Annotated in this window: 178 protein-coding genes and 2 pseudogenes; 81 read left to right on the top strand and 99 right to left on the bottom strand. The window is 60.5% G+C overall.

All coding sequences use genetic code 11. The features are described 5' to 3' along the window. The first annotated feature begins 144 nt into the window (after positions 1–144). Together ACFOZ5_RS11615 and ACFOZ5_RS11620 are read left to right on the top strand one after the other, a co-directional pair. Entirely contained in the window at positions 145–447 is a 303-nt protein-coding gene (locus tag ACFOZ5_RS11615; RefSeq protein WP_379887446.1) for a hypothetical protein, read from the top strand. Positions 448–451: 4 nt separating this feature from the next. Then, complete coding sequence (locus ACFOZ5_RS11620; protein ID WP_379887448.1) at positions 452–1,036, top strand: hypothetical protein; 585 nt, start codon at positions 452–454, stop codon at positions 1,034–1,036. Between the two features lie 534 nt (positions 1,037–1,570). Here ACFOZ5_RS11620 and ACFOZ5_RS11625 read toward each other — a convergent pair. The 3 genes from ACFOZ5_RS11625 to ACFOZ5_RS11635 all read right to left on the bottom strand — a co-directional run bounded on the left by ACFOZ5_RS11625 (position 1,571) and on the right by ACFOZ5_RS11635 (position 2,846). Then, entirely contained in the window at positions 1,571–1,888 is a 318-nt protein-coding gene (locus ACFOZ5_RS11625) for a hypothetical protein (protein ID WP_379887451.1), read from the bottom strand. Continuing rightward, entirely contained in the window at positions 1,885–2,556 is a 672-nt protein-coding gene (locus tag ACFOZ5_RS11630; protein WP_379887453.1) for a hypothetical protein, read from the bottom strand. Before ACFOZ5_RS11630 ends, ACFOZ5_RS11625 begins: the two co-directional genes overlap by 4 nt. A 164-nt stretch (positions 2,557–2,720) precedes the next feature. Further along, positions 2,721–2,846, bottom strand: coding sequence for a hypothetical protein (locus ACFOZ5_RS11635; protein ID WP_379887454.1), 126 nt, complete (start codon positions 2,844–2,846; stop codon positions 2,721–2,723). 87 nt (positions 2,847–2,933) lie between these two features. Here ACFOZ5_RS11635 and ACFOZ5_RS11640 point away from each other — a divergent pair, with 87 nt between their 5' ends. Continuing rightward, positions 2,934–4,151, top strand: a complete 1,218-nt coding sequence (locus ACFOZ5_RS11640) for a GGDEF domain-containing protein (protein ID WP_379887456.1) — start codon at positions 2,934–2,936, stop codon at positions 4,149–4,151. Positions 4,152–4,298: 147 nt separating this feature from the next. Here ACFOZ5_RS11640 and ACFOZ5_RS11645 read toward each other — a convergent pair whose 3' ends face one another. From ACFOZ5_RS11645 to ACFOZ5_RS11655, 3 genes are all read right to left on the bottom strand, one after another. Then, entirely contained in the window at positions 4,299–4,805 is a 507-nt protein-coding gene (locus ACFOZ5_RS11645; protein WP_379887459.1) for a type II toxin-antitoxin system VapC family toxin, read from the bottom strand. After that, on the bottom strand, positions 4,780–5,871 hold the full coding sequence (locus tag ACFOZ5_RS11650; protein ID WP_379887461.1) for a helix-turn-helix domain-containing protein: 1,092 nt from the start codon (positions 5,869–5,871) through the stop codon (positions 4,780–4,782). Before ACFOZ5_RS11650 ends, ACFOZ5_RS11645 begins: the two co-directional genes overlap by 26 nt. A 306-nt stretch (positions 5,872–6,177) precedes the next feature. Next, positions 6,178–7,068 carry a LysR substrate-binding domain-containing protein gene (locus ACFOZ5_RS11655; protein WP_379887463.1) on the bottom strand — a complete coding sequence of 297 codons (891 nt, stop codon included), beginning with the start codon at positions 7,066–7,068 and terminating at the stop codon, positions 6,178–6,180. A gap of 136 nt (positions 7,069–7,204) precedes the next feature. On the opposite strand from ACFOZ5_RS11655, the gene ACFOZ5_RS11660 reads away from it, so the two are divergent. Then, positions 7,205–7,516 (top strand): hypothetical protein, encoded by a 312-nt coding sequence (locus ACFOZ5_RS11660; protein ID WP_379887465.1) that lies wholly within the window; start codon positions 7,205–7,207, stop codon positions 7,514–7,516. A gap of 164 nt (positions 7,517–7,680) precedes the next feature. Here ACFOZ5_RS11660 and ACFOZ5_RS11665 read toward each other — a convergent pair whose 3' ends face one another. Together ACFOZ5_RS11665 and ACFOZ5_RS11670 are read right to left on the bottom strand one after the other, a co-directional pair. Further along, positions 7,681–7,995: a HigA family addiction module antitoxin gene (locus ACFOZ5_RS11665; protein ID WP_379887467.1), complete on the bottom strand. Its 315-nt coding sequence runs from the start codon at positions 7,993–7,995 to the stop codon at positions 7,681–7,683. An 11-nt stretch (positions 7,996–8,006) separates the two neighbouring features. Next, entirely contained in the window at positions 8,007–8,285 is a 279-nt protein-coding gene (locus ACFOZ5_RS11670; RefSeq protein ID WP_379887469.1) for a type II toxin-antitoxin system RelE/ParE family toxin, read from the bottom strand. 309 nt (positions 8,286–8,594) lie between these two features. Between ACFOZ5_RS11670 and ACFOZ5_RS11675 the strand changes: the two genes are divergently transcribed. Further along, positions 8,595–9,059: an SRPBCC family protein gene (locus tag ACFOZ5_RS11675; RefSeq protein ID WP_379887471.1), complete on the top strand. Its 465-nt coding sequence runs from the start codon at positions 8,595–8,597 to the stop codon at positions 9,057–9,059. 165 nt (positions 9,060–9,224) lie between these two features. Here the strand turns inward: ACFOZ5_RS11675 and ACFOZ5_RS11680 are convergent, their stop codons facing one another. The 3 genes from ACFOZ5_RS11680 to ACFOZ5_RS11690 form a co-directional block, all read right to left on the bottom strand. Further along, complete coding sequence (locus tag ACFOZ5_RS11680) at positions 9,225–9,626, bottom strand: GFA family protein (protein WP_379887474.1); 402 nt, start codon at positions 9,624–9,626, stop codon at positions 9,225–9,227. A 111-nt stretch (positions 9,627–9,737) separates the two neighbouring features. Continuing rightward, positions 9,738–10,001 (bottom strand): Txe/YoeB family addiction module toxin, encoded by a 264-nt coding sequence (locus ACFOZ5_RS11685; RefSeq protein WP_379887476.1) that lies wholly within the window; start codon positions 9,999–10,001, stop codon positions 9,738–9,740. Beyond that, entirely contained in the window at positions 9,998–10,240 is a 243-nt protein-coding gene (locus tag ACFOZ5_RS11690) for a type II toxin-antitoxin system Phd/YefM family antitoxin (RefSeq protein ID WP_379887478.1), read from the bottom strand. Before ACFOZ5_RS11690 ends, ACFOZ5_RS11685 begins: the two co-directional genes overlap by 4 nt. Positions 10,241–10,456: 216 nt before the next feature. On the opposite strand from ACFOZ5_RS11690, the gene ACFOZ5_RS11695 reads away from it, so the two are divergent. Both ACFOZ5_RS11695 and ACFOZ5_RS11700 read left to right on the top strand, forming a co-directional pair. Further along, entirely contained in the window at positions 10,457–10,858 is a 402-nt protein-coding gene (locus ACFOZ5_RS11695; protein WP_379887480.1) for a DUF1330 domain-containing protein, read from the top strand. A 172-nt stretch (positions 10,859–11,030) separates the two neighbouring features. Continuing rightward, positions 11,031–12,137, top strand: a complete 1,107-nt coding sequence (locus tag ACFOZ5_RS11700; protein WP_379887482.1) for a GGDEF domain-containing protein — start codon at positions 11,031–11,033, stop codon at positions 12,135–12,137. Between the two features lie 205 nt (positions 12,138–12,342). Here the strand turns inward: ACFOZ5_RS11700 and ACFOZ5_RS11705 are convergent, their stop codons facing one another. After that, entirely contained in the window at positions 12,343–13,428 is a 1,086-nt protein-coding gene (locus tag ACFOZ5_RS11705) for an aldo/keto reductase (protein WP_379887484.1), read from the bottom strand. A 186-nt stretch (positions 13,429–13,614) separates the two neighbouring features. On the opposite strand from ACFOZ5_RS11705, the gene ACFOZ5_RS11710 reads away from it, so the two are divergent. Next, on the top strand, positions 13,615–14,550 hold the full coding sequence (locus ACFOZ5_RS11710) for an AraC family transcriptional regulator (protein WP_379887486.1): 936 nt from the start codon (positions 13,615–13,617) through the stop codon (positions 14,548–14,550). Between the two features lie 49 nt (positions 14,551–14,599). Next, positions 14,600–14,833, top strand: coding sequence for a hypothetical protein (locus ACFOZ5_RS11715; RefSeq protein WP_379887488.1), 234 nt, complete (start codon positions 14,600–14,602; stop codon positions 14,831–14,833). A gap of 45 nt (positions 14,834–14,878) precedes the next feature. Here ACFOZ5_RS11715 and ACFOZ5_RS11720 read toward each other — a convergent pair whose 3' ends face one another. From ACFOZ5_RS11720 to ACFOZ5_RS11745, 6 genes are all read right to left on the bottom strand, one after another. Continuing rightward, complete coding sequence (locus ACFOZ5_RS11720) at positions 14,879–15,163, bottom strand: M23 family metallopeptidase (RefSeq protein ID WP_379887489.1); 285 nt, start codon at positions 15,161–15,163, stop codon at positions 14,879–14,881. A 141-nt stretch (positions 15,164–15,304) separates the two neighbouring features. After that, positions 15,305–16,324, bottom strand: a complete 1,020-nt coding sequence (locus ACFOZ5_RS11725) for a hypothetical protein (RefSeq protein ID WP_379887491.1) — start codon at positions 16,322–16,324, stop codon at positions 15,305–15,307. Next, positions 16,321–18,816, bottom strand: a complete 2,496-nt coding sequence (locus ACFOZ5_RS11730; protein WP_379887493.1) for a galactose oxidase-like domain-containing protein — start codon at positions 18,814–18,816, stop codon at positions 16,321–16,323. Before ACFOZ5_RS11730 ends, ACFOZ5_RS11725 begins: the two co-directional genes overlap by 4 nt. 233 nt (positions 18,817–19,049) lie before the next feature. After that, the gene (locus tag ACFOZ5_RS11735; RefSeq protein WP_379887495.1) at positions 19,050–19,880 is read right to left on the bottom strand and encodes a DUF6544 family protein; all 831 of its coding nucleotides are present in this window, start codon (positions 19,878–19,880) and stop codon (positions 19,050–19,052) included. A 12-nt stretch (positions 19,881–19,892) separates the two neighbouring features. Further along, complete coding sequence (locus ACFOZ5_RS11740) at positions 19,893–20,405, bottom strand: paraquat-inducible protein A (RefSeq protein ID WP_379887497.1); 513 nt, start codon at positions 20,403–20,405, stop codon at positions 19,893–19,895. Positions 20,406–20,574: 169 nt separating this feature from the next. Continuing rightward, positions 20,575–21,606, bottom strand: a complete 1,032-nt coding sequence (locus tag ACFOZ5_RS11745) for an isopenicillin N synthase family dioxygenase (RefSeq protein ID WP_379887499.1) — start codon at positions 21,604–21,606, stop codon at positions 20,575–20,577. Between the two features lie 531 nt (positions 21,607–22,137). On the opposite strand from ACFOZ5_RS11745, the gene ACFOZ5_RS11750 reads away from it, so the two are divergent. Next, complete coding sequence (locus tag ACFOZ5_RS11750) at positions 22,138–23,499, top strand: amidohydrolase family protein (RefSeq protein WP_379887501.1); 1,362 nt, start codon at positions 22,138–22,140, stop codon at positions 23,497–23,499. Between the two features lie 57 nt (positions 23,500–23,556). Here ACFOZ5_RS11750 and ACFOZ5_RS11755 read toward each other — a convergent pair whose 3' ends face one another. After that, the gene (locus ACFOZ5_RS11755; RefSeq protein WP_379887503.1) at positions 23,557–24,624 is read right to left on the bottom strand and encodes a BMP family ABC transporter substrate-binding protein; all 1,068 of its coding nucleotides are present in this window, start codon (positions 24,622–24,624) and stop codon (positions 23,557–23,559) included. Between the two features lie 483 nt (positions 24,625–25,107). Then, the gene (gene mltF, locus ACFOZ5_RS11760) at positions 25,108–26,463 is read right to left on the bottom strand and encodes a membrane-bound lytic murein transglycosylase MltF (protein WP_379887505.1); all 1,356 of its coding nucleotides are present in this window, start codon (positions 26,461–26,463) and stop codon (positions 25,108–25,110) included. Positions 26,464–26,660: 197 nt separating this feature from the next. On the opposite strand from mltF, the gene ACFOZ5_RS11765 reads away from it, so the two are divergent. The 4 genes from ACFOZ5_RS11765 (at position 26,661) to ACFOZ5_RS11780 (ending at position 29,696) form a co-directional block, all read left to right on the top strand. Then, a complete protein-coding gene (locus ACFOZ5_RS11765) occupies positions 26,661–27,197 on the top strand; it encodes a TFIIB-type zinc ribbon-containing protein (protein WP_379887507.1) in 537 nt (178 codons plus the stop codon). Positions 27,198–27,422: 225 nt separating this feature from the next. After that, positions 27,423–27,983 (top strand): PH domain-containing protein, encoded by a 561-nt coding sequence (locus ACFOZ5_RS11770; protein ID WP_379887509.1) that lies wholly within the window; start codon positions 27,423–27,425, stop codon positions 27,981–27,983. A gap of 200 nt (positions 27,984–28,183) precedes the next feature. After that, complete coding sequence (locus tag ACFOZ5_RS11775) at positions 28,184–28,945, top strand: SDR family oxidoreductase (protein WP_379887511.1); 762 nt, start codon at positions 28,184–28,186, stop codon at positions 28,943–28,945. A 52-nt stretch (positions 28,946–28,997) separates the two neighbouring features. Then, positions 28,998–29,696, top strand: coding sequence for a dienelactone hydrolase family protein (locus tag ACFOZ5_RS11780; RefSeq protein ID WP_379887513.1), 699 nt, complete (start codon positions 28,998–29,000; stop codon positions 29,694–29,696). Between the two features lie 24 nt (positions 29,697–29,720). On the opposite strand, the pseudogene ACFOZ5_RS11785 reads toward ACFOZ5_RS11780, so the two are convergent. Beyond that, positions 29,721–31,235 (bottom strand): annotated as a pseudogene (locus ACFOZ5_RS11785) (putative bifunctional diguanylate cyclase/phosphodiesterase); the annotation flags it as partial. 310 nt (positions 31,236–31,545) lie between these two features. Here ACFOZ5_RS11785 and ACFOZ5_RS11790 point away from each other — a divergent pair. Together ACFOZ5_RS11790 and ACFOZ5_RS11795 are read left to right on the top strand one after the other, a co-directional pair. Next, positions 31,546–32,292, top strand: coding sequence for an SDR family oxidoreductase (locus ACFOZ5_RS11790; protein WP_379887515.1), 747 nt, complete (start codon positions 31,546–31,548; stop codon positions 32,290–32,292). Positions 32,293–32,431: 139 nt separating this feature from the next. Further along, positions 32,432–34,009 (top strand): hypothetical protein, encoded by a 1,578-nt coding sequence (locus ACFOZ5_RS11795; protein WP_379887517.1) that lies wholly within the window; start codon positions 32,432–32,434, stop codon positions 34,007–34,009. A 156-nt stretch (positions 34,010–34,165) separates the two neighbouring features. Here ACFOZ5_RS11795 and ACFOZ5_RS11800 read toward each other — a convergent pair whose 3' ends face one another. Continuing rightward, positions 34,166–35,800, bottom strand: coding sequence for a long-chain-fatty-acid--CoA ligase (locus tag ACFOZ5_RS11800; protein WP_379887519.1), 1,635 nt, complete (start codon positions 35,798–35,800; stop codon positions 34,166–34,168). Between the two features lie 430 nt (positions 35,801–36,230). On the opposite strand from ACFOZ5_RS11800, the gene ACFOZ5_RS11805 reads away from it, so the two are divergent. After that, on the top strand, positions 36,231–37,376 hold the full coding sequence (locus ACFOZ5_RS11805) for a GGDEF domain-containing protein (RefSeq protein ID WP_379887521.1): 1,146 nt from the start codon (positions 36,231–36,233) through the stop codon (positions 37,374–37,376). Between the two features lie 19 nt (positions 37,377–37,395). Here the strand turns inward: ACFOZ5_RS11805 and ACFOZ5_RS11810 are convergent, their stop codons facing one another. The 13 genes and pseudogenes from ACFOZ5_RS11810 to ACFOZ5_RS11870 all read right to left on the bottom strand — a co-directional run bounded on the left by ACFOZ5_RS11810 (position 37,396) and on the right by ACFOZ5_RS11870 (position 49,283). Beyond that, the gene (locus tag ACFOZ5_RS11810; protein WP_379887523.1) at positions 37,396–38,283 is read right to left on the bottom strand and encodes a crotonase/enoyl-CoA hydratase family protein; all 888 of its coding nucleotides are present in this window, start codon (positions 38,281–38,283) and stop codon (positions 37,396–37,398) included. A 144-nt stretch (positions 38,284–38,427) separates the two neighbouring features. Then, the gene (locus tag ACFOZ5_RS11815) at positions 38,428–38,760 is read right to left on the bottom strand and encodes a hypothetical protein (RefSeq protein ID WP_379887525.1); all 333 of its coding nucleotides are present in this window, start codon (positions 38,758–38,760) and stop codon (positions 38,428–38,430) included. Positions 38,761–38,944: 184 nt separating this feature from the next. Beyond that, positions 38,945–39,031 (bottom strand): annotated as a pseudogene (locus ACFOZ5_RS11820) (PEP-CTERM sorting domain-containing protein); the annotation flags it as partial. Positions 39,032–39,850: 819 nt separating this feature from the next. After that, on the bottom strand, positions 39,851–40,534 hold the full coding sequence (locus ACFOZ5_RS11825; RefSeq protein WP_379887527.1) for an HNH endonuclease family protein: 684 nt from the start codon (positions 40,532–40,534) through the stop codon (positions 39,851–39,853). A 116-nt stretch (positions 40,535–40,650) separates the two neighbouring features. Further along, entirely contained in the window at positions 40,651–42,903 is a 2,253-nt protein-coding gene (locus tag ACFOZ5_RS11830; RefSeq protein WP_379887529.1) for a helicase C-terminal domain-containing protein, read from the bottom strand. Next, complete coding sequence (locus ACFOZ5_RS11835; RefSeq protein WP_379887531.1) at positions 42,900–44,600, bottom strand: VRR-NUC domain-containing protein; 1,701 nt, start codon at positions 44,598–44,600, stop codon at positions 42,900–42,902. Before ACFOZ5_RS11835 ends, ACFOZ5_RS11830 begins: the two co-directional genes overlap by 4 nt. Before the next feature lie 98 nt (positions 44,601–44,698). Continuing rightward, positions 44,699–44,848: a hypothetical protein gene (locus tag ACFOZ5_RS11840; protein ID WP_379887533.1), complete on the bottom strand. Its 150-nt coding sequence runs from the start codon at positions 44,846–44,848 to the stop codon at positions 44,699–44,701. 135 nt (positions 44,849–44,983) lie between these two features. Then, on the bottom strand, positions 44,984–46,423 hold the full coding sequence (locus tag ACFOZ5_RS11845) for an ArnT family glycosyltransferase (RefSeq protein WP_379887535.1): 1,440 nt from the start codon (positions 46,421–46,423) through the stop codon (positions 44,984–44,986). Further along, the gene (locus ACFOZ5_RS11850; RefSeq protein ID WP_379887537.1) at positions 46,416–47,435 is read right to left on the bottom strand and encodes a glycosyltransferase family 2 protein; all 1,020 of its coding nucleotides are present in this window, start codon (positions 47,433–47,435) and stop codon (positions 46,416–46,418) included. Before ACFOZ5_RS11850 ends, ACFOZ5_RS11845 begins: the two co-directional genes overlap by 8 nt. Then, a complete protein-coding gene (locus ACFOZ5_RS11855; protein ID WP_379887539.1) occupies positions 47,419–47,880 on the bottom strand; it encodes a GtrA family protein in 462 nt (153 codons plus the stop codon). Before ACFOZ5_RS11855 ends, ACFOZ5_RS11850 begins: the two co-directional genes overlap by 17 nt. Beyond that, the gene (locus tag ACFOZ5_RS11860; protein ID WP_379887541.1) at positions 47,867–48,418 is read right to left on the bottom strand and encodes a cytochrome b/b6 domain-containing protein; all 552 of its coding nucleotides are present in this window, start codon (positions 48,416–48,418) and stop codon (positions 47,867–47,869) included. Before ACFOZ5_RS11860 ends, ACFOZ5_RS11855 begins: the two co-directional genes overlap by 14 nt. Further along, positions 48,411–48,680, bottom strand: coding sequence for a PepSY domain-containing protein (locus tag ACFOZ5_RS11865; protein WP_379887543.1), 270 nt, complete (start codon positions 48,678–48,680; stop codon positions 48,411–48,413). The genes ACFOZ5_RS11860 and ACFOZ5_RS11865 overlap by 8 nt, the downstream gene beginning before the upstream one ends. Before the next feature lie 171 nt (positions 48,681–48,851). Beyond that, on the bottom strand, positions 48,852–49,283 hold the full coding sequence (locus tag ACFOZ5_RS11870) for a DUF4864 domain-containing protein (protein WP_379887545.1): 432 nt from the start codon (positions 49,281–49,283) through the stop codon (positions 48,852–48,854). A gap of 204 nt (positions 49,284–49,487) precedes the next feature. On the opposite strand from ACFOZ5_RS11870, the gene recC reads away from it, so the two are divergent. From recC to ACFOZ5_RS11890, 4 genes are all read left to right on the top strand, one after another. Further along, on the top strand, positions 49,488–53,075 hold the full coding sequence (gene recC, locus ACFOZ5_RS11875) for an exodeoxyribonuclease V subunit gamma (protein WP_379887547.1): 3,588 nt from the start codon (positions 49,488–49,490) through the stop codon (positions 53,073–53,075). Further along, positions 53,072–56,779: an exodeoxyribonuclease V subunit beta gene (recB, locus tag ACFOZ5_RS11880; protein WP_379887549.1), complete on the top strand. Its 3,708-nt coding sequence runs from the start codon at positions 53,072–53,074 to the stop codon at positions 56,777–56,779. Before recC ends, recB begins: the two co-directional genes overlap by 4 nt. Further along, entirely contained in the window at positions 56,776–59,025 is a 2,250-nt protein-coding gene (gene recD / locus ACFOZ5_RS11885; RefSeq protein WP_379887551.1) for an exodeoxyribonuclease V subunit alpha, read from the top strand. The genes recB and recD overlap by 4 nt, the downstream gene beginning before the upstream one ends. Positions 59,026–59,180: 155 nt before the next feature. Next, on the top strand, positions 59,181–60,068 hold the full coding sequence (locus ACFOZ5_RS11890) for an SDR family NAD(P)-dependent oxidoreductase (protein ID WP_379887554.1): 888 nt from the start codon (positions 59,181–59,183) through the stop codon (positions 60,066–60,068). 66 nt (positions 60,069–60,134) lie between these two features. Here ACFOZ5_RS11890 and ACFOZ5_RS11895 read toward each other — a convergent pair whose 3' ends face one another. Both ACFOZ5_RS11895 and ACFOZ5_RS11900 read right to left on the bottom strand, forming a co-directional pair. Continuing rightward, the gene (locus tag ACFOZ5_RS11895) at positions 60,135–61,574 is read right to left on the bottom strand and encodes a TrkH family potassium uptake protein (RefSeq protein WP_379887556.1); all 1,440 of its coding nucleotides are present in this window, start codon (positions 61,572–61,574) and stop codon (positions 60,135–60,137) included. A 13-nt stretch (positions 61,575–61,587) separates the two neighbouring features. Then, entirely contained in the window at positions 61,588–61,938 is a 351-nt protein-coding gene (locus tag ACFOZ5_RS11900) for a hypothetical protein (RefSeq protein WP_379887558.1), read from the bottom strand. Between the two features lie 166 nt (positions 61,939–62,104). Here ACFOZ5_RS11900 and ACFOZ5_RS11905 point away from each other — a divergent pair, with 166 nt between their 5' ends. Both ACFOZ5_RS11905 and ACFOZ5_RS11910 read left to right on the top strand, forming a co-directional pair. Next, positions 62,105–62,758 (top strand): potassium channel family protein, encoded by a 654-nt coding sequence (locus ACFOZ5_RS11905; protein ID WP_379887560.1) that lies wholly within the window; start codon positions 62,105–62,107, stop codon positions 62,756–62,758. After that, positions 62,755–64,116 carry a TrkH family potassium uptake protein gene (locus tag ACFOZ5_RS11910; RefSeq protein WP_379887562.1) on the top strand — a complete coding sequence of 454 codons (1,362 nt, stop codon included), beginning with the start codon at positions 62,755–62,757 and terminating at the stop codon, positions 64,114–64,116. The genes ACFOZ5_RS11905 and ACFOZ5_RS11910 overlap by 4 nt, the downstream gene beginning before the upstream one ends. A gap of 1 nt (position 64,117) precedes the next feature. On the opposite strand, the gene ACFOZ5_RS11915 is transcribed toward ACFOZ5_RS11910, so the two are convergent. From ACFOZ5_RS11915 to ACFOZ5_RS11925, 3 genes are read right to left on the bottom strand one after another with little or no spacing between them, the layout of a single operon-like run. Further along, positions 64,118–64,837: a response regulator gene (locus ACFOZ5_RS11915; protein ID WP_379887564.1), complete on the bottom strand. Its 720-nt coding sequence runs from the start codon at positions 64,835–64,837 to the stop codon at positions 64,118–64,120. Between the two features lie 4 nt (positions 64,838–64,841). Further along, the gene (locus ACFOZ5_RS11920; protein WP_379887566.1) at positions 64,842–65,933 is read right to left on the bottom strand and encodes a sensor histidine kinase; all 1,092 of its coding nucleotides are present in this window, start codon (positions 65,931–65,933) and stop codon (positions 64,842–64,844) included. Positions 65,934–65,943: 10 nt separating this feature from the next. Then, complete coding sequence (locus ACFOZ5_RS11925; protein ID WP_379887568.1) at positions 65,944–66,552, bottom strand: TetR/AcrR family transcriptional regulator; 609 nt, start codon at positions 66,550–66,552, stop codon at positions 65,944–65,946. Positions 66,553–66,690: 138 nt separating this feature from the next. On the opposite strand from ACFOZ5_RS11925, the gene ACFOZ5_RS11930 reads away from it, so the two are divergent. The 8 genes from ACFOZ5_RS11930 (at position 66,691) to ACFOZ5_RS11965 (ending at position 75,872) form a co-directional block, all read left to right on the top strand. Next, a complete protein-coding gene (locus ACFOZ5_RS11930) occupies positions 66,691–69,912 on the top strand; it encodes a bifunctional cytochrome P450/NADPH--P450 reductase (protein WP_379887570.1) in 3,222 nt (1,073 codons plus the stop codon). A gap of 99 nt (positions 69,913–70,011) precedes the next feature. Further along, a complete protein-coding gene (locus ACFOZ5_RS11935) occupies positions 70,012–70,257 on the top strand; it encodes a type II toxin-antitoxin system CcdA family antitoxin (protein ID WP_379887572.1) in 246 nt (81 codons plus the stop codon). After that, positions 70,257–70,514: a CcdB family protein gene (locus ACFOZ5_RS11940; protein ID WP_379887574.1), complete on the top strand. Its 258-nt coding sequence runs from the start codon at positions 70,257–70,259 to the stop codon at positions 70,512–70,514. The genes ACFOZ5_RS11935 and ACFOZ5_RS11940 overlap by 1 nt, the downstream gene beginning before the upstream one ends. 212 nt (positions 70,515–70,726) lie before the next feature. Next, positions 70,727–71,617 carry a chemotaxis protein gene (locus ACFOZ5_RS11945; RefSeq protein WP_379887576.1) on the top strand — a complete coding sequence of 297 codons (891 nt, stop codon included), beginning with the start codon at positions 70,727–70,729 and terminating at the stop codon, positions 71,615–71,617. Between the two features lie 90 nt (positions 71,618–71,707). Beyond that, a complete protein-coding gene (locus tag ACFOZ5_RS11950) occupies positions 71,708–72,700 on the top strand; it encodes a glycosyl transferase family 90 (protein WP_379887578.1) in 993 nt (330 codons plus the stop codon). 125 nt (positions 72,701–72,825) lie between these two features. Beyond that, the gene (locus ACFOZ5_RS11955) at positions 72,826–73,749 is read left to right on the top strand and encodes a sensor domain-containing diguanylate cyclase (RefSeq protein WP_379887580.1); all 924 of its coding nucleotides are present in this window, start codon (positions 72,826–72,828) and stop codon (positions 73,747–73,749) included. 44 nt (positions 73,750–73,793) lie between these two features. Beyond that, on the top strand, positions 73,794–74,093 hold the full coding sequence (locus ACFOZ5_RS11960; RefSeq protein WP_379887582.1) for a SelT/SelW/SelH family protein: 300 nt from the start codon (positions 73,794–73,796) through the stop codon (positions 74,091–74,093). A 141-nt stretch (positions 74,094–74,234) separates the two neighbouring features. After that, positions 74,235–75,872, top strand: a complete 1,638-nt coding sequence (locus tag ACFOZ5_RS11965) for a methyl-accepting chemotaxis protein (RefSeq protein WP_379887584.1) — start codon at positions 74,235–74,237, stop codon at positions 75,870–75,872. A gap of 63 nt (positions 75,873–75,935) precedes the next feature. Here ACFOZ5_RS11965 and ACFOZ5_RS11970 read toward each other — a convergent pair whose 3' ends face one another. Beyond that, entirely contained in the window at positions 75,936–76,550 is a 615-nt protein-coding gene (locus tag ACFOZ5_RS11970) for a Yip1 family protein (RefSeq protein WP_379887586.1), read from the bottom strand. Positions 76,551–76,774: 224 nt separating this feature from the next. Then, on the bottom strand, positions 76,775–77,185 hold the full coding sequence (locus ACFOZ5_RS11975; RefSeq protein WP_379887588.1) for a PilZ domain-containing protein: 411 nt from the start codon (positions 77,183–77,185) through the stop codon (positions 76,775–76,777). Positions 77,186–77,489: 304 nt separating this feature from the next. On the opposite strand from ACFOZ5_RS11975, the gene ACFOZ5_RS11980 reads away from it, so the two are divergent. Beyond that, positions 77,490–78,506: a LacI family DNA-binding transcriptional regulator gene (locus ACFOZ5_RS11980; protein ID WP_379887590.1), complete on the top strand. Its 1,017-nt coding sequence runs from the start codon at positions 77,490–77,492 to the stop codon at positions 78,504–78,506. A 1-nt stretch (position 78,507) separates the two neighbouring features. Next, positions 78,508–79,944 carry a DHA2 family efflux MFS transporter permease subunit gene (locus ACFOZ5_RS11985; protein WP_379887592.1) on the top strand — a complete coding sequence of 479 codons (1,437 nt, stop codon included), beginning with the start codon at positions 78,508–78,510 and terminating at the stop codon, positions 79,942–79,944. A 26-nt stretch (positions 79,945–79,970) separates the two neighbouring features. Here the strand turns inward: ACFOZ5_RS11985 and ACFOZ5_RS11990 are convergent, their stop codons facing one another. Genes ACFOZ5_RS11990 through ACFOZ5_RS12010 form a run of 5 tightly spaced genes read right to left on the bottom strand, consistent with a single transcriptional unit; the run spans position 79,971 to position 85,350 of the window. Beyond that, on the bottom strand, positions 79,971–81,467 hold the full coding sequence (locus ACFOZ5_RS11990; protein ID WP_379887594.1) for an ABC transporter substrate-binding protein: 1,497 nt from the start codon (positions 81,465–81,467) through the stop codon (positions 79,971–79,973). Beyond that, on the bottom strand, positions 81,458–82,507 hold the full coding sequence (locus ACFOZ5_RS11995) for an ABC transporter ATP-binding protein (protein WP_379887595.1): 1,050 nt from the start codon (positions 82,505–82,507) through the stop codon (positions 81,458–81,460). Before ACFOZ5_RS11995 ends, ACFOZ5_RS11990 begins: the two co-directional genes overlap by 10 nt. Continuing rightward, positions 82,504–83,487 carry an ABC transporter ATP-binding protein gene (locus ACFOZ5_RS12000; RefSeq protein WP_379887597.1) on the bottom strand — a complete coding sequence of 328 codons (984 nt, stop codon included), beginning with the start codon at positions 83,485–83,487 and terminating at the stop codon, positions 82,504–82,506. Before ACFOZ5_RS12000 ends, ACFOZ5_RS11995 begins: the two co-directional genes overlap by 4 nt. Next, positions 83,484–84,341, bottom strand: a complete 858-nt coding sequence (locus ACFOZ5_RS12005) for an ABC transporter permease (protein WP_379887599.1) — start codon at positions 84,339–84,341, stop codon at positions 83,484–83,486. The genes ACFOZ5_RS12000 and ACFOZ5_RS12005 overlap by 4 nt, the downstream gene beginning before the upstream one ends. Beyond that, positions 84,325–85,350 carry an ABC transporter permease gene (locus tag ACFOZ5_RS12010; protein ID WP_379887601.1) on the bottom strand — a complete coding sequence of 342 codons (1,026 nt, stop codon included), beginning with the start codon at positions 85,348–85,350 and terminating at the stop codon, positions 84,325–84,327. Before ACFOZ5_RS12010 ends, ACFOZ5_RS12005 begins: the two co-directional genes overlap by 17 nt. 234 nt (positions 85,351–85,584) lie before the next feature. On the opposite strand from ACFOZ5_RS12010, the gene ACFOZ5_RS12015 reads away from it, so the two are divergent. From ACFOZ5_RS12015 to ACFOZ5_RS12045, 7 genes are all read left to right on the top strand, one after another. After that, complete coding sequence (locus ACFOZ5_RS12015; RefSeq protein WP_379887603.1) at positions 85,585–87,138, top strand: class I adenylate-forming enzyme family protein; 1,554 nt, start codon at positions 85,585–85,587, stop codon at positions 87,136–87,138. Between the two features lie 205 nt (positions 87,139–87,343). Further along, positions 87,344–88,426, top strand: coding sequence for a TRAP transporter substrate-binding protein (locus ACFOZ5_RS12020; protein WP_379887605.1), 1,083 nt, complete (start codon positions 87,344–87,346; stop codon positions 88,424–88,426). 172 nt (positions 88,427–88,598) lie between these two features. After that, on the top strand, positions 88,599–89,147 hold the full coding sequence (locus tag ACFOZ5_RS12025; protein WP_379887607.1) for a TRAP transporter small permease subunit: 549 nt from the start codon (positions 88,599–88,601) through the stop codon (positions 89,145–89,147). Further along, on the top strand, positions 89,144–90,445 hold the full coding sequence (locus tag ACFOZ5_RS12030) for a TRAP transporter large permease (protein WP_379887609.1): 1,302 nt from the start codon (positions 89,144–89,146) through the stop codon (positions 90,443–90,445). The genes ACFOZ5_RS12025 and ACFOZ5_RS12030 overlap by 4 nt, the downstream gene beginning before the upstream one ends. 165 nt (positions 90,446–90,610) lie before the next feature. After that, a complete protein-coding gene (locus ACFOZ5_RS12035; RefSeq protein WP_379887611.1) occupies positions 90,611–91,393 on the top strand; it encodes an SDR family NAD(P)-dependent oxidoreductase in 783 nt (260 codons plus the stop codon). A 31-nt stretch (positions 91,394–91,424) separates the two neighbouring features. Then, the gene (locus ACFOZ5_RS12040; RefSeq protein WP_379887613.1) at positions 91,425–92,360 is read left to right on the top strand and encodes a ketopantoate reductase family protein; all 936 of its coding nucleotides are present in this window, start codon (positions 91,425–91,427) and stop codon (positions 92,358–92,360) included. 113 nt (positions 92,361–92,473) lie between these two features. After that, positions 92,474–92,929 carry a gamma-glutamylcyclotransferase family protein gene (locus tag ACFOZ5_RS12045; RefSeq protein WP_379887615.1) on the top strand — a complete coding sequence of 152 codons (456 nt, stop codon included), beginning with the start codon at positions 92,474–92,476 and terminating at the stop codon, positions 92,927–92,929. A gap of 21 nt (positions 92,930–92,950) precedes the next feature. On the opposite strand, the gene ACFOZ5_RS12050 is transcribed toward ACFOZ5_RS12045, so the two are convergent. The 5 genes from ACFOZ5_RS12050 to ACFOZ5_RS12070 all read right to left on the bottom strand — a co-directional run bounded on the left by ACFOZ5_RS12050 (position 92,951) and on the right by ACFOZ5_RS12070 (position 101,247). Then, positions 92,951–93,811 (bottom strand): hypothetical protein, encoded by an 861-nt coding sequence (locus ACFOZ5_RS12050; RefSeq protein ID WP_379887617.1) that lies wholly within the window; start codon positions 93,809–93,811, stop codon positions 92,951–92,953. An 80-nt stretch (positions 93,812–93,891) separates the two neighbouring features. After that, entirely contained in the window at positions 93,892–94,887 is a 996-nt protein-coding gene (locus ACFOZ5_RS12055) for a hypothetical protein (RefSeq protein WP_379887619.1), read from the bottom strand. Between the two features lie 23 nt (positions 94,888–94,910). After that, positions 94,911–95,906, bottom strand: coding sequence for a hypothetical protein (locus tag ACFOZ5_RS12060; RefSeq protein WP_379887621.1), 996 nt, complete (start codon positions 95,904–95,906; stop codon positions 94,911–94,913). Between the two features lie 65 nt (positions 95,907–95,971). After that, entirely contained in the window at positions 95,972–100,219 is a 4,248-nt protein-coding gene (locus ACFOZ5_RS12065) for a PAAR domain-containing protein (protein WP_379887623.1), read from the bottom strand. Between the two features lie 224 nt (positions 100,220–100,443). Then, entirely contained in the window at positions 100,444–101,247 is an 804-nt protein-coding gene (locus ACFOZ5_RS12070) for an SDR family NAD(P)-dependent oxidoreductase (RefSeq protein WP_379887625.1), read from the bottom strand. A 204-nt stretch (positions 101,248–101,451) separates the two neighbouring features. Here ACFOZ5_RS12070 and ACFOZ5_RS12075 point away from each other — a divergent pair, with 204 nt between their 5' ends. Next, positions 101,452–102,060 carry a PEP-CTERM sorting domain-containing protein gene (locus ACFOZ5_RS12075; RefSeq protein WP_379887627.1) on the top strand — a complete coding sequence of 203 codons (609 nt, stop codon included), beginning with the start codon at positions 101,452–101,454 and terminating at the stop codon, positions 102,058–102,060. A 66-nt stretch (positions 102,061–102,126) separates the two neighbouring features. On the opposite strand, the gene ACFOZ5_RS12080 is transcribed toward ACFOZ5_RS12075, so the two are convergent. Next, positions 102,127–103,200 (bottom strand): TRAP transporter substrate-binding protein, encoded by a 1,074-nt coding sequence (locus ACFOZ5_RS12080; protein ID WP_379887629.1) that lies wholly within the window; start codon positions 103,198–103,200, stop codon positions 102,127–102,129. Positions 103,201–103,394: 194 nt separating this feature from the next. Here ACFOZ5_RS12080 and ACFOZ5_RS12085 point away from each other — a divergent pair, with 194 nt between their 5' ends. Then, positions 103,395–104,771 (top strand): CHAD domain-containing protein, encoded by a 1,377-nt coding sequence (locus ACFOZ5_RS12085; RefSeq protein ID WP_379887631.1) that lies wholly within the window; start codon positions 103,395–103,397, stop codon positions 104,769–104,771. Between the two features lie 7 nt (positions 104,772–104,778). Here ACFOZ5_RS12085 and ACFOZ5_RS12090 read toward each other — a convergent pair whose 3' ends face one another. Then, positions 104,779–104,991, bottom strand: a complete 213-nt coding sequence (locus ACFOZ5_RS12090; protein ID WP_379887633.1) for a hypothetical protein — start codon at positions 104,989–104,991, stop codon at positions 104,779–104,781. 162 nt (positions 104,992–105,153) lie between these two features. Between ACFOZ5_RS12090 and ACFOZ5_RS12095 the strand changes: the two genes are divergently transcribed. Together ACFOZ5_RS12095 and ACFOZ5_RS12100 are read left to right on the top strand one after the other, a co-directional pair. After that, positions 105,154–105,510, top strand: a complete 357-nt coding sequence (locus ACFOZ5_RS12095; RefSeq protein ID WP_379887635.1) for a thiol-disulfide oxidoreductase DCC family protein — start codon at positions 105,154–105,156, stop codon at positions 105,508–105,510. Positions 105,511–105,609: 99 nt separating this feature from the next. Continuing rightward, on the top strand, positions 105,610–106,290 hold the full coding sequence (locus ACFOZ5_RS12100) for a type 1 glutamine amidotransferase domain-containing protein (protein WP_379887637.1): 681 nt from the start codon (positions 105,610–105,612) through the stop codon (positions 106,288–106,290). 6 nt (positions 106,291–106,296) lie between these two features. Here ACFOZ5_RS12100 and ACFOZ5_RS12105 read toward each other — a convergent pair whose 3' ends face one another. Further along, a complete protein-coding gene (locus ACFOZ5_RS12105) occupies positions 106,297–106,515 on the bottom strand; it encodes a DUF3565 domain-containing protein (RefSeq protein ID WP_379887639.1) in 219 nt (72 codons plus the stop codon). A gap of 249 nt (positions 106,516–106,764) precedes the next feature. On the opposite strand from ACFOZ5_RS12105, the gene ACFOZ5_RS12110 reads away from it, so the two are divergent. Then, positions 106,765–108,180 carry an alpha/beta fold hydrolase gene (locus tag ACFOZ5_RS12110; protein ID WP_379887641.1) on the top strand — a complete coding sequence of 472 codons (1,416 nt, stop codon included), beginning with the start codon at positions 106,765–106,767 and terminating at the stop codon, positions 108,178–108,180. 47 nt (positions 108,181–108,227) lie between these two features. Here ACFOZ5_RS12110 and ACFOZ5_RS12115 read toward each other — a convergent pair whose 3' ends face one another. Next, on the bottom strand, positions 108,228–108,674 hold the full coding sequence (locus ACFOZ5_RS12115) for a YchJ family protein (RefSeq protein WP_379887643.1): 447 nt from the start codon (positions 108,672–108,674) through the stop codon (positions 108,228–108,230). A gap of 125 nt (positions 108,675–108,799) precedes the next feature. Here ACFOZ5_RS12115 and ACFOZ5_RS12120 point away from each other — a divergent pair, with 125 nt between their 5' ends. Next, complete coding sequence (locus tag ACFOZ5_RS12120) at positions 108,800–109,540, top strand: sulfite exporter TauE/SafE family protein (RefSeq protein ID WP_379887645.1); 741 nt, start codon at positions 108,800–108,802, stop codon at positions 109,538–109,540. Here ACFOZ5_RS12120 and ACFOZ5_RS12125 read toward each other — a convergent pair. Beyond that, positions 109,524–110,417, bottom strand: coding sequence for an acyltransferase (locus tag ACFOZ5_RS12125; protein WP_379887647.1), 894 nt, complete (start codon positions 110,415–110,417; stop codon positions 109,524–109,526). The two genes, ACFOZ5_RS12120 and ACFOZ5_RS12125, sit on opposite strands and share 17 nt — an antisense overlap. A gap of 180 nt (positions 110,418–110,597) precedes the next feature. Here ACFOZ5_RS12125 and ACFOZ5_RS12130 point away from each other — a divergent pair, with 180 nt between their 5' ends. Then, positions 110,598–111,359, top strand: coding sequence for an SDR family oxidoreductase (locus ACFOZ5_RS12130; RefSeq protein WP_379887650.1), 762 nt, complete (start codon positions 110,598–110,600; stop codon positions 111,357–111,359). A 178-nt stretch (positions 111,360–111,537) separates the two neighbouring features. Here ACFOZ5_RS12130 and ACFOZ5_RS12135 read toward each other — a convergent pair whose 3' ends face one another. The 5 genes from ACFOZ5_RS12135 to ACFOZ5_RS12155 form a co-directional block, all read right to left on the bottom strand. After that, positions 111,538–111,996, bottom strand: coding sequence for an ATPase (locus tag ACFOZ5_RS12135; protein ID WP_379887652.1), 459 nt, complete (start codon positions 111,994–111,996; stop codon positions 111,538–111,540). A 78-nt stretch (positions 111,997–112,074) separates the two neighbouring features. Next, entirely contained in the window at positions 112,075–113,754 is a 1,680-nt protein-coding gene (locus tag ACFOZ5_RS12140; protein ID WP_379887654.1) for a methyl-accepting chemotaxis protein, read from the bottom strand. A 106-nt stretch (positions 113,755–113,860) separates the two neighbouring features. After that, entirely contained in the window at positions 113,861–114,955 is a 1,095-nt protein-coding gene (locus ACFOZ5_RS12145; RefSeq protein WP_379887656.1) for a lipocalin-like domain-containing protein, read from the bottom strand. Further along, positions 114,952–117,183 (bottom strand): FtsX-like permease family protein, encoded by a 2,232-nt coding sequence (locus ACFOZ5_RS12150; RefSeq protein ID WP_379887658.1) that lies wholly within the window; start codon positions 117,181–117,183, stop codon positions 114,952–114,954. Before ACFOZ5_RS12150 ends, ACFOZ5_RS12145 begins: the two co-directional genes overlap by 4 nt. Further along, positions 117,180–117,836, bottom strand: a complete 657-nt coding sequence (locus tag ACFOZ5_RS12155; RefSeq protein WP_379887660.1) for an ABC transporter ATP-binding protein — start codon at positions 117,834–117,836, stop codon at positions 117,180–117,182. The genes ACFOZ5_RS12150 and ACFOZ5_RS12155 overlap by 4 nt, the downstream gene beginning before the upstream one ends. Positions 117,837–118,101: 265 nt before the next feature. On the opposite strand from ACFOZ5_RS12155, the gene ACFOZ5_RS12160 reads away from it, so the two are divergent. Both ACFOZ5_RS12160 and ACFOZ5_RS12165 read left to right on the top strand, forming a co-directional pair. Further along, positions 118,102–119,310 (top strand): ammonium transporter, encoded by a 1,209-nt coding sequence (locus ACFOZ5_RS12160; protein ID WP_379887662.1) that lies wholly within the window; start codon positions 118,102–118,104, stop codon positions 119,308–119,310. A gap of 61 nt (positions 119,311–119,371) precedes the next feature. Further along, positions 119,372–119,845 carry a DUF6231 family protein gene (locus ACFOZ5_RS12165; protein WP_379887664.1) on the top strand — a complete coding sequence of 158 codons (474 nt, stop codon included), beginning with the start codon at positions 119,372–119,374 and terminating at the stop codon, positions 119,843–119,845. Here ACFOZ5_RS12165 and ACFOZ5_RS12170 read toward each other — a convergent pair whose 3' ends face one another. Further along, positions 119,846–120,304, bottom strand: a complete 459-nt coding sequence (locus ACFOZ5_RS12170; protein ID WP_379887666.1) for an META domain-containing protein — start codon at positions 120,302–120,304, stop codon at positions 119,846–119,848. 196 nt (positions 120,305–120,500) lie between these two features. Between ACFOZ5_RS12170 and ACFOZ5_RS12175 the strand changes: the two genes are divergently transcribed. Beyond that, a complete protein-coding gene (locus tag ACFOZ5_RS12175; protein WP_379887668.1) occupies positions 120,501–120,932 on the top strand; it encodes a YkvA family protein in 432 nt (143 codons plus the stop codon). Between the two features lie 142 nt (positions 120,933–121,074). After that, on the top strand, positions 121,075–122,322 hold the full coding sequence (locus tag ACFOZ5_RS12180; protein ID WP_379887670.1) for an acyl-CoA dehydrogenase family protein: 1,248 nt from the start codon (positions 121,075–121,077) through the stop codon (positions 122,320–122,322). Positions 122,323–122,334: 12 nt separating this feature from the next. On the opposite strand, the gene ACFOZ5_RS12185 is transcribed toward ACFOZ5_RS12180, so the two are convergent. Continuing rightward, the gene (locus ACFOZ5_RS12185) at positions 122,335–124,317 is read right to left on the bottom strand and encodes an acetoacetate--CoA ligase (RefSeq protein ID WP_379887672.1); all 1,983 of its coding nucleotides are present in this window, start codon (positions 124,315–124,317) and stop codon (positions 122,335–122,337) included. Between the two features lie 327 nt (positions 124,318–124,644). Here ACFOZ5_RS12185 and ACFOZ5_RS12190 point away from each other — a divergent pair, with 327 nt between their 5' ends. From ACFOZ5_RS12190 to ACFOZ5_RS12230, 9 genes are all read left to right on the top strand, one after another. Beyond that, positions 124,645–125,901 (top strand): branched-chain amino acid ABC transporter substrate-binding protein, encoded by a 1,257-nt coding sequence (locus ACFOZ5_RS12190; RefSeq protein ID WP_379887674.1) that lies wholly within the window; start codon positions 124,645–124,647, stop codon positions 125,899–125,901. A gap of 71 nt (positions 125,902–125,972) precedes the next feature. Continuing rightward, entirely contained in the window at positions 125,973–126,917 is a 945-nt protein-coding gene (locus ACFOZ5_RS12195) for a branched-chain amino acid ABC transporter permease (protein WP_379887676.1), read from the top strand. Positions 126,918–126,952: 35 nt separating this feature from the next. After that, complete coding sequence (locus ACFOZ5_RS12200; protein WP_379887678.1) at positions 126,953–128,227, top strand: branched-chain amino acid ABC transporter permease; 1,275 nt, start codon at positions 126,953–126,955, stop codon at positions 128,225–128,227. Continuing rightward, a complete protein-coding gene (locus ACFOZ5_RS12205) occupies positions 128,224–128,979 on the top strand; it encodes an ABC transporter ATP-binding protein (RefSeq protein ID WP_379887680.1) in 756 nt (251 codons plus the stop codon). Before ACFOZ5_RS12200 ends, ACFOZ5_RS12205 begins: the two co-directional genes overlap by 4 nt. Next, entirely contained in the window at positions 128,979–129,677 is a 699-nt protein-coding gene (locus ACFOZ5_RS12210; protein ID WP_379887682.1) for an ABC transporter ATP-binding protein, read from the top strand. The genes ACFOZ5_RS12205 and ACFOZ5_RS12210 overlap by 1 nt, the downstream gene beginning before the upstream one ends. Before the next feature lie 63 nt (positions 129,678–129,740). Further along, the gene (locus tag ACFOZ5_RS12215) at positions 129,741–131,543 is read left to right on the top strand and encodes an acyl-CoA dehydrogenase (RefSeq protein ID WP_379887788.1); all 1,803 of its coding nucleotides are present in this window, start codon (positions 129,741–129,743) and stop codon (positions 131,541–131,543) included. A 219-nt stretch (positions 131,544–131,762) separates the two neighbouring features. Further along, complete coding sequence (locus ACFOZ5_RS12220) at positions 131,763–132,947, top strand: acetyl-CoA C-acyltransferase (RefSeq protein ID WP_379887684.1); 1,185 nt, start codon at positions 131,763–131,765, stop codon at positions 132,945–132,947. Between the two features lie 144 nt (positions 132,948–133,091). Continuing rightward, the gene (locus tag ACFOZ5_RS12225; RefSeq protein WP_379887686.1) at positions 133,092–134,237 is read left to right on the top strand and encodes an AI-2E family transporter; all 1,146 of its coding nucleotides are present in this window, start codon (positions 133,092–133,094) and stop codon (positions 134,235–134,237) included. Between the two features lie 77 nt (positions 134,238–134,314). After that, positions 134,315–135,376: a GGDEF domain-containing protein gene (locus tag ACFOZ5_RS12230; protein ID WP_379887688.1), complete on the top strand. Its 1,062-nt coding sequence runs from the start codon at positions 134,315–134,317 to the stop codon at positions 135,374–135,376. A 7-nt stretch (positions 135,377–135,383) separates the two neighbouring features. Here ACFOZ5_RS12230 and ACFOZ5_RS12235 read toward each other — a convergent pair whose 3' ends face one another. From ACFOZ5_RS12235 to ACFOZ5_RS12245, 3 genes are read right to left on the bottom strand one after another with little or no spacing between them, the layout of a single operon-like run. Next, a complete protein-coding gene (locus ACFOZ5_RS12235) occupies positions 135,384–136,133 on the bottom strand; it encodes a ParA family protein (RefSeq protein ID WP_379887790.1) in 750 nt (249 codons plus the stop codon). Positions 136,134–136,138: 5 nt separating this feature from the next. Then, positions 136,139–139,258: an efflux RND transporter permease subunit gene (locus tag ACFOZ5_RS12240; protein ID WP_379887690.1), complete on the bottom strand. Its 3,120-nt coding sequence runs from the start codon at positions 139,256–139,258 to the stop codon at positions 136,139–136,141. Further along, positions 139,255–140,496, bottom strand: coding sequence for an efflux RND transporter periplasmic adaptor subunit (locus tag ACFOZ5_RS12245; RefSeq protein WP_379887692.1), 1,242 nt, complete (start codon positions 140,494–140,496; stop codon positions 139,255–139,257). The genes ACFOZ5_RS12240 and ACFOZ5_RS12245 overlap by 4 nt, the downstream gene beginning before the upstream one ends. Before the next feature lie 147 nt (positions 140,497–140,643). Between ACFOZ5_RS12245 and ACFOZ5_RS12250 the strand changes: the two genes are divergently transcribed. The 3 genes from ACFOZ5_RS12250 (at position 140,644) to ACFOZ5_RS12260 (ending at position 143,363) form a co-directional block, all read left to right on the top strand. Next, positions 140,644–141,075: a potassium channel family protein gene (locus ACFOZ5_RS12250; RefSeq protein ID WP_379887791.1), complete on the top strand. Its 432-nt coding sequence runs from the start codon at positions 140,644–140,646 to the stop codon at positions 141,073–141,075. A 508-nt stretch (positions 141,076–141,583) separates the two neighbouring features. Next, positions 141,584–142,840, top strand: coding sequence for a sensor histidine kinase (locus ACFOZ5_RS12255; RefSeq protein ID WP_379887694.1), 1,257 nt, complete (start codon positions 141,584–141,586; stop codon positions 142,838–142,840). Then, positions 142,833–143,363 carry a response regulator transcription factor gene (locus tag ACFOZ5_RS12260; protein ID WP_379887697.1) on the top strand — a complete coding sequence of 177 codons (531 nt, stop codon included), beginning with the start codon at positions 142,833–142,835 and terminating at the stop codon, positions 143,361–143,363. Before ACFOZ5_RS12255 ends, ACFOZ5_RS12260 begins: the two co-directional genes overlap by 8 nt. Before the next feature lie 4 nt (positions 143,364–143,367). Here the strand turns inward: ACFOZ5_RS12260 and ACFOZ5_RS12265 are convergent, their stop codons facing one another. Beyond that, entirely contained in the window at positions 143,368–144,420 is a 1,053-nt protein-coding gene (locus tag ACFOZ5_RS12265) for an NAD(P)-dependent alcohol dehydrogenase (RefSeq protein ID WP_379887698.1), read from the bottom strand. 143 nt (positions 144,421–144,563) lie between these two features. On the opposite strand from ACFOZ5_RS12265, the gene ACFOZ5_RS12270 reads away from it, so the two are divergent. Beyond that, positions 144,564–146,327, top strand: coding sequence for a putative bifunctional diguanylate cyclase/phosphodiesterase (locus ACFOZ5_RS12270; RefSeq protein ID WP_379887700.1), 1,764 nt, complete (start codon positions 144,564–144,566; stop codon positions 146,325–146,327). On the opposite strand, the gene ACFOZ5_RS12275 is transcribed toward ACFOZ5_RS12270, so the two are convergent. Continuing rightward, positions 146,292–146,951, bottom strand: coding sequence for an energy-coupling factor ABC transporter permease (locus ACFOZ5_RS12275; protein ID WP_379887701.1), 660 nt, complete (start codon positions 146,949–146,951; stop codon positions 146,292–146,294). The genes ACFOZ5_RS12270 and ACFOZ5_RS12275 overlap by 36 nt on opposite strands. Before the next feature lie 175 nt (positions 146,952–147,126). Between ACFOZ5_RS12275 and gdhA the strand changes: the two genes are divergently transcribed. Continuing rightward, positions 147,127–148,476 (top strand): NADP-specific glutamate dehydrogenase, encoded by a 1,350-nt coding sequence (gdhA, locus tag ACFOZ5_RS12280; protein ID WP_379887703.1) that lies wholly within the window; start codon positions 147,127–147,129, stop codon positions 148,474–148,476. Positions 148,477–148,478: 2 nt separating this feature from the next. Further along, positions 148,479–151,088 (top strand): PEP/pyruvate-binding domain-containing protein, encoded by a 2,610-nt coding sequence (locus ACFOZ5_RS12285; protein WP_379887705.1) that lies wholly within the window; start codon positions 148,479–148,481, stop codon positions 151,086–151,088. Here the strand turns inward: ACFOZ5_RS12285 and ACFOZ5_RS12290 are convergent. Next, a complete protein-coding gene (locus ACFOZ5_RS12290; protein WP_379887793.1) occupies positions 151,035–152,822 on the bottom strand; it encodes a SulP family inorganic anion transporter in 1,788 nt (595 codons plus the stop codon). The genes ACFOZ5_RS12285 and ACFOZ5_RS12290 overlap by 54 nt on opposite strands. Positions 152,823–152,833: 11 nt before the next feature. Continuing rightward, positions 152,834–153,700, bottom strand: a complete 867-nt coding sequence (locus ACFOZ5_RS12295; protein WP_379887707.1) for an MBL fold metallo-hydrolase — start codon at positions 153,698–153,700, stop codon at positions 152,834–152,836. Between the two features lie 300 nt (positions 153,701–154,000). Here ACFOZ5_RS12295 and cobS point away from each other — a divergent pair, with 300 nt between their 5' ends. Next, positions 154,001–154,771, top strand: coding sequence for an adenosylcobinamide-GDP ribazoletransferase (gene cobS / locus ACFOZ5_RS12300; RefSeq protein ID WP_379887709.1), 771 nt, complete (start codon positions 154,001–154,003; stop codon positions 154,769–154,771). Here the strand turns inward: cobS and ACFOZ5_RS12305 are convergent. From ACFOZ5_RS12305 to ACFOZ5_RS12330, 6 genes are all read right to left on the bottom strand, one after another. Then, positions 154,754–155,479: a hypothetical protein gene (locus ACFOZ5_RS12305; protein WP_379887711.1), complete on the bottom strand. Its 726-nt coding sequence runs from the start codon at positions 155,477–155,479 to the stop codon at positions 154,754–154,756. The two genes, cobS and ACFOZ5_RS12305, sit on opposite strands and share 18 nt — an antisense overlap. Positions 155,480–155,875: 396 nt before the next feature. After that, entirely contained in the window at positions 155,876–156,598 is a 723-nt protein-coding gene (gene phoU, locus ACFOZ5_RS12310; protein ID WP_379887713.1) for a phosphate signaling complex protein PhoU, read from the bottom strand. A 28-nt stretch (positions 156,599–156,626) separates the two neighbouring features. Continuing rightward, positions 156,627–157,514: a phosphate ABC transporter ATP-binding protein PstB gene (pstB, locus tag ACFOZ5_RS12315; RefSeq protein ID WP_379887795.1), complete on the bottom strand. Its 888-nt coding sequence runs from the start codon at positions 157,512–157,514 to the stop codon at positions 156,627–156,629. A 20-nt stretch (positions 157,515–157,534) separates the two neighbouring features. Beyond that, positions 157,535–158,809, bottom strand: a complete 1,275-nt coding sequence (gene pstA / locus ACFOZ5_RS12320; protein ID WP_379887715.1) for a phosphate ABC transporter permease PstA — start codon at positions 158,807–158,809, stop codon at positions 157,535–157,537. Further along, positions 158,802–160,190 carry a phosphate ABC transporter permease subunit PstC gene (gene pstC / locus ACFOZ5_RS12325; RefSeq protein ID WP_379887717.1) on the bottom strand — a complete coding sequence of 463 codons (1,389 nt, stop codon included), beginning with the start codon at positions 160,188–160,190 and terminating at the stop codon, positions 158,802–158,804. The genes pstA and pstC overlap by 8 nt, the downstream gene beginning before the upstream one ends. Before the next feature lie 140 nt (positions 160,191–160,330). Beyond that, a complete protein-coding gene (locus ACFOZ5_RS12330) occupies positions 160,331–161,380 on the bottom strand; it encodes a substrate-binding domain-containing protein (protein ID WP_379887719.1) in 1,050 nt (349 codons plus the stop codon). A gap of 178 nt (positions 161,381–161,558) precedes the next feature. Between ACFOZ5_RS12330 and ACFOZ5_RS12335 the strand changes: the two genes are divergently transcribed. Both ACFOZ5_RS12335 and ACFOZ5_RS12340 read left to right on the top strand, forming a co-directional pair. Continuing rightward, positions 161,559–161,963, top strand: a complete 405-nt coding sequence (locus ACFOZ5_RS12335) for an acyl-CoA thioesterase (protein WP_379887721.1) — start codon at positions 161,559–161,561, stop codon at positions 161,961–161,963. 48 nt (positions 161,964–162,011) lie between these two features. After that, the gene (locus ACFOZ5_RS12340) at positions 162,012–162,977 is read left to right on the top strand and encodes an arsenic resistance protein (RefSeq protein ID WP_379887723.1); all 966 of its coding nucleotides are present in this window, start codon (positions 162,012–162,014) and stop codon (positions 162,975–162,977) included. Between the two features lie 35 nt (positions 162,978–163,012). On the opposite strand, the gene ACFOZ5_RS12345 is transcribed toward ACFOZ5_RS12340, so the two are convergent. The 9 genes from ACFOZ5_RS12345 to ACFOZ5_RS12385 form a co-directional block, all read right to left on the bottom strand. Next, on the bottom strand, positions 163,013–166,243 hold the full coding sequence (locus tag ACFOZ5_RS12345) for an efflux RND transporter permease subunit (RefSeq protein ID WP_379887725.1): 3,231 nt from the start codon (positions 166,241–166,243) through the stop codon (positions 163,013–163,015). Beyond that, a complete protein-coding gene (locus ACFOZ5_RS12350) occupies positions 166,240–167,292 on the bottom strand; it encodes an efflux RND transporter periplasmic adaptor subunit (RefSeq protein WP_379887727.1) in 1,053 nt (350 codons plus the stop codon). Before ACFOZ5_RS12350 ends, ACFOZ5_RS12345 begins: the two co-directional genes overlap by 4 nt. 196 nt (positions 167,293–167,488) lie before the next feature. Beyond that, positions 167,489–168,265 carry an energy transducer TonB gene (locus tag ACFOZ5_RS12355; RefSeq protein WP_379887729.1) on the bottom strand — a complete coding sequence of 259 codons (777 nt, stop codon included), beginning with the start codon at positions 168,263–168,265 and terminating at the stop codon, positions 167,489–167,491. Between the two features lie 50 nt (positions 168,266–168,315). Continuing rightward, entirely contained in the window at positions 168,316–170,550 is a 2,235-nt protein-coding gene (locus tag ACFOZ5_RS12360; protein WP_379887731.1) for a TonB-dependent receptor, read from the bottom strand. A gap of 133 nt (positions 170,551–170,683) precedes the next feature. After that, positions 170,684–171,571 (bottom strand): universal stress protein, encoded by an 888-nt coding sequence (locus ACFOZ5_RS12365; RefSeq protein ID WP_379887734.1) that lies wholly within the window; start codon positions 171,569–171,571, stop codon positions 170,684–170,686. Positions 171,572–171,584: 13 nt separating this feature from the next. Then, entirely contained in the window at positions 171,585–173,072 is a 1,488-nt protein-coding gene (locus tag ACFOZ5_RS12370) for a SulP family inorganic anion transporter (RefSeq protein WP_379887736.1), read from the bottom strand. Positions 173,073–173,380: 308 nt separating this feature from the next. Then, positions 173,381–174,577 (bottom strand): organoarsenical effux MFS transporter ArsJ, encoded by a 1,197-nt coding sequence (arsJ, locus tag ACFOZ5_RS12375; protein ID WP_379887738.1) that lies wholly within the window; start codon positions 174,575–174,577, stop codon positions 173,381–173,383. A gap of 1 nt (position 174,578) precedes the next feature. Then, a complete protein-coding gene (locus ACFOZ5_RS12380; protein ID WP_379887740.1) occupies positions 174,579–175,583 on the bottom strand; it encodes an ArsJ-associated glyceraldehyde-3-phosphate dehydrogenase in 1,005 nt (334 codons plus the stop codon). 46 nt (positions 175,584–175,629) lie between these two features. Beyond that, positions 175,630–176,394 (bottom strand): metalloregulator ArsR/SmtB family transcription factor, encoded by a 765-nt coding sequence (locus ACFOZ5_RS12385; RefSeq protein ID WP_379887742.1) that lies wholly within the window; start codon positions 176,392–176,394, stop codon positions 175,630–175,632. A gap of 89 nt (positions 176,395–176,483) precedes the next feature. Here ACFOZ5_RS12385 and arsH point away from each other — a divergent pair, with 89 nt between their 5' ends. The 4 genes from arsH to ACFOZ5_RS12405 all read left to right on the top strand — a co-directional run bounded on the left by arsH (position 176,484) and on the right by ACFOZ5_RS12405 (position 180,140). Then, complete coding sequence (gene arsH, locus ACFOZ5_RS12390; protein WP_379887744.1) at positions 176,484–177,200, top strand: arsenical resistance protein ArsH; 717 nt, start codon at positions 176,484–176,486, stop codon at positions 177,198–177,200. Positions 177,201–177,210: 10 nt separating this feature from the next. After that, positions 177,211–178,281 carry an ACR3 family arsenite efflux transporter gene (arsB, locus tag ACFOZ5_RS12395; protein ID WP_379887746.1) on the top strand — a complete coding sequence of 357 codons (1,071 nt, stop codon included), beginning with the start codon at positions 177,211–177,213 and terminating at the stop codon, positions 178,279–178,281. A gap of 178 nt (positions 178,282–178,459) precedes the next feature. Further along, positions 178,460–179,116, top strand: coding sequence for a c-type cytochrome (locus ACFOZ5_RS12400; protein WP_379887797.1), 657 nt, complete (start codon positions 178,460–178,462; stop codon positions 179,114–179,116). 13 nt (positions 179,117–179,129) lie between these two features. Further along, positions 179,130–180,140, top strand: coding sequence for a c-type cytochrome (locus tag ACFOZ5_RS12405; protein WP_379887748.1), 1,011 nt, complete (start codon positions 179,130–179,132; stop codon positions 180,138–180,140). A 147-nt stretch (positions 180,141–180,287) separates the two neighbouring features. Here the strand turns inward: ACFOZ5_RS12405 and uvrD are convergent, their stop codons facing one another. Beyond that, the gene (uvrD, locus tag ACFOZ5_RS12410) at positions 180,288–182,453 is read right to left on the bottom strand and encodes a DNA helicase II (protein WP_379887750.1); all 2,166 of its coding nucleotides are present in this window, start codon (positions 182,451–182,453) and stop codon (positions 180,288–180,290) included. A 234-nt stretch (positions 182,454–182,687) separates the two neighbouring features. After that, positions 182,688–184,139, bottom strand: a complete 1,452-nt coding sequence (locus ACFOZ5_RS12415; RefSeq protein WP_379887752.1) for an NAD-dependent succinate-semialdehyde dehydrogenase — start codon at positions 184,137–184,139, stop codon at positions 182,688–182,690. 263 nt (positions 184,140–184,402) lie between these two features. Between ACFOZ5_RS12415 and ACFOZ5_RS12420 the strand changes: the two genes are divergently transcribed. Further along, the gene (locus ACFOZ5_RS12420) at positions 184,403–185,419 is read left to right on the top strand and encodes a histone deacetylase family protein (protein WP_379887754.1); all 1,017 of its coding nucleotides are present in this window, start codon (positions 184,403–184,405) and stop codon (positions 185,417–185,419) included. A gap of 14 nt (positions 185,420–185,433) precedes the next feature. On the opposite strand, the gene ACFOZ5_RS12425 is transcribed toward ACFOZ5_RS12420, so the two are convergent. Then, the gene (locus ACFOZ5_RS12425) at positions 185,434–186,177 is read right to left on the bottom strand and encodes a YdcF family protein (protein WP_379887756.1); all 744 of its coding nucleotides are present in this window, start codon (positions 186,175–186,177) and stop codon (positions 185,434–185,436) included. An 18-nt stretch (positions 186,178–186,195) separates the two neighbouring features. Beyond that, positions 186,196–187,647, bottom strand: a complete 1,452-nt coding sequence (thiI, locus tag ACFOZ5_RS12430) for a tRNA uracil 4-sulfurtransferase ThiI (protein ID WP_379887758.1) — start codon at positions 187,645–187,647, stop codon at positions 186,196–186,198. A 119-nt stretch (positions 187,648–187,766) separates the two neighbouring features. Here thiI and ppnN point away from each other — a divergent pair, with 119 nt between their 5' ends. Then, positions 187,767–189,152 carry a nucleotide 5'-monophosphate nucleosidase PpnN gene (gene ppnN / locus ACFOZ5_RS12435; RefSeq protein ID WP_379887760.1) on the top strand — a complete coding sequence of 462 codons (1,386 nt, stop codon included), beginning with the start codon at positions 187,767–187,769 and terminating at the stop codon, positions 189,150–189,152. Between the two features lie 77 nt (positions 189,153–189,229). Here the strand turns inward: ppnN and ACFOZ5_RS12440 are convergent, their stop codons facing one another. After that, positions 189,230–189,532, bottom strand: coding sequence for a c-type cytochrome (locus tag ACFOZ5_RS12440; protein ID WP_379887799.1), 303 nt, complete (start codon positions 189,530–189,532; stop codon positions 189,230–189,232). A 269-nt stretch (positions 189,533–189,801) separates the two neighbouring features. Between ACFOZ5_RS12440 and ACFOZ5_RS12445 the strand changes: the two genes are divergently transcribed. Both ACFOZ5_RS12445 and ACFOZ5_RS12450 read left to right on the top strand, forming a co-directional pair. Beyond that, the gene (locus ACFOZ5_RS12445; RefSeq protein ID WP_379887762.1) at positions 189,802–190,908 is read left to right on the top strand and encodes an enoyl-CoA hydratase/isomerase family protein; all 1,107 of its coding nucleotides are present in this window, start codon (positions 189,802–189,804) and stop codon (positions 190,906–190,908) included. Between the two features lie 171 nt (positions 190,909–191,079). After that, entirely contained in the window at positions 191,080–193,869 is a 2,790-nt protein-coding gene (locus ACFOZ5_RS12450; protein WP_379887764.1) for a mechanosensitive ion channel domain-containing protein, read from the top strand. 21 nt (positions 193,870–193,890) lie between these two features. On the opposite strand, the gene ACFOZ5_RS12455 is transcribed toward ACFOZ5_RS12450, so the two are convergent. The 4 genes from ACFOZ5_RS12455 to ACFOZ5_RS12470 form a co-directional block, all read right to left on the bottom strand. Next, positions 193,891–194,538, bottom strand: a complete 648-nt coding sequence (locus ACFOZ5_RS12455; protein WP_379887766.1) for a lysophospholipid acyltransferase family protein — start codon at positions 194,536–194,538, stop codon at positions 193,891–193,893. A gap of 11 nt (positions 194,539–194,549) precedes the next feature. Further along, complete coding sequence (locus ACFOZ5_RS12460; protein WP_379887768.1) at positions 194,550–195,506, bottom strand: phosphatidate cytidylyltransferase; 957 nt, start codon at positions 195,504–195,506, stop codon at positions 194,550–194,552. Between the two features lies 1 nt (position 195,507). Continuing rightward, positions 195,508–195,789 (bottom strand): hypothetical protein, encoded by a 282-nt coding sequence (locus ACFOZ5_RS12465; protein WP_379887770.1) that lies wholly within the window; start codon positions 195,787–195,789, stop codon positions 195,508–195,510. 406 nt (positions 195,790–196,195) lie between these two features. Further along, positions 196,196–196,588, bottom strand: coding sequence for a hypothetical protein (locus tag ACFOZ5_RS12470; RefSeq protein WP_379887772.1), 393 nt, complete (start codon positions 196,586–196,588; stop codon positions 196,196–196,198). 282 nt (positions 196,589–196,870) lie between these two features. Here ACFOZ5_RS12470 and ACFOZ5_RS12475 point away from each other — a divergent pair, with 282 nt between their 5' ends. The 4 genes from ACFOZ5_RS12475 (at position 196,871) to ACFOZ5_RS12490 (ending at position 199,199) form a co-directional block, all read left to right on the top strand. Then, positions 196,871–197,356 (top strand): DUF4124 domain-containing protein, encoded by a 486-nt coding sequence (locus ACFOZ5_RS12475; RefSeq protein ID WP_379887774.1) that lies wholly within the window; start codon positions 196,871–196,873, stop codon positions 197,354–197,356. Between the two features lie 159 nt (positions 197,357–197,515). Continuing rightward, complete coding sequence (locus ACFOZ5_RS12480) at positions 197,516–197,887, top strand: hypothetical protein (protein WP_379887776.1); 372 nt, start codon at positions 197,516–197,518, stop codon at positions 197,885–197,887. An 81-nt stretch (positions 197,888–197,968) separates the two neighbouring features. Beyond that, positions 197,969–198,199, top strand: a complete 231-nt coding sequence (locus ACFOZ5_RS12485; RefSeq protein WP_379887778.1) for a hypothetical protein — start codon at positions 197,969–197,971, stop codon at positions 198,197–198,199. 49 nt (positions 198,200–198,248) lie between these two features. Next, positions 198,249–199,199, top strand: coding sequence for a transposase (locus tag ACFOZ5_RS12490; protein WP_379887780.1), 951 nt, complete (start codon positions 198,249–198,251; stop codon positions 199,197–199,199). A gap of 962 nt (positions 199,200–200,161) precedes the next feature. On the opposite strand, the gene ACFOZ5_RS12495 is transcribed toward ACFOZ5_RS12490, so the two are convergent. The 4 genes from ACFOZ5_RS12495 to ACFOZ5_RS12510 all read right to left on the bottom strand — a co-directional run bounded on the left by ACFOZ5_RS12495 (position 200,162) and on the right by ACFOZ5_RS12510 (position 201,834). Next, positions 200,162–200,608, bottom strand: coding sequence for a hypothetical protein (locus tag ACFOZ5_RS12495; protein WP_449288624.1), 447 nt, complete (start codon positions 200,606–200,608; stop codon positions 200,162–200,164). Positions 200,609–200,730: 122 nt separating this feature from the next. Continuing rightward, a complete protein-coding gene (locus ACFOZ5_RS12500; protein ID WP_379887782.1) occupies positions 200,731–201,195 on the bottom strand; it encodes a DUF7919 family protein in 465 nt (154 codons plus the stop codon). Next, positions 201,195–201,638 carry a putative adhesin gene (locus ACFOZ5_RS12505; RefSeq protein ID WP_379887784.1) on the bottom strand — a complete coding sequence of 148 codons (444 nt, stop codon included), beginning with the start codon at positions 201,636–201,638 and terminating at the stop codon, positions 201,195–201,197. Before ACFOZ5_RS12505 ends, ACFOZ5_RS12500 begins: the two co-directional genes overlap by 1 nt. Then, positions 201,592–201,834 carry a hypothetical protein gene (locus ACFOZ5_RS12510; RefSeq protein WP_379887786.1) on the bottom strand — a complete coding sequence of 81 codons (243 nt, stop codon included), beginning with the start codon at positions 201,832–201,834 and terminating at the stop codon, positions 201,592–201,594. The genes ACFOZ5_RS12505 and ACFOZ5_RS12510 overlap by 47 nt, the downstream gene beginning before the upstream one ends. Between the last annotated feature and the right edge of the window lie 248 nt (positions 201,835–202,082).

The raw sequence follows: 202,082 nt of genomic DNA on the forward strand, positions 1-202,082 counted from the left end.
CGAACGACCCAATATGGGACTCGGGGGAATTACTCCTCAACAGAAGTTGGCCATCATGGCCTGAGGTCTACTTTTGAACCCCGCTAAAAATGGGGGGATTACCCAGGCTACTTCGTAGGTGCAGGACTAGCTGCAGCTACAGGCATGGCAGTCGTAGCTAGCGCTGCAGGCTTTGTCATTGCCTTGGGCGTCGGCTACGTGCTGATGAACATTACACCAAGTGACGTCAGGAAGTTTGCTGAAGACGCCAGCGCCATCTTCCATCGTTCAATATCATTACTGGGCAATCCGAAAGCCTATTTCGACTATCAAGTTCAGAGAGCGGAGGATGCAGCCTACTGCACTATGAAATCCGCTAGCGAAGTCGTTGTGGAGGGAACTGTAAATCTCGTAAAACAGCGAGTTGACGACTTCCTCAGAAGTTTTTCTCCTTTTAATATCAGGTAAATACATGCCCAGCAATAATGAATGGCCTGTCCCTCAGAATCGTATGCTGCTCGGCCTTATTACGAATGGCATGATCTTAGGAGTAGGTGCACTAACCCACTTCACCTACAAGAGAGAAATCGAGTACTGGCAAGCTCAGATCCAAGAGCAAAACGAACTTATTGTTTTCAGTACTCAGATGAACTCTTTGTATTTCATGTGGGTAGGGCTCCTCCCGATACTGCTTATCCTAAACATCCACCTTCTTTTCAAAGACATATTGAAATGCGATCTCCCACGCATTGTTTTGAAAATCCAGAGCGCTCTGGCAGGCATTATGTTCCTGGGGATTTTTCTAATCGTAGCTGGCAATTGGTTCATCAATCCCGTTTGGGAACACCGATTCCGGGAAGCAGGCTTCACCGAGTGTGAAAACCGCGTACTCAATATCCGCAAGGCGTTGTTTAACGACGTATGGGTTCGGAATCCGGCTCACTGTGAAGACCCAAAACTCCGCTACATACTCCATGAACACTTCGATGACGAAGGGTTTGAGCAAGCCTCGCAATATTTAAGCACCTTGGAAGAACCGCCTATGAATTCGCAGTAGACACTTCAAGAAAGCGGATGGGATAAGGCCATTCTATCTTCGGATCCCGGTACTTTTCCGTTTTCTTGTATTTTGTGCAAACAGAGCCAGCCGGCTCACGGGTCGAGCCATTCATCAGTAAAGGTGCTGCTGAAACCCCACAAAGACCTCCCGGATCTCGCCTGCCGGGCCCAGTTCTCGGGCCGCGTCACCCAGGCTGTGGTACTTCAGCTCAATCAGCTGTCGCAGCTTTTCGGTGGAAAGTTCACCCTCCGGATGATCGGCTATGGGAGGCTGGCTACATGATCTTCAGATCTGTTTTCTCCATAGGAGCTGGGCCCGTCGTTTCCGCTGCGAACTTCCTAAACTTTTCTCCACAAATTAGGTAGAAAACATCAGCCAGTCAATAACTTCCCTCAAGTTTCGCCCCTGATCACTGGCCAGAGCTGTGACTGGAATTGCAATTGCACATATCAAATTGAATAACCTCAAGGCGTTGACCTTCATCTGGGACGGGCCGACAGGCCTCTGAAAACTCTTTATAGTTCATAGTGGTTACGACAGGCTTGGAGCCTGAAACCACACGGGAAAGAACAGGAAAACCGGCAACGGTGCCAGGCAGACAAGCCAGTACAGAATCGCCAAAGCCTTGTTCCTGTAGAGCCAGAACGAGATTGACCAGACCACCCCAGTGAGCATCAAGGCAAAGACGTAGAACACCACGCTGAATACGCCAGCACCGTTGCCTGACACGATGAACGACCAATTTGCCCAGAACACGAAGGCGTTGGTCAGACCCATCCCCCCTACAGCGAGCCAGCCCAGAAGCAGGCCAGCAAGTACGGTTTTGGTGTCCGCTTTCTGTGATGTCATCTCAAACCCTGTTCATAGAGATACCTGGCCAATTCCCCGTGCCTCCGCTTACCGGTTTCGCCATCCACGGAATAATAAAAGTGGCCTTCCTGCCGGGTCATCTGGTACCCCAGTAACGGAGAGGATGAAGCAACTTCATGGTAAGGCATGCCGGCGTATATGGGGTCGCCGTGCTCGTCGAGGTTCATCACTATAATCTTCTTGATAGCTGGGGCTTTCCTCAGAAGATTCAGGAAGGCCTGGCTTATAGGTGCGCCGATCAGGACCAGGTGGTAGACGGTCGTGCCTTTCAGGCCATATTTGGCTGCGACCTGAGCAGCCAGCAGGGAACCATAGGAGTAACCGACCAGATTGAATTGCTCGGCAGGCCGGGAGTTGGCCCGTAACAGGAGCGGGAAATTGGGATCGAATTCCCTGGCAAAGCGGACGCCTACCAGCGCATCAAGCACGGTGCCACCAGACCATTTATCCCGGTCTACGAAGACAGCACTCTCAATGCCGGCATCGTGCATTTCCGAAACAATGCTCTGAATATAGCTGCCATCAATGCCTGCGCCGCCAAAAAACAGAGTGCCGGAAATTGACTCGCCTGGGGCAATGCAGCATATGCCCTGAAGAGGGCCAAGTGGCTGCGTCTCCGGGGAACGGGATAGCTCGACGGTTCGCATAGGATGTCACTTCCTTGTAGAGGGTTGGGCGTTGCTATCCTGCAACACAAAATTATTCTAGGGGTCAGGGGTCGACAACGCAATGCTGGGGCAGTCAGGGTGAAACCAGAGACCGGGACTGATTTATTTTGGGGATAGTTATTCCGCAAGGCACCGGGCCCTTTTCACCTCAAATCAGCAAACGCCTCTTTCACGTGACCGGCCAGGGCATCATGCACCGGATTACTGCCACTGCGCACCAGGGCGATCTGGCGCCCCGAGGTGAGCTCCGTGCCGCGATAGCCCCCCATTCACAAGCTGCATGGAGCCGGATTAAAGGCTACACTGCGCCTTTATAAGGCGCTGGGCGCTGCTGGCGTACGTTTACAGGAAAGCCCATGTCTATTCAGCTCGATTTTCGCACCCTCAGCCTGACATTGATGCTTTTTAGCCTGGTGTTCGGTCTGGGCATGTTTGCCTATTCAAGAGAGCATCCCAAGTTCTCCGGTATAAAAACCATAGGTACCGGTTATTTCCTGATTGGTGGTGGCGGTGTGCTGCTCGGCCTACGTCATTTTATTCATGATTTCGCCTCCATCGTGCTTGCCAACATCGCGATCGTTATCGGTGTAGTGCTGATCTACAGAGGACTCTTTAAATTTATCGGTATCTCTCTGCGTTTTGAGCGTTGGCTGAGCCCAATACTGGTGGTGCTGCTTGCAGCAGTCATGTATTTTTATACCTTTCATACGCCAGATGTAAACCTGCGCATACAGGCTTTCTCTATCGTCTTTGCAGCGGCCTGTTTTATTGGTGCCAGCGGGTTGTTGCAACACCGTGAAATCCATAATCGGATGGTCGCCAGAATGCTTATCGCTATGTTTTTGCTGGTGGGCGCCTTCTTTATCTTCCGTTTCATTTGGTCGTTTTATGAAATACCGCCTGATGATTTCATGAATGCCGGGTTTCTTAGTGCGTTGGCGATTATTGCCGGTGAGTTTCTGGTTATTTTGTCATCGTTTTGCACTATATGGATGTCTTCCGATGAGCTGCAGGATGAGCTCTCAGACATAGCTCGCATTGACCCTTTGACGGGGATCTACAATAGGCGGGCATTCGACGAATGTTGTGATATCGAGTTCAGCCGTGCGCTGCGTTCGGGGACTACTTTCGCCATTATCATGTGCGACCTGGATCACTTTAAAAAAATAAACGACCAGCACGGCCATCATATCGGTGACGAGGTGTTGAGGCGCTTTGCTGCCATTCTCCAAGACAGAATACGGCAGCACGATGTGGTGGCGCGTTTTGGTGGCGAAGAGTTCGTTTTACTGTTGCCTAACAACAATACCGAACAAGGACTACAGGTTGCGGAGCAAATCAGAGCAACGACAGAAGCAACTCAGATTACGCTTAATGATGATATCAGCGTAACCCTTTCAGCGAGTTTCGGGGTGGCCCATTACTGTGCGGGTGACAGTGATTGGAGTGCGGTGCTGCACCGTGCTGATAATGCGCTTTACGCTGCCAAAAAACAGGGTCGCAACCGGGTTGTCGATCTGACAACAGCGCACCAGGGGTTGCATACTGACCTGATGCCGCGTGAGCAGACATAGAGAAACCGGGACACCCATTTGCCCTAAGTTAGACTCGAAGCTCAGCATTAGGTCACACCCGCATGTGTTGGCGGCTCAGCTTACACTCAGCTTTTCCTCGTTGCCAAACAATGCAGCCCGTACCCCATACACTACGCGGGGTCACCGCTACTGGTCTGTTACCTGAGTGCCCCACCGACCTAGACGCTGCCGACATTCAGTACCAGGTAATCGTGCACCAGCGTCCAACATCGCTCCCAGAGCCTCCGCCAGCCGGAAACCTGAACATATGTCGCAATGCTCCAGTTCATCAAGAATCCACAACACGCCCCGGACATCCAGCTCAGCTTCGCGACCGGACCTCCTCAGTGCACCGTCGTTGGTCAGCAGTGTCCAGCCCATCTCCCTGGCCACGAAATAGCAGGAGACGTCCGCCAGGGAGGAATTGTTCAGGGACTGACGGAGCTGAAACAGCGTAGCGGTCTGCTCGCCATCGATAGTTTCAATGGTCAGCCCCAGCTCTGTGAGTTGCTGACCGGGCGGTTTACGCAGCTCCCGCCATACGAAATCCGTGGTTACGAACTGGTGCGGAAGCTCAAACACTGTTTCGAGCAGGCCACTACGATGGAGGTCGATCCAGATATTGGTATCAGAAACGAGAATTTTCGCTGGCATCCTTGCCTTCACCCGCCTGTCCGTTGGCCATGATATCTTCGATTTCTTCCAGGCTTTGGCCCAGTAGTTCGGCTGCCCGGGACGGGGTTATCAGTCCCTCGGCAAGCGCGCGGTACACCAGCTGCCGGAGTCGATAGGAGTTTTCCGGCTTCAGTGGTGCTGGCTCATTCTTCCTGAAGCCTCTCATGGACCACTGCCGGAAAGTATCCTGATAGAAGCGCTGCTGAACGATTCCGAGATCGTAAAGGCGCCGCAGGATGGCCTGGATGGAGATCCCCCATTCTTCCTTCGCCAGTAGGAATTCATTGAACAATACCCGCTTGCGGTGCTCGCCAAAGATCTCCCTGACCTGCTTTCTGGGGAACAGGAACGCGCTGGCAAACCGGTGACACCAGTTCTCCTCATCACGGGTGCCATGGACGTCTGCCGGCAGGCTCATAACCAGGTGGCCCAGCTCGTGCCCCAGGTTGAAGCGCTGCCGCTCGCCAGGGCGAGCGGTGTTGCTGACGATGACGGCATCGGCTCCATTGTTGACGACAGCGCAGAGGCCATCGAACTTTTCATGAGCCTCAAGGCCGACCACTTTGATGCCGTTCTCTTCGAGGGTTTCGGTCAGGTTGGCGATGGGATTGGTGCCAAGGTTCCACGCCTGTCGCAGGTCTTCAGCAGCCTTTTCAATATCGCTAACATTGGACACCGGAAAGCGTTCCTGCCATTGTGCAAAGCCTTTATCCCCGGTTCCGGTTTCGAACAGGTTTTCCGCCGCCAGGTATCGCTCGAGGTGCTCCCGCACCTGTTCCTTGACGGCTTCCTGCTGTTTCTTGCCAAACGCTGAGTGTTTCCGGAAATCCACCTCCCCCAGCTCCACAGAGTCCGAGCGGAAGAAATATTCCGGATTCACTTCCAGCACATCCGCAAGCTGGATCAGACGGGTGGAGTTGGGCGCATCCCTGCCCTGTTCGTATTTCGACAGAGCCTGTTTGGAGATGTCCCCCAGTTGATCGGCAACTTGTTGAAGGGACATATTTTTCAGGACACGCGCACGACGCAGTCGGTCATGCAACATGGTTCTATTCCTTAGAATGGATGAGGAATGGTTGACAATTTTAGTATTTATCAAACATACGTCAACCTCTGCCTGTGGAAATCAGACAATTTACGGACCCCGCGGTTACGTCTCAGCGTCGCTTACCCGTTTTTCTTTACAAGCATATTCGTGGTCAGGCGATCCATAGTCTCCTTGTTGGCCGGACCGGATTCGGCCACCAGCAGGGTCAGTGCGGCCGGGCTGCGCCTGCGGGTCGGTTAGCAGCGAAACCGGGACAGATTTATTTTCTGGGGGGCAGTTATTCTGCAAGGCACCGAGCCCCTTTCACCTCAAATCAGCAAACGCCTCCTTCACGTGACCGGCCAGGGCATCATGCACCGGACTGCTACCACTACGCACAAGGGCGATCTGGTAGTCCCCAAGCGGCGGCAGGCCTTCCCGGTCCAGTTTCCGTATGGGTGGCCGCACAAGGCTGGCCGGAAAAGGGGCTACCGCCAGGTCCGCCAGCATGGCTGCCTCCTGGCCGAAACAGTTGTCGCAGGTATAGGCAACGCGATAGGACATATGGGCTTCATCCAGGGCATTCAGGGCCATCCGGCGCCAGGCACAGCCATGGTTCGCCAGAGACACAGGCAGGGGTGAACGATTGGCGGCGATGCCTCCTTCGCGCCCTGCCCACACCAGAGGTTCCGTATGTACGACTTCCCCCCGCCACTGCTGGCCCTCGTTTCCGATGGTGATCAGCACCATATCCAGGTCCCCGGCATCCAGACGGTCCAGGTTCTGCTGGCTTGAGCCCACCATCACGTCTACCTGCACCGCCGGCCAGGACCGCGCAAACTGCGCGAGCACCCCCGGCAGGATACGGCTACCCACATCATCCGAGGTCCCAAAACTGACCCGGCCTTCCAGGGTTGGCGTGAGAAACTGCTGTATCGCCTCCTCATTCAGCCGCAGCAGTCGTCTGCCATAGCCCAGCAACACTTCACCTTCAGGCGTCAGCCGCACGTGGCGGGCTTCCCGCACGAACAGGACATGCCCCAGGATTTCCTCAAGGCGTTTGATCTGCATGCTCAGCGCCGAGGGCGTACGAAAAACCTGCTTGGCAGCCCTGGTAAAACTGCCGCTTTCGGCAATCGCCACGAAACTTCTCAGCACATCGGTATCCAGCAGGGGAAGGGCTTCACGACTGATCACCGGATTTGAACGGTCCATAAGCTTACCTTTCAGTTTTTCTTAACCCAGATGTTAAATCTTTTCGTTTGTCTGATCAAAAGTGAGATTGCATGCTTGAGAAACGTACCCGGCAGACCCGCCGGGCTTCTTCCATAACGGGTAAGGAGAACTTCAAATGGGCAACCAATCAGAGTTTCAACGCCCGCAATTGAGCCCGGATTCCCCGGTGAAGCCACCCGAGCTTGATCTCTATATGCCGGCAACGCCGCCACTGGCCTTTCTGGAAAACGTTGCGTTCTGGCTGAGGATCTTCCGGCGCAGACACCACTTCCGGCGCCTGTTTGTGCCGTTGCTGAGGGAGGAGGATCGGATTCTGTCGGATATCGGGGTCAACCGATCAGACATTGAGTGGGCGCTTGCACTCCCACTGAAAATTGATGCCCTGAAGGCGCTGCAGGCCTGCCGCAAGGCGCGAGAAAAGAGTTAGGTGCTGCGGGATCTCCACACTGGGGTAGGCGGGCGCCAAACACACTCTGATCCAGTGATTTCCTGGGCGGTGTCCAGCCTCACCTCGACGGTCTTGTCGGCGTCTTCATAGATGATAATGGGGTTTTGACTTTCCGTAGTCATGCGACGTTTTCTTCCGTTTGATCAGGCGCTGTGCCCGACTCCGGATATAGCACTCCACGGACGAATATTCTTCAACTGATCCTGAAGAGCCTCTTCTGCAATTTCAGTGTCGTAGGCTGCCTGAGCTCGCAACCAGTAGCCATTGGACAAGCCAAAGAAGCGGCAAAGTCGAAGGTCCGTGTCTGCGGTTATCGAACGCTTTCCAGCAATAATCTGGCCGATCCTCTGGGCAGGCACCCCAATCTCTTTAGCCAGGCGATATTGAGAAAGGCCCATCGGCTCAAGGAACTCTTCCTTCAGTAACTCGCCTGGCGTTACAGCTTCAATGTTTCGCATGAGTTACCCTCCTAATGGTAATCAACAATTTCGACATCTTCCGCACCAGCCTTGGTCCAGCGAAAGCAAACCCGGAACTGCCTGTTGATTCGAATGCTGTGATGCCCTTGGCGGTCACCATGCAATGGCTCCAACATATTTCCGGGCGGTACTTTAAGATCATCCAACTGGCTCGCAGCCTGGAGTTGCCGAATTTTCCTCAAGGCAACTCGCTCAAAATTGACGAAGCATCTGACGCGGCGTCCGCTTGCCAGCTTCTCAGTATCCTTACATCTGAACGATATGATCATGGGTTAATAATGACGCGCCTCGTTAATGACGTCAAGCGTTACTATTCTCATGCCTCGACAGGAAGGCAATCGTCAGACGGCGCGCAACCAGGCAGGAACGGCAGGTGGCGTCTCCTGTGTTCGGCGGTCTGGTACGAGGAGGGCTGTGTCGGTGTCATTTTCCGTTGCACCCGTTTTTTTCAGTGTCGATCTCGGGAAGCCTCACCCGACTACCCGAGCAGGAGCAGATCCGTTGCGGAATTCCCCCGCAGAAGCCGGTCGATTTGCAGCGGTCTGCTGACTGACCCACGAGATAACAGGGAGACTACCATGTCCAATGAAGAAACAGGCACGGTTCACTTGCACCGGGTTCTGAGAACCCCGGCCGAGCGGGTTTACAAGGCGTTTACGGACCAGAGCGCTCTGGAGCGCTGGCTTCCTCCGTACGGGTTTACCGGAAAGATCCACGGCGCAGTGGATGCCCGCACCGGTGGTGGCTACCGGATGTCGTTCACCAACTTCGGTACCGGCAGCCAGCATGCCTTCACCGTGGAGTACGTTGAGCTGATACCGAATCAGCGTATCCGCCACACAGACCGTTTTGATGACGCTAACCTGGCCGGTGAAATGACGGTCACGATTGATCTCGAATCGGTGTCCTGTGGCACGGATATCCGTATTGCCCAGGAAGGTATTCCGGCCATGATTCCGGTGGAAATGTGTTACCTGGGATGGCAGGAATCACTTGAGCAACTGGCCAGGCTCGTTGAGCCGGAGATTCCCGACAACGGCTAGCAAAAATCCGAGCCCGTCTGCCCCGACCGGCAAGGCCGGGGCGGCGCAGATCTGGCGGAGCGTGCTCTGGCAGGGTTTTAGTCATTAATAACCTTTACCCCAACCAACTCAGCTTCCGAAAAGGTATCGCCGTCCGCCAACAGCCGCTGGTTATATGATCCTGGCTTACTCTGGCAGGCCCTCGAACTCTGGCACGTCACCAAGCGCCCCGTCCCAAACTGCTCTGCTCGATGTGAAGATGTGCGCCGTTGGCAACACAGAGACTTCAGTGTCCAGACACCCTGCGGGAACGACGAGCAAACCGGTCAGTTGAGTGCCTGGCAATGCTGAACCACACGTCCTGCAAAAGCTTTTGTGGTGGCGAGTACCTGGAAGCGTAAAGGATGTCACCGCATCTGCACCCGCCAGCCAGGTTAGTTTGGCTGACTGCGAGAATAGATTCGCCGCATGGGCAGATCCCGTATCTTTCTGGCAATACTCACAATGACACAGGTAAAAACTGTCGAAGTCTCCGCACACCTCGAATTTCACTGTGCCACACAGGCAAGAACCAATATGCCTGGTCATGGGATTCCCTTCTATGGTCTGTAAGTGACGCACACATAACGACGCTCTGCGGCAGTTTTTGAACCGCGCAGTGGTGGGTAATATTGTCCGGCAACAGCGGCTGGTTATACATTATTCGTAGTGGCTCCAGAGCCTGAGGACTTTGACCACTTGCTCGCCCTCCAGCACCTGGTAGACCAGACGATGCTGAATATTGATGCGGCGTGAATAGGCCCCCGCAAGATCGCCAATGAGTTTTTCAAACGGGGGCGGCTTGCGGTATGGATCTTCTGCTATCAGCGCTAACAGTTCCTGGGCTTTTGGTTTGAGGCCACTTGAGGCCAGCTTCTTTGCGTCTTTCTGGGCTTGCCTGGTATAAACCAACTTCCATGTCACCAGTCCGGCTCCTCATCGCATTCATCCACGGGGGTGTCCATCCCCTCACGAATAGATTCCCGCATGCCTGGTACGGAGAGCAGGTAAAGTGTTTCCTGAATAGCAGACCAGTCTTCCTCGGAAACCAGGACGGCTCTGTTCCGCTTACCCATGATGACAATTGGCTGGTGGGACTCGGCGGTCTCGTCAATCAACCGATAAAGGTTGCTGCGCGCCTCAGTTGCTGTGATTCCGGTCATGACGCACCTCTTGAGTGTGTAACTTTTCACCAATAGTACGCCTTTAAGTACGTACGTCAAGACGAACGCCTTTTATGACGCTCGGCTATGCGGTGTGCCGGAACGCCCGCGGAGGTGGGTTCGACAACAGGTTCCACAGGGCCTGGACGGGGTTCGCCTGCGGCTGCCACCCGGTTAAACTACCGCATCAAAAAGACAAAACCGGAGATCGACACGATGAAAACAATAAACCCCACATCCAAAGCCATTTCCGAGGTCCTGGCCAAAACCCCGAAGGGTAAACCGGTGGTCATGCTTAACCTGCTGAAGTTCCGCGAGCAGGCGGACTACGAGGAACCACGGCCCGGTGTCAGTGGCCGTGACGCCTACCAGGAATATGGACGTGGGGCCATTCGCTGCATCCACGCGGTTGGCGGCGAGCTGGTCTGGTCGGGGGCGCCGACCGGCACCCTGATTGGTCCGGAAGAGGAGCCGCAATGGGACGAGGTTCTGCTGGTGCGCTACCCCTCCCTGGACGCGTTCCTGAAGATGATCGACAGCCCTGACTACAAGGCCATTGTTCACCACCGGACAGCGGCGATTGAGGACTCCAGGCTGATGCCGATGCTGGCGTCCTGACCGGTCCGGGTGTGAGTGAAACCCCGCCCGCCGGAAACCGCTCGTGACGGAGTACACCCTCATTTATCATGGGTCTTCGTGCTCCTTGTCACCATAGCGGCGGCAGCTTCGTACGCTCAAGCCCGGGACCCCCGACAGGTCCGCCGGCGATAACAGTTTGTTGAGGTTTCCGTTGAAACGAAGTACCGACAAAACCTGGGTGGATGCTTTCCAGCAGCGGTATTCCGTCAGAGAGAGAATCTTTCTCTTTTACATGTTCTTTTTTGCCGGGCTGGCGGTTCTGACGATCCTCGCCAACCTGGCGAGCGGGTTCGATTTTTCTTTTAATTACAAATGGATGGCCATCAGCGGATTTTGCCTCGCGCTGGGCCTGCTGGCGATCAAACGCATCAAGACAGAACTGGTGCATCGGGTTGGCGTCTATACGCTCAGTCTGGTCATACTGCCGGCCTCGTGGCTTTCAAGCGCGGGCCTGATGTCGCCCAGCATGGTGTATTCGGTTGTCGCTTTGCTGCTTATTAATTTCCTGCTGGCTGGCATTGAACGAATTGCCCTGAATGCCGCTTTCCTGGGCGTGAATCTGGCCCTGATCTCCCTGTACCACTTTCAACCAGGGCTATTCCGAACCCTGTCTGCAGAGGAGCAGTTTCTCGACTGGATGGTGAATATTCCCATGCTCTTTGTCTTTACGGCCCTGCTGCTGGCAACCTTCGAGCGGGCCTACGAGCGCGAGCGGATGGTGAACATCGAAAAGACAAAGAAGCTGGCGGCCCTGTCTCGAACGGATTCATTGACCGGCTTGCAGAACAGACGCCATCTTGATGAGGATATCGAGGAACGGGTCAGGGATTGCCGGGACAAGGGGACGCCCCTTTCCATCATTGTTTTCGATGTCGATTACTTCAAACAGTTCAATGATGCCTACGGCCACCTGCAGGGTGATGAATGCCTGCAAACGATTGCCTCATTGCTCCGGGAAGCCGCCTTGAGATCCGGCGACAAAGTGTACCGCTTTGGAGGGGAAGAATTTCTCATTCTGCTGAAGGATACCGACCAGGCAGGAGCGCTCGCTTTTGCCCGGAGGCTCAAAGCCGATATTGAAACCGCAGCCATCCCCCATGAGCAATCGGCCGTGGCGCCAATCATTACCGCCAGCATGGGCATAGCGACAGGCCAGCCTCCCGAGGTTGAGGGCCAGACATTGCTCGACCAGGCTGATATGGCTCTTTATCAGGCCAAGGCGTCGGGTCGTGACACGATCGTGTGCTTCGAAGATTAACGGGCGGACCGACGCCCTCACTGGTCAGGAGATCTGCCTTGCGCCCCTGAACGACTTGAAGCGAACAAATACATAAAGTAAGGCTGTGGAAGCTCTGGCAGGAATGGAGCTGAGGTGTGTTCCGCAAATAGTTTCACAATCGTCTTCCAAAACTATGGTTTCTCCGGAGACTCCATCTCCGGAAAAACCACATTAGATCCCGAAATCACCCTTCTCTGGGCTTCCGGTACTCACCCTGCCGCTCCAGCATCCAGCCCGGATACTCCGCCGGCAGTCGACTGACCTCATCCAGGGCTGCCAGCTCGTCCTCAGAGAACCGGACCTGTGCGGCCCGGATGTTGTCCTGCAACTGGTCGCCACGCTTGGCGCCAATAACGACGCTGGTGACGACGTTCTGGTGCAGCAGCCAGGCAAGCGCTACCTGGGCCACGCTGACGGACTGGCCGCCGACCTGCTTTCCTGCGGCGATTTCCCGCATGGTGGCGATCACCGCACTGCCCCGCTCCCGGTCAACGGGCGGGAAATCAAACCTGGCGCGCCGGTTCTCCTCAGACACATCCGGCCCCTCGTACTTGCCGGACAAGTAGCCGCCGGCCAGGGGGCTCCATACCATCAGCCCGATGTTCTCGGATTCCAGCATGGGGATCACTTCCCGTTCCAGATCCCGCCCCACCAGGGTGTAATAGGCCTGCAGTGAGAGAATCGGGCAAAGATGGCGGGCCCGGGCAATGCCAACCGCTTTCATCACCTGCCAGGCCGCCCAGTTGGACAGGCCGACGTAACGGACATGTCCGTGCTCAACGAGGGTATTCAGTGCCTCAAGGGTCTCTTCGATGGGTGTGGCGGGGTCGAAGCCATGGATCTGGTACAGGTCGATGTAGTCGGTTTGCAGGCGCTGCAGGCTGGCCCTGCACTCGTTCATGATATGCCCCCGGGAGGCTCCCCGGGCATTTGAGCCATCGCCCATGGGGCCGAGAACCTTGGTGGCGAGCACGACATCTTCACGGCGGACACCCAGGTTCTTCAGGGACTGGCCAACGATGCGCTCACTGGCACCGCCACTGTAAACATTGGCGGTATCGATAAAATTGATGCCCGCCTCCAGGGCGGTTTTCACCAGCTCATCGGCCTGCTCCTGCTGCAACTGGCCGATCAGCCCCCACATGTCGTCACCACCGCCAAAGGTCATGGTGCCCAGGCACAGTTCCGATACGAACAGGCCCGAATTGCCGAGTGTGCGCATACGCAAAGGGGCATCATTGCTGGATTGGGGAAGGTTGGGCGTTGTCATAAACGATCACCTCGTCATTATGGAAAAACCTGCGGTTGCAGGGCCGTATATCCATCCTAGGCGACCACTCGACCAATCCGGCTGACAAAAACTCGCAAGTAATTGCACAATCCTCTCAACCTGAAAACAGGCGTACTGACGTTTAGCGCAAGAAGCCCTATGATCGTCTCAGAACAGGAGGTTCCCATGTCCGCCCAGCCCAATGCCGTTCCGACGCAAACGAATAACCGTGCCCTGAAAAGGCTCCGCGATCTGGTTGAACAGCAATGGCTCACCCACGGACCAGAGAACGCCATTAACGGCTTGCGCCTGACCCGAGCACGGGAGCCCAGCGGTACTATCCGGGCCCTTTACCAGACCTCGTTCTGCATTGTGCTGCAGGGCGCCAAGGTGACGGCAGTTGGGGAGTCAGCCTTTCACTACCGAGAAGGCGAGTGCCTGTTGGCATCCATCAATGTGCCGGTAAACTCCCGCATTGTGGAAGCCGCTTCCGATAAGCCTTATCTCGCACTGAGCTTGTCGATTGACCCGGTGATGATTTCCGAGCTGGTGGTCAGCCATCCGGAGATTGCTTACCGGGCCCCCGGACAACCGGCGTTCGTTACCGCTGGAATACCGGATGACTTGTACGATCCTGTCACCCGACTGCTTCTGCTGCTCGACCAACCGGACGACCGCGAAGTACTGGAACCTCTCCTCCGCCGAGAAATCTGCTGGCGTATATTACGCTCCCAGCTGGGCCCCGCCCTGCAGAAAATCGGCCTGAAGGATAGCGAGACTGCCCGCATTGGTCAGGTAACGGCCTGGCTGCAGACGTATTATCACCAGCCTTTTCGGGTGGCTGATCTGGCAGCTATGGCGAATATGAGCCCGGCGTCATTTCATCGGCATTTCAAGAATATAACCCGGTTAACGCCGGTGCAGTTTCAGAAGCTGGTACGCCTGCAGGAAGCCCGCCGGCTATTGCTGAGCGACCAGGAGGTGGCGAGCGTGGGCTACCAGGTTGGTTACGAAAGTCCGTCCCAGTTCAGTCGCGACTACCGCAAGCTGTTCGGGGCGCCACCGGGCAGAGATAAAGCGGTGATGCGATCAAGCGTGGCAATTGAGACTCCCCTGATCTGATGTCGGACCTGAAGAGTACGTCCTGACACACACTGTCGAGGAGGACGATATGCGCAGCAAAAACGATGATCGCAGAATCCAACGGTTTATGGGCTGGAGCGCACTCATACTGTTTACGCCGTGGGTGCTGAGTGCCTGCCTCAAGGGCGTGCAGGCCTACCAGAGCGGCCTTCTGGACAACAGCAACCTGCTGCTGGTGTTGATCGGTTTGATTGGCGTAGCGTTCGGTGCCCTGGTGCTCTGGGTAATTCCGACGTGGAACGCGAGTCATTCAGGGCGCTGAGGGCATCAATCAGCGGACTGCGCCAACGGTGTTCACCGGCGGCCCTCACCGACCAGGTCGCAACCTGTCATTGCGCACCGGAAACTGCCCATTGATGGTAAGCCATACCGGCTCGCCGGCGAGGGCTTCACCCTCGGGCAGCCCCCTTTGGGCATGCAGGTGCGGTTCCGAGCTGTTACCGGAATTGCCCATCGCTCCCAGGAAATCACCGGTTTCTACCGGGTCTCCCGGTGTGACAGCGACACTGCCCTGTTTCAGGTGTGCCAGGAAGACGAAAAACCCACCGCAATCGATGGCCACATGGTTACCAGCCATATGGTCGCGATCCATCTCTGGAACCCGCTGGTCTTCCAGCCCATCCACCAAAGGCTAGCAGTGGATGTGAAAGCACCCACTGCCGCAGGCGGGTCATGCCGTTGCCGGCCTCACTCATGGGTGGGTCGTCGCTGCGATCACTTGCCGGCCACCGGCTCAACGTGGGAACCATTCGGTTAGCCCTTCGATACGACTACTGCTATCGCCGATGCGTATCGGTATCTGCCAACGCTTGACCACACCAGGGCGCGTCGGGTCATCAACCATGTCGGCATGGGCTGCCCGTGGTTCGATCCAGCCATAACTCTGGCCATCCGAAACCTTTGCCCAGCGCGCTTCGGCATCAGCCTGGTTATCAAGGAAAGAGGGGGCGCCAGCAGGGGCGACCCTGGCCCAGGTCGGGCTGTGCCGGTTGGCTTCGACACCTCGTGAGGAGAAACGCAGGAAGGGTTCGTCCTGCTCGCCCATCAGCACTAGCGGGGAATTGCCGCGATAGGACAGGAAAAGCCCCGGGCGGGCGCTACCGGGCATGGCGCGTATCAACGCCCGACCTTTCAATGCACCAATATCCACCACCTGCGCCTGGACCAGGCCGGCTGGGGCGGGCACGTATTCGAAGTGGCCGGAGATAACGCTTTCGGTTTCTCCCAGTCGAACCGGAATCGACCACTGCCCCACAGGCGCGCGCTCACCGGCGTCAATAACCTGATGGGTCGGGTCGACCGATTCCGTTCGTAGCCGAAGATCGAACCAGCCCCAGTTCGGTGTGGCCTCAACGACCGTCCAGCGCGGATCTCCGGACGCTTCGGCGGGAATTGCGCCGGGCGCCATGAGCGTGTTGGTGCGGTGGAAAGCCGCCGCGCCCAGATCCCCTTCGGTATGTTCCGGGCCAATGCGCAGGAAGGGCCTGCCGGCTTTGTCGTGGATCGTTAATGACTTATCCGTGGGATTTGCCACCAGCAACTGGGGCGCCAGGGTCTTGCGCAACTGCACTCGCAGTTCCGAGAGGGCCGGGGGTATCGGATCGAGCACGGCACGTATGCTGCCTTTATCCCCGTCTGAGCCACTGCCGTGGCTGTGGGCGGTCACCGCCCACAGCAGAGTCAGGGTGGCCGTCAAGAATGCGACGAAAAGCCGGCCCCGAAGGGGCCGGCCAAAGTTGAGGCGACGCATCATCCGCCACTGCCCTGATCGGTGAAGTCAACGATCAGGCCCTCAGTTGCCCCGGGCAGACTGGTGATGGTATCCCCCAGCACCGCGAAGCCGCCCTCGAGCGCGATCCCGAGTTCGTTCATCAGCTGAGGCGTTCCATCCTGAAGCTGACCCAGGGTTGGTACGGCGCTGGTGGCACCTGAACCGATGTCAAAGATCGGATCCAGCAGTGAGCCACCGCTGCCAATGCTGCCAATCAGGCCACCGACCAGGCCGTCATCGCTGCCCTCGGCCTCGGCTGGCGCCGGCTCAAGCTGTTGTGCGAGAGGGCTATCCGTCGCACTCGGATCGGCCAGCACACGGACCGGCGTGGATTCCGAAGGCACACGCATACCGTCATCCGATTCATAGCTGATAAACAGCATGTATTGGCCCTCTGGCAGCACGGCACGGTTGCCGGTCATCTTGACCCTCACCTTGTTGCTGTTGCGGTCTACAATCGGCAATTCTACCGTCCGCTGATCGCCGTCGACCAGGTGGGTGGTTGCCTTGCGGCGGATCAACAGAACCTGGTCAATATCCGATCGATCCGTCTTGATGTCGAAAACACCGCCATTGGTCATCAATGCGACAGGCGCTCTCTCGATCACCGGACGATCATCACGCATGGCGTAAGGCGGCGTGTAGATCTCAAATGACGGGTCACGCCCGGCATAGTCCGCAAACCCCAGTTCGTCCATGTTTATGAACGACAGATAGGCGGTATTGATGGGGGAATGGCCGCCGATCAAAACCCGTCCGTCAGGCATCAGCACGGCCGTGTTATGGTAGGTCCGTTCGCGGTTGGCTGAAGCCATGGGCTTCCAGGTTTCGGTTTCGATGTCGAAACGTTCGGACTGAATGATTGCACCTTCCAGACCTGTCGCCACCACGCCATCGCGTGTTCCACCGGAGAATACCATGACGCTGTTGTCTGGCATCATCACGCCCGAACCATACCAGCGCGGCTGGTTGAGCGAACCGGTCAGACGCGACTCGTAGGCCATGTCAGCACCATTGGTGGTGACGGTGTCGATACGCGACGAGGAGATCGGCAGATAGCCACCCGGGCTGCCTGCAGCAACATAGGTCGGCACGCCACCGGCCGTGAGGAACTCTGACTCGTGGTAACCACCATTCGCATCCGGACGCAACGGAAGTTGAATCGAGAACGTCGAACCGCGCATGCCGGAGCCGATGGCCCGCTCAAGTGCCTGGTCATCGACCGGCGTTTCGAGCAGTTGACTGATGGCAGCCGTCGGATCGTCAAGGGTCTCGCCAACAAGATCACCCAGAAGACGCTCTACCTGATCCGGATCGGTATTGGTCGGATTGAGCGTGGTGCTCAGTGCATCCAGGCCAGTCTCGTTAAGCCGCAGCGGCAAGCCGGCATAACCGAGGTCGGTCCATTGTCTGGATTCAGGGTTGTAGGTTCCGACAATATTCCACAGGGCCTGGTCATAGGCCTGCCCGAAGGGGTTAAACGCCTGGCCACCTGCGTTGTAATACACGTGCCCGTTCGGCAACAGGTGCATACGCGGGAACAGCGGCAATGAACGCTGTCCGGCTGAGCCGTTGTTGCTCCAGGTACCGTTCTCGATATCGTAAGTTTCGGTCTGTGCGACGTTACGACCGGACTGGATCGGGTCTTCCGGGTATACCGGCTTGAGCAGCTTGGTGACACCGCTGGCCACGAATACGTCGCTGTTGGCCAGGCTCACCAGGCTCGGATACCAGCGGCCGTACTGCATGTCGCCGCTCTGGCTCCAGGTGTTGCTCGCTGGATCAAAGATACGCGAGGACTTCAGGCCCTCCAGCTCGACAACACCGACCGGCAGGCCGTCGACACCTGGCTCGGAATAATAGTCGGTGCCACCGACCGCCATCATTCTGCCGTCTGGCAGGAACACCACGTCAGCACAGAATAGCGCGCCGTCGTTCGTGTCTGTGTTGTTCGCCGTATCCAGCAGCCCGCCGGTGAGCGTGGTGCTGTCATTGCCGTCCGGGTTGGCACCGCCGTCGTTTGGCAAGGGCTTCACCCAGCTTGGCTGGTCATTCGCATCCAGAGTCATAACGCGGGATTGGTCATTTACCGAGACCTCGCCGAACTGGGCGATGACCGCAAGTTCAGCGTTTTCCGTGCCTTCCAGCGCATTGAGGTACAGGAAGCGACCGCCACCCAGAACGGCTATGGTGCCCGCCGTGGGCTTGCACTGGAGGGCACCGCTGGCGTCCATAATGCAGCGATCACCTGTCGCAATCTGTTCACCATCCACCTGAATGGTGGGTTCGGCGAATGGTTCACTGAAGAAGCCGACCTCTCCATTGACTTCAGAAGGCTGGCCGTCGCCGGCGCTTTCACCATCGCCGCTCAGCAGTCCACCCAACAGGCCGGCATAAGCCGGCGTTGTCCCCACGATGACCAGCGCTATCGCCGATGCCAAAGGTAATCGCTTGTAGCATTCTGTTCTGTGCATGTCACTTTCTCCTGGCGGGAGCCGCCCCAAGTGCGGTTCTGCCTTGTTATTGTATTTACCGCCCGGTTTATAAACCGAGTGTCCATAGGGGGGTACGGGTTGACTTCAGAGAAAGTTGCACCTGGATTTATTTTTTTTGGGGGGACTGACCGAGCTTGCCACTCACGGCTGTCCAGGCCTGCTTTAGTGGTCATCAGACCCCGGACAGAAGGCCGGCAAAGGTTTACCAGCACTTACGCATAAGACAACTCGATAGCCGTCACATCCGCCACGAAAAAGGGAAAGTACTGTGCCGTGTCGAAGTGATTGCCGGCTTCCACATGGGTGGGCAGGCGAAAACCGCCGAAGGACCGGAAATCGGAGAGATACCCACCGAACGGTTGCCGCTGATAGCGCTTCGCCGAATTGGCATTGCTCCAGCGCTGAAACCGGACCTCGGTGGGTTGGCCGTCCGCCGCCACCGTCACATCGACGGATTGCGACAGTCCCCGGTGCTCGACGGTAACGCGGGCACGGTGGGCATCCAGGCCCTCCCAGACCACGCCGGGGCCAGGCAGCACGGCGGCCGGCGTCCAGAAGACGGCCTCCGCCACATAGCGGCCAAAGGCTGAACGGGTGTGGTCCGGGTCTCCGCCCAGCCGGGCGATCGGCAATAACCCCAGCAGCCAGAACCGCGTCCACCGCTGGCTATCGGAGCCGGACAACCTCATCAGGCCGCGCTTCGCCTGCATTTTCCAGACGAATCCGCTCGGCATGGCCAGTAACTGGGTTGCCGTAAAATCCAGGTAGCCAGGCTTGTCTTTGGTGCCCAGACCAAAGCGCCCGCCCATGGAAACCCGGGCAACCGTAGCAAGCGGCGTTCCCGGGGCAATCGTGTACAGAAAATAGCGCCGCGCAGGGTCCGGCAGGGCCGCGACCATCCCGGCGGCAAAGATGGGCGGTGCTTCAGGCTGGCTGGCCGCGAGCTCGTGCATGGCCTTACGGTCCGCCCGGTGATCAAGCTGTCGCCAGCACAGCGCCAGCCCCATAACCGTGAGTACGATGAGCAGGAGACTGATTGCCATCATTCGATCACTTCAGTCACCGGCCGCCTGGGCGATCGCGGCTTCTGTCACGGGTCGGAGCTTATATTGGGAGCAGATACGCTGCGTAACGACCATGGACAGCACCACCGAAACGGCGAAAAACACCAACCCGATGTGCACCTGCACCGACGCCAGACCACCGAATTTGATGGTAGCCGCCATGATCGCAATGATGAATACGTCCGCCATGGACCACTTGCCGATCAGCATGAGCCTGTTGACCAGGCGAAGCTTTTTCTCCTGACACACAGCCCGTCCGGCAGCAATGTGCCAGCACACAGCCAGCTTATACAGCGGCGTGGCGACACTGAACAGGAAGATAATCAGGGCCAGAAGAAGCTCTCCCCTGATCAGGAGGTGCCACACACCGCCAAGCAACGAAAACGAATCCTCGATCACCACGAACTTGTGCAGCGAAAACATGGGCAGCGTTACGCCCAGTACGAACGTCACTAATGCGGCCATCAGAATGGCCCGGTTCATCCCGGGCAGTAACTTTTTCATGGCTTTCAGTCATCCTTGGCGAAACAGGGCGTCAGCTGAAAACCGGCCATGCAGGGTTCTATACCCGGTCCCGGGCTGACAGCTAGCCAACAGTATACGGGATCCGAAAGCGTTGATCTGCTGGAATTAGGGAGCCTCCGGGGGATGCCCCAACTGGCAGGAGCAAGAGTTACTTTCTGGCCTCAGCAGCCTTCTCCACCGCATCAAAGTTCGCCTGGATCCGCTGCAGCAGGTAGTCCCGGGCGGAGATGGGCGGGTACTTCTTCTCCGGCCCCTGGATCATCTCTTCTTTATTGGCCTGGCAGAAGAACGCCAGGCTGTAGCGGGGGCCGTTGTAGTCGCCGGGTTTGGGCATGCGCACCCGGTGCAGGGTCGACTTGAGGCGGTCGTCGCTCCAGCGCATCAGCATGTCGCCGATGTTGCAGGTGATGCGGTCTTCCTTCGGGGTCACGCTGAACCATTCCCTGTCATCGCCCTTGCCTTCTGCGTCCTTGCCGGGGCTGACCTGCAGTCCGCCCTGGCCTTCCTGCTGAAACACCATGGTCAGGCAGTCAAAATCGGTATGGGCACCGGCCCGCCAGATGGATTCGTCCGGTGTGTGGTCTTCCGGCAGCGGCAGGTAGTGCAGCAGCCGCAGGGTGCTCTGGTAGTCCTCGCGGGTGCGGTCGTGGGCCCGGGTGAAGAAGTCCCTTTCAAAGCCCAGACGGTCGGCAAAGCAGGACAGCACCTTCATTCCCAGCTGCCAGGCACGGTGTTCGAAGTCGAGCATCACCCGGTGGAACTCCGGCACCAGAGTCTGGTTCGGCCACAGGTCGTCCATGTGCGGCAGGGTGATCTGGAAGGACTCCTTGTCGTCGGCGGTGCCGGTAGACGGGCGTACCTGGGACTTGTACTCCCAGCCGGCGTTGAGGCCCTTCTTCAGGGGGAAGCGCTGCTTGTCGGCTTCCGCCAGGGCGAAGAACTGCTCGGACAGGCCAAAGGCCTGCTTTATCAGGGACAGCTCCAGGCCATGGTTGGACAGCTGGAAGAAGCCCACTTCCGTGGCCGCGTCCCAGAGCTGGTCGGTGATCTCCTCACGGCGCTGGTCGAAATCGGTCAGGTCGATTACGGGCACGTCCCGGTCAATCTCTTTGCCCATGCCACCGAAGGTGGTCTCCAGGTTCAGTTCCTTGAGGGTGTACTTTTCTGCAGTAGTGGTCATCGGTGCCTCCCGGGCAACTTGTCAGTGAACAGAGGACACCGGAGGCGAACAGGTATGGACAGACGGTGAGACAGTGGGTCCTCGCCGCCAACCGCCTGCAGGCTCATCCGGTCGACGACTGAGCAATGACCCGACGCCAGTTCTGGCGCCTGACTGCTTCTACTCAGACTGGCAGGCCGCCCTCACGGGGACTAACCTGCCTGAAGGAATGAAGCAGCATCTGTGCCATCCGGCAGCTTTCAAAAGCCGCCCGCGTTTCAGTGAGTTGGCCAGACACGGGGTCAGCGCGGGTGGAACCAGTACAGTGCGACCAATGCCCGGAAAGCACCATCTTGGTGCCTTTACCGGAGGCTTCCGGAGCGCAACCCACGATCCTGACCAGCTGGTCAGATAATGGAAACGTTTTTGCATCGGTTATGTCCAGAGGACGAGTCAGAACAACCATGCACATAGAGTAGAAGCGGTCAGAGACCCTCCGGTTAATGGTGGGCTCTCGGGACATTGCTCTTTATGACAAACAAGGAGCAAGCATTGAACTACCTGATACAGAACGCCGCAGGCATCGCATCCACAGACGCCCCCGACGCCCGGGACATCCGGATCCGTGATGGGCGTATTGCCGAACTGGGCAGGGACCTGGGCCCGACGCCGGGAAGCCCGGAAACCATGATCGACGCCAGCGACTGCGTGATCTGGCCAGGCCTGGTCAACACCCACCATCACCTGGCCCAGTCGATCATGAAAGGGGTGCCCGCAGGGCTGAACCAGGGGCTCGGGGAGTGGCTAGGCAGTGTGCCCTACCGCTTCTGGCCCAAGGTCACGCCGGATCTGATGTATCACGCCGCCCGCCTGGGCCTGTATGAGCTGATCCGGTCCGGCGCTACGACCTGTGCTGACCATCATTACCTGTATCACGCCGACACCAGCCCGGAGCTGGAAGAGGCGGTCTGGCAGGCGGCAGAGGAGCTGGGCGTTCGCCTGGTGTTGTGTCGCGGCAGTGCCACGGAAACCGGCTCCCACGAGGGTATGATCGAGCACCGGATCGCGCCGGAAACCCTGGACCAGGTGATTGCCCGCCTCGATGCCACCCGCGTCAGGCACCACCAGGAGGGGCCCGACGCCATGAAGAAGCTGGTGGTGGCACCCACCAGCCTCATTCACTCCAGTTCGCCGGAGGGTCTGAAAGTCCAGGCCCAATGGGCACGCCAGCACGGTCTGAAGATGCACTCTCACCTGCTGGAGGTGGAGTTCGACGAAATCCAGGCCCAGCAAAAATACGGCATGAGCGCCATCGACTACGCCGAATCCTGCGGCTGGCTGGGGCCGGATGTGTGGTATGCCCACCTGGTCCACAGCAACCCCCACGCCATCGAACGCCTTGCTGCCACCGGCACCGGTATTGCCCACTGCCCGACGTCCAACTGCCGGCTGGGCAGCGGCATTGCGCCGGTGATCGAAATGGCGAAGGCCGGCGTGCCAATCTCCCTGGCCGTGGACGGCTCGGCATCGGCAGAATCCGGCTCCATGCTGCAGGAACTCAACCTCACCTGGCTGATTCACCGTGCGATACACGGCCCGGACGCCACCACACTGGAGCAGGTGCTTGCCTGGGCCATTCAGGGCGGCGCGCAGATGCTGGGGCTGGAAGAGACTGGCCAGCTATCGGTCGGTAAAGCCGCAGACCTGGTGCTTTACGATATCAACCAGCCCCGCTTCGCCGGCGTTCACACCCCGCTGATGGCACCGCTGATGTGCGGCGAGCCGGTGCGTGTCCGGGACAGCTTTGTGCAGGGTCGGCAGATCGTGAAGGACGGGCAGATCGGTAACCTGGATGAAGCCGAGCTGACCCGGAAGGTTCAGGAGGGGGTCGCCGGGTTGCTGGCCGACGCCTGAACACCAAAAAGCCGGCGGGCATGATCACCCGCCGGCTCCAGACAAGACCGGTCGAACTTACTCCGGCAGCGTGGCGGTCATTCCTTCCACGTACCAGTCCATGCCCGCCAGCTCTTCCCGGGTCATGGTCTCACCTTCCGGCACACGAAGCTCACCGGACTGGTCTTTCAGCGGGCCGGTGAACGGGTGAAACTCGCCGCTGTCAATGGATGCGATCACCGAATCCACCTTGGCGCGCTGTTCCTCGGTCAGGCGATCGCTGATGCCAATGATCTGGATAACATCCTCAGAGATACCGCCCCAGTAGTCCTTTGACTCCCAGGTGCCGTCCATAACCGATTGAACCGTATCGATGTAGTACGGCGCCCAGTCGTTGACCACGGACAGCAAGTGGGCATCGCCACCAAACTTGCGCATGTCGGAGGCCTGGCCCACGCCCCAGTTGCCACGCTTGTCGGCGGCCAGCAGCGGTGCCGGGCTGTCGGTGTGCTGGACAATCACGTCCACACCCTGGTCCATCAGCGCGTTGGCGGCGTCGGCTTCCTTGGCCGGGTCAAACCAGGTGTTGGCCCAGACCACCTTGAGCTCAATGTCCGGGTTCACTTCCTTCGCACCCAGGTAGACAGCGTTGATATCGCGGATGACTTCCGGAATCGGGAAGGAGGCGATGTAGCCCAGGGTATCGGTCTCGGTCACCAGGCCCGCGGCCACCCCGGTCACGTAACGGCCTTCATAGGTGACGGACAGGTAGGTGCCCAGGTTCTCCGCCTGCTTATAGCCGGTGGCATGGAGAAAGGTCACATCCGGGAACTGCTCCGCCACTCTCGCCGTGGGGTTCATGAACCCGAATGAGGTGGTAAAGATCACGTCGTTACCGGCCTGGGCCAGGCGGCGGATGGTGCGTTCGGCGTCAGCGCCTTCACTGACGTTCTCCACGTAGGTGGTGTCCACCTTGTCGCCGAAATGCTCTTCAACGGCAAGGCGCCCCAGGTCATGCTGGTAGCTCCAGCCATGGTCACCAATCGGGCCAACGTAGACGAAGCCTACCTTCATGGGATCTTCCGCCATGGCGGACAAAGGCAGGGTAATGGCGGCAGCAAGCGCCAGGCTGCGTTTAAGGCTCATGGATACTTCTCCTGAACGGTTTGATTATCGTCGTTTTTGGGGTGAACGAATCACACGTTTACAGGAGAGCAAAAAGCTGGCCAATTGTTCAGGAAATGGCTTGCCATGATCAGGAAGGGAATGACGAGGCAGAGGTATGGAATGAGGCGCAAGCAGCAGGAGCCAACGGCTATACGGGCACTTGTCGATCCCACACCGCACAGGTAGCAAGACATCAGTAAAGGTCATCCCGCTTTTAAGCGGGACCTGGCTAACAAACACCGCAGACCAATCGCACTGATTCCGGGCACAGACCAGGAACAAAGCAACAGATTGCCATAAGCTGGCGCACGAACAGTGGAATGTCCCCTTTTAATCCGCCCATGACACACAATTGTCACACCGGGATGCCACTATCAGGGCTCACGAAATGCATTGTGCCATTGCGAGTGGTTTATCGACTCCGGCCGGACCCCATCGGGTATCCGGCCTTTTTTTCGTCGGTTATTCCTGGAAGGCGGGTTGGATGACATCCCGGTAGTTGCGGATCCGCTGCACGTAATGCACTGGCTCGTAGCCCCGGGCATAGCCGTAGCGGGTGCTGGGATAGTATCGCTTGTCAGCCTTCAGGGGCAGCACCTCCCTCATGTCAGCCCAGGAGTCCGGATTCTTGCCCAGCTTGCGTGCCAGGGCGCGGGCGTCCAGCAGGTGGCCGCGGCCGATGTTGTAGCTGGCCAGGGCGAGGAAGGTGCGGTCCGGCTCGGGAATGGTCTCGGGCAGGCGACGATGGCGGTCCGCCAGGTAACGGGCGCCGCCGTCAATGGCCTGCAGCGGATCCAGACGGTTAGTGACGCCCACTTCCCCGGCCGTGGACTGTGTCAGCATCATCAGACCACGAACGCCGGTGGGTGACCGGGCCGCCGGGTCCCAGTGGGATTCCTGATAGGCCAGTGCCGCCAGCAGGTCCGCCGGCATGCCGGTTTCCTGCTCCGCCTGTCGGAAGGCATCGATGTAGCTTGGCAGCCGCTGGTCGATACGGCGGGTCAGTGCCCGCAGGTCCACGAAATCAAATTCACCAATGTAGGCGTAATAGCGGTTCTCCATTCGGCCAATGGCCTCGTCCCCTTCGCGGCTGTTCATCCACTCATGGGCATCGTTGGCCAGTTCTTCCGCACCTGCCGGGGCATACCAGCCCAGGTTGCGGCCCTCCGTCAGGTTCATGGCGATTTCCAGATGGGGGAAGTGGCGGCGCATGACCTGAACGATATTCGAGTCTGCCACCGTACAGCCCACCTCTTTATCCGCAACCGCCGACAGGATGACTTCGGTGGTCCGGTCCGGGTCCTCGGTGAAGGCGATCTCCGGATGTTTCTGTGCCAGGCTCTCCAGTGTTTCCACGTAACTGGCCCCGGCGGTAACGACAATGTCGATGCCAGCCATATCTTCCGGTTTGCGGGGCATGGGCCGGCTGTCCCGATGGCACACCAGCTGTTCGGTGATTTCCGTGTGGGCCGGCCCCGGGGCAAAACGCTCGCTACGGGACTCGAGGTGAGTCAGTCCCGCCGCAGCCAGGTTGGTGGTGCCAGCTTCCAGCGATTCCAGCACGGCGGCGGTGGAATCCAGCATGGTCCATTCCACCGTCCAGCCGCGAGCTTCGGCGTAGTCGCTTACCAGCGCGTATTCAGGGCCAACAGGGTTCTCATGTCGATTCAGGTAATAGGTGGTGGACCCGTTGCGGGTAGCCACCTTCAGTACGCCGGTCTCGAACGGCGAGCCCACTTCAGGCTCACTGCCGGTACAACCAGCCAGTGCCATCGGAAGGATCAGGCACAGGCCGTAGATCTGTGTGAGAAATTGCAAAATTTCCCCCTTATCGTTACTTCGTTAACTTTAGTTTAGTTGCTTTATTGGTATTGTGTACGGACAAAAACCCGCCAGGATCAGTTGGATATTTACGCCACTCACCCGATACCGGAAACTTGCGGGTCATCAAAATCGTTAGATCGTCCAAGGAAAAAGGTTGCCCGCCTGGCAGCCATGACAGTCAAGGAGTCACCATGAAGTGCCCCAAATGCAGAAGCAGCGACTTGATGCCCACTCGGCTGGAGCACGGCCTGCCCGTAATGGGCTGCGACCAGTGCGGCGGTTCGCTGCTGGGCCTGCTCTACTATCGTGACTGGGCAGAGCGCCACGATCCGCAAGAGCTCGAAGGCGAGTGCCCGGCCCTGCTGGAACTGGACGACGATACCACCACCGCCATGGCCTGCCCCAAGTGCAGCCGGCTGATGACCAAATTTTCCATCGCCAGTGAACATCGCAACCGCGTCGATCTTTGCGGCTCCTGTGACGAAGCCTGGCTGGATGACAGCGAGTGGAACCTGCTCAAATCCCTGGAACTGTCCCATCAGTTACCCCGCGTCTTCACCGACCAGTGGCAACGACGGGTGCGTGACGAAAAAATGCAGACGCTGAAGGAAGAACGTCTGCGCCGGGTGGTCGGTGAGGAAGACACAACCCGGGCGATCGCCATCCGTGAGTGGCTGGAAGGCAATCAGCACAAGCACACAATCATTCAGTTCATCGGCTCTGAGTGACGCCATCACGATCTGGTGTCCCGTCTGGTTAATTCGCTGGCCTGCTGCGTGACGTGGGGACCAGCGAATTAACCAGACGGGACACCAGGTACGCTTTCAACATTTATTGCACATTAAATCCAGTATAGAATATATGGAATCCGTCATTGCCAGGGGGCTCGACTCTCCTGCAAGCGACGCTGTGCCGCCAACCACTGAATGACCCCAGTCTCAAGGAAGAAGCCAATGAACATACGTGGACACTGGAGCGTTCTGCTGACGCCCTTCATCCCCCTCGCCCTCGGCCTTTACCTGCTCAGCCATTTCGGCGTGACGCCCGGCCAGACCCTGGCCAAGATCCAGCACGTCATGAGCCGGCAGCCTCCCGTTGACTGGACCATTGCCATCGACCTGGCGGTCTGGCTGATCATCGGCTTCGGGCTGTTCGTGCTGGCCGGGCGCATTGCCTGGCTGATGACCACCCGGGTGGAGGTTATGAAAAACGGCATCGAACACCGTACCGGGGTTATCCATCGCTACACCTCCCGCATCCAGTTCAAGGATGCAGAGAGCCTGTCGCTTTACCAGTCCTGGCTGGGCTACCTGCTGGGCTACGGCACCGTAACGGTACACGGCCGTGGCAGCGCCATCGTGGCCCTGAAGAATGTCGCCACCGCCCGGGACCTGATGCTGCATATCGACCAGCAGATGGCCCGGACCGAAGCCCCAGCAAAACCTGCACCCACGCCAGCCTCGGCGACGGGAGCCAACACTGAAAACAAGGATGGAATGGCCCTCGCCGGCTGATCCCGCTGCCTGCTGCTTTCCTGTCCCCGGGTTCACCCACGCCGTCCAATAACTGACGTGGGTGTATAACCTTTACCCGTCGTGAAGTGGTACGATCGTTTTCCCATGACCTGGTGTCGCGAGCCCCCGATGCCTGCGACCGCTTCCAGACAATTTCCATCGGGACAAACTCCAACAACATAGCCAATAAGGAGCAGCACATGGATATTCAGAACCGTATTGTCGTCGTCACAGGCGCCGCCGGTGGTATCGGCAAGGCCCTGGCCATTCGCTTTCACCAGGCAGGCGCCAAAACGGTCGTTTGCGCAGATCTCGACAAAGAGGGTGCCGAAGCAACAGCCGCAGAGGTCAATGGCGTTGCCCATCAGATTAACGTTGCCTCCGAGGACGAGATCAAGAACCTGATCGACTCCGTCGAGAACGAACTCGGTCCGATCGACCTGTTCTGCTCCAATGCCGGAATTATGGTCAAGGGTGGCCCGGAGGCAGCTAACGAAGACTGGCAGAAAATCTGGGACATCAACGTTATGGCCCATGTCTACGCCGCCCGTCACCTGGCACCGCGCATGATCGAACGCGGCCACGGCTATTTCCTGAATACCGCCTCTGCCGCCGGGCTGCTGTCACAGGTGGGCTCCGCCCCCTATTCGGTGACCAAACACGCCGCCGTGGCACTGGCCGAATGGCTGGCCTTTACCTATGCTGACGATGGCATCAAGGTATCCGTGTTGTGCCCGCAGGCGGTTCGTTCTGCCATGACCAAGGGCCACGAGGACGGCGTTGCCAGCCTGGACGGTATGCTGGAGCCGGAACCGGTGGCCGATGCGTGCCTGAAAGCCATTGAGGAAGAAACCTTCCTCGTGCTGCCCCATGAAAACGTACTGAACTACTTCCGCAACAAGGCGGAGAACTATGATCGCTGGATCGGCGGCATGAAGAAGCTCAACCGGGCCTTCAAGTAACCGATCGACCGACAGCGCAGCAGACTTTCCTGTTACCAACCGGAGGAGACGGATGAGCACTCAGTGGATCAGCGTGACCAACGGAGACGGCGAAACCTTCGACGCCTGGCTGGCCCTGCCCCCCACTGGCCAGGGGCCTGGTCTGGTACTGGTGCAGGAAATCTGGGGCGTGAATGCCCATATCCGGGCCCTGGCGGAACAGTACGCCCTGGACGGCTACGTGGTACTGGCGCCGGACGTGTTCTGGCGCCAGGAACGTCGCCTTGACCTGCCCTACGACAAGCAGGGCAGCGAAAAGGCCTTCGCCCTGGTCAAGGCCACCGACGCGGAAAAGAACGGTGCCGACGTGGCCGCCACCGTGGAACATCTGAGCAATATGGAGCAGGTCACCGGCAAGGTGGGCGTTATCGGCTTCTGTTTCGGCGGGCAACTGGCCTACCGGGCCGCCGCCGTTGGCCGGCCGGATGCCACTGTGTGCTATTACGGCGGAGGCATCCATAACCACCTGGACCTGGCAACGGACATCCACAAGCCCATCCTGTTTCACTTTGCTGGCGAGGACTCGCTGATTCCCTCCGAGGCCATCCACCGTGTCAGCGACACCTTCGCCGGCCACCTCCGGGCCCTGGTGTTCGAATACCCGGGCGTGGACCACGGCTTCAACTGCTGGGGCCGGCCAGCCTACAACCAGCATGCCGCGGCGCTGGCCCATGGGCGCACTCTGCAGTTCCTGGCGGAAAACCTGGACTGAACGAACCAGGTTGCACTGAAACCACTACCCGGTCGCCGCCAGCACTTCCGCTTTCTCGTACCAGCCCCGACAGAAGCCGGGCACGTCCTGCGCCGGCATGGGCCGCCCCAGATGATAGCCCTGGGCCACATCACATCCGGCTACCTTCAGGTGGACCAGTTGCTCACGGGTTTCCACGCCCTCGGCCACCACCTTCATGGCCATGCGTTTGGCCAAAATGATGGTGGAAGACACAATGGGGCTGTCGTCGTGAGTATTGCAGATACTGGCAATCAGGCTGCGATCGATCTTCAGCTTGTCCACCGGCACGGCGTCCAGGTGGGCAAAACCCGCGTAACCGGTACCGAAATCGTCCAGAGCAAGGCGGATCCCGGCCTTGCGCAGTGCATGCAGCTGCGCCACCGCCTGCTGGTCGAGCATGGCGGTCTCGGTGATCTCCAGCTCCAGTTGACCGGGGCAGAGGTTGTGCTCGGCCAGCAGTTCCAGCACTTTCGGCAGAAAGTCAGGTCGGGCCAGTTGATGAGGAGACACATTCACCGCCACCGGGATGGCCGGCAGCCCCGTGTGACGCCAGCTGCGCATGTATTCGCAGGCCAGACGAACCACCTCGAGACCCAGGGGCAATATGAAACCACTGCTTTCCGCCAGCCCGATAAAGCGGTCAGGATAGAGTAACCCGAACTCCGGATGCTGCCAGCGGACCAGAGCTTCGTAACTCACCAGCTCGTTGGTTTCCAGGTCCACCTGGGGCTGGAAATGCAGGATAAAGTCACGGTTCCTGAGCGACTCGGCGAATGACTGCTCCAGCAGGAATCCTTCCACATCCTTGCGATTCAGCGACTGGTCAAAGTAACGATACTGGCCACGGCCGGCTTTTTTGGCCGAGTACATGGCGGCATCGGCGGCCTGCACAAGATCCTCAAGGGACTGGCTGTCCCTTGGACAGAGGGCGATACCCATACTCGGGCTGTTGTTGATTTCCACGCCATCGAGTTCGTACGTGGTGGACAGGTGCTGACTGAGCCTGCTGACCCAGCCTTCAATGTCGGCTTCCTTGCGGTCGCCCGCCAGCATCACCACGAATTCGTCACCGCCAAACCGAGCCGCCACGTCGCAGGATTCCAGGGAATGCTGAATACGGCCGGCCACGGCCTGGAGCAGCTGGTCGCCCACCTTGTGGCCGAGGGAATCATTCACCGCCTTGAAGCGGTCCAGATCAATGAAGATCATCGCCGCCAGACATCGTCGGCGGCGCTGGTGTTGCAGCTTTTCTGCGGCAACTTCCATGAATTGTCCCCGGTTCAGCAGGCCACTGAGATGGTCAATCGCCGCCGCCCGACTGCTCTTTGCGTGTTCCGACTCCAGCCGTTCGATCAGCTCCTGATTCGCCCTTTCAGAGGCTTCCAGCGCCTGGAAGGCCACCTGCTGGCTCGAGAGCGATCGTTTCAGCCAGACGGTAATGGCCGTCACCAGGACGGTCATCAACACATTAAGAACCATCTGGCGGAACTGCAGCGCCTCCAGCGGTGCCAGAAGCTGCGCCCCGGAATGACCGAGCAGATCAACATAAGCCGGATCCTGCCGCAGGCTGAGCACCTGGTATAGGAAGGACACCCAGATAAAGCCGACGATGAGGAAGCCGAGCAGTATGGTGGCAAGCCGGATATGATTGGGGGCAGGCCCCTGACGATTGGCCATTCTGCGTGGTTCTCGCATGAAACAGGTTTGCAGACTACAGAGATACCTTCCGCTGGCCATACTCCCTGGGTGGCGTGCATTGCTTGACGCCATGGCCGAAGGTTACGCACGCTACATGTCATTCCCGTGACAGATCGAAGAGGACGGATCCATGCGCAAGAATATCCTGATCACCGGCGCCAGCACCGGGCTTGGCGAAGGCATGGCCCGGGCCTGGGCGGCGCGGGGCTGCAACCTGGCCCTGTGTGCCCGGCGCACCGAAAAGCTGGTTCAGTTACAGAGTGAATTGCTGACGGCTAACCCTGGCATCCAGGTGGTAGTGCGTTCCCTGGACGTGTGCCATTACGATCAGGTCTTCGAGGTATTCCGGGACTTCCGGGAGGAGCTGGGGTCGCTCGACCGGGTGGTGGTGAATGCCGGCATGGGCAGCAAGTCGGCCATTGGTCATGGCGATTTTGCCTCCAACCGGCAGGCGGCGGAGACCAATTTCGTGGCGGTGATTGCCCAGTGCGAGGCGGCGATGGAACTCTTCCGGGAACAGAACAGCGGCCATCTGGTGCTGATGTCATCCGTCAGTGGAGTGCGGGGCTTTCGCGGACCCTTCAATGTCTATGCGGCCACCAAGGCGGCGGTTGCGGCCCTGGCGGAGGGCCTGCAACTGGATACCCGGGGCACGCCGATCCGGGTGACCAGCATCCTGCCCGGCTACATCCTCACAGACATTAACCGGGAGGTGAAGAACGCGCCCTTCCGGGTGGACCTGGAGACCGGCGTCAAAGCCCTGGTCAGGGCCATCGACAGTGAGAAGCGCCGGGCCTACGTACCCTGGTGGCCCTGGACGCCGCTCAGTTACGTGCTCAAGGCGATGCCATTCGGGCTGTTTGCCCGCGCAATGTAAACCCGGGGCGGTCCCCAACTCCGCGTAACCCCCCTTGTACCAGCATCTGGGCCCGCCGGGCGGCAATACCGGTTGTCATGAAGCTGTAATCACTAAAAGTTATAAATGCGGGCACATTTATTTCTCCGGAGATGCAGTAATGTCCCAGAATGCGTCCCTGCTGGTGGAACAGCTTTGGCAGCTCAAGCGGCTTGTGGACCGTGGCGAATGCAGCGATATCCAGTTCGTCCACCTGAACAATCTGCTGCGCGAACCCAACTACCGCGCCGACGTGCTGCGACGGGCGGAAAGTTCGGGCTCGGATAAGGTCCGCAAACTGGTCAGGGAGATACGGGCGGCAGACACCGGTGCCCCCCTGATGGCGACGACGGATACCCGGCAGGCCGCAACCAGGCAGCCGGCCGTCGAGCAGCCCCGAAAACGCCGCAAACACCTGGCCTGGATAGCCCCGACCCTGGTCGCGGGCGTTGTCGCCACCGTGGGCTTCACGGCCCTTGAGCCGCAGACGATCCGCATCAGCGGCGACATCACATCGACCACCACCTGGACAGGCGACAAGACCTACCTACTGGAAGACATCGTGTTTGTGGATAACGCGTCCCTCACCATCGAGGCCGGCGCTACCGTCAAGGGCGAGAATGGTTCAGCCCTGATTGTCACCCGGGAGGGCCAGCTGTACTCCCGGGGCCGGCCGGATAATCCCGTGGTTTTCACCAGTGCCCGGAACTACGGCGAACGCGCCCGGGGTGACTGGGGCGGCGTCGTGTTGCTGGGCAGTGCACCGGTCAACGAACCCTCGCCGCAGATCGAAGGTATTCCTGATGGGGATCAGCGTGGCAGCTTTGGCGGCTCTGACGTCACCGACAGTTGCGGTGTCGTGGAATACACCCGTATCGAGTTCGCCGGCTTCGAGGTATACCAGAACAATGAACTGAATGGCCTCACCCTGGGAGGTTGCGGCAGCAATACCATTGTTCGCAACGTGCAGGTACACAGGGCGCTGGATGACGGCATCGAGATGTTCGGTGGCACCGTAGACCTGAAAAACATCCTGGTCACTGGCGCTGCCGATGACAGCATCGACTGGGACTGGGGCTGGCGTGGACGGGTCCAGTTCGCGGTTATCCAGCAGCATGCGGACGCCGGAGACAACGCCTTTGAGGGCGACAACAACGGCAACCAGCATGAGGCCCAGCCACGTTCCGGGCCGGTTTTTTACAACGTCACCCTGGCGGGCACCGGACATGGCCCCAGGTCGCACCGGGGTATGGTGCTGCGTGAGGGTACCGGCGGCCGTTTCCACAATATGATTATCGACAGCTATGCCATCGAAGCGCTGGACACCCGTGACGAAGTTCGCGCCCTGACCGGTAATGGCGAGCTCACCTTCAGCCACAACATCATTGCCAATACCGGCCGCCTGTCCGCTCAGCAGCAGGAACAGGGGCAGGATGATGACGATTACGGCTTTAATGAACAGGCCTGGCTGAAGGCACCGGAAAACAACAACCAGCTCAGCCTGAGCGGTGCCCTGCACCCTGCCGCCCGCCATCTTACATCACCGGATTTCAGGCCGCGGATCTCGCTGCGGGAGATGCCGGCCACTACGCCTCCGAAGAGCGAGTTCTTCGATGAGTCCGCTGCGTTTTCAGGAGCCATCAATCCCCGCGACCCGGGTAGTTGGCTGGAGGGCTGGACGGCTTATCCAGAATCCTGAGGATCGCAAGGCACTACACTAGTGGTGGAACATAAATGAGCCGTTGGCGGAACTTTAACGACTCACCACAGGCATAAAAAATGAGCCGTTGGAAAAATCCAACGGCTCATCTTATCCGAACCGGATCAGGCGAGCCTGGGGCCCGCCAGTCAAGGCTTACTCTGTTGGCAACGTGTAGTCCTTGAAGTCGTCGCGCAGTTTGGCCTTCTGCAACTTGCCGGTAGCACCGTGGGGCAGCTCGTCCACGAAGACCACGTCATCCGGCAGCCACCACTTGGCCACACGCTCTTCCAGGAACTTGAGCACGTCCTCACGGGTGACGTCGGAATCCTCCGCCTTCACCGCCACCAACAGTGGGCGTTCCTGCCATTTCTCGTGGCGTACGCCGATAACCGCGGCTTCTGCCAGTCCCGGATGGGCAATGGCTTCGTTTTCCAAGTCGATGGAGCTGATCCACTCACCGCCGGACTTGATGACGTCCTTCACCCGGTCGACAATTTCCATGAAACCATCCGGGGAAATCACCGACACATCGCCGGTACGGAACCAGCCATCATCGTCCATGGCCTTTTTGGTGGCTTCCGGGTTTTCGTAGTAACCGCTGATAACGGCATTGCCTCGTACCAGCAGCTCACCCTGGGATTCGCCATCGTGGGGGAGTGCTTTACCCTCCGCATCGACAATCTTCATTTCCACGCCGTAGACCAGCCGGCCCTGGGTGGCCCGCAGTCGCAGTTCCTCGTTCCAGTCGCCTTCCATCTGACTCGGGCGCGGCGTGGCAATAGTCCCCAGTGGGCTCATCTCGGTCATGCCCCAGCCCTGGATGGCTTCGACACCATGGGCATCACGGAATTCCTGGATCATCGACTTGGGCAGCGCGGAACCGCCAATCAGCGTGCGCTTTAGGGTGCTGAACTTCTTGCCGGCCTTACGCATGTGGCCCAGCAGGCCAAGCCATACCGTCGGCACACCCCAAGCGTCGGAGACCTTTTCGTCCTCTATAAGGTTGGCCAGGCTCTCGCCGTCCAGTCCCGGCCCCGGGAACACCATCTTGGCGCCGGCAATCAGGCCAAAGTACGGCGTACCCCAGGCGTTCACATGGAACATGGGCACCACCGGCAGCATAACCGAACGCTCGTCAATCGGCAGGCCCGGCACGGCCAGGGCAAACAGTGCGTGGAGCACGTTGGAGCGATGGCTGTAGAGCACACCTTTCGGGTTACCGGTGGTACCGGAGGTGTAGCACAGTGAGGAGGCCGTGTTTTCGTCAAATTCCGGCCAGTCGAACTGGTCCGACTCGTCCTTGATCAGGGTCTCGTAGCAGTAGACCCGGGGCAGATCCGTTTGCGGCATGTGTTCTTCATCGGTCATCACGATAAAGCCTTCCACATCCGGGAAATGCTCGTACAGCTTTTCCATCAGTGGCAGGAAGGTCAGGTCCACGAAGATGAATTTGTCCTTGGCGTGATTGACGATGTAAATGAACTGTTCCGCCGGCAGGCGCGGGTTCATGGTGTGACAGATGGCGCCCATGCCGGAGGTGGCGTAGTAGACCTCCAGGTGACGGTAGGTGTTCCAGGCGATGGTGCCAATCCGGTCTTCCTCGGTAGCCCCGAGCTTCTTCAGGGCATTGGCCAGCTTGCGGGTACGCTGGGCCATCTCCGGGTAGGTATACCGGTGAATCGGGCCTTCGGTGGCACGGGATACAATTTCCTGATCGGGAAAGTTGCCGGCCGCAAATTCCAGGATCTGGGAAATCAGCAGGGGGCGTTGCATCATCAGGCCATGCATCGGCGTGTCTCCTTGTTTTTATGGCTTGAGGGTTCTGCGGCGAGCAACCGCTATATTTATTTTACGGGTACGATATAGCCACAGATTGGATGATGGCAAGCCAATTGGGTGATTTTCTCAGATTTTAATCGGTTCTGTACCCAGTGTATTAGACCCTTGTCACCCTGTTTCCCTCAAATGCCCCTGCAGAACACTAATTTACGCCATAGCGCCGCGGTCGCTGCAATGAAAATCACGGTTACTAGCCATCTGTCGATCATGCAGACGGATTGAGCAGAATGATAATAAGCGACATAACGTGACACAGACTATATTCAGGAAGGTTTTTTCGGAGTAGGTTGCACCACTTTCCCATAGGTGCCGTGAAGTGGTTACATGGGAAACCAACTCCGCAACAAGGATGAGGATCATGGATGGATCAGGGGCCAGGATGCCCGACAGTGAAAAACAAGAGCTATCCCGCCTTACCGACTATCGCCGCTACACCTATGCCGTAGCCAGTGTCATGGCCATGGCGATATTTTTCGTCAGCTGGCTGTTCCGTCACCCCCACGATCTGTTCATCGCCATCGGCTATCCGGTTTTCTCTGTCGTCTACGGCGTTTCCTGCGTGATGCTGATCCACGGTCGCGTGCGCTTGCGGCTGCTGGAGGTGGGGCTGGTGTCGCTGATGGCGGTGATCGTGCTCAGCCGGCTTGCCTGGCATTTTATTGTGGGCGAACCGTTCGGTGACAATCTGATGCCGCTGATATCGGGCCACTACTGGGCCGTTGGCGTACTGATTGTGCTTGCCTTCATTGCCCTGGGCTTCAAGGCGGGAATGGCGGTCGCCGTGGTGGCGTTCTCGTTTTCGGCGTTGCTGGCCACGGGCGCATCCCTGAGTTGCGCCGTGGGTGAGCCGGCGGATTGCTCCAATGCCATGTACTTCCTGCGCATCCACCTGTTCCTGCTAGCGCTCCTGGCGTTGACCAGTAGCGGTACATTGTTACGTGACCAAACCTTTGCAGCGATCGCCCGCGCGCAAGTACTGGAAAAGCTGAACGTCACCGACCGGCTGACGAGCCTGGCCAACCGCTATGGCGCCATCCGCTATCTGGAGAAGAACACTGGCAATACCAGTCAGCAGGAGCAGCCACTGTCGGTCACCCTGGTGAACGTCGATCACTTCCGGAGGATCAACCACACACATGGCCGTGACACCGGCGATCTGGTGATTACACGGATCGGTGAACTGCTGTCGGAAGTCATGGGGCTACAGGGACTGGTGGCAAGGTGGGGCAGCGACGAATTCCTGGTCATCCGCCCCGGTGATGATCAGGGCGAGGCCCTGCACAGGGCCGAGCACTGCCGCTGGCGAATGGAACATACCCCGATCGCGGGCCTGGCCGTAACCGCCTCCTTCGGCGTTGCGCAGTATGACACTGAGCAGGGTATTGACGACGTTCTTTGCCGCGCCGACCAGGGCCTGGCCCAGGCCCGGGCCAACGGCCGCAATGTGGTGGCCGCGGCACCGGAGCAGCGGCCACCCCCTCACAGCTTCCGGCGCCGGGAGCGTGAGGATTTACCGGCAGTGTAAGCGGGGCTGTAACCCTTACTTACTCGAAAACCGGCTCATCCCACCAGGGGAAGAACGCGGGCATATCCGTGGACACCTTGTTGGGGAACTCCGCGGGACGTTTTTCCAGGAAGGAGTTGACCCCCTCCTTGGCATCCTCTGACTCGCCCCGGGCCTGAATGGAGCGGCTGTCGATGCGGTGGGCGTACATGGGGTGCGGCGCGGCGGACATGCGCCACATCATCTGGCGGGTCAGGGCGACAGAAACCGGAGCGGTGTTCTCGGCAATTTCCCGGGCCAGTTCGTAAACGGCTGGCAGCAGGTCGTCCGGCTCGTGAAGCGATCTGACCAGGCCTTTGTCCAGCGCTTCCTCGGCGCCGAATACACGACCGGTCATGCACCACTCCATGGCAGTCTGCATGCCGACCAGACGGGGCAGGAACCAGGACGAGGCCGCCTCCGGGGTAATCCCGCGACGGGCAAACACGAACCCGAACTTGGCCTTGGTAGAGGCCATGCGGATATCCATGGGCAGCTGCATGGTGGCCCCGATGCCCACTGCCGGGCCGTTGATGGCGCCGATTACCGGCTTCAGGCTTTCAAAGATGCGTAAGGTGTTGGTACCGCCACCATCGCGGTAAACATCGCCAACCTTCAGCGATTTCCGGGATAGATCACCAGAGTCTGCCTTGCGATCAAAGGTGGAGCCACCGGATGACAGGTCTGCGCCAGCACAGAAACCACGGCCGGCGCCGGTAATGACCACCACGCGCACATTGTCGTCGGCGTCGGTTTCATCGAACAGTGCCAGCAGTTCCTCCCGCATCTGCGCGTTGTAGGCGTTGAGCCTGTCCGGGCGGTTCAGGGTAATGGTGGCAATGCCCTGATCGACACTGTACTGGGTAGTTTCAAGGGTAGGTAAAGCCATATGGCCTCCGACGATGCGTTGTTGGAATACGGATTATTGGTCATGGAAGACTAAGTAGCCGACCAGGATCTGACAAGTGCATGATTCTGATGGGCCGTTATTCATGCCGTGCATAGTGAACCGGGCTCCGAGCCTGGACGTTCGTCAGGCATCCGGGCTGAAGTAGCCCTTGATCCAGTCGATCAGCGTGTTCTGACTGACGTCCTGCAGAGGCATTCGCTGAAATTCCTCACCCATTTCGTCTTCCAGGGGCACGAACTGGTACAGCAATATCCCTGGCTCTTCATCATGGAGGATCAGCACAATGCGACGGCGGCTGCGCAGGCAGTCGATGGTCATGACATCGGCCGGAATACCGCCGTCGCGCATCCCACGGCGCACCTCCACTACGGGATTGATATGTTCGTAGGTCTGCTGGATGCGGGCGTGGGCATCACTGGCCATGTCGGACAGGGTTTTCAGGGGATCTTCAGGCATGGGCGCTCCTCGACTTGTCACCTGTTCAGCGTAACAGAATGACGTTCGTCCAGTCGCTCCCTCACCTTAGGTTTCAGATGGCGGAAAGGTAACATTGGCTCTGCCCCATCAACCCGTCAGATTGACTGGGCATGGGCGCGAAAAGCCAGCCGCACTGGCTTTTCGCGTGCGCTTTCAGGACGGATCAGGATCTGATGCGACGCCGGGCGGCACCCAACCCGATCAGGCCCAGACCCAGCAGGCTCAGTGTGCCAGGCTCCGGAACCGATGTGGTCGTGGATGAGAAGGCGAACTCGGCGTCACCGGCAGCGTCGGCAGAGAAACTCCACAGGTAGGGTGTCTCTTCGAAACCGTCGCCATTCATAACGCCTTCGCCAGACAGGCCGAGAATAATGTCGTTCTGCTCAACAACATTCATGTCAGTGAGTTCAAAGCTGAAACCACCACCGGACCAGAGTGGCCCTGACGGCACCTCGCCGATGGCAAAGCTTTCATAGTCCACAACGGTGTCAAAAGCGGTCAGACCCGACAGGTCGCCGGTGCCACCCGTTGTGACCACCGCCTCGTTACCGGTTACGTCGATATAGCTGGCATCACCAAGGCTGACCTCGGCGCCACCTTCAGCATCGAGCGGGGTGTATTCCCCACCGAATCCGACGTCGCCGGTAATAGGCGCGGCGCTTGTCGAAAGCGAGAGTGTTGCCAGTAACGTACCACTGACCAATGCTGTCGTTCTCAGGTTCATATCATGCCTCCATAAGATGCTCGTCACTCTCCCTCTAGCGCGGCTACCCATCGGGTCCCGCAGCTTGTGAACATCTCAGATTGCAGAAATTTGAACTTTCCGAACTATCGGGGGAATCCTTGTTTCCCACCCTGCAGCAAGGCCAAGATCATGCCAGAATCTCAGGGCCTGTCATGACGGGCATCAGGACTAATGACTGACGCCCGGCGTTAAAGGGGTTGACGCATCCCGGCCCTCCCGTCGCAGGACGCCGTTATTGGCGTAAACAACTCTGACGCGTCAGAGTGTGTTTTTTATGCACAGTCCTGACAGGTCATTGCGGCTCTTCGGCAGCGCCCGTGTACTTCAGCCACGACAGACATCGAGCAACCGCCGAAAGTCAGCTGCCTCCGCATCAGACGGTCGCAGGTCATATTTGATAAGCAGGCGCATAAAACGGCTTACATACTGGCATTCGCCGGCCGGAGGCATCCATTCGTCGGGCCCCCGGGCGCCTTTGCTGCGGTTAAGGCTGGCCTCTACCGGCCAGAGATTGGAGGGATCATTGGCGAAGGCCTCCCGACGCTCCCGGGGCCACTGGCTGGCACCATGCTGCCATGCCCAGGCCAGGGGAACGACGTGGTCAATATCGATATGGGCGGCATTCTGGATGACCTTGCCGGTGAACGGGGATATCCAGCGACCGGTAACGACCCGGCAGCGGCTGGCGTCGGCAAAGCGGACCGTGGTGGTTGAGGTCTGGATCAGGGCTTCGGCCCGACTATCCTGGCAATCGTCATCCTGATCGGACCAGCCGTGACCGAAATGGCTGCGCTGATAGTCCGTTTCCGGCGGACTGGAACTGGCGACGCTGACCCCTTTCGGCAAACGCCCACCTGCGGCCAGGCAGGCTTCAACGGTGTCGAAGGCCGTGAAGTTGGTGGTGCGTTCATACCAGGGGCTTTGCGGTGGATGGCAAAGACCGGATGAGGACTGCTTGATGGTGGCATGGGCCAATGCCGGGGCAAGCCCGAGCAGGAGCACAGCCACCAGGTTCCGACAGCGAACTGAAACCATGGACCGCCCATATACTACAGGTAATACGAGGGCCTACATGATTGCTGCCCTCACCTGCGACGTATTGTATACGAGTCACTCCCGGGAGGTCATTGCTCAAACCACCACCCGGGTAACAGCGTGCGATTCGCCGGCTGCAGGAAGCGGTCATCAATCAGCCAGATCACGCCTTCATCCTCCGGGGTACGGATGACGCGGCCAGCAGCCTGGGCCACCTTCTGCAGGCCGGGAATGCGGTAGGTATAGTCGTAGCCAGCGCCAAAGCGCTCTTCCAGCCTCGACTTGAGTACTTCATGCCACGGATCGAAAGGGGGTAGGCCGAGAGTGGCCACGAAAGCACCGACCAGCTGGTCACCGGGCAGGTCGATGCCTTCACTGAACACTCCGCCCAGGACGGCAAAGGCCACCGCCGGTTGTGGCTGACGGAAGCCAGCCAGGAACGCCATCCGTTGCTCATGACTCATGCCCGGTTGCTGGGACCGTTGGGGCAGGTCCGGGGCTCGTTTAGCCAGGGTGTCCGCCACCTCACGCATGTACTGGAAACTGCTGAAGAACGCCAGGTAATGGCCGGGACGTGTCCGGAACTGGGTAGCGATCAGGTCGGCAATGGCCGTCAGCGATGCCTCCCGGTCCGGTTTGCGGGTGCTGATCTGCGGCGTGAACTGCACCTGCAGCTGCCCGGCACTGAACGGGCTGGGCAGGGAGGTAAAACGGGTTCCGTCCGGCAGGCCCAGCAGGTCCCGGTGGTAGACCCCGGGGTTCAGGGTGGCGGAGAACAGCAGCACCGAGCTGGCCGCCTTAAAACGGTCCCGCAGGAAGTCCGCCGGGATCAGGTTCTGGATGGTGACAGCCGCCCTGCCCCGCCCGGGTCGATGGAACTCGCACAGGGAATGGTCGCCGAACTGGTCCGCCAGCTTCAGGAAGGCCACGCTTTCGAACAGCAGTTCCTGCAGGGCCAGATCCGGCGGGTTGTCCGCCAGGTAGTCGGTCAGCGCGGACACCAGCCCCTGCAGGGCCGCCGGCAGGCGACTGGGCAGTGACTCCAGAAATACCGGCTTGTTGCCCGCAGCCTCCTGGTCCCGGACCACGTCCTGCCAGGCACGGGCTGCCCGGTTCAGGGGGGATTTCAGGGGCTTGGGCGCGGTCTTTTTGGTCCGCAACAGGCGTTGCTGATCCAGCCGCACCGAATACATGCCCCTGGCCCGGTCTACCAGGTTATGGGCCTCGTCCACCAGTACGCTGGCCTTCCACTGGTTCTGGTTGACCAGGGCGTGAAGCAAGGCGCTCTGGTCAAACAGACGATTAACGTCGGCAATCACCACATCGCACCAGCGGGCCATTTCCTGGGCCAGGAAGTAAGGACAGATATCATGACCGGCAGCAATCGAGGCCAGCCGTTCACGGGTCAGGGGCTCGCGCACCTGTGCCGCCTCGGCGCGGGCATCCGGCAGCCGGTCGAAGAAACCTTTGGCCAGGGGGCAGGAATCACCGTGGCAGGCCTTGTCCGGGTGTTCGCAGGCGTCGTCCTTGGACACCAGTTCCAGGGTGCGCAAGGTCCAGTGATTCGGTTCCGGCTGGGCCTGCCGCAGGACATTAACGGCATCAATGGCCATCTGCCGGGTGGTGTTGCGGCAGGTCAGGTAAAACAACCGGTCCTGCCGGCCAGCGGGCAGGGCCATCAGCGCCGGGAACAGGGTGCCCAGGGTCTTGCCCAGGCCCGTGGGGGCTTCCAGCAGCAAGGTGCGGGACTGCACCGCATTGCGGTAGACGGTTCCCGCCAGTTGCCGCTGGCCGGTGCGGAAGTCGGCAAACGGAAAACGCAGCTGCCCCAGGTGCTGGTCCCGGTCTTCCCGATGCTGCTCCTCCTGTTCCGCCCATGCCCGGCAGGCCAGACACAGGGCTTCCAGTTCCTGCCAAAGTTCTTCCGCCGTGGCGGTCTCGGTTACCGGAGTTTCCCTGTCACGGCCGGTATCGTAGTAGATCAGTGACAGGGTGATCTTGCGACGGCTTTCCTGCCGGCACACCAGCGCACCATAGGCCCGCAACTGGGCCCGGTGCATCGCCCGCTGATGTTCCCGGATGCGGGACAGATCGCCGCGATGGGTCTTGATCTCCTCCAGCAATCCCTTGTGGGGGTTGTACAGATCGGCTCGACCGGAGAGCTGCAGCCCCTGGCACTCACCGGTAAGCAGGTACTCACTCTGGTAACCGAACCCCCGACGAGACTGCACCGACTGATGGCCCGCAATGCCCTCCTCCGAGGTGGGGGCCGGGGTATAGCGAAAGTCCAGGTCACCGCGACGGGCCGCAAACTCGCACAGGGTGCGTACCGCTACCTTCACGTAACGTCTTCCTGCCAACGCACATAGCAGACCCGTGCCGCGATGCCCTGGCGCTGGAAGAATGCCAGCCAGCGTCTCTGGTGGTCCTGCAGGCGGTCACCGGGGCCTTTCACCTCGATCATCTCGTAGCGGCGGGTCGGGTCCGGATCGTCAGGCAGGAAGCGGATCAGGTCCGGGAAGCCGCTGCGATGCTCCTTCAGATTATGGAGCAGACGGCGGAACAAGACCTCCAAATGGTCCGGAGGGATGCAGACCAACGCCAGTTCCAGCAGATTTTCGTCCACCACCAGCCAGTTGACGAAAGGATTCGCCAGCCCCCGCTTGCGCCGATAATTCGCCAGAATCACTTCGCTGTAATCGCCATTCTCCAGGTGCAAAAAGCACTGTTCCAGCAACTCCCGACGACGGGGCACAAAATCTTCCCGGGTCAGGTCGGCCGGACCCACATGGAAAGGGTGGAAGAAGGCCCCCGGCACCGGTGCGAAGATCACATCCCAGCACAGCAATCCAAACAGGCCGTTGATCAGGGTGTTCTCCACATAAAAGACCGGCTGATCGTCCTGCCAGAAGTGTTGCTGAACGGCGACCTCCACGGGCACCCCGGACTGGGGCAATGTCACCAGGAACTCCTCCGGAGCCGGGTCGGCCGGCAGCTCCGGTGCAGGCTCCCCAACCTTGCCCGCAACGCGCTTGAGGATGCGGGCCAGCCCCTGATGTTCGGCATCACTGAGTTCGGTGGCATGCCAGTCCCGGGCGATGGCCCAGGCCTCGTCGAACCGTTTCATCCGCTCCAGCAGGCGCAGCTGTTTGAGGCGTGCCTCCCGGTGGGTACTTTCTGCCAGCGCGGCCAGCGCCAGCTCCCGCTCCCCCTGGCGTTCCGCCTGGCGACCCAGCTCCAGCAGCAACCGGTCACGGCGACTGGCCAGCCAGGTGTTATCCGTCGGCCCGGGCACCTGTGGCCACAGATCGGCAACGGGCACGCCCTCATCCAGCTGCTCCCGGCACTGGTGCATCTCCAGGTAGCAATCCACCTCATGCCGGTGCTGGAAGGCCCGGGACTCGGGGGTAAAGGTCACTTCCTCATACTGCTGATAGCCCAGCTCCACCAGCACAAAGTCCGGCCAGCTCTGGCGCAGGTTGCCGAAGAACATCAGGCGGATACGGTCAAACAGGGGCATGTGGGCCAGGGAGACCACTGTGTCACCATGAGCCGGCAGCCAGTCCGCGAGGCGGACGGTGTCGCCCAGATGGTCCGACAGCAGCGCTTTCATCCGGGCCTTGGGGAGTGACCGCGGATGGCCGAGGTCCGACAGTATGCAGGCAAACGCCGGACGCAGCTCCGCCAGGGTGAACAGCCGGAAGAGGTCGTCGATCCTGAGATGGTCGGCCGCAACCACCCAGTCGCTGGCCGTCAACTCCGCCAGGGCCACGGATTCCTTATCCGGTAACTCCGGGTAGTTCAGCTTGTCTACCCGGAAAAGCTCCCCGGTGCGCATCACCATGCGGGTAAGCAGGGCGCGGGCAGAGACAGAAAGCTCGACGAATCCGGCCAGCCGGTGGTTTTCCTCAGGCGTCAGCAGGTCGCTGTGGTTCTGGCGGACCCAGTTCACCACGGTTTCCATGTTTTGCAGGTAATACAGGGGATCGGCAAGGTCGGCGGCCTGCGGTCGCGGATCCTGTCTGTCGGAAGAACTCATCACTGACGGAGGCAACCTGTGGCGGACGGCATAACAGAAGGAGCAACTCTACGACGAGTACCGCTGCAGCTCAAGACATGTGGATGCCGGTCGCGCCTTCAGATCCCCACCTCCGCCCGCCGCAGGCTGACACCGCCCACCTTCCACTCGCGGTCCCGCTCAACCATTCGGTAGTCGGCGTTCCAGAGCTTGCCCTCTGGGCCCCTCAGGCATACCACCCGGATCTCGAAGCGGTCATGGGGCGACAAAAGCCTGTTGCCAATTTCAGACCCGTCAGTCTAGGACGGTTGGCAAGAGGACTCCATCCTAGATAAAAAGCGACCGCAGCCCCAACCGTTACTGGTTTTCCTGTTGTTCAGCAGCGCCGCGATCAGGGGAAAAGGCTACTCAACCGGGCCGGGATGGACCTCCAGCAGCGTGTGACGTTTGCCCTGGTAGCGCACTTCCACCCTGCCATCAACGGCGCCTGTTATGTCTGGTATCCGTCGTTTCCTCGCAGCCACAAAATAGCGTTCGCCCTGCCTGGCCAGTCGATCAGGATCAGTAACCGCCACTGCTCCCCTCAGGTAGAACCTGGCTGAGAAAGGGACTTCATCCAGATAGAAAAGCGGAACTCGGGCAGATCCCCGGGAGGATTGGTACTGGGCTACGAGCGGCTTCTCCGTATTCAGTGAGCCCTCATCAATGGCGACATACAAGCCGCCTGCCGTGATCAGTAAGGGCACGATCACGGCGACAATCGTCAAATTACGCCTCGTCTTGGCGCCAACGCCATTCATCCCGACGAAGACCATGCGCGCAAACAACAGCGCAAAGAATGGTAATGCCGGCAATACATAGGTCCACAGCGTATTGCCACTCAACGTGAAGAATACCAGGGGCGCCAGGGCGGCCCAGCATAGAAAACGCACGACCGTATCTGACCTGAACATCGACCAGGCACGGCGCCGGGTTTCAGGCCATGCCAGTGAAACCAGCATCAACACTCCCCATGGAAAGGTTGCCCACAGCCAGAACACCCAGATCATGCCGTGGGGCTGTTGGTGGGCGCTTCCGTACAGATCCCCCTGCCAGCCGGGATCCAGGAATCGACGGAAGTGCTCTCCGACAATGAAGTAATCAATAAACCCGGGCGTTTTCAGTTCGGCTGCGACGTACCAGGGCACCGTCAGGACGAGCGTCAGCATGATGCCCCAAAACCAGGGAAAACTCCGCCACAGCCCATGCCAATTGCGCTCAGAGAGTGTCCACACAACGATGGGCATCCCGACCAGCACCAGTACAAGGGGCCCCTTGGCGAGCAGCCCGATTACCAGGCCGAGGAAAACAAACCAACGGGCGCTCCGGCTGGTGCCCCCGAGCATGACTTCCGCGAAGGACAACAGACTCAATGTTGCCCCCAGCAGCAGAAACGGATCTGTCATTACCGCACCGGCGCTGACAAATCCCAGCCCCATACTCACCAGTGCAAGCGCACTCAGAACGCCCTCGGCCCTGCCCCAGGTCAGGGTGGCGAATCGAGCCATAAGGCCCACCGTCAGCACCATGGCAAACCAGGAAGGCAGGCGGGCTGCCAGCTCGTGAACACCGAACCAGCTCATGGACAGCGCCTGGGCCCAGAAAGAGAGCGGCGGCTTGCCCCAGAAAGGCGTGCCCGGTTCGAACCAGGGCGTAATCCAGTCACCGCTGGCTAGCATCAGCCGTGCAATTTCGGCATATCGCGGCTCGGTTGTCTCGACCAGGGGAAACGCGGCCATGGTCAGCACGCGGCCCAGCAAAATGGCCGCGATCAGCCAGTACCAAACCCGGTAACGCTCATACACGAGCATTTCCTCCGGGCATGGCACGAACCAACTCACCCGCCGCAACCCCAGGGTCACCAATCACATCCCGCACCAGGTACAGCGGGCGTTGCTTGCTCTCCAGGTAGGTTTTACCAACGTACTCGCCGACAATGCCGATGCCCAGTAGCTGACAACCCCCGAGGAAGGTCACCACCGCAATCAATGACGGAAAGCCAGGGGTACTCGTACCCAGCACCAGGGTCTTGGCCACGATCCAGAGGCCGTACGCCCCCCCGATTGTCGCCGCTGCCAGCCCCACTATGGTGGCCAGGCGCAGCGGTGCCGTGGAAAACGAGGTTATCCCCTCCCACGCCAGGCGCACCAGCCCCGGATAATTCCATTTGGTGTCGCCGGCAGCCCTTTCCGGGCGGTCGTATTCGATGACCACAGAGGGCATTCCCACCCAGGCGAACAGGCCCTTCATAAAGCGGTTGCGTTCCGGCAGTTCCATCAGCGCGTCCACCACCCGGCGGCTCATCAACCGAAAATCACCGGTATTGACCGGAATGGGTGAACGGCTGAGTTTCTGCAGCAGCCAGTAAAATCCATACGCCGTGCTGCGTTTTAACCACCCTTCGCCCTGTCGGGTCCGGCGCTGCATCAGAACGACATCCGCGCCCTGTTGCCACTTTGACACCATATCCGGTATCAATTCGGGCGGATCCTGCAGATCCGCGTCCATTACCACCACGGCATCGCCCCGGGCATAACTGAGACCTGCAGAGAGTGCGGCCTCCTTACCGAAATTCCGGCTCAGACGCACCAACCGTACCGGTTGATGATGACTGGCTGCGTCGATGAGATACTCACCAGTGCCATCACAGCTGCCATCGTCAACAAAAACAATTTCGACCGCCATACCCAGTTGTCGTATCACCTGTTGCAGACGAGCCAGGCACTCCGGGAGCACTTCCCGCTCATTGAATACAGGAATAACGATGCTGAGCAGGTTTCCGCGCATTTTATTGATGTGATCAACACGACTGATCATGGAAAACGAGCCTCTCGCACAAACGATAATTCAGGAATGCTATGGTTGCCGTGGTCACCGCCTGGGCAGGGGTTACGGGAACAGCCAGCCCGTAATGGAGACCGGCAAAGACCAGTTGGTTACCCACCAGGGCCACAAGGGCGGTGATCAGATAACGTGGCAGGGCGATACGATGTGCCCGGGTTGACTGGAATGTCACTTTGTATTGCAAGCCGTAGTTGGTTATCGCCCCTGTGCTGGCACCTATAGCTGTTGCCAGCAAGGCGCCGAACCCGGACAGTACCAGCAGTGCCATCACACCCCAGTGAACCAGTGTGGCGATACCGCCCGACAGCAGAAACCGCAACGGACGCGCTGCCAGCGAGCGCCACTGCCTGCGGTCCGGTTGCATCGCCGCGTTGGCTATCCGGGGCTGGCAGCTACCTGCCGATTCAGGTCCGGTCATGGCCGGCTTCGCTCCTTTTCAGACCGGTAACCATACTCCGGGTCAGATTTTCCCGATGATGCCAGCTTTCCAGGACCACCCCTCCGACGTGCAGTGCCACGAGCAAAAGCAGAGCATTGGCAAGCCACTCATGGGTTTCTTCCACCAACTCCGCACCCCAGAACCAGTCGGTGGTATAAAGCCACCCGGTGATACAGGCGCCGGCCAGGGTCAGCAGCAATACCACGATCATCGCGGCCCCGGCCGGGTTATGGCCAAGATACCGTCGTTCACGCCCCCTTACTGCGTCCTTCATATACCGGATTACTACCTGCGGCCCGCGAACAAACTCCGAGAAGCGTGCATAGCGGGTGCCCACACCACCCCACACCAGCCTGAAAACGATGAGACCAGCAATGACATAACCGGCGATTTCATGAACGTCGTCCCACTCGTCGCCGGTTAGCCAGGTCACGGTAAAACTCGCGACCAGCCCCCAGTGAAACAGCCGAACCAGTGGATCCCAGACTTTAACGGTGCCGGAGGAATGGTCAGTCATCGCGTTTGACCTTGACTACATCAAGGGAGCGGGGATCGATATAGGCCTCGATGCGCTGGCCATCCGCATCAAGCGCGTATGCCTCGTAGCACCCGTCTTCTGTTTTCAGTCGTTTGACATCCCAGCCGCGTTCTTTCAGCATCGCCTCAACCTTGGCCTGGTCCTGCCACTCGGAGGCTGGAACGGAGCACAGATCCTCCGCAAAGGCCTCGGTGGAGGCCAGAAGTGAAGCCAGAATGACCAGGGAAGCGCGCTTGTTCATAGTCCGGATCCTTTTTCAGAAGAGACATCCTGGAAATCAGGAATCGGGACACATCATGCGCGCGCAGGCTTAAACGAAGCTTAAGTCGATAGAGAAAGTTATGAGGGAGGTTGGTGACCGCCGGGACAGTCACACTTAATGGTATAGGCAGCTGGATGATCTGATTCGGACTCAGATACCCACTTCCGCCCGCCGCAGGCTGACGCCGCCCACCTTCCACTCGCTGTCCCGTTCAACCATTCGGTAGTAGGCGTTCCAGAGCTTGCCCTCCGGGCCCTTCAGGCGGACCACCTGGATCTCGAAACGGTCATGGGGAATGCGCTCGCCAAAACGGATGGAGGCAGGCCGGTGCACCGCCGGATAGCCGCGACGAACCACATGTAGCAGCATCTCGGGCGAGCGGAGGCGCTCCTGGATACCCCGGGAGGCGTGGATCCAGGCACCCAGTTCGTCGTCGTTGGCGAAGGCCTCGATCTGGGTGAGGATGACATCGCGAATGGCCGCGTCGGTCTCATCGGCACGGAGCGACATGGACACCGCAGACAGCCCGGCCACTATTAACGCAAAGCTGAACCCGAGCAACGGGCGTCGTGCTTTCGTCATGGTGGAGCCCTCCGCAGTGAACGCCGCTACTGATGATCTACGGCGATTCGTCAAGGATGGATGGACCAGGCTGACCATTTATTGATCAATTATAGCCTGCCGGACGGCAGTTGCGATCCCATAATGTCAGGTATCGGTATTCCGCCGTCAGTTGCGGTAACCTGTGCAGTCAGGACCAGACGATGTACCCGCCCCGGGAGCAAGATGACCGCCGCCAATCTACAACCTGGCTTCCATGCCATTCATGCCAACCACCTGGAAGACCTGCGCCGGGCGGTGGTGTACCTGTGTCGCCAGACGCCCGTACCGCCCCTGGAAAGCGAGGCCTTCCTGGTGCAGAGCAACGGCATCGCGCAGTGGCTGAAGCTGGCGCTGGCGGAGAAGCGTTCCGACGATGGCATTGACGGTGGCCTGGGCATAGCCGCCGGTATGGATTTCCTGTTTCCCGCCCGCTTTATCTGGCAGGCCTACCGGGCCGTACTGCCGGACGGCGAGGTGCCTGAGCAGTCACCCTTCGACAAGCGCCGGCTGGTGTGGCGGCTCTATCGGCTACTACCGGAGCTGGTACCGACGGACGAGGTATTCGCCCCCCTGGCGCGGTTCCTGGAAGGCACCGACCCGGACCTGCGGGCTTTCCAGCTGGCAGAGAAGGTGGCCGACCTGTTCGACCAGTACCAGGTGTTCCGCGCTGACTGGCTAAGCGCCTGGGAGCGGGGCAACGAGGTGCTCATTACCGCCCGCCAGGAAGAGAAGCCCCTGGACGTGGAAACCCGCTGGCAGCCCAGGCTCTGGCAGGCGCTGGTGGCAGACGTGGGGGAGCTGTCCCACACCAGCCGTTCCCGCATTCATACCCGCTTTGTGGAAGAGGGCCAGCGCATCGCCCGGCCCGCCAACCCGCAGCGGCTGCCACAACGGATCGTGGTATTTGGTGTCTCCTCCCTGCCCCGGCAGGCCCTGGAAGCGCTGCATGTGCTGAGCCGCTTCAGCCAGGTGGTGCTCTGCGTCCATAATCCCTGCCAGTTCTACTGGGCGGATATCATCAGCGACCGGGATCTGCTTAACGCCGAACGCCGACGTGGCAGGGAACACCCCGCCCTGGCGAAGATCGCCGATCCCGAGCAGCTGCACCAGCACGCCAACCCGCTGCTGGCGGCCTGGGGCAAGCAGGGGCGGGACTATATCCGGCTACTGGACGAATTCGATAATCCCGAGGAATATCAGCACCAGCTCCAGACTCCAGACCACAAGATCGACATATTCTCCGAGCATGGTGATCAGGCTCAGCCACGGCTGCTGCACCAGCTGCAGAACGATATCTATAACCTGACACCGTTACAGGAAATCCGCGACCAGCAACGAACGCTGGACCTGGCCGGGGATCACTCGGTGGCCTTCCACGACGCCCACAACCCCCAGCGGGAGGTGGAAATCCTCCACGACCAGCTGCTGGCGGCCTTCAACGCCGACGCCACCCTGCGGCCCCGGGACGTGATCGTGATGGTGCCGGATATCAACGTGTATGCGCCCCATATACAGGCCGTCTTTGGTCGCCACGAGCCTGGCGGCACAAGAACGATCCCGTTCACCATTTCCGACCAGGGCCAGCGCCACCACGAGCCGGTGCTGATCGCACTGGAAACCCTGATGGGCCTGCCCCGCAGTCGCTTTGCGGTCAGCGAAATCATCAGCCTGCTGGAGGTGCCGGGCATCCGCCAGCGCCTGGATATCAGCGAGGACGAGATTCCCCTGGCACGGCGCTGGGTGGAAGGCGCCAATATCCGCTGGGGCCTGCACCGTCGCCAGCGGGAGACCCTCGAGCTGCCGGGCGACCTGGCACGCAATACCTGGCAGTCCGGCCTCCGCGCCATGCTGCTGGGGTACGGCATGGGGGATGACGAGCCCTGGGCCGGGGTCGAACCCTATGCGGAGATCGGCGGCCTGCAGGCCAGCCTGGCGGGTCGGCTGTCGGATTTCGCCTCCCGGCTCGAGTCCCTGTGGAATGCCCTGCAGACGCCACGCACGCCCCAGGGGTGGGAAGCCCTGTTCTCCGACATGCTGGAACAGTTCTTCCGGGATCTGGAGGGCCAGGACCTGCTGTTGCTCAACCGCTTCCGCCGCCACCTCGAACAGTGGCTGGACGATGCCCAGGCGGCCGGCCTGGAGGACACGCCGCTGCCCCTGAACATCGTCAGGGACGTGCTGCTGGATGGACTGGACGAGGGTGGCCTGAACCAGCGCTTCCTGGCCGGCAAGGTCAACTTCGCGACCCTGATGCCCATGCGGGCGATTCCCTTCCGCAAGGTGTGCCTGCTGGGCATGAACGACGGTGACTACCCACGTTCGCGCCCCCCGGTGGACTTCGACCTGATGGCCAACGACTATCGCCCCGGCGACCGCTCCCGGCGTGAGGATGACCGCTACCTGTTCCTGGAGGCCCTGCTTTCAGCAAGGGAGCAGCTCTACATCAGCTGGGTGGGCCGTAGCATCAGGGACGACTCGGAACGACCGCCCTCGGTGCTGGTCAGCCAGTTGCAGGATCATCTGGACAGCCTGTGGCTGGTGGCCGACAATCCGGACGTTAACGTCACCACCGCCCTGACAACCCGGCACCCCCTGCAACCCTTCAGCCGTGCCTATTTCCCCCTGGCCAACGGCCTGCTTCCGGAACCGGACAGCCCGCCACGCCCGGTCACCGATATCCTCCGGGATCGCAACCTGTTTACCTACGAACAGGAATGGCGCAGTGCCCACGGCACCGGACCCGACGTACAGGACAGGCTGGCGTTGCCCTGGCAGCCCCTGGAGGAAGCGATCACCTTCAGGGACCTGGCGAATTTTCTCAAGTATCCCGTCGAGACCTTCTTCCAGCGGCGTTTGCAGGTGCGTTTCGAAGGCGTGGAAGAAGACGACACCGACAATGAGAATTTCGACCTCAACGGCCTGGACCGCTGGCGCCTGGACAATGAGCTTATCGGCGAGGCCGTGCTCAAGGCCGGTGACGATGACGAACTGCAGGAGCAGATCCAGACGGTCCTCGACCGGATGGCCCGACGGGGCGACCTGGGCATGGGCCTGACAGAGCATCGCCTGCGCTCGGAGCTGGCGGAACGGCTGCCGGACCTGCATGGGCGCTACCGGAAAGCGCTGGCCGAATGGCCGGAAGCGGTGGCCGAGCCCATCACCTTCCAGCACTGCGTCACCGGCGACCTCGGCACGATGGAACTGCTGGACCTGATCGACGGATTGCGCACTGGCCCGGAGGGGGGCTTCTGCCGGGTAGTGGTCTCCCGCTCCAGCCTGCTGTCCGGCTCTGGTAGCACCCGCAAGGTGCGGTATGCCAATCTGATGACCGACTGGGTCATCCATCTGGCGGGCCAGTTGACGGACACCCCGTTCACCACGCTGCTCCTTGGCAAGGAGGAGAAGCGGAATATCACCTTCGCGCCCCTGCCGGCGGAGCACGCCCGCAAGCACCTGGACGCTATACTCACCGGCTGGATGCAGGCCACCACCCGCGCCCTGCCGCTGCACTGCGATGCCGCTTTCGCGTGGATCTACAGCTTCTACCAGAGCAAGAAGTTTCGGGGTGACCAGGGCAAGGCCATCGACGATGCCCGGCAGGTCTACGACACCGCCCTTCAGCGTGACAACGGCTACCTGCGCAGCGCCTTTGAAACGCCGGAAGAACTGGTCAACGAAGCCTTCGAAGGCTGGCTTCACCAGCTTTACGTGCCCCTGTGGGAAGCTGAACAGGGCAAGTCCGCCAGTGAGCAGGTCGAGGGAGCCTCATGAACCAGCAAAGCACCACCCTGAACCCGCTGACACTGCCCCTCAACGGCAGCACCCTGATCGAGGCCAGCGCCGGAACCGGCAAGACCTTCACCATTGCCATTCTCTATGTGCGGTTGGTGCTGGGGCACGGCCAGGCGATGGACAGCCCCCTGGGCCAGGGCATCGACCCGCCCAACCTGCTGGTAGTGACCTTCACTGAAGCGGCCACCAAGGAACTGCGGGATCGAATCCGTGCCCGCCTGACCCAGGCGGCGGAGGTATTTTCGGACGCGGCCGACGACGCCAACCCGCCCCCGGAAACCGCCCTGATTTACCAGCTACGGGACGAAAGCTACCCGGACCCGGCCACCTGGCCGGCCTGCCGCAAGCGCCTGCTGCTGGCGGCGGAATGGATGGACGAGGCGTCGGTATCCACTATCCACAGCTGGTGCCACCGCATGCTCAGCGAGCACGCCTTCGACAGCGGCAGCCTGTTCCGCCTGACCCTGGAAACCGACCAGACCGAACTGCTGGACGAGGTGGTACGGGACTACTGGCGCACCTTTGCCTACCCCCTTTCACCGGCCCTTATGGAGGAGGTACTCGGCCACTGGAAGACCCCCGCGCACCTGCGCAAGTCCGTCCGCAACCTGCTGCCGGATGCCGGCAGGGGGGCAATGCCACCAACCGACGTCCAGGGCGCCATCGAGCAGGCCGTCCAGCAGCGCCGAGACCGCTCGGATGAACTCAGGGCCCTGCCCTGGGCGCAGTGGAAGGACGACGTCATTGATCTTCTGACAGGCCTGGGCAAACGCCTCCATGGCAGCAGCCGCAAGTCCATGGTCACCGCCTGGGACAACCTGCTGGCCTGGGAAGAGTCCGACGACCTGCTGCCGGAGGGGCTGGACAAGGCCGGCCTGCAAAACCAGACTCCCGAGGGCCTGGCGGAAAAAGTGAAAGGCGACGGCCCCCTGCCCGAACACCCCGCCTTCAACGCCATTGCCGATCTGATGGACTTCAGCGCGAACCAGCCCAGTGCCCGGGCGGATATCCTGCGCCATGCCAGCCACTGGATCAGCCAGCGTCTGGAATCGGAAAAACAGAAACGCTCGGAGATGGGCTTCGACGACCTGCTGACCCGGCTCGACGACGCCCTGCAGGGGCCTCGGGGACCACAACTGGCTGCCACCATTCGCCGTCAGTTCCCGGCGGCACTCATTGACGAATTCCAGGACACGGACCCGGTGCAATACCGCATCTTCGACCGGATCTACCGGGTGGCGGATGCGGATCCGGCCACCTGCCTGCTGATGATCGGCGACCCCAAGCAGGCCATCTATGGCTTCCGTGGCGCGGACATCTATACCTACCTGGAAGCCCGCCAGGGAGTAAAGGACCGCACCTTCACCCTGGGCCGCAACTTCCGTTCATCCCAGGCGATGGTGGATGCGGTCAACCGGGTCTTTGAACACGGCGACCAGCACGCCCGCAGCGGCGCCTTCCTGTTTGGCAAAGGGGGCAACACACCGCTGCCCTTCCAGCCGGTGAACGCCAACGGCACCAAACGGACCTGGTCGGTCGACGGGGAGGTCCAGCCCAGCCTCCGCTTCTGGACACTGCAAAGCGACGAGGAAAATGCCAAAGGTGAACCTGCGGCTCTTGCCAAGGGCAGGGCCACGGACCAGATGGCGGAAACCTGCGCCAGCGAAGTGGCCCGGCTGCTCACCCTGGGCCAGTCCGGCCAGGCCGGCTTTGCCGCCCACGACAATCCGGACGATGTGGATCCTGCGCGGCCCGGCGATATCGCCATCCTGGTGAATAACCGCAACGAGGCGGCCGCCGTCCGCGATGCCCTGCGCCAGCGCCGTGTCCGCAGTGTCTACCTGTCGGACCGGGATTCGGTGCTCACCTCGCCGGAAGCCCAGGAAATCCTCTGCTGGCTGAGGGCCTTCGCCGAGCCCCGGCAACTGTCCCTGGCCCGGGCTGCGCTGGCGACACCCACCCTGGGGCTGCCCTGGCACGACCTGGATCAGCTGCTCACCGATGAAATCGCCCTGGAGCGGGAAATCGAGCGCTTCATGGGCTACCAGCAGCAATGGCATAATCAGGGCGTACTGCCAACCCTGCGACGGTTCCTGATGGATTTCGAGGTGCCAGGCCGGTTGCTGCAACGTCCGGACGGTGAGCGACGACTCACCGACATCCTCCACATCGCCGAACTGCTGCAACAGGACAGCCTGCAACTGGATGGCGAACACGCCCTGGTTCATCACTACACCCAGATACTGAGGGCCGCCGATACCGAGGACGAACACCGCACCCTGCGGCTGGAAAGCGATGCCGGGCTGGTGAAGGTCATCACCGTGCACAAATCCAAGGGCCTGGAATTCCCGCTGGTGTTCCTGCCCTTCGGCACCGCCTTCCGTGCCCAGGACCAGAAGCAGGCCTTCGTTCGCTACCACAACGACAGCGGCCAGCTCGTCACAGTATTTGATCCAACACCGGACGACGTGGCCCGGGCCGACCGTGAACGTCTCGGCGAGGACATCCGCAAGCTCTACGTCGCCCTTACCCGGGCCCGTCACGCCACCTGGGTCGGGGCGGCCGCCCTGCCCGACTGGCACCTCAGTGGGCTGGGTTACCTGCTGGATGGGCAGGGTGAAGCCAGCGGGGAACTGGACCGCTGTCTGCGGGCCCTCGCTGACGGCGAAGCGGCCATTACCGTTGAGCCCCTGCCGCAGCCGGAGGAAACCCGGTACACGGAAGACGCCCCGGAAACCCTGGGCCCCGCCCTGGTCTCCACCCGTGAGGCCCGGGAGAACTGGTGGATTGCCAGCTACTCTTCCATCGAATACGCCGGCCTGACCGGCACCGGCATTCCCTTCGTGGATGAGGTGGAGGACGCCGAGGCCCAGAACCTGGTGGAGGAAAGCCGCCAGCCAGCCGAACCGGGCACCACAGCCCCGGCCGCCCGCAACCAGCACCACTTCCCCAAGGGCGCCGGCCCCGGTACCTTCCTGCACGAACTGCTGGAATGGTGTACCGCCCAGGGCATGGCAGAGGTTGCCAGGGATCCGGCGCTGCTGCGGGACCAGCTTGCCCGCCGTTGCCGCACGCGGGGCTGGGGCGAATGGCTGGAACCACTGGAACAATGGTTACTGACCATCGTCCGCCAGCCATTGCCCCTGGACCGGGATGGCGTCGAGAAAGCCAGCCTGGCCTCGCTCACCACCCTGCGTCCGGAACTGGAGTTCTGGTTCGAGAGCTGCCATGTCAGTACCCGCCGGCTGGACGCCCTGGTGAGCCGGCACACCCTGAACGGCGCCGACCGGCCCCAGGTGGACGAGCAGAACTTCAATGGCATGCTGAAGGGGTTCATCGACCTGGTGTTCGAGCATAACGGCCGCTATTACGTGCTGGACTACAAGTCCAATACCCTGGGCGACGACGACAGCGCCTACACCCGCCAGGCCATGGGGGAGGCCATCCTGGAGAAACGCTACGACCTGCAGTACGTGCTCTACCTGCTGGCCCTGCACCGATTGCTGAAGGCCAGACTGCCACACTACGACTACGACACCCACATTGGCGGTGCTGTCTACCTGTTCCTGCGGGGCATCGAAAGCCCGTCGTCGGGGGTCTTTGCCGACAAGCCACCGAAGGTTCTGATTGAATCCCTGGATGCCCTGTTCGATGGCGACACTGACCGGGGGAAAGCTGCATGAGCCGCCGCACACCCACCCACGACCATCAGATTTCCCTGGACCTGGGAGACTCAACGAACGCCGCCGCTGCGACCCCTCCGTCCGACACTACCGGCCATGGGCCAACGGCGGATACCACCAGACCCTTTGCCGATCCGGACAGTATGGAAAAGCTGCTGGCCAGCTGGCAGGAGCAGGACTGGATCCGCCCCCTGGACCGGGAGTTCGCCTGCCTGATACGAACCTTGAGCGAAGAACAGGGGGAGCACCCCGAGCCCCTGCTGATCCTGCTGGCGGCTCTGGTATCCCACCAGGTGGGCCGGGGGCATGTCTGCATTGACCTGGAGGCGCTGCTGGGCAATGCCGGCGAGACCCTGTCGCTACCACCGGAAGAGGCAACCGCCCCGACACCCCCGAATCAGCCGCCGGCCCTGCCCCGACCCGACCAGTTGCTCGAGCGGGTCAGCCAGGACCAGTGCCAAGGGGTGCTTGGGGCCGCCTGCGCCGCCAGTAACGGAGGCCAGGCCACCCCGCTGGTGCTCGATAACAACCGACTTTACCTGCGCCGGTTCTGGCGGTATGAGCAACGCATTGCCGAGGGTATCCGGCACCGGCTGGAACAACCGTCACCGATGGCCGATACCACAAGCGTTGAAGCCCGCACCCTGAGCTCGGCCCTGGCTACCCTGTTCCCCGCAGGGGATGAGGTGGATTTCCAGAAACTGGCCTGCGCGCTGGCCGCCCGCAACCGGTTTGCGGTCATCACCGGCGGCCCCGGCACCGGCAAGACCACCACCGTGGTCAACCTGCTGGCTGCCTTGCAGGCGGTGGCCGGGGCATCGCCGGGACGCCGGGGCCGAAAGTTCCGCATCCGCCTGGCCGCGCCCACCGGCAAGGCCGCGGCCCGACTCAATGAGTCCATCGGTGGCGCGGTCAGCCGTCTGCCACTGGCGGAGTTACCCGGGCACGTCAGCCAGGACGACATCCCCACCCGGGTCACCACCCTGCACCGGCTGCTTGGCAGCCGACCGGACTCCCGCCAGTTCCGGCACAACCGGGACCACCCGTTGCTGGTGGACATCCTGGTGATCGACGAAGCCTCCATGGTGGATGTGGACCTGATGGCCTCGGTGATCGACGCGCTGCCGGCCAGTGCCCAGCTGATCCTGCTGGGGGACCGGGACCAGCTGGCCTCGGTGGATGCCGGGGCGGTGCTGGGGGAGCTCTGCCAACGGGCCGGGGCGGCCCACTATACGGCGGAAACCGCAGACTGGCTGAGGTCCATTACCGGGGCGCAGGTGCCCGATTCGCTGCGGGACGACAACGGCAGTGCCATGGACCAGGCGGTCGCCATGCTGCGCAAGAGCTACCGCTTCCATCAGGACAGCGGCATTCGCATACTGGCGGATGCGGTCAATACCAACGCCCTGGATGAGGCGCTGCTGGCAAAAGCACGACAGGGTGCTTTTGAAGACGTGGCGATACTGTCGGCAGGCCCGGACCGGGAACACGCCCGCAACCAGATCTGCCACCATGCCGAAGCCGGCACACCCACGGCCTTTCACAATAATGGCGAGGGCCGGCTGATCAATGGCCAGCCGCTGCCGCCCCCCGTGGGCTATCATCACTACCTGGCCCGGCTACGCGACCACGCCCTGGATGCCGATAGTCCCCTGGCCGACTGGGACGCCCTGGCGCGACAGGTACTGGCCGATTTCAGCGATTTCCAGGTGTTGTGCGCCCTGCGCAAGGGGCCCTGGGGCGTGGAAGGCCTGAATGACCTGATCGCCAATCAGTTGCTGGAGCGGAAGCTGATACCCCGGGCGGAAGGCTGGTACGCAGGCCGCCCGGTGCTGGTCACCGGCAACGACTACAACCTGGGCCTGATGAACGGCGACATCGGCATCACCTTCAGCCTGCCCTGGGACCGGGACGAGAGTGGCCAGCCGAAACCCACCCTGCGGGTCGCCTTCCCCGCCAGCGATGGCACCGACACCATCCGCTGGATTTCCCCCAGTCGCCTGCAACAGCTGGAAACCGTCTATGCCATGACCGTCCACAAATCCCAGGGCTCGGAGTTCACCCACACCTGCCTGGTGCTGCCAGACCGCCTCAGCCCAGTGCTGACCCGGGAGCTGGTCTATACCGGTATCACCCGCGCCCGGCACTGGTTCAGCCTGTTTGCGGGGGATGAAACGGTGCTCAAGGAAAGCGTGGCCCAGCGGGTGGTACGGGCTTCGGGATTGGCGGAGGGGTTGTGGGGGTGAGCAGCCGGGACAATGCCACTGTTTATCCCCTGTAGAGGGTAAAGCCGGTTTTATCCTCTACTGGGGATAGATCACATCGGCGTCGAATACTTTATACTCGACCACCTTCGCAAACGTCGAAATCACAAAAACACGACCATTCAGGAGAACCAGATATGACCATCCAACTTAACAATCAGGTCGCCATCATCACTGGTGCCGGCGGAGGCCTAGGCCGCTGTCACGCCCTCGCCCTGGCCGCCCGTGGCGCCAAGGTGGTTGTCAACGACCTGGGCGCCGAGCCCGCGGAAGCGGTTGCCGAAGAGATCCGCGCCGCCGGTGGTGAAGCCATCGGCCACGCCTGTTCCGTGTCGGACTATGCTGCGGTGGAAGCCATGGTCAGCAAAGTGATGGAGCAATGGGGCCGGGTCGATATCCTGGTGAACAACGCCGGTATCCTGAAGGACAAGACCTTTGCCAAGATGGAGCTGGACGACTTCACCAAGGTTCTGGATGTGCACCTGATTGGCTCAGTGAACTGCACCAAGGCGGTATGGGAGATCATGCGCAACCAACAGTACGGCCGCATTGTGATGACCACGTCGTCTTCCGGCCTGTTCGGCAACTTCGGCCAGTCCAACTACGGCGCTGCCAAGCTGGCCCTGGTGGGCTTCATGCAGACGCTGGCCCTGGAAGGACAGAAGTACAACATCCGGGTGAACTCCCTGGCACCCACCGCCGCCACCCAGATGACCGAAGGCCTGATGCCCCCGGAAGTACTGGAGAAGCTGAAGCCGGAAACCGTCTCCCCGGGCGTGGTATTCCTGTGCTCGGAAGACGCCCCGACCCGCACCATCCTGGCCGCCGGTGCCGGTTCCTTTGAAACCGCTCATATCACCCTGACCAAGGGTGTCTACATCGGTGATGACGAGGATGCGGCGGATCAGATCGCAGCCCGTTTTGCCGAGATCTCCGACCGCACCGGCGACCAGGTGCCCGGCATGGGCGGCGCCCAGGGCCAACAGGAAATCACCAACCTGATGGAAGCCCACAAGAAGGGCTGATCTGATCAGTGTCCTGACCGCCACCTTCCCCCGGTGTCGGTCAGGCCTCCCCTTTACCCTGCCAGCCTATTTTTTCCAGAAGTGCGGAGAAAACATCACGAACACGGAAAGCAGTTCCAGCCGGCCCAGCAGCATCGCGGCCATCAATACCCACTTGGCTGCATCGGGTACCGTCTGAAAATTTCCGGCGGGCCCGATGATGGTCCCCAACCCCGGGCCGACATTGGCCAGCGCCGTGGCCGCACCAGTGAGGCTGGTAACCAGATCCAGACCCAACGCCGCGAGGATGGTTGCCACCACGGCTAGTGTGGCAAGAAAAATGAACGAGAAAGCAACACTGGATGCCACGATCTCGTCACTGATCAGGCGACCGTTGTAATGCCGTGCCACCACCACGTTGGGGTGCAACAGACGCAGCACCTGCTCCCTGAGCAGCAGCATGGACAGCTGGAAGCGGAAAATCTTCATCCCCCCGCTGGTGGAGCCTGAGCAGCCCCCCACAAAGGTCAGGAAGAAAAAGATCACGACCGCGAAGGAACCCCAGAGGGAATAGTCCTGGGAGGCGTAGCCGGTGGTTGTGACCACCGACGTCACGTTGAACAGGGCATGCACGAAGGTCTCGATGGGCAGGGCATTCTCATTGTAGACCCGGTAGATGGTGATCATCAGGGCCACACCAAACAGGACTTTCAGGAAGAAGTGGACCTGCCTGTCCCTGAGCAACGGCTGGGCATGCCCATTGAGCAACCGGACGAACAGGAAGAAGGGCACGCCCCCCAGCATCATGAAGATCGAGGACGCAAACAGTATCGACAACTGATCGAACTGTCCCATGGAGCTGTCGGAGGTGGAATAGCCACCGGTAGACACCGTGGTGAGCGCGTGGTTAACCGCCGCAAACAGGTCCATCCCCAGAACCCAGTACACAAAAACGCACCCGAAGGTCAGCGCCAGGTAACTGAATACCAGACCCCGCGCCAGTCGATTGGTACGGGGCACGGCTTTTTCCGTCCACTCCGAGGACTCGGTGGCGAACAGGCGCATACCACCAATCCGCAGGAACGGCAGGATGGCCACCGCCATGCCGATAATGCCGATACCGCCCATCCACTGCATGATGGAACGCCATAACAGGATGTCTGACGGCATGGCGTCGAGCCCGCTGAGCACCGTGGAACCGGTGGTCGTGACGCCCGAAATGCTCTCGAAAAAGGCGTCGGTAACCGACAGGTTCAGGTCACTGAGTAACAGGGGAAGACTGGAAAACAGCGGAATAACAACCCATGCGGAAACCGTCAGCACGAACATCTGACGCTGTTTAAGCCGATGTGACCGTCTGCCGGTTACCAGAAAGCATGCCAGGCCCACCACGAAGACGATGACGGAGGACTTCACGAAAGCCAGCCAGTCCGGAGTATCGCCCATAGCCAGCAGATTGACCGGCAACGTCATCAGGAAGCTGAGCAGGATTAACAGAAATCCCAGAATCTGTACAACAGGAATCATAATGTCTGATGAGTCACCGGTTAAGCTTCTGACGGTGCAGCCATCTGGCAAACGCAGTGCCGACCACGCCCGACGTTATCTGGCTGTACGTATAAAAAACCGCCCAAAACACTTGCCCGGCATCATGACTGGCAACATAACCCCCAGGTGCCGCAGCGAAGGTGGCGAACGTTGCCACGGCGATTCCCAACAGCGCCCCATAGCGCCAGGAAATATAGATAACGGGAGCCAGGTAAGGGATAAGTACAGTGACGGGTTGAGTGTTATATAGATTAGTGGCCATGAGTAACAATAGCCAGACAGAAACAGCGCCGAAGTCCAGTAATACGCCTGGCGCCGGCATGGGTAAATGATCGTACTTCATTGTGCCCCGGGCGATGCTGAAGACTGACCAACAGAGGATGCAGAAGACCACATTTTCATGCCGGTTTGGACAGGGGCCGTCAAATTTTTACGCCATTTTTACGGGCTACACTGCCCCTTACTCGGATAATCAGCAGCAGGTTTCAAGCAGACAGGAAGCGGTTCTCATGATCGAAAAGCAACAAATTCTGGTCATCGGCCTGGGCGTATTCGGAGCAACTATCGCAAGGGAGCTTTCGAGACTAGGACACGAGGTTCTTGGCATAGATGTGGACGAGCAGAGGGTCGACCGGCTGGCGGACGAAATCACTCATGCGATTATTGCGGATGTGACCGATGAAACCGCGCTGCGGGAACTGAACGCCGGTTCGTACGACGTTGGCGTGGTAGCGATTGGCAGGCATGTTGAGGCCACCATCCTGGCAACCATGCAACTCAAGGAGCTGGGCGTGGAAAAGGTCTGGGCCAAGGCGCTGACCAATCAGCACCACAGGATTCTCGAACGCCTGGGGGCCGACCGGATCATTGGGCCGGAATATGAAATGGGTATCCGGGTGGCGCAGGAACTGAACTACCCGATGGTTCACGACTATCTCAGTCTGGGCGACAACGAGTTTGTGGTAGAACTGCATACCACGGAGGAGCTTATCAACAAGTCCCTGGATGCACTGATCGAGGAATCTGACGTGACTACGCTGATGGTTCGTCGTAACAGGGACTCAATCGTTATGCCCAACCGGTCCTTTACCATCCAGGAGGGTGACAAGCTGATCCTTTCAGGTCAGCTGAGTGCCCTTCAGGGCCTTGTGCGTCACCTATGAGATCCAGTGTTCTTTCGCTAATCCGCGCCGGACGGGACACTCGCAGGCGACATCGGCTGAACCCCCCGAAACTACTGATCGAGGGTTTCCTCGCCCTGATTGTAATCGGCGCCTGTGCCCTGAAGTTGCCGTTTGCCACCGTCTTGCCAATTTCCTGGATGGAAGCTTTCTTCACCGCAACGTCAGCCGTCACGGTTACCGGGCTGGTTGTGGTGGACACCGGCAGCCAGTTCACGCTTTTTGGTCAGGTGGTCATCCTGACGCTGATTCAACTCGGTGGCCTCGGGCTGATGACATTCGCCGTGCTGACTGCGCTGGCCCTGGGATTCAGGCTAAGCCTGAGTCACCAACTGGCAGCAAAGGAAGCATTCAATCAGGTGACCCTTGGCACCGCCGTGCACGCCGGCAGGTCGATCGCCCTGTTCGCAGTGCTTATGGAGGGTTTAGGGCTGATTTTGCTGGCCATCTTCTTTGTCCCCGAACTGGGGTGGGGCCAGGGCCTCTATCATGCGCTTTTCTACACCATCTCGGCGTTCAACAATGCAGGGTTCGCCCTGTCATCCGACAGTCTCTCGGCCTATGTCACCAGTCCGGGAATTTCGCTTTCGGTAACATTCCTTTTCATTATTGGCGGGCTGGGATATCTGGTCGTCATCGAGGTGTTTGAGAAACGACGCTTCAGCGCCTTGTCCGTGTACGCCCGGTTGATCCTGGCATCCACCCTGATTCTGAACCTGCTGGCAACGCTGATTTTCCTCCTCCTGGAATACGACAACCCGGCAACACTTGGAGCTTTTGAAGATTTCTTCAGCAAGCTGCTGGCAGCCTGGTTCCAGGGCACCACGCCCCGTACAGCTGGCTTCAATACCATTGATATCGCGTCGATCAGTGCCGGCACCAGTGTACTGTTCCTGCTTTTGATGTTCATCGGCGGAGCCCCAAACTCCACATCCAGCGGAATCAAGATTTCCACGTTCGTTATTTTGCTGGCGGCGACCCGGTCCTTTCTCCGGGGCAACCTGGATATCACCCTCTTCCGACGCTCCATCAGCCGCGAATCATTACTCAAGGCTTTAGCCGTAACAACCCTGGCCATGGCCATCGTATTCCTGGCGGTCATGGGTCTCTCAATATTGGTGAAGGATGATTTTCTCAACATCGCCTTTGAGGTGGTGTCCGCTTTCGGCACAGTCGGTCTGTCCCGGGGCACAACAGAACACCTGGGCGCTGCCGGTCAGCTGGTAATTATGGCAACCATGCTTATTGGCCGTGTGGGGCCGCTGACGCTGGGATATATCCTGACAGTACGACGCAAAACCACCGTACGGTACGCCCGGACAGAGCTCCCGGTGGGGTGAGTCAGAAATCCGGTTCGCAGAAGCGGTAGCCAATGCCGGGTTCGGTCTCGATGTACTTCTGTTCCGTCGGGTCGTCCCCGAGTTTCTGCCTCAGCCGCCCTATAACGATGCGGAGGTAATGCGTGTGCTCCGTGTGTGTCGGCCCCCAGATTTCCTCCAGCAGCCTGGCCTGTGTGACCAGTTGCCCCGGAGAGGCAACCAGGCGTTCAAGAATAGCGAATTCCTTGGGCGTCAGACGGATCAGGTGGCCGTCTTTGACCACCTGATGCCCGGCCAGATCGATTGTCAGCTCACCATAGGTTACCGCTCCGCCAACAGCTCTGCTGCCAGCCCTCTGCGCCACCTGCCGAAGGTGCACACTCATTCGCGCCAACAGTTCGTCGACTCCGAAGGGTTTGGTCACATAGTCGTTGGCCCCCAGGTTCAGGGCTTCGACTTTTTGCTGCTCATGATCCCTGACCGAGAGGACGATCACCGGAACAGCGGTGATCGTCCTCAGTTTTTTCAGGACAACCACGCCGTCCAGGTCTGGCAATCCAAGATCCAATATAATGATGTCCGGTTCCCATTCGCCGGCCTGAGCAAGTGCGTCGCGTCCGTTCGCCGCTTCCTGGACCTGGTAGCCATCAGCCTTGAGGCTGATCCTGAGGAACTGCCGGATCTGGCTTTCATCATCGACGATGAGCACCCGAGCCCCGACATCAGCTTGTGAACCCTTCATGCTTTCATCCTGATACATTTGCAGCAACGTCGTCAGTGCGAGAGGCCGCATCAACCGGCAACCTGATTTCAAATCGTGCACCTTCACCGGATTCCGGCTCAACAACAAGCACCTCACCGCCATGGGCCCTTACCAGCCCTTGACTGATCGCCAGACCAAGACCCGTGCCCCCCTGATCCGCGTGTGGACCGGAATCACCGGTAAAGAAACGCTCAAAAACACGTTGGCGCAGATGCTCCGGAATACCCGCTCCCTGATCCGAGATCACCAGGACAGCGTGGTGATCCTGCCAGGCCGCCGAAATCGTCACTACGGTACCAGCAGGAGCATACCTGCCCGCATTTTCGAGGATATTCACCAGGGCCTGCTCGATAAGCGCCGGATGCACGTAGATCAGGGGCAGGTTGTCGTCGATCCGCAGGCGGACATCGACATCTTCCAGCACTTTTCGGGTCCGGCGCAGCGCAGAAGCCAGCAAATCGGTAACCGCAATCCAGTCACGCTCAATTTTCAGTGTGCCGTGCCCCAGCCTGGTCATGTCCAGGAGGTTCCGAATATACCGATCAAGCCGCTGCCCTTCAGCCAGGATGGCCTCCAGCAGACTGGTCCGATCTTCCTCGGACATCTGGTCGTGCAGGCTCAGCAGGCTGCTCGCTGATCCGATCATGGAAGACAGCGGGGTGCGCAAGTCATGGGAAATTGACGAGAGCATGGCGGACCGCAAACGTTCGGTTTCCTCCGCAACCCTCGCACGCCGCTCAGCTTCCAGCTGCGTACGTAACCGACCGGCGAGGTGCCCGACAATGACCGCAACCAACAGGAAAAACAGCACCGTGGCCAGTTCATCGGGGTTGGTAATGTGGAAGGTAAAGCGGGGTTCCGTAAAACCAAAATTGTAAACGAGAAAACTCACCACTGAAGCCAGCAGCCCCGCATAGACGCCGGTCCGCGCCGCCAGCCAGACCACGGCCGTAACAAACACCAGAGCCAGGCCACCGACCGGCAGCACCGGTTTAAGCAGCACCGCCATGGCTGTGGCAGCGGCCAGCGCAATCAGGAAATGGCCAGCTATGGCAAAACGACGATGAATCATCATGGCCACCCCCTCAACCTGAGCGACCCACCAGGTGTTCAATGCCCGCCAGCATCATCTCGATACTGAACTCCGCATCCGCTTCGCTGGTGCCATGCGCTTCATGTCTGTCTGTTTCCGGCTCGCCATAAAGGGGGCGCAGCCGTAATCCGTTAGCCGCCACGTTGGCCATGCCAATGCCGTAGGTGTACAGGGCACTGGTGGCTCTCGGCATATCCTGCTCCTTTACTCCCGCCGTCTGCAGTGCACGCTGGATGTAGTGGAAGATTTCCCGCTCCCGCTCGGTGCCGTAGGCGCTGGTAATCATGGCAGGGAAAACACCCGGGTAGCGTTGGGCGACCTGATGGAAACCCTTGCCCAGCTGCCGCAGGGCCTCCTTCCAGTCCGCCGGCATCGGGTCGGGCAGCGGCAGCTCCTCCTGGACGGTCTGGAACACGCCCTGCAGCAATGCCTGCTTGTTTTCCACATGGTGGTAGATGGACATGGCATCCACCCCCAGTACCCCTGCCAGCTTGCGCATGCTCAGATCTTCCACGCCATTCTCCTCGATCAGCGCCAGCGCCGTTCGATAGATGCGTTCGGGGCTCAGGGGCTGACGCCTGGCCGGTGCCTGTCGTGCCATGGGCTGTCCTGTGGTGGGTTTATGCCAGCGGGTTTCAAATTCGCGCCTCAATCATGCCCTGAAAAGCGACCATTGACCAACCCTACACTGTAGGGTAGCTTTTCCGAAACCCTACGGCGTAAGGCAACAATAACGACTATGACGCAAGGATCGGGTACCCCAACAACCACAACGTCCGAAATCACCCTGCAGCCGCTGCCTCACCCGCCACGCTGGCCCCTGGTGGGCAACCTGCTGCAGATTCCCAGGTCTCGCATGGCACAGTATTTCCTCGATGTGTCCCGGGACTTTGACGGCATCTTTGAGATGGATTTCGCCGGGGTCCGTATTCCGTTTGCCTTCTCGGCGGCGCTGGTGGAGGAGCTCTGTGACGAGACCCGCTTCCGCAAGGTGATCCGGCCGCCCCTGTCCCTGCTGCGGGATGTCGTGGGTGACGGCCTGTTCACCGCGAAAAGCGACGAGGCACCCTGGGGCAAGGCCCACCGTATCCTGATGCCTGCTTTCAGCCAGCGGGCCATGAAGGGCTATTTCAATGCCATGGCGGACGTGGCCGGGCAGCTCTGTGACTACTGGGAAGCACATCAGGGGGATGACCTGCTGGTCGCCGACGACATGACCCGGCTGACCCTGGATACCATCTCCCTGGCGGGCTTCGATTACCGCTTCAACTCCTTCGACTCCCGGGACCTGCATCCGTTCCTCGGCGCCATGGTTCGGGTGCTGGCGGCCAATATGGCCAAGCTTACCCGGCTGCCGATGCTGGAGAGATTACGCAAGGATCCCCCGGACTACCTGGCCGATATCGACACCATGAACCATCTGGTGGACGAGGTCATCCGCCAGCGCCGGGAAAACCCCACCGACAGCAACGACCTGCTCAACCTGATGCTGACCGCGGAAGACCCGGAAACCGGCGAGCGACTGGACGACCTCAATATCCGCCAGCAGGTACTGACCTTCCTGGTGGCGGGCCACGAAACCACCAGCGGGCTGCTCACCTTCACCCTCTACCTGTTGCTGCGCCACCCCCATGTGCTGGCCCAGGCCTATGCCGAGGTGGACCGGGTGCTGCCGGGCGATACCGTGCCGGACTACCGCCACCTGGCCCGGCTGGATGTGATCGAGCGGGTACTGAAGGAATCCCTGCGCCTGTGGCCCACGGCCCCCGCCTTCATGGTGGCGCCCTACAAGGACGAAGTCATCGGTGGCAAGTACCGCATCCCCCGTAACCAGGGCATTTCCGTGCACCTGCCCGCCCTGCACCGGGACCCCAAGGTATGGACCGACCCGGACGTATTCGATATCGACCGTTTCCTGCCGGAGAACGAGGCGAAGATTCACCCCCATGGCTACAAGCCCTTTGGCAACGGAGAACGGGCCTGCATCGGTCGTCAGTTTGCGCTCACCGAAGCCAAGCTGGCGGTGGCCATGATCCTGCAGCGGTTTGCCCTGTCGGACCCCCATGATTACCAGCTGGATATCAAGGAAACCCTGACCCTCAAGCCGGACAACTTCTACCTGCGGGTGCGCCGCCGCAACGAGCGGGACCGGCTGGTAACCGAAGCCCCGGCCAGCGCCACCACCGAAGCGCCCGCCCCGGAACACCCGGATGTCAGCGGCGAAGGTGAACCCTTTACGGTCGCCTGGGGGTCAGCCCTGGGCACTGCCCGCGACATCGCCGAGGAACTGGCCACCCGGGCTGGTGACCTGGACTTCAACGCGCAATGCGTGACCCTGGATAATCTGGTCGGCAAGCTGCCGGAATCCGGCATCCTGGTGGTGGTGACCGCCACCTACAACGGCTACGCGCCGGACAGTGCCAAGGCCTTCGAGGCGTTACTGGACGAGGACGGACTGGCCTCTGTGAAACGCCCCGGTCTCAGGTTTGCCGTGCTCGGCTGTGGCAATACCCAATGGGTCAACTACCAGGCCTTTCCCCGTCGCATGGACGAAGCCATTGCCTCTACCGGTGCCACCAGACTACTGGAAAGAGGGGCCGCTGACGGCAACGGTGACTTTGAAGGGGCGGTGGAAAGCTGGCTGGGAGATTTCTGGCAGACCCTGGGAGAAACCACCGGCTGCGACACCGCCAACATTGCCCTTCCCCTCACACTGGTGGACAGCCAGGCCACACGGGCCACCGTGTTGCCTGCCCAGGCGAGAGCCCTGACCGTACTGCACAACCGTGAGCTGGTTACCGAGGCCGATCAACTGGCCGACTTCACTGGGAACCGCCCCCGGTCATCCACCCGCGACATCCTGATCGCCTTGCCGAAAGGTATGAGCTATCAAACAGGCGATCACCTGGCGATCTACCCGACCAACGGCGATGCGCTGATTCAGCGGGTATGCAGGCTTCTGGACCTGTCTGCCACAGACCTGATCCGCACCGGATCCGACCATTGCCCGCCCCACCTGCCGGCCGGGGCCACCCTGAGTGTGGGCCAGCTCCTGGCCCAGTTCCTGGAGCTGCAGGAACCCGCCAGCCGCCGGGACATCCGGGTACTGGCCGCCCACAGCCCCTGCCCCCACACCCGCCAGGCGCTTCAGCAACTGGCGGAAGACAACGACCGATACCACCGGGAAATACAGGAGAAGCGACAGTCAGTGCTCGACCTGCTGGAGCACTACCCGGCCATTGACCTGCCCGTGGAGGTTTTTGCTGCCCTGTGCCCGCCCTTGCGTGCCCGCTTCTACTCCATATCCTCCAGTGCCCTGGCCCGCCCGGATCAGGTCCGGCTGACCGTGGGTACGGTGCAGGCACCGGCCTGGTCTGGCAAGGGTGAATACCGCGGCGTGGCAACCGGTTTCCTGAAAGACCTGCAGGAGGGCGACGAGATACTGGCCTATGTGCGACAACCCTCCCCACCCTTCGCCCCGGTGTCAGACCCGGCGCAACCAATGATCCTGATCGCTGCGGGCACCGGCCTGGCCCCTTTCCGGGCCTTTCTGGAGGAACGGGCCGAACAGGCCGGCAAGGGCCAGGCCATCGCCCGTAACCTGCTGTTCATAGGCTGCCGCCACCCGGCCCACGACCAGCTCTACCCGGCGGACCTCGAGCAATGGCAACAACAGGGGGTAGTAACCATTCATCCCGCCTACTCGGCCCTGGCAGGTTATCAACACCGCCATGTGCAGGACGCCCTGTGGGCAGCACGGGATCTGGTCTGGCAAACACTGGAAGCCGGAGCGCCAGTCTATGTCTGCGGCGATGGCGCCCAAATGGCCCCGGCAGTCCGTGACTGCCTGATCCGCATTGCCGAAACCTGCGGCGACATGCCACGGGAACGGGCCTCGCAATGGCTGCAAACCCTGATGCAGGAGGGGCGCTACCACCAGGATATTTTCGGGAGCCAGTAATCAGCCTCTTGCGCTGGATCAGCTCATCAATCGCGCATCCTTGTTGCACAAGAAATATGCGCATATCATGAGTTCATCGCTCCGCACGAGGACATCATCATGCAATCTGCTGAAGCTACGAATTCCACCCGAAAGCCAACGAACCTATCGCTAGATAGCGCTCTTCTCAAAGAGGCAAAGATTCTGGGAATCAATATCTCACGGTCGGCAGAGGCGGGGATTGCGGAGGCTGTAAAACGTCATAGGCAGGAAAACTGGCTGAAAGAAAATGCCAGTGCTCTGGCAAGCTCGAACGCCTACGTTGAAGCCAACGGTCTGCCTCTCGCACGGCATCGTCGGTTCTGATGGCTCGTTTCGATATTTTCGAAAATAGAGATGGGGCGGGCTATTTGCTGGACGTTCAGTCAGACCTTCTGAATGGCTTTAACACCCGGGTTGTGGTGCCATTATTGCCGAAATCCTCAGCGCCGTCCCCTGCCCAGCGACTTAACCCTGTGTTTAGCATTGAAGGTCAGGAGGTCGTAATGGCCACTCAGTACATGGCCGCTGTACCAGAAGGTGAATTGCGTTCTGGCGTTTGCAGCCTGGCAGAGCGGCAGTAGGAAATCTCCGCAGCGTTGGACATGCTGTTTCTGGGCTTTTGATACAGGAAAATGCCCCAGGCAGTCATTCCAGACTTACCTAAAGCTTTGGCGTAACCAGGCGATAACCGGAAGTACAAACGGAAACAATCGCAGGCTGCCGTTTCGTAACCCGGTACGCTACCATTTAACGATAGCTTCCAACGTTAAACTCTCGAGCCCCTGGAACCTCCATGAGCGAAGGCAACGCTGTCCCCCAGAAACTGCTGCTGTTCCGTCTGGCTGGCAACCGGCTGTCGGCCCTGGGCACGCTGAAGATCCGTGAAATCATGCCGTTGCAGCGCCTGACCCAGATTCCCCAGAGCCATCCTGCCGTGATAGGCACCATGAGCTTCCGTGGTGCGGCCGTACCGGTCATCGACATGGCGGCAGCGGTTGGCTACCCCGCCCTGGACGCCGAATCCCGCAAGCATGCCTCGATCATCGTGACCGATATCCAGCGTCAGGTAATCGGTTTCCTGGTTCGTGGCGTCGACCGGATTGTCGAAGCCAACTGGAAGCAGGTACAGGCACCGCCCCGGGCCCTGGGTGACCAGGCATTTGTCACCGGGCTGCTGCAGATCGACAACGACCTCGTGCAGCTGATGGATGTGGAACTGCTTCTGGCCCGGGTGTACCCGGAGTCCATGGACAGTCCTCCTGCCCAGCTCACCGACCTGGAACGGGAAACCCTGCGGGAACAGCGCATCCTGCTGGTGGACGACTCCCAGGTGGCCCGCCGCCAGCTGGCCGATGCCCTGGACCGGGAAAACATCCCCTACGAGGTAACCGGCAACGGGCAGACCGCCCTGGACAAGATGATACAGGCCAACCAGGAACAGAGACCGGTCACCATCCTGGTCAGCGATATCGAGATGCCCGGCATGGACGGCTATGAGCTGACGTTTCACCTGCGGGATGATCGCTCAATCCATCAGCCATACGTGATCCTGCACACCTCCCTGAACAGCGAGATGAGCGTCAGTTACGCCCGTCAGGTGGGTGCCAACGAAGCCCTGACAAAATTCGACGCGGAGGAACTGCTACAGGCCATGCTGCGCGGCACGACCACCGAAGCTACCTGAACGCTTTCTGAAGGTTTTGTGACGACCACAAACCTGTAATGTTCATCCTGTGCAATGGGTGCTCCAACTCAAGTGAGGCAGGAGCACAGGATGACATCGAGCAGGCTGGCCAACCGCTTCCACAAGCCGGTAACCTACGCCCGCAACCAGCTCCGCGCCCTGGTGCCGGGGGAACTCTGGCAAATCAGGCGCCGTGCCCTGTTCAGTGAATTTGACCGGATGGACGCCTCTGGTCAGGCGGATATTGAAGCCAGGGTGAATTACTACAACCGACTGACTGGCCCCATCAGCCTGCCGGAAGAAGCAGAGGCCATAGGCCGGTTCACTGGCAAGCGCAAAAGCAGTGCCTACTGCGGTGACTTCCAGCACCTGATCCGCCACTTTCCCCGCCACCTGCAGGTGCACTACCGGTTCGGCGACCTGACAACCACACCCCGGGAACCCACCTTCGTCAAAAGCCGCCCTATAGATCCTGAAGCGACCAATGCCATGCTGCTGAGGCTCAATGCCATTCGCCACTTCCGTTTTTACCACGATCCGTTACCGTTCCGGGCGAAGAAACCGCTTGCGGTGTGGCGTGGCAAATCCAACCGGGATCACCGCATCGCCTTCGCCCGCCAGTTCATGAACCATCCCCTGTGCGACGTCGGGTGCACGCAGCATAAGGAAAAGCAGGCCCAGCCATGGCACAAACCCTTCATGGGCGTTGAGGAACAGCTGCGCCACCAGTTCATTGTCAGTGTGGAAGGGATAGACGTGGCCACCAACCTGAAATGGATCATGGCCTCCAATTCCCTCTGCCTGATGCGTCGCCCCCGCTTCGAAACCTGGTTCATGGAGGGCACCCTGGTGCCCGGCTACCATTACGTCGAACTGAAGGATGATCACTCCGACCTGGAACAGAAGATCGATTACTATCGACGCTACCCGGACCAGGCTGAAGCCATTATCAACAACGCCCAGCGCCATGCCGCCCGTTTCAGGGATCAGCGCCGGGAAGATCTGGTTGGCCTGCTGGTGATGGAGCGTTATTTCCAGCTCAGTGGCCAGAAAGGCCCCGTTCGGATGCCCTTGGGTATCTGAACACGCCCCCGCATCGTCACCTCCCCGCGAGCCGATGCAAGTCGTGCAACTGCAGCCCCGGACATCGGCCGGAACAACTGGTATGATCCTCAATATCAGCACGTCAGATAAGCCGAACTCACGTCATGACCAAGCCCTCGAGCCCTCCCAGTGCCGATCTCAGTTACCAGGCCATCGCCACGGTCCTCAATAGCCTGGATGCCCTGGTCTACGTGGCGGACATGGATACCCACGAACTGATCTTCTTCAACGATTACGGCAGAAAAGCCTGGGGCTCACCGGACGCCGGGAAATGCTGGCAGGTCCTGCAGAACGATCAGGGTGGCCCCTGCTCTTTCTGTACCAACCCGCAACTGGTGGACGAGCACGGCGAGCCCACCGGCCCGCTGGTCTGGGAGTTCCAGAACACGGCCAACCAACGCTGGTATCAGTGCCGCGACCAGGCCATTCGGTGGATTGACGGCCGCCTGGTACGCATGGAGATAGCCACCGACATCACCGAACGCAAGCATATGGAACAGGCGCTGACAGAAGCCAAGTCCAGGGCCGAGAGGCTGGCCTATACCGACGAGCTGACCGGCCTCAATAACCGCAGGGCCTTTTTCGCCCTGGCAACACAGAGCATCCATCAGTCCATACGTGCTGGTGATCCGGTCGCGCTCATCATGTTCGACCTGGACCACTTCAAACAGGTCAATGACCGCTGGGGGCACGCTTCGGGCGATACCGTCCTGCGGGGACTGGCGGCTACGGCCCTCAGAACAGTCAGGGACGCCGACATCCTGGCCCGACTCGGTGGCGAGGAATTTGCCGTCCTGTTGCCCGCCACCAATCTGGCACAAGCCCGCTACCTGGCGCAGCGACTGCAAGCGGCTTTCTCAAGTCAGGTTTTCGCGGTCACCGACGGAGCCGTGAGCTGCACAGCCAGCTTCGGCATCACCGCGGACGCGGGACCCGACATTGTTCTGGATGCTCTGCTGAAGCAGGCAGACAAGGCCCTGTTCCGGGCCAAGGAAGCCGGCCGCAACCAGGTGGCCAGCCGCCACTGACTCTCCGCCAACACATTGATTTCGCCGACCCACAGGACTATCCAATGGATCAGGAACGCACCCACACCGTCGACATCCACTATTGCACCGGCTGCCGCTGGCTGCTGCGCTCGGCCTGGATGGCCCAGGAGTTGCTGACGACGTTCGAGGATGACATTGGCGAGCTGACCCTGCACCCGGGCAGCGGGGGCATTTTCGAGGTTCATGTAGACGGGCAGCGAATCTGGTCCCGCAAGGAGATGGGCGGCTTCCCGGAGATCACCCGGCTCAAGCAGCTGGTGCGGGACAGGGTGTCACCGGAGCGGTCACTGGGGCACAGCGACCACAAGGACCGGAGCGAGTAGCATTATCACCTCTCACAAGTTGTTATCCTTTGACACAAAAAGCGACAAAGTGACGCCACGCAACTAGTTCTAAAACTAAAGTAATTGCCTATACTGCCGACAACAATGATAACAAATTCTGTAAAATGTCCGGAGTAAGGTATGGCTATCGGCAAGTTGTTGGGATTCAGAACCAAGGTCGGCCTCCCCTTTGTTATCACTGCATTGGCAGTCATCATTCTCGGCATTCTCAGCGTAATCACCGCCCGTAACCTGGTTTCTGGCACTGACTTTGTCGCCGACCATCTGATGCCGGCCTCCAGTGAAATTCTCAACGGGGATCGTGACCTCTACCAGGCCCTGGTTGCACAGAACGGCTACATCCGCGCCAGGGAAACCAACTCTTCCGCCGACGAACAATTGGCAGCGTTCCACGACAATGCCGACCAGGCCCGAAACCGGATCCACTCCGCCGCACAGCGACTGACCGGGACCGACTTCAGCAAGGAAATGGAGGGCTTCGACGCCGCCTTCGAGCAATGGCGCACGTCAGCCGAAACCGCGCTGGAAAGGGCCCGTATCGGCGACACCTACGGCGCCAGGGAAATCATCAGGACTGAGACCGACGAGCTGTTCGAGACCGTCAGAGGCTACTTCGACCGTACCGGCCAGGTGGCCGACAGGCTGGCGAGCGAACAGGCCGCCGCCTCTTCCGCGGAAGGCTCGCAGGCCATCACCATCACGGTAATCGTTACCGCAGCTTCCCTGATTATCGCACTGCTGGTGTTCGTTTCCGCCCTGAAAATGATTGTGGCCTCCATCCGCACCCTGCGGGACCAGCTGGATAACATCGCCCAGGGCGAGGGCGACCTGACCCAGCGGGTGCCGGTCGAAAACAACGACGACCTGGGTCAGCTGGCCGAATCGTTCAATGCCGTACTGGCGAACCTGCAGGGCATGATCCGCACCATCCAGGAACTGTCCGGAAACCTGGCGGAAGGCGCCCGGGACCTGGAGAAGTCTGCCTCTGAAAACCGTCAGGGCGTATCCAGCCAGACCGAATCCATCACCATGGTGGCCACCGCTATCAACGAGATGCAGAGTGCCATCGAGGAAGTCGCCGGCAACGCCTCCCGCGCGGCCGAAGTCACCCGGAACGCCCAGGGCAACGCCAACAAGGGTGCCGACATCGTTCAGCAGTCCGCCAGCCAGGTGCGCCGACTGTCACAACAGATCACCAAGGCAGTGGAGGTCATCCGCAAGCTGTCCACGGATTCCGACAACATCACCTCGGTACTCGATGTGATCCGGGGTATTGCTGAACAGACCAACCTGCTGGCGCTGAATGCCGCCATCGAAGCGGCCCGGGCCGGTGAACAGGGCAGGGGTTTCGCGGTGGTGGCCGACGAGGTACGCACCCTGGCCCAGCGTACCCAGCAGTCCACGGAAAACATTCAGGACATGATCACCACCCTGCAATCCGGCGTGTCGGACATCGTGTCGGTGATGGAAACCGGCAGCGAGCAGGCCAGCTCCACGGAGGCCCTGGCCTCCGATGCGGAAGGCGAACTGGCCTCGATTCTGGAGGCCATGAATGATATCAGCGACGTGAACTCCAGTGTGGCCTCTGCCACCGAGGAGCAAACCCAGGTCATCGACGAGATCAACCGCAGCATTACCCAGATCAATGATCTGGCCAACGAAAGCGACCAGCGTTCAGCGGACCTCAATACCATCAGCGAGTCCATGGCCGGGTATGCCAGCAGCCTGAAAGAACAGGCCGGGCGCTTCAAGGTCTGATCGGCAGTCGACAGTGGCCGCCCCGGACGAACGCCGGAGCGGCCACGTTATCGGGCGTCTGCCTCAGCCGTTGATGAACACCGGCCCGAAGCCGACGTTCCAGAGAAGCACGGAACCCACCCTGGTGGATACCAGAATGACCAGAGCCACCGTCAGCAACGCGCCGGCATACATGATGGCCCGCTCCCTGGGAATGTCCATCACGATCGGCAGGCCGTCATACATCAGGTAGGCTCCGTAGACCGCGGCGGCAAGAAACACCATCGCATTGAACCAGGGCACGGGATAAAGCAAAGCAAACCCCGCCAGGAACAGTGGTGTGCAGGAGTAGGCGGCCAGGGCAATGCCGTTGGACGCGTCCGGCTCTTCCCGCGCGCCGTAAGTCCGGGCCATCCAGTTAACGGCATAGCCCAGGGCAAACACGCCAACCAGCATGGCGAGGTAGGTCAGTACGCTCAGTTGCAGCGCGCTGCCAGGGGCCAGTTTGATCAGCGGCTGATCCGTACCCACGGTCCAGCCAAAGTGGGCGGTGGAAATGTAGGCGCAGACCGGGCCGATCAGGGCCAGAATCAGCACATAGGCTACGTAGAGCCGGGCAGGTTTTTCGTGCTCCCGGCGAATGTCAGCCCACTCCGAATCCGGGTGGGTGAAAAGACCGAACACATGATTCAATAGCATGATCCAGGGCCTCCGATTGGTCTTGTTGTTTGGCTGGCGGACGGTCTCCGGCAATGCCGAAGGTTTTCCAGCCTTGTTGCCGATGCCAATCACCAGCAACTGACCAATTTACGAACAGCCCGGCGAAACTGCTCACTGTCGCCTGGAATCCTGCCGGGACAGCGTTGTCCCTGGATAGTATGGAAGAGTCCACAGACATACCCGCGAGGTACGCCGTCCGATGATCACCGCGCGGGAGTCTTGCCCTCGGAACGATGACTGAAGATACGGGAGCTGAGCTCCTTGTAGCGTTTGACGATGCCCTCAATCCGGTCGAGGCTGTCGCAGGTAGCGGACGGGTTGTCGTCCGAAAAGCGAGCGCCGTAGATGCGGCGGCCTGCTGTATCGCGGATATTGGAGATGGTGGCGGTGGCCTTCTCTACCACGAAATCACCGGTCTCGGTGCTCAGGCGCAGGCTCATCTGGAAGCGGTCACCGTGCTCCAGGGGTACATCTCCGGTAAACGCCACGCCCCGGTTGCTGAAATCCAGCACCCTTACAGTCAGCCAGTCCCTGCCGATGATTCCGCGCTTGATGCCAACCCTGGCGGTCACGCGAATAGACGGTAATCGCTGACGACTGCGACGCTCTTGCATACCTACACCCCTGCACAGCATTTGTCGTTATTATGGGACTTTTGGTCCAAGGGTCTCAATCTAGCAGAGACCGGTATTCAAATAATCCGTCAATAACGGATACACGTCACGATTCACGAAAGTCACCTTGCCCATTCACCACAGAACAACAGGTTATCCCCTGTCCCGGTTCTGCAAAACAACAGGCGACAAGACAAAACTGAAACGTTACAATTCTTCCCTTCTCACTTTGTTCGCTTCCTTACCAACTCACTCGGGCGAATCATTCCTTGTGGATGACGTCATCAGCAGGCGATGAGGTTCCATGGCCAGAAGTACCATAAAGGATGTCGCCCGGGAGGCCGGGGTTTCCGTCGGCAGCGTATCCCGCGTGCTCAATGGTCTGCCGGTGAGCCCCCGCCTGCGGCAGAAGGTGGAGGAAGCCAGGTCCCTGTTGCAGTACGAGCCCAACAGTCTGGCCCGCAGCATGCGCACCAACTCCACCGGCGCCGTGGGTTTTTTCGTGCCGGATGTGGCCAATCCCCTGTACGGCGCCATCATCAATAGCCTGGACCGACGCCTTAACGCCCGCGGGCTGATGTTGCTGCTGGCCAGTGGCCGGGGGCGTATGGCCCGGGATGTGGTGGCGGAATTCCGGCGCCGACAGGTGGATGGCCTGATCTTCGTGCCCGACAGTGAGGACGACGCGGATTTGATGCACGACCTGGAGAGGTTCAGCGCCCCCACCGTTATCCAGAGCGTGGAATTCCCCAGCCGGTTCTACGGCGTACGTGTCGGTTACCGCGACGGCACCCGTCAGGCCGTGGACTACCTGCTGGACCTTGGCCACCGCCGCATCGCCCTGCTGACACCCTTGCCACACCTTTGGCCGGGCCGTGAACGGCAGGCCGGATACCGGGAAGCCTTCAGGCAGCATGATCTGACCGTGGACGATGACCTGATCCGGCCGCTGGCCATCGGGCGGGACCCGTTACCCGACCTCAAGGCCGTCATGCAGGGCCCTGACCGCGCAACGGCCCTGATCCTTCCCGGCAGCCACATTCTCGCCCTGGCCCTGCAGCAGGCGCGGGAGCATGGGCTGAGCATTCCCCACGACCTGTCGATCATCAGTATCGGCGACAATGACTGGGTAGCCACCTACGCCCCGGCCATCACCACCCTGCGCTGGCCGGTGGAAACCCTGGTAGATGCCCTGGTGGACTTGCTGATCAACCAGATGGACGATCGCAGCCTGCGCCCGGTGCAGGTGATCGTTCCCACCGAGCTGGTGTTACGGGACTCCTGCGGGCCAGTGCCCTCGACGGACGGGAGGGCCTGCTGACATGGACGCATCCATGGAGGAGCTGCAACAACGCTACGGTGAGCGCTACAAGTGGTGGGTGATGATGACCGTGATGATCGGCACCATGACCATGTCGCTGTCGTCCACCATCGTCAATGTGGCCCTGCCGGATGTGATGTCTACCTTCGACATCAGCCATACCATGGGCCAGTGGCTGGTGACCGCCTTCCTGGCCAGCATGGCCATCGGCATGCTGCTGAACGTGTGGATGGTCGACCGGTTCGGGCCCCGCGCCACCTACATGGGCTCGCTGCTGGTATTCATAGTGGCGGCCCTGGCTGGGGGCTTTGCCATCAACTTCGGCATGCTGATCGTCGTGCGTATCGTACAGGGCCTGATTGCCGGCATGGTGCAGCCCCTGGCCATGCTGATGCTCTACGCCGTATTCCCCCTCAACCAGCGTGGGCAGGCCATGGGCCTGTACGCCATGGGTGTGGTGCTGGGACCCACGGTGGGCCCGGTGGTCGGTGGCGTGCTGGTGGACTGGTGGTCCTGGCGGGCAGTCTTCCTGGTGGTGCTGCCTTTCTGTCTGGCCGCCTTCTATCTGGGCAGCACCTTCCTGTCACGGCCTGCCTCGACGCCGCCGGTCCATCGCCGGCTCGACACCCCGGGCATTCTGCTGCTGAGCGGCTGGATGATCGCCCTGCTGTGGGGGCTCTCCGAAGGCCCGCACCAGGGTTGGACCAGCCCCGTGGTTATGGCGGCCATGGCGGGTACGGTTGTTCTGTTTATCGCCTTCGCCCTGCGCCAGTTCAAGAGCCGGTCGCCATTGCTGGCCCTGGGCATCTTTCGTTACCCGGGCTTTGGCCCCGCCTTCGTGGTCGCCATGCTCACCGGCGCCGGCCTGTTCGGATCGGTCTACCTGCTGCCGATGCTGGTGCAGACCGCCATGGGCAAGTCCGCCTCCGCCGCCGGCATGCTGCTGATGCCGGCCGGGCTGGCCATGGCTCTGTCCTTCCCGGTCATCGGCCGGCTTACCGATCGGGTACTGCCGAAAATCCTGGTAGCCGGCGGGCTGGTGATCTTCGCCATATCCTGCATCGTGCTCAGCGAAGTCGGGCTGGGTACCTCACTGGTTCTGGTTGCCCTGATGGCGGCCCTCGGCCGGGTCGGTCTCGCCATGACCATGCCCCCGGTGGTGATCGGAGCAGTCAGCATCGTGCCCCCGGAAATGGTCAACCAGGCCACCGGGCTGATCAGCTTCGCCCGCCAGTTTGGTGGCTCGCTGGGGGTCACCCTGTCTGCTGTCCTGCTGCAGGAGCAGACCCACTGGGCCGCCGGCCTGGGCATACCTCTCACCTTCCCGGGGTTCCAGGACGCCTTTGCACTGATGGCCCTGTTCTACCTGCTGGGGCTCTACCCAATGGCGCGCATGAGAACACCACCCCGGGAACACCGGGAAGCCGCTACCACCTGAACCCATGGCCAGGTCTGATCACGACCTCACTCGATACGGATATCCCGCAACTGCACCAGGTTGTTACGCAGGGGCGCCACGTCCTTCACCTTTGGGGACGCCAGCACGTAGTAAGTGGACTGCACCGGCATCATGAAGACCGCGTCGTCAGCAAATTGCTGCGCAATATCGCAATAGATCTGTTTGCGCCTGGCCCTGTCGGTCTCCGTCCTGGCTTTCTCTAACAGCGGCTTGTAGGTATCCACGTCGTGGCGTGTGACCGTGCTGGTCAGGTAGCTGGTGAGGTTCAGGTCCGGGTCACCGCCGAAGTCCACATAGCGCCAGATGTTCACCTGGTAGTTGCCGAAAAGGCCGGCGCGGATGTTCTGGCCCTGGTCGAGCAGTTTCAGGGTGGTGTCGAAGCCCGCTTCCTGGAAGAAATGCTGGAAAATGGCCCCCAGCCTCCGGCCGGCTGGCGTATTGGTGCTGATATGTTCAAACTGGATACTGCCTTTTTCCTCCAGCACCTTTCTTACCTGCTCCGGGTTGTAGGAGGGCCAGTCCAGGTCCTCGCAGTGCCACTCCGAGCTGGCACTGAACAGGCCGGTGGTGGGCACGGTCGTGCCCTGGTAGAACACCTTGATCAGGGCATCCTGATCCACCGCCTGGATCACCGCACGGCGCACCTCCGGGTCCTTGAATGGCTCCTTGCGGTGGTGGAAATTCCACGACAGGGCGCCGGAACTCTCGTACTCATGCACGGCAATGCTGTCATCCTCCCTTGCGGCCACCACCTGCACCGGAGTGGGCACCGGCGTAACGTCCACCTCCCCCGCCCTCAGGCTCTGGTTGCGGGTATCATTGTCCGGCAACACACGGAAAACCACCTGATCCAGATGCGGCAGGTTGCTGTCCCAATAGTTGGCATTGCGGCTGACGACCAGACGCTCGCCGGAACGCCATTCCTCGAAGACAAACGGGCCGGTGCCTACAGGATGGCGATGGAAGGCTTCCGGATCTGCCTTTACCGCCGTCGGTGAGCCTATGAAGTTGAACATGTGGTCGATGGCCAGGGCGGACTTCAGGGCCACCCAGGGCTGGTTGAGCACGAACCGTACGGTGTACTCATCCACCTTCTCCACATAGTCGATGGGCTCGATCATGGCGGTATTGATGCCGCTGCCCGGTGAGGTGATCCAGTCATAGTGGGCTACCACCGCATCGGCATTGAAAGGGGTGCCGTCATGGAAGGTGACGCCCTCCCGAAGGGTGACAGTGGCACTCAGACGGTCGTCGGCTTCGGTCAGTTCCAGCCCCAGCCGCGGCACGATGTTGCCCTCCCGGTCATAGGCAAACAGCCCTTCCATCACCGCCAGGGCTACATTGGATGTGGTCTGGTTGAACAGTCGCGCCTTGGCGGCGTTAAAGCCGATGGGGTCGGATTCCAGACCCACGGTCAGGGTCCCTTCCGCCCGCGCCTGCCCCCACAGGGCACTGCACAGGGCTACCAACAGGACGCCCTTCTTGCACGCTTTCATGGGCATGGCTGATTCTCCTTGTTGTTCTTGTGACGTTCGATGGCATGGCCTGCGGATGATGCGCCGGCGGAATCGTCCGGGGTGTCATTAACCGGGAAATGACAGGCCACCTGCCGCCGTCCCGCATCGCCCACCAGTTCCGGTGAGCGCTCGCGGCAAAGGGACTGTGCCTGCGGGCAGCGAGGGGCGAAACGGCAGCCGGCTGTCACCGTCAGGTGGGAGGGAGTCTCAGCCGCCATCAGGGTGATGCGTCCCGGGCGCCTGGACGGGTCTGGTACTGGCACTGCACTGAGCAGACTGCGGGTGTAGGGGTGGGCCGGGTTCTCCAACACCGTCCGCGCTGGTCCTGTCTCGCAGATCTGCCCCAGGTACATCACCGCCACCTGGTCCGCCACATTGCGAACCACGGTCAGGTCATGGGAAATAAACAACATGCTCAGGCCCAGACGCCGCTGCAGGTCATTGAGCAGGTTGAGCACCTGGGCCCTGACCGAGACATCCAGCGCTGATACAGGTTCGTCGCATACCAGCAGCTTGGGCTCCAGCACCAGGGCGCGGGCGATGGACAGGCGCTGGCACTGACCGCCGGAAAACTCATGGGGATAACGGTCCAGCACCGACGGGTCCATGCCGGTAAGCTCGAGGATATGATCCACACGTCGACGTCGCTGTTGTGGGTCTGTCATGCCCGCAATCCTCAACGGTGCCTCCAGGATCGAGCGGACACGGCGGCGCGGGTTCAGGGAGGCAATCGGATCCTGGAAAATCATCTGGAAGCGATGTCGGAGGGCCTTGAGCTCGCTGCGGCCAAGGCGGGCCAGGTCGACCCCCTCCACCTCGACAGAACCTCCGGCCACCGGATTCAGCTGCATGACCGCCCGGGCAATGGAGCTCTTGCCACACCCGGACTCGCCCACCAGAGCGAGGGTTTCACCATCACTCACCTGCAGGCAGACGTCATCCACCGCCCGCAGGGTGCGGCGGCCTGACAGGCGGTAATCCACACTCAGGTGACGCACCGTCAGTACCGGAGAGGGCTGGCTCACGGGGCCTCCAGGGGGTTGTGACAGCGGTAGAAACCGCCGCTGGCCTGCATCGGCTCGGGCGTAGTGTCCAGGCATTCGCTGCGGCGCCGGCTGCAGCGACCGGCAAAGGGACAACCGGCCTGACCCTCCATACGCACGGCGGGCCGGCCGGGAATGCTGTGCAGGGTGCTGTGGGGTTCGTCCTCCATCCGGGGAATGGAATCCATCAGGGCGCGGGTATAGGGCATCCTTGGCCGCCGGAACAGCGACTCGGTGGCGGCCATTTCCACCAGTTGGCCGGCATACATAACAGCGATGTCGTCACAGTAGCCGGCGGCCACCCCCAGATCGTGGGTAATCAGCAACATGCCCATCTGGCGACTGGCCTGCAGTTCCTTTAACAGTTCCAGGATTTCCGCCTGTACGGTGACATCGAGCGCCGTGGTCGGCTCGTCGGCGATCAGCAAATCCGGCTCGCAGGCAATGGCCATGGCGATCACCACACGCTGCCGCATCCCTCCGGACAGTTCATGGGGAAACTGGTTGATTCGACTGGCGGGCGACGGGATACCCACCTGTTTCAGCAGATCCAGCGCCCGCTGCCCGGCTTCCCGCCGGCTGATCCCCAGATGCAGGCACATACGCTCCATCAGCTGCGTGCCAATGGTACGCACCGGGTTAAGGGCGGTCATCGGGTCCTGGAAGATCATGGCGATCCGACGCCCCCGGATCTGCTGCATGCCCTTGCCGCCGAGGGCCAGCAGATTCTCGCCATGGAAGCGTACCTGACCTCCCGGTGACCACTGCGCCGAAGGCGGCAGCAATCGCAGGATCGCCCGGGACAGCACCGACTTGCCGGAACCGGACTCACCCACCAGCCCCAGGGTTCGCCCACGGTGAAGGTCCAGGCAGATATCATCCAGGGCCTGAACCCTGCCCGTGGGTGTCGGAAACGCCAGACTCAGGTGCTCAACGGCCAGCAATGGCACGGCGGCGTTCATGACAATCCTCCTTCCCGGGCTTCCGCAGTGCGACGCAGGCGGTCACCCAGCACATTCAGACTGAGCACCGTAAAGAACATGGCGGCGGCAGGAATCAGACTGATATGGGGCGCCCTTTCCAACGCACTGCGGCCTTCGGAAATCATCCCTCCCCAACTGGGCGCGGGTGGCGGCACGCCAACACCGAGGAAACTCAGGGCACCCTCGATGACGATCATCACCGACACAATGGTCAGGGTGTAGGTCACCAGGGTCATGACCATGTTGGGAAGCACTTCCCGCAGCAGGATCCAGGTGTCACCGGCGCCGGCCGTCTTCGCCGCCAGCACGAACTCCCGCTGGATCAGCGGCAGTGCCCGGGCCCGGCTGATGCGGGCAAAGGATGGAATGGTGAGCACCCCCAGCGCCAGGGTCACACTGCCCACCGACGCCCCCAGGATCGCCGTCAGCGCCATGGCCAGCACCAGCCCCGGGAAAGCAAGGATGGCATCCAGTGTCACCAGGATGGCGGTGCGCGCGACACCCCCGTACCAGGCCGACAGCAGGCCCAGCAGGGTTCCGAAGAACAGTCCGACAAGCGGCGCCAGAAAGCCGACGGTCAGCGATACCCGGGCGCCATGGGCCACCCGGCTGAACAGGTCGCGGCCATCCTGGTCGGTGCCCAGCCAGTGCTGCGCCGAAGGCAGGCTCTCCGGCGCCATGAAATCCATGGTGGTGGGGGTGGGCACCGGTAGCCAGTCCACCGTCAGGGCCGCCGTGAACACCACCAGTAGCCAGCCAGCAGGCAACATCAGCCGCCAGTCAGGCCTTGGCAGGCGCAGCGCCCTCACACGGGTATCAGTGAGTGCTGTCATGGCTCAGCCTCGGATCCAGCAGGTTGTAGGCCAGGTCCACCATCAGGTTGACCAGCACGAACGTTACGGCAATGACCAGAACCACGCCTTGCACAGTAAAAAAGTCCCGGCGGATCACTCCCTCCACAAGAAATCGACCGACGCCGGGCAAGGCAAACAGGCTCTCGACAATCACCGAACCGCCGATGAGATTGCCAATATTGATCCCCATCAGGGTGATGAGGGTAAACGATGACGGCCGCAGGGCGTGGCGCAGCAGGATCTGCCGGTCGCTGAGCCCCTTGGCCCGGGCCACTATGATGTAGTCTTCCTGGAGCGTGCTGGCGATATCCGACCGCAGCAGCCGCAGGTAGACCGGTGCCTCCACCATGGCCAGGGTGAGGGCAGGCAGGAACAGGGACGTCAGATTGCCCAACGGTGATTCCAGAAAGGGCACGTAGCCGGTGGCCGGTAGCCAGTCCAGCCAGATGCTCAGCAGCAGGATCAGCAGGATCCCCCAGACGAAGTGCGGCATGGCCAGCGACCCCAGGGCACCACCGGAAATCACCCGGTCCAGGGTGCTGCCCTCGCGGTAGCCGGCGATAATGCCCAGGGGCAGTGCAATGACCAGGGAAAGCAACTGCGCATACAGCAGCAACTGCAGGGTGACCGGAAGGCGTTCGGCGATGGCAGCGCTGATGGACTCCCCGCTGACCGGTGACTGGCCCAGGTTACCCCGCAGGGCGCTTCCGGCCCAGGCCAGAAAACGTTCCGCCAGGGGCTTGTCGAGACCCAGCTCTGTTTCAATGGCAGCCACTTCCGCTGCGCTGGCGTTTTCGTGAAGGAAGGAACCCGCCAGGTTGCCGGGCAGCAGTTCCAGCATCAGGAAGGTGGCGATACTGACAATCACCAGTACTGCCAGCAGGTGCAGCAGACGCCGGCCAAACCGACGGAGTGCCGCCGGCATCACCGGTGTGCGGTGCCGGGTGACGGCTTCTTGATGAGGCGCAGACGCAGCCTTGCCCTGCATTGGTGTTTCCCTTTGCGACCCATTGGTGGGTGCTTATTGTTGTTGTCCCGGACGTCTTTCTGCTGACCTAATCCAACAGAATTGAAACGATTCAGTTTTTAGCCGGACTGAATAGGTGTTACTGCAAAGAATTAGCACAAGGGTTACGCAGGCGCAAAATTTTATTGTAAGGTTTCCAATCCAGGCCTCATAAACTCCAACAACACCGCCTCATTGAATAAGGGACGAACAACAATGATCCTCACTGATCTGCCTGAACAGAGCCTCGAACGCTTTGGTGAGTACCCCATGCTCTATGCCGGAGAAAGGGAAGTCACCAACCTGGAGCTACAGGACAGTGCCAACCGGCTGGCCAACGGGCTCCGTGATCTGGGCGTACAACCCGGCAACCGGGTCGTGGTCTGCATGCCCAACTGCCCCGAGGTATTCATTGCCTACCAGGGCATCCTGCGAGCGGAAGCCATTGTGCTGCCGGTCATGTTCGTGCTCCATCCCAGGGAGATCGGCTACATCCTGCAGGCCTCAGGCGCCAGCGCCATTATTACCAGCCAGGCGTTGCTGCCAGCCATGGAGCAGGCCACGTCAGGCATGGAAACGCCGCCGAAACTGGTGGTGGCCGGTATTGCCCAGAACCAGCCCAGCCCCAACGCCGGCATTCCCTGCCACAGCCTGTGTTCGCTGATGGCCGCTGCCGACCGCGAGATTCAGGAACCCGAACTCAAGGAAGACGACATTGCCGTCATCCTCTTCACCTCGGGAACCACCGGGCAACCCAAGGGGGTCATGCTGACCCACCGAAACCTCTACAGCAATGCCGCCGCGGCGGTGCGTCTGGCAGAGGAGTCCGGCGACGAGCCCGGCACCACCCTGGGCGTGCTGCCCCTGGCCCACATCTATGGCTTTACGATGGCCAACACGCTGTTCCTTCGTGGTGGCAGCATGGCGATTCTGCCCAAATTCGACGTCCGGATGGTGTGTGAAGCGATCCAGAAATACCGGGTGGAAGCATTCAGCGCTGTGCCTGCCATGATCTACGCCCTGACCACCGCCCCCGAGGTGGAGGAGTACGACGTCTCGTCCCTGGAATCCGTGGGGTCTGGCTCAGCCCCTCTGCCGATATCGCTGATCGAGGCGTTCCGTAAGCGCTTCAACGCCGAGATCTACGAGGGTTATGGCCTGTCCGAGGCCGCGCCGACAGTCTCGGCCCATCGCAAGAATGAAACCATCAAGCCGGGCTCTGTCGGTCGCGCCTTCCCCGGTGTCGAAGTGCGCATTGCAGACGACACCGGCAGCCCGCTTGCCACCGGTGAAGTGGGCGAACTACTGGTACGGGGCGAGAACATTACCCCCGGCTACTACAACAATGAGGAAGCCACCAAAGCCGCCCTGCGGGATGGCTGGCTGCACACGGGCGATGTCGCCAGGCTCGACGAGGATGGCTATCTCTATATTGTTGACCGCAAGAAAGACCTGATCCTGCGGGGCGGATTCAACATCTACCCCCGGGATCTGGAAGAACTGATTTCCCGGCACCCTGCGGTGGCCGAAGTGGCCGTGGTGGGCGTGCCGTCGGAACGCATGGGCGAAGAAGTGGTGGCCGTGGTGGTCCGCAATCCGGATTCGGAGATTTCCGAGGAGGAACTGCTCGCCTTCTGCCAGGAACGTCTCGCCAAGTACAAAACCCCACGCCAGGTGGTGTTCATGGACACCATGCCCCGCAATGGCGTTGGTAAGATCCTCAAGAAATCCCTGCGCGAGCAGGTGGCCGAACAGGTGGAAATCGAGTAACCGGACGCGGCCATTCCTCCACAAAGGGCTGTCTACGACTATAGTCTAGGCAGCCCCCTCAATCAGTTCACGTTGTTATGTATCCGTGCTAGGTTTGGGCGGTTGGAATGTCATTTCCCCTGCCTCCGGGCCGGGAACCCTGCTAACCAGAACGTTAACAACAGCAAACCCAGAACGTTAACAACAACAAAGAGGAACGCGCACCATGAAACGTCGTTCATTGTTCAAACGTGCCGCGACTGCGGTAACCCTCTCAGCGCTACTCGCATCTCCGCTGGTCTACGCCCAGGAAAAATTCACCCTGCGCCTGGCGGAAACCTGGGGCCCGAATTTCCCGATCTTCGGCGAAGCCACCAAGAACATGGCCAAGATGGCCGAGGAAATGTCTGACGGCCGCCTGCGTATCCGCATCGATTCCGCCAACAAGCACAAAGCGCCCTTCGGCGTTTTCGACATGGTCAAGGCCGGCCAGTACGACATGGGTCACTCGGCTTCCTACTACTGGAAAGGCAAGGTTCCCAACACCCTGTTCTTTACCAGCATGCCCTTTGGCATGACAGCACAGGAGCAGTACGCCTGGTTCTACTATGGTGACGGTATGGACCTGATGCAGGAAGTCTACGAGCCCCACAACATGCTGTCGTTCCCCGGCGGCAACACCGGCATCCAGATGGGCGGCTGGTTCCGTGACGAGATCAACTCCCTGGAGGACCTGGAAGGCCTGAAGATGCGGATTCCCGGCTTTGCCGGCGAGGTGTTCGCGGAAGTGGGCGTGAACCCCACCAACATTCCGCCGGGCGAACTCTACACCGCCCTGGAGCGTGGCACCATCGATGCCGTGGAGTGGGTCGGCCCGGCCCTGGACCTGCGTCTGGGCTTCCAGCAGATTGCTGACTACTACTACACCGGCTGGCATGAGCCTGCCACCGAGCTGCAGTTCCTGGTCAACCAGGACACCTGGGATGAGCTGCCCAAAGATCTGCAGCAGATTCTGCGCGTCGCCATGCGCACCGCAGCCTATGACATGATGATCCAGTCCGTTCATGAGAACGCCAAGGCCTGGGCCTCGATCAAGGAGGAGCACCCCAACATCCAGGTCAAGAACTTCCCGGATGAAGTCTTCAAGGCCATGGTGGAAGCCAACGAGAAACTGTTGGAGGAAGCCGCCGAGGGCGATGAACTGGCCGCGAAGATCATCGAATCCCAGGAGAAATACCTGGAAGACGCCCGCGCCTACATCAACATTGCCGACCGTGCCTATCTGAACAATATGGCCGAGATCGAGTAACCCACCACCACACACAGCGCCGGTGCCCCAGGGGTTCCGGCGCTGTTGCCTGTGGGAAAGCTTGTGAAAAAAACACCACTTTCGAGTACACTACCGGCGCTTTTTTCACAGGCCTGCCCCGACCTGAATGACCAGACCGGGTGCCAGCAACCCCGGACCACGAGGACGCATCATGCGATGGCTCAGATTGATTGATAACGGGCTGGGACGCATTTCCTATTTCTGTGGCTGGATCGCCAGTGTGGCGTTTCTCCTGCTGACGTTGAACGTATTCTACGACGTGGTCGCGCGCTACGTGTTCAATGATGTGTCCATTGGCATGCAGGAGATGGAATGGCACCTTTACTCGGTGGTGTTCCTGATGGGCATCCCCTTCGCCCTGCGCACCGACGGCCATGTCCGCGTGGACGTGTTCTACGCCCGCTGGAGCGAGACCTTCAAGGCCTGGGTCAACCTGATCGGCGCGCTGGTACTGGTCATTCCCTTCGCTGCCTTTATTGCCTGGCTGGGCATTGATTTCGCCCAGGAGTCCTACAGCCTCGGCGAAAGCAGCGGCGACCCGGGCGGCTTGCCCTATCGCTGGATCATCAAGAGCCTGATTTCCTTCTCGTCCTTCTTTACTGCCATTGCCGGAATCAACATGGTCACCTACGCCATTCGCGTCATTAAACAGGACGCCCACTATGAAGACAGCGCACACAGCGCCGGAGGCCTGGCATGATCGGTATCATTATGTTCGGGGTCTGCCTGCTGATGCTGCTGTGGGGCTTCCCGGTGGCGTTTACCTTCGGCGGCGTTGCGCTGATTTTCGGCCTCATCGCCGAGGGTCCGGATCTGTTCGCCTTCATGCCGTTCCGCATCTGGAGCATCATGACCAACACCACGCTGATGGCGGTTCCGCTGTTCATCTTCATGGGGTTGGTGCTGCAGCGGACCAAGCTGGCGGAGCAGCTTCTGGAATCCATGGGCAAACTGTTTGGCGGCGTTCGCGGCGGCCTGGCCATCTCCACAATCCTGGTCGGCGCGTTGCTGGCGGCCTCCACAGGCGTGGTCGGCGCAAGCGTTGTGGCCATGGGGCTGATCTCGCTGCCAGTCATGCTGCACCATGGCTATAAGACCGAGCTGGCCACCGGCACCATCTGCGCCTCCGGTACTCTGGGGCAGATCATCCCGCCCTCCATCATCCTGATCATCCTGGGTGACGTGATCGGAATACCGGTGGGCGACCTGTTCCGAGCCGCCGTTGTACCCGGCCTGGTGCTCATCGGCCTGTATGTGGCCTACATTCTTATCGTCGCCTTCCTCAAGCCGGAGGTGGCCCCGGCCATGCCCCGGGACGACAGCCAGTCCCGGGGCCAGGAAATCCGGCGGGCCCTGCTGGCCGTGATCCCGCCGCTGGCGCTGATCGTGGTGGTGCTGGGCTCGATCTTCACCGGTATTGCGACGCCCACCGAATCCTCCGCCCTTGGCGGCGTGGGCTCCGTGGTCCTGGCACTGCTCTATCGCCAGTTCTCCTGGCAGGTTATCTGGGATTCTGCGAAGGACACCGTCAAGGTCACCGCCATGGTGTTTGCCATCCTGGTGGGCGCTACCGCCTTCTCCATGGTGTTCAGCTACACCGGCGGCGACTACCTGCTGGAAGAATGGATGCTGGCCCTGCCCGGCGAGAAGTGGGGCTTCCTGATCCTGTCGATGCTGATCATCCTGTTCCTGGGGTTCTTCATCGACTTCGTGGAAATTTCCTTCATCGTGGTACCCATCCTGGCGCCGATTGCCGAACTGCTGGGCATCAACATGCTGTGGTTCGCCATCCTGATCGCCATGAACCTGCAGACCAGCTTCCTGACACCCCCTTTCGGGTTCAGTCTGTTCTACCTGAAAGGCGTGGCGCCACCAGGCGTGGCCACTACCCAGATCTACCGCGGGGTAATACCGTTCATCCTCATACAGGCTGCGGTGGTCATTGCCCTGCTGGTGATGCCCGAGTGGTTCGGTATGAGCGCCAGTTCAGGTTACTGACAACTGAGTACCGGATAAGGCCTGCAACCGCAGGCCTTTTTCGTTTCCGCCAGCCCCTTACAGCGATTGATGTGTTCCGCAGATCGAGAGAAGATACCGCATACAGACTTCATGGATGAAACCTGCACCCCTCTTCAAACCAACAACCACAAGAAGGGACATACCATGAAACTCAAAGATTCCGTCGCCATTGTCACCGGCTCTTCCTCCGGCATTGGCGCTGCCATCGCCCGCCTGTTTGCCGAGCAGGGCTGCCACGTCGTGATCAACTACAGCAGCAATGAGGACGGTGCCCGGGCCGTAGCTGACGACTGCGAGAAGCACGGCGTTAAAACCCTGGTGATGCGCGCCAACGTGGCGGAAGACGCCAACTGCCGAGCGCTGGTGGACGCTACCATGGACCAGTTCGGCCGCGTTGATATCCTGGTGAACAACGCCGGCACCACCAAGTTCTGTGACCACGCCAACCTCGACGGCCTCGACAAGCAGGACTTCCTGGACCTGTACGCCGTCAATACCGTAGGCCCCTACCAGATGACCCGGGCGGCAGAGAAGGCCTTGCGGGCCAACGGTTCCGGCCACATCATCAACATGGCCTCCATTGCCGGTCTCGCTGGCATCGGCAGCTCCATCGCCTATGCCGCCTCGAAAGGGGCCCTGGTGACCATGACCCGCTCGCTGGCCCGCCTCATGGGCCCGGAGGTACGGGTCAATGCGGTCTGCCCCGGTTTCGTTCAGGGCGAGTGGCTGAAGAAAGGCCTGGGCGAGGACAAGTACGACGCATTGCTGGAGAAGACCAAGGGCGCTTCGCCCCTGCATGACGCCGCCTCTCCGGAAACTGTGGCAGACGTCTGCCTGGGCCTGATCATCGGTGGTGACCTGACCACCGGGGAAACCATCCTCATCGACGGCGGCGCCCACCTGGGCATGGCCCCGGTCCGCAGATAATCTTTCGCCGAATCAAGGAGACTTCCCTGACATGAGCAACAAACCCAGCATCCTGATCGTCGGCGCCGGCGCCATTGGCAGCTTCTATGGTGCCATCCTGAAAAAGGCCGGCTGCAGCGTCAGCACCGTGCTGCGTTCCGAATACGACGCGGTGAAAGCCAACGGCATAAAAATCTCCAGTCCCCTGGGCGACCTGTCCTATCAGCCGGACCACGTCTACCGGGACGGCGACACCCCCGTGGCAGAGCCGGACTACCTGATCCTGTGCGTAAAAGTCCTGCCCGGCGTGGACCGCGCTGCCCTGGTGAAACCCTGGATGGGTAGCAACACTCGCCTGGTGCTGATCGAGAATGGTCTGGATATTGAGCGGGAGCTGGCGGACGCCTACCCGGACAACCCCATTATCAGCTGCCTGGCCTTCATCGCCGCCAGCCGCACCGAACCGGGCGTGGTGGAGCACAAGGCCTACGGCAAACTGGTGATGGGCCGTTACCCTGAAGGCATCGACGACAACTGCCGTGAACTGTCACAGCTGTTTATCGACGGCGGCATCAACATCGACCTGACCGAGCAGGTGGTGGGCGAGCGCTGGCGCAAGTGCCTGTGGAACACCCCGTTCAACCCCCTGTCGGTGATTGCCAACGGCGCCGACACCCGTACCATCCTGGACACCGAAGGGGGCGAGGACCTGATCCGCACCATGATCCGGGAAGTGATGGATGTGGCCGCGGCCGAGGGCTACCCCATGGAGGAGAAGGTGATCGAGCAGAACATCGCCGGCACCCGCAAGATGCCCCCCTACAAGAACAGCATGGCCCTGGACTACCTCAACGGCCGGCCCATCGAGCGGGAAGCCGTGCTGGGCAACGTAGTGGCCATCGCGCAACGCCACGGCATCCCGGTGCCCCACCTGAACACCGTGCTGGTAACCCTGAAGATGCGGGCGGCGCTGGAGGGCCGGGACTGACCGCCCCACTAGTCAGCCGGGGCCAACGGGCCCCGGCCACCATCTCGGCTGGGTCTGAAGTTTGCCGTCATGTTATGGTCCCGGTCATTCCGATGACTCTGACAGGGGAGACAATGGCGTCACAGCGCACCACAGCACAGCGCGTAAAGCTGGTCCTGCTGGCACTTCTTGCGACCTTGCTGGTCAGCTTCTCAGCGCTGCTGTTCTACCTCTGGTTCGCCATGCTCAGCCCCTACGGTTACGAGCGCCCCGAAACCCTGGCCGCCATAGACAGCTCCCGGGACCACGAACTCTTCGTGTTCGGCACCCTGACCCAACCCTGGGTCCGCTATATCGTCATGGGCCGCACCGGCGATACCGAACCGGCGATACTTGAGGGTTACGAGAAAGAGGCACTGGATATCAAACCCAAGGCAGGCGCGGAGGTGGAAGGAAAGCTCATTGAGGTCAGCCCGGAGGAACTGGCACGCCTGGACCGCTATGAAAGGCTGGGAATCCGCTATGAACGGGTAAGAATGACACTGGCGGATGGCACCAGCGCCTGGGTGTATCGACTGCTTGTGCCGTAGCGGAAATGTCGGCTTGGCCCGTCAGCCAGAATAAATAATAAAGCTCGCTACAAGCGTAACCGCAACAATGCCGAAGAAGAGACCGGCCAATGGTAGCAGAGCCGACTCGCCTTCATTTCTTTGCTGGGACTGGACACCGCTCTCCCTCAACCGGGCCGCATGGTCTCTGGCTGAAACGGCGGGCGATTTTTCTGGATATCCTGTCAAGCCGTTGGATACTCTATGCCGACTGTATCCATCGAAGTAACTGGGCGTTGCCCATCGGTCAAAAAGTGCCTGCTCTCTTTTGGTCAGTGAGCTACGGGGCAGAGAGCCCTCATCCTCACTGGACATCTGGAATTTGCGATCGTCATACACTTTTAACTCGGAACTTTCTCTTTCCGAGCCATCCTCGTTAATATCAACCATAAGCCATGACTGAATTAATGCCCCCTGGCCCGCCAGTCGGTCAACATTGAGTCGGTATGGTGTGCACCAATAGTTCCTGCGCTGCCCATTGCTGTCCGCAAAGCTGGCGCAACTTCCAAGGATCCGGACCACTTCGTCAGTAATCAGGCCCAGGTCTTTTTCGTGATGCCAGGCGAGTTTCATGCCGTCCATGTAAGCGTTGCGAGCAACCTCGCCAAGAGCGACGGTTCTCAAGACAACCTGAGAATTTTTTGTTGGCTTGAAATGCTCCATTTCAGCGGCCGCCCGTTCTTTATTCGAGAAGATCAGGAAGGCGTGTCCATTAGGCGTCTCTCTCGCGGCGGGAAGAAGCAGACCTTCTGGCTGTTTACGCAAGAAGGGAACGCAGACCGGAGCCTGGCTCCAATCTCCGAGAAACTCGGGCAAGTTGAAATTCTTCAGAGATTGCTGGAAAGCCGAAAACGAAGATTCCATTGTTGTCCTCCATGATATGTTGGATATGGTCAAATCCAGTGACCACTAGAGTGCCGCTATTTCGGAAATTTAAACCCAGCTCAGCCAAATGCCGACTGGCAACGGCTATACATCTGTTTGACCTTCACCTCGTAGGCCGCGTTGCTCATGTTGTACCAGTAGCGAGGATCGCGTCCTGTTTCCTTGTCGTGGGCCGCCGTCACAGGGTCATTTGCCCGGTGGGGTTCCAGCAACGGAATATCCGGCAGCGGTGCCGTGCTATCCATGTACTGGCACCAGAAGTTCCAGAGGGCTTTGTGGCCTCGGTTAATGTTGGAGGCCGGTTGCAGATCCGTCAGGTGCAGAACCTCTTCACGGAACCGGTGCACAAGCACCGGGTAGTAGAGCGGCAAACCCTGAGTGGTCGGCCCCATATGAATGTAGCAGTCGAATTCCTCAAACGGGGATTGCCAGAGAACCTTGCCTGCCTGCCCTCGCTTCTCCGGGTCACAGAACACGGTCACCATGCCGGTGCGACGATTGAACTCCCAGGTCGGGCCTTTGGGGCTTTGATACATGAAATCAGGGAAAAGACGCTCGCACAGGCTGATCCCGCCCCAAAGGAACAGACATGCCCCTCCCCCATACAATACAGTTGGCAGGAAAGCTTCTTTATAAATACCTTCGAAATCATCATTAAAGGCAATATAAAAATAGAGCAGTGTCATCAAAAGAATAGGCGTACCAGCTATTAGCAGAAACTTGGCTATCGCTTTCACCAACAACCAACGCCAGGCGAACTTCGGCAAGGTGGTCCACCGAAAGCTTTCGTGGTTCATCCAGGACACAGGCATTTTCTCTCCGTTCTCTCCATCCATGTAAGAAACGGATTTGTCCTCCAGCCGCGGTCGCCAAAGATCCAGAAAATCCCCCGGAACCAGATCGGGAATGTAACTCTTCGACAGCTTCCGGCCCGCCTCCCACTGCATACGGAAGGACCGGGAGCGGGTGTCCAGTTGAGGCCGCGGGCGCTTTCTGCTCCTCCCATCATCGGCGGGCCGCCAGGCAGTGGTGCTGTAATACGCTTGTTCAGACATTCCGTGTCCTTTCCCTTCCGGATTCAGCCAAATGCCGACCGGCAGCGCTGGTACATCTGCTTGACCTTCACTTCATAGGCCGCGTTGCTCATGTTGTACCAGTGGCGGGGATCGCGTCCTGTTTCCTTGTCATGGGCCGCCGTCACAGGATCATTTGCCCGGTGGGGTTCCAGCAACGGAATATCCGGCAGCGGTGCTGTACTGTCCATGTACTGGCACCAGAAGTTCCACACGGCCTTGTGGTCCCCGGGGTTTGACGACGCCGGATGCAGTGCGGTCAGGACCATGGTCTCCTCCCGACATCGGTTCACCATGGCGGCGTAATACAGGGGCAAGCCCTGCGTGGTGGGGCCCATATGGACATAGCAATCAAAGTCCTCAAAGGGGGATTGCCATTGAACCTTGCCGGACTGACCTTTCTTCTCCGGGTTACAGAATACCGTCACCATGCCGGTTCGGCGGTTGAACTCCCAGAGAGGCCCCTTGGGGGCGGCGTACATAAAATCAGGGAAAAGACGCTCGCACAGGCTGATTCCGCCCCAAAGGAACAGACATGCCCCCCCCCCATACAAAACAGTAGGAATAAAGGCGTTCTCAAATGTTCCTTCAAAATGTTCATTTGAAAAAAAATAGACATGGAGTAGTGATATTAGAAGAATAGGAGTGCCTGCTATTAGCAGAAACTTTGCGATAGCTTTCACCAGCAACCAACGCCAGGCAAACTTGGGCAAGGTCGTCCACCGAAAGCTTTCGTGGTTCATCCAGGACACAGGAATTTTCTCTCCGTTCTCTCCATCCATGTAAGAAACGGATTTGTCCTCCAGCCGCGGTCGCCAAAGGTCCAGAAAATCCCCCGGAACCAGATCGGGGATATAGCTCTTCGACAGCTTTCTGCCTGCCTCCCACTGCATACGGAAGGACCGGGAGCGGGTATCCAGTTGGGGCCGGGGACGTTTACTGCCCCCCCCATCATTGGCGGGTCGCCAGGCGGTGGTACTGTAATACGCTTGTTCAGACATGGATTTCCAGTCCCTTTATACGGCGCCAGGTGGTTCCCTGGGATAGCGTTTCCATGGAATTCACCCTAGATGATCTGGTTTACCCAGAAGTCCTTCTGTTCCGTGAAATCCGGAGTGCCATGCTTCCCGTCTTCGTAAGTCAGGTTATCGTGCAGGGCCGGTGCCGGGAACACATATTCCGTGTCGGTGCCCAGGGAGGCTTTCATACGGGCCCGGACGATCCAGTAGAAGGCTTCGTCCTCGCCACTTTTCTTCATGTCCTCCACGGTTGGTTGCTCCGGGGAGTGGAGCCAGTATTCGGCACCGTCCGGTCGTGCCACCTCGTAGACCCACCAGTGGTCGCCGGGCGGTGACTGGATCTCCCACTGCTCGCTGCCCCGGGAGGGTCCCAGCCCCCCGAAACTCACTTTGGAGTAGGCCCGGAGGCGGCGGATATCAAACTCCAGCGCTTCACCACCGGCGACGGCCGCCAGGTTGCTCTTCACCCGCACCCGGACGTTGATCTTCATCAGGGATTCAACCATCGACGAAACGGCCAGCTCCGTGGCCGGCTCGCCCCGGGCCTCCAGCAGGTTGCTGGCGGTGGCGATGGCCAGCTCGTCGCTGACGGCAAAGTCCTCCGCCGTGACCGTTACGCCGGCCAGGATATTAACCAAGCGGTAGAACGCCTCCCGGGCATTGTCCTGGCCCCGGATGTGGCCGTAGGTTTTCCCGGGATCGGCATCGGCGGGGTTTGTTCGATGACGATGGCTCAGCCCCTCCGGCACCTCGCGGGGTGGCGTGTCATCATGGAGCAACCCGAAGGGGCCATGCTCGATCCACATTTCCAGCTCCGGTTTTTCCAGCGCTGTGGCCGCGAAGTACCCACCCAGGGACAGGGCGATGCCCAGGCTCAGGACCACCCAGCCGGCGGGAGTCGACAACCCGAGGATGGCGGCCGTTCCCGCACCACTCGCGGAGGACATCAGCGAGGCGCCGGCCCAGGTGCCCATCAGTGAACCAAGGGCCGAGACCCCCATGGCGGCACTGGAGGCGATCTGGTTCTTCTGCCAGTAGTCGTGAGTATCGGAAAGGCGGATGCCGGCGTCCAGCGCGCCAAGGATGGAGACTGACACCATACGGACGGATATGGCCCGGGGAAGGAATTTGGCAAGGTCGTCACTGATTTTGCCAGCGATGTGGGCTTTCTCCACATCGAAAACCGTCGCATTCAGCCCCCGGGCCAACCAGTTGTCCGCACCCGCCATTCGCTCCACCACGGCAGCCAGAGCAAAACCAAGATGGGCATAAGTTGAGCCCGCTTCGGCAAATGCACGAGCATCACTACGATTTCTGCTGTACTCATCGTATCGCTTGGCGAGAGTAGAAACATTCCAAAGCTCAATCCCCATGACCACAAAGGGCAGCCCGGCCGCATCCAGGGTTTCCCCGATGGCCCGGCTGCGACTGGCTGCCTCGCGCACTTCGCGATAATCCTTCACCAGGGTGGACCCGGATGGGGCCATGAACACACTGACGTTGGCATAGTCTCCGGGGGCCGCACCGCCTGGCACTCGACGGGGGTTGGTGTGGGCCACTTGTTGCCCATCCAGGGTGCTGACCTGACCGAAAAAGCGGCCACTGTGATTCGTGCTGTCCACATAGGCTCGCTCAGCATCCAGCAGGCCGTTACGCAGGCCGATGTCCGGGTCTTCAATCCCAAACGGGACCATGTTGAAGGGCTTTTGGCCATAGGGCATCATCACCAACTCACCCAGTTGACGGGGATGCATGCCTTTCATGGCCCGCGCCAATGGACCGTGGAGTGTCAGGTCAAAGCGCATCAGGTCCCGTGTGCCCCGTTCGTGGGCCTTGTTGAACTCCTTCATCAGCATGCTGGCAATACCATCCAGTGCCTGGACGATGGCCCGGGCGGACCCGAACCCGCTGGTTCCCTCGTTATCCTTTAACTCGGCCAGCATTCTTGCCTCCGCCGTCTGCAAGGTGGACGGGGCGGAGAAGCTTTCACGGGCACCGATATCCGCAAACAGTTTGGGTCGGAACCGGCCATCGCCGGGTTTGTCGTCCTCCAGGGCGTTGGTATCCAGAGCTTCAGTCAGGGAAACGACTTCGTCAGACGGGAACAGCATGTCGTGGAGCGGGTAGCCGGAACTGTCCTTGACGATATCCAGTACCAGTTCGCTGCCATCCTGATGAGGATCAATCGCCGCCGTGGGCAGGGTCAGAGCTCCCAGGCTGGTATCGCCATCGCGATTGGTCCGGGCCAGCCAGGGCTTGTCGGCAGCTTCCGCGTCGTGTTGCAGCTTTTCAAACAGCCCCCCCGCCAGCATGAAACCGCTCAGGTAGTCGTCACCTTCCAGCGAGAAAAGGTCGGCAAAGCGCCTCTGGACATGGTCCTTCCCGGCCAGGGCCCGCAGCGTCGCCTGGTTGTATTTGATGCAGTCGACGGCAACCGCCCGAAGGTGCTGGTGCAGTGTCTTCAGGAGGGTGCCATTGAGGCGGTCGTCCAGCTTGTCGGCAAATTCCCGCAATGGGTTGCGCTCGCCGCCCAGCCTGGATGGCAGGATGGTTTGCTCAATCAGTTCCGCACTGTCGAAATGGGTTTGCCCAGTCAGCCACTCCCGGATATCGGCCTGGTACTGCATGGCCTGGTTGACCCGGGCGATCTGCAACCGCAACTCGTGGAGTTCATCGTAGACCACCAGACCGTAGATCTTCCGCTGCCTGGGTACATTAAGCACGTCCTTTCCAGCCGGGATATTGCTCCAGACCTTCTGGTGACTTTGTGCGTAGTCGAACTGCCCCTTTTCCGCCTGCCAGAGGTCCTGGAAGGCAGCCCACCTGAGACCGGTTGAATCCCCAAGCTCGCTGCCCTCCTGACGGCTCTGCCGCCAGGCCTGTTCAGCGTGCTCGGCGCCTTTCATCAGGGCCTGCTGTTCCGCCCGGGCGAACTCGTAGCATTCCTTTGCGTAGTTTCCGGATCGGCTGATCAGGAATTCATAGGTGCAGGGTATCTGTTCTTCCAAAAGCGGTTCCCGGGCGCGCTGTGGTGGAACGTCTTCCTGGGCGCTCAGAGGCAGAAGCTTCGCCTGATACCGATTCCAGTTAGTCCGGTGGTCGACAGCCACTTGGGCCCGATCCATCTGATCGCTGACGTTGTGCTCCATGTAATGGATTCTGCCAGCGGACCACTGCACCTCCGAAAACGCCACCCGGTAGTCCAGTTGCTGGAAGGCAAGACTGGAATACAGGTATCTCACCGGCAGCCAGATCTCTTCCAGCGCCACGCCGGTGGACTCCCTGCGGTCTTCAGACAGGCGATCTCCCGGTATATCGCGATAGTTGTCCACCGGCACATCCCGGTAGGTGAGCTCGCCATTGTCGTCTCTGACAAGCTGGATTTCCCGCCACAACCTGTCGTGGCGGAAGATATACAGGTAGCCGGCTCTTGAGGTCACCACACCTTTGCGTGCTGTCCCCTGCCGTTCGATGGTGGTCAGGGGGACAAAAGGCGCCAGGATATACCTCTGACGGGGCTCCTTTTTTGCTTCCGCATAGGGCGTATCGAAAACCGGAAGCCGGATAGGGTCGCCCTCCTCAGTATCAATCTCCATGGCCACGGCGACTTTGGCGGCGTATTCCTCATTGTCCTTTTTCAATAGCCATTTGTGGATGACGCTGTCATCCGTTTTATCCTCGGCGTGGGTGCCATCGACGGCCACGTCGATGTCGCCGTACTCCCTCGTCATGACCTTGAGGGAGTGGCCTTCCGGATGGTTCTCGCCCAGCACCTCTACGTGGAGCCATTCCTCAAAAGGAACCTCCTGCTCCTCTTCCTCTTCCTCAATGCGTTCGGCGGGAGCGCCTTGCCCGGGCGTCGACGCGCCCGGCTTTGCACCGAGTCCGGTGGGGGATTTATAAGGCGGGGGCCGGGAGTCTGTCGGTTCCGGGTTCTGCTCTTCCTCAATGGCCAGCTTTTCAAACTCGGCAAGGTCAGCCAGGCATTGCATGCCACTGGCAGTTCCAACATAACCGGCATCACCGACCATTACCGTCGGGTTGCCATCGACCAGCTTGCCGCCGTGAACGGTCATGCTGCCCACCCGGGCGACCGGCTTGCCGTTGACGAATACTGAGGGGGAACCTTCTGCGATGGTATCAGCCGGCCCGTCGCAGACGAGCTTATGGCCAACGGTGGTTACCGGCATGCCGCCGACAAAAACGTTGCCAGAGCCTTCGATGACGCAACCGCCTTTGTGGGGTGTTTTACCGCGCTTCTTGGGACAAGTGTGATGACTTGTCAGAAAAGACATGGGTTTGCTGCCCATTTGCCACATCTCCCTGTGTCAATTTCCATAGCGGCTTTCAAGTGTAGCCCGAAAGCCTCCCGTCCATATTGGGTGCAATTTTCCATCACGCTACCATAAGGTTTGCAAGCGGGGTAGTCGCTATAGCCTCAGGAAGGGACCTCCTTCACAAGGAAAACGGGTTGGTAACGCGATAGGTAAAAAGGGTGCCGCAGCACCCCTTTCTGATGTCAGCCCGACTTCTCGTTAAACATGGAAATCCGGCCGCCGTCCACCACCAGGTCGTGGCTATTGATGAACGAGCCTTCGTCACTGGCCAGGAACACCGCCGCGTTGGCGATGTCCAGAGCCAGGCCCGCCCGTGGCAGCGGTGTTGCTTTCGCCAGGTTCTTCTCCAGTTTTTCCAGCTTGGCCTGGTTTTCCTCTTCACTCAGGGTGTTGGCCCGCTCGGAACCGCCCCAGAAGATGGGTGTGGCGACCGCGCCCGGTGAAATAGCATTCACCCGGATGCCATCGACCCCCAGCTCTACACCCGCCAGGCGGGTCAGGTGGCTGACCGCCGCCTTGGCGCCGGAATAAAGGTAGCCACCCTGCCCCAGGCGATGGGCCGCGATGCTGGAGTTGTTGATAATGCAACCGGAGCCCTGCTCCCGCATGACCCGGGCGGCATGCTTGATACCGAACACCACGCTGCCGGTGAGCAGGCGCATGATGTGGCCGAACTCGTCCTCGGTGACCGAGTCCAGGGTGGTGCGATCGCCGGCACCGGCGTTGTTGAACAGGCAGTCCAGGCGACCGAACTGCTTCACCGCCCCGTCCACCAGAGCGGCGATGTCCGCCTCGTTCATGACGTCGGCCTTCTGGAACACGGCGTTCGGCCCCAGATCCGCCGCCAGTTTCTCGCCCTTGTCGACACTGCGGCCGGCAATGATCACGGTGGCACCTTCTTCCACAAAACGGCGAGCCGTGGCTTCACCGATACCACTGGTGCCACCGGTAATGATGGCGACCTTATTCTGTAAACGCTGACTCATGTTGTCTGGCTCCTGTGTCGGACCGGTTATTGGACAGTCCGCCAGCATAGCGTTACCGGGCCTGACAGCCAAACCGGAAAGCGTCGATTATCTTTACACAAGCCGCAATCACCAAAAAGTATTCTCTTTATGGATCAATGGATTGAATATCTGGCCTGGTTCCTGCTTTAAAAAAACAGCACACCTCATTCAGGAGTTATCAGCATGAACCGCTTACTTCTCTCCACCATCGCCCTTGCCGGGCTCACAGCGGCCCAGTCTGCCGTGGCAGGCTATATGCCCACCTCCTGCGACGCCACCAACGCCTCGGCCAACGGCAGTCTTTCCGTTGAATGCCGCGACAACAACACCAGCGGCTACCCGGCCGACAATGGCGACGGTACCCTCACCATTTTCATGAACACAGTCTGGTCCGACTATGGTCCCCTGACTACGGTGGTCAAGGATGGCACCAGCAGTGGCGGATTCAGCTTCAGCGTCAGTGACGCGGATTCCGGCTCCGGCTTCGAGAATTATTTCGAGTTCTTCCTGCCGGCCGACTATCTCGGCAGCGAAGTGGACTGGGTACTGGCGGTCAAGCAGTCGGGTTATCTGGTGTCGTACCTGTTCGAGGATCTGCTGGTAGAAAACGATCAGCCTGCCATCACCGGGTATTTCAACAGCCCCTGGCAGAACGGCAGCGATGACTTTTCATGGGCCGGCGGCCTGGTGGGCGAGCCTTCCACGCCAATTCCGGAGCCGGGCTCACTGGCGCTGATCGGGCTGGGTCTGGTAGGTCTTGGTGCACTGCGCCGGCGCGCCTCCCGCGCGTGACTCCGACACTGTAAATAAATTCGACAATCCCCGCCAAGGCGGGGATTGTTCGTTCTGCCCGGCCGGTTATTCCACGTCGGAATTGTTCAGGTAGGCCCGGTCGGAAATGTTGGTCCAGGGGCGGATCTGCTCCAGGTACTCACGCTGGGAATTGATGATCTCCTTTGTCAGCGGATCCTTTTCGGCCATCTCGGCCAGCAGCTTTCTGGTGGACGCGCGCAGGGCATCCATGACTTCATCCGGGAAGGTGCGGAACTTCACGTTCGGGTAGTCCTCCTGAATGCTGCTCCAGGCCTTGCCGCTTTCGTGCATGGTCTGGATATACATGTCATAGGCGGCAGTGCGCATGGCCACCCGCAGCACTTCCTGGAGGTCTTCCGGCAGTTCGTTCCAGGTGTCCTGGTTGATCAGCCACTGCAGCTCCGCAGACGGTTCCTGCCAGCCACCGTAGTAGTAATCAGCGATCTGGTGGAAGCCCATGGGCAGATCCAGGGCGGGGCCAACCCACTCCAGCGCGTCAATGGTGCCGCGCTCCAGGGCGGTATAAAGCTCACCCGGGGGCAGATTGGTCACCGCAACGCCGATGTCCGACATGACTTCGCCGGCAAAGCCGGGGGTACGCATCTTCAGGCCCTGCAGGTCCTCCAGGGAGTTGATTTCCTCCCGGAACCAGCCCCCCATCTGCACACCTGTGTTACCACCCGGGAACGACAGCATGTTGTGTTCACCGTAGACCTTCTGGGCCAGGTCAAAACCCTCGCCATAATAGAACCAGGCGTACTGTTCCGGCGCGGTCATGCCGAATGGTACGGTAGTGAAGAACATGCTGTTGGGGATCTTGCCCTTGTAGTAGTAGGACGCAGTGTGGCCAATGTCATATTGCCCGGCCTTGACCATGTCAAAGATGCCGAAGGGTGCCTTGTGCTTGTTGGACGAGTCGATACGGATCTTCAGCCGACCCTCGGACATCTTTTCCACCATGGCCTTCAGGCTACGGTTGGTGTCGCCCAGGATGGGATAGTTGGGGCCCCAGGTTTCGGCCAGCCTCAGGGTATAGGTTTCTTCGGCCAGGCTCGAAGCGCTTGTAAAAGAAAGCGTCAACAGCAGCGCCGCTGTCTTAAGCTTGGAGCGTAATGTCATGATGATTACTTCCTGCTCTGGTTTTATTGTTGGGAGCCTGATCAGCCAGCGTTGGCCCACAAGCTCCTGGCGTTGATTTGGCGACCGATACGTTCACGCAGCTGACATGAAGCCGGCACGACGGGAGCTATGATAGCGTCCTGCGATCGCCGATGCACAGGGGAAAGCCACAGAATGCACAGGGGGTGTACCCGATGAAGGATCTGTTCCTGATCCGACACGCCAAATCCAGCTGGACCGACGATTCCCTGCGGGATATGGACCGACCACTCAATAAACGCGGCAAGCGTCAGGTAGAGGCCATGGCGAACCCCCTGCTTGAACTGGGTGCGCTGGACGGGCCAATCCATGCCAGCCATGCGTGTCGTGCCCGCCAGACGATTGAGGGGATAGTGGCGCGGTTACCCGAACAGAACCTGGCCTCCCGGGTTCACTTCGATCCTGAACTCTACACCTTCCGCTGGAAACGACTGTTCAAATGGCTGAAGCATGTGGATAACGACGCCCCCGCCCTGACCCTGATCGGGCACAACCCGGCGCTGACGGATCTGGCTGCAATACTGACCGGCCACCAGGTGCCGGAGATGATAACGGGCGCCGTCATGCACCTGAAAATCCCGGCTGCAACATGGCGGGAGATCGCCAAAGGGAAAGGCAGGCTGGTTCAGTACCTGCCCCCCTCACAGGCCAGCTACCGACTGTTCCAGCGAAAGGCACCAAAGGCACCGGAAGCCGGGGGCGACCTGAAACAACAGGTACCGGAGGCATTAAACCACCAGCTGGCGACCATCCGGGCCCTGCAGCCTGGCGTGGCACAGGGCGTGGACCCGAAGTTCCTGCATCGGTTCAGGATCAACCTCCGGCGCAGCCGGGCCGTCACCGAAGCCATCGTCACCATCACCGGCGACCAGACACTCCAAAAGTCAGCGAAGCCGCTCAAGCGTATGGCCCAGCAGACCAGTCTGCTCCGGGACCTGGACGTATTCCTGGCCTACCTCGAAACACAGGCCTCGGAGAATCCCCGGCTCCGCCGGTCCCTGAAGGCCTCCGGCACCATGACGACCCTCCGCCACTGGCGAGAATCGGAACGCCAGGCGCTGTGCCGGCAGCTGGACCGGAAAGCCTGGCACAAAGACCTGAAAAACTGGGAAGCGACGATTACCGGCAAGACGTTGACCAAAGCGCTAAAGAAAGCCACTCCGGAAGCCATTCAGGACACCGTCCGGCAACGTGGTGACCTTTGCCTCGAGATGTTCCGGGACCTCTCCCCCGGGGCCCCGGATCAGGATTTTCATGCACTCCGCAAGGCACTGAAGCGGCTGAGGTATCTGGCTGAACTGGATAAGCGCCGTTACCGCGCGCTGCTGGACGAACTTAAAGACCAGCAATCACTGTACGGCAGATTCCAGGACCGTCATCAGCAACTGACGCTACTGAGCGAGCTGGCAGCAACACGAGTGGACCAGCGCCTGCCACCTGTACTGGCAGAACTGGCACAGCAGATCAGCGACGAGAAACGTAAAGCACAGGACGCCATCCTTGCAAAACCACCCCGGATTGAACGGCCCTGAGAAGGACTCAGTAGATTAGCCAGCCACCGAAGACCAGGGCCAACACGCCCAGCCCGAGAACGATAAACAGGCCTTTCGGGGCATCCGGGGCCTGTTGCCCGGCCATTTCTGCTCTTGCACGTTTGATTTCGGCCCACGTGTATTCACCCGCGAAGGTGACGTCAGTATCCTGCATGCCCGGAGCCCAGGTACATTCCTTTTCCTTGTGCTTGTGTTTCATGAGTCTTTATCCTGAAAAGTCTCATACCAGCTTAACGGCTACAGACCCGGATCACCAACCACGATTGCGGAACCATTGCACAGACCGGTGATCCACCCGACGCCCGACGCGTACATTCAGGACCTGTCAGCCAACGCCAGAGCCCGGATCGGGAGTTTCGAAATGGATATGATTTTCTACGATGGCCACTGCCCTCTTTGCCTTCGTGAAATTGCCGTCCTCCGCCGTATGGAGCGGGGTGGCCTGTCCTTCGTCGACATTCATCAGCAGCCCGACAGCGGTCCACTGGCCCCGGGGCGCGATCAACTGCTGCGCAGGCTCCATCTGGTGGCTTCCGACGGCAACTGGTACATCGGCCTGGACGCAACGCTGAGGGCCTGGTCTCACACTTCTGCAGGCTGGCTCTTCAAGCCCCTGGCCTGGCCACTGATCAATCCTGTGGCACGGCTTCTTTACAATCAGTGGGCCGATCGACGGTACCGGCACAGGTACGTCTGCAACTCGTGCACCCGGATATGACGCCATTGGGAGCGCCGGAGGGGGTTGCAATCACCCTCGGTGGCACCAATACCTGTTGTCGAGTGGCACTTTCATTTACCACCAAGCCGGAGTAATCGTATGAAGGTATTAATGGTTCTTACATCCCACAGCCAGATGGGCGACACCGGTCACAAGACCGGCTTCTGGCTCGAGGAATTCACCGCCCCGTACTACGTCTTCCGCGATGCCGGTGCCGACATCACCCTGGCCTCACCGAAGGGCGGACAACCTCCGGTCGACCCCAACAGCGAAGCCGATGATGCCCTTACCGACAGCACCCGCCGCTTCAGTGACGATGAGCAGGCCCGGCAGTCGCTGGCCAGCACGAAGAAGCTGGGTGACGTCAACATCCATGAGTTTGATGCGGTCTTCTACCCCGGCGGCCATGGCCCACTGTGGGATCTGGCCGACGATGCCGACTCCATCAAACTGCTGGAAGAAGCCAACAAGACCGGGAAAGTGATTGGTGCGGTATGCCATGCGCCCGCCATTTTCAAGCGCCCGGAATCACCCAACGGCGACTACTTCGTAAGGGGCCGGACAGTGACCGGCTTCACCAACAGCGAGGAAGAAGCGGCGGGCCTGACCAGCGTGGTGCCCTTCCTGGTGGAAGACATGCTGAAGGAAAACGGCGGCAACTACAGCCGTGGAGACGACTGGGCGCCCCACATCGTGGTGGATGGCAACCTGATCACCGGCCAGAACCCGGCCTCCTCCGAAGGCGCCGCCAAAGCCGTTCTGCAGGCATTGCAGGACTGACACGCCTCAGGTAGATGCAGGGCGCTCGTCAATCGGGGCGCCCTCGTCGCATTTGACGCAGTTCAGCTCGAACCCGAGCATGGACTGCCGGCCCTCGGGGGACACAACCCAGGGCCGGTTAACCCACGGCGGCTGATGACGCACATGCTGGTTGTGACCACAGGCCAGCTGCGCGACCCAGTGGTCTTCCTGATCCTTGTGATAGCCGGTGATGGGTTGTTTCATAGCACTCGAAACCGGTTGCTGTCTGTTATGCCGTTTGCCTCGGCGCTCTTACCTTAACCAGTTGCGCGATCCGCCGTCCAACCGGGCAGCAGATACACCCCAATCTATCGCTATAACCGACAGAATCCCCACCACCCAGCCAGCAGGATCATTTGGCTTGCCATGCCTCTGGCGGTGTCCCATCGCTTCACTAGACTGAACGGGTGTCCCCTCTGGGACGCCAACAATCATAATAAGCAGGGACGAGTCATGTTCAAGAAAAAACACTACATTCAGTCACTTCCCGTACTGACTGCCATGCTGGCCAGCCTGGCCCTGGTGGGCTGCGAGTCCGATTCCTCCGATAATGACGACGCGGAGAACGGGGCCACGTTGCCGGAACTCTCCGAGGAAGCGGTCCGGCCCATTGTGTTCGTGCATGGGGGCGCCGGCTCCGCCGCCCAGTACATGAGCCAGGCCATGCGTTTTGCCAGCAATGGCTACCCCGAAAACTACATCTTTGCCTTCGAGTATCACGGCGTAGCACCCCATAACCCTGCCGAGCTGGACGCCTTTATTGATGATGTCCTGGCGGAGACCGGAGAGGAGCAGGTGTACCTCGTGACCCATTCCATGGGCACCTACGCCGGCTATGAAGGTCCCCTTCTGTCCGGAGCCAACTACACCGGCTACCTGTGGGTTCCGGAATACGCCGCCAAGGTTGCCAAGTTTATCGGCCTGGATGGCCTCGAAGCCGCGGAATGCCCAGGTGGCGTGCCCTGCATCGGTATCTTCGACGAGGATGACGGCCGGGTCCTCGGCGAAAACACCTTCTACCTGGCCGACCAGGAACACGTGGAAACGGCCACCTCCGCCGAGTCCTTTGCGATCCAGTTCACCTTCCTGACCGGCGAGGAGCCGACCTATACCCATATCGTCCCGGAAGACGGTCCCGTGGACATCTCAGGTCGCGCCGTGATCTTCCCGAATAACACGGGCACCGACGGCGCCACCCTGGAAGTCTGGCCGGTGGATCCGGACACCGGCTTCCGCAGCGGTGACACGCCCATGGAGACCTACAGCATTGGCGCTGACGGCAGCTGGGGCCCGACCGAACTTGACCCGGACAGCCACTACGAGTTCACCCTGATCCGCACCGACCACAGCAACCTGCACTTCTACCTGCAGCCGCTGCCCCGGGACACCGACCTGGTCAGGCTCAACGCCTCCGCCACCGGTTCCGAGATTCTCGCCAACACCAACACCGGGGAAGATCATTCCACCCTGGTGGTCACCCGTCAGCGGGAGTGGATTGCCGATGCGCCGGACGGGGAACGGGACGAGCTGTGGATCAGCACGGTCAGCCCCCAGTGGGGTAATCAGGCTGAGGTGAACGCCATTGTCGAGGGTGTGACCAATGGCAACATTGCCCTGCATATCCACGATGACGAATCCACGCCAGCCCACTCCAGCCTGGAGCTGCTGAACTATTTCCCCGACCAGGCCTTCCAGTCCGGAGTGGATGTCTACATGCCCGCCAGTGACTATCCCGCCGACGATAATCCCGGCACCATCACCCTGCGCAGTGTGCCCCACGGCAACGACGGTGCCGAACAAATCCTCAACGTGCCCAACTGGCCCTCCGCCAGCGACCGGATTTCCGTTCAGTTCAACGACTGGTGGTGACCGCACCAGGGCTGCGCAACGCAGCCCTGGCCATTCTCCAGCCATGGTTATTGCCGACAGCAGGCCTTGAATTTCCTGCCGCTACCACAGGGGCAGCGGTCATTCCTGCCCGGATCAAGCCGCCCTTCGCGGGTGTTGCCACTGCTGTAATACCAGCGCCCGTCCTCACGCACAAAGGCGGATTCCTCCTCCAGGAAACCGAAACCGCCCTGAACGCGGTACAGCGCGCGGAAGTGCACCTGCCCACGATCGCCATCGGATCCGGACGACAACACCTGAAGGCCAACCCAGTCCGGGGAGTCATCCAGTTCCAGGGTGGCGGGTCGGGTATCCGGGTGCCAGGTGGCCAGCAGATAATCCGTCAGGCCCAGAACAAAGGCGCTGTAGCGGGAGCGCATCAGCGCCTCGGGAGACGAGGCAACCGCTTCCTGGCGGTGAAAGCGCTGGCAGCATTCCGGGTAGGCCTTGCCGCTGCCGCACGGGCATGATGACATTGATGAACTCCTTGAAAATCACTGGCGCCAATCTATCACAAAGGGACCGATAGCTAGCTATCAGCCAGTATGTTATAACCAGCCTTCTCCCAGCTGTTATCACTTCACCTGATCAGGCCTTTACCGTGCCGGCAGATATCACGATCTATCATCTACTTCTGGCCAACCTGGTAGTCCTTGCCGGTTCCTGCCTGCAGGGTGTGGCCGGCTACGGTATCGGCACCCTGGCGGCGCCATTGCTGTTCCTGATCTCGCCGATGTTCATTCCGGCCCCGCTGACCCTGAACGCGGGCGTGCTCACCGTGCTGATGCTGGTTCGCAACCGTACCAGTCTGCAGATACGGGAAGTGCGCTACGCCATTGGCGGTGGCCTGATCGGCGCCGCGCTGGCCGGTTTTACACTGACTGTCATTACCGCCAAGGGCTTTGAGCTGATCTTCGGAACACTGATCCTGCTGGCGGTGGCACTCAGCGTGGCCGGCCTGAAGCCCCGGCTCAACCCCCGCAACAGCGTGATTGCCGGCACGGCATCCGCCTACATGGGCACCATTACCGCCGTCGGCGGGCCGCCCATTGCCATGATCTACCAGAATGAGAAAGGCCCGCTGGTACGCGCCAATATGTCGGCCTTCTTCCTCTTCGCCAACGTGTTCGTCCTTGCCACACTGGTGTTGTCAGGCTACCTGGGCGTCACGGAGCTGTGGCTGTTCGTGGCCACCATGCCCGGGGTTTTTATCGGCTTCTGGCTCTCCGCCGGGCTGGTGAACCGGCTGCCGTTCGAGGCCCTGCGCCCCATCATTCTGGGCATTGCGGCGGTGGCGGGGCTGGCGGCGCTGATCCGGGGCCTGATCAGCCTTGGCGCCTGATCTCGTCGATACGGGCGTCTTTCTGTTCCCAGAGCTGCCGGACCCAGGCCTGGAAGGTGTCCCGGAAATCCGGGTCGTTGGCGTAGTCCCCCACGAACAGTTCCGGCGGCACCGTGCGGCTGCGAACGTCCACAATCACCCGGGACACCTGGCCGCTGAGTAGCTCCCAGAAGCCAGGGACCCGCCCTTCCGGGTACACGATGGTGACGTCCAGCAGATAACGCATCTGCTCCCCCAGGGCGGCCATTACGAAGGCAATACCACCGGATTTGGGCCTGAGAAGATGCCGGTATGGTGAACCCTGCTGGCGATGCTTGGCGGGGGTATAACGGGTGCCCTCGAGAAAATTCACCACGGTGACTGGGAGGTCGTGAAACTTCTCGCAGGCCCGCTGGGTGATCTCCAGATCCTTGCCCCGGTCTTCCGGGTGCTTTTCCAGGTGCTCCTTGCTGTAGCGCTTCATGAAGGGATAGTCCAGCGCCCAGAAGGCCAACCCCACCAGCGGCACCCAGATCAGCTCCTTCTTGAGGAAAAACTTGAAGAACGGGGCCTGGCGGTTGAACACCTCCACAAGCGCCGGGATATCCACCCAGGACTGGTGGTTGCTGACCACCAGGTAGGGTTGGTCCCGCGCCAGGGTAACATCACTGCGGATATCCCAGACCGTGGGTGTCATTAGCCTGAAGATGGACTTCAGCCCCTCGGCCCAGGTTTCGGCGATCCACATCACCCCCGCCGAGCACAGCCTTTGCAGCCACTTGACGGGCACCAGTGCCTTCACCAGCCCCATCAGCATCATGGGACCAATACCGACCAGGGTAATCACCAGAATCAGCAGGCAGATGGTGACTGCCCTGACAACCTGTAAAACCAGCACGCCTGTACCTGCCTTTACTGTTCATTGTTGACGGTTTACCGACGAATGATAGCGTTTCACGGTTGTCCCTTCACCTTTTGCCCCGACCACTCGGTCAAGCCCTGCGGGGGCCGCTTCTTCCCCCTGGCAAAAAGGGCTACCATTGCCCGTCCACGTCAATGACCACAGAGGAATAACAAGATGACCCAGCAGTTTGACGGAAAGGTGGCCCTGGTGACCGGTGCGGCAGCAGGTATTGGTGAAGCTACCGCCCGGGCGTTTGCCGCCGCCGGTGCCAGCGTGATGATGGCGGACATCAATCAGGAAGCGGGGGCCAGAGTGGCGGCCGCTATCAATGAGGCCGGCGGCAAGGCTGCCTTCGTACGCTGCGACGTAACCCGGTCAGACGACGTGAAGCATCTGGTTGAACAGACCGTCGAACAGTTCGGCCGCCTGGACTTCGCGTTCAACAATGCCGGTGTGGAGTTGGAGCGCGCCAAGCTGGCCGACGGCGACGAAGGCATCTTCGACGCCATCATGGACGTCAATGTGAAGGGTGTGTGGCAATGTATGCGACAGGAGATTCCGGTGATGGTGAATGCCGGTGGCGGCGTGATCGTCAACACCGCCTCAGTGGCCGGGTTGGGTGCTGCCCCTGCAATGAGCATCTACAGCGCCAGCAAGCATGCGGTGGTTGGCCTGACCAAATCGGCAGCGGTGGAGTACGGCCGCCGGGGCGTACGGGTCAACGCCATCTGCCCTGCCGTCATTGACACGGACATGCTGCGCAGGGCGGTGGAAGACGACCCCCGCAAGGAGGAAGTCCACAAGAGCATGCATCCCATCGGTCGCATCGGCCAGCCGCAGGAAGTAGCCGCCGCCGTACTGTACCTGTGTTCCGAGGGTGCCGGTTTCACCACTGGCGTTGCCCTGCCCCTGGACGGTGGCTATACCGCCATATAGGGCTGGTGTCCCCCCTGGGTAATTCGTTAGCTGCCGAGCCCCTGATGGCGAGATGACGAGTCCTGTGACCGATGTTGCCAGCCCTTTATGTGGAACCGCCACACCTGCGGACTGGCGCCCTGGCAGCAGGTTAACGAATGACCCGGACGGGGCAATACCGCCGAAGCGGTCGCCGGGCTCACATGTCGCGGGTGCTGGCGATCTGCCGCGCCAGGCGCATCGCCTCGTTCTCCTCCATCTTCTTCAGGGAATCCACCAGTTCCTTGGCTTCCGGAATTTCCGCCTTGCCCCCCAGGCTGTCATACAGGTCGATGACCTGGTCGTGAAAACGGAAGATTTCTTCGCAGATTTCTTCAAACCCCAGGGACGCAAAATGGGTGTCCGCCGGATCGCTCACCTTCACCGGCTTGTGCTTCATGTAGTCATACAGACGGGTATCCAGCGTCTTGCGGTCGGCCTGGCGCTCGAACTCATCGGTGATGCGCACCAGCTCCTGCTCGTGGTCCGCCAGGTAGGTCAACAGGGCGCCGGCCTGCTCATCGGCATTGCTCCCGGCGCTTTCCTGCATGCTGCGGGCGAGAAAACCGTGCATGTCCCGCACCCAGTTGATCAGGTCTTCGAACGTTTTGATTTCCATTGGCGTTCCTTATTCCGCGATATCAGCAGTTTATTCGGTCTCTACGGGAATCCTAGCGCAGTAAACCCACTGCATCCATCAAACCCTGAACTGTGACACCAGCTCCCGCAGCCGTTCGCCCAGCCGGGCCAGTTCCCGGCTTGCATCATTGGTCTGGGTAACACCGGCATCGCTGTTCTGGGCCGCCTCCACGATACGCACGACGTTCTTGTTGATCTCCTCGGCCACCTGACTTTGCTCTTCGGCCGCCGCCGCAATCTGTGTTACCTGGTCGTGGATGTGCTCCACTGACCGCTCAATAGTGCTCAACGCGGAACTGGCATGATTGATTCGCTCCACCGTCTCATCTGACAGCCCCTGGGATGATCGCATCCGGTCCACGGCACTGCGGGTTTCACTGGTAAAGCCGTCGATCATTTCCCGGATCTGCCCCGCCGATTCGCCACTACGCCTGGCCAGCTGGCGCACTTCGTCCGCCACCACTGCAAAACCACGCCCATGCTCGCCGGCCCGGGCAGCCTCGATCGCCGCGTTGAGGGCGAGCAGGTTGGTCTGGTCGGTGACTTCATGGATGACGTCCAATACTTTCTGGATATCATCACTTCGGGCCGCGAGTGCCTCAATGGCGGTGGCGCTCTCCAGGATATTCTGCGACAGCTGAGCCACCGACTGCTGGGAGCCCGCCATGGTCTGGCCGCCTTCCCTGGAGAGGCGATCTGCATCCGCCCCCGCCTGCTGCACCTCATTGGCGTTTTTCGAGATCTGGTGGATGGTGGCAGCCATTTCCGTAATGGCCGAGGCGATCTGGTCCGTTTCCGACCCCTGGACCTGAACCGAAGCCCGGGTCTCTTCAGCCACGCTGCTGAGCTCCTCGGCAGCCGAGGCCACCTGACGGGTGGTTTCATCCACCTCCCGGATGGTGCCGTGAATCTTTGCAATAAAGGCGTTGAAGCGCTGGCATAGCACCGCCAGCTCATCATTGCCCTCGTCCGGCAGACGGTGGGTGAGGTCACCATCACCCTCGGCCACCTCCCGCATCATGTCACTGACACGGGCCAGCGGACGAGTCACCGTGCGGCCGACCAGGCCACCCAACACAGCGGCAATCACGATCACAACCACCGTGGCCAGCAGGATAAATATCAGCGCCTGGTTGATGTTCTCGTCAATCTCGGCCCTGGCTTTGGCCAGGGTGGCCTCGATGTCGGTGATGTAAACCCCGGCACCGATCATCCAGTCCCAGTCGTCAATCAGCACGGCGTAGGACAGCTTGGGCTCAATCGCACCCCCTGCCGCCGGATTGGGCCACTCGTACGCGTAAAACCCATTGCCGGCTGCGGCTTCGAACAGGTCGCCGATCAGTTCGCCAACTTCCGGGTCCTCGGAAATACCCTCGCGGTCAGGGTCCGGGCGGTAGGCCAGGTTGAACATGTCCCGGCGCCAGGCAAACACATAGTTGTTATTGCCGAATTCGATGGACCGGATACGGCTGCGGGCCTCCTGCCTGGCCTCCTCGTCCGACAGGGCCGGGTCACTCCGGGCTTCACTGATGATGGAGCGGGTCGTTTGCACCACATCTCTCAACCCTTCCTTGCGGGCGTCAGTCAGGGTCCGCTCCAGGCGCTGCAACTCTGCTTCACCACTGGCCTTCAGCTGCGACGTGGTGAGCCATGCCACGGCGACGCCTGTCAGAATCACCGGTAGCAGAACCGCGAGAAGCAAGCGGCTACGAATGTTTAAACGGGTCATGATAGTCATGGTCAATACTGCCTTGGTCTGGAAACCACGGGTATACCCCGACTATAGGCGCCAGAAGGGACAGAGCCTTGATCAGCGGCAATAAAAACTCACCGTGATGCGGCACTTATGGCCGATGGTATCCGGTCAGCTCCATGTACCCTTCACCGCTGTGCGTGCCGGTCACCGTCACCGGACTTTCCCAGTAAGGGTAGAGACCGCGGTTCCAGTACTCGCCTTCGGGCGCACCTACAATCAGGTCAATACCGCGGGATGGTACCTCTATTCGCCACTCCGCCGGCACCCGACCATGGTCGGTAGCACGCCAGACGCTTGCGGTCAGCTGAATCTGGTCCGCCGACAGGCTGTGTACGTTGCCATCCGGCCCGCGCCAGGTACCGGAACGGAAGCCCCCCTCACCACGACCGACACGGAACACCATCAACCGCCCGCCGTTCTCCAGCCTCAGGGCGAACCAGTCCCACCCCTGCTGGTCGGAGCGCAGGAACTGGCTGCTCCACTCCCGGTCCAGCCAGCCGGTGCCATTCACCTGGTGCTCCGTGCCATCCACGGTGACGGTGCCTGTGATGCCGATGTCGGTAAGGCTGAAGTACATGGAGCCCTGGCCGCTGTCTGTCTTGGCACTGAAGCCCTGTTCACCATGACGAATGACCCTGTCATCAGGCGCCAGCTCCAGCTGGTAGGACCAGTTCTCTCCCGAGGCAGTCAGATGCCAGCGACCGGGTTCAACCGCTTCCAGTCGCCAGTGGTCCAGCCATACCTGCAGGGGCTCGGCCCGGGCGCCAGCCTGGCCGATATCGCCCCTGGCAAAGCGTTCCGAGAACCAGTGATGGCCTTGGAATGACACCGCACCATGGGCCATCCAGGCCGACTGTAGTGGCCAGCGGGCGGCCGGAGGCGGTTCTTCCGTCACTGGTCGCGGCTCCAGCCCCTGCCGGAACTGGGTCCACTGCAGGCCCATGGGCTGGCCGTCGGCCGTTCTCAGGTTGGCGGTGAGGTACCACCATTCGATCCGGTGTTGCGGATGGGCGCCCCAATCGCCGGGCAGCTCGATCCGGTCTTCCGCAGACGGCTGGCGGAACGCGGACTCTGGCGCAGAATCCGCCAGGCCGGCAAAACCCTCCGGTTCCGGTGTGTCCGTGCAGCCCGCCATGACCAGCCAGACAACGGCCACGGCGTAGCCACTCAGTGTCCTGATCATCGCTCCTGTCCTCCATCCAGACGGGGCGCCTGTACCGGAGCCCGCGACCGGTCAATACTGGCCAGCCAGCCCACCACTGCCGCGGCCAGGCCAAACAACAGCAGCAGTTCCAGCCAGTACCCGGGGTAGATGGCCATGGGCAGCGTCCAGCCAAAGGCCACCGGGTTGATGCGGTCCACCAGGACCCAGGTCAGGGCAACGCCCACCGGTAGTGCCGCCACCCAGATGGCCAGCATGAATTCCGCAGTGAGTATGGTGATCGTTCGCCGCCGTTGCCGCCGGGTCAGCCCCCACGCGGAGAGCAGGCCGACATACCAGGCCCGCGAGCGCAGCACCACCCAGCCGGTCATCAGCAGGGCCGTGCCGGCCAGCATCAGGGTGAGGTAGCTGATCGACCGCGTCAGGGCAAAGGTCTGCTCGAACACCCGGGTGGCCAGGCGATGGATGGTGCCGTTGTCCCGCACCTGCAGGGAATCAACGTTCCAGGCTGCTTCCAGCCCGGACACAACGTCTGACCGGGAGGCGCCGCTGTCCGCGAGCTTAATGGTCAACGACCGGAAACCGGCCACAAAGCCTTCGGGCAGGTAGCGGATATCCAACAGGATCTCTCCAGCGGGCCGACCGTAGTCGGCATACACCCCGGCGATCTCCACCGTCATCGCCTTCCCCGCGATGACCAGCGCCAACTGGCTCCCCGGGGCCAGTTCCCGACGGCGGGCCAGTTGCTCGTTGACCAGAACATCGCCATCAGCCAGCGCCTGCCACGGCCGGGATACAGCAGCCAGCAGGGACCATTGGCGGATCAGGGAAGACGTGGTGTCGGTCGCCATCAGGTCCACCTGCTGCTCCCCTTCCGGCAGAGGCACGCGGGCGCGCCCGTGCACCACCGGATGCCACTGCGTCACCCCCTCCTGCTTCTCCAGCCAGGCAGCCGCCGGCGCCAGTGGCTCGCCCTCCGGTATTTCCACAAACAGATCACCGGCCAGACGCTGATCAAGCCAGCCATGGAACGTGCCTTCGAAGGTGGAGACCAGGGCATGAACCGCAATCACGGTTCCGGCCGCCAGCTGCAGGGCAACCAGGGGCAGGGCCAGGCGTCGTGCAAGCACGCCCAGTTCCCGTCGGCGCCAGAGCTTCAGCGGGGGCGTATCGGGTGTTGGCGACAGGCTCCAGGCCAGCAGCGCTGGCGTGATCAGACCGGCACCCGTCAGCAACAGCGCGGTGCCCAGGAAGACGGTCACCAGGGTCTGCGCCGGCACGATCAGCAGGATACCAGCAACAACCAGGACCACCCCGAATACCGGATGCACCTTTGGCCGGGTACTGTCAGACCCACCCCGGAGCAGGTCCAGTCCACACCAGAGCACCACCAGAATCATCATCCCCAGAGTCACCAGGAACCCGGCAAGCGACTCGCCGGTGGCCAACAGGTCAGTTTCGAAGAGGTTGTCAAGCGCGGCTCCGAAACCACCGGCAAGCGTGTCAGCCAGCTTTTGCCCAAGCAGGTAGCCGGGCACCACTCCCAGGCCGGCCAGCACCATCAGCTCCAGGAGCAGATGCAACCTCAGGCGCCGGCGGGTAACGCCATAACGTTCCAGCAGACCCAGACTTTCCCGGCGCTGGGCCAGTGCCAGGGTGTAGACGCTGCGAATCAGCAAGGCCGACACCAGTACCACCAGAAGCCCCAGGGCATCCAGATTCAGCAGGAAGCTGTCAGACAGTTCACCGGTGGTCAGCCCCCCGGGGTCAGCCTGACGTTGCCAGCCTTCGGGCAAAGGTGCGGCCCCCTCGCTGACATAAAGACGCAGGGTGGACGCATAACCCGCGGCCGCCTGTTCCGCCGCTTCGGCAATATCCACGAATGGCTGACCGTCCAGGGAGAGCCCCGCACCCGGAGCGCCCCCCTGAGCACAGGCCATGGCCAGGGGATCAATGCCGACCACCTGACCCCTGGCCTCACCAGCCGCCACCTGAAGCCAGGGAAAAACGCAGAGACCGGCGCGCCTGAGGCTGGCAAAATCGGCCACCGTAACCGGGGCACCATCGTCACGCACCACCTGCTGTCGACCGGACAACTGGCTATCACCCGCCACCATGCTGTCGCGGGCCTGCTCCGTCAGGGTCCACACGCCGGACCAGAGCGCGGTTGCCAGGGCAAGAATCAACCACAGGGCGAGCAGCTGCAGAGGATGGCGCCGATAATGGCTGAGTACGGCCCGCAGTATCACTGCTGCCCTCCGCCCGCCAGGTCAAGGCGCCGGTTACACCGGTCCGCCAGCTCAAGGTCATGGGTTGCGAGGATCAGGCTGCACCCCTGGGCCTGCTGCCAGTGGAACAGTGCATCGGCAACGTCCCGTGCCGTATGGCGGTCCAGGCTGCCGGTGGGTTCGTCCGCCAGCACCAGGTCCGGCCCCATCACGAATACCATGGCCAGGGCGGCCCTTTGACGCTGCCCGCCGGAGACCTGATCCGGGTAGCGGTCTTCCAGCCCTGCCAGGCCAAGGCGGCTCAACCAGTCGCGGACTGGTCCGAACGACCGCCCGGCCAGATCGGCACGCAGTTTCAGGTTTTCCTCCAGAGTCAGCGCGGGCATCAGGTTGCTGTCCTGGAACACCACCCCGATCCGTTGGCGACGCAGCCCCGCCCACTGGTCGTTACTCAGGGACGCACCTTCATGGCCAAGCACGTGCACCTCACCGCCATCAATGCCTTCCAGCCCGCACAGGATATTGAGCAACGTGCTCTTACCAGACCCCGACGGTCCGGTCAGGGCCAGGGATTCGTGCGATGCAAGCCGCAGCGAAAGGCCTGTAAATACCGGTACAGCTTCCGCACCGGTAGCGTAGGATTTGCGCAGTCCTGACACATTGACACTGGTCACCACCCACTCTCCTGCCAAAGATGCACGCCGGCCCCATAAGCGTGCATAAAACCGCTTTTCGCACAGTAAGCGTGCATTATTTCTTCGCAGACAAACATGTCATGCCCCTTTAGCACCATCAGAATTCACTTAACCGCCCAACAATAAAGCATGCGCACCACTCTGGATCGATTATTGCTAACCCATCCGCCAGAGCGGGCCGGGGTCACGCACCAGCGTGAACCACCCGGCTGATCAACTCATTAACCCGGGAGCACTCCTGTCCGTGGATATTCCATCAGCCATTCATACCCTGACCGACAGTGCGAACACACTTTTTCTGCTGATCGGTGCCGTCATGGTACTGGCCATGCACGCCGGCTTCGCCTTCCTCGAAGTGGGCACCGTGCGCCACAAGAACCAGGTCAATGCGCTGGTCAAGATCATGACCGACTTCGGCATTTCCGCCATTGCCTACTTTTTCATTGGCTACTACATCGCCTATGGCAATCACTTCTTCAGTAGTGCTACGGCCCTGACCGAAAATCAGGGCTATGAACTGGTCAAATTCTTTTTCCTGCTGACCTTCGCCGCCGCCATACCCGCCATTGTATCCGGCGGTATCGCCGAACGGGCGCGCTTCTACCCCATGCTGATTGCCTCAGGCCTGGTGGTGGCCTTCCTGTACCCGTTCTTCGAGGGCCTGATCTGGAACGGCAACCACGGCTTCCAGGCCTGGCTGGAAAGCAGCTTTGGCGCCCCTTTCCATGACTTCGCGGGCTCTGTGGTGGTACACGGTGTCGGCGGCTGGATTGCCCTGGCAGCGGTACTGCTGCTGGGCGCCCGCCATGGTCGCTACCGCCACGGCAAGGTAGTGGCTTTTGCCCCCTCCAATATCCCGTTCCTGGGGCTGGGGGCCTGGATACTGACCGTAGGCTGGTTTGGCTTCAATGTCATGTCCGCCCAGACCCTGGACGGTATCAGCGGACTGGTGGCGGTCAACAGCCTGATGGCCATGGTAGGCGGCACCATCGTCGCCATGGTGGTGGGCCGCAAGGACCCCGGCTTTATCCATAACGGTCCGCTGGCCGGACTGGTGGCGGTCTGTGCCGGATCGGATCTGATGCACCCCATTGGCGCACTGGTTACCGGCGGTGTGGCGGGTGCCATCTTCGTCTATCTGTTCGAGTGGGCCCAGAACCGCATTGAGCAGCTGGACGATGTGCTCGGTGTCTGGCCCCTGCACGGTGTGTGCGGGCTGTGGGGCGGCGTCGCCGCCGGCATCTTCGGGCAGGCTTCCCTGGGCGGCCTGGGCGGCGTCAGCCTGATGTCACAGCTGGTCGGATCGCTGGCCGGCATGGTGATCGCCTTTGTGGGCGGCCTGGTCATCTACGGTATCGTGCGGCAGGTGGCCGGCCTGCGCCTGAGCCAGGAAGAGGAGTTCAATGGCGCGGACGTGAGCATCCACCGTATTGGCGCCACTTCCATGGAGTAACAGACCGAACAGTCTCAAAGGGCGTATCATGGTGGGAACGTTTTCATCACAAGGAGCCACTATGAACGCCCGGTCCCTGTTCATGTCTGTTATCGAGGACTGCCAGCCGAGCTCCCTGCTGGTGGCCGGAGAGGCCGCCAGGCAGGCTGCCGATGACTGGCTGGCCAGTCATTCCGAGGTGGCCATTGAGTCACTGGACCCCGCCAGCGGGGAGCTGGCAGGCGCCAGTGCGACCCCCCACGATCTGGCCATTGTCACTGACACCCTGGAACACCTGCCCGTGGAAACCGGCCGGGTGCTACTCGGGCAGCTTCGCAACCTGGGCAACCATCAGATTGCGGTGCTTGTCAGCAACAACAGTGACTGGGCCTTCAACGACTTCATCGCCCTGGGCTTCGTGCGACAGGCCAGCAATGAAGCGGACGGGGGCCACACGCTATACACCTACAATATCGACACCTACAACCACAAGCGGACCTGGAATAATCCGAAGTACTGGGCCAATCCGGAGATGTGGGACAAGGCCCGATGGTAATCAGGGCAGCGCCACCGCCTCGAAACGCGCCAGCTCGTGGCCTTTCTCGTTCAGCAGCTTGAGCACCTTGCCTTCGAGGAAGACACCGGCGGTCTGGGAGAACACCTCATAGAGCGGTGTTTCGAAGCTATCGTCAGGGCAGGCCATCTTGGTACTGGCCATGGAATCGAACAGCAGGTTTGCCCCTCGGACGGTGTACTCACCCACAAAGCGGTTGCAACCGCTGAAGCCATTTACCTTGCCATCGTCACGGAAGATCATGTGGGGTTCGCCCTGTGCGCCCCTGGGCACGTCCACCTCGGTACCCTTGAGGGACATCAGCTTCCAGTAGGTATTGGTCAGCGGTGCGGTGGGAATCGGTCCACCGGATGACTGCGAACCTGAGGTTGCGCAGGCGCTCAGTATCAGGGCGCAGCCCATCAGGAAAAAGGCCCGGAAAACAGTCAGTGCTCCTTTCATCTTGAAATCTCCCTGGATCGGTAACGGCCCTGTGGCCGCGAATTGTGGGCAACGTAAGGATCATCATCATACCAGTTGCATTCACCGGCAGAATGACGGGCTTCATGAAAGTGCGTACAGATTGCCACTGTTGGCCTGTGTTTTCATCGGAGTTTGATATGCTTCGACGTACATCCCATTGACCAAGGGGCCAACCATGAGCGTGATCAGTGATCGTCAGACAAGGCAGGCACTGGACCGCGAAAGCCGCAACGTCCGGGAGGACGACCTGAAATCGCTGCTGGAACGGCAGAGGAAAGTGGAACACAAAGTCCACACCAGCGGCCGACTCAAACGATTCTCCACTGACATTCGCCTGATGTTCTCGCTGCTGAGGGACTTCTGGAACGGCCGTTACCGTCAGATTCCGTGGAAGAGCGTGGCCGCCATTGCCGGAGCCCTGCTCTACGTACTCAACCCGCTGGATCTGATACCTGACATGATTGTCGGTTTCGGCCTGCTGGATGACGCCGGCGTGGTGGCCCTGTGCCTGAAACTGGTGGAATCAGACCTGCATCGTTATGCCGCCTGGAAGGAACTGGACGATGAGGCCGCCGAACGGGCCCGCACCACACCCGACAGCGCTTGATCTGCATCAACGCCCGGCCCGCCCGGGTGCAGTAGGCTGGCGGCAGACCTTTCACCGACGGGACGGACTGGCGCCTTGGCCAGAGGCCCCAGCGTCACGCAGTAGGTCAACGAATTAACCAAACGTGACACCAGGGCCCATCATGGATTTTGATTATTCGGAAGACTCCCATCAGGTCCAGAACCTGATGCGGCGCTTCATGAAAAAACACGTTTTGCCCCGTAACAGCGACTGGCTGAACTTGGCCGCTTCGGGCCAGTATCCACTGGACATCATTGAACCCATAAAAACCCAGGCCAGGGAAGACGGCCTGTGGAACCTGTTTCTGCCGGAGCTGAAGGAACACGAGCCCGGCACGCCGATGAGCAACCTCGACTACGCCCCGCTGGCTGAAATCATGGGGCGTCTGCCCTGGGCCGCCGAGGTGTTCAACTGCAGCGCGCCGGATACCGGCAACATGGAACTGCTGCACCGGTTTGCCACGGATAAGCAGTATGACACCTGGCTGAAGCCACAACTGGAAGGCACCATCCGCTCGTGTTTCGCCATGAGCGAGCCGGATACCGCGTCCTCGGATGCCACCAACATCAACACCACCATCCGCAGGGACGGCGACGAGTATGTGGTAGACGGACGCAAATGGTTCATCACCGGCGCCAACCACCCCAACTGCCGCTTTGCCATCGTGCTGGGCCGCTGCGCTGACAGCGACGGCGACAGTCGCCACCAGCAGCATTCCATGGTCATCGTACCCATGGATACACCGGGGCTGGAGGTGGTGCGCAATATCCCCATCATGCAGCACCACTCACCGGAGGGGCACTGCGAGATTGCCTTCCGCAATGTGCGGGTACCGGCCGAGAACCTGCTGGGCAAGCCTGGCGGGGGCTTCGCCATGGCTCAGGCCAGGCTGGGCCCCGGCCGGGTACACCACTGCATGCGCACCATTGGCCAGTGCGAACTGGCCCTCGAGATGATGACCGAGCGGTCACTGGAACGCCGTACCTTCGGCAAGTTCCTCAGCGAGTATGAGAACGTCAGGGACTGGATCGCCGAATCCCGGCTGGAGATCGATCAGGCCCGGCTGCTGGTGCTGCAGGCGGCCTGGAAAATGGATACCCATGGCAACGCCTCTGCCCGGGTGGACGTGTCTGCCATCAAGCTGGTTTCGGCACGGCTGCAGACCCGGGTGGTGGACCGGGCCATGCAGGTATTCGGTGCCATGGGCCTGACGCCGGATACCCCACTGGCCTACCTGTGGACCTGGGGCCGGGCCCTGCGTTTCCTGGACGGGCCCGATGAGGTGCACCTGCGGACCGTGGCGCGTGCGGAAATCGAACGGGCCAAACAGCAACGGGGATCAACGGCGGCCTACTATAACCTCCGTTGACCTCACAGACGGTTACTCGGCCGGGGCAGTCCCCCGCTTCTCGGCAAAGCGGATGTAAAAATCCAGGCTGTCCGGATTGGCCATGGCGTCCGGGCTGGCCACCTGTGCCAGAGCCTGGCCCAGCAACAGCTTGCGGATTGGCAACTCCATCTTCTTGCCGGTAAGCGTGTACGGAATGGCCGCCGTGGGGATAATCTCGTTGGGCACATGCCGGGCCGAGAGATTGTCCCGGATGGCGGCGCGGATGCGGCCTCTCAGCTCATCATCCAGGCTCACGCCATCACGTAGCACCACAAACAGCGGCATCCAGGATTCCCGCCCCAGATACTCCAGATCCACAATCAGTGAGTCCATCACCTCGGGAATTTCCTCCACCACCCGGTAGATCTCGCCAGTACCCATACGCACACCCTGGCGGTTGATGGTGGTGTCGGAACGGCCATAGATAATGGCGCCGCCGCGCGGCGTAATACGGATCCAGTCACCGTGGCGCCAGATGCCCGGATAGGTGTCGAAATAACTGTCGTGATAGCGCTGGCCGCCCTCGTCTCCCCAGAAATACAGCGGCATGGAGGGCATGGGCTTCGTCACCACGAGCTCCCCCACCTCATCCTCCAGGGCCTTGCCGGCCTCATCGAAGGCGTAAACCGCCGTCCCCAGAGTGCGACACTGCATCTCGCCGGCATAGACTGGCATGATCGGGTTGCAGCCCACGTAGAAGGCTGCCACGTCGGTGCCGCCGCTGATTGGGGCCACCAGCACGTCATCCCCCAGCTCTTTCATGATCCACTTGTAGCCCTCATCCGACAGCGGCGAGCCAGTAGAGCCTACGGAGTGGATGCCACCGAGGTCCGCGTACTCCCCGGGATGAACCTCCGCCTTCTTGCAGTTGAGAAAATAGGCGGCGCCGGCCCCGAAGAAAGTGACCCCGGCCTCGCCGGCAAACCGCCAGAGAGTGCCAAGGTCCGGGTAACCCGGGTTACCGTCGTAGATGCAGATGGTACTTCCCAGCAGCAGGCCACCGATCTGTGCGTTCCACATGATCCAGCCGGTGGTGGTGAACCACAGGTAGCGGTCGTCCGGCTGCAGGTCCATGTGCAGCCCCTGGCCCTGCAGACCTTCCAGCAGGGCGCCGCCATGACTGTGTACGATGGGCTTGGGCATGCCGGTGGTACCCGAGGAATAGACCACCCACAGCGGGTGATCAAAGGGTAGTTGTTCAAAGGTCATGGGAACGTCGTGAACCAGCATTTCCGACCAGGCTGTGGATGCCTCCAGCGAGGCATCGGCATCCAGATAGGGGAGTAAAACCATCTGTTCAAGGGTCGGCAGCTCCTCACGTAACTGCGCCACTACGTCCATGCGGTTGAAATCCTTGCCGCCATAACGATAGCCGTCCACCGCGATCATCACCTTGGGGTCAATCTGACGGAAGCGGTCAATCACGCTGCGGGTGCCCATGTCCGGGGAACAGCTGGACCAGATGGCGCCAATACTGGCGCAGGCATAGAACGCCACCACCGTTTCCGGAATGTTCGGCAGGTAGGCCACCACCCTGTCACCGGGACCGACACCCATCTGGCGAAGGCTGTGGGCAAAGGAGGCTACCTGTTTCTTCAGGTCGCCCCAGGAGAGTTCCTGCAGCGGGCGGATTTCCGATCGGGAGATGATTGCGGGGCGAGCGGGATCGTCCTCGTGGAAACGGAGGGCCTGCTCGATCATGTTGATGCGGGCCTCCTCGAACCACTTGGCCCCTGGCATGTGATGGCCGTCCAGCACTCTGGTGTAGGGAACGGAGTATCGAATATCGAAGTATTCCCAGAACGCCGCCCAGAAGTCTTCCAGTTGATCCACGGACCACTGCCAGAACTCATTGTAATCCCGGAACTCCAGGCCACGATGCAATGTCAGCCATTGCATGAAATCGTGCATTCGGCTGCGCTCGATCCGGGCCTGATCGGGTTGCCAGAGGCATTCGGGGGTCTGGTCGGTCATGAGGGTCTCCGCTTTTTGTTGGTTGTAGGCCAGGATGGTAACGAGAAATTCTGGATTAACCATGCAAAACTGCATTATCCCACTACAGTAAAATTCCGGTAAACGTGAATTTACCGGTTGAACTGGTTGATTTAATCAACTATACCTTTGACTCGCAGGACGAAATGCAAGTAGCTGAATTCATCCAATTTCAGGAGGCCACTTCATAGTAAAAAATTATCGATCTTCTCGTTGAATAGAGCAAGCGCTCGCTATACAGTCTGAGACACTGTCTAACAATTACAAGAAGACTGTTGCCCAACCGGCAACAACAATCAGGAGAAAACCATGATACGAAACAAGAAGGCCGGACTGTTCACCGGCACCATGATTGGCCTGACCATGGCCATTTCTTCCATCACTCACGCTCAGGAAGGGCCCATCCGGATTGCCTACATCGAGCCGCTTTCCGGCCCCTTCGCCAACGTTGGTGACGCTGGTCTGAAGCATTTCCGCTTCGCTGCGGAAAAAATGAACGAGCAGGGCGGCATCCTGGGTCGCGACATCGAAATCGTCGCCATGGACAACAAGCAGAGCCCGTCCGAATCCGTATCGCTGGTACAGCGTTCGGTGGATGATGGCATCAACTTCGTCACCCAGGGCAACGGTTCCAACGTCGCCGGCGCCATCGTCGAAGCCGTGGATCGCAACAACCGCCGCAACGACGACAAGGTCATCTTCCTCAATTACGCCGCCGTGGACCCGGCGCTGACCAATGAGCGTTGCAGCTTCTATCACTTCCGTTTTGATGCTAACAGCGCCATCAAACTGGAAGCGCTGTCCAACTTCATGAAAACCCGGGATGACCAGATCGACAATATATTCCTGATCAACCAGGATTATTCCCACGGTCAGTTTATCTCCAGCCGCATGAAAGAACTGGTTGGTGAAAAAGACATCAACGCCGAAGTGGTTGGCGATGTACTTCACCCGATCGCACAGGTCCGTGACTTCTCGCCCTATGTGTCGCGAATCCAGCAGTCGGGTGCTGACACAGTGGTAACCGGCAACTGGGGTAACGACCTGTCGCTGCTGGTCCGCGCAATCGATAGCGCCGGCCTCGACGTCAACACCTACACCTATTACGGTGGCGGCCTGGGCACTCCGGCAGCCGTTGGCCCGCGTGGTGAAGACATTCTGTTCCAGGTCACCGAGTGGCATGCCGACGTGAACGTGGACGAAGGCCTGGAGGAATACGAGCAGTGGTTTGTCGAGTTCAAGGAACGCTACCCGGAAATCGACTGGTACTACCACCGCATCTACAACCAGATGCACATGCTGAAGAACGCCATCGAAGAAGTCGGTAACGCCGAAGACGTCGATGCCATTGCCCACGCGCTGGAAGGCATGGAATTCCAGTCTCCCACCGGCACGGTGACCATGCGCGCCAAGGATCACCAGATCCTGCAGCCCATGTACATCTCTGTTATGGATGCTGATGCCAAGTACGATGCCGATAACTCCGGCGTTGGCTTCCGCACCGTGGCCAATATTCCCGTTGAAGAGGCGACGGACACTACCAGCTGCAATATGAGACGCCCTTAAGTCCGAACCAAACTCCGGCGGCGCAAAGCCGCCGGAGCCTTTCAGAACAATAACCAGGAATTCGTCTCACCATGCTCGAAACCATCGCTTATTCCATTCTGAATGGCGTGCTGTACGGCACGCTGCTGTTCATGATGTCCAGCGGCCTGACCCTCATTTTCGGGATGATGGGCGTCTTGAACTTCGCCCACGCCAGCTTTTACATGCTGGGCGCCTATTTTGCCTACACTGTTGGCCTGGCGACCGGCTTCTGGGTTGCGCTCTTGCTCGCCCCCATTCTTGTCGGTGCATTCGGCGCTCTGGTAGAGCGTTACGGACTGCGCCGCGTACATCAGTATGGCCATGTGCCTGAACTACTGTTCACCTTTGGCCTGGCCTACGTGATCGAAGAGCTGGTCGCCCTGTTCTGGGGTACGGTGCCAGTTCCCTACAAGGCACCCGCTTCACTCGACTTCACGGCATTCAGCCTGATGGGCCTGGATTATTCCATGTTCAAGGTCTTTATCCTGCTCGTGGCCATTGTCATGTTCGTCGGTCTCTGGTTGCTGCTGAAAAAGACCCGCGCCGGCCTGGTCATCCAGGGTGCCCTGTCCCGCCCCGACATGGTTGGTGCTCTGGGCCATAACGTGCCCATGGTGTTCACCTTCGTATTCGCCTTTGGCTGCGCCCTCGCCGGTCTTGGCGGCGTTGTTGGCGGCATTCACTTTGTCACGGATCCGGGCATGGCCTTCATGATGGGCCCGATCGTGTTTGTGGTGGTGGTGCTCGGTGGTCTGGGCTCAGTGCCCGGGGCCCTGGTGGCGTCACTGATCATCGGCATCCTGCAGACCTTCTTCCTGTCGATCAATTTCTCCCTGGCGGGCGCCATTGGCAGCCTCGGCATCGAGGACTCCGGCTTCTTCGGGGTGCTCTGGCATATGGAAACCACCCGTATCGCCGCCGTGCTTCCCTACCTGCTGCTGGTGCTGACCCTGATCTTCAGACCTCGCGGCCTGTTCGGGAAGCGTGAAGCATGACAACCACAACAACAACGCAACAGGAAGACAAATCTATGGCTACTAACACTGCTGCGGGGGGAGCCAGCAACCTACTCAGGTTCTGGCCCTGGGTGGTGATTCCGCTGCTCGCGCTGATACTGCCGCAAATCTTTGACTCGCGTCACGGCATCACACTGCTGAGCCATATGGGGATCGCCATCATTTTCGCGCTGTCCTATAACATGCTGCTGGGTAACACCGGCCTGCTCTCCTTTGGCCATGCCGTCTATTACGGCCTCGGCGCCTATGTCGCCATGCATGTACTGAGGATGGTCAACGATGCCGGCGGAGAAGGCCTGCCACTGGAGTTGATTCCCGTGGTGGGGGCAGCCGCAGGGCTTTTCTTTGGTGTCATCTTCGGCAGCTTTTCGGTACGCCGGGCCGGGGTGGTGTTCGCCATGATCACACTGGGCCTTGGTGCACTGGTTCACTCAAGTTCGTTGATGTTCAGTGATTTCTTCGGCGGGGAGGCAGGCCTGTTTGGTGACAGGACCTACGCGCCGTCGCTGTTTGGTGTCGATTACGGCTCCAATACCAACACCTACTACCTTGTGGTTGCCTGGGCACTGATTGCCGCCATCTCCATTTACCTGCTTCGCAAAACACCCCTGGGGTGGATGGCCAACGCGGTACGGGACAACCCGGAAAGGGCACAGTTCGTGGGCTACAACCCGACCATCGTGCGTTTTATCCAGTTCGCCCTGTCAGCCATGTTCGCTGGCCTGGCGGGCGGGCTGTTTGTAATCACCGATGAAATCGTCAACGATGAATCCGTCGGCCAGATCCAGTCGGGCATCGTCCTGTTGGGCTCCTACATTGGCGGTATCGGTTACTTCGTCGGGCCCATGGTTGGTGCCGCCCTGGTCACCGTCCTGGAAAGCTCGCTGTCGTCCTACACGGAAGCCTGGGTGCTTTACTTTGGTCTGCTGTTCATCTCCATCGTGATGTTCGCGCCCATGGGGCTGGTGGGCATTGTTCACACCCAGTACCTCACCTGGAAAGCCGGGGGCTGGAAAGGCAACACCGGTATCCGGCTGTACATGGTGCTTGCAGGTCTGGTGGGTATTTTCGGTGCCATTTGTGTGATTGAAATGTCCTACCACTACTTCCGTAGCTGGGACCCCAGTGCACCATTTGCGCTGATGGGCTTCACCGTGAATGCTACCAATGCATTACCCTGGCTGATCTCCTTCGGGATTGCCGTCATCGGGTTCGGCCTGATGTTGTTCCATGGCAAGCCAATGCTTGCCCGTCGTATCAGCGGCTCGTCTGAAGGAGGTAAGGCATGACCAAACGCAACGCACTGGAGCTGAAAGGCGTCAAGAAGAACTTCGGACGTGCCGAAATCATTCGGGGAGTCAACCTCGATGTACACGAGCACGAACGTCACGTCATCATCGGCCCCAACGGGGCAGGCAAGTCGACGCTGTTCAACCTGATCAGTGGCCGGCTGAAGGTCAGCGACGGCTCGATTAAACTGTTCGGAAAAGACATTCACAACATGCCGGCCCACAAGGTCAACCGAATGGGTCTGAGCCGCAGCTTCCAGGTGACCAACCTGTTCCAGAACATGACGGTGATGCAGAACCTGCGCTGCTCCCTGCTATGGTCTGAAGGCCACAAGTACTCGTTCTGGAAAAGCGTGATGAAGCAGGACAGGGTCACCGAGCACGCCATGGCCCTGGCGGAACAGCTTAACCTCCACAAACAGGCGGACACACCGGCGTCGCTGCTCACCTATGCCGAGCAGCGTGCCCTTGAAGTGGGCTGCACCGTGGCTTCCGGCGCCGAGGTCATCCTGCTGGACGAGCCTACGGCGGGCATGAGCCGCACCGAGGCAAACGATGCCATCCAGTTGATCCAGCGTATGACGGGCGAAAACACCCTGGTTGTGGTTGAACACGACCTGAGTGTGGTTTTCGAACTGGCGGACCGTATCTCCGTACTGGTATATGGCGAAATCATCGCTACCGGTACGCCGGATGAAATCCGCAACAACGCGGCGGTACAGGAAGCCTATCTCGGTACGGAGGTCCACTGATGCTCAAGATTCAGGATTTGAATGCTTACTATGGCAAGAGTCACGTCCTCCGGGGCGTCAACATGTCTGTCGAGCGTGGCGAGGTGGTCAGCCTGCTCGGCCGTAACGGGGTAGGTCGCTCCACTCTTTGCAAGGCGGTAATGGGGCTTTTGCCACCAGTGGGCCACGTGGAATTCGATGGCAAGACCCTCAGCGGGCTGGAGCCTCACAGCGTCGCCCACGCCGGCATTGGCTATGTACCGGAAGACCGGGCTATATTCCCCGGCCTGACGGTCGCCCAAAACCTGGAACTGGGCATGAAGAAAAAAGGCCAGACCGGCGAGAAGTGGACGCTGGAAAAGGTTTACGAGTGGTTCCCTCGCCTTAAGGAGCGTGAGCATACACCGGCGGAAGTTCTGTCCGGCGGTGAGCAGCAGATGCTCAGCATGTTCCGCGCCCTGATGGGCGACCCCCAGTGCGTACTGGTGGACGAACCCACGGAGGGCCTGGCACCCAAGGTGGTGGCCGACGTGGCCGCCATCCTCAAACAGATGGCCAATGATGGTCTGGCGGTGCTGCTGGTGGAGCAGAAACTTTCCATCGCTCTGGACATCGCCGATCGGATCTACATCATGGGTGAGGGGAATATTGTCTATGAAGGCACCCCAGAGGACCTGAAAAACAACCCTGAAATCCGCAAAGAGTGGCTGGAGGTCTGATCTTCTGACGCCAGCCCGCCCGGGGCGCATGCCCCGGGCCATTACGACCCCCGGAAACCATCAATAATGGCAACCCTGCTTAACGATCGCGACCTGCAATTCAACCTCTATGAAGTCCTGAACACCGAAGGCCTGCTGGAACGCCCCCGCTACGCGGAACACGACCGGGCCATATTCGACGCCACCCTGAACACTGCACGGGATATTGCCGCCGAGTACTTTGCTCCCCATAACCAGAAGGGCGACGCCAACGAGCCCACGTTCGACGGCGAAAAGGTCACCCTGATACCGGAAACCCAGCCGGCCTGGAATGCCTTTGCCGAAGCTGGTTTCCTGGCGTCCCATCACGATTTCGATGACGGCGGCTCACAGCTGCCGGAAGTGGTGCTGCGAGCCAGCATGGCGTATTTCAACGCCGCCAACGTCTCCAGCACCGCCTACTCCTTCCTCACCATCGGCGCCGCCAACCTGCTCAAGAGCTTTGGCCGCGAGGAACTGAAGGACAAATACCTGCCGGCCATGCTCGACGGCCGCTACAGTGGCACCATGGCCCTGACCGAACCTGGCCAGGGCTCGGCGCTGGGTGACCTGCGCACCCAGGCGAAACCGGCAGAGGACGGCAGCTACCGTCTGTTCGGCAACAAGATGTACATCTCCGGCGGTGACCACGAGCTGACCGAAAACATCGTGCATATGGTACTGGCCCGTATCGAGGGTGCCCCTGCCGGCGTGCGGGGCATCTCCCTGTTCCTGGTGCCCAAGTTCCATGTCAACGACGATGGCACCCGGGGCGAGCGTAACGACGTTGCCCTGGCCGGCCTGCTGCACAAGATGGGCTACCGCAACACCACCTCCACTGTCCTCAACTTTGGTGAGAAGGACGGCGCGGTCGGCTATCTGGTGGGCGAGGCCAACAAGGGCCTGGGCTACATGTTCCAGATGATGAACGAGGCCCGCATCGGCGTTGGCCTGGGCGCTGCCGCCATGGGCTACCAGAGCTATCTGGAAGCCCTCGACTACGCCCGCGACCGGCCCCAGGGCCGCCCGGTCAGCAACAAGCACCCGGAGTCGCCCCAGGTGAAAATCGTGCAGCACGCGGATGTACGCCGCATGCTGCTGATGCAGAAAGCCTACGCGGAAGGCAGCCTGGCCCTGTGCCTCTACGCCAGCACCCTGGTGGAAGACGCCAACACCGCACCGGAAGCCAGCGACCGCAAGGCCGCCGCCGAACTGTTGGATCTGATCACCCCCATGGTGAAATCCTGGCCGTCAAAATACGGTGTCGTCGCCTCCGACCTGGGCATCCAGGTTCTCGGCGGCGCCGGCTATACCCGTGACTACCCGCTGGAACAGCTCTACCGGGACAACCGCCTCAACCCGATCCACGAAGGCACAGAGGGCATCCAGGGCATCGACCTGCTGGGCCGCAAACTGGGCCCGAAAGGCGGCGACGGCTACGCCGAATTCCAGCGCCGTATCGTAGCAACCCTGGATGAAGCCGCCGCCATGGACACCAGCGGACCGCTGGCCAGCCAACTACGCAGCGCACTGGAGGTACTCAGGACAACCACCACAGACCTGCAGGAACAGCTGGCGAACGATCCGGATCATGGCCTGTCCAATGCCACCATGTACCTGGACCTGTTCGGCAAGGTACTGGTGGGCTGGATCTGGCTGAAACAGGCCATGGCCGCTGAACAGGCCCTGGCCAACGGCGCTTCGGGCACCGAAGACGCTTTCTACCGTGGTAAGATTCACACCGCCCGTTACTTCATGGACTGGGAACTGGCGCCGCTGGAAGGCTACGCCCGCCTGCTGAGCGCCGGTAACCGGGACAATCTGGATATGCAGAACGACTGGTTCTGAGTTTTCTCTGCCAACGCAGGGGCTGTCAGTTTCCAGGCGGTTACCCGAAAAGCTGAAGCGAGCAGGCGGGGATGACTTTCCGGGACCTTCAAAAACAGGGACGTTTTTGAAGAGCCTCCAGGGATGGATTCACGGCGTGTCCCGGAAAGTCATACCCGCCTGCTTGCCTAGCTCGGAACCCGAACCTCGATCGCCAAAATCATCAAGAGGAAGCAAATCATGAGAGAAGCCGTCATCGTATCCACTGCCCGCACGCCCATCGGCAAGGCGTTCAAGGGCCTGTTCAACAACACCAAACCCCCCACCATGGCCTCCTTCGCCATCAAGGCCGCCGTTGAGCGCGCCAAGGTCGACCCGGCGGAAATCGAAGACCTGGTGATGGGCACCGCCATGCCCGCCGGCACCGCCGGCATGAACCTTGGTCGCCTGGCGGCACTGGCCTCCGGCCTGCCCCAGGACGTCAGCGGCATGACAATGGACCGCCAATGCGCCTCCGGCCTGATGGCCATCGCCACCGCCGCCAAGCAGATCATGTTCGACGGCCAGGACGTCGCCATCGGCGCCGGCCATGAGAACATCTCCCGCGTCCAGCAGAAGAACTTCGAGTGGATGGCCGCCGAGCGTGACGAGACCGTGATCAAGCACGCGCCCCACGCCTACATGCCGATGCTGGAAACCGCCGAGAACGTCGCCAAGGTCTACGGCATCAGCCGTGACGTCCAGGACGAGTACGCCCTGCAGTCCCAGCAGCGCACCGCCGCCGCCCAGGAGAAGGGCCTGTTCGACGACGAAATCGTACCGGTCACCACCACCAAGGCGGTGATGAACAAGGAAACCAAGGAAGTCACCTACGAGGAAGCCACCCTCGACAAGGACGAAGGCAACCGCCCGTCCACACAGCTCGAAGGCCTGGCCGGACTCAACCCGGTGATTGAAGGCGGCTGCATCACCGCCGGCAACGCCAGCCAGCTCTCCGACGGCGCCAGTGCCTGCGTGCTGATGGACTCCAAACTGGCCGAGCAGCGTGGCCTGGAGCCTCTGGGCGCGTACCGCGGCATGGCAGTCGCCGGCCTCAAGCCCGAGGAAATGGGCATCGGCCCGGTGTACGCCATCCCCAAGCTGCTCAAGCAGCATGGCCTGAAGATTGACGACATCGGCCTGTGGGAACTGAACGAAGCCTTCGCCGTGCAGGTACTCTACTGCCGCGACAAGCTGGGCATTCCCAACGACCGCCTGAACGTCAATGGCGGCGCCATCTCCATCGGCCACCCCTACGGCATGAGTGGTGCCCGGATGGTTGGCCACGCCCTGCTCGAAGGCAAGCGCCGTGGTGTGAAGTATGTGGTCGTCACCATGTGTGTCGGCGGCGGCATGGGCGCCGCCGGTCTGTTCGAAGTGCTGTAAAACGATACCCTGCCGGTCACCCTTGACGGGTGACCGGCACCCCTCAATTCTTACCAAACCATTAATCCATTACCACTTTCCTGTACCCGGCAGCACCTGATTGCCATCATGTAGGCATCAAACACTCAACGGAGCAGGGATGGAATGAGCCGTCGCCCGGACAGCACCCCACCTTCCGGCGACAATGAGAGAAGTTCCTCAGTTGCCGCCAACCCCATCGATTTTCGCAGCATCGCACCCATTGTCATCGCAGGCATGGGCTTTATTGTGTTCCTGGACTGGGCCCAGGCCATACTGCTGCCACTGGCGGCCGGGGTTCTGATCAGTTACGCCCTGGACCCTCTGGTTGGCACCCTGGACCGATTCATGCCCCGCCCCATCAGCGCCGCATTGGTGCTGAGCAGCCTGCTGGCGATATTGGCCCTGGCCGTTATGCCCTTGCATAGTGAAGCCATGAAAATGCTCGAGCGCATTCCCGGCGCATTGCAACAATTCGAGCGGGACCAGGCCAGCGCCCCCAGAACCGAAGGCCTGATGGAAAAGGCCCAGGAGGCGGCCAAGGAAATCGAACAAAGTGCCAGTTCCGACGACGCACAAAAAGACCAGCTCAGAGCCACCCGGGTGCGCATTGTGGAAGAGCCCTTCAGCATCCGTGATTACCTGATGAACCGCGCCTCCGGCGGCATCGTACTGATCAGTCAGATGTTCTCGGTGTTGTTCCTGGTGTATTTCGTGCTTGCGATCGGCGGCCTTTACCGGCGCAAGATCGTGCGCCTGTCCGGCCCGGGATTCCATGGTATGCGCAAGGCCGCCCGCATGCTCAAGGAGTTCCACAGCCAGATGCGGCGCTTTATCTTCGTCATGTTCCTGGGCGCCGTATTCGTCGGGGTACTCACCTGGCTGGCCTTTTTCCTGCTAGGCGTTGAACAGTCATTGCTCTGGGGCGTCATGGCCGGGGTTGCCAGTGCCATCCCTTATCTGGGCCCGTTCCTGGTATTCGCAGGCTCCGGTGCCGCAGCCTTTATCCAGTTCGGCTCCGTGGACATGGCCATTCTGGTGTCCGGTGCCTCCCTGATCATTACCAGTATCCAGGGATACCTGCTCACTCCCTGGCTGACTGCCCGGGTGTCCAGCCTCAACGCCGTGGTGATCTTTATTGGCCTGCTGTTCTGGGGTTGGCTGTGGGGGCCGGTAGGGCTCATCCTGGCGACACCCCTGCTGATGATGACCAAAACCCTGTGCGACCACGTGGAAAATCTGCAGGGCGTGGGCGAATTGCTCGGAAAATAATCAGCGTGAGTATTTAAACGACACTTCTTTTGTGATCCAATTCCAACGGCGGAATTGGCATCGACCAGGTTTCTTGTATGGATACTCACCCTGACACTCTAACCCAGCTTGCCAGACCGCACCGCAAGGCGGTGCTGGTGGCACTGCTATGGATCACCATTCTCGCGGGGATTCTGTTTGGCGTACTGAATGCCTCGAAAGGCGCGCTGGCACTCTCCGTTGTGGAATGGAGCATGAGCCTTTACTCCGCGCTCCTGTTGCTGGCAGTTCGCCAGACCCACCACCTCGAACGATGGATACTCGCCTATATCTTCCCGTTCTTTACCGCCATGATGATTGCCATCGCCACCCCCACCGCGACGGTAACGGTATTCGGCTGGGTGCTATTGATCCCCCTGGTGAGCCACCTGCTGCTTGGCCGCCGCATCGGCCTGGGCATTTCCCTGTTCTTTATTGGTGTGGCGCTGGTGATCTTCCTGAATCGCTTCGATGTGAGTGACGCGGTGATGGATCCGCGTTCCCTGGCCAATATGGTCATCCTCACCGCGTGTATCACCGTGTTCTCACATGTCTACGAAGTCAGCCGGGAGCGTAGCGAGATTGAGCTGCTGAGAATGGCACAGACTGACTTTCTTACCGGCCTGCCCAACCGGTCCCGGATCAAGGTGTTCTTCGAGCGAGAGAAAAGCCGTGCCAGCCGGGAACAACAGCCGCTGTCACTACTGGTCATGGATCTGGATTACTTCAAGAGCGTGAATGATCGCTTCGGACATGAGGCGGGCGACCGCGCCCTGGTGTTCTTTGCCGATCTGCTCAGACAACGGTTGCGAGCCACCGATCTGGCCGGCCGGCTAGGGGGGGAGGAATTTGGCGTGATACTGGTGAACACGTCCATCAATACCGCCGTTCAGGTCGCCGACGATCTTCGCCAGGCACTGGAAGACGCCGACCTGCAGCAAGATGGACAGCCCATACCCCTGTCCATGAGCGTCGGTGTGGCGGAACTGGGGGTAGATGGCAACAATCTTCAGGATCTTCTGGCCGCCGCCGACCAGCGGCTCTATGAAGCCAAGGACAATGGCCGCAACCAGGTGGTGCCCGCTCCCGTGTCCTGTCTGGACCCTTCACTGACCCACTGACAGGACACTACAGTTTCAGGGAACGTTTCCCTTTACTGAGGCTGCGCCACAGCAGGCGATAGGCAATGGCAGCTGATGAGCGCGGGGCAAACCAGTGCACCGGCTGGCGCTTCTCGCCCATTCGCTCCACGTCGCTGGCATAGGGAATATAACCCGGCATCAGCTGGCCAAGCTCCGACGGCGGCGATTCCACCAGCTGCCGGTGCAGGCTCTTGCGGCGGTCCACCATAGTCCAGAAAGGGTGGAACTTGTTGCGGTCGAGTTTCTTGTCGGCCATGAACTCCTGCATCTGATGCCAGCTGTTCAGTGACAACCAGGTCGGCACCAGCGGCACCAGCACGCGGTCAGCCACCCGAAATACCTGCTCGGCCAGCCGCGACATTGACGGCGGACAGTCCAGTACCACCAGCGCGTAATCCTCCCCCAGCGGCTCCAGCCAGTCGGCCAGCGTATTGTCGTCACCATGCTTTTCCAGCTGCAGGTCAATATTGCGAAAGCTGACATCCGCGGGTATCAGGTCCAGGTTTTCAATGCCCGTTGGCACAATCGTCTTGCCGATGGGGGTCTTGCCCTTCACCAGCTTGCCTGCCTTGGGCACCCGGGCGCTGGAGCCGGTGTTGCCGAAATACCAGCTTACCGCCCCCTGGGGGTCCAGATCCCACAGCAGCGTGGGAATACCCGCTTCCGCCGCCAGGGCCGCAATATTGGAGGCGGCCGCGGTTTTGCCAACGCCCCCTTTCAGGTTATGGAACGCCACAATCTTCAAGGCTCGATGCTCCTTCCAGCTTTCCGTTCGTGGTATTGCTCAAGCAGTGATAACAGCACCGGGATGACCAGCAACACCAGGAACGTGGACAGTGCCAGCCCAAAAGTGATGGACGCCGCCATGGGGATCAGGAACTGAGCCTGCAGGGACGTCTCGAACATCAGCGGAAGCAGCCCGCCGATGGTAGTCAGAGAGGTCAGTATAACGGCCCTGACCCGTTGTACCACCGCTTCACTCAGGGCATCGTTCACCGCCAGCCCCTTACGTCGCTCGGCCTGGTAGAAAGACACCAGAATGATCGCGTTGTTCACCACAATTCCAGACAGGCCAAACAGCCCGAATAGCGACAGCACCGTGAGATTCAGCCCCATCAGCCAGTGTCCCAGCAGAGCGCCGATCAGGGCAAAGGGAATAATGGACATGACGATCAGCGGTGTACTCCACGATGAGAACACCCACACCAGCACCACGTACATCAGGGCAATGCCGGCAATAGCCCCCATTTTCATGTCGCCCAGGGTCTGGCGCTGGTCTGCGGAACGACCTTCAAAGCTGTAACGGACACCCCAGTTATCAGCCAGTGCCGGCAGGGTCTCCTTCGCCAGCGAGGCCAGCACCTCGCCGCCGGTGGTTTTTGCCGGATCAAGCTGCGCGGTCACCTCCACCGCCAGCTGGCCGTCCGCGTGACGCAGGGCGTCGAAGCCCTGTCTCGGCGTCAGGTTGATGACCTGCTCCAGAGGCACAAAGCGCCCGTCCGGCAGGCGGATCGAGATCTGTGACAGAGTGGCAATGCGCTCCCGCTGATCACGGGGCAGCTGCACCCGCACTTCGATCTCGTCACGGTTGTCCTGGTATATCTGCACCACACGACCATCAAACGCGGCCCGCAGCTGTCTCCCCACCGCCAGGGTGGTCAGGCCAAGGCTTTCACCCCGGGGAGACACCTCGTAGATCAGCTGCTCCCGCCCCCACGGCAGGTCATCCTCGGCGTCCATCACCCCGGGCAGTGACCGCATGGCCGCCGCCAGGGACTCCGCTGCCCGCTTCAGGTTCACCGTATCAGCCCCGGTCAGGCGGACATTGACATCACGCCCGGGCGGGCCTGCCTGCCGCTCGGTGATGGTCAGGTTTTCCATGCCGGCAGGAATCTCGATACGGTCCCGCCAGGCCCGCACAAAATCGGCGTTGCGGACGTCACGATTGTCCGGGTCCGCCAGTTCAATCATGATGGCACCCACATCGTCACCGGTACGGGCCGAACCATCCCCGGCCTGGGAACTGCCATGACTGGTGACGGCATGGAGAACCAGATCACCGCCAAGGGCCGTTTCCGTCGCATTCAGGGTCTGCCCCAGATGGTCAAGGAAGCGGTTGACGGTGTCCCGGTCAGTGCCCGCCACGAAGTTGGCATTGGCATAGAGCACACTTGGCTCCGGTGTCGGAAAGAAGGAAAAGCCGATCCGGTCGCCCTTCCACAGACCGAAGGTGCCTGCGGTCAGTGCAAACATCGCTGCCAGCACCACCGCCCGGTTGGCCAGGCTCCATTGGGAGATACGCCGACAGGGGCCCTGCCGGAATCGTTCGAAGCCCTGGTCAAACCTCTGCCGGATACCATCCAGCTTCTGCCATCGCGCATCCCCGCGCCCCGGCTCGAAGGCATGGCGCAGGTGGGCCGGCAGCACGATGAAGCATTCCAGTAGCGAGGCCACCAGCACGCAGATCATCACAATGGGAATGTCCCCCAGGATATTGCCGATCACGCCACTCACCACCAGCAATGGCATAAAGGCCGCCACCGTGGTCAGTGACGAGGCCACTACGGGCCAGACCATACGCTTCGCCGCTCCCTCGGAGGCATAGAGCGAGTCCTCACCCATGCGGGCGTGGGCATCGGCGTCCTCCCCCACCACAATGGCATCGTCAACAATCACCCCCAGCGCCATGATCAGCGCGAACAGGGAGATCATGTTGATGGAGCCCCCATACAGCCAGAGCACGCCCAGTGCCCCAAGGAAGGCCGTGGGAATGCCCACCGCTACCCAGAACGCCACCCGCCCGGGCAGGAACAGGTACAGCAGCACCAGCACCAGCACCAGGCCACCCAGGCCATTGCTGATCAGCAGCGAAATACGCTGGTCGATCAGGCTCCAGGTTTCGTCGTATACCTCCAGTTCCACGGTGGACGGCAGCGTGGGCCGGGTTTTATCGAGCCAGTTTTCCAGCACCTCGGCGGCCCGCAGCGAGTGGCCCTGTTCCGCCCTCAGCAATCGCAACTCCACCGCCGGCATGCCATCCCGGGTGAGGGTCACCTGGCCATCCCGGGCTTCCTGCCGGATGATGGCTATATCCCCCAGGCGGATACGTTCACGGTTGTCCGCAATCACCGACAGTTCGGCGAAATCCTCTTCAGAACGACCCTGTCCCGTCGCCCGCAATTCCCTCGTGGAATCCTGCTGCCCCAGCAGACCGGCAGGCAGGTCCCGGGACATTGCCTGTACCCGGTCGGCAATATCTTCCAGCGACAGGCCCAGCGCCTGCAAGCGTTCCGCCGGCACATCAATACTCATCTGCAGTTCGGGCATGCCGCGGATCTCCACCCGGTCGATGCCGGCCCGCAGCAGTTCATCCTCATAGCGATAGGCAAGCCGGCGCAGCTCATCGGCGGCCAGGTCGCCATGGATGAGCAGGCGGGCCACGGGCTCATAGCGACCGATACGGGTCACCCGGGGCGTCTCCGCATCCGCCGGCAGGTTTCTGAATTCCTCCACCTGCTGACGCACGTCGTCCACCGCCTGGATGGGCTCGGTGCCTTCACGGAATTCCAGGGTGATACTGGCCACCCCCTGGGCGGAGGTGGAGGTCATCTTCTTGAGACCATTGATGCTGCGAAAGCGCTGCTCCAGGGGGTCGGTAATGCCCTGCTCCACGTCTTCCGCAGCCGCACCGCTCCACACCACCTGGACACTGACCACATCCAGCTCAAAGCTTGGAAAGAACTGGATATTCATCCGGCTCAGCCCCAGGGCGCCGGCCAGCAACATCATGATCATCACCAGATGGGCAGCCACCCGGTGATGCACAAAGAACCCGATGATCCCCCTCTGGCGGTCACTCATTCAGCCAGGGCCTCCGGGGCCTTGGCCACCGAAACCTTCAGGCCTTCGATGGCATTGGGCAGGTGGGTGGTGATGATCCGGACCCCTTCGTTCAACCGGTCACTCCGCACCAGCGCGTCGTAGTGCCCATCCTCAACCAACACCTGGCCGACGCGCTCAACCGGCACCCGATGCATGCGCTGCTCATCTGTCATTACGTACAGATCGTCACTGCCATACAGGGCGCTGTAGGGCACGGCAACAACATTCTCCAGCGGGGGCCGGAACACCACCAGCGGCACCAGCTCCCCGGGCCTCAGCCCGGAGCTGTCACCCTGCAGGCGGAAAATGCCCAACGGCCCCCGGGGGTCGCTCTCACCGGCAAACCGCACCAGCCTGAATTGATATCGACGGTCCTCGGATACGGCTTCCACGGCTCTGCCCCTGTCCAGTTCAGCGTCCAGGTCCCGGGCAAAGGCGGACGGGATACGGGCACGGATTTCCATGGCATCGGGCCGGTAAAGCGACAGCAATGGCGAGCCCGCGGTAACCCGGTCACCTCGTGCCACCTCCACCCGCGCCACGATGCCCGGGAACGGGGCCGTGGCAGTGGCCCTTTCGGCATCACGGCGGGCGGCGGCCAGGGCGGCCTCGGCACGCTGAAGGCGGGCTTCCAGGCTGGCCAGGGTCGCCGGGTGCCCGGCAATATTCTGCTCTCGCAGGGTGACTGCCAGTTCGGCCTGTTCGAGGGCATCCCGGGCGTTATCCACGTCCCGCTGTGAAGTCAGGTTGCTGCCCTGAAGGGAGCGAGTGCGTTCCAGCTGTCGCCGGGCGCTGTCCCGCACTGCCTGCTCCCGGGCAAGGGCCTTGCGGTCGGTTTGCGCACGGATCTGTTCACTGCGGATCTGGGCCGCGAGATCGGCCACTTCCGCCTGCGCCTGCCGCAGTGGCGGCTGCACATCCGCCGGCGCCATGGCCACCAGCAGGTCACCTTCATTGACTGCCTCACCTTCCCCCACCGGCCGTTCCGACACCTGGCCAGACACCGATGCGGTCACGGTCATCAGGTCCGGCGCGGTCACCTCGCCATAGACCGGCAATGCGGGCCGCAGTGAAGCGGGCGCCACCGACATCACCTGTACCGGCCAGGCCCGTTCGGTCTGGCCAACGGGCTCGGGCTCCGGGCGGGTCATGCGAAGCACCTGAAAAACCAGCAGCCCCGCAATAATGATCACAATGGGTATCAGGCGCCTGGTCATGATGGGGCGACCTCACTATTAGCGAAAGGATTCGGCGGATTACCAGACAAAGGTCCTGCCAAAGCATTATCATGATTCATCGGTACAACTTCCTCGTAACCAGAAGGCCCGGAGCGGTATACGTTGGATATTGGCGAACATACCAGCCTGCTGAATGTCACCCTGCTGAACACCCTGGTGATTATTGTGGCGGTACTTATACACCATGAAAGCCTGATCCGCCTGAGCGGCTGGCTGGGTCGTATGTCCCACAGCCACAGCCATCACTTCCGGCTGATTGTGGCGGTATTCGGCATCCTGGTAGCCCATACCATCGAAGTCTGGCTCTTCGCCAGCGCTTTTTACTTCATGCACCACACCGACGGTTGGGGGGAGCTGGCCGGGAACTTCAGCGGCGAATTCATTGACGCCATCTACTTTTCGTACACCACTTTCACCACCCTGGGGTATGGCGATATCGAACCCCTGGGCGTTCTGCGATACCTGACCGGTCTCGAGGCCCTGACCGGGCTGGTGTTGATTACCTGGAGCGCGTCATTCCTGTTCGTTGAGATGCAGCGCTACTGGCCAACACGGTAGTGCATTGCCATAAGGGACAATACCAAAGGGCACCGCGGAAATCAGGATTCTGCCAGCTCAAGCGGGGAGGGTTTGACGCCGGTCATAAAAAGGCCCCGGGAGAAAATCCCCCGGGGACTGAAAGGATGCCTGCTGGCTAGTGTCCCGTGCGGTTAATTCGCTGACCTACTGAGCCACTGAGAGCCTTGAGAGCAAGGCGCGGTGGCGAAGGTTTGGTGGTTCCAAATCGAGTCAGCGCAACACAGCTATCAAGGCTCTCAGTGGCTCCCGGAGGGCGCGACGCTGGGGCCTCTGGCCGGTGTTGCCAGCCCTTGATGTGGAACCACCACACCTGCGGACTGGCGCCTTGGCCAGAGGCCCCAGCGTCACGCAGTAGGCCAGCGAATTAACCGCACGGGACACCAGAGCAGGCAACCGCCAGAAACCTCAGTGTACCCATGGTCACAACGGAGGGAATGGGACAGAATGTCGCGCCAATGCCAGCCTCTGATGGCTCTATAATCACTCGATGAAATTACACACCGTTTCCCAGGCCGGATTTCGCCAGGCGGCCCGCTACCTCCTGCTGATGCGACTGTCCATTGTCAGCATGGAGTGGCTGGCACTGGCGGCACTGTCGTATCTGGCACCGCCCATGACCGGGCCGGCACCACTGCTGGTCACCCTGAGCCACGCCCTGTTCGCCGCCGCAAGCTGGTTATGGCTGACCCGTTACCCGCCCCAACGGGCACTGCCGGTTACCTTCTCCCTGGGCGCCGACCTGGTGGCTCTCGGCATCTGGCTGGCGCTGACCGGAAGCTTTACCAACCCCCTGGTGTCGCTGCTGTTGCTGCCCCTGGCGACAGGACTGGTGCTGATTCCCCTGAAACAGAACGTCTTCGTCACCCTGCTGGCAATTGCCACCTACACCCTGCTGATCCTGTTCCCCACGCCACCGCCGGAAGGCCTCTCTCGGGCTGACTATGTCCATTTGCACCTGATGGGCATGTGGGGAACCTTTGCGCTCACCGCGGCAATCATGCTGGTGGTAGTGGGGTCACTGGCGGTCCGACTGAGGGAGCAGCAGCAGGCACTGGCCAGTAACCGAGAGGACCGACTGCGGGATGAGCAGGTGATTGCACTGGGGTTGTCCGCCGCCAATGTGGCCCACCGTCTGGGTACGCCGCTGAACACCATGACCCTGGTGGTGGACGACCTGAAGCACGAGCCCGGCGCGGCAGCATTCCGTGGTGATCTGGTGCTGCTGGAACAGCAAATCGGAATCTGCCAGAGCCAGTTGCGGACCATGACCGAGGCGGCGGTCCAGTGTCGTGAGGCAGCCACCGAGCAGATCTCACTGGACCGGTGGCTGCACCGACTTCGGGAATCCGCCACGCTACTGTGGCCGAATGCGCCGATTGTCTGGCCCTCGCCCCCGCCAGCGGTGGATGTTCAGGTGGACGCCACCCTGGATCAGGCGGTTCTCAACCTGCTGGCCAATGCCCTCCGGGCCAGTCCGCAAGGTGTCACGATTGCCGCGGATACGGAGCAGAACCGGGCCCGGTTAAAGATCATCGACCAGGGCAATGGTATCGGCGATACCCTCCCCGGCCAGCAACCGGTTCCCTCCGACCAGGGTCTCGGTGTGGGGCTGTTCCTGTCCAATGCCACCATTCAGCGCCTCGGTGGCCAGCTCAGTGCTGAATCCCGTAATGATGGGCCGAACCGGGGCACCACCATGACCATCGACCTCCCTCGTGCCTCTCAGGAGCGACATCATGACTGAACCCAGCTGGCTGTTGATTGACGATGACGAGACCTTCGCCAACACCCTGGCCCGTTCACTGGGGCGTCGGGGCATCCATACCGAGGTGGCCCATGATCCGGCCCGGGCCATGGAGCTGGCGTCCAGCGGCACTGCGACGCGATGTGTACTGGATCTGAACCTGGCTGGCGAGAGTGGGCTGTTGTTACTCCCGGAACTGCTGGCCCGGCGGCCGGATATGGAGGTGCTGATTCTAACCGGTTACGGCAGCATCGCCACAGCGGTGCAAGCCATGCGACAGGGAGCGGTGAACTACCTGTGCAAGCCGGTAACAGCCGATCAGATTATCGAGGGCTTCGAACCGGACCTGCACAGGCCGGAACTTCGCACCCAGCCACCCTCCGTGGAAGAGCTGGAGTGGGAGCATATCCAGCGGGTGCTGGCCGAGCACGACGGCAACATCTCCGCCACCGCCCGCGCCCTGAACATGCACCGCCGGACCCTGCAACGCAAACTGGGCAAGCACTCCCGCTGGCGGGAGTGAAAACTCACCCCTTCAATGACTGCATGTCAATCACGAAGCGGTATTTGACGTCACCCTTTTTCATGCGTTTGTAGGCCTCGTTGATGTTACTGATGTCGAGCATTTCGATATCGCATTCGATATCGTGCTCGGCACAGAAATCCAGCACCTCCTGGGTTTCCGGCATACCGCCGATCAGTGACCCGGTAAGGACGCGGCGCTTGCCGATCAGGTTACGGGAATGTACCGCCGGTTCGATAGGCTCGATCATACCCACCAGGATATGGGTGCCGGCCACTTTCAGGGTGCCCAGGTAGGGGTTCAGATCGTGCTGCACCGGGATGGTGTCCAGCAGGAAATCGAAGCTCTCGGCAGCCGCTGCCATCTGGTCCGGGTCGGTGGAGATGATCACGTGGTCCGCCCCCTGCTTGCGGGCCTCCGCCACCTTGGCTTCGGATCGGGTGAAGATGGTGACCTCGGCGCCCAGCGCCCGGGCAAACTTGACGCCCATATGGCCCAGGCCGCCCATGCCCAGAACCCCGACCTTGTGGCCCTTGCCCACCCCGAAATGTTTCAGGGGCGAATAGGTGGTAATACCCGCGCACAGAAGGGGCGCGGCGGCGGCCGGATCCAGCTTGTCCGGCACCCGCACCACGAAACGCTCGCTGACCACGATGCGTTCGGAATAGCCACCGTAGGTGCGCAGGCCGTCGATGCGGTCGTCACCATTGTAGGTGGGGGTCATGCCTTCACGGCAATATTGTTCGAGCCCCTGCTCACAGGACGGGCACTGGCGACAGGCATCCACCATGCAACCAACACCGACCCGATCTCCGACACGGAATTGACTTACATCATGACCAACATCCGTCACCCGGCCGATAATCTCGTGCCCCGGAACCACCGGGTACCGGGTGCGACCCCAGTCGTTCTCGGCGAAGTGAATGTCGGTATGACAAACGCCGCAGTATTCAATCTCGATGGAAACATCGTCGGCGCGGGGATCGCGACGACGGAAGCTGAACGGCGCCAGCCCGGAAAGCTCCGAGGAAGCTGCATAACCCTTTACTTCTGACATGGCTAATCTGCCTCACTTCTCTGAAATGCATGGTTTTTGTCATGGATATTGACGATAATCAGCAAACTATCCAATTGGGCATGGATGTCAATACTGATCGCAGGGCAGCTTTTCGTTTCACCCACTGAACCCCGGCATCGAGTATGGACGACAACCCCGTTGAGCACCAGAACACCCCGGACAGCGACCGGAAAACGGACCTGGAACGACGACTGAAAATTGCGTCCATCGTGTTCGAGCGCAGTCACGATGCCATCGTGATTACCGACCACGCCAATACGATTATGGACGTCAACCCGGCGTTCACCCGCATTACCGGTTATACGCGGGAGCAGGCCCTGGGTCGAGACCCCGGCATGCTCAGCTCCGGCCGGCAGGGCCCTGAGTTCTACCGTGCCATGTGGCGGGCTATCAATGAGCAGAACTTCTGGCGCGGCGAAATCTGGAACCGTCGCCGCAACGGACAGGAATACGCCGAATTCCTCACCATAACCCGCGTCCATCTGGACCAGCCGGGCGAGTGGTACCACGTCGCCACCTTCTCCGATATCACCGCCCTGAAAAACCACGCGGAGGAGCTGGAACGAGCCGCCAATTACGATGCGCTCACCGGGCTGCCCAACCGGCAACTGCTGATCTCCCGGCTGGAGCGGGAAATGGAACACACCGACCTCAATCACCAGCCCATGGCGGTCTGCTACCTGGACCTGGATGGCTTCAAGACCATCAACGACCAGCTTGGTCAGAGCCTGGGGGACCGCACCCTGGCCACCATTGCTGACAAGTTGCGCCTGGCAATCCGCAGCGATGACACCGTCGCGCGGGTTGGGGGCGACGAGTTCGTGTTGTTGCTCCGCAACGTGGAGGATGACCGGGTCTACCAGCGCATTCTCAACGCCGTACGCCAATCCCTGTCGGTGGGCCCAGCCAACGCCAGCATAACGGCCAGCATGGGGATCACGGTCTACCCCCAGGACGCCTCGAGTGCGGAACGACTGATACGTCATGCCGATCAGGCCATGTACTCCGCCAAGGAAAAAGGCCGCAACAACTTTCACTTTTTCGACCCGACCCTGGACGAACACGTCCAGCAACGCAGACAGCAGTTAACCGATCTGACCCGCGCCCTGCGACAGGACGAGTTCGAACTTCACTTCCAGCCCCAGGTGTCCCTCACCGAAGGTGCCGTGGTGGGGATGGAAGCCCTGGTCCGCTGGCGCCATCCGCAGCTCGGTCTGCTTTCACCGGGACGCTTTCTGCCCTACCTCGAAGGCAGTCACCTGGAGGAGCGTTTCGGCCAGTGGGTACTCCGTCATGCCCTCGCACAGCAGAGGGCATGGCTCCGGGACGGCTACCCCCTGGGAGTCAGCATCAACATCAGCGCCGCCCACTTGCTCGCTCCGGGGTTCGCCAGCTTCCTGCGGCGTTATCTGGACGATCACGACGACCTGGACCCGGCGCTGATCACGGTGGAAATTCTCGAGTCCACCGCGCTGGACGACATGCACCAGGCAAGCCAGGTGATCGACGAATGCCGGCAACTGGGCATCAAGGTGGCTCTCGATGATTTCGGTACCGGGTTCTCATCCCTTAGCTACTTCCGCAGCCTGGCGGTAGACATCATCAAGATCGATCGGAGCTTTATCTTGAGCATGCTGGAAAACGAGAGTGACCGGGCCATTGTCGAGAGCGTCATCTACATGGCCCAGCGCTTTAACCGCACCGTGCTGGCCGAAGGCGTGGAGACGCAACGCCACGCGGAAGCCCTCACTACCCTGGGCTGTGACCTGATCCAGGGCTTTGGCGTGGCACGCCCCATGCCCGCCGGGGAGGTCTGCAACTGGGTGCGGCAATGGCAGGACCACCACCGGTTACCGGTACCGCCGTTCGTCCAGGGTGGTCAGTAGTTCCGGATGGAACACCATCAGGCCGGTAATCACTGTGCCGTTAACAAAGCCTTCGGGCAGGATAAAGAGCGGCAGGTAACGCAGATAATCGTGCACCAGGTGGTACCAGTCATAGACGCCGGTCAGCCAGAGCAATGCCACCATGACCAGGCCCGCTGCCGCCACCGAGGCCCCGGCGCCAAAGAAACCGCAGAAGAAAATGTAGGCGAAGAAGTTGCGGAAGTTCACCCAGCGCTCCCAGCGCATGATGCCGTGGGTCACCAGGGCCGGCACCATCACCGTGATCAGACCGTTGACGGCAAACAGCGACAGCGGCTCCCGGCCGGTAATGACGACGATCATCAGCGCCATCAGACCACTGAATACCGCCAGCGGCCACCCCAGCATCAGGGTGACCGCGGTCATCCCGAAAATATGAATACTGAGCCCCGGGGAAAGACCGGCCCGGAGTTGCCAGAGAAACCCCAGCACCACCGCTGCGCCGAACAGGCAGTGCTGCAGCCGCTGCTGGGAGCGCAGCCACTGCCAGTCTGTCTGACGAACTGCCCGCAACAGGATGCCTGCGAACAGCAGCCCCGTCAGCAACAGCAACCAACCCGGAAACAGGTCGTTGGTCAGCCCCATATCAAGACCCCGATTGATTCCCGACAGTAGCCTGACATTGACTGCCACGACTTCCCATCAGAGTGAATTCGCACCTGACTTTGATCAACAACAGATTGCGTGGCCCGCCCTATGATGGTGCAATTGTCAGTTCCCACAATCATCACCCACAATCCAGGTCCATCAGGAGACATACATGGCGGCACGCCTAGACGAAAAGCTTGAACCCATTTTCCAGGACGTCCTGCACCGGAACCCCGGCGAAGCCGAGTTCCACCAGGCCGTCCATGAAGTACTGGAGACCCTCGGACCAGTATTGGTGAAGTATCCGGAGTTCGCGGAGAAAAAGATCATACAGCGCATCTGCGAACCTGAACGCCAGATTATCTTCCGCGTTCCCTGGCAGGACGACAAGGGCGAAATCCATATCAACCGGGCATTCCGTGTCGAATTCAACAGCGCCCTGGGTCCCTACAAGGGTGGCATGCGTTTTCATCCATCAGTGTACCTGGGCATCATCAAGTTCCTGGGCTTCGAGCAGATCTTCAAGAACGCCCTCACCGGCCTGCCCATCGGCGGTGGCAAGGGTGGTAGCGACTTCAACCCCAAGGGCCGCTCTGACGATGAGATCATGCGTTTCTGCCAGAGCCTGATGACCGAACTGTACCGCCACCTGGGCGAATACACTGACGTACCCGCCGGCGACATCGGTGTGGGCGGCCGCGAAATCGGCTACCTGTTTGGCCAGTACAAGCGTATCACCAACCGCTACGAGTCCGGCGTTCTCACCGGCAAGGGCCTGGACTGGGGCGGCAGCCGTGCCCGCACCGAGGCCACTGGCTACGGTACCGTGTTTTTTACCCAGGAGATGCTCAAGGCCAAAGGGGATTCCCTGGATGGCAAGACGGTGGTGGTCTCCGGCTCTGGTAACGTGGCCATCTATGCCATCGAAAAGGCCCACCAATTGGGCGCGAAGGTTATTGCCTGTTCCGACTCCGGTGGCATCATCGTTGACGAGAAGGGCATTGACCTGGATACCGTCAAACGCATTAAGGAGGTGGAGCGCCGCCGCATCAGTGCCTACGCCGACGTCCACAAGCATGCCAGATATGTGGAAGACGGCAATATCTGGACCGTACCCTGCGATGTGGCCCTGCCCTGTGCGACCCAGAACGAGCTCAATGGCTCCGATGCCAGGACTCTGGTAGAGAACGGCTGCATTGCTGTAGCGGAAGGCGCCAACATGCCGACTACCCCGGAAGGCGTACAGATCTTCCAGGAAGCAAAACTGTGCTACGGTCCCGGCAAGGCCGCCAATGCCGGCGGCGTGGCCACCAGCGCCCTGGAAATGCAGCAGAACGCCAGTCGCGATACCTGGAGCTTCGACTACACTGAGAAGCGCCTGGAGGAGATCATGATCAACATTCACAAGAGCTGCTATGAAACCGCCGGAGAATTCGACGCCCCGGACAACTATGTTCTGGGTGCGAACATTACCGGATTCATCAAGGTGGCCCGGGCCATGGATGCCATGGGCCTGATCTGATCATGCGCAATGTCACCGACGCCGGGCCCGGCCCGGCGGTATCTACCGGCGTTCCGGGCCTTGACCAGGTACTGGACGGGCTGCGGATCGGTGACAATGTGGTCTGGCGGGTGACCGACCTGGAGGATTACCGGCGTTTTGTCACCCCCTTCGTGGCCTCGGCCACAGACGCCGGCCGCCAGATCATCTACCTGCGTTTTGGTCAGCACCCACCGCTGCTGACCGCCGGGCCCGGCATCCGCGTTATCGAAGTGGACGCCCGGGACGGCTTCGAATCCTTCACCGCCCGCATCTGGGAACTGGTGGCAACCTGGGGCCGCGGCGCCTTCTACGTGTGCGACTGCCTCAGTGACCTGCTTAACGCCTGGGCCACCGACACCATGGTGGGCTACTTCTTCCGGGTAATCTGCCCTTTCCTGTATGAGCTGGACACCGTGGCCTGGTTTGCGCTTCTGCCGCAACGTCACTCCCGCCAGACCCTCGACCGCATTCGCGCCACCACCCAGGTGATGATCGACGTCTACCGGGCCGAGGACGACATGCAGGTGCAGCCGGTCAAGGTCTGGCAACGGCAGTCCCCCACCATGTTCCTGCCCCACCGCTACCGCGACGGGGAATTCCTGCCGGTTACCGACAGCTCCAACGCCACCCGCCTGCAGGCGGCCATTGAGCAGCAGGCCCATGCCTCCCAGCAGTTGCTGGACGGTTGGGACAGACTGTTCCTGGAAGCCGAAGAACACGCTGGGCGGCCCCATGACGAGACCGCTGATGCGCTTGTTCGACGCATCCTGCAGGTGCTGATCAGTCGTGACGAACGTATTCTGGAACTGGCACAACGCTACCTGACCCTTGATGACCTCACCGCCATCCACAACCGCACCATCGGCAGCGGGTTTATCGGGGGCAAGGCGGTGGGCATGTTGCTGGCCAGGGCAATCCTGAGCCGGGACGATCCGGACAGCTGGCACACCGCCCTGGACCCCCACGACTCCATGTTCATGGCCTCGGACGTATGGTATGCCTTCCTGGTGCACAACGGGCTCTGGCCTGCGGTCATGAAGCACCGCACCCGGGAGGGCTTTTTCGAGCAGGCGCCGGCCCTCAGGGAGGCCATTCTGGCGGGCGAATTCCCACCCGAGGTGCGCCCTGAACTGGTTCGCACCCTGGATCACTTCGGCCAGTATCCGATACTGGTGCGCTCCAGCAGCCTGCTGGAAGACGGCTTTGGCAACGCTTTTGCGGGCAAGTACGAGAGTGTGTTCCTGATCAACCAGGGCGACCCGGAGCACCGCCTGGAAGCGCTGGAGAATGCCATCCGCCAGGTCTACGCCTCCGCCCTGAGCGACGATGCCCTCAGTTACCGTCGCAGCCGTGGCCTTGAGGAACAGGAGGAGCCCATGGCCCTGCTGATCCAGCGGGTTAACGGACGCTTCCATGGCCACCGGTATCTGCCCGATGCCGCGGCTGTTGGCGTCTCCCGCAACACCTTTGTCTGGGACCCGGAGATGGACCCCGGTGCAGGCATGCTTCGGCTGGTGATGGGGCTGGGCACCCGGGCGGTGGACCGGATCGAGGGCGACCACGCCTGGGTCATCGCCCTGGACCAGCCCCTGAAGCAGCCCTTCCGCAGCCTTGAGGAAAACTACCGGTTCAGCCAGCATCTGGTGGATACCCTGGATGTCGACGGCCCGGGCCTGACTACCATCGACCTGACCACCCTGGCCCGGGAAGCGTCTGATCTGCCCCTGGACCGGCTGGGGGAAGTTGACCGGGCGGCCTCTGAACGGGCCCGGGAGCTGGGGCTGGATCACCCCGTGTGGCGCCTGACCTTTCGGCCGTTGATTCGCGGGGGCGAGGTGATCCGGCTGGCCGCCCGCATGCTGTCCACCCTGGAAGCCGCCTATGACCACCCGGTGGACGTGGAGTTCACCCTTCACCTGGGTCAGGAAGGCGAATGCCCCCGGCTCAACCTGGTGCAGTGCCGGCCCCTGGCCACTATCGGTGACGCCAACCCCGTCCCGTTGCCTGAGCAGCCCGATCCACACCGCCTGCTGATGGCCACCCGGGGGCACTTCATGGGCGGCAATATCAACCTCGCCATTCACCGGATCGTTCAGGTGAACGCCGCTGCCTACAGCGCCCTGGATGTCCATGGAAAGTACCAGGTTGCAACCCTGGTGGGGAGGCTGGCCCGGCAGACCCCGGAGCGCTTCAACCTGATGCTGGCCGGTCCCGGGCGGTGGGGCACCAGCAGCCCGGAACTGGGGGTTCCCGTGGGCTTTGCGGATATCAGCCGGGTGTCGGTGCTGGTGGAAATCGCCGACATGGGCAACGGCATGGTGCCGGACCTGTCCTATGGCTCCCACTTCTTCCAGGACCTGGTGGAAACCGGTATCGCCTATGTGGCCGTGTTCCCCGGAGAACGGGACTGTCTCTGGAATCCGGACTGGCTGCAACGCAACACCCAGCGCCGTGCCATCGACTGCCTGCTGCAGGACGACCTGCCGGCAGCCGCCATCACCGACTGCGTGGACGTGATGGAGTGCGAGGCGGCACCGTTACGGATTCTTGCTGACATCACCCGCCAGCACCTGCTCGGCGGGCACCCCTGAACCCGGGGTGCCGCCCGGATGAGCGGCCGACCCGCTGAGTGCCTGCCAGGCCTGAAAGCTGGTGAGATAGACCTGCCCGGTCAGCCGCTCCAGGAAACTGGTGCCCTGCAGGCGGTCCATGACCGGCCCCTTCACCTCCGACAGATGCAACCGCACGCCACTGTCCGCCAGGCGCTCATTGATGGCCTCCAGACTCTCCAGGGCCGAGGCGTCGATCAGGTTCACCGCCGGGCATACCAGTACCACATTACTCAGTTCAGGGCGGGCGCTGACCAGCTCCAGCACCCGGTCTTCCAGAAAGCGGGCATTGGCAAAATACAGGCTTTCATCCACCCGCAGCATGGCCATCTCGGGGCGGGTTTCCACCTCATGGCGGCACACGTTGCGGAAGTGTTCGGTACCCGGTACCCGGCCAACCACGGCACTGTGGGGGCGGCTGGTGCGGTAAAGGAAAAGCCCGATGGACAGCCCCACCCCCGCCATGATGCCCGCCTCCACACTGTAGGAAAGGGTCAGCAGGATGGTGGCCAGCATGGCCAGGAAGTCTGCCCGGGAATAGCGCCAGGTACGCACCAGCGCCGGCAGGTCGATCAGTGAGATCACCGCCACAATGATGGTGGCCGCCAGCGTCGCCACCGGCAGCATGGCGATGGCCGGAGTCAGCAGCAGCGTTGCCAGGGCAATGCCCACTGCCGTGAAGGCGCTGGCCGCCGGGGTCTCGGCCCCGGCATCGAAGTTCACCACGGAACGGGAGAAGCCCCCGGTCACCGGCATGCCCCCGGAGAACCCCGCCCCCAGGTTGGCGGCACCCAGGCCGACCAGCTCCTGGTCCGGGTCAATCCGCTGCCGGCGCTTGGCCGCCAGGGTCTGCCCCACGGATACCGACTCCACAAATCCCACAATACTGATCAACAGGGCACTCATGGCCAGTTGCTGCCACAGGGACATCTCCAGCGACGGCATGACCAGTGCCGGCAAGCCACCGGGGATGTCCCCCACCACCGCAACGCCGGCCTGATCCAGGCGCAGCCCCCAGGTCACCAGGGTGGTCACCACCACCGCGAGAATGGGTGCTGTCTTTGAAAGCATGCCGGCAGTGGACGGTGCCAGCCCCAATCGCACCAGCAGCGGTTGCAGGTAACGCCGGGCCGCCAGCAGGAAAACCAGGGCGCCGGCACCGATGGCCAGCGTTGGCCCGTGAACATCGCCCAATTGCTCGTACAGCCCCCCGACCAGCGCCAGCAGGTTGTGTCCACCATTGCTCACACCCAGCAAGTGCTTGAGCTGGCTGGCGGCGATCACCAGCCCCGAGGCGGTAATAAAACCGGAAATCACAGGATGACTGAGGAAGTTGGCCAGGAACCCCAGCCGGAATACCCCCATCAGGACCAGCATCAGGCCAGACATCACCGCCAGCAACACCGCCCCGGCAATGTACTCTCCGGAACCGGGTTCGAACAGCTTGCCCAAGGCGGCCGCCGTCATCAGCGAACTTACCGCTACCGGCCCCACCGACAGCGTACGACTGGAGCCGAACACTGCATACAACACCAGCGGCAGCATGCTGGCATACAGCCCCACCTGGGGCGGCAGGCCCGCCAGCATCGCGTAGGCCAGCGACTGGGGGATCAGCATGACCGTGACGATCACCGCCGCCAGCAAATCCCGGGACAGCGTCGAGCGGTCATACTGTGGCAACCAGGCCAGCACCGGCAGGAAACGGGAGAGTTTCACCATGGCCGGCCTCAGAACCGATTGATGGGCACTTTCAGGTACACCTGCCCGTTGTCCTCCGGCGGCGGCATGTGCCCGGCCCGCATGTTCACCTGAACCGACGGCAGAATAAGACGGGGCATGTCGAGGGTGGCATCCCGCTCCGTGCGCATCTTCACGAACTCCTCTTCACTGACGCCCTGGTGCACGTGAACGTTGGCTTCGCGCTGTTCCGCCACGGTGGTCATGTGGTGGTAGTTGTCGCGGCCCGGTGCCTTGTAGTCATGGCACAGGAATATGCGGGTTTGCGGAGGCAGGCTCAGCACCTTGCCGATGGACCGGTACAGGGTGCGGGCATCACCACCGGGGAAGTCACAGCGCGCCGTCCCATAGTCCGGCATGAACAGGGTGTCCCCCACAAAGGCGGCGTCACCGATCACATAGGTCAGGCAGGCCGGGGTATGCCCCGGCGTATGCAGTACCCGCCCTTCGAGGCCACCAATGCGAAAGGTGTCACCCTCCTCGAACAGCCGGTCGAACTGGCTGCCGTCCCGGGCGAATTCCGTACCGGCATTGAAGGCCTTGCCGAAGATTTCCTGCACATCGATGATGCGGGCGCCAATGCCCGTCAGCCCGCCAAGCTTTTCCTGCAGGTAGGGCGCGGCTGAGAGGTGATCAGCGTGCACGTGGGTTTCCAGCAACCACTGCACCGACAGACCCTCACGCTCCACGTAGGCAATAATCTCGTCCGCCGAGCGCACGTCAGTGCCGCCCGCCGCATAGTCGAAGTCAAGGACCGAATCGAGGATGGCGCAGGCGTTGCTGTCCGGATCACGGACCACGTAGCTGAAGGTGTTGGTAGGCTCGTCGAAGAAGTGCTGGACGATCGGATTGGGCATGTCATTACCTCCGGAGACTCTGCTTTGGTTCTAAGCATATACCGACAGGTAATATAAAGTGAAATACGGTTTTGTTATAGCCGTGATACCCCTGATACATCGTGCGCCGCTCGGGCAGGTTGCCGACCTACTGCGAATGACCCGACCGGCACACCAGACAATCCCTGCCAGACGCCTTGGCCCGGTACAGGCGACGGTCCGCTTCGGTAAAGAGTAGACCATGGCCTACCCCATCGCGAAGATGGTGAATCGCCCCCGGAATCGTCAGAATGGTGATTTTTGACCGGATACGGAAACTCCATGCAAGACTCATCGTACAACCTGTCACGGGAGTGGCAGGCCTTCTGGCTGGCCGTGGGCTTCCTGACCCGCATCCCCATGCTGGCGCGGATTGACTACTCCCAGCGGCTGATGAACCAGAGCAGCCTGTATTTCCCGCTGGTGGGGTTACTGCTGGGTGCGATCTACAGTGTCACCTTCAGCGTGTTGCAGCTCTGGTTCGCGCCGGTGGTCTGCATACTGCTGGTAATCACCCTGCACCTGTGGATCACCGGCGCCTTTCACGAGGACGGCCTGGCCGACAGCGTGGATGCCCTGGGCGGCGGCTACACGGTGGAAAAGCGCCTGGCCATCATGAAGGACAGTCGTATCGGCACCTATGGCACCGTGGCACTGGTGATGGCCCTGGGGCTGAAGGCGGCGCTGTTGCTGGAAACCCCCACGGTATGGCTGGCTTTGCTGCTGGCGCCCGCCGTGTCGCGGCTGACACCGTTGTTGCTGATGGGATATCTGGCCTACGTCACCGACACCAACCAGAGCAAGAGCAAGCCGGTGGCGGATGGCTTTTCCCGTAAGCGGCTGATGCTGGCGGCTGCCTTTACCACGGCAGTGGCCACGGCGGCCAGTTTCTGGCACCACTCCCTGTTGTTATGGTGCCTGCTGGCCACCCTGGGGGTGGCCCTGCTATGGGGGCGCTACCTGCGCTCGCAACTGGGTGGCTACACCGGCGATACCCTGGGCGCCAGCGTCGTGCTGTCGGAGCTGGTACTGCTGTTATTGCTCAGCGTCTGATGGCAGCAGGGTCAGTGGAGCACCTTCCTCCAGCCTGGTAACGACAAGATAGCGGGCGTGGGCGTAGCTGCCACCATCAACCCCGTCCCTCAGGTAGAGAACGGCGTCTTCCAGCCCGTCGCCGTTGTAATCCCCCCGGGCCAGCACCGTCAGCCGCTGGACGGATCCATCCCGCCCCCGGTAGACAGCCTCATAGTTGCTGACCGGTTCATGGCCCGCAGGCACCTCGACCTCGGCCCAGGTATCGCTCTCACTCACACGCTGCTCACTGGAACCGGAAATGGCGAGTGCGAACTCTGCCGGTGCCTTGTACGGCAGGTCTTGCTGCAACAGTGTGCTACCGAGAAAACTCTGGTCAAACCCGGACAGATTACCTGTGACCTTCACTGCCTCACAGATGGTGGTACGGGCCTGCAGGAAGGGTTGCTCAAACGGGTTGCGGGCCTTGTAACCACTTGCGGTCAGTGTCAGCAACTCAAGGCAGTTATGGGCCTGGCGATCCTGCTGGTAATCATGGATCAGGGGTGCCGGGTAATCCCACTGCCAGGCCAGTTGGGCCTGCGCCCAGTCGGCAGGCGCACCCTCCTCCGTTTCAGGCACCGGGATGGGGTGCTCCGGACTCAGGGTGGCCGGGTTCCGCGCGGTCGTGGTGCTGCAACCAGCCAGGGCCAGGCCGATAACCGGGAGTAGTGATTTCAGTTCGGGCATGGCGTGATCCTCCGTGATCTGAATAGATTGGGCTGCCCGTGAGCCTGACCGGAACACCATTGTCGGGCCGGCGAGTAGCCAGCGTGAAATGTCCTTCCAGTAGACAGGGATGATCCGAACCGGAAATGGGCGCAGAAGGCCCGAAAGGAATCGCCATCCTTCCCTGTAGCCGGCTTTATGGAGTCCCTTCCGCCATCAGAGGATGCTGCAAACACCACTGCAACACCTGTCATTATTGCGGGGCCCACTGCGGGCGCGTCATTGCGCCCGGGCAACCGGCGCATCCTCTGATGACAGAAGATGCACCTGACATTAACTATACGTCATGAAAGGCCGCAGAACCAGCACCTGGTGTGCCGTTTGGCGCCGGCGGCTGGCAACTGAAGAACCTGACCTTTACGGCCCGACAACCCTGGCTGCCTCCTCCAACGGTGTATGGCGCACATCCTCGCCCTCCACCATGTAGATCACATTCTCGGCGATGTTGCAGGCATGGTCGCCCACCCGTTCCAGGGCGCGCAGTACCCACATCACCGCCATACACCGGGAGATGTTCCGGGAGTCTTCCATCATGAAGGTGAGCAGAGTCCGGGTTGCCGCCTGGTATTCCTCGTCCACGCGCTTGTCTTCCCGCATGATCTTCAGCGCCTGGGTTGAATCCAGTCGTGAGAAGGCGTCAAGCGACTCGTGCAGCATCGTCGTCACGTGGTTGGAGATATGCCTGACTTCTACATAGCCCCGTGGCGCATGGCCCTCCTCGGCGAGGGTGAGCGCAAACTTGGCAATTTTCTTCGCCTCGTCACCCACCCGCTCCAGGTCCGACACCATCTTGATCACGGCGATGACCAGGCGCAGGTCACGGGCAGCGGGCTGGCGGCGGGCGATCAGCCGGGTGGCTTCCTCGTCCAGTTCCTTCTCCATGGTATCGACCAGCTTGTCCCGGGCCCGGATCTCATCCGCGGCATAGCCGTCACCATCGATCAGGGCGTTGACCGCGTCGATGGTCTGTTGTTCAACCAGCCCGCCCATCTTGAGAAACTCATTCTTCAGACTGGCCAGGTCGTCATTGAACTGGTGGGAAATATGATCCCCGTACATATCATCTTTGTTTTTGGGCATAGGATAACTCCTCGAAGTCGCGACCTGGTTAGCCGAAACGACCTGTAATATACGACTCGGTCAGTTCATGTTCGGGCGCGGTAAATACCTTGTTGGTCTCGTTGACCTCCACCAGGTGGCCCAGGTGGAAATAGGCGGTACGGTGGGACACCCGGGCGGCCTGCTGCATTGAGTGGGTCACAATAACAATAGTATAGCTCTCGGACATTTCCGCGATGAGCTCCTCCACTTTCGCGGTGGCAATCGGGTCCAGTGCGGAACAGGGCTCGTCCATCAGGATCACCTCGGGGCTCACGGCAATGGCCCGGGCGATGCACAGTCGCTGCTGCTGGCCGCCAGACATGCCGGTGGCGGTAGCGTCGAGCCGGTCCTTCGCTTCGTTCCACAGGCCCGCCTTGCGGAGGCTGTTCTCCACGATGTCATCCAGGTCCGACTTGCGATTGGCCAGGCCGTGAATGCGGGGACCATAGGCCACGTTCTCGTAGATGGACTTGGGGAAAGGGTTCGGCTTCTGGAACACCATGCCTACCCGGGCCCGCAGCTCGACCACATCCCGCCGGGGATCATAGATATCGTCGTCGTCCAGTTTCAGCTCACCCCGGACGCTACAGATATCGATGCTGTCGTTCATACGGTTGAGACACCGCAGGAAGGTGGACTTGCCACAACCGGACGGGCCGATAAAGGCAATCACCTCATTGCGGGCGATGTCCAGGCTGATATTCTTGATGGCCGGCGTATCGCCGTAGCGCACCTCCACATTCCTGAGCTTGAACTTGGGATCGTCCGCAAACGGCTTCCCTACCGTCTTGCCCTCTTCGATCAGCGTTTCCGCCGGCCGTTCTTCCGAAACCGGAACCGAGGGTTCGTCAGCCATGGTGGTGGCCTCTTTGTTAACGGTATTCAGGGTGTTCAGAGTACTCATCGCCATTCTCCTCACCACCGGCGCTCAAGACGCTTGCGCATCCAGATCGCCAGTGCATTCATACTGATCAGGAAGGTCAGCAGTACCATGATGGCCGCTGACGCCCGCTCGATAAAGGCCAGCTCCGGGCTGCCCGCCCACAGGAACACCTGAACCGGCAGTACGGTTGCTGAATCCAGGAAGCCATCCGGCACGTCCACGATAAAGGCCACCATGCCGATCAGCAGCAGTGGTGCCGTTTCGCCCAGGGCCTGGGCCATGCCGATAATCGAGCCGGTAAGCATGCCTGGCAGCGCCAGGGGCAACACATGGTGCAGGACCACCTGCATCTTGGAGGCGCCCATGCCTTCGGCCGCTTCCCGAATGGAAGGCGGCACGCTCTTGATGGCCGCCCGGCTGGAAATAATGATGGTGGGCAGGGTCATCAGGGTCAGCACCAGACCACCCACAAGCGGCACCGAACGGGGCATACCAAACAGGTTAATGAACACCGCCAGACCCAGCAGACCGAAGATGATCGACGGCACCGCGGCCAGGTTGTTGATGTTCACCTCAATGAAGTCCGTCAGCTTGTTCTGTGGCGCAAACTCCTCAAGGTAGATGGCCGCCGCCACCCCGATGGGGAACGACAGCACCAGGGTAACCGCCATGGTCAGCAGCGAGCCGACAATGGCGCCAAGGATACCGGCCCGGGACGGGTCCCTGGAGTCGCCCCGGCTGAAGAAGACATCGTTGAATGAGGTCTCTATCACCCCCCGCTCCAGCAACTGGTCCACCCACTCGCGCTGTTGCTCACTGAGCTTGATGGAATACTGGTCATCCCCGGCATGCTTGACGTAAACGTCGACATCCGTGTGGGAGAGGAACGTCATGGCCTGGGTGGTGCCCAGCAGGTCCGGGTTTTCCTTGAGGGCGTCCCTGAGCTGGTTTGAAGCGTAGGGATTGATCAGGTCCCGCAGTGCGCTGCGGTCAGACTCTGTGGCGCCAGGGATCTCCCGCATCAGCGACTGGATCAGCGGTTCGACAAAGTCCGCGTTCTTCATCTGCCGCGGGTCGGTAGCGTCATCCAGATACATCATTTCACCATCAATGTTCACTTCCATGGTGATGGTGGTCTTGATAAAGGCCGTATGGCCCTTGCTGATGATATCGGTGAAAAGCACCACCAGTGCCGCCAGGGCAATGGCGATCGCGACAATGCCATAGGCTCGGAACCGGCGCTCCTTGCGATACCGGCGTTTCAGCGACTTGCGGACAATCTCCGCCTGTGTTTCCTGGTTATTCATACTGTTCCCGGTATTTGCGTACGATATGAAGGGCCAACACGTTAAGAATCAGGGTGGACAGGAAGAGCATGGCGCCCAGGGCAAAGGCCGCCAGGGTCTTGGCGCTGTCAAACTCCTGGTCGCCCGTCAGCAGGGTCACGATCTGCACAGTGACCGTGGTCACGGTTTCCAGCGGGTTGGCGGTCAGGTTGGCCGCAAGGCCCGCCGCCATCACCACGATCATGGTTTCGCCAATAGCCCGTGAGACCGCCAGCAGGATCCCCCCCATGATGCCCGGCAGGGCCGCGGGAAAGATTACCTTCTTCATGGTCTCGGACTGGGTGGCGCCCAGCGCCAGCGAGCCGTCGCGGAGTGTCTGGGGTACCGCATTGATCACATCGTCAGACAGGGATGACACAAAGGGAATGATCATGATGCCCATCACCCCACCGGCTGCCAGGGCGCTCTGTGAGGAAGCATTAATACCCAGGGAAGCCGCAAAGTTGCTGATAAACGGGGCCACGGTGAGGGCAGCAAAGAAGCCGTACACCACCGTCGGTATACCCGCCAGAAGCTCCAATAGCGGCTTCACCACCCCGCGGACCCGCTTGCTGGCGTACTCGGACAGATAGATGGCCGACATCAGCCCCACCGGTACCGCCACCAGCATGGCGATGGCGGAAATAAGGAGTGTGCCGGTAAACAGCGGAATCATGCCAAAGGCACCCTCGGCCGCCACCTGATCCGCCCTTAGCGCGGTCTGTGGACTCCAGTGGGTGCCGAAGATGAATTCGAAGAACGAGATCTTGCCGAAGAAGCGCACCGTTTCGAAGAACACCGAGAAGATGATGCCCAGGGTAGTCAGGATGGCCAGGGCCGCACAGGAGAAGAAAATCCACTTGAGCGTGGTTTCCACCTGGACCCGGGCGTTGAGCCGGGGCCGGATCCGTACCCAGCCGAGGAAACCCGCCAGCACGGCGACCGACAGCACCAGTGCGGTCATGTAATAGCGGCTCTGGGTACGCAGAGCCGACAGACGCTCAGCGGCCTCGACCACCGCCGGCTCAGCGAACTCTGCCGGCAGTGCCCCACTGGCCACATTGCTGATCTTGCTCAGCATCAGGCTGGCGGCACCATCCGAATCGGGGAGCATGTCCGGCGGCAGGGAACCCACCACCAGCAACTGAATGACCTTGCCCTGGAACGCGGCCCAGAGAGCCAGCACGATCAACGCGGGAATACCGCACCACAGTGCTGCCCGGGCCCCATAATAGAAGGGCAGGGATTTCAGGTGACGGATACCGCCAAGAGGCATGGCCAGGGAACGGGAACGGGCATACCCCAGCCCGTATGCCACCATTGCCATCACCAACGTCAACAGAAAAAGATTGGCCGCTTGCATGCAAATGTCCGTGTTCTGATATTTACGGGCCAGCTAGTGTAAGGCGTTGGAGCCGCCTTCGCACTGACCTGTTCACATACGCCAAAGGGTGCGGGCCCTCAGGACCCGCACCCTCCGGAACATCCGACCGGGGTCGGCGCTTACATCAGCTCGTCCTTGCTGAGGTTCGGCATGCTCTCTGCCTTGTCCTGAAGATCCATCAGAGCATCACGGGGCGGAACGATCAGGCCCACGCTCTTCAGATAGCCGTTGGGGCCCATGGCACCCATGCTGGTAAATTCCTCAACGTACTCGGCGATACCGGGAACCACACCAATGTGAGCTTTCTTCACGTAGAAGAACAGGGACCGGGCAACCGGGTAATCGTCAGCAGCAATTGCTTCCGCGGTCGGAACCTTGCCATTGAGAGTAGCCGCCTGCAGACGGTCAGAGTTCTCTTCCAGGAAGCTGTAACCGAAGACGCCGTACATGGTGGTGTCGTCGATCAGCTTCTGAACGATCAGGTTGTCGTTCTCGCCGGCTTCGATAAAGACGCCGTCTTCACGAATGCTCTGGCATACGCCTTCCATGTCGTCTTCACTCATGTCCGCCACAGCCGGCAGGTCTTCACAGCCGCCCTGCAGCGCCAGCTCGTTGAAGGAGTCACGGGTACCGGAGGTCGGGGGCGGGCCCATTACCCGGATCGGCTTGTTGGGCAGACTGGAGTCAATATCGCTCCACTTCTCGTAGGGGTTGGCCACCAGTTTGTTCTCGTCGTCAGGGGACGGAACCTTCTCGCCCAGGGCCAGGAACAGCTGCTCCAGAGTGATGTCCAGGTTCTCTGCGTCCTGGGAGCTGGCAATGACGATACCGTCAGAACCGATACGGAACTCGGTAATGGCTTCAACGCCGTTGCTCGCGCACAGCTCGAACTCGGACGGCTTCATGCGACGGGAGGCGTTGGTAATGTCCGGGTGCTGGGTACCAATACCCTGGCAGAACAGCTTCAGACCGCCGCCGGAGCCGGTGGATTCCAGCTTGGGTGTCGGGAAGTCGGAGTTGGCACCAAAACGCTCGGCGACAACGGTAGCAAATGGATAAACAGTGGAAGAACCCACAATGCTGATGGTATCCCGGGCCATTGCCGGGGCGGATACGGCGGCTACGGCGCCGGCCAGTGCTGCGGTAGCAAGTGCTGATCTCAGTTTCATACCTTGAGTCTCCATCGTTTTTATGACGTCGGGTTGTCCGATGGTTGGCAGATTACGGATAGTCTGTGACAACTTTGTTACACCCGCAAAGTTAATTTCCACGTATCTGTCAATTTCACTTGCACACGCCGGTATGATGAATACCATGCTCAGCAAACAACAACACAGGTAGCGCTCAATGACTGACTATGACGACGACAAGCCCTCCCCCCGGGGCGAATTGATTACTCAGGTGGTGCCCCTGCCCGCCGACACCAACGCCAATGGCGATATCTACGCTGGCTGGTTGGTGCAGCAGATGGATACCGCCGCCGGCACCCTGGCTGGTCGCATTTCGCGGGGCCGCAATGCCACCGTGGCCATGGACCGTATGGAGTTCCTCTCACCCCTGCGCATCGGCGCCCAGGTGGGCTGTTATTGCGAGCTGGTGGATATCGGCCGCAGCTCCATGAAGATACACGTGGAAGTCTGGACCCGCGACCGGCACAGCAAGGGGCCACACAAGGTGACTGAAGGACTGTTCGTGTACGTGGCCATCGATGAACATGGCCGCATTCGTGAAGTCCCTGACCAGAGCGCCTGAACGGGCCCAGATCGCCTCCGTTACCTTAACCAGCTCCATGAGTGCCTCATGCAAGACGTGCTGGAAAAGCATCAGGTCTGGCTGTACCTGACCAACATCCTGGCAGGCATGTCGATTGGCTGGGCCTGGCCGGCGGTGACCACTACCTTTGAGGCCCTGTTGTGGCCGGTGCTGGGCGTGCTGCTCTACGCGACCTTTACCCAGGTGCCGCTTACCCACCTGGCCGCCGCCTTCCGTGACGGGCGGTTCAACATGGCTCTGGTGCTGGGCAATTTCGTTATCATGCCCGGCATCGTCGGGCTGCTGCTGTTGCTGGCGCCCGCGGACCCGGCCGTCCGGCTGGGCATCCTGCTGGTGCTGCTGGTGCCCTGTACCGACTGGTTTATCAGCTTTACCCATCTCGGCGGCGGTGACAGTACCCGGGCCATTGCCGCCAGCCCGATCCTGCTGATCCTTCAGATCGTGATGCTGCCACTGTATCTCTGGCTGTTTCTTGGCGAGGAGATGGTCAGTGCCAACCTGACCGGGCACCTGTTGCCGGTGTTCTTCGGGCTGATCCTGCTCCCGTTACTGCTGGCCTGGCTCACCGAAAAGACCGTCGACAAACGGCCCACCTTTACGGGGTATGTCCGGGCACTGGGCTGGCTACCGGTGCCCCTGCTGGCGCTGGTGGTTTTCCTGATCGCGGCATCACAGATCAGCCTGGTGCTGGAGACCGGGCGCATGCTGCCGGTGTTACTGGTGATTTTTTCACTCTACCTGGTGGCTGCCGCGCTGGTGGGCAGGCTCCTGAGCAGTGCCTTCCGGTTGCCCGGCCCCCGGGGACAAACCCTGGCGTTCAGCTTTGGCACCCGCAATTCCTTCGTGGTGCTGCCCTTTGCCATCGCCCTGCCCGACCTGTGGGCACCGGCGGTGGTGGTGATTGTATTCCAGTCGCTGGTGGAACTGTTTGGCATGACAGCGTACCTGAAATGGCTGCCCCGCTACTGGCCCACCAGTATCCCGCCCGGGTAATTCACGAACCGGTCGCGAACTAACCAGACTGGGCACTAGACCCATTTGCAGCGGGCCAGGGTGTAGTACAGCAACGGCACCACCAGAACAGTCAGCAGGGTGGACATGGCCAGACCAAAGATCAACGATATCGCCAGGCCGTTGAAAATCGGATCATTCAGGATGAAGTAAGCGCCCACCATCGCCGAAATGGCCGTCAGGGCGATGGGTTTGATGCGCACGGCCCCGGCCAGAACCACCGCTTCGTCCAACGCCACACCCTCATCAATCATCTGCCGGATAAACACCACCAGCAGGATGGAGTTGCGTACGATAATGCCGGCCAGGGCAATCATGCCAATCATGCTGGTGGCGGTGAACTCGCGACCCAGCAGGGCGTGGCCGGGCATGATCCCGATCAGTGTCAGCGGGATCGGCGCCATGATGACCAGGGGCAGGATGTAGGACCGGAACTGCGCCACCAGCAACACGAAAATCATGAAGATACCCACGCTGTAGGCGGCTCCCATATCGCGGAAGGTTTCGTAGGTGATCTGCCACTCACCGTCCCACTTCAGGGTGCCTTTTTCCGGCACCGGTGGCTGGTCGATAAAGTATTGTTCCGGGGCACCTTCCTGCTGATTCAGCCGCTCCACCATGGCAAACATACCGTACAGCGGCGAGTCGGTGTCGCCGGCCATATCCGCGGTAACATAGGTCACCGGCAGCAGGTTCTTGTGATAGATCGCCCCCATCCAGTCCGCTTCCCGAACCTCGGCAATGCTCGCCAACGGGACCAGGTTACCGGCGCGACTACGCACATTAAGGGAAAGCAGTACCGACGGCCGGGCCTTGTCACCTTCGCCAAGAACGACCCGTATCGGCACGGGATACTTGGCGTGATCGTCATGCAGGAAGCTGACGCCGGCCCCGCCAAGTGCCGTCTGCAACGCACTGACCACCTGGGCCTGGGACACCCCGAGCCGCGCGGCACGATCCCGGTCCACCTCGATCTCCCACTGCCTTGTGGGCGACTCGAGGGTGGTATCAATATCCACCAGGCCGTCAACTTCCGCCATCTTCCTGGCCACCTGGCGTGCCAGCTCTGCCCGGCGCGCTCCGTCCACGGCGTAGATTTCGGCCACCACCGGTGACAGCACCGGCGGCCCCGGGGGTACTTCCACCATTTTCACGCTGGCGCCGTATCGGTCACCAATCTCGGTCAGGGGTGCCCGCAAGGACTGGGCGATGTCGTGGGACTGGCGATCCCGGTTTTCCTCATGGCTGAGATTGATCTGGATATCGCCCTGATAAGGGTCGCTACGCAGGTAGTACTGGCGTACCAGTCCGTTAAAGTTGATAGGAGAGGATGTACCGGCATAGGTCTGCCAGCTGGACACCTCCTCGACGGTCTCCAGGTGGCGGCCCATTTCCATCAGCACCCGCTGGGTCTGCTCCATCGGGGTGCGCTCGGGCATATCCACCACCACCTGCAGCTCGGACTTGTTGTCGAAAGGCAGCATCTTCAGGATCACCACCAGAAATACCGGCAGGGAGGCAGCCGCCACGGTAAGGCCCACCACAGCCAGCCCAAGCCCGCGACGCCGCCAGGGGTGCTCGCCCAGGAACGGCCCCAGAACCGTCCGAAAAACACGCAGGGAGACAGGGCTGACACCGTCCGCGGAGCTGGATGCCTCATCCGCCTCGGCCGCCAGCTCACCTTTCTTGTGTTTCAGTAGCCGGAAGGCCAGCCAGGGCGCCACCACAAAGGCCACGATCTGGGACAACACCATACCCGCCGACGCATTAATCGGAATCGGGCTCATGTAGGGCCCCATCAGACCGCTGACAAACGCCATCGGAAGCAGCGCCGCCATGATGGTCAGACTCGCCATGATGGTAGGCGTCCCGACTTCGTCGACGGCAACGGGAATAATATCCTTCACCGCTCGCCGGGAGTTCTGTATACGACGGTTGATGTTCTCGGTAATCACAATACCGTCGTCCACCAGTATGCCGATGGAGAAAATCAGCGCGAACAGCGATACCCGATTCAGGGTGAAGCCCCAGGCCCAGGAAAACACCAGGGTAAGCAACAGGGTAATCAGAACCGCCAGCCCCACGATCAGGGCCTGGCGCCAGCCCATGGCCACCAGCACCAGCAGCACCACGCACAGAGTGGCGGAGATCAGGTCCGTTATCAGCTTGCGGGCTTTCTGGGAGGCGGTTACCCCATAGTCCCGGGTGACCAGCACGGCCACACCCTCAGGTAACGCGCGATTGCGTAACTGCTCCAGCCGCTGCTCAATGGCCGTGGTGATATTGACCGCGTTTTCGCCGGGCTTCTTGGCGATGGCAAGGGTAACGGCGGGGTACACATCGCCGGGGCGGCCCGCTTTGCCGGCATCGTGGGCCGGCCCGAAGCCGGTCATCACGCTCTGGTCGGCCACGGTGCCGCCCCGGCTGATATCGGCGACATCCTCCAGGTACACGGCCGAGCCATCGTGCATGCCCACCACCAGGCGGCGAACGTCGTCTGCCGACGTCAGCAGAGTGCCCGCCTGAACCGGAATGGACAGATTATCCCGGGTGATCCGGGCCTCCTGACTGCTGGTGTTGGCGGCGGTCAGCGCGTTACGCAGATCGTCGATGGTGAGGTTGAAGCCGGCCAGCAGGGCCGGATCAAAACGGATATCGACCCGGTCCGGAATGCCGCCGGTGGTATACACATCCCGGGTGCCCGGAACCCGCTTCAGGGCAACTTCCAGCATGTGGGCAAGAGGGGTAAGCTCCTCGCCGGTGTGGCCATTGACCGGATCATAGAGGGTCAGGGTCATCACCGGAACGTCGTCAATGCCCTTGGGTTTGATCACCGGCTGTGTCGCGCCCAGGTCGGCCGGCAACCAGTCCTGGTTTGAATAGACCTGGTTGTACAACCGCACCAGTGCTTCCTGGCGTGGTATCCCGACCTCAAACTGAACCGTGACGACTGCCTGCCCCTGCCGCGACACCGAGTAGACATGCTCCACGCCCTCGATCTCGCTCATGACCTGCTCGGCGGGCGTGGCTATGGCACTTTCCACCTCCCGGGTACTGGCGCCAGGAAACGCCACCATGATATCGGCCATGGTGACGTCAATCTGGGGCTCTTCCTCTTTCGGGGTGACCACCACGGCCAGAATGCCGAGGATAATCGCCAGAATCGCCAATAAGGGGGTGAGATGATTGTCCTGGAAAACCCGGGCAATGGCACCGGATGGTCCTACAGGTGGCAGGTCCCGGCTCACTGACGAGCCTCCGTGGTGCCCGGCCCGGTAACGGGATTGAGCTGATCACTGCCAACCAGGTCCGAAGGGTTTGTTACCACCCGCTCGCCCTCACTCACCCCTGCCAGGATCTCCAGCCGACCGTTATCACGAACCCCGGTACGCACCTGGCGCAGCCTCGGCCGGTCCTGGTTATCCAGCACAAATACCGCCCTCAGTTCGCTGCGATGAATCAGGCTGCTGGCCGGAACCCAGAGAACCTCACGACTTGCGACTGGCACGCCAACCTTCACCAGCATGCCGGGAAACAGGGAGCCATTGGGTTCACTCAGGCGCATCCGCAAGCGGAAGGTATGGGTTTGCGGGTTGGCATACGGATAGAACGTCATTTCACCGGTTTCCAGCACCCGTCCATCTGCCAGGGTCACCCGGGCCTGACGCTCGGTGCGGGCCAGTTCCACATACTTTTGTGGCAGATCCACCACGACCCGGAGTTGCTCCAGCGACAGGCCGCTGAGCAGGGGCTGACCGGGGCTGACAGATTCTCCCACCTCCACGTGGCGCTCGGTGAGAATGCCGCCATAGGGCGCCATCACACGGGTATAGGACAGCTGCTCCTGTGCTTCGGACACCGCTCCGCTGGCGCGATCCACCCTGGCCCTGGCGGCCGCGAGGTTATTGCGGGCCTGATCGAACTCCTGGCGGGACACCAGCCCCCGTTCGTGAACCGCCTCGATCCGCTCGAACCGTTGCCGCGCATCGGCAAGCGCCGCTTCGGCTTCCTCCAGCCCGGCCTGGGCCTGGCGCAGGCGGGAGCGTTGTTCACTGTCCTCAAGCTGGACAATCAGATCCCCGGCGGCAACTGAGTCATCAACGTCAAAGGGCAGCCTCTGCACGGTACCACTGGTCTGGGCAGAGACAGTACTCTGTTGGACTGCTTCAATCAGGCCATCAAGATGGACCGTTTCCTGAAACGAACGGCGCTCAACGACGTCAAAGGCAGGCTGCGCGGCAGCCAGCGCTGGCACGATCAGGAACAGAGTGGTGAAAAGGCGACCGGGATGACGCATGCCAACCTCGCAAAAAGTTATAAGAATATTCCATCGACTGATCAAAGTTTAACAGGGCAGCAGCGTCCTTACATTGAGTATGAACAAAATAGCAGGAGGCCACACTAACTGCCCCCTGGGCCGGCATCCTGCCCCCCCCCCCTGACCATGGATCCACCGACAGGCGATCGCAAACTCACCATAACCTATTGCCTCACTATCGACTTAAGCTGAATTCGACAGGAAGCCTGATCGGCCAGACGTCCTGACCGACAGAAGCCGGGATCTTCGTAAAAGGTGATACCCGCCGCAAGGCCTCGATCGCTGCATCATCAAGCCCCGGATAACCGGAGGACTCGACCACCCGGATGTCGCTCAGCTCTCCACTGCGCTGAATCACGAAACTGACGACCACCCTGCCCTGTTCCCCGAAACGGCGGGACAGACGCGGGTAGAATTTTTGCTGATGTATCCGGGTGGCAAGGGCTTCCAGGTAACGTTCCCGTGCCTGGCTGTCCGGCACTTCGGTCCTGGGGGCCGGGGAGGCTTCCGGTGCCTCCGGCACGTTGGACGACGCAGCGCTTACATTCGCTACCTGAGGACGTGCGGCGCTTTCAGGCTTCGGCTGTGGAACCTCGGAAACAGGTGGTGCCGGATCAGCTCGGGGAGATTCCGGCTCTTTTACCGACGGCTGAGGACGCGCTTTCGGCTGCGGCGAGGGCGCAGGCTCCGGTTTCGATGCCGGTTCCACGTCCTCCGGGCTGGATGCTGACGAAGGCTTGTGTGCAGCCACTACCGGTTCTGGCGTCACCTTGGGCAGTGGCTCCACGACGGACGCTGCTTCCGGTGGTGGCGACGGGGCGGGAGGCACCGTCTGAGCCACCGTCAGGTTCAGGGTGGCGGACTCGTGCTGCTCTACCTGAACGTCGGCCTCGTGCACTTGGATCACGAGCGCGGTCAGAACCACCACGTGCGCCAGGGCGGAGAACAGCAACCCGACTCGGAATGCCCGGATTCCGGCAGTGCTGGAAGCAGGGAACACGGTCAGAACGTCACGGTCACTCCGGCATAGAGCGAACGACCCATACCGGGCACGGCAACGCCCCAGTCAACACCCGTTATACTCATGGTCGAGCCCTGCCCTGTGTAGGCACCTCCCGTAGGCAGGTAGTAGAGCTTGTCCATCAGGTTCTCGACGCCCAGGTCCACGCGCACGTTTTCCCAGGAATGGCTGGTACGCAGGTTGAGCAGACCATAACCCGGAGTCGGTATTTCGTTGCGCACCTCCGAGCCGTCATCCTTGCTGCTTACCAACACCCATTCGATCGCATTGTCCCAGCCAACCTGCTGGTGGGTGAGTGTAAAACGGCCATTTAGCGGCATCATGTTGTAGAGCTCGTCGCCTGTATCGCGGTTTTTACCATTGACGTAGCTGACCATGCCTTCGAGCCCCCAGGTCCCCCAGTCATTCCGGGCCAGCAATGACTTGCCGGAGAGGTCAATACCGTACAGGCGAGCTGACTGGTTCGCGTATTGGAGAACGTTGAAGGTTTCCGGCTGGAAGGTTGCCGGGTCGAGGGCCACGGCATCGATGTAGTCCACCACCCGTGTGTAGTAGGGGCTCAGCTCCAGCTCCCAGCGGTGATCCGGTGAGTGCCAGTTAACGCTGGCCGAGACCGTGTAGGCTTTCTCAGGCTCCAGGCCCGGATCGCCAACGTAACCATTACCGTCACCGGCAAAGTTGTTCATGATCGCCGCCATGGCCCCGGTGGACCAGGTATAGCGCTCGTAAAGGTTCGGCGAGCGAACCTTGCGGGCGGCCCCCAGCTCAATATCCAGCATGTCGCTGTGGCGGTAGTTCGCCAGGGCAGTCACATCCCAGTTGTTGTCGACCTGTTCGCGATCACTGGCGTTAAACCTGTCCGCCTGGCTTCCCGGCGCCGGTGTCGTCGTCTGGTAGCCATGCACCTTACCGGCTTCGGTTGTCACCCGCTCGTAGCGAACACCCAGCAGCCCCAGCCATTGCGGGTTCAACTGCGACTCCCACTCGGCAAACAGCGCGTTTCGATCACGTTGACCGTCATTGATGTTCAGGAATGTGCCCGGCCACATACCGCCTCCGGAGGCCTCCCAGTAGTCATCAAGGCGGTAGGCCTGGACCTCGGCCCCCACCCGCAACAGGTTGCCCGGTGTCAGGTCAACTTCCGCATGGAGGCTGGCTCCGGTGGTTCTGCTCTCAGTGTACATCGGCATGCCTGCCGCGCAGCTCGCACCGACGGGTGAACAAGGTGTACCCACTTCTGGCGACATTGAGTCCATGCCATACCAGAAGCGCTTGTCCGGCCCGAAGTCCATGACATGGTCAACCTGCTCGTGATAAACCTGAGCCTCCAGGATCCCCCAGGGAAAACCACCGGTCCAGCCCAGACTGCCACGCTTCTGCTCGTTGTCCACCAGGTCCATACGCTGGTTGGGGAACAGCTGCTCGGGCATATCCTGGTAGCCCAGCTCAACATCGAACAGGTGGCTTCCGCGCCTGACCGCTAACCCCAGGGTATGATTCTGCGTTTCATAGGCTGTCGAACCAACTTCGTCCAGGGGCAGCGTATGACCCACCCGGCCCGTCGCCCCGGACGTTTTGAAGTCATCACCCGCGCGATAGTTGTCAGCCTGACTCCAGCTGCCGTTATAGCTGATACTCGCGGTCTCGGTTGCATAGGTGGCGGCTGCGTTGCCGCCATAGGCGTCGTTGTTGCTCCGATAGAAAGCACCCAGCTCACCTTTGGCAAGGTCGCCTTCGCCCGGTGTGGCGAATTCAGGGGCGCGCGTCTCAACCAGGATGGTGCCTCCGATACTGTCGCCACCACTACTGACGGGGGAGATGCCAGCAAAAACCCTGATCCCTCCCACATTGCTCGGATCCACGTAAGACATAGGCGGGTTCATCTGGTTGGGGCAGCTCGGGATCAGATCCATGCCGTCCACCTTTATCCGCAGCCGATCGTTGGCCAGCCCCCGGATGGACGGGATGCCGGACACAGCACCGGCACCGTTAATCGTCAGGCCCGGCACATTGCCTAACAGGCTGGCGGAATCACTGGTGGCGGAGCGCAGAGCCTGCAAGGTTGCATCGTCAACAACAGCGCTGCCCTGGTGCAGGTTTTGTCCTGTGCCCGCATTTACCATGATGGCATCAAGAATCGTTTCCTCGGCGAATACCGCCGGGAAATGACATGCCAGACTCACCCCAACCAACCAGTACGAATGCCTGCGAGACATGGAAACTCCCCTGAACGAATGTAATCCGGGCGGGAGTATACCGATGCTCCATCCAGGCCCGCCTGTGACCGATTGACACGTTCGGCCGCGTTTCAGGCGACTGTCCGGCAGGCGATGGCATTACCAGTCTGGTCTAACGGAGTATCACCAACGGTTTCCTGGCGGTTTCCAGCATCCTGGTGGTAGTACTGCCCACCAGGAACCGGCGGATGCGGGAATGGCCGTAGGCGCCCATGATCAGCACATCAATATCGTGCTCTTCCTGGTAGGCATGCAGGGTCTGCTCCACATCGCCCTCGCGTATGGCCAGGTGTACTTCCATGCCCTGGGCAGCCAGCGCCTTTTCGGCTTTGTTGAGCTGCGCCCGGTGTTCCTCTTTGTCCGAGCCGATCATCACCAGATGCACGGGCATGCCTTTGAACACCGGCGTACCGGCCAGCAGTTCGATGCTCCGGAAAGCGGTGGAGCTGCCATCAAAGGCCAGCATGGCGCTGCGCGGTTCGCTGTACTCATCCGGCACCAGGAAGACCGGCCGGTGCACACTGCGAATCACGGTTTCCAGCTGGCTGCCGACATGGCCGCCGGTTGCCGGGCTGCTCTCACCGTGCAGGCCCAGCACAAACAACCGGGACTCGGGCTCGATCTCCACCAGCGAGCTGGCCAGTTCATCGTGCCGCTGGCGCTTGCCCGGGTTATCCACACCGGCCGCCCGCACCCGCTTTTCAGCTTCATCCAGCAACAGGTGCCCGTGTTTGAGGGCCAGCTTGCTGCGTTCCTGGTCCAGTTGCACGAGGTCTTCCAGCAACTGCTCACGGCTACCCAGACCAATGTTGCCGCTCATATCGGTTCTGGCCGGGTATTTCTCGTCATCCAGTACATGCAGCAGCATCAGAGGGTCGCCCATCCTGCGGCTGGCCCAGGCCGAGTAATCACACACTGCCAGTGCCGCTTTGGAGCCATCGATGCAGGCTACGACATTGAGGGGCTTCTGGGCCCCGGTTTCACGATTTTCTACTGTCATCGTTTCAACTCCGTTAGTGGGCCATCAGACGTTCTACGGCGTCCGGTTTGTCATGGACACCGAACCGGTCCACGATGGTGGCGCTGGCTTCGTTCAGCCCGATGACTTCCACATCGGAGCCTTCCCGGCGGAACTTGACCACGGCCTTGTCGAGCGCGGCAACGGCGGTTATGTCCCAGAAATGGGCCCGACTCAGGTCGATGACCACGTTATCGACGGCTTCCTTGAAGTCGAACGACTCTATGAATTTCTCGGAGGAGCTGAAGAAGACCTGCCCAACCACGTTGTACCGACGGGTATCGGTCGCGTCCTCGTAATCGGAGGTAACCACCATGTAGTGGCCCACCTTGTTGGCAAAGAACAGTGCCGCCAGCAACACGCCGGCCAGCACACCGAAGGCCAGGTTATGGGTGGCCACGACCACGACTACGGTCACCACCATGACAATATTGGTGGACAGCGGATGCTCCCTGAGATTCTTGATGGAACCCCAGCTGAAGGTACCGATGGACACCATGATCATCACCGCCACCAGGGCGGCCATGGGAATCTGCACCAGCCACTTGTCCAGCACCAGCACCATCACCAGCAGGAACACACCGGCGGTAAGGGTGGACAAGCGGGTACGTCCCCCGGACTTGATGTTGATAATGGACTGACCAATCATCGCGCAGCCGGCCATGCCGCCAAGCAGGCCAGAACCGATATTGGCGATGCCCTGACCCTTGCATTCCCGGTTCCGGTCGCTGGGGGTGTCCGTCAGGTCATCCACAATGGTCGCCGTCATCATGGACTCCAGCAGGCCAACCACGGCCAGGCCCATCGAATAGGGCAAAATGATCATCAGGGTTTCCAGATTCACGGGCACATCCGGCCACAGGAAGATGGGCAAGGTATCCGGTAACTCTCCCATATCACCCACGGTGCGAATGTCGATGCCATACCACATGGCCACACCGGTCAGTACCACAATGCAAATCAGCGGCGACGGCAGGATTCGTCCAACCACCGGGATCATCGGAAACAGGTAGATAATGCCCAGACCGGCGGCAGTCATGGCGTAGACATGCCAGGTGACGCCGGTCAGTTCCGGCAGTTGCGCCATAAAGATCAGGATGGCCAGGGCATTCACGAAGCCGGTGACCACCGAGCGGGAGACAAAGCGCATCAGGGCGCCCAGCTTGAGGTAGCCGGCGGCAATCTGCAGCACCCCGGTCAGCAGGGTGGCGGCCAGCAGGTATTCCAGACCATGCTCCTTCACCAGGGTCACCATCAGCAGGGCCATGGCGCCGGTGGCGGCGGAAATCATGCCCGGGCGCCCGCCGACAAAGGCGATCACAACCGCGATACAGAAGGAAGCGTAAAGGCCCACTTTCGGATCCACGCCCGCAATAATGGAAAAGGCGATGGCCTCGGGAATCAGGGCCAGTGCCACCACGATACCGGCGAGCAGATCGCCCCGTATGTTGGAAAACCAGTTTGTTCGTAGTCGATTCATCATGGGCTGAAATTCCGGTCAAAAGTAAAAACAAAAGAGACTGGCTACAGGCGCCCTGCCCGCATCCGGTTTTATTGTTGGAAAAATTCAGGGCCTGGATGGACAAAGGTCACCACATGATCCGGCCGGGTCACTGTCACGGCATACGGAATAGCAGTTTGAACCTTGCTCAACAGGTAAACGAAGGGGGAGCTTGCACGCTAGGGCGGAAGGATCGTCACAGTCGGGTATCAGTATCGTTGACAAAAATGAAGTGTTGCTCAAAACAGGGCGCGGATTTTATCAGGGTCGGGGCCTGAAAGTAAGGCCATTCACGACGCCAACGCGTACCGCCTCTCGGGCAACATCAGGGATAACAGCGCAGCGACCGACACCAACCCGGCGGAAATCCACAGACAGGCCTCCAGCCCATAGGCCTGGTAAACCCAGCCGGACAGGATGGTGCCCAGCAAACGTCCGGCGGCATTGGACATGTAGTAGAAACCCACATCCAGCGACACGCCATCGCCCCGGGCATAGCTGACAATCAGGTAGCTGTGCAGGGACGAGTTGATAGCGAACAGCACGCCGAACAGCAGCAAACCGCCGACCACCACAACCTGTGGCGGCCAGCCCGCCATCAGGCCAACAGCAATGGCGGCCGGAACCAGGGCCAGGGCGGCGGCCCATAGCACCGCCGGCTGTTTGTCTTCCATATTGCCGGTTATGCGTGGCGCAATGGTCTGGATGAAGCCATAGCCAATAATCCAGGTGGCCATGAACGCGCCCACCTTCCAGAAGTCCCAGCCGAACACCGTGTGCAGATAGACCGGCAAGGCCACCACAAACCACACGTCCCGCGCGCCGAACAGGAACATCCGCGCCGCCGACAACACGTTGATGGCACGGCTTTTCGACAGGATTTCACGGAACTTCGGTTTGGCCTTGCTCTTGCCCAGTTCCTCCTTGAGCAAGAACAGGCTGAGCAGCCAGACCAGCCCGAGGGCCACTGCCATGATGACCACTGCGCCTTTGAAGCCGGCCGCCATCAGCAGCACGCCACCGAGGAAGAAGCCGACGCCCTTGAGGGTGTTCTTGGAGCCGGTGAGAATGGCCACCCATTTGTAGAGTTTGCCCTGATCGGTATCAGGCACCAGCAGCTTGATACCGCTCTTGGCGGACATCTTGTTGAGGTCCTTGGCGATACCCGACAGCGCCTGCGCCGCCATCACCCAGGGCACGATCAGCATGGAGGCAGGTACCGCGAGCATACCGAGGGCCACGATCTGCAGGAACAACCCGATGTTCATGGTGCGGTTGAGGCCCATGCGGGCACCCAGGTAGCCCCCCACCAGGTTGGTCACCACCCCGAAGAACTCGTAGAAGATGAACAGCAGGGCGATTTCCAGGGGTGAGTAGCCGAGCTGGTGGAAGTGCAGCACCACCAGCATCCGCAGGGCCCCATCCGTCAGGGTAAAGGCCCAGTAGTTGCCGGTAATGACCAGGTACTGACGGATGGAAGGCGTCATATCAGGCAGAGCCCACCTTGCGCGCCAGTTCCACGGTGCGGTTGGCGTAACCCCACTCGTTGTCGTACCAGGCGTAGATTTTCACCTGGGTGCCATTGACCACGATGGTGGACAGGGCATCAACGATGGACGAGCGCGGGTCGGTCTTGTAGTCGATGGACACCAGGGGGCGTTCCTCGTAGCCCATGATGTCTTTCAGCTCGCCTTCCGCCGCTTCTTTGAGCAACCGGTTCACCGTATCGCGATCGGTAGCCTGCTCCACCTCGAACACGCAGTCGGTCAGCGACGCATTGGTCAGTGGCACCCTCACCGCATGGCCATCCAGCCGGCCCTTCAGCTCCGGGAAGATCTCGATGATCGCGGTGGCCGAGCCGGTGCTGGTGGGAATCAGCGAACTGCCACAGGCCCGGGCCCGGCGCAGATCCTTGTGGGGCGCGTCGAGGATGGTCTGGGTGTTGGTCAGGCTGTGGATGGTAGTGATGGACCCGTGTTTGATGCCCAGCTTCTCATGAATCACCTTCACCACTGGCGCCAGACAGTTGGTGGTGCAGGAGGCGGCGGTGACGATGCGGTCAGTGGCCGGGTCAAAGATGTCTTCGTTGACACCCATCACGATGTTCTTGGCGCCGGCTTCCTTGACCGGGGCAGAGACCACAACCCGCTTCACACCCTGGTCCAGGTAGCCTTGCAGCGCCTTGACGGTCTTGTTGACGCCACTGGCCTCAATCACCAGATCACAGCCCGACCAGTCGGTGTCGCTGATGGCCTTGTTCCGGGTCATCCGTATGCGCTGGCCTTCAATGACAATATCGTTGCCATCCGCGTCGGCCTGATGGTTCCAGATACCGTGAACGCTGTCGAAATTGAGCAGGTGGGCCAGCGTGTCGGCGTCGGCACCCGGGTCGTTGATGGCGACAAATTCCAGATCGGGCCCACCCCACGCTGCGCGCAGGGCGAGCCGGCCGATACGGCCAAAACCGTTAATGCCTACCTTGATCTTGCTCATAATGCTCTCCTGACAATTCGATGAATTCCGTGGGCGGAGCCTGCTATCACGGGCACGGGACTTCCGGCCGGTCCGCCATGGCCTTCAGCCGGGTCAGCGGGTCTTTGATCAGCGCCTCATTGGCCTGCGCCGTTTCCTGAAGCACCCGCCTCACCCAGTCTGGCAAACCGGGGTTAAGGTAATAATAGACCCATTGGCCATGACGCTCAGTTTCCACCAGCCCCACATCCCGAAGCGTCGCCAGATGGCGACTGACCTTGGGCTGGGAAACGTCGAAGGCTTCCGTTAGTTCACACACGCACAGCTTTCCCTGATCGCGGATCAGCAGCAGGGCCGCCAGCCGCAACTCGTCCGCCAGCGCCTTGAAGACCGCCACCGGTTGATAGTGTCCCGGTTTGCGGCCGGTTTCCTTCTGGTGAACCAGCGTGAACAGCCGCAGGCGCTCCTTCAGATCTTTCAACGTCAGGGCGAAGGTGGTGTGCCGGTTCGACGGCACCGGGTCGGGAAAATCCCAGGCGATCTGCTGGGCAGGCTCGCAGACGTTTCCGCACTCGTTGGCCGCCTTCTCACAAAGGGTAATCACATAATCCCAGTACTGCCCCTTCAGATCCGCCAGCTGTTTGCTTTGCAGTCCATCCACGGCAATGCCGGCTTCCGACAGCATCTGCAGGGCCAGGGGATGGGGACAGGTAGGCTCGGTGCCGGCACTGGCCACCTCGAACCGGTCGCCGGCCATGTCCCGCAGCAGGGCTTCAGCCATCAGCGAGCGGGCACTATTGGCGGTACAGACGAACAGAACACGGCGTTTCATACGATTTTCCATATATTCGTTTTTATGAATATCTATTTTTGTGCATAATAGGATCAACAACACCACGAGTAAAGGATTTCCCCACTAAAATGAGCACCCCGGATCTCCCCAACGTCAGGCAGGCATCCTTCAATGCCCCGAGTCACGATCAGGTCTTTTCTGACAGGCCAGCGGACCACGCTCCGCGCATTCTGCTGTTGTATGGTTCCCTGCGGGAGCGTTCCTTCAGCCGCCTGGTGGTGGAGGAAGCCGCCCGCCTGCTTGAAGCCATGGGAGCCGAACCCCGCATCTTTGACCCGCGGGGGCTGCCGCTGGCGGATGCCGAGGAAGATTCTCATCCGAAGGTGCAGGAACTGCGGAAACTGGCGGAGTGGTCGGAAGGCATGGTCTGGTGTTCACCGGAGCGCCACGGTGCCATGACCGGCATCATGAAGACCCAGATCGACTGGATCCCCCTGTCCATCGGCGGCATGCGTCCTACCCAGGGCAAGACCCTGGCCGTGATGCAGGTGTGTGGCGGGTCCCAGTCCTTCAACGCGGTGAACCAGTTGCGGGTGCTGGGGCGCTGGATGCGGATGGTGACCATCCCCAACCAGTCGTCGGTGCCCAAGGCGTTTACCGAATTCGATGATAACGACCGCATGCTGCCCTCCCCCTTCTACAACCGCATCGTGGACGTGATGGAGGAACTGGTAAAATTCACCCTGCTGATACGGGATCGCAGCGATTACCTGACGGACCGTTACTCCGAACGGGTGGAAAGTGCCGAGGAAGTATCAGAACGCGTCAACCAGCGGTCCATGTGAGGAACAGGCAATGAACAGCAACGCAGACGCCACCCCGGCCGAAGACACCCATGGCGGCATGGATCTTTTCGGAAAGTACCTGTCTGTATGGGTCGCACTGGCCATCATCGCCGGCGTGGCCCTGGGGCAGCTGGCGCCCGTGGTGCCGGAAACCCTGTCCCGCTTCGAATACGCCCAGGTGTCCATCCCCATTGCCATACTGATCTGGGCGATGATCTTTCCCATGATGGCGCAAATTGATTTCAGTGCGGTCGTGGGCGTCAGGAAAGAGCCGAAAGGCCTGGCTATCACCACCATCGTCAACTGGCTGATCAAGCCCTTCACCATGTTTGCCATTGCCTGGTTCTTCCTGATGGTGGTGTTCGAGCCCTTTATCCCGCCGCAACTGGCCAGCGAATACCTGGCCGGTGCTATCCTGCTGGGCGCTGCCCCCTGCACCGCCATGGTATTCGTATGGAGTTACCTGACCAGGGGCGACGCGGCTTACACCCTGGTGCAGGTGTCCCTGAACGACATCATCATGCTGTTCGCCTTTGCGCCCATTGTGGTGTTCCTGCTGGGCATATCGGATATCCAGGTACCCTGGGATACGGTGCTGCTGTCGGTGGTGCTGTACATCGTGATTCCGCTGACCGCAGGCTACCTCACCCGCCGCACGCTGATCGCCCGTCGCGGCGAACGCTGGTACGACGACGTGTTCATGAAGCGCCTGGGCCCGGTCACACCGGCAGCCCTGATCATCACCCTGGTGCTGCTGTTTGCCTTCCAGGGCGAAGTCATCCTGAATAACCCTTTGCACATCGTGCTTATCGCGGTGCCACTCATTGTGCAGACCTTCCTGATCTTCTTCCTGGCTTACGGCTGGGCCCGGCTGTGGAAGGTGCGCCACTGCATTGCGGCCCCAGGCGCGATGATCGGCGCCAGCAATTTCTTTGAGCTGGCGGTGGCCGCTGCCATTGCCCTGTTTGGGCTGCAGTCCGGGGCTGCCTTGGCCACGGTGGTAGGGGTGCTGGTTGAGGTACCGCTGATGCTGGTACTGGTACGCATCGCTAATAAGACACGGGACAGGTTTCCCGCCTGACTCCGGAGCCCACCGGCGCCAGGCCCCTCCCCCTGGCGCTTAGCGTCCTTCCCTGCACGTCTGCAAACAGCATCTATACTTCAATTGACTGACGTCAACCGACAGGCGAATAAGGCTGCAAGGGGTCAGGAAATAACCCAAACTCCTATGGGAGTCGATGCTCAACGATCCGGGAGGGATGCTCACCGTGAACTATCTGCCAGCTGTAGTTCTTTTTTTAAGCACGCTTACGCTACCGGGGTGGGCGCATGCCGCCACCGAAGGTAACGCATCAAGGGGTGCCGAAGCGGCGGCTGTATGCACCAGCTGCCATCAGGCGGACGGCTCCGGAAAACACAATGAACAGGGCGAATCCTGGCCACAACTGGCCGGGCTGGATGCCGCCTATCTGGCCAGGCAGCTTCAGGCATACAAGTCCGGGGAGCGAAAAAACGCCACCATGAAACCGTTTGCCAGCATGCTTTCAGAGCAGCAGATTGCCAACGTAGCCCGGTACTACAGCGAACTGACGCCAAAACCCGGACAGGGCGGCGACAGCGCCAGCGAGCAACAGCTCCAGCGGGGTCGCCTGCTGGCCGAGCAGGGTGACTGGTCCGACTATATCGTGTCATGCAAGAGCTGCCATGGCCCCGACAACCAGGGGGCCGGTTCGGTGTTCCCGGGCATCGCTGGCCAGCATGCCGGCTACATTGAGGCGCAACTGAGGGCCTGGCAGGCCGGTGAGCGGACGAATGACCCTCAGGACCTCATGGGGACCATCGCAAGACGCCTGAGCGATGACGACATTCAGGCCGTTGCGGCCTGGCTGGCAACCCAACCGCCGCAATCCAATTGAGGGAGTCCCCGCCATGAAATCGATCTTTACTCTCACCCTGCTGGCCGGCTCTGTACTTTTTGCCGCCCTGGTCTCCGCCAATGACAACACCGACGATTACCTCAGCACGCTGACCGAGCTGGGCTATCCCGCACCGAAGGATAATGAGCTGGTGCACATTCCACCGACACTCAATGATCTGGAGCAGTCAGACGTCCATCCGGAACTGAAGCGGGCCATCCGGCGTGGCCACGACCTCTTCACCAATACCCAGCAGCTGCGGGGAGAAAACGTCTTCAACAACATGAACTGTTCCAGCTGCCATCTGGGCGAAGGTCGCATGCCGTTCAGCGCGCCGGTCTGGCCGGCTGCGGTCACCCTGCCCGGCTATCGCGGCAAGAACGATCACGTCAACAACCTGGAGGAGCGTATTGCCGGCTGCTTCACCTACTCCATGAACGGCAAGCCGCCGGAGTATGGCAGCGACAATATGCTGGCCCTCGCCGCCTACCACCAATGGCTGGCTCGGGGCGTACCCATGTACCCTGAGCAGCCCATTTACGGGCGCGGTTTTCCAGCACCGGAACGCCCCGAGGCGTTGAGCTACGAACGTGGTGAACAGCTTTACCAGGAGCAGTGCGCTGTCTGCCACGGCAACAATGGCGAAGGCCTGCAGGTAGGGGAAAAAACGGTGTTCCCCGCACCCTGGGGTGACGACTCCAATAACTGGGGGGCAGGTCTGGTGCGGGTCTTTACAGCGGCAGGGTTCATCAAGAACAACATGCCCCTCGGCCAGCCCCTGTCACTGAGCGACCAGGAGGCGTGGGACATCGCCTACTTCATCAGTAGCCAGGAGCGCCCCCAGGACCCGCGCTATACCGGAGACGTGGCAGAAACCCTGGAGAAGTACGGCCCCACCTTCCACAAGCATTCACTCTACGGCCAGAAACGGGATTCCGATGGCAAGGTGCTGGGTGATCACTCGAACACCGGCGACAAGGATTTCCTGAAGCCGGATACTGTCCGGCCACGAACCTTTGAATAAGATAGGTCAGTGAGTGAGGAGCTCAATCTCAACTAGATCAGTCCCGGCGCAGGGAGGCCTTCCCCGCCGGGAAAAAGGTGTCTGAGCGAAGCGAGTTCTTTTTCCCAGAGGGGGAGGCCACCCTGCGCCGGGACGAAGCCCCCAACCTCAGCAGGCTTCTAGCGGAGCATAAGCCAAGACCAGCCACTTGGCCCCATCATCAAAATTCACCTGCACCCGGGTATGATGCCCGCTACCCTCGCTGTTCATCACGATGCCTTCACCGAACTTGGGGTGGCGCACCCGTTGCCCCAGGCTGAAGCCGGCCTGCTCCATGGGGGCGGAATCGAACAGGCTTTCATTGGGCCGGGACACCATGGCCGGACGGGTGACGGTATTCCGGAGGCGCACCTCCTGGAGACAGTCCGCCGGTATCTCCCGCACGAAGCGGGACAGGGCGTGAAACTTTTCCTGGCCATACAGGCGTCGTGACTCGGCATAGGTGAGGATCAGCCGCTTCATGGCCCGGGTAATACCCACGTAGGCCAGACGGCGCTCCTCTTCCATGCGGCCCGGCTCTTCCAGCGACATGCTGTGGGGGAACAGGCCCTCCTCGACACCGGCCAGGAACACCAGCGGGAACTCCAGGCCCTTGGCGGAATGCAGGGTCATCAACTGGACACTGTCCTCATGGGAGTCCGCCTGGGCCTCGCCGGCGTCCAGGGCGGCCTGGGCGATGAACTCCGACAGGGCATCCTCGCCATCGTCCACCTCGAAGTCCGACAGGGCGTTGACCAATTCCTCAAGGTTTTCCACCCGGGCCTGACCCTTCTCCCCTTTTTCATTGGCGTGGTAATCCTTGAGGCCGCTTAGCTCCAGGGTTTCCTTCATCAGGCCCTGCAGGCTGGACTGGTCCACCTTTTCCGTCAGTGTCTGGACAATGTCGATAAACTTTTGCAGGCCGGTTCGCGCCTTGCCCTTGACCACGCCGGCATCCAGCATCCGCTCCGACGCTTCCCAAAGCGAGATACCCTGCTCCGTGGCGTAAGCCCGCAGGTCGCCCAGACTCTTGGCACCAATACCCCGTGTGGGCACGTTCACCACCCGTTCGAAGGCGGCGTCATCCCGGCGATAATGCACCAGCCGCAGGTAGGCAATGGCGTTGCGGATCTCCTGACGGTCGTAGAACCGCAGACCGCCATAGACCCGATAGGGAATGCCCTGGCGCATCAGGGACTCTTCCAGCACCCGGGACTGGGCGTTGGAACGGTAGAGAATGGCCGCCTCGCTGCGCAGGTTGCCCTCGTCCACCCAGGCGCTGATGGTGTCGGCGATGTAGTTGGCCTCATCCATCTCATTGAAGGCGGCATACAGGCTGATGGGCTCGCCGTCCGGGCCGTCAGTCCACAGCTCCTTGCCCAGGCGCCCCTGGTTGTTGGCGATCACGGCGTTGGCGGCCTTGAGGATCAGCTGGGTGGAGCGGTAGTTCTGCTCCAGCCTTACCAGTCGGGCATTGGGGAAATCCCGCTGGTACTGCTGGATATTCTCGATCTTGGCGCCCCGCCAGCCGTAGATGGATTGGTCGTCGTCCCCTACCACGGTGATGGGTACCCGGTTGCTGGCCAGGATCTGCAGCCAGGCGTACTGAATCGTGTTGGTGTCCTGGAACTCGTCCACCAGGATGTGCTGGAACCGGCGCTGGTAATGGGCCAGCAGCTCCGGGCGGTGCAGCCACAATTCATGGGAGCGCAGCAGCAGTTCGCCGAAATCCACCAGGCCGCCCTGGTTGCAGAGCTTCTCGTACTGGCGATAAACCTGCAGCATGGTGCTGGTGAAGTGGTCGCCGGGGTTTTCCTGGATATGGTCCGCCCGCAGGCCTTCATCCTTGTGGCTGTTGATAAACCACTGGGCCTGGCGCGGTGGCCAGCGGCCCTCGTCGATCTGCAGCTCCCGCATCACCCGCTTGACCAGCCGCAGCTGATCGTCGCTGTCCAGTACCTGGAAATTCTCGGGCAGGCCGGCGTCCTGATAATGGGCGCGCAGCAGGCGGTGGGCAATACCGTGGAAGGTGCCAAACCACATACCCCGGGTGGGGATATTCATCATCTGTTCGATGCGGAAGCGCATCTCCTTCGCCGCCTTGTTGGTGAAGGTGACGGCCAGGATGCCCGTGGGCGGCACCTGGTCCACCTGCATCAGCCAGGCCATGCGGTGCACCAGCACCCGGGTCTTGCCACTGCCGGCACCGGCGAGTACCAGCAGGTGGTCATTCTGGGCGGTGACCGCTTCGCGCTGGGCGTCGTTCAGGGGGTCGATGATGGGGGAGACATCCATGGGATTCTGCTGTCGCTGCCTGTTTGAAATTGAGGCACGAGTATATCACCCGTGGATGGGGGATTGGTGAGAGGGAGGATTTCAGCGCCGGCGTTTGACCGCTTTCACCCTCACCCTGGCCCTCTCCCCTCAAGGGAGAGGGAATGCATGACGCAGGCTTCGGGAGTTTTAGCCCCTCTCCCTTGAGGGGAGAGGGGCTGGGGTGAGGGTGAAGAGGGCACGACCAGAGTCAGATCAGAACCCCCGCGGCACTGATTGAGGCTCAACAAACTCGAACAGACCTTCCGTGCCGCCTTCACGGCCAATGCCCGAGGCTTTCATGCCGCCAAACGGGGCTTCCGGGGCCGGGCCGGTACCGGTGTTCCAGCCACAGTGGCCGAAGCGCAGGCCGCCGGCAACGCGCTGGGCGCGCTCCTCGTCACCGGTGAACACGTAGGAGGCCAGGCCGAATTCGGTGTCATTACCCATCTCGATGGCTTCTTCCTCGGTGCTGAAGGACACCATGGGCACCAGCGGGCCGAAGGTTTCCTCGCGGAAGCAGGCCATGTCGCGCTTGACCCCGGAGACCACGGTGGGCGGGAAGAACAGCTTGTCGGTCGGCAACTCTTCCGGTTTGGTACCAGCCACCAGTGAGGCGCCTTTCTTCAACGCATCGGTCAGGTGGTCACGCACCTTGTCAAAACCGGCCCTGTTGATCAGCGGACCGATATCCACATCGCCATTGATGCCATCGCCCACGGTCATCTTGTTGACCCGGTCCGCCAGCTTACTGGCGAACTGGTCCATGACCTTCTCATGGACAAAAATCCGGTTGGCGCAGACGCAGGTCTGACCACCGCCGCGGAATTTGTTGGCGATGAGGTTATCGGCTGCCTTGTCCAGGTCGGCATCGTCAAAGATGATGTAGGGCGCATTGCCGCCCAGCTCCAGGGCCAGCTTCTTGACCTGGTCGGCGGTGTCCACAATCAGCTTGCGACCCACTTCGGTGGAACCGGTAAAGCTGAGCATGGGCACGTCCGGGTTCTCGCACAGTTCCTTGCCGATGACGCTGGCCTTGCCCATCACCAGGTTGATCATGCCCTCTGGCAGGTCAACGTTCTCGTCGATCACCGTGAACATGGCAATCATGGTCAGCGGGGTTTCGCTGGCGGGCTTGATCACCGAGGGGCAACCGGCGGCCATGGCCGCGGAAAGCTTCTTGGCGATCATGCCGATGGGGAAGTTCCACGGGGTAATCAGGCCCACCACACCCACCGGGCGGTAGTGGATAGTCCAGGTGCAGTCCCGGGGCTTCTCTTCCAGGGTGTGGGAGTTCAGGTCGCCGATGGTCTTCGAGAAATAGTCGAAGAAGCCGGCGGCATAGTCCACCTCCCCCTGGGCCTCGTTCAGGGGCTTGCCATGTTCCAGGCAGAGGATGCGGCCGATTTCCTCGCGGTTGTCCTTCAGCGCATCGCGGATGCCCTCCAGCCACTGGCGGCGGGTTTCGATGGCATAGGGCTCGGTGAGCTTCAGGGCGGACTTGCCCGCCTCGATAGCGGCCTTCACGTCCTCAGCCGGCATCGAGGGCACACTGGTGAGCACTTCCCCCGTGGCCGGGTTGTACACATCAAAGGTATTGTCGCCAGTGGCTTTCCACTGGCCGCCAATATAGCCTTTCAGGTTTTTCAGCAGGGGTGACTCGATCATGGTGACTCCTCTTGTTCCAAAGACAGATTGAGAGACAGTTGCTATCGCGTGTTCGAAGCTGTCAGGGGTATTGACGAAAACGCCCGAGAGTGAGACTACTTGTGAAACTGCTGATCGCCCTGACATGCGGGGCAGGATCCAGAAAGTTCTTCAAACATATTGGCTGCCTTTGCCACGTCTGTAAAGGCAAGGCCCCGGACCGGGCAGGCCGGCGTCAGCCATCTATACTGGTCTGAAACCATGACTTCTCAGGAGGCCGGAACATGAAAGCGTATTTTCACCCGTCACAGGACCTGCACGCGCCCAAGACGTACTTTACCCGGGGTCAGATGCGTCAGCCCCAGGAAGTGGCCGACCGCACCGGCCAGATGCTGGAGGGCCTGAAGGAGCTGGGTGTGGAAGTGCTTCAGCCCGCCGACCAGGGGGCCGGCCCCATCTCGGATATCCACGACCTGGGTTACCTGCGCTTCCTGGAATCCGCCCACCGGCGCTGGATGGAGCAGGAGGACTGGGGCGATGAGGTGATTTCCAACATCTTTGTTCGCTCCCCCAACCACCTGCAGGGTATTCTCGCGGAAGCGGCCCGCTACCAGGCTGACGGCAGTTCGCCCATCGGCCCCCATACCTGGGAGGCGGCCTACTGGTCCGCCCAGTCCACCCTCGGCGCTGCTGACGCGATCAAGGCCGGCGACCGGGTGTCCTACGCCGTGTGCCGCCCGCCCGGTCACCATGCCCGCCGTGACGCGGCCGGGGGCTTCTGCTATCTGAACAACGCGGCCATTGCCGCCCAGTACCTGCAGGATCGTTTTGCCCGGGTGGCCATCCTGGATACCGACATGCACCACGGCCAGGGCATCCAGGAGATCTTCTACGATCGCAGCGACATGCTGTACGTGTCCATTCACGGTGACCCCACCAACTTCTACCCGGTAGTCACGGGTTTCGAGAACGAGCGCGGCGAAGGCGATGGCGAGGGTTACAACATCAACTACCCGATGCCTCACGGTTCCAGCGAAGAGCACTTCTTCGAGACCCTGGATAACGCATTGCGCGACATCAGACTCTATGATCCGGACGTGCTGGTGCTGTGCCTGGGCTTCGACATCTACAAGAATGACCCCCAGGCCAAGGTGTCGGTCACCTCGGAAGGCTTCGCCAGGCTCGGCAAGCATCTCAGCCAGCTGCACCTGCCTACCCTGGTGGTTCAGGAAGGCGGCTACGACCTGGAGTCCCTGAGCGAAAACGTGCAGCAGTTTTTCCGGGGTATTGGCGGGGTTTAAGCGAGCTCGCCACCCTAACGGGTCAGCCAGTAATAGAGCCGGCCAATGTGCTCGTAGACCAGGCGGGTACTTTGCTGCAGATAGTAGGCACGGGGGAGCAGGCTCAGCTCCCCGCTTCCGCCGGTATGGGTGAACCCCATGGGCGCCGGAATGACCTCAAACCCCAGCCGTTCGAATTCGGGGATTGCCCGGGTCAGGTGGGCTGCGTGAGTCACCAGCAGGATGGTGTCCACGTTGCCGGCATTGAGGATGCGGGCGCTGAATTCGGCGTTCTCACGGGTGTCCCGGCTCTCGTGCTCCAGCCACTTAGGCTGGATATTGAAGGCTTCATCCAGCATACGGGCCATCAGCTGAGCTTCCGATTCGGCATCCTCCATGCCATTGCGCCCACCGGTCAGCAACAACGGCGACCCGGTGCGGCGATGCCAGCGGGCAGCCTCTGCCAGCCTGGCCAGAGGTGCTTCTGCCACGGTGTCCTGGCCATCCCAGTGCGGTGCATCGGTTTCCCGGCCACCACCGAGAACCACGATCGCCTGCGCCCTGGAGGCCTCCTCCACCGAGGGCACCGGATGATCCTCCAGGCCGATGCTCAACACCGACTGTGCCGTCGGGATAGACAGCAGGTAAAGCGTTATGGCGCCCAGCGCGATCAGCCACCAGCCGATACGGGGCAGCCGCCGGATGAGCAGTAACCCCGCCGTCACCAGAAGGATATTGGCAAAGGGCGGCAACACGGCAAACTTGAGAAATGTGATCATGGCGGATTCCTTTCGAGCTCAGCCCGGCGTATACACCTTGATGTTGTCGTGTCCCTCGGCCTTCAGGTGGCCAGCGTGCATACGGCTCATGGTGCCCTTGTCGCAGTAGAGCAGGTACTGACGATGGCGATCCAGGCTTTCGACCTGCTGGTTGAGCTCGTAGAACGGAATGTTGATCACTTCGTTGTTGGTGAGGGTCAGGGGCGAACGCTCTTCCTCATCGGGGTGACGCACATCGATGATCACATCGTCCACCGCCGGGGTGCTGACCAGCTCCACCTCTTCCGGGGTTACCTCGGCCGTCATCAGCTGTGACACCGGCGTTTCGGTACGATTATCCACCGCCGCCTGCAGGGCCGCCGGGTCCAGGTTGGCCTCATCCGCCTCAACACGATGCAGTTTGGCCCGGGTCGCCGGTTTCTGGGAGATCACGCCGCAGTATTCCGGCATGTTACGGGCATAGGCTTCGGTGTCGATGTCATGGGCAATGCGGATAATCTGCTGCTTGTCCATGGCAATCAGCGGGCGCAGTACAATCATGCTGCTGGCCCGGTCCACCACGTTGAGGTTGGTCAGGGTCTGGCTGGACACCTGGGCAACCGCATCCCCCATGACCAGCCCCTCGACCCGCAGTTCCTCGGCGACCCGGTCCGCCGCCATCAGCATCTGGCGTTTGAGCACCACGCCCCAGTGGCGATGGTTAACCGAGCGCATGATTTCGGCCACCACACCCTCAAAAGGTACCGACACGAACTTCACCGAATGGGAAGAGCCATACCGCCGCCACAAGTGGCTGACCACCTGCTTCACACCCACCTCGTGGGCATGCCCGCCCAGGTTGAAGAACAGGAAATGGCTACGCAGCCCCCGACGCATCATCAGGTAGGCCGCCACCGAGGAATCGTAGCCGCCGGAGATCAGGGTCATCACCGTCTCCACACTGCCGATGGGGTACCCGCCCATACCCTCATGCTTGCGATGGGAAACATGGAACCGGTCGTCGGTGACGTCGATACGCACTTCGATATCCGGGTCTTTCAGCCTGACGCCGGCCGCCTCCGAGGCGGCAAGCAGACAGCCCCCCACATGACGCTCCAGTTCACTGGAGGTGAAATCATGCTGGCCCGCCCGTTTGGCGCGCACGGCAAAGGTCTTGCCCGCCAGGCGCTGGCGATAGGCTGCGATGGCTTTTTCCGCCACGTCGTCCAGGCTGACCAATGGATAGACCGAAATCTCCTGGATTGTGGAGATCCCCGGAATACGGATCAGTTCATCCAGCACCGGGCTCAGCAGGCCACGGCCGTCCGGCACCTCTACATTGACCCGGTCCCAGCTGCCTTCCACCTGAATGTCCCCATCCAGCCGGATCAGCAGCTTGCGGATATTCTGTCGCAGCTGGCGCATCTGTTGACGACGGACGGGTTTACTCTTGATGGCCACCTCGGCAGCCGGACGGATCAATAACATCATGGGGAACGGGTCGACTATATAATGGACTGGCGTAAAGCGAATAAAGGTCTTAGTCTACCCGGTTCCCGTAATGCCTCAAAATCCGGCCTTGCCGAAACCAGACAGGACGCTTGGACGCCATGCAGAAACAACCAACGGTAAATGCCCTGATTTCTCCGGAGGGCAGCCTTGAAATCCTTTCCAATCATGAAGTGAATCGCCTCAAGGACCGTAGCGAGGGAGGTCTTTACCAGCTGTTCCGTCAGTGTGCCCTGGCGGTGCTCAACACCGGGGCGGAAACCGACGACACCAATGACCTGATGGAAGCCTATGCGGACTTCGACATCCGGCTGGTCCCGCAGCCACGGGGCCTCAAGCTGGAAGTGGTGAATGCGCCGGCAAGCGCCTTTGTGGACGGCGAGATGCTCCGCGCCATTCGCGAGCACCTGTTTGCGGTACTGCGGGATATTGTCTACTCCAGCACCATTGCCAACTCCGTACCCGGGTTCCGCCGGGACAACCCGGAAGACCTGACCAACCTGATTTTCCATATCCTGCGCAACGCCCGCGCCCTGCAGGCTGGCCGCCAGCCGGACCTGGTGGTGTGCTGGGGTGGCCATTCCATCAGCCGTGAAGAATACTCCTACAGCAAGGAGGTGGGCCACCAGCTCGGCCTTCGCGGCATGAGCATCTGCACCGGTTGCGGGCCGGGGGCCATGAAAGGTCCGATGAAAGGCGCCACCATCGGCCATGCCAAGCAGCGCGTCAAAAATGGCCGCTATATCGGCATCACCGAGCCAGGCATTATCGGCGCCGAAGCGCCCAACCCGATCGTCAATGAACTGGTGATCCTGCCGGACATCGAGAAACGGCTGGAAGCCTTTGTGCGGACGGGGCATGGCATCATCGTGTTCCCCGGCGGCGTGGGAACCGCAGAGGAAATCCTCTACCTGCTGGGCCTGTTGCTGCACCCGGACAACGCCGACATCCCGTTCCCGGTGGTGTTCACCGGCCTGCGGGAAAACGCCGAGTATTTCGAGATGATTGACCGCTTCATCCGAAACGCCCTGGGCGACAAGGCGGCGGAGAAGTACGAGATCATCATTGATGACCCGGCCAGGGTCGCGCAAACCATGAAGAAAGGGATTACCGAGGTGGAAACCTTCCGGCGGGCCATGCAGGACGCCTACCACTTCAACTGGATGCTGAAGATTGACCCGGTCTTCCAGCTGCCCTTCGAGCCCACTCACGAGAGCATGCGTGCGCTGGAACTGCACAGGGATCAGCCCGTGCATATGGTGGCCGCCAACCTGCGCAAGGCCTTCAGCGGTATTGTGGCAGGTAACGTCAAGCAGGAGGGCATCAAACAGGTGGAGGCCGGCGGGCCCTTTGAAATTGCCGGCGACCCGGTACTGCTGGATCCGCTGGAGGAAATGCTGGCGGCCTTCGTAGCCCAGAACCGGATGAAGCTGCCCGGGGATTCCGTCTATATTCCCAGCTACCGGATTGTCAGCGGCGGCCACTAGGGTCCCGTAGCACCAGGCCCAAAAAAACGGTCATACGCCCGGCGTATGACCGTTTTTCTGTTTACCTCAACGGAGGCTTATTCGCCACCATCCGCCGGCAGGCTGGCGTAGTAGGCTGCCAGGTTGGCAATATCCTCATCACTGAGACCGGCTGCCTGGCCCTGCATGACGGGCGCCTGGCCACCACTGCGCTGCTTGTTCTTGTAGGCCTTCAACGCTGACACCAGATAGGCCTCGTTCTGGCCAGCCAGATTGGGGTAGCCCGGAATCTGTGCAATACCATTCTTGCCATGACATGCGGCACACACCGCTGCCTTGGCCTTGCCTGCTTCCGCATCGCCAGCCGCTGTCGCCATACCGGACACTGTCATGCCGGCCATCAATACGCCTGTAAAGATCAGTTTTCCAAATGTCATAGGTCTCTCCCGTGATTTTGTGCCTTTATAACACAACTTCAGAATGGTGCTCTTGAGGCAAATCAAGGCTGATTTTTGCCCCGGGTTTTACGACTATTGTCCCTACCGCTGTTGCTCCTGAGACTGGCCTATATCTGGTACTGTAGGACCTGATATCGCGTCAGGCCAATGCGTTAATCTACTGAGTCCCCGTCAGCCACTATTGCAGATCAGACAAGGATTGAATACACGACATGACCATTCAGACCCGGGAAATCCCCTGCCGCAGCGGCAAACTTGGCGTTATCACGCTGAACTCACCGGAAACCCTGAATGCCCTGTCCCCTGCCCTGCTCCGGGCGCTACAGACGCAGCTGGATACCTGGGCCGAAGACGATGATGTCTGTCTGGTACTGATAACGGCCAATGGCGACCGGGCGTTTTGTGCCGGCGCCGACCTGCGAGAGCTATACAGAGCGCTGGGAGACGATGCCAGTGTCGACCCTGTCAATGAGTTATTCGCCCCGGAATACCGGATGGATTACACTCTGCATACCTTTCCGAAACCGGTCATTACCCTCGCCCACGGCATTACCATGGGTGGCGGCATGGGGCTGCTGCAGGCCAGCCGCTACCGCCTGATCACCCCGGACACGGTGATGGCCATGCCCGAGGCCTCCATCGGGCTGTTTCCGGATGCCGGTGCCAGCTGGTTCCTGAACCGCCTGCCAGGCAGTATCGGCCTGTTCATGGGCCTGACGGGCGCCCGCCTGAACGCCAGCGATGCCATGCGGGTGGGGCTCGCCGACCTGGTGATCGAACGTCGGCAAGGAGAAGAACTGATCAGCCGGATCACCGACCAGCACTGGACCGGCGAGATAGCCGCCGACGACAATCGCCTGTTCCGGTTGCTGGACCAGACCGAAGAAACCTCCCCGTCCCTTCTGCCGGACAGTGAGCTGGCCCGCTATGAGCAGGACATCGCCCGGTTGTGTCGCCGGGATGAGCTGCCCAGAGTGGTCGACCGCTTGCTGCAGAGCCCACCCGGCAATGACTGGTGGAATGCCTGCATCGATCGGCTGCGTCACGCCTGCCCGGTTTCGTTATTGCTGCTCGAGCGCCAGCTGAGCCATGGCCTGCAGATGTCGCTGAAGGATATTTTCCGCATGGAGCTGGCGATGGCGGCCCGCTGCGTTGCCCAGCCAGACCTCAGGGAGGGCATCCGCGCCCGGATGATTGACCGGGATCAGTGCCCCGGCTGGACCTACCGCTCAGTCACCGACATACCGGAGGACACTATCGAACGCTATTTCGAGGCGCCGTGGCCGGAACAGGAAGATCCCCTGGGCGACCTGTCGTAAAGATTTAACCGGTCACAGCAGGCAGGCGCCCCGATATGGGCAGATCAACGCCTTTACCGCCGGCGGAATAACGCTACACTGGAGTTCCTGGCTGCCCTGACAGGCGTTTTCCGCCGACCAGGAACACCCGGAAAGCCTGTTCACTGACTGGCAAAGGATGCGCTTGCAACGATGATCCCGCGACTGGTACCCGCCTTCCCCGGCCGTCTGGCGCCACTCCTTATGGTAATCTGCCTGGCCCTGGCAGCAGAGGGCCGGGCCCAGTCGCTGACCGACCTGTTGCCACCGTCTTCCGGCACCAGCGATCAGGAGCCGTCGCAGGACCAGGGAGATTCCTCGCAGCAAACTTCCGGCTCGGGGGACAATCAGGCATCGTCGTCGAGTAATGATGGGGAGGGCGAAGGGGAAGAAGCGCCGCCGCCCGAGCCGTCTCCCAATCCGGTTCAGCCGGATCTCGAGGGCGAGGTGGAAGTCCCCGTCAAAAGCCAGTTGCCCGGCACGGAAACAGCTGACATCCGTCAACAGATCCAGGTACTCCGGGAGGCGCTGGACCAGCGCCAGTCGGCATTACAATCCAGCCGCCAGCGCCTAGCCCATGCCCAATCACTGCTGGAACGCCTCAACAACGAGTACGCGAGTTTCGAGCTGCGCCTGGAGAAGGCCGGACTGAACCTCACCACGGAGTACGCCCGCCTGTTACGCCAGCGGCTGGACCGCCTGGAGAATCAGGCTATCGATGCCGGCCTGATCGATGGTATCAGCGAACAGCTGTCTGCCGCCCGGGAAGAACAGCTTCGCCTCGAAGAATATGGCGCCATTGCCGCGCCGGACGCCACCGCCCGCGACCGTATGAACCAGAAACGCATCGAGCTGATTGAGCAACTGCATTCCGCCGTAACCCGGCATATCGAGGTCCTCAACGACTACTACAGCACAGTCATAGAGCTGCAGGACCGCTTCTATGCCTATCAGGAGCTGCTCCAGCAGCGGCTGTTCTGGCTGCCCAGTGCCGCTCCGGTGACGGTCGACATGGTCCGCAATCTCTACCAGGGCGGGGCCTGGTTCCTGTCGGAGTTCCAATGGCCGGCACTGGTTGAGGCCGTTGAACAGTCGGTGTCCGAACGGGGGCTGCGCATTCTGTTGATGGCCATTGTGCTCACTCTGCTGCTGGCAAAGCGCAAAAACACCTATCAGGCCCTGGTCCGTTCAGGCAAACACGTGGGCAACGTGGGCAAGGACCGGATATACCACACTCTGGCGGCGGCCACGTTCACCCTGTTGCTGTCGCTGCCAAGTGTACTGGCCCTGTCGATCGGCGCCCTTCTCCTCAAGGAGGGCAACACCTTCTTCTCCGCCCTGGCCACTGGTCTGGCCGGTGCGGCCTTTGTGACCCTGCTCCTGCGCGTTCTGCATTCAGTGGCCCGCAAGGATGGACTCGGGGAGCGTCACTTTCGCTGGAATGCGGACACTTTAAAGGCCATTCGCCGCAATATCCCATTGTTGCTGGCGATACTGGTGCCGGTCACCATCATCATGGCACCGCTGGACACTGCCGCCGGATCGGCCTTCAATGACAGCCTGGGCCGGGTGCTGTTCATCATCGCCTCGGCAGCCCTTTCCCTGTTTGCCCACCGCGTGATGACCTCGGTGCGGCTGCATCACCCCGAGCAGCGCCTCCTCAAGGTGGTCCATATCCTGGCCGTGGCCACGCCCCTGGTGCTGGCACTGGCCTCACTGTGGGGCTATCACCACACGGCGATACAACTGGAGGGGCTGATGTTCATCAGCCTGTGCTGGCTGGCCTTTGTCATACTCCTCTATTACATGGCCCTGCGGGGCCTGGCGGTGCGTGAACGTCGCCTGACCCTGGAACGCCTGCGGGAGCAACGCGCCGCCGACCGCCGCCTCGCGGAAGCGCGGGAAGCGGCGGGATCCTCCGGGGAAGGTGTACCGGTATCCCTGGACATGCCGGAAATGGACCTGAAAGACATCAGCCATCAGAGCAAGGCACTGCTGAAAATTTTGGCGGTGGTGCTGGCGGGGGTTGTCCTGTGGGTGTTCTGGGCGGATGTCATACCGGCTCTGCAGGTGTTTGACAACATCACGGTGTGGTCCATCGGCACGGGCGAGGAAGCGCTGCCGATCAGCCTCGGTGACCTGATGATAGCGCTGCTGTTTGGCGTGGGCACCGTGCTCGCAGCCCGCAACCTGCCGGGCACCCTGGAAGTGATGGTGCTCAGCCGGATGAACCTGGAACCCGGCGCGGGTTATGCCATAACCACCATGGTTACCTACGTCATTGTGTTCGTCGGCATCGCGGCTGCCCTGGCGGGCATCGGCCTGCAGTGGTCCAAGTTGCAGTGGCTGGTGGCCGCCCTGGGGGTGGGCCTGGGGTTCGGCCTGCAGGAAATCGTCGCCAACTTCGTATCCGGTATCATCCTGTTGTTCGAGCGCCCCATCCGGGTGGGTGATACCGTCTCCATCGGCGAGACCACCGGCACCGTCTCCCGCATCCGCATACGGGCCACCACGCTGGTGGACTGGGACCGCAAGGAACAGATCATTCCCAACAAGACCTTTGTCACCCAGGACCTGACCAACTGGACCCTGTCCGACCCCATCACCCGCGTCATCATCCGGGTGGGGGTTGCCTACGGGTCGGATGTGGACGCGGTGCGTGATCTGCTCCACGACCTCGCCGTCAATAATGAGCGTGTCCTGGAAGAACCGGCACCGGCAGCCTTCTGCGTGGGCTTTGGGGACAGCAGCGTCAATTTCGAGTTGCGGGTGTTCATCAGGGACCTGCTGGATTTCATGCCCCTGTCCCATGAGTTGCATTCCGCCATCACTCACGCGTTACGCGACGCCAGTATTGAGATCCCCTTCCCGCAGCGGGACGTCCATATTCGCACGACCGCAACCACGCCAGACCCGGAGCGCCCCAATGACAGGGAGGCGTGAAGCTCCCGGACGGCAGTGCGATCACTCTTCCACCCTGCGGGTCAGGCACTGGTCCAGTTGCTCTTCAAAAGTCCGGCTCAGGCGTTCAATAAAGTCGTCAGCGCTGTCACCGGGATAGTGGGCCTCACCCACCACCACATCGCAGTTGAACGGCACAATCATGGACCCACCCTTGGGCATGGCGCGGCCCAGCCCATGCATCACCACCGGGGTCACCGCAACACCGTCGACGCTACGCGCCAGATGATAGACCCCCTTGCGTAACGGCTGCATCTGTTCCGGGTCACCACGGCTGCCCTCCGGGAACAGCAGCAGGATTTCGCCATTCGCCAGCGCGGCCTTGCACTCGGCGAACAGGTCCTCTTTCGAGACCCCGCCCTGCCGGTCGAGAGGGATGATGCCGATCACCCGCAGGGCGAACCACGCCAGCAGGCGATTGCGCAGAAAGTAGTCGGCAGCCGCCACGGGGCGAACCTTTGGCAATTGGCGAACGGGGAAGAGCGACATCAACACCATGGTGTCCAGGTGGCTGTTATGGTTGGCCGCGATGATGGCGGGGCCAGAGCCTGGCAGGCGCTCACGATTGAACAGATTGAGCCCCAGCCCGATGAACACCACCGGCTTGACCAGCAGCAGGAAAAACAGCCTCTTCAGGGTGTTACTGAACATGACTCACCCCCTCAGTACTTCAGGTAATACACGAAATGGAAGAACAGCGGCGCGGTGTACATCAGGCTGTCGGTACGGTCCAGGACCCCGCCGTGCCCCGGAATCAGCTGGCCGGTGTCCTTGATGCCCAGGTCGCGCTTGGTCGCTGATACGGTAAGATCGCCCACAAACCCCGCCACGCCAATCAGCAGGCCAGCCCCCAGGCCTTCAAACCATGACAGCGGTGTCAGCCAGGGGGCCAGCACCATACCCAGTGCCATAGTGGTGGAGACGCCGCCCAAAAACCCGGCCCAGGTCTTGTTGGGGCTGATCTTCGGCACAATCTTACGCTTGCCCAGGGTCTTGCCCCAGAGGTACTGGGCCACGTCATTGAACTGGGTCAGGAAAAGCAGGTACAGCACCAGCCCGATGGGACCACCCGCCGGGTTGGTGTCACCTGGGAGGATCAGCAGATAGGCCACATGACTGATGGCAAACACGGTGGTCATCACCGCCCACTGATAGGACGTGGCAGACCGGATGAAGCCTTTGGTCTCTCCCAGCATCAGCAGGGCAAAGGGAATAAACAGGAACAGGTAGACCGGGATGAAAATAATGAACACCCCGTACCATTCCAGGGCGATCCAGTAATAGTGCAGCGGGATCATCAGATACAGCGCCAGGATGACGCGGCGATCCGTATGACGCACCGGCAGGATCGAGAAAAACTCCCGCAGCGCCAGGAAGCTCAGTACGGCAAAGAACACCAGCGACGCGAACCGTCCGATGATCAGCACCACGAAAATGACACCGACCATCACCCACCAGGAGTTGATGCGCTGCCGCAACTCCCGATGGGCATCTGCGGCCATGCGACTGGCAAGCAGACGCTCTGCCACTGAGCCCGCGACGAGCAGCAGCAATACCCCCAGCATGGCGTACTGGATGCTGGCGGGCAGGGACAGGATCAACAGGAACGAGAGATCCATCTCAGCCCTCCCCTCGACCGAGGCCGGCATGAATGCCCGCCAACCGGCGCCAGCAGGTGGCTGCGCTACCCACGACCACCAGTATCAGTGCCAGCCACAGTGCCATGCCGGTGCCAGCCCACAGGGTGTCGAAGATCGACGCCAGACAGGCCACGGTCAGCAGGGCCATGCGATGCTGCTTGGCCATGGGCCCGCGGAAATCCGCCGGCACTCCCAGGGCGCTGCCCAGAACCCGGATATAAGCGGTCATCACCGCCAGCAATGCCGCCAGCCAGCCAGCCAAGCCACACGGCGGACTCGAATCCTGGCAGCGAGTAACCCAGGGCCACCAGCAGGAGGGAATCGCTGACCCGGTCGGGCACGTCGTTGTAGAGCTCCCCCGCCAGAGTGCTTTTGCCGCCCTCCACGGCGACCATGCCATCGAACAGATTGCATAGCAGCCGCCCCTGAATCATGGCCGCCGCCAGCAGCAGGAAAAGCCAGCGCCAGCCACCGTCCAGCTGACCGCTGAGGAGGAAGGAGCCACCGCCCAGCAAGGCAAAGGCCATGCTTGCCAGCGAGATCTGATTCGGTGTGACCTGTCTCCGCCCCAGCCAGCGGGCAACCTGTCCTGTCCATTGCTTCTGCCGAACCTTGAGCGGCCTTCTCTGGCCTTGTACATCATCCATCGCTATTGCACTCCGAATTCGTCAACCGGGTTGATCAGGGATAGAAGCCTGTCGCTGTGACTCCACGCTCAGCAACAAGCAATAGAAAAAGGCAACCGTGGTAGGGGGAACAATGGTTCGCCAGACACCGGGCGTCCCGGACAGGGTATGCAGTAGGTAAAGAAGGGAACCTGTCACCGAGACGGTGAGCAGCGTCGGGACCAGTATCTTGCCAGCCGGGCGCCTGAGACGGCGCACCTGCCAGATAACCGCGGAGGCCATCAATAACGTAACCAGAAAGCTCATGGCACCCTGCAGCAGGCCGGCCATTAGCGCTGGCCTGACCCCGGCCTGCCAGTTGGCCAGTAACGCCCAGCCACCCCAGAGCGCGAATGCCAGGCCGGCGGCCAGCAATTTCCCGGATTTCCCTTCCATGTCGACCTGTCCCTGGCGCACTGCCCTGTTGGTTACATAGATGTAACGATCGATAATACTACAGGCCCCGACGATCTGCTATCCGACCAGCCGTCCTGTAGCGGCTCATCACACCATGGCGCGCCAGCCAACACCATGAAACGTGAACCCGGCCCATAAATCGTCAGTCTTTTACATCGGTTGACAATTCAGGCCTCCACCGTCGCCCCCACCTTGGATAAACTTTTACTCTTCCAGTCCCGTTCCGGCCAGCTCCGGACAATCGTTGTAAGGACACCCTGCATGTCGCTACGGATACTCATCCTCGTCACCCTTCCCCTTTTGCTGGCTGTTTCCATGGGCACTCACGCCGGCGTTTACAAATGCGAGACAGCTGACGGCAGGATCGCCTATTCCGACCGCCCGTGCATGAATGGCAAATCCAGCGAAATGCGGGTCCGCACCGGCTCGGGTTCCGGCCAAAGAGCCAGTACCAGCGCGGTTTCATCGCCAGCTCCCGACCAGAGCCTGGACTGCGGCACGGCGGTATCCAACGGCCAGGACTGGATCGAGAGCATGCGCGAGGTTGGCCAGCGCAATCGCGACACCGGCCACATGTCGACAGAGGACTACAACAACGGCATGAAGCAGATCGATGAGCTGGCGGGGAACATCAGCATGGGCAACTGCCAGCGCTCGACAGGGAACAACCGCAAGTTCTTCGAATGCCTGGGCGACATCACCAACCACCTGGCCCGCTGCGGGCAGCGGCATTCGCCGGAGTTCTGACAAGGCCGACGCTCAATCTCATAGTACAGATCAAACATGCGGCTCCACGTAAGATTGTGTCGCAGGGCACCAAGCCTTCCGGACCGACACTGGTGCCCACCCAATTAGAATACGATAAGCTAGCGCGCCAGGAAGGATCACGATGTAAAAGGAGCTTACATGTATTCAAACGGACAGATCACCTCTACCAGAAAGGCCGGGCGATTCTTTATTCTGCTCGGCTGGCTCAGCCTGGCCGTGACAGGTCTGGTCAGCGTGGCGACCATCCTGCCCATGACCGGAGACGGAGCTGAGCGTATCAGCGCGGAAGAAATTACCATCCTGGCATCCCTTGCCTGTGTATTGCTGGGGCTCTCGACCCTCTATCTCTGGGTAGGCCGTGCCCTGAAAACCCACCGGCGGTGGGCCCGCATTGCCGGCGCTGTACTGGCCATTTTCTCACTCGCCAACATACCGCTGGGCACACTCATCGCCCTGGTCGTGCTCTATTACCTTCACAAGGGCTGGTATGAGGCGCCGCCACTGGCTTGAGAAGCCACCCAATAGCCGTTATCGCCCTCGGGTATGATACCGGCCCAACCTGAAGACCAAACTATCATGGAGGATAAACCAATGATAAACAAAGCATTAGCATTCGTCGCCGGATGTGCTCTGGCCGCCAGCGCGTCGGCCCTGGAACTCTCCAAGTATCCCAAGGCCTTTGCCGCCCCCTACGGTGTTAGCGTTATCGTCGCACCCGTTTCCGAGGGGGATCAGGCATTACAAACGATCAGGGACAGTCACTCCAACAACGCCAACAACAATCGGACACCTGCAGCCAACGTCGACGCTTGCGAGGCCTGAATCACTGTGGTTTTAAACAGCCATGTCCACAACTCGCTAAAGGATTGGCATGACTCGCCCCAGGGAACAACTCATCTCCGTGGCCGACACGCCCTATTACCACGTCGTTTCCCGCTGCGTACGCAGGACCTTTCTGTGTGGCTTCGACCGCCAGACTGGCCAGAGCTATGAGCATCGTCGCCTGTGGATCGAACAACGCATCCGGCTGCTTTCGTCCATCTTCACCATCGATCTTTGCGCCTATGCGGTGATGTCCAACCATTACCATTTGGTGGTCAAGCTCGCCCCGGAGCAAGCTGTCGATTGGGACGATAAGGAAGTCCTTGAACGCTGGACCAGCTTGTTCAAGGGTCCTCTGCTGGTGCAACGCTACCAGGCCGGTGAGGACCTGCACGAAGCAGAACATCGGTCCGTTCAACAGATCGCCGGCATCTACCGGCAGCGGCTGACGGACCTCAGCTGGTTCATGAAGTGCCTGAACGAGTCCATCGCCAGGGAGGCCAATCGGGAAGATGACTGTACCGGCCACTTCTGGGAGTCACGATTCAAATCACAGGCCCTACTGAGCTGCATGGCCTATGTGGACCTGAATCCCGTCCGTGCCGACATGGCGAAAACGCCGGAATCCTCTGACCATACCAGCATCCAGGAGCGCATTGCCCCCAGATTTAACCTGTCAGAAGCAATCCAGTCCCAGAGTGAACAGCTCTTTTTGAGACAATTCCCCCTGCCTCTCAGACCACTGCTCGATTTCGAAGGGGCGGTCACGAACGAGCCGCAAAGGGGCATCTTGTTCTCGTTGTGCGACTACCTGGAACTGGTGGATTTCACCGGGCGAATCATCCCTCCCAGCAAGCGCGGATACATACCCGAACACCAGCCACCCATTCTGAAAAGGCTCGAGCTCAGTACGGAAGAATGGCTTGCTGAAGCCAGCGAGTTTGAGGAGCGGTATCCGGGCAACCGGCGGGCTCATCTGGACCGACGACGATCCGCCTGAACTGCACTCTCTTCCCTCTCAACATGCCTACTGGTTATTGCCAGGGGGCAGACTTGTCCTCAATGCCGACAAATAGGGCGTTTTTTTCATCAGTTACGGCCTTGTCTGGAATTTCACGCAACCCCAAGGGTGTCGGCGACTTTCCTGTAACGCCAGGGCTATTAGGTTCAGTCTCTTTTTTTCTACTGCCTGTCCCTTTCACCTTCACCCTTTCACCTTCACTGGCCACCCTGGCTGCAGTCGGGCCGTTCTTCGCTGAGTAGGCGGCTGATACTGTCGAACTTGCGACGAATAGTGTAAGTGATTGCTTCTCTCTCATTCTTTCTTGTACGTCAGATCTTTTGTATGTCGCAAAGTAAAGCAATTGATCTTAATTTACAGTTAGCACACTTGACGTCATAAACATTTCTTCGCCTAAAAAAGTGCCTCTTGTAACCGGAAAACACCAACTTAGACTTCGGTATCTTAATTGCACCTATAGAAAAAGAAAACCAGAAATCTACGCCCAAGTATAAATAATCCTCAGTGTTTTTCACAAATATATAATCATTACTCCCCCACACCCTATCCACCGAATAAACAAACCTACCAGAAACTATTGTATCTTTTGGCAGACCTCTAAACTCTTCAACATCACACGGGTAATAATCAACAAGCCCTCGCCAAAACAATGTCCGGGCAAAAAACCAGCCATATAAATTATAAAAAAATAGGCATAACGCCGCAAAAAAAACTGAATACAATATAATCAAAGTCTGCCACCATAATAGATTAATACCACCGATCTTCGTTTGCCTCCAAACCATAAGACCAAGTAGCAGAAGCACTTCCTCTTGAGGTTGACACACCTCCCTCAATGATAGAAGACCTCGTATCGACATCACCATCACTGGTGTCCAACGGTACTGCTGAAGAAGCTGACCGATGCCCTGCTGCTCCGCTAAAATTTAATGCCGGCCCTTTCAGGTCATCAATCGCATTTTTTCTACTGCCTGTCCCTTTCCTTTTTTTACACGGGTCAGGCGTTCTTCCAGGTCGTAGTCGTAGCCCACGCTGTGACCGTCCGGCCGCCGGTAGGCAACGGGGCGGGCCAACTGAGCGTAGTCGTAGCGGTGGGTGTCGCCCACGGCGTTGGTGTAGGTGGTGAGCAGGCCGGAGTCGTTATGGCCGAACTGCCGGCTGCGGCGCTGCTCCGGGGCCTGTTCCGGGTACTGGTGGACGGCGAGGAGTTTGGCGCCCTCGTAGTCGTACTCGGTGACCAGGTCCTGTTGCAAGGTGCTGGCCACGCGCCCCTGTTGATCAAAGGCGTAGCGGTGGAGGTTGCCCTGGCGTTCATCAGCCAGCACCTCGCCGTTGGGGCTGTAGCCGATTCGGCAGACTTCGCCGGTGTCGCTGGTGGCCTTCGTCATCCAGCCATTGGCGTCGTACTGGTAGCGCCATTGACTGCCGTCGGGGCGCTCCTCACTGAGCAGGCGGCCACTGCTGTCGAACTGGCGGCGGGTGATCAGGCCATCCGGGGACCAGGCTGCCCTTAACCAGCTGTCTTTTGTTTTACCAAGGCATCAAGGTACGTTTCGTATGCATCAAACGGTCGAGCCATATCTACAGCATGAACTGCGTCACAGAAGTTCTTGGGAGGCAGATAACCGTGCTTGTCCATATAGTGAATAATCATTGACGGGGAAACATAAAAAACCCCATTTTTTTCGTCAGGGACCATTAACTCACTGCATCCCAGAAAATGTTCTTTATCGCCTAGCTTAACCTTTACTTCACGCTCCCCACAGATCTCACAAGCATGAGCTGGGCCTCTCAATAAGTTAAACTCAAATTTACAACCATCTTTTCCTAAGAGCATTTCCACGAGTTTGTCAACGAGTTCTTTTGATCGACCAGAAGCGTACCCGCCTGGCTCATCAATCCAACCCACATTATAAAAACCACTCAAACTAAAGGGAAGCTTATATTCATATAAGCTCATATCCTCATACTTCATTAATTAGCTCCGAAGTAGTCAACTGTACAGGCCGCCCATGAGACGCACCCTTGATCAGGCTTTAGAATAGCATCTAGATTAACATTTCCGTCCACACTAACCGAGTTCTCCATAACATTGACCCGGCTATCAGGCTTTGTAAGTGTGTATTTTCTAACGTTTGCTCCTGGAAGCATTGTTGTCATACCTTCTAGAGATTCCGCCATTCGCGGGTCAATATCCATGAGTGTGCCCAGTCGCTCCCAATCCCCCTGCTCCATTAGTTTGCCTGCAACATCAGGAAGTTTAACGTTGTGACGAGGGAGCGTTAATGCTGTTCCTTCCGGAACTCGCATAATCCCATCAGCAGGAAACCCCTCCACCCCATTCCAATATGTTCCATGCCCCGTTAAAACATTACCTGTTCCGCCAGGGGGTAACTGATCCGGCCAATTGATGACCACTATCAACGCCTATCGAAACATTATCGACCGGAACCCCGTTCGATATATTTGGTCGCCCAATATTACCAACAGGCATGGAAAACACTTCATCAAAGAACTCTGAGGGATCTAATTTCTTTACTTTATTTGCAAAAGCACCGAGAGCTTCCGCCATGTCATCAGCTTTTCCGACAGGCATCGGCAGGATATCAAACATCCTGTCTGCTCGATTAGTATACCCTTGCCACTCCTTGGTCAAAGGATTTATACCAATATATCTTTCATCCCCGAACGTTGACCTCCATAGATCAGCAGCGTTTGTGGCGGCGCCTCCGTATAAAAAGTTGACAGTCTGCCCCACGGAGTCTGTCAACGTAGTTGTCGCGTTTAAGTCATCAGCTCTTTAACAGTTCGCCGCCTTTTCCGGATTCAGAGTCACTGATTCCGGTAAGCTGAAGTTTCGGA

Source organism: Marinobacter lacisalsi, from assembly GCF_042651045.1.
Lineage (GTDB): Bacteria > Pseudomonadota > Gammaproteobacteria > Pseudomonadales > Oleiphilaceae > Marinobacter > Marinobacter lacisalsi.

Bases quoted from the DNA above. Each gene is read 5' to 3' on its own strand.
- ACFOZ5_RS12415 (WP_379887752.1), bottom strand. From the start codon at position 184,139: ATGATCGAGTCACCCCTGCTGAAAAACCTGAAAGGCTATATTGGCGGC.
- ACFOZ5_RS12385 (WP_379887742.1), bottom strand. From the start codon at position 176,394: ATGAAACGCCGTGTTCTGTTCGTCTGTACCGCCAATAGTGCCCGCTCG.
- arsJ (WP_379887738.1), bottom strand. From the start codon at position 174,577: ATGACGCCTTCCATCCGTCAGTACCTGGTCATTACCGGCAACTACTGG.
- ACFOZ5_RS11735 (WP_379887495.1), bottom strand. From the start codon at position 19,880: ATGGCAATCAGTCTCCTGCTCATCGTACTCACGGTTATGGGGCTGGCG.
- phoU (WP_379887713.1), bottom strand. From the start codon at position 156,598: ATGCCCAAAAACAAAGATGATATGTACGGGGATCATATTTCCCACCAG.
- ACFOZ5_RS12035 (WP_379887611.1), top strand. From the start codon at position 90,611: ATGAAACTCAAAGATTCCGTCGCCATTGTCACCGGCTCTTCCTCCGGC.
- ACFOZ5_RS12110 (WP_379887641.1), top strand. From the start codon at position 106,765: ATGTTCAAGAAAAAACACTACATTCAGTCACTTCCCGTACTGACTGCC.
- ACFOZ5_RS12005 (WP_379887599.1), bottom strand. From the start codon at position 84,341: ATGACAGCACTCACTGATACCCGTGTGAGGGCGCTGCGCCTGCCAAGG.
- ACFOZ5_RS11645 (WP_379887459.1), bottom strand. From the start codon at position 4,805: ATGCCAGCGAAAATTCTCGTTTCTGATACCAATATCTGGATCGACCTC.
- thiI (WP_379887758.1), bottom strand. From the start codon at position 187,647: ATGATGTTATTGATCCGTCCGGCTGCCGAGGTGGCCATCAAGAGTAAA.
- ACFOZ5_RS12170 (WP_379887666.1), bottom strand. From the start codon at position 120,304: ATGAAAGGAGCACTGACTGTTTTCCGGGCCTTTTTCCTGATGGGCTGC.
- ACFOZ5_RS12000 (WP_379887597.1), bottom strand. From the start codon at position 83,487: ATGAACGCCGCCGTGCCATTGCTGGCCGTTGAGCACCTGAGTCTGGCG.
- ACFOZ5_RS12015 (WP_379887603.1), top strand. From the start codon at position 85,585: ATGATCCTCACTGATCTGCCTGAACAGAGCCTCGAACGCTTTGGTGAG.
- ACFOZ5_RS11975 (WP_379887588.1), bottom strand. From the start codon at position 77,185: ATGCAAGAGCGTCGCAGTCGTCAGCGATTACCGTCTATTCGCGTGACC.
- ACFOZ5_RS11890 (WP_379887554.1), top strand. From the start codon at position 59,181: ATGACCATCCAACTTAACAATCAGGTCGCCATCATCACTGGTGCCGGC.
- ACFOZ5_RS12080 (WP_379887629.1), bottom strand. From the start codon at position 103,200: ATGACATTACGCTCCAAGCTTAAGACAGCGGCGCTGCTGTTGACGCTT.
- ACFOZ5_RS11755 (WP_379887503.1), bottom strand. From the start codon at position 24,624: ATGAGCCTTAAACGCAGCCTGGCGCTTGCTGCCGCCATTACCCTGCCT.
- ACFOZ5_RS12380 (WP_379887740.1), bottom strand. From the start codon at position 175,583: ATGAGCAAGATCAAGGTAGGCATTAACGGTTTTGGCCGTATCGGCCGG.
- ACFOZ5_RS12460 (WP_379887768.1), bottom strand. From the start codon at position 195,506: ATGGATCTCTCGTTCCTGTTGATCCTGTCCCTGCCCGCCAGCATCCAG.
- ACFOZ5_RS12425 (WP_379887756.1), bottom strand. From the start codon at position 186,177: ATGATCACATTTCTCAAGTTTGCCGTGTTGCCGCCCTTTGCCAATATC.
- ACFOZ5_RS12140 (WP_379887654.1), bottom strand. From the start codon at position 113,754: ATGACTATCATGACCCGTTTAAACATTCGTAGCCGCTTGCTTCTCGCG.
- ACFOZ5_RS12255 (WP_379887694.1), top strand. From the start codon at position 141,584: ATGAAATTACACACCGTTTCCCAGGCCGGATTTCGCCAGGCGGCCCGC.
- ACFOZ5_RS12145 (WP_379887656.1), bottom strand. From the start codon at position 114,955: ATGATCAGGACACTGAGTGGCTACGCCGTGGCCGTTGTCTGGCTGGTC.
- ACFOZ5_RS12105 (WP_379887639.1), bottom strand. From the start codon at position 106,515: ATGAAACAACCCATCACCGGCTATCACAAGGATCAGGAAGACCACTGG.
- recD (WP_379887551.1), top strand. From the start codon at position 56,776: ATGAGCCGCCGCACACCCACCCACGACCATCAGATTTCCCTGGACCTG.
- arsB (WP_379887746.1), top strand. From the start codon at position 177,211: ATGAACAGCAACGCAGACGCCACCCCGGCCGAAGACACCCATGGCGGC.
- ACFOZ5_RS11675 (WP_379887471.1), top strand. From the start codon at position 8,595: ATGTCCAATGAAGAAACAGGCACGGTTCACTTGCACCGGGTTCTGAGA.
- ACFOZ5_RS12270 (WP_379887700.1), top strand. From the start codon at position 144,564: ATGGACGACAACCCCGTTGAGCACCAGAACACCCCGGACAGCGACCGG.
- ACFOZ5_RS12330 (WP_379887719.1), bottom strand. From the start codon at position 161,380: ATGAAACTGAGATCAGCACTTGCTACCGCAGCACTGGCCGGCGCCGTA.
- ACFOZ5_RS12095 (WP_379887635.1), top strand. From the start codon at position 105,154: ATGGATATGATTTTCTACGATGGCCACTGCCCTCTTTGCCTTCGTGAA.
- ACFOZ5_RS12400 (WP_379887797.1), top strand. From the start codon at position 178,460: ATGCTCACCGTGAACTATCTGCCAGCTGTAGTTCTTTTTTTAAGCACG.
- ACFOZ5_RS12210 (WP_379887682.1), top strand. From the start codon at position 128,979: ATGCTCAAGATTCAGGATTTGAATGCTTACTATGGCAAGAGTCACGTC.
- ACFOZ5_RS12450 (WP_379887764.1), top strand. From the start codon at position 191,080: ATGATCCCGCGACTGGTACCCGCCTTCCCCGGCCGTCTGGCGCCACTC.
- ACFOZ5_RS12075 (WP_379887627.1), top strand. From the start codon at position 101,452: ATGAACCGCTTACTTCTCTCCACCATCGCCCTTGCCGGGCTCACAGCG.
- ACFOZ5_RS11710 (WP_379887486.1), top strand. From the start codon at position 13,615: ATGTCCGCCCAGCCCAATGCCGTTCCGACGCAAACGAATAACCGTGCC.
- ACFOZ5_RS11745 (WP_379887499.1), bottom strand. From the start codon at position 21,606: ATGACCACTACTGCAGAAAAGTACACCCTCAAGGAACTGAACCTGGAG.
- ACFOZ5_RS12480 (WP_379887776.1), top strand. From the start codon at position 197,516: ATGTATTCAAACGGACAGATCACCTCTACCAGAAAGGCCGGGCGATTC.
- ACFOZ5_RS12240 (WP_379887690.1), bottom strand. From the start codon at position 139,258: ATGAGTGACCGCCAGAGGGGGATCATCGGGTTCTTTGTGCATCACCGG.
- ACFOZ5_RS12260 (WP_379887697.1), top strand. From the start codon at position 142,833: ATGACTGAACCCAGCTGGCTGTTGATTGACGATGACGAGACCTTCGCC.
- ACFOZ5_RS11795 (WP_379887517.1), top strand. From the start codon at position 32,432: ATGTCCCAGAATGCGTCCCTGCTGGTGGAACAGCTTTGGCAGCTCAAG.
- ACFOZ5_RS12190 (WP_379887674.1), top strand. From the start codon at position 124,645: ATGATACGAAACAAGAAGGCCGGACTGTTCACCGGCACCATGATTGGC.
- ACFOZ5_RS11705 (WP_379887484.1), bottom strand. From the start codon at position 13,428: ATGACAACGCCCAACCTTCCCCAATCCAGCAATGATGCCCCTTTGCGT.
- ACFOZ5_RS11835 (WP_379887531.1), bottom strand. From the start codon at position 44,600: ATGAGTTCTTCCGACAGACAGGATCCGCGACCGCAGGCCGCCGACCTT.
- ACFOZ5_RS12285 (WP_379887705.1), top strand. From the start codon at position 148,479: ATGCGCAATGTCACCGACGCCGGGCCCGGCCCGGCGGTATCTACCGGC.
- ACFOZ5_RS12050 (WP_379887617.1), bottom strand. From the start codon at position 93,811: ATGGAATCTTCGTTTTCGGCTTTCCAGCAATCTCTGAAGAATTTCAAC.
- ACFOZ5_RS12060 (WP_379887621.1), bottom strand. From the start codon at position 95,906: ATGTCTGAACAAGCGTATTACAGTACCACCGCCTGGCGACCCGCCAAT.
- ACFOZ5_RS12225 (WP_379887686.1), top strand. From the start codon at position 133,092: ATGAGCCGTCGCCCGGACAGCACCCCACCTTCCGGCGACAATGAGAGA.
- ACFOZ5_RS12010 (WP_379887601.1), bottom strand. From the start codon at position 85,350: ATGCAGGGCAAGGCTGCGTCTGCGCCTCATCAAGAAGCCGTCACCCGG.
- ACFOZ5_RS11955 (WP_379887580.1), top strand. From the start codon at position 72,826: ATGACCAAGCCCTCGAGCCCTCCCAGTGCCGATCTCAGTTACCAGGCC.
- ACFOZ5_RS12200 (WP_379887678.1), top strand. From the start codon at position 126,953: ATGGCTACTAACACTGCTGCGGGGGGAGCCAGCAACCTACTCAGGTTC.
- ACFOZ5_RS11790 (WP_379887515.1), top strand. From the start codon at position 31,546: ATGCGCAAGAATATCCTGATCACCGGCGCCAGCACCGGGCTTGGCGAA.
- ACFOZ5_RS11905 (WP_379887560.1), top strand. From the start codon at position 62,105: ATGATCGAAAAGCAACAAATTCTGGTCATCGGCCTGGGCGTATTCGGA.
- ACFOZ5_RS11805 (WP_379887521.1), top strand. From the start codon at position 36,231: ATGCCCGACAGTGAAAAACAAGAGCTATCCCGCCTTACCGACTATCGC.
- recB (WP_379887549.1), top strand. From the start codon at position 53,072: ATGAACCAGCAAAGCACCACCCTGAACCCGCTGACACTGCCCCTCAAC.
- ACFOZ5_RS12045 (WP_379887615.1), top strand. From the start codon at position 92,474: ATGGCGTCACAGCGCACCACAGCACAGCGCGTAAAGCTGGTCCTGCTG.
- ACFOZ5_RS11615 (WP_379887446.1), top strand. From the start codon at position 145: ATGGCAGTCGTAGCTAGCGCTGCAGGCTTTGTCATTGCCTTGGGCGTC.
- ACFOZ5_RS12115 (WP_379887643.1), bottom strand. From the start codon at position 108,674: ATGTCATCATGCCCGTGCGGCAGCGGCAAGGCCTACCCGGAATGCTGC.
- ACFOZ5_RS11970 (WP_379887586.1), bottom strand. From the start codon at position 76,550: ATGCTATTGAATCATGTGTTCGGTCTTTTCACCCACCCGGATTCGGAG.
- ACFOZ5_RS12205 (WP_379887680.1), top strand. From the start codon at position 128,224: ATGACCAAACGCAACGCACTGGAGCTGAAAGGCGTCAAGAAGAACTTC.
- ACFOZ5_RS12365 (WP_379887734.1), bottom strand. From the start codon at position 171,571: ATGACAGTAGAAAATCGTGAAACCGGGGCCCAGAAGCCCCTCAATGTC.
- ACFOZ5_RS12305 (WP_379887711.1), bottom strand. From the start codon at position 155,479: ATGCCCGAACTGAAATCACTACTCCCGGTTATCGGCCTGGCCCTGGCT.
- ACFOZ5_RS12370 (WP_379887736.1), bottom strand. From the start codon at position 173,072: ATGATGAATCGACTACGAACAAACTGGTTTTCCAACATACGGGGCGAT.
- ppnN (WP_379887760.1), top strand. From the start codon at position 187,767: ATGCAGAAACAACCAACGGTAAATGCCCTGATTTCTCCGGAGGGCAGC.
- ACFOZ5_RS12455 (WP_379887766.1), bottom strand. From the start codon at position 194,538: ATGTTCAGTAACACCCTGAAGAGGCTGTTTTTCCTGCTGCTGGTCAAG.
- ACFOZ5_RS12350 (WP_379887727.1), bottom strand. From the start codon at position 167,292: ATGCGTCATCCCGGTCGCCTTTTCACCACTCTGTTCCTGATCGTGCCA.
- ACFOZ5_RS12440 (WP_379887799.1), bottom strand. From the start codon at position 189,532: ATGGCCGGCATGACAGTGTCCGGTATGGCGACAGCGGCTGGCGATGCG.
- ACFOZ5_RS11765 (WP_379887507.1), top strand. From the start codon at position 26,661: ATGAAGTGCCCCAAATGCAGAAGCAGCGACTTGATGCCCACTCGGCTG.
- ACFOZ5_RS11695 (WP_379887480.1), top strand. From the start codon at position 10,457: ATGAAAACAATAAACCCCACATCCAAAGCCATTTCCGAGGTCCTGGCC.
- pstA (WP_379887715.1), bottom strand. From the start codon at position 158,809: ATGAATAACCAGGAAACACAGGCGGAGATTGTCCGCAAGTCGCTGAAA.
- ACFOZ5_RS12475 (WP_379887774.1), top strand. From the start codon at position 196,871: ATGTCGCTACGGATACTCATCCTCGTCACCCTTCCCCTTTTGCTGGCT.
- ACFOZ5_RS11690 (WP_379887478.1), bottom strand. From the start codon at position 10,240: ATGACCGGAATCACAGCAACTGAGGCGCGCAGCAACCTTTATCGGTTG.
- pstC (WP_379887717.1), bottom strand. From the start codon at position 160,190: ATGCAAGCGGCCAATCTTTTTCTGTTGACGTTGGTGATGGCAATGGTG.
- ACFOZ5_RS12175 (WP_379887668.1), top strand. From the start codon at position 120,501: ATGAGCGTGATCAGTGATCGTCAGACAAGGCAGGCACTGGACCGCGAA.
- ACFOZ5_RS11940 (WP_379887574.1), top strand. From the start codon at position 70,257: ATGGCTCGTTTCGATATTTTCGAAAATAGAGATGGGGCGGGCTATTTG.
- recC (WP_379887547.1), top strand. From the start codon at position 49,488: ATGACCGCCGCCAATCTACAACCTGGCTTCCATGCCATTCATGCCAAC.
- ACFOZ5_RS11730 (WP_379887493.1), bottom strand. From the start codon at position 18,816: ATGCACAGAACAGAATGCTACAAGCGATTACCTTTGGCATCGGCGATA.
- ACFOZ5_RS12470 (WP_379887772.1), bottom strand. From the start codon at position 196,588: ATGGAAGGGAAATCCGGGAAATTGCTGGCCGCCGGCCTGGCATTCGCG.
- ACFOZ5_RS12130 (WP_379887650.1), top strand. From the start codon at position 110,598: ATGACCCAGCAGTTTGACGGAAAGGTGGCCCTGGTGACCGGTGCGGCA.
- ACFOZ5_RS11865 (WP_379887543.1), bottom strand. From the start codon at position 48,680: ATGAACAAGCGCGCTTCCCTGGTCATTCTGGCTTCACTTCTGGCCTCC.
- ACFOZ5_RS12265 (WP_379887698.1), bottom strand. From the start codon at position 144,420: ATGTCAGAAGTAAAGGGTTATGCAGCTTCCTCGGAGCTTTCCGGGCTG.
- ACFOZ5_RS12195 (WP_379887676.1), top strand. From the start codon at position 125,973: ATGCTCGAAACCATCGCTTATTCCATTCTGAATGGCGTGCTGTACGGC.
- ACFOZ5_RS11720 (WP_379887489.1), bottom strand. From the start codon at position 15,163: ATGGATCGCGACCATATGGCTGGTAACCATGTGGCCATCGATTGCGGT.
- ACFOZ5_RS12185 (WP_379887672.1), bottom strand. From the start codon at position 124,317: ATGACCGACCAGACCCCCGAATGCCTCTGGCAACCCGATCAGGCCCGG.
- ACFOZ5_RS12055 (WP_379887619.1), bottom strand. From the start codon at position 94,887: ATGTCTGAACAAGCGTATTACAGCACCACTGCCTGGCGGCCCGCCGAT.
- ACFOZ5_RS11945 (WP_379887576.1), top strand. From the start codon at position 70,727: ATGAGCGAAGGCAACGCTGTCCCCCAGAAACTGCTGCTGTTCCGTCTG.
- ACFOZ5_RS11810 (WP_379887523.1), bottom strand. From the start codon at position 38,283: ATGGCTTTACCTACCCTTGAAACTACCCAGTACAGTGTCGATCAGGGC.
- ACFOZ5_RS12090 (WP_379887633.1), bottom strand. From the start codon at position 104,991: ATGAAACACAAGCACAAGGAAAAGGAATGTACCTGGGCTCCGGGCATG.
- ACFOZ5_RS12135 (WP_379887652.1), bottom strand. From the start codon at position 111,996: ATGGAAATCAAAACGTTCGAAGACCTGATCAACTGGGTGCGGGACATG.
- ACFOZ5_RS11670 (WP_379887469.1), bottom strand. From the start codon at position 8,285: ATGATCATATCGTTCAGATGTAAGGATACTGAGAAGCTGGCAAGCGGA.
- ACFOZ5_RS11920 (WP_379887566.1), bottom strand. From the start codon at position 65,933: ATGATGATTCATCGTCGTTTTGCCATAGCTGGCCATTTCCTGATTGCG.
- ACFOZ5_RS11895 (WP_379887556.1), bottom strand. From the start codon at position 61,574: ATGATTCCTGTTGTACAGATTCTGGGATTTCTGTTAATCCTGCTCAGC.
- ACFOZ5_RS12445 (WP_379887762.1), top strand. From the start codon at position 189,802: ATGACCATTCAGACCCGGGAAATCCCCTGCCGCAGCGGCAAACTTGGC.
- ACFOZ5_RS11680 (WP_379887474.1), bottom strand. From the start codon at position 9,626: ATGACCAGGCATATTGGTTCTTGCCTGTGTGGCACAGTGAAATTCGAG.
- ACFOZ5_RS12490 (WP_379887780.1), top strand. From the start codon at position 198,249: ATGACTCGCCCCAGGGAACAACTCATCTCCGTGGCCGACACGCCCTAT.
- ACFOZ5_RS12495 (WP_449288624.1), bottom strand. From the start codon at position 200,608: ATGACGAAGGCCACCAGCGACACCGGCGAAGTCTGCCGAATCGGCTAC.
- cobS (WP_379887709.1), top strand. From the start codon at position 154,001: ATGCAAGACTCATCGTACAACCTGTCACGGGAGTGGCAGGCCTTCTGG.
- ACFOZ5_RS11915 (WP_379887564.1), bottom strand. From the start codon at position 64,837: ATGAAGGGTTCACAAGCTGATGTCGGGGCTCGGGTGCTCATCGTCGAT.
- ACFOZ5_RS12335 (WP_379887721.1), top strand. From the start codon at position 161,559: ATGACTGACTATGACGACGACAAGCCCTCCCCCCGGGGCGAATTGATT.
- ACFOZ5_RS11930 (WP_379887570.1), top strand. From the start codon at position 66,691: ATGACGCAAGGATCGGGTACCCCAACAACCACAACGTCCGAAATCACC.
- ACFOZ5_RS11950 (WP_379887578.1), top strand. From the start codon at position 71,708: ATGACATCGAGCAGGCTGGCCAACCGCTTCCACAAGCCGGTAACCTAC.
- ACFOZ5_RS11815 (WP_379887525.1), bottom strand. From the start codon at position 38,760: ATGCCTGAAGATCCCCTGAAAACCCTGTCCGACATGGCCAGTGATGCC.
- ACFOZ5_RS12040 (WP_379887613.1), top strand. From the start codon at position 91,425: ATGAGCAACAAACCCAGCATCCTGATCGTCGGCGCCGGCGCCATTGGC.
- ACFOZ5_RS11800 (WP_379887519.1), bottom strand. From the start codon at position 35,800: ATGCATGGCCTGATGATGCAACGCCCCCTGCTGATTTCCCAGATCCTG.
- gdhA (WP_379887703.1), top strand. From the start codon at position 147,127: ATGGCGGCACGCCTAGACGAAAAGCTTGAACCCATTTTCCAGGACGTC.
- ACFOZ5_RS11725 (WP_379887491.1), bottom strand. From the start codon at position 16,324: ATGATGCGTCGCCTCAACTTTGGCCGGCCCCTTCGGGGCCGGCTTTTC.
- ACFOZ5_RS11935 (WP_379887572.1), top strand. From the start codon at position 70,012: ATGCAATCTGCTGAAGCTACGAATTCCACCCGAAAGCCAACGAACCTA.
- ACFOZ5_RS12340 (WP_379887723.1), top strand. From the start codon at position 162,012: ATGCAAGACGTGCTGGAAAAGCATCAGGTCTGGCTGTACCTGACCAAC.
- ACFOZ5_RS11910 (WP_379887562.1), top strand. From the start codon at position 62,755: ATGAGATCCAGTGTTCTTTCGCTAATCCGCGCCGGACGGGACACTCGC.
- ACFOZ5_RS12245 (WP_379887692.1), bottom strand. From the start codon at position 140,496: ATGACCAGGCGCCTGATACCCATTGTGATCATTATTGCGGGGCTGCTG.
- ACFOZ5_RS11965 (WP_379887584.1), top strand. From the start codon at position 74,235: ATGGCTATCGGCAAGTTGTTGGGATTCAGAACCAAGGTCGGCCTCCCC.
- ACFOZ5_RS12510 (WP_379887786.1), bottom strand. From the start codon at position 201,834: ATGTTTGATATCCTGCCGATGCCTGTCGGAAAAGCTGATGACATGGCG.
- ACFOZ5_RS11665 (WP_379887467.1), bottom strand. From the start codon at position 7,995: ATGCGAAACATTGAAGCTGTAACGCCAGGCGAGTTACTGAAGGAAGAG.
- ACFOZ5_RS11650 (WP_379887461.1), bottom strand. From the start codon at position 5,871: ATGTTGCATGACCGACTGCGTCGTGCGCGTGTCCTGAAAAATATGTCC.
- ACFOZ5_RS11980 (WP_379887590.1), top strand. From the start codon at position 77,490: ATGGCCAGAAGTACCATAAAGGATGTCGCCCGGGAGGCCGGGGTTTCC.
- ACFOZ5_RS11870 (WP_379887545.1), bottom strand. From the start codon at position 49,283: ATGACGAAAGCACGACGCCCGTTGCTCGGGTTCAGCTTTGCGTTAATA.
- ACFOZ5_RS12020 (WP_379887605.1), top strand. From the start codon at position 87,344: ATGAAACGTCGTTCATTGTTCAAACGTGCCGCGACTGCGGTAACCCTC.
- ACFOZ5_RS11960 (WP_379887582.1), top strand. From the start codon at position 73,794: ATGGATCAGGAACGCACCCACACCGTCGACATCCACTATTGCACCGGC.
- ACFOZ5_RS11640 (WP_379887456.1), top strand. From the start codon at position 2,934: ATGTCTATTCAGCTCGATTTTCGCACCCTCAGCCTGACATTGATGCTT.
- ACFOZ5_RS11780 (WP_379887513.1), top strand. From the start codon at position 28,998: ATGAGCACTCAGTGGATCAGCGTGACCAACGGAGACGGCGAAACCTTC.
- ACFOZ5_RS12165 (WP_379887664.1), top strand. From the start codon at position 119,372: ATGAACGCCCGGTCCCTGTTCATGTCTGTTATCGAGGACTGCCAGCCG.
- ACFOZ5_RS11855 (WP_379887539.1), bottom strand. From the start codon at position 47,880: ATGACCGGACCTGAATCGGCAGGTAGCTGCCAGCCCCGGATAGCCAAC.
- ACFOZ5_RS11740 (WP_379887497.1), bottom strand. From the start codon at position 20,405: ATGAAAAAGTTACTGCCCGGGATGAACCGGGCCATTCTGATGGCCGCA.
- ACFOZ5_RS12360 (WP_379887731.1), bottom strand. From the start codon at position 170,550: ATGTCTCGCAGGCATTCGTACTGGTTGGTTGGGGTGAGTCTGGCATGT.
- ACFOZ5_RS12180 (WP_379887670.1), top strand. From the start codon at position 121,075: ATGGATTTTGATTATTCGGAAGACTCCCATCAGGTCCAGAACCTGATG.
- ACFOZ5_RS11925 (WP_379887568.1), bottom strand. From the start codon at position 66,552: ATGGCACGACAGGCACCGGCCAGGCGTCAGCCCCTGAGCCCCGAACGC.
- ACFOZ5_RS11860 (WP_379887541.1), bottom strand. From the start codon at position 48,418: ATGACTGACCATTCCTCCGGCACCGTTAAAGTCTGGGATCCACTGGTT.
- ACFOZ5_RS12500 (WP_379887782.1), bottom strand. From the start codon at position 201,195: ATGAAGTATGAGGATATGAGCTTATATGAATATAAGCTTCCCTTTAGT.
- ACFOZ5_RS11625 (WP_379887451.1), bottom strand. From the start codon at position 1,888: ATGACATCACAGAAAGCGGACACCAAAACCGTACTTGCTGGCCTGCTT.
- ACFOZ5_RS11715 (WP_379887488.1), top strand. From the start codon at position 14,600: ATGCGCAGCAAAAACGATGATCGCAGAATCCAACGGTTTATGGGCTGG.
- uvrD (WP_379887750.1), bottom strand. From the start codon at position 182,453: ATGGATGTCTCCCCCATCATCGACCCCCTGAACGACGCCCAGCGCGAA.
- ACFOZ5_RS11850 (WP_379887537.1), bottom strand. From the start codon at position 47,435: ATGATCAGTCGTGTTGATCACATCAATAAAATGCGCGGAAACCTGCTC.
- ACFOZ5_RS12220 (WP_379887684.1), top strand. From the start codon at position 131,763: ATGAGAGAAGCCGTCATCGTATCCACTGCCCGCACGCCCATCGGCAAG.
- ACFOZ5_RS12405 (WP_379887748.1), top strand. From the start codon at position 179,130: ATGAAATCGATCTTTACTCTCACCCTGCTGGCCGGCTCTGTACTTTTT.
- ACFOZ5_RS12230 (WP_379887688.1), top strand. From the start codon at position 134,315: ATGGATACTCACCCTGACACTCTAACCCAGCTTGCCAGACCGCACCGC.
- ACFOZ5_RS12275 (WP_379887701.1), bottom strand. From the start codon at position 146,951: ATGGGGCTGACCAACGACCTGTTTCCGGGTTGGTTGCTGTTGCTGACG.
- ACFOZ5_RS11985 (WP_379887592.1), top strand. From the start codon at position 78,508: ATGGACGCATCCATGGAGGAGCTGCAACAACGCTACGGTGAGCGCTAC.
- ACFOZ5_RS11990 (WP_379887594.1), bottom strand. From the start codon at position 81,467: ATGCCCATGAAAGCGTGCAAGAAGGGCGTCCTGTTGGTAGCCCTGTGC.
- ACFOZ5_RS12295 (WP_379887707.1), bottom strand. From the start codon at position 153,700: ATGCCCAATCCGATCGTCCAGCACTTCTTCGACGAGCCTACCAACACC.
- ACFOZ5_RS11775 (WP_379887511.1), top strand. From the start codon at position 28,184: ATGGATATTCAGAACCGTATTGTCGTCGTCACAGGCGCCGCCGGTGGT.
- ACFOZ5_RS11770 (WP_379887509.1), top strand. From the start codon at position 27,423: ATGAACATACGTGGACACTGGAGCGTTCTGCTGACGCCCTTCATCCCC.
- ACFOZ5_RS12420 (WP_379887754.1), top strand. From the start codon at position 184,403: ATGAAAGCGTATTTTCACCCGTCACAGGACCTGCACGCGCCCAAGACG.
- ACFOZ5_RS12485 (WP_379887778.1), top strand. From the start codon at position 197,969: ATGATAAACAAAGCATTAGCATTCGTCGCCGGATGTGCTCTGGCCGCC.
- ACFOZ5_RS12070 (WP_379887625.1), bottom strand. From the start codon at position 101,247: ATGAGTCAGCGTTTACAGAATAAGGTCGCCATCATTACCGGTGGCACC.
- ACFOZ5_RS11635 (WP_379887454.1), bottom strand. From the start codon at position 2,846: ATGGGGGGCTATCGCGGCACGGAGCTCACCTCGGGGCGCCAGATCGCC.
- ACFOZ5_RS11660 (WP_379887465.1), top strand. From the start codon at position 7,205: ATGGGCAACCAATCAGAGTTTCAACGCCCGCAATTGAGCCCGGATTCC.
- ACFOZ5_RS12100 (WP_379887637.1), top strand. From the start codon at position 105,610: ATGAAGGTATTAATGGTTCTTACATCCCACAGCCAGATGGGCGACACC.
- ACFOZ5_RS11620 (WP_379887448.1), top strand. From the start codon at position 452: ATGCCCAGCAATAATGAATGGCCTGTCCCTCAGAATCGTATGCTGCTC.
- ACFOZ5_RS11655 (WP_379887463.1), bottom strand. From the start codon at position 7,068: ATGGACCGTTCAAATCCGGTGATCAGTCGTGAAGCCCTTCCCCTGCTG.
- arsH (WP_379887744.1), top strand. From the start codon at position 176,484: ATGAGCACCCCGGATCTCCCCAACGTCAGGCAGGCATCCTTCAATGCC.
- ACFOZ5_RS11900 (WP_379887558.1), bottom strand. From the start codon at position 61,938: ATGAAGTACGATCATTTACCCATGCCGGCGCCAGGCGTATTACTGGAC.
- ACFOZ5_RS12025 (WP_379887607.1), top strand. From the start codon at position 88,599: ATGCGATGGCTCAGATTGATTGATAACGGGCTGGGACGCATTTCCTAT.
- ACFOZ5_RS12065 (WP_379887623.1), bottom strand. From the start codon at position 100,219: ATGTCTTTTCTGACAAGTCATCACACTTGTCCCAAGAAGCGCGGTAAA.
- ACFOZ5_RS11630 (WP_379887453.1), bottom strand. From the start codon at position 2,556: ATGCGAACCGTCGAGCTATCCCGTTCCCCGGAGACGCAGCCACTTGGC.
- ACFOZ5_RS12085 (WP_379887631.1), top strand. From the start codon at position 103,395: ATGAAGGATCTGTTCCTGATCCGACACGCCAAATCCAGCTGGACCGAC.
- ACFOZ5_RS12030 (WP_379887609.1), top strand. From the start codon at position 89,144: ATGATCGGTATCATTATGTTCGGGGTCTGCCTGCTGATGCTGCTGTGG.